At 34.9% G+C, this 230686-nt stretch carries 207 protein-coding genes and 3 tRNA genes (2 of these 210 only partly in view); 101 read left to right on the top strand and 109 right to left on the bottom strand.

What is annotated here, in order from left to right:
• On the top strand, positions 1 to 851 hold the 3' portion of the coding sequence (locus H7F21_RS05895) for a hypothetical protein (protein WP_185788277.1). 361 nt of this gene lie to the left of the window's left edge; 851 of the gene's 1212 nt are visible here — the last part of the coding sequence; its start codon lies off the left edge, out of view; the stop codon is at positions 849 to 851.
• Complete coding sequence (gene pilO / locus H7F21_RS05890) at positions 835 to 1347, top strand: type 4a pilus biogenesis protein PilO (RefSeq protein WP_185788276.1); 513 nt, start codon at positions 835 to 837, stop codon at positions 1345 to 1347. The genes H7F21_RS05895 and pilO overlap by 17 nt, the downstream gene beginning before the upstream one ends.
• Positions 1348 to 1541: 194 nt before the next feature.
• On the opposite strand, the gene H7F21_RS05885 is transcribed toward pilO, so the two are convergent.
• The 7 genes from H7F21_RS05885 to H7F21_RS05855 form a co-directional block, all read right to left on the bottom strand.
• Positions 1542 to 1614 (bottom strand) — tRNA-Met (locus H7F21_RS05885).
• Positions 1615 to 1732: 118 nt separating this feature from the next.
• Positions 1733 to 2572: a leucine-rich repeat domain-containing protein gene (locus H7F21_RS05880; RefSeq protein WP_246431418.1), complete on the bottom strand. Its 840-nt coding sequence runs from the start codon at positions 2570 to 2572 to the stop codon at positions 1733 to 1735.
• 131 nt (positions 2573 to 2703) lie between these two features.
• Entirely contained in the window at positions 2704 to 2886 is a 183-nt protein-coding gene (locus tag H7F21_RS05875) for a CPXCG motif-containing cysteine-rich protein (protein WP_185788275.1), read from the bottom strand.
• Between the two features lie 12 nt (positions 2887 to 2898).
• Entirely contained in the window at positions 2899 to 4230 is a 1332-nt protein-coding gene (locus H7F21_RS05870) for a TolC family protein (protein ID WP_185788274.1), read from the bottom strand.
• Positions 4227 to 7496, bottom strand: coding sequence for an efflux RND transporter permease subunit (locus tag H7F21_RS05865; RefSeq protein WP_185788273.1), 3270 nt, complete (start codon positions 7494 to 7496; stop codon positions 4227 to 4229). The genes H7F21_RS05870 and H7F21_RS05865 overlap by 4 nt, the downstream gene beginning before the upstream one ends.
• A 2-nt stretch (positions 7497 to 7498) precedes the next feature.
• Positions 7499 to 8626: an efflux RND transporter periplasmic adaptor subunit gene (locus tag H7F21_RS05860; protein WP_185788272.1), complete on the bottom strand. Its 1128-nt coding sequence runs from the start codon at positions 8624 to 8626 to the stop codon at positions 7499 to 7501.
• Between the two features lie 64 nt (positions 8627 to 8690).
• Positions 8691 to 10601: an ABC-F family ATP-binding cassette domain-containing protein gene (locus H7F21_RS05855; RefSeq protein WP_185788271.1), complete on the bottom strand. Its 1911-nt coding sequence runs from the start codon at positions 10599 to 10601 to the stop codon at positions 8691 to 8693.
• Between the two features lie 111 nt (positions 10602 to 10712).
• Here H7F21_RS05855 and H7F21_RS05850 point away from each other — a divergent pair, with 111 nt between their 5' ends.
• Positions 10713 to 11129 carry a DUF983 domain-containing protein gene (locus H7F21_RS05850; RefSeq protein ID WP_185788270.1) on the top strand — a complete coding sequence of 139 codons (417 nt, stop codon included), beginning with the start codon at positions 10713 to 10715 and terminating at the stop codon, positions 11127 to 11129.
• Here the strand turns inward: H7F21_RS05850 and H7F21_RS05845 are convergent.
• The 8 genes from H7F21_RS05845 to H7F21_RS05810 all read right to left on the bottom strand — a co-directional run bounded on the left by H7F21_RS05845 (position 11119) and on the right by H7F21_RS05810 (position 21387).
• Positions 11119 to 12165, bottom strand: coding sequence for an FAD-dependent oxidoreductase (locus tag H7F21_RS05845; protein ID WP_185788269.1), 1047 nt, complete (start codon positions 12163 to 12165; stop codon positions 11119 to 11121). The two genes, H7F21_RS05850 and H7F21_RS05845, sit on opposite strands and share 11 nt — an antisense overlap.
• A gap of 100 nt (positions 12166 to 12265) precedes the next feature.
• Positions 12266 to 13177 (bottom strand): type IX secretion system ring subunit PorN/GldN, encoded by a 912-nt coding sequence (gene porN / locus H7F21_RS05840; RefSeq protein ID WP_185788268.1) that lies wholly within the window; start codon positions 13175 to 13177, stop codon positions 12266 to 12268.
• 65 nt (positions 13178 to 13242) lie between these two features.
• Positions 13243 to 14814, bottom strand: coding sequence for a type IX secretion system motor protein PorM/GldM (gene porM, locus H7F21_RS05835; RefSeq protein WP_185788267.1), 1572 nt, complete (start codon positions 14812 to 14814; stop codon positions 13243 to 13245).
• A gap of 53 nt (positions 14815 to 14867) precedes the next feature.
• Positions 14868 to 15503 carry a type IX secretion system motor protein PorL/GldL gene (gene porL, locus H7F21_RS05830; protein ID WP_185788266.1) on the bottom strand — a complete coding sequence of 212 codons (636 nt, stop codon included), beginning with the start codon at positions 15501 to 15503 and terminating at the stop codon, positions 14868 to 14870.
• An 85-nt stretch (positions 15504 to 15588) separates the two neighbouring features.
• On the bottom strand, positions 15589 to 16935 hold the full coding sequence (gene porK / locus H7F21_RS05825; RefSeq protein WP_484607011.1) for a T9SS ring complex lipoprotein PorK/GldK: 1347 nt from the start codon (positions 16933 to 16935) through the stop codon (positions 15589 to 15591).
• Between the two features lie 166 nt (positions 16936 to 17101).
• Positions 17102 to 18268: a formimidoylglutamase gene (locus tag H7F21_RS05820; protein ID WP_185788264.1), complete on the bottom strand. Its 1167-nt coding sequence runs from the start codon at positions 18266 to 18268 to the stop codon at positions 17102 to 17104.
• Positions 18269 to 18274: 6 nt separating this feature from the next.
• Positions 18275 to 20785: a type I DNA topoisomerase gene (gene topA, locus H7F21_RS05815; protein WP_185788263.1), complete on the bottom strand. Its 2511-nt coding sequence runs from the start codon at positions 20783 to 20785 to the stop codon at positions 18275 to 18277.
• Positions 20786 to 20943: 158 nt separating this feature from the next.
• Positions 20944 to 21387, bottom strand: coding sequence for a hypothetical protein (locus H7F21_RS05810; RefSeq protein WP_185788262.1), 444 nt, complete (start codon positions 21385 to 21387; stop codon positions 20944 to 20946).
• 202 nt (positions 21388 to 21589) lie between these two features.
• On the opposite strand from H7F21_RS05810, the gene miaB reads away from it, so the two are divergent.
• The 9 genes from miaB (at position 21590) to H7F21_RS05765 (ending at position 29346) form a co-directional block, all read left to right on the top strand.
• Positions 21590 to 23035, top strand: a complete 1446-nt coding sequence (miaB, locus tag H7F21_RS05805) for a tRNA (N6-isopentenyl adenosine(37)-C2)-methylthiotransferase MiaB (protein ID WP_185788261.1) — start codon at positions 21590 to 21592, stop codon at positions 23033 to 23035.
• Positions 23036 to 23038: 3 nt separating this feature from the next.
• Positions 23039 to 24301, top strand: coding sequence for a sigma-54 interaction domain-containing protein (locus H7F21_RS05800; RefSeq protein WP_185788260.1), 1263 nt, complete (start codon positions 23039 to 23041; stop codon positions 24299 to 24301).
• Positions 24302 to 24397: 96 nt separating this feature from the next.
• On the top strand, positions 24398 to 24595 hold the full coding sequence (locus H7F21_RS05795; protein ID WP_185788259.1) for a hypothetical protein: 198 nt from the start codon (positions 24398 to 24400) through the stop codon (positions 24593 to 24595).
• Entirely contained in the window at positions 24596 to 25099 is a 504-nt protein-coding gene (locus H7F21_RS05790; protein WP_185788258.1) for an LptE family protein, read from the top strand. It begins immediately after the preceding gene.
• A gap of 3 nt (positions 25100 to 25102) precedes the next feature.
• Entirely contained in the window at positions 25103 to 26020 is a 918-nt protein-coding gene (locus tag H7F21_RS05785; RefSeq protein ID WP_185788257.1) for a hypothetical protein, read from the top strand.
• 4 nt (positions 26021 to 26024) lie between these two features.
• Positions 26025 to 26372 (top strand): preprotein translocase subunit SecG, encoded by a 348-nt coding sequence (secG, locus tag H7F21_RS05780; RefSeq protein WP_185788256.1) that lies wholly within the window; start codon positions 26025 to 26027, stop codon positions 26370 to 26372.
• A 171-nt stretch (positions 26373 to 26543) separates the two neighbouring features.
• Positions 26544 to 26819, top strand: coding sequence for a co-chaperone GroES (locus tag H7F21_RS05775; RefSeq protein WP_185788255.1), 276 nt, complete (start codon positions 26544 to 26546; stop codon positions 26817 to 26819).
• 103 nt (positions 26820 to 26922) lie between these two features.
• Positions 26923 to 28554 (top strand): chaperonin GroEL, encoded by a 1632-nt coding sequence (gene groL / locus H7F21_RS05770; protein WP_185788254.1) that lies wholly within the window; start codon positions 26923 to 26925, stop codon positions 28552 to 28554.
• 153 nt (positions 28555 to 28707) lie between these two features.
• Positions 28708 to 29346 carry a DUF6090 family protein gene (locus tag H7F21_RS05765; RefSeq protein WP_185788253.1) on the top strand — a complete coding sequence of 213 codons (639 nt, stop codon included), beginning with the start codon at positions 28708 to 28710 and terminating at the stop codon, positions 29344 to 29346.
• 2 nt (positions 29347 to 29348) lie between these two features.
• Here the strand turns inward: H7F21_RS05765 and H7F21_RS05760 are convergent, their stop codons facing one another.
• The 6 genes from H7F21_RS05760 to xrtF all read right to left on the bottom strand — a co-directional run bounded on the left by H7F21_RS05760 (position 29349) and on the right by xrtF (position 34834).
• Positions 29349 to 30434 (bottom strand): polysaccharide lyase, encoded by a 1086-nt coding sequence (locus tag H7F21_RS05760; RefSeq protein ID WP_246431417.1) that lies wholly within the window; start codon positions 30432 to 30434, stop codon positions 29349 to 29351.
• A 153-nt stretch (positions 30435 to 30587) separates the two neighbouring features.
• Positions 30588 to 30965, bottom strand: a complete 378-nt coding sequence (locus H7F21_RS05755) for a heavy-metal-associated domain-containing protein (RefSeq protein WP_185788252.1) — start codon at positions 30963 to 30965, stop codon at positions 30588 to 30590.
• Between the two features lie 122 nt (positions 30966 to 31087).
• The gene (locus tag H7F21_RS05750) at positions 31088 to 33325 is read right to left on the bottom strand and encodes a TonB-dependent receptor (RefSeq protein ID WP_185788251.1); all 2238 of its coding nucleotides are present in this window, start codon (positions 33323 to 33325) and stop codon (positions 31088 to 31090) included.
• A 70-nt stretch (positions 33326 to 33395) separates the two neighbouring features.
• On the bottom strand, positions 33396 to 33815 hold the full coding sequence (locus H7F21_RS05745; RefSeq protein ID WP_185788573.1) for an HYC_CC_PP family protein: 420 nt from the start codon (positions 33813 to 33815) through the stop codon (positions 33396 to 33398).
• A 46-nt stretch (positions 33816 to 33861) separates the two neighbouring features.
• Positions 33862 to 34290 (bottom strand): exosortase F system-associated membrane protein, encoded by a 429-nt coding sequence (locus H7F21_RS05740; RefSeq protein WP_185788250.1) that lies wholly within the window; start codon positions 34288 to 34290, stop codon positions 33862 to 33864.
• On the bottom strand, positions 34283 to 34834 hold the full coding sequence (xrtF, locus tag H7F21_RS05735) for an exosortase family protein XrtF (RefSeq protein WP_185788572.1): 552 nt from the start codon (positions 34832 to 34834) through the stop codon (positions 34283 to 34285). Before xrtF ends, H7F21_RS05740 begins: the two co-directional genes overlap by 8 nt.
• Before the next feature lie 93 nt (positions 34835 to 34927).
• Here xrtF and H7F21_RS05730 point away from each other — a divergent pair, with 93 nt between their 5' ends.
• Positions 34928 to 35383, top strand: coding sequence for a GAF domain-containing protein (locus H7F21_RS05730; protein WP_185788249.1), 456 nt, complete (start codon positions 34928 to 34930; stop codon positions 35381 to 35383).
• 1 nt (position 35384) lies between these two features.
• Here the strand turns inward: H7F21_RS05730 and H7F21_RS05725 are convergent, their stop codons facing one another.
• Positions 35385 to 36638, bottom strand: coding sequence for an ABC transporter permease (locus tag H7F21_RS05725; protein WP_185788248.1), 1254 nt, complete (start codon positions 36636 to 36638; stop codon positions 35385 to 35387).
• Between the two features lie 83 nt (positions 36639 to 36721).
• Entirely contained in the window at positions 36722 to 37975 is a 1254-nt protein-coding gene (locus H7F21_RS05720) for an ABC transporter permease (RefSeq protein ID WP_185788247.1), read from the bottom strand.
• A 145-nt stretch (positions 37976 to 38120) separates the two neighbouring features.
• On the opposite strand from H7F21_RS05720, the gene purH reads away from it, so the two are divergent.
• The 6 genes from purH to rodA all read left to right on the top strand — a co-directional run bounded on the left by purH (position 38121) and on the right by rodA (position 45406).
• Positions 38121 to 39650, top strand: coding sequence for a bifunctional phosphoribosylaminoimidazolecarboxamide formyltransferase/IMP cyclohydrolase (gene purH, locus H7F21_RS05715; protein ID WP_185788246.1), 1530 nt, complete (start codon positions 38121 to 38123; stop codon positions 39648 to 39650).
• 169 nt (positions 39651 to 39819) lie between these two features.
• A complete protein-coding gene (locus H7F21_RS05710; protein WP_185788245.1) occupies positions 39820 to 40848 on the top strand; it encodes a rod shape-determining protein in 1029 nt (342 codons plus the stop codon).
• A 13-nt stretch (positions 40849 to 40861) separates the two neighbouring features.
• Positions 40862 to 41683: a rod shape-determining protein MreC gene (mreC, locus tag H7F21_RS05705; RefSeq protein WP_185788244.1), complete on the top strand. Its 822-nt coding sequence runs from the start codon at positions 40862 to 40864 to the stop codon at positions 41681 to 41683.
• A complete protein-coding gene (gene mreD / locus H7F21_RS05700) occupies positions 41676 to 42182 on the top strand; it encodes a rod shape-determining protein MreD (protein WP_185788243.1) in 507 nt (168 codons plus the stop codon). Before mreC ends, mreD begins: the two co-directional genes overlap by 8 nt.
• The gene (mrdA, locus tag H7F21_RS05695; protein WP_185788242.1) at positions 42179 to 44119 is read left to right on the top strand and encodes a penicillin-binding protein 2; all 1941 of its coding nucleotides are present in this window, start codon (positions 42179 to 42181) and stop codon (positions 44117 to 44119) included. Before mreD ends, mrdA begins: the two co-directional genes overlap by 4 nt.
• A gap of 3 nt (positions 44120 to 44122) precedes the next feature.
• Entirely contained in the window at positions 44123 to 45406 is a 1284-nt protein-coding gene (gene rodA / locus H7F21_RS05690) for a rod shape-determining protein RodA (RefSeq protein ID WP_185788241.1), read from the top strand.
• 62 nt (positions 45407 to 45468) lie between these two features.
• Here the strand turns inward: rodA and H7F21_RS17605 are convergent, their stop codons facing one another.
• Entirely contained in the window at positions 45469 to 45669 is a 201-nt protein-coding gene (locus tag H7F21_RS17605; protein WP_425509957.1) for a PLDc N-terminal domain-containing protein, read from the bottom strand.
• A gap of 88 nt (positions 45670 to 45757) precedes the next feature.
• Positions 45758 to 47194 (bottom strand): NADP-dependent isocitrate dehydrogenase, encoded by a 1437-nt coding sequence (locus H7F21_RS05680; protein WP_185788239.1) that lies wholly within the window; start codon positions 47192 to 47194, stop codon positions 45758 to 45760.
• Between the two features lie 333 nt (positions 47195 to 47527).
• Between H7F21_RS05680 and H7F21_RS05675 the strand changes: the two genes are divergently transcribed.
• The gene (locus H7F21_RS05675) at positions 47528 to 48217 is read left to right on the top strand and encodes a hypothetical protein (protein ID WP_185788238.1); all 690 of its coding nucleotides are present in this window, start codon (positions 47528 to 47530) and stop codon (positions 48215 to 48217) included.
• A gap of 71 nt (positions 48218 to 48288) precedes the next feature.
• Here H7F21_RS05675 and H7F21_RS05670 read toward each other — a convergent pair whose 3' ends face one another.
• Positions 48289 to 50922, bottom strand: a complete 2634-nt coding sequence (locus H7F21_RS05670) for a valine--tRNA ligase (protein ID WP_185788237.1) — start codon at positions 50920 to 50922, stop codon at positions 48289 to 48291.
• 184 nt (positions 50923 to 51106) lie between these two features.
• On the opposite strand from H7F21_RS05670, the gene H7F21_RS05665 reads away from it, so the two are divergent.
• A complete protein-coding gene (locus H7F21_RS05665) occupies positions 51107 to 51535 on the top strand; it encodes a DUF1573 domain-containing protein (RefSeq protein ID WP_185788571.1) in 429 nt (142 codons plus the stop codon).
• A gap of 30 nt (positions 51536 to 51565) precedes the next feature.
• Here the strand turns inward: H7F21_RS05665 and H7F21_RS05660 are convergent, their stop codons facing one another.
• The gene (locus tag H7F21_RS05660; RefSeq protein WP_221892431.1) at positions 51566 to 52921 is read right to left on the bottom strand and encodes a retropepsin-like aspartic protease; all 1356 of its coding nucleotides are present in this window, start codon (positions 52919 to 52921) and stop codon (positions 51566 to 51568) included.
• Between the two features lie 112 nt (positions 52922 to 53033).
• On the opposite strand from H7F21_RS05660, the gene H7F21_RS05655 reads away from it, so the two are divergent.
• From H7F21_RS05655 to H7F21_RS05640, 4 genes are all read left to right on the top strand, one after another.
• Entirely contained in the window at positions 53034 to 54224 is a 1191-nt protein-coding gene (locus H7F21_RS05655) for a pyridoxal phosphate-dependent aminotransferase (protein WP_185788236.1), read from the top strand.
• Positions 54224 to 55237, top strand: coding sequence for a UDP-N-acetylmuramate dehydrogenase (murB, locus tag H7F21_RS05650; RefSeq protein ID WP_185788235.1), 1014 nt, complete (start codon positions 54224 to 54226; stop codon positions 55235 to 55237). The genes H7F21_RS05655 and murB overlap by 1 nt, the downstream gene beginning before the upstream one ends.
• A gap of 192 nt (positions 55238 to 55429) precedes the next feature.
• The gene (locus tag H7F21_RS05645) at positions 55430 to 55963 is read left to right on the top strand and encodes an RNA polymerase sigma factor (protein WP_185788234.1); all 534 of its coding nucleotides are present in this window, start codon (positions 55430 to 55432) and stop codon (positions 55961 to 55963) included.
• 12 nt (positions 55964 to 55975) lie between these two features.
• The gene (locus H7F21_RS05640) at positions 55976 to 56773 is read left to right on the top strand and encodes an anti-sigma factor (RefSeq protein ID WP_185788233.1); all 798 of its coding nucleotides are present in this window, start codon (positions 55976 to 55978) and stop codon (positions 56771 to 56773) included.
• Positions 56774 to 56837: 64 nt separating this feature from the next.
• Here H7F21_RS05640 and aqpZ read toward each other — a convergent pair whose 3' ends face one another.
• Positions 56838 to 57524 (bottom strand): aquaporin Z, encoded by a 687-nt coding sequence (gene aqpZ, locus H7F21_RS05635; RefSeq protein WP_185788232.1) that lies wholly within the window; start codon positions 57522 to 57524, stop codon positions 56838 to 56840.
• A gap of 134 nt (positions 57525 to 57658) precedes the next feature.
• On the opposite strand from aqpZ, the gene H7F21_RS05630 reads away from it, so the two are divergent.
• From H7F21_RS05630 to H7F21_RS05600, 7 genes are read left to right on the top strand one after another with little or no spacing between them, the layout of a single operon-like run.
• Entirely contained in the window at positions 57659 to 57862 is a 204-nt protein-coding gene (locus tag H7F21_RS05630; RefSeq protein WP_185788231.1) for a membrane or secreted protein, read from the top strand.
• A 6-nt stretch (positions 57863 to 57868) separates the two neighbouring features.
• Positions 57869 to 58981 (top strand): glycosyltransferase, encoded by a 1113-nt coding sequence (locus tag H7F21_RS05625; RefSeq protein WP_185788230.1) that lies wholly within the window; start codon positions 57869 to 57871, stop codon positions 58979 to 58981.
• Complete coding sequence (locus tag H7F21_RS05620) at positions 58972 to 59517, top strand: RNA polymerase sigma factor (RefSeq protein ID WP_185788229.1); 546 nt, start codon at positions 58972 to 58974, stop codon at positions 59515 to 59517. The genes H7F21_RS05625 and H7F21_RS05620 overlap by 10 nt, the downstream gene beginning before the upstream one ends.
• Positions 59517 to 60761: an Nramp family divalent metal transporter gene (locus tag H7F21_RS05615; RefSeq protein ID WP_185788228.1), complete on the top strand. Its 1245-nt coding sequence runs from the start codon at positions 59517 to 59519 to the stop codon at positions 60759 to 60761. The genes H7F21_RS05620 and H7F21_RS05615 overlap by 1 nt, the downstream gene beginning before the upstream one ends.
• Positions 60762 to 60812: 51 nt before the next feature.
• A complete protein-coding gene (lipA, locus tag H7F21_RS05610; protein ID WP_185788227.1) occupies positions 60813 to 61685 on the top strand; it encodes a lipoyl synthase in 873 nt (290 codons plus the stop codon).
• Positions 61685 to 62701 carry a type I glyceraldehyde-3-phosphate dehydrogenase gene (gap, locus tag H7F21_RS05605; RefSeq protein WP_185788226.1) on the top strand — a complete coding sequence of 339 codons (1017 nt, stop codon included), beginning with the start codon at positions 61685 to 61687 and terminating at the stop codon, positions 62699 to 62701. Before lipA ends, gap begins: the two co-directional genes overlap by 1 nt.
• Before the next feature lie 30 nt (positions 62702 to 62731).
• Positions 62732 to 64969 (top strand): tetratricopeptide repeat-containing hybrid sensor histidine kinase/response regulator, encoded by a 2238-nt coding sequence (locus H7F21_RS05600; RefSeq protein ID WP_185788225.1) that lies wholly within the window; start codon positions 62732 to 62734, stop codon positions 64967 to 64969.
• On the opposite strand, the gene lpxK is transcribed toward H7F21_RS05600, so the two are convergent.
• The gene (gene lpxK, locus H7F21_RS05595) at positions 64966 to 65964 is read right to left on the bottom strand and encodes a tetraacyldisaccharide 4'-kinase (protein ID WP_185788224.1); all 999 of its coding nucleotides are present in this window, start codon (positions 65962 to 65964) and stop codon (positions 64966 to 64968) included. The two genes, H7F21_RS05600 and lpxK, sit on opposite strands and share 4 nt — an antisense overlap.
• Positions 65965 to 66004: 40 nt before the next feature.
• On the opposite strand from lpxK, the gene H7F21_RS05590 reads away from it, so the two are divergent.
• Both H7F21_RS05590 and H7F21_RS05585 read left to right on the top strand, forming a co-directional pair.
• The gene (locus tag H7F21_RS05590) at positions 66005 to 67099 is read left to right on the top strand and encodes a Nif3-like dinuclear metal center hexameric protein (protein WP_185788223.1); all 1095 of its coding nucleotides are present in this window, start codon (positions 66005 to 66007) and stop codon (positions 67097 to 67099) included.
• A 2-nt stretch (positions 67100 to 67101) separates the two neighbouring features.
• Positions 67102 to 67887, top strand: a complete 786-nt coding sequence (locus H7F21_RS05585; RefSeq protein ID WP_185788222.1) for a zinc ribbon domain-containing protein — start codon at positions 67102 to 67104, stop codon at positions 67885 to 67887.
• A gap of 139 nt (positions 67888 to 68026) precedes the next feature.
• Here the strand turns inward: H7F21_RS05585 and H7F21_RS05580 are convergent, their stop codons facing one another.
• Both H7F21_RS05580 and H7F21_RS05575 read right to left on the bottom strand, forming a co-directional pair.
• Positions 68027 to 69049, bottom strand: coding sequence for an FAD:protein FMN transferase (locus H7F21_RS05580; RefSeq protein ID WP_221892430.1), 1023 nt, complete (start codon positions 69047 to 69049; stop codon positions 68027 to 68029).
• A 7-nt stretch (positions 69050 to 69056) separates the two neighbouring features.
• The gene (locus H7F21_RS05575; protein WP_185788221.1) at positions 69057 to 69434 is read right to left on the bottom strand and encodes a Na(+)-translocating NADH-quinone reductase subunit F; all 378 of its coding nucleotides are present in this window, start codon (positions 69432 to 69434) and stop codon (positions 69057 to 69059) included.
• Between the two features lie 91 nt (positions 69435 to 69525).
• Between H7F21_RS05575 and H7F21_RS05570 the strand changes: the two genes are divergently transcribed.
• Complete coding sequence (locus H7F21_RS05570; RefSeq protein ID WP_185788220.1) at positions 69526 to 69957, top strand: lipocalin-like domain-containing protein; 432 nt, start codon at positions 69526 to 69528, stop codon at positions 69955 to 69957.
• A gap of 32 nt (positions 69958 to 69989) precedes the next feature.
• Here H7F21_RS05570 and H7F21_RS05565 read toward each other — a convergent pair whose 3' ends face one another.
• Positions 69990 to 70856 carry a DUF4846 domain-containing protein gene (locus tag H7F21_RS05565; protein WP_185788219.1) on the bottom strand — a complete coding sequence of 289 codons (867 nt, stop codon included), beginning with the start codon at positions 70854 to 70856 and terminating at the stop codon, positions 69990 to 69992.
• A gap of 239 nt (positions 70857 to 71095) precedes the next feature.
• On the opposite strand from H7F21_RS05565, the gene H7F21_RS05560 reads away from it, so the two are divergent.
• Genes H7F21_RS05560 through H7F21_RS05550 form a run of 3 tightly spaced genes read left to right on the top strand, consistent with a single transcriptional unit; the run spans position 71096 to position 73426 of the window.
• Positions 71096 to 72532 carry an SLC13 family permease gene (locus H7F21_RS05560; protein ID WP_185788218.1) on the top strand — a complete coding sequence of 479 codons (1437 nt, stop codon included), beginning with the start codon at positions 71096 to 71098 and terminating at the stop codon, positions 72530 to 72532.
• Positions 72533 to 72544: 12 nt separating this feature from the next.
• Complete coding sequence (locus tag H7F21_RS05555) at positions 72545 to 72925, top strand: cupin domain-containing protein (RefSeq protein ID WP_185788217.1); 381 nt, start codon at positions 72545 to 72547, stop codon at positions 72923 to 72925.
• 48 nt (positions 72926 to 72973) lie between these two features.
• The gene (locus H7F21_RS05550; RefSeq protein WP_185788216.1) at positions 72974 to 73426 is read left to right on the top strand and encodes a Na(+)-translocating NADH-quinone reductase subunit F; all 453 of its coding nucleotides are present in this window, start codon (positions 72974 to 72976) and stop codon (positions 73424 to 73426) included.
• A gap of 71 nt (positions 73427 to 73497) precedes the next feature.
• On the opposite strand, the gene nqrF is transcribed toward H7F21_RS05550, so the two are convergent.
• Genes nqrF through H7F21_RS05520 form a run of 6 tightly spaced genes read right to left on the bottom strand, consistent with a single transcriptional unit; the run spans position 73498 to position 79629 of the window.
• The gene (nqrF, locus tag H7F21_RS05545; RefSeq protein ID WP_185788568.1) at positions 73498 to 74808 is read right to left on the bottom strand and encodes an NADH:ubiquinone reductase (Na(+)-transporting) subunit F; all 1311 of its coding nucleotides are present in this window, start codon (positions 74806 to 74808) and stop codon (positions 73498 to 73500) included.
• Positions 74809 to 74820: 12 nt separating this feature from the next.
• Positions 74821 to 75555 carry an NADH:ubiquinone reductase (Na(+)-transporting) subunit E gene (nqrE, locus tag H7F21_RS05540; RefSeq protein ID WP_185788215.1) on the bottom strand — a complete coding sequence of 245 codons (735 nt, stop codon included), beginning with the start codon at positions 75553 to 75555 and terminating at the stop codon, positions 74821 to 74823.
• A 51-nt stretch (positions 75556 to 75606) separates the two neighbouring features.
• Entirely contained in the window at positions 75607 to 76251 is a 645-nt protein-coding gene (locus H7F21_RS05535) for an NADH:ubiquinone reductase (Na(+)-transporting) subunit D (RefSeq protein WP_185788214.1), read from the bottom strand.
• 5 nt (positions 76252 to 76256) lie between these two features.
• On the bottom strand, positions 76257 to 77051 hold the full coding sequence (locus H7F21_RS05530) for a Na(+)-translocating NADH-quinone reductase subunit C (protein ID WP_185788213.1): 795 nt from the start codon (positions 77049 to 77051) through the stop codon (positions 76257 to 76259).
• Positions 77052 to 77053: 2 nt separating this feature from the next.
• Entirely contained in the window at positions 77054 to 78280 is a 1227-nt protein-coding gene (locus H7F21_RS05525; RefSeq protein WP_185788212.1) for an NADH:ubiquinone reductase (Na(+)-transporting) subunit B, read from the bottom strand.
• Positions 78280 to 79629, bottom strand: coding sequence for a Na(+)-translocating NADH-quinone reductase subunit A (locus H7F21_RS05520; protein WP_185788211.1), 1350 nt, complete (start codon positions 79627 to 79629; stop codon positions 78280 to 78282). The genes H7F21_RS05525 and H7F21_RS05520 overlap by 1 nt, the downstream gene beginning before the upstream one ends.
• A gap of 161 nt (positions 79630 to 79790) precedes the next feature.
• Between H7F21_RS05520 and H7F21_RS05515 the strand changes: the two genes are divergently transcribed.
• The 3 genes from H7F21_RS05515 to apaG all read left to right on the top strand — a co-directional run bounded on the left by H7F21_RS05515 (position 79791) and on the right by apaG (position 82934).
• Positions 79791 to 81041: a type IX secretion system plug protein gene (locus H7F21_RS05515; RefSeq protein ID WP_185788210.1), complete on the top strand. Its 1251-nt coding sequence runs from the start codon at positions 79791 to 79793 to the stop codon at positions 81039 to 81041.
• A gap of 66 nt (positions 81042 to 81107) precedes the next feature.
• Positions 81108 to 82484: a pyridoxal phosphate-dependent decarboxylase family protein gene (locus H7F21_RS05510; protein WP_185788209.1), complete on the top strand. Its 1377-nt coding sequence runs from the start codon at positions 81108 to 81110 to the stop codon at positions 82482 to 82484.
• 63 nt (positions 82485 to 82547) lie between these two features.
• Positions 82548 to 82934, top strand: coding sequence for a Co2+/Mg2+ efflux protein ApaG (gene apaG, locus H7F21_RS05505; RefSeq protein WP_185788208.1), 387 nt, complete (start codon positions 82548 to 82550; stop codon positions 82932 to 82934).
• On the opposite strand, the gene H7F21_RS05500 is transcribed toward apaG, so the two are convergent.
• Complete coding sequence (locus H7F21_RS05500) at positions 82931 to 83938, bottom strand: DUF6695 family protein (RefSeq protein WP_185788207.1); 1008 nt, start codon at positions 83936 to 83938, stop codon at positions 82931 to 82933. The two genes, apaG and H7F21_RS05500, sit on opposite strands and share 4 nt — an antisense overlap.
• Positions 83939 to 84081: 143 nt before the next feature.
• Between H7F21_RS05500 and pruA the strand changes: the two genes are divergently transcribed.
• Positions 84082 to 85707: an L-glutamate gamma-semialdehyde dehydrogenase gene (gene pruA / locus H7F21_RS05495; protein WP_185788206.1), complete on the top strand. Its 1626-nt coding sequence runs from the start codon at positions 84082 to 84084 to the stop codon at positions 85705 to 85707.
• 150 nt (positions 85708 to 85857) lie between these two features.
• The gene (locus tag H7F21_RS05490; RefSeq protein ID WP_185788205.1) at positions 85858 to 87570 is read left to right on the top strand and encodes a T9SS type A sorting domain-containing protein; all 1713 of its coding nucleotides are present in this window, start codon (positions 85858 to 85860) and stop codon (positions 87568 to 87570) included.
• Positions 87571 to 87682: 112 nt separating this feature from the next.
• Here the strand turns inward: H7F21_RS05490 and H7F21_RS05485 are convergent, their stop codons facing one another.
• Positions 87683 to 88738, bottom strand: coding sequence for an Omp28-related outer membrane protein (locus H7F21_RS05485; RefSeq protein ID WP_185788204.1), 1056 nt, complete (start codon positions 88736 to 88738; stop codon positions 87683 to 87685).
• Positions 88739 to 88836: 98 nt separating this feature from the next.
• On the opposite strand from H7F21_RS05485, the gene H7F21_RS05480 reads away from it, so the two are divergent.
• From H7F21_RS05480 to H7F21_RS05465, 4 genes are all read left to right on the top strand, one after another.
• Positions 88837 to 89322 carry a TlpA family protein disulfide reductase gene (locus tag H7F21_RS05480; RefSeq protein ID WP_185788203.1) on the top strand — a complete coding sequence of 162 codons (486 nt, stop codon included), beginning with the start codon at positions 88837 to 88839 and terminating at the stop codon, positions 89320 to 89322.
• Positions 89323 to 89363: 41 nt separating this feature from the next.
• Entirely contained in the window at positions 89364 to 91013 is a 1650-nt protein-coding gene (locus tag H7F21_RS05475) for a DUF6029 family protein (RefSeq protein ID WP_185788202.1), read from the top strand.
• Positions 91014 to 91129: 116 nt separating this feature from the next.
• Entirely contained in the window at positions 91130 to 93055 is a 1926-nt protein-coding gene (locus H7F21_RS05470) for a T9SS-dependent choice-of-anchor J family protein (protein ID WP_185788201.1), read from the top strand.
• Between the two features lie 133 nt (positions 93056 to 93188).
• On the top strand, positions 93189 to 93923 hold the full coding sequence (locus H7F21_RS05465) for a T9SS type A sorting domain-containing protein (RefSeq protein WP_185788200.1): 735 nt from the start codon (positions 93189 to 93191) through the stop codon (positions 93921 to 93923).
• 65 nt (positions 93924 to 93988) lie between these two features.
• On the opposite strand, the gene H7F21_RS05460 is transcribed toward H7F21_RS05465, so the two are convergent.
• The 3 genes from H7F21_RS05460 to rsmG all read right to left on the bottom strand — a co-directional run bounded on the left by H7F21_RS05460 (position 93989) and on the right by rsmG (position 98250).
• Entirely contained in the window at positions 93989 to 96565 is a 2577-nt protein-coding gene (locus H7F21_RS05460; protein ID WP_185788199.1) for a toxin-antitoxin system YwqK family antitoxin, read from the bottom strand.
• Positions 96566 to 96601: 36 nt separating this feature from the next.
• Entirely contained in the window at positions 96602 to 97483 is an 882-nt protein-coding gene (locus H7F21_RS05455; protein WP_185788198.1) for a hypothetical protein, read from the bottom strand.
• 137 nt (positions 97484 to 97620) lie between these two features.
• Complete coding sequence (rsmG, locus tag H7F21_RS05450) at positions 97621 to 98250, bottom strand: 16S rRNA (guanine(527)-N(7))-methyltransferase RsmG (protein ID WP_185788567.1); 630 nt, start codon at positions 98248 to 98250, stop codon at positions 97621 to 97623.
• A gap of 146 nt (positions 98251 to 98396) precedes the next feature.
• On the opposite strand from rsmG, the gene H7F21_RS05445 reads away from it, so the two are divergent.
• Together H7F21_RS05445 and H7F21_RS05440 are read left to right on the top strand one after the other, a co-directional pair.
• Positions 98397 to 99497 carry a fatty acid desaturase family protein gene (locus H7F21_RS05445; RefSeq protein WP_185788197.1) on the top strand — a complete coding sequence of 367 codons (1101 nt, stop codon included), beginning with the start codon at positions 98397 to 98399 and terminating at the stop codon, positions 99495 to 99497.
• Between the two features lie 19 nt (positions 99498 to 99516).
• Positions 99517 to 100701: a pyridoxal phosphate-dependent aminotransferase gene (locus H7F21_RS05440; protein WP_185788196.1), complete on the top strand. Its 1185-nt coding sequence runs from the start codon at positions 99517 to 99519 to the stop codon at positions 100699 to 100701.
• Between the two features lie 65 nt (positions 100702 to 100766).
• On the opposite strand, the gene H7F21_RS05435 is transcribed toward H7F21_RS05440, so the two are convergent.
• From H7F21_RS05435 to trkA, 7 genes are all read right to left on the bottom strand, one after another.
• Complete coding sequence (locus H7F21_RS05435; RefSeq protein WP_185788195.1) at positions 100767 to 101027, bottom strand: hypothetical protein; 261 nt, start codon at positions 101025 to 101027, stop codon at positions 100767 to 100769.
• A gap of 38 nt (positions 101028 to 101065) precedes the next feature.
• Positions 101066 to 101314 carry a hypothetical protein gene (locus H7F21_RS05430; RefSeq protein ID WP_185788194.1) on the bottom strand — a complete coding sequence of 83 codons (249 nt, stop codon included), beginning with the start codon at positions 101312 to 101314 and terminating at the stop codon, positions 101066 to 101068.
• A 129-nt stretch (positions 101315 to 101443) separates the two neighbouring features.
• A complete protein-coding gene (locus tag H7F21_RS05425) occupies positions 101444 to 101692 on the bottom strand; it encodes a hypothetical protein (RefSeq protein WP_185788193.1) in 249 nt (82 codons plus the stop codon).
• 164 nt (positions 101693 to 101856) lie between these two features.
• On the bottom strand, positions 101857 to 103284 hold the full coding sequence (locus tag H7F21_RS05420) for a DUF5723 family protein (protein WP_185788192.1): 1428 nt from the start codon (positions 103282 to 103284) through the stop codon (positions 101857 to 101859).
• Positions 103285 to 103286: 2 nt separating this feature from the next.
• Entirely contained in the window at positions 103287 to 103853 is a 567-nt protein-coding gene (locus H7F21_RS05415) for a hypothetical protein (protein ID WP_185788191.1), read from the bottom strand.
• Positions 103854 to 103909: 56 nt separating this feature from the next.
• Positions 103910 to 105403 (bottom strand): TrkH family potassium uptake protein, encoded by a 1494-nt coding sequence (locus H7F21_RS05410; RefSeq protein ID WP_185788190.1) that lies wholly within the window; start codon positions 105401 to 105403, stop codon positions 103910 to 103912.
• 12 nt (positions 105404 to 105415) lie between these two features.
• Positions 105416 to 106765: a Trk system potassium transporter TrkA gene (trkA, locus tag H7F21_RS05405; RefSeq protein WP_185788189.1), complete on the bottom strand. Its 1350-nt coding sequence runs from the start codon at positions 106763 to 106765 to the stop codon at positions 105416 to 105418.
• A gap of 230 nt (positions 106766 to 106995) precedes the next feature.
• Between trkA and ubiE the strand changes: the two genes are divergently transcribed.
• Both ubiE and porT read left to right on the top strand, forming a co-directional pair.
• Entirely contained in the window at positions 106996 to 107727 is a 732-nt protein-coding gene (gene ubiE / locus H7F21_RS05400) for a bifunctional demethylmenaquinone methyltransferase/2-methoxy-6-polyprenyl-1,4-benzoquinol methylase UbiE (protein WP_185788188.1), read from the top strand.
• A gap of 1 nt (position 107728) precedes the next feature.
• Positions 107729 to 108448, top strand: coding sequence for a type IX secretion/gliding motility protein PorT/SprT (porT, locus tag H7F21_RS05395; RefSeq protein WP_185788187.1), 720 nt, complete (start codon positions 107729 to 107731; stop codon positions 108446 to 108448).
• Here the strand turns inward: porT and H7F21_RS05390 are convergent.
• Entirely contained in the window at positions 108435 to 109169 is a 735-nt protein-coding gene (locus tag H7F21_RS05390; RefSeq protein WP_185788186.1) for a TrmH family RNA methyltransferase, read from the bottom strand. The genes porT and H7F21_RS05390 overlap by 14 nt on opposite strands.
• Before the next feature lie 98 nt (positions 109170 to 109267).
• Between H7F21_RS05390 and tamL the strand changes: the two genes are divergently transcribed.
• The 3 genes from tamL (at position 109268) to accD (ending at position 113935) form a co-directional block, all read left to right on the top strand.
• Entirely contained in the window at positions 109268 to 111859 is a 2592-nt protein-coding gene (tamL, locus tag H7F21_RS05385; RefSeq protein WP_246431416.1) for a translocation and assembly module lipoprotein TamL, read from the top strand.
• A 121-nt stretch (positions 111860 to 111980) separates the two neighbouring features.
• Positions 111981 to 113048, top strand: coding sequence for a class II fructose-bisphosphate aldolase (gene fbaA, locus H7F21_RS05380; RefSeq protein ID WP_185788185.1), 1068 nt, complete (start codon positions 111981 to 111983; stop codon positions 113046 to 113048).
• Between the two features lie 29 nt (positions 113049 to 113077).
• On the top strand, positions 113078 to 113935 hold the full coding sequence (accD, locus tag H7F21_RS05375) for an acetyl-CoA carboxylase, carboxyltransferase subunit beta (RefSeq protein WP_185788184.1): 858 nt from the start codon (positions 113078 to 113080) through the stop codon (positions 113933 to 113935).
• Positions 113936 to 113988: 53 nt separating this feature from the next.
• Here the strand turns inward: accD and H7F21_RS05370 are convergent, their stop codons facing one another.
• Both H7F21_RS05370 and H7F21_RS05365 read right to left on the bottom strand, forming a co-directional pair.
• Positions 113989 to 114834 (bottom strand): hypothetical protein, encoded by an 846-nt coding sequence (locus H7F21_RS05370; RefSeq protein WP_185788183.1) that lies wholly within the window; start codon positions 114832 to 114834, stop codon positions 113989 to 113991.
• A 72-nt stretch (positions 114835 to 114906) separates the two neighbouring features.
• Positions 114907 to 116013 (bottom strand): sensor histidine kinase, encoded by a 1107-nt coding sequence (locus H7F21_RS05365; protein WP_185788182.1) that lies wholly within the window; start codon positions 116011 to 116013, stop codon positions 114907 to 114909.
• A 183-nt stretch (positions 116014 to 116196) separates the two neighbouring features.
• Here H7F21_RS05365 and rpsO point away from each other — a divergent pair, with 183 nt between their 5' ends.
• The 12 genes from rpsO to rpe all read left to right on the top strand — a co-directional run bounded on the left by rpsO (position 116197) and on the right by rpe (position 128002).
• The gene (gene rpsO, locus H7F21_RS05360; RefSeq protein ID WP_185788181.1) at positions 116197 to 116466 is read left to right on the top strand and encodes a 30S ribosomal protein S15; all 270 of its coding nucleotides are present in this window, start codon (positions 116197 to 116199) and stop codon (positions 116464 to 116466) included.
• 198 nt (positions 116467 to 116664) lie between these two features.
• Positions 116665 to 118923, top strand: a complete 2259-nt coding sequence (locus H7F21_RS05355; protein ID WP_185788180.1) for a polyribonucleotide nucleotidyltransferase — start codon at positions 116665 to 116667, stop codon at positions 118921 to 118923.
• 177 nt (positions 118924 to 119100) lie between these two features.
• A complete protein-coding gene (locus tag H7F21_RS05350) occupies positions 119101 to 119808 on the top strand; it encodes a hypothetical protein (protein ID WP_185788179.1) in 708 nt (235 codons plus the stop codon).
• Positions 119809 to 119966: 158 nt separating this feature from the next.
• On the top strand, positions 119967 to 120380 hold the full coding sequence (locus H7F21_RS05345; RefSeq protein WP_185788178.1) for a hypothetical protein: 414 nt from the start codon (positions 119967 to 119969) through the stop codon (positions 120378 to 120380).
• 58 nt (positions 120381 to 120438) lie between these two features.
• On the top strand, positions 120439 to 121512 hold the full coding sequence (locus H7F21_RS05340) for a hypothetical protein (RefSeq protein ID WP_185788177.1): 1074 nt from the start codon (positions 120439 to 120441) through the stop codon (positions 121510 to 121512).
• 95 nt (positions 121513 to 121607) lie between these two features.
• Positions 121608 to 122189 carry a hypothetical protein gene (locus H7F21_RS05335; protein WP_185788176.1) on the top strand — a complete coding sequence of 194 codons (582 nt, stop codon included), beginning with the start codon at positions 121608 to 121610 and terminating at the stop codon, positions 122187 to 122189.
• A 98-nt stretch (positions 122190 to 122287) separates the two neighbouring features.
• On the top strand, positions 122288 to 122839 hold the full coding sequence (locus H7F21_RS05330; protein ID WP_185788175.1) for an RNA polymerase sigma factor: 552 nt from the start codon (positions 122288 to 122290) through the stop codon (positions 122837 to 122839).
• Positions 122836 to 124014: a porin family protein gene (locus tag H7F21_RS05325; RefSeq protein ID WP_185788174.1), complete on the top strand. Its 1179-nt coding sequence runs from the start codon at positions 122836 to 122838 to the stop codon at positions 124012 to 124014. The genes H7F21_RS05330 and H7F21_RS05325 overlap by 4 nt, the downstream gene beginning before the upstream one ends.
• 158 nt (positions 124015 to 124172) lie before the next feature.
• A complete protein-coding gene (locus tag H7F21_RS05320; RefSeq protein WP_185788173.1) occupies positions 124173 to 125594 on the top strand; it encodes a glycosyltransferase family 2 protein in 1422 nt (473 codons plus the stop codon).
• Positions 125595 to 125903: 309 nt separating this feature from the next.
• A complete protein-coding gene (locus tag H7F21_RS05315; protein WP_094967995.1) occupies positions 125904 to 126767 on the top strand; it encodes a sigma-70 family RNA polymerase sigma factor in 864 nt (287 codons plus the stop codon).
• A 159-nt stretch (positions 126768 to 126926) separates the two neighbouring features.
• Positions 126927 to 127340, top strand: a complete 414-nt coding sequence (locus tag H7F21_RS05310; RefSeq protein WP_185788172.1) for a BLUF domain-containing protein — start codon at positions 126927 to 126929, stop codon at positions 127338 to 127340.
• Complete coding sequence (gene rpe / locus H7F21_RS05305; RefSeq protein WP_185788171.1) at positions 127340 to 128002, top strand: ribulose-phosphate 3-epimerase; 663 nt, start codon at positions 127340 to 127342, stop codon at positions 128000 to 128002. Before H7F21_RS05310 ends, rpe begins: the two co-directional genes overlap by 1 nt.
• A gap of 25 nt (positions 128003 to 128027) precedes the next feature.
• On the opposite strand, the gene H7F21_RS05300 is transcribed toward rpe, so the two are convergent.
• The 27 genes from H7F21_RS05300 to gmd all read right to left on the bottom strand — a co-directional run bounded on the left by H7F21_RS05300 (position 128028) and on the right by gmd (position 155361).
• Complete coding sequence (locus tag H7F21_RS05300; protein WP_185788170.1) at positions 128028 to 128447, bottom strand: CBS domain-containing protein; 420 nt, start codon at positions 128445 to 128447, stop codon at positions 128028 to 128030.
• An 82-nt stretch (positions 128448 to 128529) separates the two neighbouring features.
• Positions 128530 to 130869, bottom strand: a complete 2340-nt coding sequence (locus tag H7F21_RS05295; protein WP_185788169.1) for a GumC family protein — start codon at positions 130867 to 130869, stop codon at positions 128530 to 128532.
• Between the two features lies 1 nt (position 130870).
• Positions 130871 to 131629 (bottom strand): polysaccharide biosynthesis/export family protein, encoded by a 759-nt coding sequence (locus H7F21_RS05290; protein ID WP_185788168.1) that lies wholly within the window; start codon positions 131627 to 131629, stop codon positions 130871 to 130873.
• A 100-nt stretch (positions 131630 to 131729) separates the two neighbouring features.
• The gene (locus H7F21_RS05285) at positions 131730 to 132818 is read right to left on the bottom strand and encodes a glycosyltransferase family 4 protein (RefSeq protein ID WP_185788167.1); all 1089 of its coding nucleotides are present in this window, start codon (positions 132816 to 132818) and stop codon (positions 131730 to 131732) included.
• Between the two features lie 95 nt (positions 132819 to 132913).
• Entirely contained in the window at positions 132914 to 133663 is a 750-nt protein-coding gene (locus H7F21_RS05280; RefSeq protein WP_185788166.1) for a glycosyltransferase family 2 protein, read from the bottom strand.
• Positions 133660 to 134214 (bottom strand): WcaF family extracellular polysaccharide biosynthesis acetyltransferase, encoded by a 555-nt coding sequence (locus H7F21_RS05275; protein ID WP_185788165.1) that lies wholly within the window; start codon positions 134212 to 134214, stop codon positions 133660 to 133662. The genes H7F21_RS05280 and H7F21_RS05275 overlap by 4 nt, the downstream gene beginning before the upstream one ends.
• Before the next feature lie 17 nt (positions 134215 to 134231).
• On the bottom strand, positions 134232 to 135182 hold the full coding sequence (locus tag H7F21_RS05270) for a UDP-glucuronic acid decarboxylase family protein (protein ID WP_185788164.1): 951 nt from the start codon (positions 135180 to 135182) through the stop codon (positions 134232 to 134234).
• A 2-nt stretch (positions 135183 to 135184) separates the two neighbouring features.
• Positions 135185 to 136348, bottom strand: coding sequence for a glycosyltransferase (locus H7F21_RS05265; protein WP_185788163.1), 1164 nt, complete (start codon positions 136346 to 136348; stop codon positions 135185 to 135187).
• A complete protein-coding gene (locus tag H7F21_RS05260) occupies positions 136345 to 137343 on the bottom strand; it encodes a glycosyltransferase family 4 protein (protein ID WP_185788162.1) in 999 nt (332 codons plus the stop codon). The genes H7F21_RS05265 and H7F21_RS05260 overlap by 4 nt, the downstream gene beginning before the upstream one ends.
• Complete coding sequence (locus tag H7F21_RS05255; protein WP_185788161.1) at positions 137336 to 138742, bottom strand: YjgN family protein; 1407 nt, start codon at positions 138740 to 138742, stop codon at positions 137336 to 137338. The genes H7F21_RS05260 and H7F21_RS05255 overlap by 8 nt, the downstream gene beginning before the upstream one ends.
• Positions 138733 to 139539 carry a sulfotransferase gene (locus H7F21_RS05250; RefSeq protein ID WP_185788160.1) on the bottom strand — a complete coding sequence of 269 codons (807 nt, stop codon included), beginning with the start codon at positions 139537 to 139539 and terminating at the stop codon, positions 138733 to 138735. Before H7F21_RS05250 ends, H7F21_RS05255 begins: the two co-directional genes overlap by 10 nt.
• Positions 139540 to 139552: 13 nt before the next feature.
• Positions 139553 to 140545 carry a glycosyltransferase gene (locus H7F21_RS05245; protein WP_185788159.1) on the bottom strand — a complete coding sequence of 331 codons (993 nt, stop codon included), beginning with the start codon at positions 140543 to 140545 and terminating at the stop codon, positions 139553 to 139555.
• On the bottom strand, positions 140542 to 141702 hold the full coding sequence (locus H7F21_RS05240) for a glycosyltransferase family 4 protein (protein ID WP_185788158.1): 1161 nt from the start codon (positions 141700 to 141702) through the stop codon (positions 140542 to 140544). The genes H7F21_RS05245 and H7F21_RS05240 overlap by 4 nt, the downstream gene beginning before the upstream one ends.
• Positions 141699 to 142958: a glycosyltransferase family protein gene (locus H7F21_RS05235; protein WP_185788157.1), complete on the bottom strand. Its 1260-nt coding sequence runs from the start codon at positions 142956 to 142958 to the stop codon at positions 141699 to 141701. Before H7F21_RS05235 ends, H7F21_RS05240 begins: the two co-directional genes overlap by 4 nt.
• Positions 142955 to 144136 carry a glycosyltransferase family protein gene (locus tag H7F21_RS05230; protein WP_185788156.1) on the bottom strand — a complete coding sequence of 394 codons (1182 nt, stop codon included), beginning with the start codon at positions 144134 to 144136 and terminating at the stop codon, positions 142955 to 142957. The genes H7F21_RS05235 and H7F21_RS05230 overlap by 4 nt, the downstream gene beginning before the upstream one ends.
• 13 nt (positions 144137 to 144149) lie before the next feature.
• Positions 144150 to 145250, bottom strand: coding sequence for an acyltransferase family protein (locus H7F21_RS05225; RefSeq protein ID WP_185788155.1), 1101 nt, complete (start codon positions 145248 to 145250; stop codon positions 144150 to 144152).
• Between the two features lie 51 nt (positions 145251 to 145301).
• Positions 145302 to 146408, bottom strand: a complete 1107-nt coding sequence (locus H7F21_RS05220) for a glycosyltransferase (RefSeq protein WP_185788154.1) — start codon at positions 146406 to 146408, stop codon at positions 145302 to 145304.
• Between the two features lie 3 nt (positions 146409 to 146411).
• The gene (locus tag H7F21_RS05215) at positions 146412 to 147581 is read right to left on the bottom strand and encodes an N-acetyl sugar amidotransferase (protein WP_185788153.1); all 1170 of its coding nucleotides are present in this window, start codon (positions 147579 to 147581) and stop codon (positions 146412 to 146414) included.
• Positions 147578 to 148351, bottom strand: coding sequence for an AglZ/HisF2 family acetamidino modification protein (locus H7F21_RS05210; protein WP_185788152.1), 774 nt, complete (start codon positions 148349 to 148351; stop codon positions 147578 to 147580). The genes H7F21_RS05215 and H7F21_RS05210 overlap by 4 nt, the downstream gene beginning before the upstream one ends.
• Before the next feature lie 9 nt (positions 148352 to 148360).
• Positions 148361 to 149191 (bottom strand): sulfotransferase domain-containing protein, encoded by an 831-nt coding sequence (locus H7F21_RS05205; RefSeq protein WP_185788151.1) that lies wholly within the window; start codon positions 149189 to 149191, stop codon positions 148361 to 148363.
• Between the two features lie 2 nt (positions 149192 to 149193).
• Positions 149194 to 149814, bottom strand: a complete 621-nt coding sequence (gene hisH, locus H7F21_RS05200; protein WP_185788150.1) for an imidazole glycerol phosphate synthase subunit HisH — start codon at positions 149812 to 149814, stop codon at positions 149194 to 149196.
• The gene (locus H7F21_RS17495) at positions 149814 to 150464 is read right to left on the bottom strand and encodes a DapH/DapD/GlmU-related protein (RefSeq protein WP_185788149.1); all 651 of its coding nucleotides are present in this window, start codon (positions 150462 to 150464) and stop codon (positions 149814 to 149816) included. Before H7F21_RS17495 ends, hisH begins: the two co-directional genes overlap by 1 nt.
• A 6-nt stretch (positions 150465 to 150470) precedes the next feature.
• Complete coding sequence (locus H7F21_RS05190; RefSeq protein ID WP_185788148.1) at positions 150471 to 151823, bottom strand: lipopolysaccharide biosynthesis protein; 1353 nt, start codon at positions 151821 to 151823, stop codon at positions 150471 to 150473.
• On the bottom strand, positions 151766 to 152338 hold the full coding sequence (locus tag H7F21_RS05185; protein WP_185788147.1) for an acyltransferase: 573 nt from the start codon (positions 152336 to 152338) through the stop codon (positions 151766 to 151768). Before H7F21_RS05185 ends, H7F21_RS05190 begins: the two co-directional genes overlap by 58 nt.
• Positions 152338 to 153294 (bottom strand): Gfo/Idh/MocA family oxidoreductase, encoded by a 957-nt coding sequence (locus H7F21_RS05180; protein WP_185788146.1) that lies wholly within the window; start codon positions 153292 to 153294, stop codon positions 152338 to 152340. The genes H7F21_RS05185 and H7F21_RS05180 overlap by 1 nt, the downstream gene beginning before the upstream one ends.
• Complete coding sequence (locus H7F21_RS05175; RefSeq protein WP_185788565.1) at positions 153291 to 154241, bottom strand: NAD-dependent epimerase/dehydratase family protein; 951 nt, start codon at positions 154239 to 154241, stop codon at positions 153291 to 153293. Before H7F21_RS05175 ends, H7F21_RS05180 begins: the two co-directional genes overlap by 4 nt.
• 4 nt (positions 154242 to 154245) lie before the next feature.
• Entirely contained in the window at positions 154246 to 155361 is a 1116-nt protein-coding gene (gmd, locus tag H7F21_RS05170) for a GDP-mannose 4,6-dehydratase (RefSeq protein ID WP_185788145.1), read from the bottom strand.
• A gap of 289 nt (positions 155362 to 155650) precedes the next feature.
• Between gmd and H7F21_RS05165 the strand changes: the two genes are divergently transcribed.
• The 5 genes from H7F21_RS05165 to H7F21_RS05145 all read left to right on the top strand — a co-directional run bounded on the left by H7F21_RS05165 (position 155651) and on the right by H7F21_RS05145 (position 162540).
• Positions 155651 to 159247, top strand: a complete 3597-nt coding sequence (locus H7F21_RS05165) for a T9SS type A sorting domain-containing protein (RefSeq protein WP_185788144.1) — start codon at positions 155651 to 155653, stop codon at positions 159245 to 159247.
• A gap of 279 nt (positions 159248 to 159526) precedes the next feature.
• Positions 159527 to 159685 (top strand): hypothetical protein, encoded by a 159-nt coding sequence (locus tag H7F21_RS05160; protein WP_185788143.1) that lies wholly within the window; start codon positions 159527 to 159529, stop codon positions 159683 to 159685.
• An 18-nt stretch (positions 159686 to 159703) separates the two neighbouring features.
• Positions 159704 to 160834, top strand: a complete 1131-nt coding sequence (locus tag H7F21_RS05155; protein WP_185788142.1) for a hypothetical protein — start codon at positions 159704 to 159706, stop codon at positions 160832 to 160834.
• 22 nt (positions 160835 to 160856) lie between these two features.
• The gene (locus H7F21_RS05150) at positions 160857 to 161900 is read left to right on the top strand and encodes a nucleotidyltransferase family protein (protein ID WP_185788141.1); all 1044 of its coding nucleotides are present in this window, start codon (positions 160857 to 160859) and stop codon (positions 161898 to 161900) included.
• A gap of 52 nt (positions 161901 to 161952) precedes the next feature.
• Complete coding sequence (locus H7F21_RS05145; protein WP_185788140.1) at positions 161953 to 162540, top strand: hypothetical protein; 588 nt, start codon at positions 161953 to 161955, stop codon at positions 162538 to 162540.
• 55 nt (positions 162541 to 162595) lie between these two features.
• On the opposite strand, the gene H7F21_RS05140 is transcribed toward H7F21_RS05145, so the two are convergent.
• The 16 genes from H7F21_RS05140 to mraZ all read right to left on the bottom strand — a co-directional run bounded on the left by H7F21_RS05140 (position 162596) and on the right by mraZ (position 179836).
• Positions 162596 to 163444: a zinc-dependent peptidase gene (locus tag H7F21_RS05140; protein ID WP_185788139.1), complete on the bottom strand. Its 849-nt coding sequence runs from the start codon at positions 163442 to 163444 to the stop codon at positions 162596 to 162598.
• A 270-nt stretch (positions 163445 to 163714) separates the two neighbouring features.
• Positions 163715 to 163788 (bottom strand) — tRNA-Arg (locus H7F21_RS05135).
• Positions 163789 to 163798: 10 nt separating this feature from the next.
• A complete protein-coding gene (locus H7F21_RS05130; RefSeq protein ID WP_185788138.1) occupies positions 163799 to 164248 on the bottom strand; it encodes a GatB/YqeY domain-containing protein in 450 nt (149 codons plus the stop codon).
• A gap of 146 nt (positions 164249 to 164394) precedes the next feature.
• A complete protein-coding gene (ftsZ, locus tag H7F21_RS05125) occupies positions 164395 to 166320 on the bottom strand; it encodes a cell division protein FtsZ (RefSeq protein WP_185788137.1) in 1926 nt (641 codons plus the stop codon).
• 50 nt (positions 166321 to 166370) lie between these two features.
• On the bottom strand, positions 166371 to 167702 hold the full coding sequence (gene ftsA / locus H7F21_RS05120) for a cell division protein FtsA (protein ID WP_185788136.1): 1332 nt from the start codon (positions 167700 to 167702) through the stop codon (positions 166371 to 166373).
• A gap of 3 nt (positions 167703 to 167705) precedes the next feature.
• Positions 167706 to 168425: a cell division protein FtsQ/DivIB gene (locus H7F21_RS05115; RefSeq protein WP_185788135.1), complete on the bottom strand. Its 720-nt coding sequence runs from the start codon at positions 168423 to 168425 to the stop codon at positions 167706 to 167708.
• On the bottom strand, positions 168415 to 169767 hold the full coding sequence (gene murC / locus H7F21_RS05110) for a UDP-N-acetylmuramate--L-alanine ligase (protein WP_185788134.1): 1353 nt from the start codon (positions 169765 to 169767) through the stop codon (positions 168415 to 168417). The genes H7F21_RS05115 and murC overlap by 11 nt, the downstream gene beginning before the upstream one ends.
• Positions 169768 to 170862 (bottom strand): undecaprenyldiphospho-muramoylpentapeptide beta-N-acetylglucosaminyltransferase, encoded by a 1095-nt coding sequence (murG, locus tag H7F21_RS05105; RefSeq protein WP_185788133.1) that lies wholly within the window; start codon positions 170860 to 170862, stop codon positions 169768 to 169770.
• The gene (locus H7F21_RS05100; RefSeq protein WP_185788132.1) at positions 170862 to 172061 is read right to left on the bottom strand and encodes an FtsW/RodA/SpoVE family cell cycle protein; all 1200 of its coding nucleotides are present in this window, start codon (positions 172059 to 172061) and stop codon (positions 170862 to 170864) included. Before H7F21_RS05100 ends, murG begins: the two co-directional genes overlap by 1 nt.
• Positions 172062 to 172113: 52 nt before the next feature.
• Positions 172114 to 173445 (bottom strand): UDP-N-acetylmuramoyl-L-alanine--D-glutamate ligase, encoded by a 1332-nt coding sequence (gene murD / locus H7F21_RS05095; RefSeq protein ID WP_185788131.1) that lies wholly within the window; start codon positions 173443 to 173445, stop codon positions 172114 to 172116.
• On the bottom strand, positions 173445 to 174686 hold the full coding sequence (mraY, locus tag H7F21_RS05090) for a phospho-N-acetylmuramoyl-pentapeptide-transferase (protein WP_185788130.1): 1242 nt from the start codon (positions 174684 to 174686) through the stop codon (positions 173445 to 173447). Before mraY ends, murD begins: the two co-directional genes overlap by 1 nt.
• Positions 174687 to 176150 (bottom strand): UDP-N-acetylmuramoyl-L-alanyl-D-glutamate--2,6-diaminopimelate ligase, encoded by a 1464-nt coding sequence (locus H7F21_RS05085; RefSeq protein ID WP_185788129.1) that lies wholly within the window; start codon positions 176148 to 176150, stop codon positions 174687 to 174689. It lies immediately after the preceding gene.
• Positions 176147 to 178105, bottom strand: coding sequence for a penicillin-binding protein (locus tag H7F21_RS05080; RefSeq protein ID WP_185788564.1), 1959 nt, complete (start codon positions 178103 to 178105; stop codon positions 176147 to 176149). Before H7F21_RS05080 ends, H7F21_RS05085 begins: the two co-directional genes overlap by 4 nt.
• 57 nt (positions 178106 to 178162) lie before the next feature.
• Positions 178163 to 178486: an FtsL-like putative cell division protein gene (locus H7F21_RS05075; RefSeq protein ID WP_185788128.1), complete on the bottom strand. Its 324-nt coding sequence runs from the start codon at positions 178484 to 178486 to the stop codon at positions 178163 to 178165.
• Positions 178483 to 179379: a 16S rRNA (cytosine(1402)-N(4))-methyltransferase RsmH gene (gene rsmH, locus H7F21_RS05070; RefSeq protein WP_185788127.1), complete on the bottom strand. Its 897-nt coding sequence runs from the start codon at positions 179377 to 179379 to the stop codon at positions 178483 to 178485. The genes H7F21_RS05075 and rsmH overlap by 4 nt, the downstream gene beginning before the upstream one ends.
• Complete coding sequence (gene mraZ, locus H7F21_RS05065; protein ID WP_185788126.1) at positions 179366 to 179836, bottom strand: division/cell wall cluster transcriptional repressor MraZ; 471 nt, start codon at positions 179834 to 179836, stop codon at positions 179366 to 179368. The genes rsmH and mraZ overlap by 14 nt, the downstream gene beginning before the upstream one ends.
• Positions 179837 to 180252: 416 nt before the next feature.
• Between mraZ and H7F21_RS05060 the strand changes: the two genes are divergently transcribed.
• From H7F21_RS05060 to H7F21_RS05050, 3 genes are read left to right on the top strand one after another with little or no spacing between them, the layout of a single operon-like run.
• Positions 180253 to 181017 (top strand): alpha/beta fold hydrolase, encoded by a 765-nt coding sequence (locus H7F21_RS05060; RefSeq protein ID WP_185788125.1) that lies wholly within the window; start codon positions 180253 to 180255, stop codon positions 181015 to 181017.
• Positions 181018 to 181057: 40 nt separating this feature from the next.
• Positions 181058 to 181672, top strand: a complete 615-nt coding sequence (gene yihA, locus H7F21_RS05055) for a ribosome biogenesis GTP-binding protein YihA/YsxC (protein WP_185788124.1) — start codon at positions 181058 to 181060, stop codon at positions 181670 to 181672.
• Between the two features lie 40 nt (positions 181673 to 181712).
• Positions 181713 to 182420: a hypothetical protein gene (locus H7F21_RS05050; protein ID WP_185788123.1), complete on the top strand. Its 708-nt coding sequence runs from the start codon at positions 181713 to 181715 to the stop codon at positions 182418 to 182420.
• Here the strand turns inward: H7F21_RS05050 and H7F21_RS05045 are convergent.
• Both H7F21_RS05045 and H7F21_RS05040 read right to left on the bottom strand, forming a co-directional pair.
• The gene (locus H7F21_RS05045; protein WP_185788122.1) at positions 182410 to 183504 is read right to left on the bottom strand and encodes an ABC transporter permease; all 1095 of its coding nucleotides are present in this window, start codon (positions 183502 to 183504) and stop codon (positions 182410 to 182412) included. The two genes, H7F21_RS05050 and H7F21_RS05045, sit on opposite strands and share 11 nt — an antisense overlap.
• A 60-nt stretch (positions 183505 to 183564) precedes the next feature.
• Entirely contained in the window at positions 183565 to 185742 is a 2178-nt protein-coding gene (locus tag H7F21_RS05040; RefSeq protein ID WP_185788121.1) for a carboxy terminal-processing peptidase, read from the bottom strand.
• 166 nt (positions 185743 to 185908) lie between these two features.
• Between H7F21_RS05040 and surE the strand changes: the two genes are divergently transcribed.
• The 5 genes from surE to H7F21_RS05015 all read left to right on the top strand — a co-directional run bounded on the left by surE (position 185909) and on the right by H7F21_RS05015 (position 190788).
• Positions 185909 to 186682 (top strand): 5'/3'-nucleotidase SurE, encoded by a 774-nt coding sequence (gene surE, locus H7F21_RS05035; protein WP_185788120.1) that lies wholly within the window; start codon positions 185909 to 185911, stop codon positions 186680 to 186682.
• The gene (locus tag H7F21_RS05030; protein WP_185788119.1) at positions 186675 to 186962 is read left to right on the top strand and encodes a hypothetical protein; all 288 of its coding nucleotides are present in this window, start codon (positions 186675 to 186677) and stop codon (positions 186960 to 186962) included. The genes surE and H7F21_RS05030 overlap by 8 nt, the downstream gene beginning before the upstream one ends.
• 1 nt (position 186963) lies before the next feature.
• The gene (gene lpxB, locus H7F21_RS05025) at positions 186964 to 188073 is read left to right on the top strand and encodes a lipid-A-disaccharide synthase (RefSeq protein ID WP_185788118.1); all 1110 of its coding nucleotides are present in this window, start codon (positions 186964 to 186966) and stop codon (positions 188071 to 188073) included.
• 146 nt (positions 188074 to 188219) lie between these two features.
• The gene (locus H7F21_RS05020; protein ID WP_185788117.1) at positions 188220 to 188729 is read left to right on the top strand and encodes a C40 family peptidase; all 510 of its coding nucleotides are present in this window, start codon (positions 188220 to 188222) and stop codon (positions 188727 to 188729) included.
• 28 nt (positions 188730 to 188757) lie between these two features.
• On the top strand, positions 188758 to 190788 hold the full coding sequence (locus H7F21_RS05015) for a ComEC/Rec2 family competence protein (RefSeq protein ID WP_185788116.1): 2031 nt from the start codon (positions 188758 to 188760) through the stop codon (positions 190786 to 190788).
• A gap of 16 nt (positions 190789 to 190804) precedes the next feature.
• Here H7F21_RS05015 and H7F21_RS05010 read toward each other — a convergent pair whose 3' ends face one another.
• From H7F21_RS05010 to H7F21_RS04995, 4 genes are all read right to left on the bottom strand, one after another.
• Positions 190805 to 191374 (bottom strand): thioredoxin family protein, encoded by a 570-nt coding sequence (locus H7F21_RS05010; RefSeq protein ID WP_185788115.1) that lies wholly within the window; start codon positions 191372 to 191374, stop codon positions 190805 to 190807.
• An 83-nt stretch (positions 191375 to 191457) separates the two neighbouring features.
• Positions 191458 to 193272, bottom strand: a complete 1815-nt coding sequence (locus H7F21_RS05005) for a peptide MFS transporter (RefSeq protein WP_185788114.1) — start codon at positions 193270 to 193272, stop codon at positions 191458 to 191460.
• Positions 193273 to 193334: 62 nt separating this feature from the next.
• Complete coding sequence (locus H7F21_RS05000; protein ID WP_185788113.1) at positions 193335 to 194726, bottom strand: peptide MFS transporter; 1392 nt, start codon at positions 194724 to 194726, stop codon at positions 193335 to 193337.
• Between the two features lie 28 nt (positions 194727 to 194754).
• Entirely contained in the window at positions 194755 to 196986 is a 2232-nt protein-coding gene (locus H7F21_RS04995; protein ID WP_185788112.1) for a S9 family peptidase, read from the bottom strand.
• Between the two features lie 148 nt (positions 196987 to 197134).
• Here H7F21_RS04995 and H7F21_RS04990 point away from each other — a divergent pair, with 148 nt between their 5' ends.
• Both H7F21_RS04990 and H7F21_RS04985 read left to right on the top strand, forming a co-directional pair.
• Positions 197135 to 198436: a hydroxymethylglutaryl-CoA reductase, degradative gene (locus H7F21_RS04990; RefSeq protein WP_185788111.1), complete on the top strand. Its 1302-nt coding sequence runs from the start codon at positions 197135 to 197137 to the stop codon at positions 198434 to 198436.
• Positions 198437 to 199378 (top strand): GYDIA family GHMP kinase, encoded by a 942-nt coding sequence (locus H7F21_RS04985; protein WP_185788110.1) that lies wholly within the window; start codon positions 198437 to 198439, stop codon positions 199376 to 199378.
• Positions 199379 to 199428: 50 nt separating this feature from the next.
• Here the strand turns inward: H7F21_RS04985 and H7F21_RS04980 are convergent, their stop codons facing one another.
• The 7 genes from H7F21_RS04980 to H7F21_RS04950 all read right to left on the bottom strand — a co-directional run bounded on the left by H7F21_RS04980 (position 199429) and on the right by H7F21_RS04950 (position 207165).
• Positions 199429 to 201573: a peptidylprolyl isomerase gene (locus tag H7F21_RS04980; RefSeq protein ID WP_185788109.1), complete on the bottom strand. Its 2145-nt coding sequence runs from the start codon at positions 201571 to 201573 to the stop codon at positions 199429 to 199431.
• 93 nt (positions 201574 to 201666) lie between these two features.
• The gene (locus H7F21_RS04975) at positions 201667 to 202953 is read right to left on the bottom strand and encodes a hemolysin family protein (RefSeq protein ID WP_185788108.1); all 1287 of its coding nucleotides are present in this window, start codon (positions 202951 to 202953) and stop codon (positions 201667 to 201669) included.
• 3 nt (positions 202954 to 202956) lie between these two features.
• Entirely contained in the window at positions 202957 to 203148 is a 192-nt protein-coding gene (locus tag H7F21_RS04970) for a hypothetical protein (RefSeq protein ID WP_185788107.1), read from the bottom strand.
• 31 nt (positions 203149 to 203179) lie between these two features.
• A complete protein-coding gene (gene lptC / locus H7F21_RS04965; RefSeq protein WP_185788106.1) occupies positions 203180 to 203734 on the bottom strand; it encodes an LPS export ABC transporter periplasmic protein LptC in 555 nt (184 codons plus the stop codon).
• Positions 203734 to 205098, bottom strand: a complete 1365-nt coding sequence (locus H7F21_RS04960) for a hypothetical protein (RefSeq protein WP_185788105.1) — start codon at positions 205096 to 205098, stop codon at positions 203734 to 203736. Before H7F21_RS04960 ends, lptC begins: the two co-directional genes overlap by 1 nt.
• A gap of 16 nt (positions 205099 to 205114) precedes the next feature.
• Entirely contained in the window at positions 205115 to 206437 is a 1323-nt protein-coding gene (bamG, locus tag H7F21_RS04955) for a BamG family beta-barrel-assembly machinery protein (protein ID WP_185788104.1), read from the bottom strand.
• A complete protein-coding gene (locus H7F21_RS04950; RefSeq protein ID WP_185788103.1) occupies positions 206437 to 207165 on the bottom strand; it encodes a type III pantothenate kinase in 729 nt (242 codons plus the stop codon). The genes bamG and H7F21_RS04950 overlap by 1 nt, the downstream gene beginning before the upstream one ends.
• Before the next feature lie 102 nt (positions 207166 to 207267).
• On the opposite strand from H7F21_RS04950, the gene H7F21_RS04945 reads away from it, so the two are divergent.
• The 20 genes from H7F21_RS04945 to argH all read left to right on the top strand — a co-directional run.
• Positions 207268 to 207343: transfer RNA gene (locus tag H7F21_RS04945), tRNA-Phe, on the top strand.
• Positions 207344 to 207529: 186 nt separating this feature from the next.
• Entirely contained in the window at positions 207530 to 208579 is a 1050-nt protein-coding gene (locus H7F21_RS04940; RefSeq protein WP_185788102.1) for a hypothetical protein, read from the top strand.
• A gap of 268 nt (positions 208580 to 208847) precedes the next feature.
• A complete protein-coding gene (gene ilvD, locus H7F21_RS04935; RefSeq protein WP_185788101.1) occupies positions 208848 to 210527 on the top strand; it encodes a dihydroxy-acid dehydratase in 1680 nt (559 codons plus the stop codon).
• A gap of 11 nt (positions 210528 to 210538) precedes the next feature.
• The gene (gene ilvB, locus H7F21_RS04930) at positions 210539 to 212275 is read left to right on the top strand and encodes a biosynthetic-type acetolactate synthase large subunit (RefSeq protein ID WP_185788100.1); all 1737 of its coding nucleotides are present in this window, start codon (positions 210539 to 210541) and stop codon (positions 212273 to 212275) included.
• 2 nt (positions 212276 to 212277) lie between these two features.
• A complete protein-coding gene (gene ilvN, locus H7F21_RS04925; RefSeq protein ID WP_185788099.1) occupies positions 212278 to 212808 on the top strand; it encodes an acetolactate synthase small subunit in 531 nt (176 codons plus the stop codon).
• A gap of 11 nt (positions 212809 to 212819) precedes the next feature.
• Complete coding sequence (gene ilvC / locus H7F21_RS04920; protein ID WP_185788098.1) at positions 212820 to 214319, top strand: ketol-acid reductoisomerase; 1500 nt, start codon at positions 212820 to 212822, stop codon at positions 214317 to 214319.
• Between the two features lie 40 nt (positions 214320 to 214359).
• On the top strand, positions 214360 to 215628 hold the full coding sequence (gene ilvA, locus H7F21_RS04915; RefSeq protein WP_185788097.1) for a threonine ammonia-lyase: 1269 nt from the start codon (positions 214360 to 214362) through the stop codon (positions 215626 to 215628).
• A 19-nt stretch (positions 215629 to 215647) separates the two neighbouring features.
• A complete protein-coding gene (gene thrA / locus H7F21_RS04910) occupies positions 215648 to 218095 on the top strand; it encodes a bifunctional aspartate kinase/homoserine dehydrogenase I (RefSeq protein ID WP_185788096.1) in 2448 nt (815 codons plus the stop codon).
• A gap of 3 nt (positions 218096 to 218098) precedes the next feature.
• Positions 218099 to 219019 carry a homoserine kinase gene (locus H7F21_RS04905; RefSeq protein ID WP_185788095.1) on the top strand — a complete coding sequence of 307 codons (921 nt, stop codon included), beginning with the start codon at positions 218099 to 218101 and terminating at the stop codon, positions 219017 to 219019.
• Positions 219016 to 220314 (top strand): threonine synthase, encoded by a 1299-nt coding sequence (gene thrC / locus H7F21_RS04900; protein ID WP_185788094.1) that lies wholly within the window; start codon positions 219016 to 219018, stop codon positions 220312 to 220314. Before H7F21_RS04905 ends, thrC begins: the two co-directional genes overlap by 4 nt.
• A 10-nt stretch (positions 220315 to 220324) precedes the next feature.
• Positions 220325 to 221914 (top strand): NADP-dependent glyceraldehyde-3-phosphate dehydrogenase, encoded by a 1590-nt coding sequence (locus tag H7F21_RS04895; RefSeq protein ID WP_185788093.1) that lies wholly within the window; start codon positions 220325 to 220327, stop codon positions 221912 to 221914.
• A gap of 427 nt (positions 221915 to 222341) precedes the next feature.
• Positions 222342 to 222965: a GNAT family N-acetyltransferase gene (locus tag H7F21_RS04890; protein ID WP_185788092.1), complete on the top strand. Its 624-nt coding sequence runs from the start codon at positions 222342 to 222344 to the stop codon at positions 222963 to 222965.
• Positions 222962 to 224146 (top strand): argininosuccinate synthase, encoded by a 1185-nt coding sequence (locus H7F21_RS04885; protein WP_185788091.1) that lies wholly within the window; start codon positions 222962 to 222964, stop codon positions 224144 to 224146. Before H7F21_RS04890 ends, H7F21_RS04885 begins: the two co-directional genes overlap by 4 nt.
• Positions 224143 to 225117: an N-acetyl-gamma-glutamyl-phosphate reductase gene (gene argC / locus H7F21_RS04880; RefSeq protein ID WP_185788090.1), complete on the top strand. Its 975-nt coding sequence runs from the start codon at positions 224143 to 224145 to the stop codon at positions 225115 to 225117. Before H7F21_RS04885 ends, argC begins: the two co-directional genes overlap by 4 nt.
• Before the next feature lie 49 nt (positions 225118 to 225166).
• On the top strand, positions 225167 to 225967 hold the full coding sequence (proC, locus tag H7F21_RS04875) for a pyrroline-5-carboxylate reductase (protein ID WP_185788089.1): 801 nt from the start codon (positions 225167 to 225169) through the stop codon (positions 225965 to 225967).
• A complete protein-coding gene (locus tag H7F21_RS04870; protein WP_185788088.1) occupies positions 225964 to 227088 on the top strand; it encodes an aspartate aminotransferase family protein in 1125 nt (374 codons plus the stop codon). Before proC ends, H7F21_RS04870 begins: the two co-directional genes overlap by 4 nt.
• Before the next feature lies 1 nt (position 227089).
• Positions 227090 to 228025, top strand: coding sequence for a Rossmann-fold NAD(P)-binding domain-containing protein (locus H7F21_RS04865; RefSeq protein ID WP_185788087.1), 936 nt, complete (start codon positions 227090 to 227092; stop codon positions 228023 to 228025).
• A gap of 73 nt (positions 228026 to 228098) precedes the next feature.
• Positions 228099 to 228875 carry an acetylglutamate kinase gene (gene argB / locus H7F21_RS04860; RefSeq protein WP_185788086.1) on the top strand — a complete coding sequence of 259 codons (777 nt, stop codon included), beginning with the start codon at positions 228099 to 228101 and terminating at the stop codon, positions 228873 to 228875.
• On the top strand, positions 228872 to 229933 hold the full coding sequence (locus H7F21_RS04855) for a M20 family metallo-hydrolase (RefSeq protein ID WP_185788085.1): 1062 nt from the start codon (positions 228872 to 228874) through the stop codon (positions 229931 to 229933). Before argB ends, H7F21_RS04855 begins: the two co-directional genes overlap by 4 nt.
• Positions 229934 to 230164: 231 nt before the next feature.
• Positions 230165 to 230686: the start of an argininosuccinate lyase gene (gene argH, locus H7F21_RS04850; RefSeq protein ID WP_185788084.1), read on the top strand. 753 nt of this gene lie beyond the right edge of the window; 522 of the gene's 1275 nt are visible here — the first part of the coding sequence; the start codon lies at positions 230165 to 230167; its stop codon lies beyond the right edge, outside the window.

Genomic DNA, 230686 nt, shown 5'->3' with positions numbered 1-230686 from the left:
CTTATGTTGATGATCTTTTAAATATATATGCCGCAAAAGGCATTACCATTATCGATTTTACCTTAGGGAATCTGGTCTGTGCAACACTTGCATCTTTTGTAGATCTTAAAGAGATTCAGACATCCAATGCAAGTATCACTATAGAAGATAAAAGCATTAGTAAAATTATATCCAAGGAGGAACTAGTAGAATCTAGTTATAATATTAATGGTCTTGTGATAAAAAACAACCAATTGTTAAGCTTCGCTTCCGCCTTGGGCTTGGTCTTGAAAAATCAAACCATCCAAGCTAGTTTTAGTGATGTTACGAACAAACTGGAAACGACGTTCAACCAAAAACGATTTACCAATCAGTTTCTTAAGATAGGGCTAGGTGTTTTGTTCGCCGTCTTACTTTTTAACTTTCTCTTTTTCAATCATTATTATAACGAAGTTGGTACCTTAAAGGAAACGGCCCAAGTTTTGGAGACTTCAAAGACTAATATGATCAGTCTCAAAGAAAAAGTCTACAAAACCGAAAAAATGGTGAGTGACATTTTAAAGGCCAATAGTTCTAAAAGTTCATTTTATGTCAATGCAATTATTGAACATTTACCAAACCATATTTTACTTAACGAGCTTAACTACCAACCTTTGATAAAAAAGATAAAAGCTGATAAGGTTATTGAAATGCAAAAGGATAACATTCTCATTTCGGGACAGACCAATAAAGGGATACTATTTTCCCAATGGATATATGAGCTCGAAGCCAAACCTTGGATAAGCTCGGTCAACATTTTAGGTTTTGAAGATATCAATAGGGAAACTTCAAATTTTACCATTAAACTCAATTTACATGGCGCAGAAAACTAAAAACATATTGCTCATTCTGGGATTTATTCTAATTATCATTTTAGCTTACAAATATGCTATCGCCAATACACTTCAGCTAAAAAACGATTACAAAACCTTGCAACAAGAGGCATTGGTTTTTGATAAAATGCCTTTGCAATTGTCTTCAATGAAGCAAAAGGAAAAATATTATGATTCCCTATTAACCAAATACAAGCTTGGTGAGAGTTCCATGCAAAATAGTATGTTAAACACCATAAACAGCTTTGCAGATGACAACCAATTAAAAGTTGTTGACTTTATAGAACCGCATAGCATTAAGCAGAATGACTTAACCATCAACACTTATCAATTTACTTTGGAGGGCAATTATAATGCTATACTTTCCCTTGTTTACCAATTGGAACAACATACCAAGTTTGGTGAGGTCATTAACCTCAATTTCAAGAAACAGAAGAATCATAAAACAGGGAAGCATTATTTACAGGCTAACGTTTTATTGAGGAGTTTTGGGTAGAGCTATGATTCTATTTAGTAGGATATCATATGAAAATTGATTCTCGGACTCTCTATGGTAACCTATTCATATATAGTTTGCACAAAGAGGCTCCCACTGCTTCGCAATTACACCTTTTATTTTGTCCAAAATACGACGTAAACCTCATTTTCTCGCAAAATAAAAGCTCCTTGATTTCTCAAGGAGCTTCTTTGTAGCGGGAACTGGACTCGAACCAGTGACCTTCGGGTTATGAGCCCGACGAGCTACCTACTGCTCTATCCCGCGATATTGGATTGCAAATATACAACGCTTTTTAATTTTAGCAAGAATTAAAACAAAAAAATAGCGTCCAACAAAAATTGAACGCTATTCATCAATATAATTAAAACTAATTCTAGATTAATTAATCATTGTCTTCAGAATCTAATGTTGCTAGAGCACCTTTTCTGTTAACCTCGTCTAAGTCGAAATCTACAATATTTGGCAATGTGTCTTTTAATGCCGTGTAGTTACCTTTAAAACCATTATTACTTAGTAAAAGTGTTTTTAAGTTTGTGAGGTTAGCTAACTCTTCTGGCAAACTACCATAAAATGCATTATTAGATAATATCAATTCCTCTAATTGGTTTAACTCACCAATAGATGATGGAATAGCACCTAATAAATTATTATCGAAAAGGCTTAATACTTTTAAAGATTTAAGATTGGAAATACTTTTTGGCAACTTACCAACCAACTTATTACTACTTAAAATTAAGCTCTCTAATTTAGAAAGATTACCTATAGATGGTGGTATCTCGCCAACAAAACCGTTATTGAATAATTCCAAGGCTTTAAGGTTGGTTAAATTACCAATTTCAGCAGGAATTGAGCCACTCAAATTATTAGAGAATAATTTAATCTCTTCAAGATAGCTCAATTCTAAAAGTGCCTTAGGCAGTTCACCTTCTAATCTGTTGAATGATAAATTTAATATTCTTAGGGACGTTAAATCCGAAATTTCGTCAGGTAACTCGCCATCAAGGTTATTAAAACTTAGATTTATAGCTACGACCTTTTCATTTTCTAGGGTCAGACCATACCATTCAGAGACAGGTTGTTCAATGTTCCAAGATGTTTTCCATGAATCACCCTTTGTTGAATTGTAAAGTGCTATAAGTGCGTCTTTTTCGCTTTGAGAAACGTTTGCAAATGTAAATGCAGAAAGCAAGCAACATAGTAGTGTTAATTTTAAAGTCTTCATTCTTAGTAGATTTTGTGGAGGGACACAGTTTCATAACGAATATAGAAGCATTATCCTTAAACTGCAACTTTTTTCGATAAAGTGCAACTCTTAAATAACTAAACCCCTGATTTAAAAGGTTTTAATATTTTTTACTGTTCAATGTCAGTCGCTTGAAACCCTATAACTTCTTGGTTTTCGGTAGTCACTGAAAGTTGAATGGGATTACAGCAGATTTCGCAATCCTCAATATATTCTTGTTGATGTTGAGATACATCTATAAGCATGGAAATTTGTTCCCAGCAATATGGACATTGAAAGAAATACTCTTCCATTGGAACACGTTTTTAGAATTGAACATTTAATAATTCACCGCTAATTTGCAACACTAAGACCTCAGCCAATTTAGCATCATACTTTGCCTGATTACGACTCAACTCAGCAGTTAATAGATTAAGCTGCGCTTGTCTAAATTCTATTGAGGTAACCTGTCCTAGTTTAAATTTTTCTTGAGTCCTAACAAAATTGTTTTTGGCCGTTTTAATATTATCTTCTTGAACCTGAAAGATCTTTAACTTGTTCTGATAGTCGTCCCAGGCGTTATTGAAGTTTCGTTCTACATCCAGCTTTAATTGTTCTTTTTGTAGCTTCTGATTTTCTAAATTAATTCTAGCGTTTTTTACTCTAGTGACGGTACCCCCTCCATCAAATAGATTCCAGCTTAAATTTAATCCTGCGGATAATCCAGTATTGGTAGAAACAGCAACGAAAGACGCTGCATTATTATTGTTTTCATTCCAACCATAAGTACCTACCAAGCCTATTGTGGGTAAATAACCCGATTGATTAGCCTTAAGTGTAAACTCATTTATAGCAATGTTTTTTTTATTCTGAATAAGCGTCACGTTGTTACCGTAGACCTTATTCAATAACTCGTCCTTATTGAGTTGCAATAGAAAAGTAACCGTAGTATCCACAACAAATTCGCTATCTAAAGTATTGCCCGTTACAAAATTCAAATCACGTTTGGCGTTGATAAGGCCTTGTTCAGCATTTATGATATTAATACTATCATTATTAATATCAACCTCTGCATTGAGCACGTCTAACTTTGTATTTTGTCCGTAATCAAACTGATATTCTGATCTTGTAAGTCTGTCATTAGAAATATCTAAAGTTTCCTTTAATGATTTTAAATTCTCTGATCGTCTTGCCACATCATAATATACAGTGAGTAGTTGTGTAACGGTATTCTCTATAGTTTCTCTAGCCTGGAGTGCACTCAAGTTGTATTCTTCTTTTAGACGCTTATAGTCATAACGTCTACCCAAACCATCAAATATCGTATAATTGAGATTAATATTGGCGTTATACCGAGAACTTTCTGCACCATTTAAAACCGCTGGTGGATTACCATTAGAAAACTCTGCCGTAATATTATCCCTATTAAAAGTTGCAGCAGCATTTCCTGTTAATGTAGGTAGATATCCAGAATTTAAAATACCTTTATTATTCTCTGCCACCTCAACATTGTTATTTGCTATTTTAATACCATAGTTATTCTCTAATGCTAAGGTGATCGCTTCTGATGGTTTCACAACTTCTTGTGCCAATCCAATAAGCGGTAAGCTAATTGTTATAACAATTAAACCAAGTATGAAATTTTGTTTCAGTCTCATTCTCTTTCTGCAATTAGATATTCTTCACTTTGATTTATATTCGACTCACCCGACATAATGATACCCTCATTTTTTTCTTTTATAGCGCGCTCAACCTCCTCTTTTGTGATTTCATCTCCTGTCCATAACCATTTGGCATTCTTCTTTATGAAATTACTAAAGGATAAGAAAATTGGCAATAATATTAACGTAAGAACTGTAGCAAAACCAATTCCATAAGCAATGGAAACAGCCATAGGAATTAAAAATTGGGCTTGTCTACTTTCCTCAAAAATCAAAGGTGCTAAGCCAGCAACAGTTGTTAAGGAAGTTAAAAATATAGCCCTAAACCTTGAACGACCTGCTTCATATAAAGCATCATCAAACAACATACCTTCCTTTAAGTTACTATTGAACTTACTAATCAATACCAATCCATCATTTACCATGATACCAATCAGTGCAATAATACCTAACATGGATAATATGTTCACAGGAAAATCATGAATCCAATGTCCCCAAGCCACCGCAGGTAAACTAAATGGAATTAATAGCAACAAAATTAAAGGTTGACTATAACTTCTAAACGTAAATGCAATAACTATGTAAATTAAAAGCAAAACCGTTATTCCTACAGGTCCTAAGGAATTTATAAGTTTTAAGCGCTCCCTATTCTGTCCTTCGTAAGATGGTGTAACCGTTGGATATTTTGATAGAATCTCTGGCATGATGTCATCCCTAATCTCTGCCATGATATCGGTTGCACTAGTCTTCTTTGGGTCCGTGATATCTGCTGACACCTGAATTTCGCGTCGTCCTTCTAGATGGTTTACTGCCACATCACCGCGGACAATCTCATAACTTGCTATTTCCTTTAATGGTATGCGCTGACCAGCAGGAGTAGAAATACGCATATTATCAAGATTGTTAATAGACGAGCGACTTTCCCTATTATAACGCACCCAAACTCTAATTTCATCTTGTCCACGTTGAAAACGCTGAGCTTGAGCACCGAAGAAAGCGGCTCTTACTTCGGTCATCACACTTCTTAAATCTAATCCTAAGGCATAAGCACTTTCATTAAGTTTAAGTCGTATTTCTTTAATACCAGCAGGATCATTATCCGTTACATCCTTTAGTAATACATTGTCTTCCAGGATTTGCTTTAATTCGGACTTTACAGCTTTAAGCTCTTTTATATTATTCCCCAATAAGGATACCGAAACAGGTAAACCACCAAAGTTTCCACCACTACCATAAACTAAACTCTCTACACCAATTACAGAACCCACACGTTCTTTAATGCGATTAGAAACTAAATCAGACGTAATCTCATTAGGCCTCTCCTCACCTGGCAACAAATTAATTGCTAACGAAGCCGTCGAGGAACCTGGACCAATATTTTTTATGATATTTTCGACTAAATATTTATCAGGGTTCTCACCCAAATACTCATCATTAATCTCTTTAGTAACCTCTTTCGCTTTAGCTTCAATCAATGAAATAATACTATCGGTAACTTTTTCATTGGTACCATTAGGCATTTCTAGATTAATACTAATTCGGTCACTAGCTATTCTAGGGAAAAAAGCGCCTCTTATAATTCCGCCTTGAAAACTCGCATTGGTCAACATGTAGAACGCAATAAAAATAGCAACAGTTAAGAACTTATTATTTAAGGCAAAGCGCAAGGTTGGGCTATACATACGATCCCGAGACCATCGCATGATCTTATCGCCAAAGGTGTTGATATAACGTAATTTTGAAAAGATTTTCTGAAAAACACCGACCAATCCTGTTTTTTGAACTGGACTCTCAGCACGAAGTGCTTTAGAATGCGCCAAATGCGCGGGTAAAATGATTAGAGCTTCAACAAGTGAAACAACCAAAGTGAGAATTACAATTACGGAAACTTCGCCAAAAAATTCTCCTATTCTTCCATCCAAAAATAAGAAAATACCAAAAGCCAAAATTGTGGTTGAAATAGCAGAAACAATAGCCGGCAAAACCTCCATGACGCCATCAATCGCAGCTTGTTCTGGTGACTTTCCTTTTTCGTAATGCTGGTATATATTTTCAGCTATTACAATACCATCATCCACCAAAATACCAATAACGATTATCATTCCAAATAGCGATAAAACATTAATGGTAACATTAAAGTAACCAGCAAACATGAACATACCCAAAAAGGCAACTGGTAGGCCAAAAGCAACCCAAAAGGCCAGTCTTGTATTTAGAAATAGAGATAAAAAAGTTAAAACCAAAATCATACCGATAATGGCATTTTCGGTGAGTAACTCTGTACGCTGTACCAATGTTGTAGATAAATCCCTTACCACATTGAGTTGTACATTCTCATACTTTTGATTAAACTCTTCTATATAAGCCTTGGTTTTATCAGCTGAAGAAATTAGGTCTTCGGTGTTGGTGCTTGTTATGGTAATATTAATTGACAAATTACCATCAAAATAATTAGCGTTAGGAGTTTCAGAAAATTGATCTTTTACAGTAGCAATATCCTTAAGCTGAATCTTACGTCCTGAAGGATCTGACTTTACGATTAAATTCGATAGTTCATCGGCATAATACGAACGGTTATTTGCTCTAATCAAGTATTCTTCTGCATCCGTTTTAATTGTACCACCAGTGGTTATTAAACTCGCCTGATTTACCGCTTGGGCAACTTCAGCAAAGGTTAGATCATAAGCTAGCAAATTAGTTTCGTTAACTGCAATTTCAATTTCTTCTTCTGGGTACCCTGTGATTTGTATTTGGGAAATACCATCGATACCTCTTAAATCATTTTCTACCTGTCTACCAATCTGTTTTAGTGTTGCTAAGGGAATATTTTTACCGCTTACAGCAAAGGTTATCGTAGGTCTAAGTGCTTCTTGCTTTGCAACAATTAGAGGCTCCATACCAACGGGAAATGTAGGCACACGATCTACTGCATTCTTCACTTCGAGAAGCATAAAATCAATATCCTTTCCTTTTTCAATTTCAACATTAATGTTACCACTATTTTCTCTCGAAGTTGATGTGACACGTTCTACTCCATTTAATCCTTTAAGATTATCTTCAATCTTAAGAACTATACCTTCCTCAACCTCTTGTGGAGAAGCGCCGGGATAAGTAACATTAATGCTAATATTTTTGGAATCCACTAATGGAAAGAAAGAAGACTTCAATTTTGATGCTCCAAAAAGTCCAAAAACTAAAAATGCGAGTATAACAACATTAACAGCTACACTATGCCTAATAAAATATGCTATTAAATTCCTCACGGTTAAATGTCCTTAGAATTAGTGGCTGTGTATGGTTTTACTTTCATACCAGCATAGGCTCCAGGCACTGGTTTTGATAAAATAATTGTACCATTAGGTATGTCTTTTAAAACTACTTTGGCATCTGAAAAGTAAACAGGATTAACATCTATAATATCCAAAATACTGTCTCTTACAACAAAAATTTGATCGCCATCCAACATCAAATTTCTATTGATTTCGATAGCATCGCTTTCTTCTTTTGCATTAAGGTTTGCCTCTAGATACATCCCTTCTTTTAGTGTTTTATCCTTTACTTCTATATAAGCCGTAATAGTTTGCGTAGTGGCGTCTATACTGCCATTTACCCGAGACACTGCACCATTAAAGTTTTGAGTCTTATCTAAATTATTAAGTGCTACTTGCTCTCCAACTTTTAAAAGACTAGCGTAGGCTTTGCTAAGTGCGACTTCCATCTCGTAAGCAGAAGGATCTATATATTCACCAAGCTTTTGTCCATTTCTTATCAGTGAACCTTCAGTGACCAAAGCCTCAGTTAAAATTCCAGTAAAAGGTGCTCTAATATTGTACTTAGCTAAACGCTGCTCAAGATTCTTGACATTATAATAATTCGATACGATACCTCTACCTGTAATGAAATAATTTTCTTTATCGGTCGTCATTTTTGGCAGTTTTGGTGTTGATTTATTTAAATCAAAACCATTGAGGTAGGTTTGCCACTTCTGAAACACTTCAGGAAAATCTAATCTCAAGTCTGGCATTATAGCTGCTATGGAGTTATAGAGATTGCTTTTTGCCGATTGAACACTTGCATAGTATTCTGATGCATCAATTCTTATTAAATTTTCACCTTGACGATATTCTTGTCCTGGTTTAAACAATTTATTCCCTGTCCGAAAGACACCTTGAACCTCTGAGTAAAGCTCTACTCTTCGTTTAGCCACCAAGCTACCATTGGCTGGAATTACGATTTGCACTGTTGAATTATGAACTGTATCGGTAAAAACCGTTTTTACAACTTTCTCGGGAGCCGGTCGCTTTTTATCGCCTTTATCGGCAATATACTGACTAGCAAAGTAGGCTCCAACGATTAGAAGTCCTCCTAATATTGAAAGAATAATTTTACGCATTTACTTGATGGTTATTTAAGCTGCAAATTTACCTATATCAATGCGCTATGCCGTTAAAAAAAACTTAATTGTTAAAATTGTCGAGCTGTTCTTGTACGGCCTCCCAATCTTGCATTAATTTTTCCAAATCTAATTTTTTGGATTTGTAAGCTTCGAAAAAATTAGGATCTGAAACCGTCTCATCATAATTAGTAGCTAGAGCGACATCATCATTTTTAATGCCCTTTTCAAGTTGATTGATCTTAGATTCGATATTACTAAGCTTATTATTTAAAGACTTAAGTTTCTTTTGATCTTCATAATTCTGCTTGTTACTCTCCTTTGGTTTCTCAGTGATAATGGTTCGCTTTTCAGCTTCCCTTAGGTTTTCAAGATTTCTTTGCTCTAGATAGAAATCGATATCACCTAAATACTCTTTGATGTTTTGATCTTTAAATTCATAGACCGTATCCGTTAAGCCTTGTAGAAAATCCCTATCATGAGATACTAATATTAAAGTGCCCTCAAACTTTTTTAATGCTTCTTTTAATACATTTTTGGATTTAATATCGAGATGGTTTGTTGGCTCATCCATTATTAATACATTCAATGGTTGCAATAACAACTTGGCCAAGGCTAAGCGATTACGCTCACCCCCAGACAACACCTTTACATATTTTTCAACTTCATCTCCTCTAAATAGAAAAGAACCCAATATATCTCTAACCTTACTACGATTGGTTGCATTGGCAGCATCAATCATGGTATCTAAGACTGTTTTATTCCCGTCCAAATATTCTGCCTGATTTTGCGCGAAATAGCCAATTTGAACATTATGTCCTAAGGTCAGTTTCCCTTTATGTTCAATCTCACCAACAATAATTTTAGCCAATGTCGATTTTCCTTGACCATTCTGACCTACAAATGCTGTTTTGGTATCTCTAGCTATTGAAAGATTAACATTATTCAACACCTGTAAATTGCCATAATATTTAGAAACATTTTCCATTTCTATGACCACTTTACCTGGTGTAATGGATACAGGAAAGTTTAAAGTCATGACACTATTATCGTCTTCATCTACCTCAATTCTATCAATACGGTCCAACTTCTTTATTAAGGATTGTGCCATTGTTGCTTTCGAAGCTTTTGCCCTAAACTTCTCAATGAGTTTTTCTGTCTGTTGAATTTGTTTTTCTTGATTTTTCTGAGCAGCCAACTGTTGTACTTTCATTTCCTTTCTGAGTTCTAAGAACTTAGTGTAGGGCTTGTTATAATCATAAATTCGACCTAATGAAATCTCTATAGTTCTATTGGTCACGTTGTCCAAAAACATCTTATCGTGAGAGACAATAACTACAGCTCCTGAATAGTTCTTTAAGAAGTTCTCTAGCCATATTATAGATTCGATATCTAAATGATTGGTTGGCTCATCTAAGAGTAATAGATCATTATTCTGAAGTAAAAGTTTTGCTAATTCTATGCGCATTCGCCAACCACCAGAAAATGTATCTGTAAGCTTATTGAAATCTTCTCTCCTAAATCCTAGGCCTTGAAGAATCTTTTCAGTCTCACCTTGATAATTGTAACCTCCAAGAATTTCATACTGATGCTGAATTTCATTTAAATCGATCATTAATTGATTATAAGACTCGCTTTCATAATCGGTGCGTTCGGCTAATTGGGTATTTATGAGTTCGAGCTTAGATTCACAAGCTTTAATCTCCTTGAAAGCTTCATAGGACTCCTGTAAAACAGTCTTTCCGAAATCAAAATCGATATCCTGCTTTAGAAATCCAATCTTTAAATCTTTCTCTGCCGCTATCTGTCCAGTGTCTGCTTCTTGTTCCTTAGAGAGTATTCTAAGCATGGTTGACTTTCCTGCACCATTCTTACCAATCAAACCTATTCGGTCTCCAAGACCTAGTTTAAATGTTATGTCCTCGAACAAATATTCTCCTTGAAAGGCTATAGATAAATTATGAATATTAAGCATAGTAATTCTGAATCACGCTATTGTAATAAAGTTACAATAGTTACAATACAAGGCTGGTAAAAAATTTATCTTTGTATTGTTTTAAAAAACGCAAAAGTAACGGTTTTCAATATGATAAGAAAAGGAATGAAACTTTATAGTATTCTTTTTGGCGCATGTCCCAAATGCCATTTAGAATCAATGTACACGGTTAAAAACCCTTATGTGCTTTCCGACACGCTTAAAATAAATGAAAAATGTTCTCACTGCAGTACCAAATACAGAATGGAACCATCCTTTTTCTATGGATCAATGTATGTGAGTTATGGCGTAGGTGTTGCTTTTGCGGTCGCTGCGTTTATTACGAGCTTCGTTATATTCGAGTCTTCTATTCTTTTGGCGTTCATTTCAATCGTGTTGACTTTAATTGGTTTTATGCCAATTATTATGCGCTTGTCCAGAAATATCTGGATTAACTTATTTATGAGTTATGATAAAGCGCTAGCTCGTAAAGCCAAAAATGCCGCGTCTAACAATGTCAATGCTTAAATCTCTCAATATTTATTTCAAAATCTAAGGGCTTATCGTTTTCGATAAAATTAAAAAGCTTCTCGGCAACATAAGGTGCAATCATCACACCTCTGGTACCTAACCCATTCAAGACATATAAATTTTGTGATTTTGGGTGTCTTCCCACCAATGGACGTCGGTCCTTGACTGTTGGTCTTATACCTGCTTCATGCCTAATAACCTCAAAATCACACTTGATAAAAGTTTTTAATTTGGTTAGTAATTCGTCTAGTCCTTCATCTGTAGGTTGATGTGTTTTATCCTTCCAATTGTATGTGGCACCAACATAGTACTTATTATTACCGATAGGTATAATAAACACCGACGACTTAACACCAAAATCAATTTGTAAATCGGGTGCCTGTATAATTAGTACTTCTCCTTTTGTACCATTTAATGGAATGTGACTGAAGAATGGATTCTTTTTAACTCCAAACCCTTCTGCAAAGACAATTTGCTTTGGTATTATTTCATTGTACTTAAGACTGCCTCTTTCAATTTGAAGTTTATGATATTGAAATTGTTCTTCTTTTAAAGTATCCTTTTCCTTTAAAAAAAATTTATATGACTTTATTAAATTTTCTGTATCTAAACGACCTGTATGCAGGACTTCTCCAAAACCATAAGGCGCATCAATACAATCATGGGTATTCTTAAGGAGCTGGATTGAAAGATAAGGCTCTAAACTTGGCTTATCAGCTGCATTAAACCAAAGATTTTGTTCTTCGATGGACGTAAATCGTCTTAAAAGTTGAAGCTTATGGTCAAACTTAACTCCTAAATCTGCTTCTATCTTATTATAAACAGGCAAAGCAATTTCCAACTGTTCCTTGGCTTTCCAAACATCAGAAAATCGCTTAAGAACTACAGGGTTGTAAAGGCCCGCTGCGACTAAAGATGATTTCTGAGAATTGTCATCATATACCATAAAAGATTTATGGTTTGCTCGCAATTGCTCACAAAAAGCTATACTTGCCAAACCACAACCAACAATAATATAATCTACTTGTTTCACATAAGCGAAATTATCAAAAAGATTTATGCCAAGGCAAGAATGATATGAATAAAAAACGCCCACTTAAAAAGTGAGCGTTATATCTAATCGTGTGAGCTAATTAGTAGCTCCACATATCTTGTTCAAAATCTCTAATCTTATTCTTAATACGTTCTGATTCTAAAAGTTGCATTAACGCATTTTCAGCAACATATTCTTTGATCTCTCTATCACCATAAACGTTCTCTTCCTTATAGATAAGTCCGTGAAAACGACGGCTATTTAATAAGTGATCGAAAGAAATTGGGGATGCACTATTATTATTGTTAAAGGCTTTTGCTTCATGCAAAATATCTCTAATTTCTGGATAAAAAACCCAAAATAAGCCAATAGGTTCTTTGTTCGCTTCGTCATCAGAATCAATAAAGTTAACATCTGGTGCTGCTGGAGCAATACCTAGGATACGATACTTTAACTCTCCTTGACGCTTATCGAAATACCACAACCCTTTAATAAGAAAAGAACTGATATCTGCCGCTCCAATTTCTCTGCGGATTACATATTCTTCTGGCACTTTAGAAACATCAGAAATACCTTCAGCATTCATCCACTCTATACCTTCATCAGTAACCTCTTCTTTCTTTAAGGATGGCGCTAGATCTTCCATAGTACGTTCTTCAGTAAAATAGGCGTCACTGTATACTTTAGGAATCATACCGCTTTCGATGTTTTCCATCAAAACCTTATATAAAGACTTACGATCATCACCTAAATCTCCCTCAACTGGGAAATATAGAGGAAAGTTAACACGTTCGTCTAACACAATCTTTTCCCAGATCATCTTAGAAAATAAGATGTCTCTGTCTCCAACATAACCATATTCTAATGGCTTATCGTTATCTAGAAGTAACTGTGCTTCGGTTTTCATACCAATTTCTTCTGGTATTTTTGCATTAAGGACATTAGCTTGAGCAAATATGGTATTTGCAGCCAAGAATGTTAATCCTATGTATAAAAAGCTTTTAAATTTCATCTTATTTTTAAATTTTAATTTGGGCTTTATTTTAATGTGTAACGTTGAGTTATCGATTAAATTGCTTAGTTGGTAACTTCTACCGTTACTGGAGATACACCTTTCAACTGATATTTAGCGTTTCCTGAAATCTTAGCTTTAATATCAAATATTGCGATTACGTCTCCTCTACGTGCTTTGTTAATTGCTGATTTAGCCTGAGCATTCATTTTAGTACCAGCACATGAAACTGTAGGTTGTCCAGGCACTTTAACTTTAAATGATGTTACATTAATTGGTAAATCGAATACAAAATCATCTAACTTCGCTGCTACTGTCCCAATAGCAACATTACGCTTTGGTAACTTTACAAGACCATCCTTACCTGCAATTGTTCCTGTAGGTTTTGGAATATCTTTAATCCTAAAGGTTTTTCTATCGCTCGCCTTAGAACCATCATCTAGTGTAGCAGTAACATTAATGGTCACTTCTCTACCTGTTCCAGGATTCATAACATATTTACCTTTACCAGCCGGCTTGAGTCCAGCTCCAGAAGCTTTAACTTTATTATCTGGTACACCAGCAAAAGATATGGTCATTGGATTTGCAACACCACGATAAACTACGTTCATCTTATCTGCAGAAATAGTTGCAGAATTTGGTCTTGGCACTACTACATAGTTACCAATGATTGGAATCTCTAAAGGTTTACCATCTTCCAAGAAAGTAAATTTACCATCAATTTGGTGTTCTCCTACATTACCAACATTGAAATCTAATGTAGCTGCACCAGTTGAATCTACTGCCTTAGCAACATCTATATCATTTCCTTGTACAGATAGTTTAGTTGGTGTTACATTAGCATATTTTCCTAATACAACTTTACCCTGAAACTTTTCTCCTGCAAAAAATGCAGATTTATCAGCCAACACAATTGCTTGATATTTTTTAAGTGAAACTGCAGCATCCAATGTGTTACCTAAGAAAAGGTTAAACATGTTAGCTTCGGTAACTTTAACATCATTCTGCATTGCAGTCAACTTAGTGTAAGAGGCAATAGCTGGAAAACCTTTATAATGGTAATCTAACCAATCTATTTTTTTTCCATCTTTATTTTCTTCCTTTCCAGTATAAAAACGTTTTTCAAAACTCTCAATCGCCTTTTGATACTTAACATCAGAACCTAAAATATCCTTGACATCTTTTTTATACTTTTCGATTGCTGCCATTACGGCATCACCAGCTTTTGTTAAACGATCTCCCGTAAACCACATCTCATCTAAGATGTCTGTCTTATCCATTGCTTCGAATGGTAACTTCCCGGTTTCAGGGTCTACTGAATACCCTCCAGTTTTTAACAAATCTTGTTTTAATGTTCCTATATATGTATAGAATCTATCAGACACTGCACTAATTTGCTTTGCTTTATTAGCTGGAACTGCAAATTCTTCCGGCTTCTCCTCAGCTTTAGTTGCTAAATCAGCTAATAGTGCCGAATTCTTTTCTGTAGTATCAATATTAGAGTCTACAAACTTCGCTTCCATTAATCCGAAAGCGGATAGTACTTCTTTAGACATATTCATTGCCATCATAGCAATAAACACTAAGTACATAAGGTTAATCATTTTCTGCCTTGCAGATGCTTTTCCTCCTGCCATTGTAATTAGTTTTTAAATGTTAATTAATTAAATTGTTTATTCTAAAAAACTAATTAGTTTTTGTTCATAGCAGATAACATACCACCATATACACCATTCAACGATGATAGGTTCGATGCTAATGATTGCATTTGCTCTTTTAACTTAGTCGCATTCTCCACTGATTCTTCATTGATTGCAGCTTGACGATTCGCACTTTCCATCTGTACTTTATAAAGGCTATTTAAAGACTCCATTTGTGCTGCAGCTAAAGATAACTCTTCGCTATATTTCTTTTGAGCTGACATAGAATCTACTGTTGGGCTAATGCTCTTAGCAGCACCTTCAAAATTTTTGATACTACTTCCAAGACTTGCCATAAGTTCACCATCTATTTTAGCTTCTTTTAATAAGTTGTCTAATTTCTTAGATAATAAACCTTCTGCATCTTTAGGCTCTTCTTTTTTCTTTTTTCCACCTACAGACTGACCACCTGCTAATTCAGGATATACTAAGGACCAATCTAAGTCAGCAGCCTGTCTCTCGAATGCAGAGTATGTAAATACTAATGCCTCTACAATCATACCTAGTGTCAAGATCTCTGAACCATAAGGCCAGTGCTGAATTTTAAATAATGCACCTACGATTACGATTGCTGCTCCTAATCCGTAGATCATGTTTGTTATTGTTAATTTACCTTTCTGTGCCATAATTTGTTTAAGTTTAAGTTTAAGTTAATGGATGTATAACTTAAGTAGGTTATTTTTAATTCAATTTGGTTATTTATTCTTTAATTTAATTTGTTGCTGCGTTTTTAGTCACTTCAGTTCCCATATAGTCCTGAACTGTTCTAAATCCGATATAACTTCTAGCTGAATCTGCATATTCGTAGTCTCTAGAACTCACTTGCAAGAAGTAAGCTACATCTTTCCAAGATCCACCTCTTACTACTTTACGTGCATTATTAGGATCATTTACGTTTGGATTGATCGTAGAAGAAAACTCATAGGATGCAGGATCGTAAGAACCGTTTACCCATTCTGATACGTTACCAGCCATGTTATATAAGTTAAAGTCATTTGGATCATAAGCGTCTGCCTCTACAGTATATAAAGCTTGATCTGCAGCATAATCTCCACGCATTGGTTTGAAGTTTGCCATAAAGCATCCTCTATCATTTTTGGTGTAAGGTCCACCCCAAGGGTATGAAGCACCTTGAAGACCGCCACGAGCTGCATACTCCCATTCTGCTTCAGAAGGTAATCTGTAAGAATTCACAGGCTGTCTTCCTTTACTTCTTTGGTAACCATTATGGTATAATGTTCTCCATTGACAAAACGCTCTTGCTTGTTTCCAAGATACACCTACAACTGGATAACCACCATAGGCATCATGCCAAAAATAATCATTGTGCATTGGCTCATTGTAGGAATATGCAAAATCCCTAATCCATGCTGTAGTATCTGGATATACTTCTACTTCTTCTTGTTGTACAACTTCAGAACGTTTTAAGTTTCTATCTCTTGCTGCTTTAGCAATATCCATATAGGTATATTGAAACTTAAATTGCTTTACGTCCCAAGTGCGTTGTCCATTATAAGATTCCTCTAATGGTAAATACATGCCGTCCATAACTTCGGCATATAATTCATCCGGATAATCATCTGTATCGAAATACAAATCTGCATCGCGATTGATTTTTCTTTGCTCATTACCATATGTATTGAGCATGTAACTTTCGTAGGCATTTAGGGCATCTGGGTCTGAGTCTAAATAGGCAAATTCTCCGATGTCACCATTTCCAGGTGTCTTTCCTTCCAGATCTGCCATTTCTGCCAACTTAAGTCTTAAGATGGAGTCTCTAACCCAATATACGAATTGACGATACTCGCTATTGGTGATTTCTGTTTCGTCCATGTAAAATGCACGAACTGTAGCTGTTTTGGTAGGAGCATCTTGTACACCGGCCATATCATCATCTGATTTTCCCATTATAAAGGCTCCGCCAGGAACCAATGCCATACCATAAGGTTTTTCGGGGTGCCATGATTTACCTTTAACTCCTACAAGTTGTCCTCGGTCTCCAGAATTACAACTGGCGACCAAAACCAACACGGTTGTTAGTAAAATAAACTTCTTAATATTCATAGTAACTCGAGGTTAAATTAGTTTCATTTTATTTTTGAGGTCGTAAACATATTTATATATTTTTTAATAACCAACTTTTTTTGCAATTTTTTTGCATTTCGTCCTAAAAAGATGCATTTCATCGGTAAAATTAAGCTAATCTATCGATTAAATGCTCAATTTAGAAGCTGTTCTTCCTATAGGCTTTATACCATCTTTCTGGTATTTCACCCTGTGTTGCAAGCACATAATCCGCATGCATGCATGGTAATAACGTATGCTTCTTTAATTTATTATTAACATCTGGCAAAAATGGAATCTCAATCCACCAGCGTCCTGTTTTCAAACTTTTATAAAAGATAAGTTCATCATCCTCTACCAATACATTGTACTTCTGGTAAAAGTTTTCGTTGGTAAAATCGTCATCCTTAACTCGGCAATTGACACCTTCTATAAAATACCATATCATCTGAGCAATAAGCATTGAAGAGGCACTGTCGTTTTTAGAGTTATGATACTCGTAAATACCATATGATGATACCTTATTACTTATACCTGCATATCTAGATATGGCACAAATCTCTTTTCCGGAAAAACCATTAGGTGAATATTTCTGATTGTCGCTAACTTCTGCAGCTCTTACCGATTTTAAATCCACGGATACAATATGAGCATCTCGCAACAGAGGCTCTACTTTGTTTATATCACCAGATATCTCACCCAGACGATATGCTTCAAAATATAACTTCTCCATAAGATCTATTTCCTCTTGCGAGTTAAAATAAGTCTGGTAACCTATTGTTGAATAATTAAAAAGGTTATATGGCTCTTCAACTATGACTTTACCAACATAGCTATTATTCTTTATTGGAAGATTGGCATCCCCCAAATCAAAATTAGTATCTACGTTTACTATATTAATCATAGGCTTTATACCATCGTAAGCGCGATAGTTGGCATATGTTAAATCTTGACTGCCACCCAATATAATAGGTATAATATCTTTTTCTACTAAAACTGCGATAGCTGTTCTTATGGCAAAATAGGTATCCTCTACTGATTCTCCTGGCTCAATATCACCTAAATCTGCAATGCTCGTGTGCCAGTTTCCCGGAAATAAAGTGTAAAGTGTTTTTCTTATGGAATCGAAACTGATGTTTGCGCCCATATAGTTCACATCGTTTCTGTTTTCCTGGACTCCAATTATCGCTAATTGTACATCATCTAAATCGGGAATTCCATTTTGACGTGAATGAATTTTGATTTTTTTTCCGAGCGCTTGCTGCGCTAGTAGTTCTGAATGAGCTAATACCGCATCTGAAACAGGCGTTAGAAAATTAAAATTCATAGTGTATTACTTCTTTTTTGCTGTAGCTTTCTTTTTTGTAGTTTTTCTTGTTTTCTTTTTTGGGGCATTTTTCTCTAGAATCGCTTTGGCTTCTTCAAGAGTCATATCGGCAACGTCTACTGTCTTAGCAAGTTCTACTTTTTGCTTTCCTTTTATAACATTGTGTCTTCCCCATCTTGCTTTCTCAACTCTTATACCTTCGTCTTCCCAAACGTGAATAAGTTTATCTTTTTCTTTCTGGATTTTATCCTCTATCAAAGTTACAATGTCTTCTTCAGATAGATTATCCCAATCATATTTTTTATTTACATTAATGAACATGTTATTCCATTTAATAAATGGTCCAAAACGTCCTTTGCCTTTGGTGACTTCTAATCCTTGAAACATATATATAGGAGCATCTGCTTTTTCTTTCTCCTTAATATATAGGATAGCTTCATCTAATTCTACACTAAGTGGATCTACACCCTTAGGTAAGGATACAAACTTTTTACCAAAACGCACATAAGGACCAAAACGTCCGTTGTTAACTTCGACTTCGTCATCTTTATAATGACCTAAAGCTTTAGGAAGCTTAAACAGGTCCATCGCCTCCTCAAATGTAATGGAGTTTAATTGTTGATCTGGTGACAAACTAGCAAATTTGGGTTTTTCCTCATCATCCATTGTTCCTACTTGCACCATAGGCCCAAACTTACCTAAACGCACACTGACTTGGCGTCCACTTTTGGGATCAGTACCTAAAATACGCTCACCTGATTCACGTTCAGCATTTTCTTGCACGTCTTCAACCTGAGGATGAAAACCTTTGTAGAAATCTTTCATCATTTCTTTCCAATCTTCTTTGCCTTCCGCAATATCGTCAAAGCTCTCTTCTACCTTAGCCGTAAAATTATAGTCTAATATGCTTTCAAAATGATTGACTAAAAAATCCGTCACAATAAATCCCACATCCGTTGGGACCAATTTCCCTTTATTAGAACCTACTTTTTCCGTGAGTTGCTTCTCTCTAATATCTTGACTTTCGAAAACCAATTGCTGATATTTTCGCACTTCACCTTCGTTTGTCCCTTTTTCTATATAATTTCTATTTTGAATTGTAGAAATCGTAGGTGCATAAGTTGAAGGACGACCAATACCCAATTCCTCCAATTGTTTTACCAATGCAGCTTCAGTATATCTTGCAGGTGGTCTCGTGAATCTTTCTGTTGCTGTTATATACTTATTATAGAGTGATTCTCCAATTTTTAAATCTGGCAAAATACCTTCTTGCTCTACATCTTCATCATCTGTACCTTCAAGATATACTTTTAGAAAACCATCAAAAGTTATGATTTCCCCGTTAGATGTAAATTGTTCCTCTATCTTATTATTAGAAGCATTTACTCTAATTTTCAGGTTGGTACGCTCTAATTGAGCATCGCTCATTTGAGATGCTATGGCACGTTTCCAAATAAGATCATATAATCTCGCTTGATCGCGCTCTGCGTTAACCGTATGATTTGCAAAATCTGTTGGACGAATTGCCTCATGTGCTTCTTGGGCGCCTTTCGATTTTCCTTTGTAATTCTGTGGCTTACTATATTGAGAACCGTATGCTGAAATAATTTCCTTTTCGGCTCCTTTTTTAGCCTCTTCAGAAAGATTAACACTATCCGTTCTCATATATGTAATAAGACCAGCTTCATAAAGACGCTGGGCATTACTCATAGTACGACTTACAGAAAAACCCAATTTACGGGACGCCTCTTGTTGTAATGTCGATGTGGTAAAAGGTGCTGCAGGTGACTTCTTTGCCGGCTTTTTTTGCAAATCAGAAACTTGATAAGACGCATTAAGGTTTGCATTTAAAAACTTTAAAGCATCTTCCTTAGAATTAAAATTCTTAGGCAATTTAGCTTTAAAGGTACTCCCATCTTCGGTAGTGAATTCTGCATCAACTCTATAAGTAGCCAATGGCTTAAAATCTTGAATTTCTCGCTCGCGCTCAACAATTAGTCTAACTGACACCGATTGTACTCTACCAGCAGACAAACCTCCTTTAACTTTTCTCCACAATACTGGAGATAATTCATAACCTACTATCCTATCGAGTACTCTTCTAGCTTGCTGGGCATCAACCAAATTATAGTCGATACTGCGTGGATTATCAATTGCTTTATTAATTGCAGTTTTTGTAATCTCATGGAATACAATCCGCTTTGTCTTTTCTTTATCAAGACCTAGCGCTTCTGCCAAATGCCAGGCAATAGCCTCTCCTTCTCTATCTTCATCACTTGCTAACCAAACCATCTCCGCTTTCTTAGCCAGTGCTTTCAATTTTTTTACGACATCTTTCTTGTCACTTGAGACTTTATATTTAGGCTCAAAATCGCCTTCAACATCAACTCCCAATTCTTTAGATGGCAAATCGGCAATATGTCCGAAACTAGACTCTACCTTATAATCTTTTCCTAAAAATTTCTCTATGGTTTTTGCCTTTGCAGGTGACTCAACTATGACTAGGTTCTTCGGCATTCTTTATTTTTTTGAGGTTACAAATGTATATGAAAATTAAGTTACAATCCTAATTTGGTCTTAAATACCATACATTTTATCGTCTTTTAGACTACAAATTAAATGAGAAAAGCCTTGTGAGAGGCAAGGCTTTTATAATGTTAGTCAATGTTCTTATATTAATAGGAGTACGTTATTGATTCAGGAAAACCCTCGATATGTAGTATAACTTCATTTCCATCTTCTTCAACTCTTAATTGCGTTAAATCAAAAGATTGGGTTTTAGTAAAAACGGCTAAACAGGCCTCGCTATTAGTTAATATCAATTTCAAGTTACGTTGAGGAGGCAATGATTCCATGACGCCCTCAGAATCGATCAATTCCAAAACCCATGTTTCACCACTGCAGCCACTAGCCGAGATACTTATATTCAAACAATCGCCATTGACTTCTGCACTTATCAAATTGTAAAATGCAGATTCAGCATTTTGAAAAGCAGAACCATCTAAGATAACACTGGTATCGCATAAAGCGCTTGGCGCATTCCCATCATCGTCATCACATTGCATATTCAACAATAAAGCACAAGACCACAATAAGATAAAAGTTTTACTGAATTTCATTTCTTCCTTTATTATATAGATGATAAAACTAATAAAAGGTTGCGCTAACTTTGTAAAAATTTTAAACATGTCATTTTTCTAAAGACATCCAGTCGATTTGCAACTGCCACTTTGTCACTATATCTAAAATAATCCTATCTTTGCATGCTTATTGAAGCCCAAATAATATTAAAATTTAGTCCGTTTTAACGGAACACCTAAGATGGAAAAAATTATAGACGAAGATAAACAAGGAGCATCCTTAATATTAGATCAAAAAAAAGGTAACCAAAAGAAACTCTTTATAGAGAGTTATGGTTGCCAAATGAATTTTAGTGACAGTGAAATTGTTGCTTCTATTCTATCCGAGCAAGGTTACAACACCACTCAAAAACTTGAAGATGCTGATCTCGTTTTAGTCAACACCTGTTCTATTAGAGACAAAGCAGAACAGACTGTTAGAAAACGTTTAAAATATTACGATAAGGTCAAAGTCAAAAATCCAAATATGAAAGTTGGTGTTTTAGGCTGTATGGCAGAGCGTTTAAAAACCAAGTTTTTAGAAGAGGAAAAAATAGTAGACTTAGTTGTAGGTCCGGATGCTTATAAAGACTTACCCAATCTATTATCGGAAGTTGAAGAAGGAAGGGATGCTATCAATGTTATACTATCGAAAGAAGAAACTTATGGAGATATATCACCTGTAAGATTAAACAGTAATGGCATAAGTGCCTTTGTTTCTATTACTCGTGGTTGTGATAATATGTGCACCTTTTGTGTTGTTCCTTTTACACGTGGTAGAGAACGCAGTAGAGATCCACAAAGTATTATTGAAGAAGTTAACGATTTATGGGCAAAAGGCTATAAAGAAATAACACTTCTTGGTCAAAATGTAGACAGTTACCTATGGTATGGCGGCGGACTCAAAAAAGATTTCGATAAGGCATCAGAATTGCAAAAAGCTACTGCAGTAAACTTTGCGAAACTTCTTGAACTTTGTGCCAAAGCACAACCAAAAATGCGTTTTCGATTTTCGACATCCAATCCACAAGATATGACTTTGGATGTTATTGAAACTATGGCTGCTTACAGAAATATTTGCAATTATATCCATTTACCTGTGCAAAGTGGAAGTGATCGTATTCTAAAAGAAATGAATCGATTACACACAAGAGAAGAATACTTTGAGCTCATTGACAGTATCCGTCGCATTATACCAGATGTTGCCATAAGTCAAGATATGATTTCAGGCTTCCCAACAGAAACTGAAGAAGACCATAAAGACACCTTGAGTTTAATGGAATATGTGAAGTACGATTTTGGATTTATGTTTGCCTACTCCGAACGCCCTGGAACATTGGCTGGACGAAAAATGGAAGATGACGTTCCTGCAGAGATAAAACAACGTCGTCTTAATGAAATTCAAGATTTACAGCGAAAACATAGTCATTATAGGACAAAGCAGCATGTCGGTAAAATTGAAGAAGTTTTAATTGAAAAATCTTCAAAACGATCAGACCTGCAATGGGCTGGTAGAAATAGTCAAAATACGGTTGTAGTATTTCCTAAGGAACATTATAAACCAGGTGATTTTGTTAACGTAAAGATTTTGGACTGCACAAGTGCTACCCTTATTGGAGAAGCTGTTGGCTATTCAGAAAATAATTAAACCATGGAATCAGTACAAGCCATAAAACAACGCTTTGGAATTATAGGAAACGATCCTAAATTGAATCGCGCTATAGAAAAAGCGATTCAAGTGGCACCTACCGATATTTCAGTATTGGTAACAGGTGAAAGTGGTGTTGGCAAAGAAAGTATTCCTAAAATTATTCATCAACTTTCACATAGAAAGCATGGTAAATATATCGCTGTAAACTGCGGTGCCATACCAGAAGGAACCATTGACAGTGAATTATTTGGTCATGAAAAAGGAGCTTTTACAGGAGCAACACAAACACGTTCTGGTTACTTTGAAGTTGCTGACGGTGGTACTATTTTCTTAGATGAAGTTGGCGAATTGCCATTGACAACTCAAGTCCGTTTGCTTCGTGTTTTGGAAAATGGTGAGTTTATTAAAGTAGGATCTAGCAAAGTTCAGAAAACCAATGTCAGGATTGTTGCAGCAACAAACGTTAATATGTTTGAAGCGATTAAAAAGGAGAAGTTCCGAGAAGACCTTTACTATCGCTTAAGCACCATAGAGATTAGTTTACCTGCATTGCGAGAACGCAAAGAAGATATCCATTTATTGTTTAGAAAGTTCGCGAGCGACTTTGCCTTAAAATATAAGATGCCTACAGTAAAATTAACTGACGATGCTGTGGCTTTACTTTTAAAATATCGCTGGAATGGTAATATTCGTCAGTTAAGAAATGTGGCAGAGCAAGTTTCGGTATTAGAACATAATCGTACAATTACTGCAGCAACACTTCAAAATTATCTACCTAATACAGGAAGTAATTTACCCGCTGTAGTCAATAGCAACAAATCTGAGAGTGATTTTAGTAGCGAGCGTGAAATTCTATACAAGGTGTTGTTTGACATGAAAGCTGATCTTAATGACCTGAAGAAGCTGACCATGGAACTTATGAAAAGCGGTAACATTTCAGATGTTCAAAAAGACAATGAGCACCTTATTCAAAAAATTTACGGTGACGGGAAAGAAGATGACTTGGAAACTGCGACTACTGTTGATGACCTAGAGGTATTATCAATTCCAGAACATACTGAAGTTACTACAACAGAAGTTGAAGATAAATACCATTTTGCAGAAGAAATTGAAGAAGAGGAAACCTTATCTTTACATGACAAGGAATTAGAACTTATTAAAAAATCACTAGAACGTCATAACGGTAAACGTAAATTAGCAGCAGCAGAATTAGGTATTAGCGAACGCACGTTATACCGAAAAATAAAACAATACGATCTTTAAGAATAATTTGTGAAATCAATTAAAAGAAATTTTAATTTTAAAAGTTTAAATACTAAGTTTATTCCTTAAGATTAAGTTCTCAATAGAAATTATTGAATGAAAGCAGTAGAAATATTTATGATCAGAAAGTCGTTTCGACCAAACAGTTCCGAGGCCATACGCCAAGAAGCTGAGGATTTAATTAACGAAAAACATTATAAAGGCTACCGTCTAATTAATGTCGATTTTGATGTAGCCGATAATGCCGGTTACATCTATGCTTTTATAACCATGAAACGCCCTAACACCTATTAGATGAAGTTTGTAAAATATGTATTTTTATTTGTTGCGCTTACATTGGTTGTGGCTTGTAAGGTAAACTATTCATTTACTGGACTGACTGAAACACCTGAAACATTCCAGGTAAATTTCTTTCAAAATAATGCGGATTTAGTAGAGCCAGGTTTAGATATACAATTTACCAATGCCCTACAAGACATTATACAAAATCAAACAAGTGCTCAATTGGTGAATTCAGGTGGTGAAATTATTTATGAAGGCGAAATTGTAGAATACAGGATTGCTCCTATGACAGCAACCGCTCAAAATACTGCAGCTCAAAACCGATTGACAATAGGAGTAAATGTGAGATATATAAATACCAAGGACGAAGAAAAAGATATAGAACAGCGTTTTTCGTTTTTTTTCGATTATCCCGCAAATGATCAATTAGTGGGTGGATTAAAGGATGAAGCCATTGACGTTATTTTTGAAAGGCTTACACAGGACATTATTAATGCTACACTAGCCGATTGGTAAATTATGCAGCTGGGACAACTCACATATCTTTTACAACATCCTGAAGCCGTGACTGCAGCACAGTCTGATGCGCTATCATTGAAGATTAACGAGTTTCCTTACTTTCAACCATTGCGAGCCTTATATCTGAAAGGTTTAAAACAAAAGGAGAGTTATAAGTATAATAACGCTCTAAAGATAACCGCTGCACACACTGCAGATCGTAGTGTCTTGTTCGATTATATAACCTCTAAGGTTTTCAATCAAAATGAAATATCGGACTACATCAAACAAAATTCCGAATATATCAAATCTATTGAAGTTAGTGAGGTTGATGACATTTCAGTAAATAAGAGCGTTACTATTGATGACGCCCTAAAAGAACACATAAAAGCTACAGAAGGCGTTTTAGATCCAAATTTATTTAAGGAGAAACCCATGCCGCAACCAAATATCGAGGCACCAAGAATCGAAGACTCCATAATTGAAGTTGATGTTAAAAATATAACACCTGAAAAAAAGCTAAAAATTGGTAAACCTTTAGAGTTTGACAAAAACGAAAGTCATTCATTCACAGAATGGTTAAAAATTACCAGTTTCAAACCCATTGTTAGGGAAACTGAAGACGACATTAAAGTTGAATTAGAAGATAAAACTACGCAGCCTCTAAAAGATAAATTGTCTATTATAGACAAGTTTATTAGCGAAAACCCAAAGATAAAGCCCGTTGCAAGTTATACACCAAAACCTCGGTTGATAAATAACGATGAGGGCGTTTCTGATAGCTTAATGACAGAAACTCTAGCACGTATTTATTTGGAGCAAAAAAACTACGATAAGGCCATTCAATCTTATAAGATTTTAAGTTTGAAATATCCAGAAAAAAGTAGTTTCTTTGCAGACCAAATAAAATTGATAAAAGAATTAAAAGATAACACATAATACAATGAGTGCATTTACAATATTTTTAATCCTTATCGTCATCGTGGCATTTTTACTTGTCGTTGTGATTATGGTACAAAACCCAAAAGGAGGCGGCTTATCATCATCTTTTGGTGGCGGTGGCACACAGCAACTTGGTGGTGTAAAGAAGACTGGAGATTTCTTAGACAAGAGTACTTGGTTTTTAGCAACAGCACTAATTGTTTTGATCTTAGCATCGAATTTAACTATGGGGACTGGCACTAATGCAGAATCTAAAGCATTAGATGAAGATGAAGCGACAGAAGCTCCAGCAACATTGCCAGCTGCAAACGATGATGCTGTAAATTTGAATGATACAATAGGAGGTTAGTACCATTCTTATTTTAGATAAAATTTAAAGTCAACTTCGCAGTTGACTTTTTTTATTTTCAGCAGTTAGACAAACTTGTCTGCAAGTTTGTCAGTCTATATGACTTGGCATAATTTTCGAATAACGCTTAAGCGTTAAATCAAATTTTAATTAATCAAAAATAAATAACAAATGGCTTTAAACATTAAACCTTTAGCAGATAGAGTTCTAGTAGAACCTATGGAAGCTGAAACAAAAACAGCTTCTGGTATTATTATTCCAGATAATGCAAAAGAAAAACCGCAAAAGGGAACTGTTGTTGCTATTGGCAACGGAAAAAAAGACGAACCTTTAACTGTAAAAAAAGGAGATACTGTACTGTATGGAAAGTATGGTGGCACCGAGCTAAAGTTGGAGGGTAAAGATTATTTAATGATGCGAGAGAGTGATATCTTGGCAATCATCTAATCTATTCTGTCATTCCGTACTAGATACGGAATCTCTTTCAATAAAAAACTAAAATTAATTAAGATTCCTGCGTTCGCAGGAATGACAAATAAATATTTAAACAATGGCAAAAGATATAAAATTCGATATTGAAGCACGCGATGGCCTTAAACGTGGTGTCGATGCTTTAGCAAACGCAGTAAAAGTAACTTTAGGACCTAAAGGTCGTAATGTAATTATAGGGAAATCTTTCGGCGGACCACAAGTCACCAAAGATGGTGTTTCTGTAGCAAAAGAAATTGAACTAGATGATGAGCTAGAAAACATGGGAGCACAAATGGTAAAAGAAGTGGCTTCTAAAACCAATGATTTGGCTGGTGACGGAACAACAACCGCAACCGTATTAGCTCAAGCAATAGTAAAAGAAGGTCTTAAGAATGTTGCTGCTGGCGCAAACCCAATGGATTTGAAACGTGGCATTGACAAAGCTGTTGAAGCCATTGTCACAGATCTTGACAAACAATCTAAAAAAGTAGGTAGTGACTCTGATAAAATTAAGCAAGTTGCAGCTATCTCAGCTAATAACGACGACACTATTGGTGAGTTAATCGCCACAGCTTTTGGCAAAGTTGGTAAAGAAGGTGTTATTACTGTTGAAGAAGCAAAAGGTATGGAAACATACGTAGATGTTGTTGAAGGTATGCAGTTTGACAGAGGTTACTTATCACCTTACTTCGTAACAGATTCTGACAAGATGATTGCAGATCTAGAAAATCCATATATCTTATTATTCGACAAGAAGATTTCCAACTTACAGGAAATTCTACCAATTCTAGAACCAGTAGCACAATCTGGTCGTCCATTATTAATTGTTGCTGAAGATGTTGAAGGGCAAGCCTTAGCGACTTTAGTGGTTAACAAATTACGTGGTGGATTAAAAATTGCCGCTGTTAAAGCACCAGGGTTTGGAGACAGACGTAAAGCGATGTTAGAAGACATTGCCATTTTAACAGGTGGTGTTGTTATTTCTGAAGAAAGAGGATTCTCTCTTGAGAATGCTGATTTATCTATGCTCGGCACAGCTGAAACTGTAACTATTGACAAAGACAATACAACGATTGTTAATGGTGAAGGTAAAAAAGCTGACATCAAAGCGAGAGTGAACCAGATTAAAGCACAAATTGAAACAACGACATCTGATTACGACAGGGAAAAACTTCAAGAACGTTTAGCTAAATTGGCTGGTGGTGTTGCTGTATTGTATGTTGGTGCTGCTTCTGAAGTTGAGATGAAAGAAAAGAAAGACCGCGTTGACGATGCTCTACACGCTACACGTGCTGCTGTAGAAGAAGGTATTGTTGCCGGTGGTGGTGTTGCACTGGTAAGAGCTAAAAAGACATTAGAAAAAATCACAACTGACAACTTAGATGAAACTACGGGTGTACAAATCGTTAATAAAGCAATTGAATCACCTTTGAGAACCATTGTTGAAAATGCTGGTGGTGAAGGTTCTGTGGTTATCAACAAAGTACTTGAAGGTAAAAAAGACTTTGGTTATGATGCTAAGTCAGAAAAATATGTCGATATGCTTAAGGTTGGTATCATCGATCCTAAGAAAGTAACACGTATTGCTTTAGAAAATGCTGCTTCTGTAGCCGGTATGATCTTAACGACCGAGTGCGCTTTAGTAGATATTAAAGAAGATGCGCCTGCTATGCCACCAATGGGTGGAGGCGGAATGCCAGGTATGATGTAATGGTGATTCACCACAGATAAGTTATCTCACCCATTCGGAATTTATTCTATGGATGAGTCCCATAAGTACAAAGCCTTTGATGAAAATCAAGGGCTTTTGTTTTTGCTGGTTTTATTTTCTTAATTTAGAGGAAACCAACGTCTTATTTCTAATATGAAAAAGAAAGTCACTTACGCTTTTGGCGAAATCTTAATTGTAATTATTGGTATTTCTCTCGCATTTGCCATGAATAAATGGGGAGAAGAACGCTCAAACAAAGTGCAAAAAGAACAGTATATCAATAATTTAAAGCAAGATATTGCTGCGGATAAAGAACAATTAGAAGCAAACCTTGTTACTATTAAAGAAAAAATAATACAAGCTGACGATGTTATTTCTATTCTAGGCAATGATGTCCCAAATAAAAATTTGCGTCTAAGAGGTGTCTTCAGCATTGCTAACCTTACCAATTTTACTCCCAAAGACTATACACACCAAACTTTAGTAAATTCTGGTGATTTAAAATTGATGAATGATTTTGAACTAAAAACTACCATTCAAAAGCACTATACCGATTACAAATTAATTTTAGACGCCTATAAACGTCAAGAAATCATCAACAAAGATTATATAGGTAAATATTTTATTTACAATACAGATTATGATTTAATGCGCGAAGGAAAATCACCTTTCAAAGATGAAAAACTACTAAAAAACATTATGCGTAGCGCACGTGGTTCTTTAGATATTAAAAGAAGAGTCACAGAAGATGGCATAAAAAGTTGTGACAGTATATTGAGTGTATTAAAATAGTTTTATTCAATTTCTGTGATACTAAAATCGGCAAATAAGACTTCTTCGTCTCTAAGGTCTTGATCATTAATCAAACTTCTGTATATACCCCATTTTGGTCTTACAAAAGACCCACCCGGTCTCCAATTAATTATTGAGGAATTAGCATACTGAAATAAAACCATACCATCGTCAGTCCTTTTTATCTCAATACTATATGTTCCTGATGTACTATACTTAATTGTTTCCGTAACCTCTAACCAAGTATCTATAAAAGGTGCTAATTCTTCTTCCGCGACAGTATCTTGATCATCAGTTTCTGCATAGCGTAGCTGAAGTTTGTCAGGTGTACCTTTCCTAGTTGTTAATGTATACATTGGCATGCTTTCTAATGAACCTCCGACAGACTTCAATTGATGTATATGTGTAAAATTAGGTGAGGATTGAAAACCTGCTTTTAATTTAAATTTCCATTTATAAACAACAGTTTCATTTTCTACACCCAACAGATTATCTGGCGATTGGCCATACGACTTTATCTCATTGCGCTGTCTGTCAAAATTTATGCAGCGATCGTTATCAGGAGACACGTGAATGAAAAATCGAAACACATGTTTATTTAAATCAGCATCAAAAACCTCATCGATATGATCACCAAATTCTGAATGGTTACAATCCGGTACCTCAATTGGGTTATGACCTGGAGCCAATACCGAAGTAATTAAACCATAAGTATTACCTGGTCCGTCAGCATTGAGTTCTACGCCTTGCGGATTTGGGTTTATATTATTTCTAGTAAGCTGAATTGTCACAGAATTGTTTGACGAATTTGAATCGGTATAGGAATTCTGGGCTTCGGTGTTGAATTCTATTGTTGCTTGTACTTCTGTTGAGTCATTATTAAAAGTCCGCCTTTTTATAGTTTCACTTTCAAGTGCTGCACCGTATTCATAGCTTAAGACAATATCCAGTTTTAGGGTCAAATCGGCACTATCATTCCAAATAAGGGAATTTGTTGATGAAGAAACAGAAATATCAGTTCTTATTGTATCTCTAGCGTCGTCACTTTCACCGCAACCACTTAAAAGAATTAATAAAATTATAAACATATTTTTTCTCATATTAAAAGAATATGACTTTGTTAGCCAACGAAGTTCGTCCAAAAATTTTTAATAGTCAAGGAATTCTTGATGGTTTCTTCGATTCATTCCTTTCAAGGAAGACTATAAAAAAGCCTGAATTTAGATTCAGGCTTCTTATTTTTAATTTTTCTTGTCAGACTTCTTTTCTCCCTCATGGTCCTTAACCACATCCTTATCACGATACTTGCAGCAGGGATGCACTGAGTTGTATGCCTCATCAGTAGCTTTGATATCTTTGGTATCATGACCAACATCAGCAAGCTTTTGCGATATTGTTTTTAAATCCGTCTTGCGCTCGTCATATATAAGTTTTAGCTCATGGGTATCTACATTCCAAACAGCAGATTTAACACCTTTGGTTCTTATAGCGGCTTTTTCAATCCGTTCTTTACACATCATACAAACACCATCTACTTCCATACTGGCTTTGGCATTTTTGCTTTGGGCAAATGTTGCCGTCCCTATTAATAATGTGAACATCAAAATTAGTTGTTTCATGTTATTTAGTTTTATTTGTCATTGCGAGACTTTGAAAAAGTCGTGGCAATCTGTTTATTTTTAGTTTCAATTTAAAAGATTGCCACGTCAGTCGTTCCTAATTCCTCGTCATGACACTTCAATTATTTTATTTTATAACGTAATCCTGCATAATATAAACTTCCAAAAATCGGACCATATACAAAATTACTATCAAAATTTGATCCAAATGGATTATCTGGACTAATAATAGGATTCGATTGTCTCACATTTGTCACATTTTCACCACCTAAATATACTTCAAATTTTGAAGAAAACACTTTAGTAACTTGTAAGTTCAGCGTTCCAACTGTAGGCGAATACTCATCTAATTGAAATTCTGGTGCACTTAACGTCGTACTTGGAAAACGTTGCGAATCCAACCAATTGTAAGTAGCATCAAATTTCCATTGACTTCCACTCTCTTTTTGAGGTGTTTCATAAGATGCATTCGCAAACAAACGGTTCGTTGGTATTAATGGTTTTTCTAGCCTACCAGAATTATAATCTGTTTTGATATCATAATACTTATAGGCGGTCCTAATGTCAAAACCCTTAAAGGCATTAAAGTTAAATTCAAATTGAAAACTATTAGCATAGCTTTCGCCATCCAAATTATAAAAACTAATCTCGAAAGGATTTTCCCAATCGACTACCACTTGATTTTGAAAATCAGTTCTGTAAAAATCAAAAGTGATATCAGCAGATCGTCCAAAAAGATTAAATCCTTGCAAATAACTCACTCCATAATTCCAGGCAATTTCAGGATCAAGACCGTAAATCTTTCCACCAGAATCAAGAATGTTGATTTGTCTAGAGCTAGAGAAAAGATTCTGATTTTCAGCAAATATATTGGCACTACGTTTACCTCTACCAATAGACGCTCTTAATGCAGATTTTCCCCAAGGTGTATAACGCATGTGCAAACGTGGTGTCATAAAAAATCCTAGTCTATTATGTTGATCTATGCGAACACCTGCAGTCATGGTGAATTTATCCAAATCATCATAGGCATATTCAAAAAATGCTCCTATTGAGTTTTCAGTACGTTCAAATTCTTGCGTGTTTACCAACTCATCGTAGTGGTCTAAAGTAAAACTTAATCCTGTTTTTACTTTATGGCGAGAATCCGAAATAATACTATTATACACCAAGTTGGAGTAAAAACTATTGTGTTGAATGTCATATAGATTCAGACCAAAATAAGAGTCCTGTTTATGATGGCTAAATGCTGTTTGAAATCCTAAACTTTGATATGGCACCGCTGGGTTAACATAGCCTAGTTTCGTGGTAACTTCAAAACGCTCGGTATTGATTTCACTTCCCCATGAATTAGTCGTAAACTTATCTCGATCTGGATCAAAATCTACCTGTCCTGCTTGTTTCTCATCGCTTAAGTATCTTAAATTGATAAAACTAACGATACCTTTTTCAGGATTGGTGTATTGCCAGCGGTTCATCACGTTTATTTGATTATACAAAGGCATATCTAAAAAACCATCGTCATTCTTGTCGTGTTTTTGTCGCTGCGTACTACCGTGTAAATATAAACCTGTACTCCATTTATCTGAAACTTTGGTGTTAAGATGTGTATTGAGCTCTAAACGTTCGTTAGTTCCTGCGTAAAGGTTAACAAACAATTTATCGTCACTTGTAGGTTTTACCAATTCTGTATTGATTTGTCCTGCAATACTTTCAAACCCATTGACAACGCTTCCTGCACCTTTGGTAATCTGAATACTTTCTACCCAAGTCCCAGGAATAAAGCTTAAACCGTAAGCCTGAGCTGCACCACGAATTGCAGGAATATTTTCGGTTGCAATAAGAATATAAGGTGAATTAAGCCCAAGCATTTTTATCTGTCGTGTTCCTGAAACAGCATCAGCAAAATTAACGTCAATAGATGGATTGGTTTCAAAACTCTCGGATAGATTGCAGCAAGCTGCTTTTAACAATTCATCACTGCTTACAAACAAGGTATTTTCTGCCTTTAAATAAGATTTTGCTGTAGCTTGTTTTCGAGATGTCACGGTAATTTCATCTAACTCATCAGAAGCCCGTAAAACATGCTTTATAAATTTATTTTCAGTAATAGCAATCGTGTCGGTTTTAAAGCCAACATAACTAATGACCAATTTGTTAAAAGAAAACTTATATGGTAACGTAAACGTTCCATCTTCATTTGTTATAGCTCCAATTGTAGAACCAAGCCAATAGACATTCGCACCTAGTAATGGCTCCTCTTTTCCTAAACTGGATTCTAAAACAACACCTTTTAGTTGCTCTTGTGCTTGTGCTTTGTACAACAAGCACATAAAAATTATAATTAAATATGTTCTCATCTGTTTGATTTGTAGGTATAACAATTAGCACATAGAAATGTGCTTTTTTTAATTAAAAAGTTATACTAAATCAAATAAGGTAAGTTTCATCTAAGGCCTGAATATTTTTGACCAACAATGGAGGTGAATAATCCTTGTGAGGCGTGATTTCTTTAGGTAAGCTCTCATAAAGATTAAAATAAGTATATGTAAAAGCAAAAAGAACTTGTTTTTGAATATCATCAAGATCATCAAAGGTTTTTAGAACAATTTCATCTTGACCTTTAAGGACATCAATTTCATCCTTACAACAACTCTTTTTAAGTGATTGTGTCTCAGACTCCTTTTCATTGAATTCCATTCCACACTTTTTACTTTCACTAAAAATAGAAGTGTCTACTAAAGTATTTCCACAAAAATGTTTTTCAACGGTCAATGACAATGTCGAAAACAGCACCAAAAATGATAAGATGACTGAAAATATTTTATAGGTTAAAGCACACTTCACGATACAAAGTTACAAAATTCCAAATACTGGTGTAAGTTTTATCAATACCTTAACGATTCAACTTATAATAATAAAAGGCTGGTAATAATAGAATTAGCCCAATAGGCTGAATTAAAAAGCGTCTGATATTAAAGAACAAGTAGTAATCTTCTTGATTTGGATTAATCACAAAATACAAAAACGGCATAAGCAACAACACATAAGCAAGTGCATACAATAAAACTGAAAATTTTATCATGATTTTGTCATTGAAGATAAAATACAGAATTCCCAAAGAAGCCAATGTATTTAGCAAATACCGCAAACTTGTAAAGGCCGTCAGCTTTACTATTTCACGTCTTGGACTATCGATATATAGATAATCATTCTCGAAAAACGTTAAATAAGGATCATAAAATAAGTCATCCTCAAATGCGCGAATAGCTACTAAAATAACCAGAAATACAAATGCCATAATGTAACGCGTTAGTTTAGGCATTTGATTTTACGGATTTAGAAAAACGATTGACCCAAACCATCCAAAGCAAAAAAACAGTTCCATAAATTAACATGGGAAAGATAATCTCATGTAAAATTTCGCGTCGCCAAGGATAATGATAGAGTCCGATCGATAGTATGACTATCCTTATTAGATTAAATACATAAATAATGATGCTACCAGCAAGACAATAAAACAATGTGGTTTTAAACTTACCCGCAAAAGCAATGATAAAAGACAGAAATAAAACAATAATACTGACGGCATTACAACCCTCTATGATCCTAGCGACAAACTTACCATTAATAATCACCTTCATCGAGGGCTCATTGGGATGAGGTAAAACATGAGCCTCGTAACCTATGCTATTAAGTAAGGTATTAGTTTGTTTTGAGACCAAATGCGTCATGTAATCTGGATAATATTTAGAGCCGTCAGAAAGATTTAGATAAAAATGGTAACCAATAGTTAGCAGACCGTAGACCACTAAAAAAGTGATAATAAAACGAATAACAAGTTTATATTTAATTAGAAGTTCTTTCAGAATAAAACAGCAATGTTAGTTTGCTGTTAAATTTATGAAAACCCTAATTTAAAATTGAATGTTTTAAATACTTTTACCAAAAGTTTATTCACTATGAAATTTGAAACCCTTAAACCTAAAATAAAACACATAATCTCTCAAGACCATTTGAGTAAAGACGAGCGTATTCAAGAAATTTGTACCATTTTAGAAAGTAGTATTGACTACTATAATTGGGTAGGGTTCTATTTTAAAAATGGCGATAAACAAGAACTTAAGCTAGGACCTTATGTAGGTGAACCTACAGACCATACAATTATTCCATTTGGAAAAGGCATTTGTGGGCAGGTGGCGGTAAGCAATCAAAATTTTGTGGTACCAGATGTCTCTGCTCAGGATAACTATATTGCCTGTAGCATAACAGTTAAAGCGGAAATTGTTATTCCTATTTTTGTTAATGGTGAAAATATTGGTCAAATCGATATCGATTCCAATACTCCAGATCCTTTCTCGGTAGATGATGAGCGCTTTTTAGAATTTGTTTGTAAAGAAGTTGCTAAACTATTATAGTCTACATTCCTGTTCTTATAGCCTCGACCGGATCTAATTTTGATGCAGAAATCGCAGGTATCACTCCAGAAATGAGGCCAATAAATGTAGATAGTACAAAGCCAAGGAACATATTACCAAAAGAAAGTACAAACTCAAAATCTTCTACAACACCATTCATTATTTTAGCTATTACCCAAACTAGCAGTAACCCTATTACACCGCCAACTATAGCAAGAATAACAGCTTCAAATAAAAATTGAAACAATATAAACCTATTCTTGGCACCCAAAGATTTTTGAATACCAATAAGATTAGTACGTTCTTTCACGCTTACAAACATGATATTAGCGATACCAAAGCCTCCAACTAATAATGAAAAGCCGCTTATAACCCAACCTACCAAATTAAGTGTACCAATAATTCCATCTATGGCATCTTTTAATCCCGAGATAATATTTATAAAAAATGAATTTATGCCATCTGGTTTTATACCTCGTTTATTGCGCAAAATTTGAGTGACCTCAGCTTTTAGACCACTTATATCCACATCTGCTTTTGGCTTTATGATTACAATATTTTTAAAGTTCCTGTTGTTATCACCATATCTGTTTCTTACATAATTTGCGGGTAAAAACATAGACACGTCATTACTGTCTCCAAACAGTCCTGAGCCTTCTTTCTTCACCACACCAATAACCGTGAATTTTTGCCCATAAATACGCACTTTTTTTCCAATAGGCTCTAAATTACCAAATAGAGACTCTGCAATTTTAGAACCGATGACCACCACAGGTTTTCCGGCATTAGATTCAGATTCATTATAAAAACGCCCTTTTTCAAACTCCAATACTTGAATATCCGTGAACTCTTTTGATACCACAACAGTATTAACACCACTAATCAATTCAGATTCATACCTAATATTTTCAGGTCTTACAAATAATTGGAAAGCAACATGTTCTGCGCCATTGAGTCCAGCTTTAAGATACTTATACTCGTTATAAGAAATTTCATCAAATGTTTCGTAAGTCCATCTTGGAACTTCGGTAGGTCCAAAAGAGATATTAGCAACGTACATCGTATTGCTGTCCAAAGAACTTAGTTGTGATTTAATCTGTTTATCCAAGGAATCTACAGCGGCAAGAACTGCTATAATGGAGAATATACCAATGGTTACGCCTAATAAGGACAAAAACGTTCTAAGTTTATTATTACGCAGCGCATTAAATGCAAATGAAAAACTCTCTTTAAATAAACGTAGATATAAAACCATTTTTAGCCAATATTTCGAATATCTAAATATACTGGCTTTTAAATAATAAGATGTTACAAAAAGCTTAAATGTATTATGGACTATTACATACCTGTTCTAATGGCTTCAACAGGATCTAATTTGGATGCAGAAATTGCAGGAATAACACCTGATAGTAACCCAATAATTGTTGACAAGAAAAATCCTAAGAACATATTTCCAAAAGAAAGTACAAATTCAAAACTTTCCCCTACTATTCCATTCATTACCATCGATATAATCCAAACAAGTAGCAAACCAACCAAGCCGCCAACCACTGCTAATATTGTAGCCTCAAACAAAAACTGAAATAAAATAAATCTTTTTTTCGCACCTAGGGATTTTTGAATACCGATAAGATTCGTACGTTCTTTTACACTTACAAACATAATATTGGCAATGCCAAAACCGCCTACAAGTAAAGAAAAGCCACTAATGACCCAACCCACACCATTTAGCATAGATATAATACTATCAACAAATGACACCAAACCAGCAATTTTGTTAACAAAAAAATCATCATCTTCATCTGCTTTAAGCCCTCGAAAAGCTCTGAACTTTTGTTTCAGAACATTTTCAAAACCACCAATATCAACATCTTTTTCAGGTTTAATTATTACAGCTCCTGGCAATCCATCTACACCACCATTCCTAAAGCGTCTGACGAAATTTGCGGGCACATAAGCTCTTCCATCTGGTGAATCTCCTAGACCCGAGCCAAGCTTTTTAAGGACGCCTATAACCGTTAGTTTCCTTCCATAAACTCTAATTTGTTTACCAATTGGATTGGAATTATCGAAAAGACTTTCAGCCAAGTCTGCTCCTAAAACTATAACTGGTGCACCCGTTTCAGACTCTAATTCAGAATAGAATCTTCCCTTTTCTACTTTAAAGTCTTCAATCTCGTAAATTTCGTTGGATACTGGAGTAACATTAACGCCAGAAACAGTTTCTGCCTGGTATCTTACCGTTTCGTTTCCACCAAAAATAACATATGCCGATGCCGCAATATCTGGGACATTTCGTTTTATGAATTCATAATCGTCATAATCCGTTTGAGGGAAATTATCACGTTTCCAACGAGGCACCTCTGTAGGTCCGAATGAGTATTTAGATATATAAATGGTATTCTTATCTAAACCAGATAAACTATCTTTTATATTCCTATCTAACGAATCTACAGCTGCCAATACAGCTATAATTGAAAAGATACCAACCGTTACGCCCAATAATGATAAGAATGTTCTTAGTTTATTATTCCTTAACGCATTTAATGCAAAAGAAAAACTCTCTTTAAATACTCTTAAATAGACAAGCATGAATTGGTTGTTTTAAAACATTTTAAAGATAGGACGTTTTCAACAATTTATTGTTACAAAAAACTTGAATAAACTGGTTTTGCTTCACATGTTTTACTATTGATTATGTTTATTTTTGCAACATCAAAAATCACAACACAACATTATGAGCAACAAAACCATTTCATCTGCACTAATTTCAGTTTTTAGTAAGGATGGATTAGCACCAATCGTTAAAAAACTCAACGATTTAAATGTCACCATCTATTCTACTGGTGGGACCGAAAAATTTATAAAAGATTTAGGCATTGATGTCGTCCCTGTTGAGGATGTTACTTCTTATCCTTCGATTCTTGGTGGACGTGTCAAAACACTTCACCCAAAAGTTTTTGGTGGTATTTTAAATCGTCAAAATCATGATGGTGATGTTGCTGAGTTGGCTGAATTTGAAATTCCTCAAATCGATTTAGTTATTGTTGATCTTTACCCTTTTGAAAAGACAGTTGCGTCTGGAGCAAGCAACCAAGATATTATTGAAAAAATTGATATAGGTGGCATTTCATTGATAAGAGCAGCTGCTAAAAATTATGCAGACGTTACTTGTGTATCTTCTGTTGATGATTATTCAGAGTTTCTTGAATTGTTAGAAGCCAAAAATGGTGAAACATCCGAAGACGATAGAAAACGATTTGCTGCAAAAGCCTTTAATGTATCATCTCATTATGATACTGCGATATTTAACTACTTCAACAAAAATCACGACCATCCTACTTTAAAAATCAGCGAGACTAATGGTAAAGTGTTACGTTATGGTGAAAACCCACATCAGAAAGGGTTTTTCTTCGGTGATTTTGAAGCCATGTTCACCAAACTTCATGGAAAAGAATTGAGCTATAACAATTTGTTGGATGTTGACGCAGCGGTAAATCTTATTCTTGAATTCAAGGGTGAAGCTCCTACTTTTGCCATTTTAAAGCATAACAATGCTTGTGGTTTTGCGCAGCGAGACACCGTTCATCAAGCGTATGTAGATGCTTTGGCTGGTGATCCTGTCTCGGCATTTGGCGGTATTTTAATTTCCAATACAGAAATTGACGAAGCCACTGCTGGCGAAATTCATAAACTATTCTGCGAAGTTGTTATCGCACCTTCCTTTAGTGATGAAGCTCTAGACATATTAAAAGGTAAGAAGAATAGAATACTATTAATTCTTCATGATGTCGAACTACCAAAAACTACAGTAAGAACATGTCTAAATGGAGCGTTAGTACAAGAGCGTGATGCCAAAACGGATAGTCTAGACGATTTAAAAACCATAACTAAAACATCACCTACTCAGAGCGAACTTGAGGATTTAATATTTGCTTCAAAATTGTGTAAACATACCAAATCCAATACTATAGTTCTAGCAAAGAACAAACAACTTTGCGCAAGTGGAACTGGGCAAACGAGTCGTGTAGATGCTCTAAATCAAGCCATTCATAAAGCAAAGTCTTTTAATTTTGATTTGGACGGCGCAGCAATGGCAAGCGATGCATTTTTTCCATTTCCAGACTGTGTTGAAATTGCCAAAAATGCTGGCATTACTGCCGTGATTCAACCTGGAGGCTCTATAAAAGACGAACTAAGTATCAACTATTGCAATGAGAATAATGTTGCGATGGTATTCACAGGCACACGTCATTTTAAGCATTAAATCCTGAAAGCAGTGTTGTCTTTTTTATCTATTTAAGAGATTTATAAATCGACTTAATAAAAAAGATATAAGAAAACGTCTATAAGTATATAAATAACGTATAATTTATTACATTTACGCTTAGTCATAAAAATTGACGAGAGTAACCCAAATAATATTAGAATAGCACATGGGATTTTTTGATTTCCTAACCGAAGAAATAGCCATAGATTTAGGAACCGCAAACACTTTAATCATACACAACGATAAAGTTGTAGTTGACAACCCTTCTATAGTAGCAAGAGACCGCATAAGCGGAAAAATAATAGCAGTTGGCAAGGAAGCCAATATGATGCAAGGAAAAACGCATGAGAATATCAAAACAATTCGTCCCTTAAAAGACGGTGTAATAGCAGATTTTGATGCTTCTGAACAAATGATAAGTTTGTTCATTAAGAATATTCCTGCATTGAAGAAAAAATTCTTTAATCCTGCTTTAAGAATGGTGGTTTGTATTCCATCCGGAATCACAGAAGTTGAGATGCGTGCGGTAAAAGAATCTTGTGAGCGCGTTAATGGTAAAGAGGTTTACTTAATTCACGAACCAATGGCAGCGGCAATCGGTATTGGTGTGGATATTATGCAACCTAAAGGAAACATGATCGTAGATATTGGCGGTGGAACGACAGAAATTGCAGTAATTGCACTTGGAGGTATTGTATGTGATAAATCCGTAAAAGTTGCTGGTGATGTATTTACCAATGATATAATTTACTACATGCGTACTCAACACAATCTCTACGTTGGTGATAGAACAGCTGAAAAAATCAAAATCCAGATTGGTGCTGCCACTGAAGATTTAGAATTGCCTCCAGAAGATATGAGCGTTCAAGGGCGTGACTTATTAACTGGAAAGCCAAAACAGGTCAATATTTCTTATCGTGAAATCGCAAAAGCACTAGATAAGTCTATACTTCGAATTGAAGATTCTGTGATGGAAACGTTATCTCAAACACCTCCCGAATTAGCAGCGGATATTTACAATACAGGAATCTATCTTGCAGGCGGTGGATCTATGCTAAGAGGACTGGACAAGCGTCTCTCCCAAAAAACAGACTTGCCGGTATATATTGCGGAAGACCCATTGAGAGCTGTTGTAAGAGGTACAGGGATTGTGCTTAAGAATTTATCTAAATACAAAAGCGTATTGATAAAATAATAAGGTGTAAATAATGCAACAAATCATCAATTTTGTTATTAAGAACAAAACGTTTCTGTTGTTTTTATTGCTCTTTAGTATTTCGTTAGCGCTAACAATACAATCGCATTCTTATCATCGTAGTAAATTCATAAACTCAGCAAATAGTCTTACAGGCGGTGTTTATGGCCTTTTTAATTCTGTAGATGACTATTTCGATTTAGAAAAAGAAAATGAAATTCTTTCTGAGGAAAATAGACGCTTAAGAGAACAGCTTTTTAATTTAAATACTTCTTCTGAAAATTCTTTTATTGACTCCACATATACTAACGGCAAATATAAAGTTACAAGAGCAGAGGTTTATAAGAACAGCTATTCTCTATCAAATAATTACCTCACCATAAATAAGGGTGAAAATGACAGTATTAAAGAAGATTTTGGAGTCATTACGTCAAAAGGGATTGTTGGTATTATTGATAATACCTCAGGAAATTATGCCACAATACTTTCTATTTTAAATGGTAATAGTAGAATCAACGCAAAGTTGAAATCTACAGATCATAAAGGATCACTTACCTGGGATGGAAAATCACCTCATTATACCCAACTAGAGGATATATCGACATTTGCACCAATCAAGATTGGAGATACCATTGAAACAGGTGGAGAATCAGCTATATTCCCTAAAGGTATTGGTGTAGGTATAGTTGAAAGTTTTAAAACTGATATTGGAGGAGATACAAACACCTTACAAGTCAAGCTTTTTAATGACATGACCAATATTGGAACAGTCTACATTTTAGAGAATATAGATAAAGACGAAATCAAAGCTTTAGAAAGTACTAGCAATGAATAATGTAGTAATTTTAAATAGCGTCCGATTTATAGTGCTCCTTTTGGCACAAGTGATTATTTGTAACAATATCAATTTTCTAGGCTACATAAATCCGTATATCTATATTATATTCATCTTTCTTTTCCCTATAAAAGACGATAGACTTGCATTTTTGCTAGCAAGTTTTTTACTTGGTATGCTGGTCGATATGTTTTCTGATTCTGGAGGTGTTCACGCCGCTGCTTCTGTTTGTTTGGCCTATGCAAGACCAATACTTTTAAAAACCTCCTTTGGGATGCTTTACGAGCACCAAACCATAAAATTTGGCAATACTGAAATAGGAAGTTTGATAACTTATATCACTTTCGGCACTTTGATTCATCATTTTATTTTGTTTACGCTTGAGATTTTTAATATGGCAAACATACTTTTGATATTACAAAAGACGTTATTCTCTAGTATTTTTACTATAATACTCAGTGTACTGATTATAATTTTATTTAGTCGCAACAAAAAATGAGAAAACTATTACTCTTAACTACTGTTCTTCTTGTTGGCTTGGTTTTTATAGGTCGTCTGTTCTACCTTCAAGTTTATGGAGGTTACGACTACAATGTCTATGAAGATAATGCCATAAGAAAGGTTTATAATTACCCAAAACGTGGTTATGTGTATGACAGGAACGGAAAACTTCTAGTCGCCAACCAACCATCTTATGATGTTATGGTAATACCTAGGGAAGTGGAGCCTATGGATTCTCTGGAGATAAACGAATTCTGTCAGTTATTAAAAATTACAAGAGAAGACTACGATAAAAAACTTGAGCGCGCTACTAATTATTCACCTCGTTTATCCTCGCCATTTGTGTCACAGTTATCTAAAAGTGACTATGCAGTATTACAGGAAAAAATGCGAAAGTACGAGGGTTTTTATATTCAAAAGCGTTCACTTAGATCTTATCAAACCACCATTGGTGCCAATGTGCTAGGTGATATCGGGGAAGTAAATCGTGGCATAATAGCCAAACAACCCTATTACAGACTTGGTGACCTTATCGGTAAGCAAGGCATTGAACAGACTTATGAAAAAACACTTAGAGGTGTCAAAGGAATTAAATTTATTCAAAAAGATAGATTTAATAAAGATATAGAACCTTTTAAAGAGGGAAAGTTAGATACCTTACCTGTACCTGGAAAAGATATCACCATAACTATTGATGCAAAGCTTCAAGCTTATGGTGAATTGTTGATGACTAACAAACGTGGCGGTATCATTGCTATAGAACCAAGCTCAGGCGAAATTTTGGCTATGATTTCTGGCCCATCATATAACCCAAATTTATTAGTAGGTAGAGATCGTTCCAAGAACTTTTCAAAATTATATAATGATAGTATTGCAAAGCCCTTATTCGATCGAGGTTTGCAAGCAATGTATCCTCCAGGTTCTCCATTTAAAACACTCAACGCTTTGGTAGCGCTACAAGAGGGAGTTGTTACAGAGGATGAGCGCTTTAGTTGCTCACTAGGTTATCGCTATGGTAACAGAAAAATGGGATGTCATGCGCATAGAAGCCCTGTTAATATGAATACAGGTGTCTCGCAATCTTGCAATGCTTATTTTGCCAATGTTTACAGACGCATCATAGATAAATATGATTCTCCTGCTGAAGGTATGGATAATTGGAGTAAGCATATTAAGAGTTTTGGACTGGGTAATTATTTAAATAATGATTTATCGGTTGGACAACCGGGTAAAGTGCCATCAGCCGAAACTTATGACAGAGGTTATGGTAAAAACAGATGGTACACTACATTTACAATATCTAATGCCATTGGGCAAGGTGAAGTCTTGGCCACTCCAATTCAATTGGCAAATATGGCTGCAGCAATAGGTAATAGAGGATATTATTACACACCTCATATTATCAAGAATATAGAAGGAGAGATAATTCCTTTAAAATTTACCACACCAAAACGTACAACCATAGATAAAGAGCATTTTGAACCTGTTGTACAAGGCATGTTTGATGTTTATAACAAGGGTACGGCAGAAATGTTGCGTGTAAAAGGTATTGACATCTGTGGTAAAACAGGTACAGCTGAAAACTTTGCTATCATTGACAGTGTTAAGACTCAATTAACGGACCATTCTATTTTTGTAGCGTTTGCTCCAAAAGATAATCCAAAGATTGCTATTGCCGTGTTTGTAGAAAATGGATACTTTGGAAGTCGCTTTGCAGGCAGAATGGCGAGTTTGATGATAGAATACTATATCAGAGGTGAAATTACTCGAAAGGATATGGAAAGTTTCGTTTTAAGATATTCTCTAGAACACGAATATCAAAAACCTTTTTCTGGAGAACCTTTTGGAATTAACAGACAAACAACCCTCGAAGCTATTTCAGAAGAAGAATATCAAAAACTTATGAGGTTAAAAGCAGAAATACCAAAGTTGTAATCTATGCTGAGAGAAAATCAACGACGTTTTAAATTTGATTGGATTACAATTATTCTATTTCTATTACTAGTAGGTTTTGGGTATCTCAACATTCTTTCGGCATCACACGATGGCGATATAGCGAATTACTTTGACACTTCGCAACTTTATGGTAAACAACTAATTTTTATTGGTCTAACCTTCGTTCTCATCATAATCATTCTGTCTTTCGAAGCTAAGTTTTATGAACGCTTTGCCAGTATAATTTATCTGGGGGCGCTTTTGGCTCTATTGGGTTTATTCATTTTTGGAAAAGAAATCAATGGCGCGCGCTCGTGGTATGGCATTGGAAGTATGACTCTTCAACCTAGTGAGTTTGCAAAGTTCGCCACAGCTTTAGCTGTTGGAAAATACATTAGTGATTTGCAAACCAATATGCAAACCTTAAAAGATCAACTGCGTGTTGTTGCTATTATTTTTGTTCCTGCCTTATTTATTTTACTTCAAAATGACGCTGGAAGCACCATTGTTTACCTCGCATTTTTCTTTGTCTTGTATCGCGAAGGCTTACAACAGATATACTTGGTAATGGGCTTATCCTTAATTGTCCTAGCCATTCTTGGCTTAAAATTTGGGGTCCTAATCACGGCGCTTCTGGCAACATCGATACTAATTATTTCTTTTTTTTTAAGAAAGAAAAAAAAGCGAGAATCTATATTTCAATACATTCTAGTGCTTTTAGTCGCTGTAGGTTTTTCTTATGGTGTAAAATTATTTTATGAACATGGCTTAAAAGCTCATCAGCAGAATCGAATTAGTCTTTGGTTACGACTAGAGAAAGATCCTGTAAAGCTTGAAAGAATGAAAAAAGCAGAAGCCTACAACCTGATACAATCCGAACAAGCAATTAGTTCTGGAGGTTTAGTAGGAAAGGGCTTTTTACAAGGCACAAGGACTACTGGTAAGTTTGTTCCAGAACAAGAAACCGATTATATATTTAGCACAGTTGGAGAGGAATGGGGATTCTTGGGGAGTAGTATTGTGGTTCTCCTTTTTGTGTTTCTCATTATTCGGATTCTCTATTTGGCTGAAGCGCAAAAATCACAATTTAGTCGTGTATATGGTTATGGTGTAGCTTCAATTCTGTTTGTTCACTTTACAATCAATATAGGTATGGTAATGGGCTTAATCCCAACAGTCGGAATACCCTTACCTTTCTTCAGTTATGGTGGTTCAGGACTTTGGGGGTTTACTATTTTATTATTCATTTTTGTGAAGCTCGATAGTAATAAGATCAATGAGTGGTAAATAACAAGTACCGTTCTAGAAATAGCCTTTTTGTTGATATATCAATTTGCCACTAACTGATATTAGGTCATATCGTTAACCTTAAATGTGACGGACATAATATAAAAAAAGACACCAAGTACAGGTAAAAACAGTAACAATACTAACCAAACCATTTTGCTCTTAATTTTCCTCTGTGATCTTAGCACAACCATACACAGAAGCAGTATGATTAGTATATAACAACTTATGAAAAAATTTACCAATCCTGAATCTACCAGCATCATGGTGTCTGAAATTTTAACTTACATTCCAAGAACAGTATGACTAACTTTTTTATAAATTCTCAGAATGCAAGTATTTTGAAAACTTTTATTGTCCTTGTCCTAATGAGTAACCCCTTACACCATCGAACGTATACAAGTTTTCTGTTTTTATAGCATCTATATCATGCTCTAAAGCAGATTGTAATACTCCTATAATTTTTCTTTTCGATAATTCTTTCCCATTCTTAGCTGTATATCGACATCTCCAATGATCGGTACAAAATGTTTCGTCAAAACCATTTGGCCAAACCTTTATACCTCTATTTGTTATCATTGACAATTCTAGCTCATCGTTATTGAGAGGTTTCAATTTGTCTGCAAGTTCATTAGCATCATAGCCATGCCAATCCACAAATAAATCTACACCAACCACTTTCTTGTTTTTTGACGGTTGTCTTTGATATTTTGGCAGCACCAATGGCGTATTATCATCGAAATGTACTTCTGGTAATTGCTTAGGTTTATTCCCAAGGTTAGCAATTACGGCTTCAGCAAACTCCTTTGTACCAACACGACGAGTACTCATAATAGGGTCGTAAATATCATTGGTATGCACACCATCTTCTATAGTCCTTAACCATGCATTTTGAATTTTAGCCGCGACATCACTCTGTCCAACATGATTCAGCATCATTACGGCACCATTGATTAATCCTGATGGATTTGCCACATTTTTACCCGCAATATCTGGCGCAGAGCCGTGAATGGCCTCGAAAATTGCACATTCCTGACCGATATTCGCAGAGCCTGCCAATCCAACAGAGCCTGTAATCTGGGCTGCTATATCAGAAACTACGTCACCGTAGAGGTTTGGCATCACAATAACATCGAAATCTTCTGGCGAATCTGCCAATAACGCAGAACCAATGTCCACAATCCAATGTTCGTTGATTATATCTGGGTAACGTGATGCTACTTCATCAAATACCTTATGAAAGAGACCATCGGTCTGTTTCATAATGTTATCCTTAGTAAAACAAGTTACTTTCTTCCTACCATATTTCTTCGCGTATTCAAAAGCGTAAGTGACTATTTTTTCACATCCAGGACGACTAATCAGTTTCAAACATTGTACAACTTCGTCCGTTTGCTGATGCTCAATCCCTGCATACAAATCTTCTTCATTCTCTCTGATGATTACAACGTCCATTTCGGGATGCTTAGTTGTGACAAAAGGATGTAAACTGCGACATGGCCTTACATTAGAATATAATCCCAATGTTTTTCTCATAGTAACGTTTAAGCTTTTATAACCGCCACCCTGAGGTGTTGTGATTGGGGCTTTAAGTAATATCTTATTTTGTCTTATAGATTGCCAAGCGTCATCTGAAATACCAGTTGAGTTGCCTGATAAATATACCTTTTCTCCTACCTCGATTTCTTCAAAAGTTAAGTCTGCTCCTGCAGCAGAAAGAATATTAAGCGTTGCGTCCATTATTTCTGGACCAATGCCATCGCCTTTGGCTAATGAAACTTTTATCATAATTGCATGTTGTTTTAATACGCTGCAAAGATGACACTCATTCCTCATATATTTTTATATATGTTTTTAATGATATATATAAATATTATTTATTGAAAACGTTTTCGAAGTAGGCCCATTCTAGAAATTTCTCAATTTACCGCCGTAAGCCTGCATAAATTTTTAGAAAATTTTAACTAATTAAGGCTAGGATTAACCAATTCAGCATTCATTTTGGTGAAGCTGGATAACAATAAGATAAATAGTGGTAGAATTCATTTATATTTGAACAAAATTAAATGACTTATACCAACTTTCATTGTCATAATCAATTTTCAATTATAAAATATGTTTATGAAAAACTACTTATTCCTACTAATATTACTTCTTGTTCCTCAAATAGTTCTTTCACAGCAAGATGATATAAAACAAGACACGATCAAAAAATCAATACCAAAGTTTAACAAAGTTGAATTTATCGATGGAAAAGTATTAGAGGGTGATTTTGCAATTGCAAACATTGAAGGCGCATCAGGAAAAGATGAAATAAAAATCATATGGAGAGGTAAAGGAAAAAAATCTCGAGAAAAGTATGCTATTTCTGAAATAAAAAAAATCACTTTGCTACCAAATGAAGGATTGATTGGACGTTACCGACAACAAAAAAGAATGAATAAACCAACACCATTTAATGCTCAAAGTGAAGCCGATTTAATAAGATATTATAAAGTCATATATAGTCCTGAAAAGAATATAGCCAGGCTAGTTAAAATTATTTATTTAGGTGAGAATGTTGAATTTTATCGTTTTAACACTACACATTCTGCAAATAAATTTCAACATCACCTAATCTATATAACAAAAGCCAACTCGAACATAATTGAATATAAATATCCTGAATCTAATGTAAAAAGCAATCTAAAAAGATTGAATGAATATTTCAAAGGTTGTAATGAATTCATTAAAGAATCAACCTCTAAAAATATTCATAAAGAGAAAAATATGGCATACTTCTATAAACTAGCAAATAAATGTAGTCTATAAATTCTTATTGGCAAGTGAAAAACACATTGCCTAACTTAAAATTAAATCAAATGATTAACGGAAGTATTATTCTAATTCAAGCTTTCTAAACTGGTCTTAATCGTTTCAATCTTAGCCAAAGCATCAGCTTCTTTCTTCTTTTCTGAGGCCACAACTTGTTCTGGTGCATTATTTACAAATCGCTCGTTAGTCAGCTTCTTCTGAACGGACTTCAGGAAACCTTCGGTATAATTCAACTCTTCAGTTAGCTTCTTAACCTCAGCTTCAACATCGATGCTTCCTTCCATAGGAATAAAATATTCGTTTGATTTTACACGGAAAGTTAGAGCACCATCAACAGGCTCATCCACGTAATTGAAACTTTCAAGATTGCCGAGTTTAGAAATCACCTCATCAAACGTAGAGGAGGTATCTTCATTATTAATTATTGAAAACCCAATCGCATCCTTAAACGCTATATGCTTTTGTTTTCTAATATTTCTAATGCCCGAAATGACTTCTGCCGCAAGTTCAAATTCGGAAATAAGGTTATCATTTATCGACTTCTTCTCTGGCCATTGAGAGACAATCAAGGCTTCTTCAGGGGCACGCTCTTTTATATAATGCCAAATTTCTTCTGTTAAAAATGGCATAAATGGATGAAGTATTTTTAAATTATTTTCAAGCACTCCAATAACTTCATTATACGTTGCGCTATCAATTGGTTTTTGATAAGCTGGTTTAATGATTTCTAATAACCACGATGCAAAATCATCCCAAATCAATTTATAAGTAGTCATTAGGGCATCGCTCAAGCGATACTTACTAAAATGATCTTCGATCTCCGCAATGGTCTTTTGGAATTTAGACGCATACCACTCCAATGCTACTTTACTTGAATTTGGTTGTTCTATCGAATTATCAATGTCCCAGCCTTGTATTAATCGAAAAGCATTCCATATTTTATTAGCAAACTGTTTCCCTTGCTGACACAGATCTTCATCGAACATTAAATCGTTTCCTGCGGCAGAACTTAATAGCAGACCAACACGCACACCATCTGCGCCATATTCCTCTATTAGTTTTAAAGCGTCTGGAGAATTCCCCAACTGTTTTGACATCTTACGACGCTGCTTATCTCGAACCAGCCCGGTAAGATATACGTTTTCAAAAGGACGTTCATCTTTATATTCATAACCAGCAATAATCATACGGGCCACCCAAAAGAATAAAATATCTGGTCCCGTTACCAAATCATTTGTAGGGTAATAGTATTTAATTTCATCATTTTCAGGATTACGTATTCCATCAAAAACAGATATTGGCCATAACCATGAACTAAACCATGTATCTAGGGCATCTGTATCCTGTTTTAAGCTCGAAGCTTGCAGCTCGGAGTTGGAAGTTCTCACTCTTGCCAGTTTTACAGCATCCTCAATACTCTCTGCAACGACAAAATCCTCTTTCCCATCACCATAATAATATGCTGGGATTTGTTGTCCCCAAAGTAATTGACGAGAAATATTCCAATCACGAATGTTTTCCATCCAATGACGATAGGTATTTTCAAACTTTTTAGGAAACAACTTTACATCAGCTGTTTTAAGTACAGCGTCTAAAGCTGGCTGAGCTAAATCTTCCATTTTTAAAAACCATTGATCACTCAAACGAGGTTCAATAACTGCTTTGGTGCGCTCAGAAGTACCTACCTTATTAATGTGGCTTTCGGTTTTCACCAAAATACCAGAAGCTTCAAGCTCTTTAACTATGGCTTTTCTTACCGCAAAGCGATCTTGACCTTCATAGTGCATTCCGAAACCATTCAAACTTGCATCGTCATTAAAAATATCTACAACTTCAAGATTATGCTTATCCCCTAAAACCTTATCATTTTCGTCATGAGCCGGTGTCACCTTGAGACAACCTGTACCAAATTCAATATCCACATAATCATCTTCTATAATTGGTACTACCCTACCGCAAATAGGAACAATAGCCTTTTTACCTTTTAAATGTGTAAAACGTTCATCATTTGGATTAATGCAAATCGCTGTATCTCCAAAAATGGTTTCAGGTCTCGTAGTTGCAATGGTTAGTTTATCATTGCTGCCTTCAACTTTATATTCTAAGTAATAGAGTAAGCCTTGTTTTTCGATATGGATGACCTCCTCATCTGACAAGGTGGTCTTAGCCTCTGGATCCCAATTGACCATGCGATAACCTCTATAAATCAAGCCCTTGTTAAATAAGTCTACAAAAACCTTAATCACGGCTTCAGACATATCGTCATCTAATGTAAACTTTGTTCTATCCCAATCACATGAACATCCCAGCTTTTTTAGTTGCTCTAAAATAACACCGCCATATTCTTCTGTCCAATCCCAAGCATGCTTTAAAAACTCTTCTCGAGTTAGGTCGTTCTTATCAATGCCTTGTTCTTTTAACTTCGCCACGACCTTAGCTTCAGTGGCAATGGAAGCATGGTCTGTTCCTGGTACCCAACAGGCATTTTTGCCTAATAAACGTGCACGTCGAATCAATACATCTTGTATTGTATTATTCAACATATGTCCCATATGCAATACACCAGTAACATTTGGAGGAGGAATCACTATTGTATAGGGCTCTCTTTCATCTGGTTCAGAATGAAAATAATTGTGCTCCATCCAGTAGTCATACCACTTCTTTTCTACTGACAATGCGTTATATTTTGATGGGATTTCCATATTTTGGTATCGTTTTTGCTAAGTAACTGACAAAAGTACTTATATTTCTTTTTTTGAAAAATAATTAAATGATTAATATGCGTTTAAACTTGTAATAGTGTTAAATAGGAGTGCATTACGTCTAAATAATTTTGAGGAGAGTAAAAAAGTAAGTAGCTTTGATTATCAATTTAAATATAAAATGATGAAAAATATAATAGCAATTTTATTTGTGAGTTTAATGAGTTTGGGATCTTATGCTCAAGAGGAAAAAGTAGCAAAAATTGAATTTAAGACTACCGTTATCGATTATGGTACTATAGAAAAAGGTGCTGATGGTGTAAGAACATTTGAGTTTACGAATACTGGAAATGCGCCACTCATAATTTCGAATGTAAAGTCTACTTGCGGCTGTACAATACCAAAAAAACCAAAAGGACCTATTATGCCAGGTGAAACTGGAGAAATTGAGGTAAAATATAACACAAGATTAGTTAATCCTATTAGGAAAACCATTACTGTTATGTCTAATGCCGATACTCCAACGGTTGCGCTTAAGATTAAAGGACTAGTCATTGACCCTAATAAAACAAGTGTTTTAGAGAAGAAAGAAAAAAGTATGATTGAACAATAAAATTCAATCTTAAAATGTAATTATGAGCTCTCAATTTGGGAGCTCATTTTTTTTAAAGGCATTGTCCAGCTTAAACTTGAATTTTAAAATTTGACCATTGCGCTCCACTTTTAAATAAACTGTTTTTCCTGTTTTACCATAAAAAATTTCATTTAATTCATTGAGTTTAAAATCATAAGCCCTTTTACCATTTATGCCAATAAGAACATCACCAATTCTTAAACCTGATGCATAAGCGTTTGATGATTCCCTCAATTCAACTATTTTATAAATTGGCTTGAGTAATATCCTATAATTCATTGAAGTGTTTATCTGAACAGCGCTCTGCTGAGTTTTTGAATTCTCGCTTATACTTGTCGGAATACTAACTTGCTCTTCAATAAACATGGTACCATTATACTCAACTACAATACCACTATTGTTGTAATTAAAAGGATCCTTAAAATAACTATTCTTCTTGAAATATAGTATTCCGTTTGTATAATCAAAAAATATATTGAAGCGCTTCAAGATATCTCCTCCAAGGCTTCCATTTCTATCCTTATGTATTTTTTGTGCATTAATAGAAGTAGAATCTGGATATGCAACATTGGCATTTTCCAAATTAAAGTCACTCAGTTTAAAATAATCTACTTTAGATCGTTTTCCATAAATGGATCCGCTCAGTCCTTTACCTAAAAAATCTACAAAGAATAAATCTTTATGAGGAACCAAACCATTGTCTACATCTTCAAACAACCAAATAGAATCACTACTACCTGTATCAATAAGAAGTTTTACAGGCTTTTCGTCTTTAGCTATAGTAACTTTGGCATTTACGTATGCCCTTTTGTTATTAACATCAATGGGCAAACTTCTCCACTTCTTTGAAGTCTTGGGCCTAAATTTATCTGGTTTATGTAATCGTATGTATTTGGAATTGTAATTAATTTCTACCACAAAATCCTTGAAAATATCGTAGCCAATAATACCGTGAATTACTACTCCTAGTCTTGGTGTAAAATTGATTTCTGAATCAAAAATCACATACAAATCCTGATTGAGTCCAACGGCTTCAGAAATACCAAATTTATTACCACTAGATTTTAAAGCTTCAATCTTGCCATCTGCACCTAAACCATGCAGAAAAAAGGTTTTAGTATTTTTTATATTCAATGAATCACGCTCTGTCAAATTAAACAAAATAGGTCTGCTCACACCTGTATCTAAAATAAAAGACAGCTCTGTACCATTAATTTTGATTGGAATTACTATTAGATTATTAATAAGTTCGAAATGTATTTTTGAACTGGCATCGTTCTTAAGAAAAAAACTTCCTTGAGCTATTAATAGCCAACTATTAAAACACAACAGACAGAGTATTACATATTTGTTTAATATCTTCAATCTAAAATCCTTTAACTAAACTTACAAATCTTTACTTTAGAACTTATTTTAATCATTATTTTTTATATAAACTTTAAGAAATTTCAGAACTTAGCACCTTAAACTTAGAACGATGCCAAAAATCTCTAACAAGGGCATAAATATGCCTGAATCACCAATAAGAAAATTGGTGCCTTTTGCAGAAGAAGCTAATAAGCGAGGTAAAAAGGTTTATTATCTTAATATCGGTCAACCAGATATTAAAACGCCTACCTTGGCATTGGATGCCGTAAAAATTCATTCTTTGGAGATACTGGCATATTCGAGATCTGAAGGTTCTGAGGAGTATAGAAAGAAAATTGCTAAATATTACAAAAACAATGCTATAGAGGTTACCCATAACGATATCATTGTTACGACAGGTGGTAGTGAAGCACTATTATTTGCTTTTGGTAGTATAATGGACGAAGGTGATGAGATTATCATTCCTGAGCCATTCTATGCTAATTATAATGGATTTTCTACAGCGTCAAGCATTAATGTAGTTCCCGTAATTTCAAAAATTGAAAATAATTTTGCACTTCCGCCAATTGAAGAGTTTGAAAAGCTTATCACTCCTAAAACTAAAGCTATTTTAATATGTAACCCAGGTAACCCTACAGGTTATATGTATTCTAAAGAGGAAATTAAAAAATTGGCTTCTATTGTTAAAAAACATGACTTATTCCTGATTGCCGATGAGGTATATAGAGAGTTTGTCTATGATGGTGATCCACATTATTCAATTTTGCAGGAACCTGGATTAGAAGCGCACGGTATCGTTATAGATTCAGTGTCTAAGCGTTACAGTATGTGTGGTGCCAGAATAGGTTATCTAGTTTCCAAAAACAAAGACGTTATAACAACCGCATTAAAATTTGCACAAGCGCGATTGAGTCCGCCTACTTTAGCACAAATTGCGGCTGAGGCAGCTTTAGATACACCAAAAAGTTATTTTGATGAAGTTAGACAGGAATACATGAAGCGCAGGGATGTTCTCATTGAAGGTCTTGAAAAAATACCTGGCGTAAAAGTGGCTAAACCAAATGGTGCTTTCTATTGTATTGCAGAATTACCAATTAAGAACTCAGATGATTTTGCACGTTGGTTATTAGAGTCTTTTGATTATGAGAACAGTACAGTAATGGTTGCACCTGCAGCTGGTTTTTATTCTACATCTGGTGTAGGTAAAAATCAAATTCGCATCGCCTATGTCCTGAATGAAGAAAGTTTACGGGTAGCCATCAAAGTATTAGCAGAGGCGTTAAAAGTTTACAAGGACTAATGACTATACAAAACAATGTTTCTTTAAAACCATTTAATACTTTCGGTATTGATGTAAAGGCTGCTTCATATTGTAATATATCAACTGTTACAGAGCTTAGGGAAACGTTAGAAAAACAACATCATAACTCACTTTTTGTTCTTGGTGGTGGCAGCAACATGCTATTAACAAAAGATATTGAAGCTTTAGTGCTTCATATTAATCTAAAAGGTATTGAAGTTGTAAGTGAAACTGATAATATAGTCATTGTAAGAGCCATGGCTGGTGAAAATTGGCATGAATTCGTACTTTGGTGTATTAATAACAATTACGGTGGAATAGAAAACTTATCACTCATTCCTGGTAATGTAGGCACAGCTCCAATTCAAAATATTGGAGCCTATGGCGTCGAGCTTAAAGATGTTTTTGTGAGCTGTGAAGCTATAAATATCAAAAATCAAGAGACAAGAACGTTTACAAAGCAAGAATGCAAGTTCGATTACAGAGAATCGGTTTTTAAACAAGAGTTGGCAGGCCAATATATCATCACAAGTGTAAATTTTGAGCTATCAAAAATCAATCACAAATTACACATGGATTATGGTGCAATAAAGGAACAACTAGGAGTGTCTCTAGTTGGCAATCCAACAATACAAGATATTTCAAAAGCTGTCATAGCCATAAGACAAAGCAAATTACCAGACCCTAAGGACATTGGAAATAGCGGAAGCTTTTTTAAAAACCCTATTATTTCAAAAGAGCAATTTGAAAAACTACAAGAAAGCTTCCCTGAAGCTCCAAATTATAAGATTTCTGATAGCGAAATCAAGGTTCCAGCTGGCTGGCTTATTGAAACAGCGGGTTTTAAGGGGAAACGCTTTAATGACTATGGGGTTCACAAGAAACAAGCACTGGTCTTGGTGAATTACGGTAATGCCAATGGGAATGATATTTTTGAGCTGGCCAAGTTGATTCAAAAAACCGTAAAGCGAATTTTTGACATCGATATAGAAACTGAAGTAAATATTATATAAACAAAAGTCGCAAATGATATTGCGACTTTTGAATTTAGAATAATTCTATAAATGCTATTAATCAATCCTCATGTGAGGGAAAATTATTCTAACATTATATGTGCTATTAACCTTGTAAGGCCTAATTAGTTATATTTACGTTTGGAAATCCATTTTGGATGTTTTAAAAGAAAAAAAATATTTTTTAACATTTTGAGTATTACACCTATAGAACAAAAAATCATTGATTTACTTAAAAAAGGAGATAAACGTGCTTTGAATCTGCTTTATGAAAATTATTCCAATAGTCTTTATGGTGTTATTCTTAAGATTACCATAAACGAAGAAATTGCGGAAGACGCCTTGCAAGAAACCTTTATCAAGGTATGGAAAAATGCGCACAAATACGATTCTAGCAAAGCCAAACTTTTTACATGGTTATTTCGTATTGCAAGAAATACGGCCATCGATAAACTAAGAAGTTTTAATAATCGTTATCAGAAAGAAGTCCAAATTGATACTTCAAACGTATATATCTTACCAACAAGCAATTTAAACCAAGATGTCATGGATATTAAAGAGCATGTTGGACGACTAGAAGAAAAGTACCAAATAGTGTTAGACGCCCTGTTTTTTCAAGGTATGACACAACAGGAAGCGAGTGATGAATTAGACATTCCTCTTGGTACTATTAAGTCTAGGTTAAAAATAGGATTACGTGAACTTAAAAAAGTGTACGATCCTTAAAATGTATTTATTATGGAAACAAAATTACATAGCTTTTTAAATTCCAACTTACTGAATAAATATTTAGTGGGTGAAACTTCCTATGATGAAACCAAGGAAGTGGAATTTTTCATTAATAACTATCCTGAAGTAGCTTCTGCTTATGAAAAGCTTCAAGATAATTTAGAGCTTATTGCAAAGGCTGGTGCTGTTGACGTACCTAATGACGTGCTTTCGAATATTTTGGAAGCACTGAATGAATCAAATGATACGAAAGTTATTCAGTTAGTTCAAAATAAGAAAACACCTTGGTACAGTATTGCCGCTAGCGCTGCTGCTGTATTATTTGCTGTGACATCGTTTATGTTATATCAGAAAAATCTACAATTGGCTGATGAAAATAATGTCGTAGTTGATGAAATTTTTGACTTAAGAAGCGATATTGAAAATAACAATTCAAGACTTTCTGAATTATCTAGAGAGTTAAATAAACTCAATAACCCAGATGCAAAGAAGTACGTTATCAATGGTAATGCACGTGCAAAAAATTTAAAAACTGTTGCCTATATTAATCCGGTAGAAAAAACATCCATGATAGATGTGATTGCGCTGCCTCAACTGCCAAAGAATCAGCATTATGAAATTTGGGCTGAGCTGCAGGATAGAATGGTTAACCTAGGCATTTTAGATGAAACTGATCGTAGATTGAAACCAATACCATATATGGAAGATGCCTTGGCACTGAGTATTAAGATTGGTACAAGTGGAGATGGTGAAAATACTACTGACGATAATGAGGTAGCTGAAGTCTCCTTAAAAGAGAAAGAATAAACAATTAAATTATAGAAAAGAAAAGGCGCAAAAATTGCGCCTTTTTTTATATGCTTTTTTGAAGTTATTCTTTTTCAAAAAGTGTTTTATGGATAATACCACCTATTATGGCACCAACAATTGGAGCCACCCAAAATAACCAAACCTGGGTTAAATGACCACCATCAGAAAACAGAGCCTGACTTAAAGATCTCGCAGGATTTACCGAAGTATTTGAGATAGGAATACTGATTAAATGAATTAAGGTTAAAGCTAGACCAATGGCAATTGGAGCAAACCCTTTAGGTGCCCTAGCATTTGTGCTTCCTAGAATAACCAGCAGGAAAAATGCAGTTAAAAGAGCTTCGGCTATAAAAACGGACATCATACTATAACCATCTGGCGATAAAGCATCATAACCATTGGAAGCAAAACCTCCAACAGTTTCAAAACCAGACTTTCCTGAAATAATCAAATAAAGCGCCGCAGCAGCTACTATTGCGCCAACGACTTGTGCGATAATATAACCTATCAAATCTTTAGCTTCAAACTTTCCTCCTGCCCAAAGACCAATAGAAACTGCAGGATTAAAGTGACCTCCAGAAATATGTCCAACAGCATAAGCCATAGTTAACACAGTAAGGCCAAAAGCTAAAGCTACGCCTACAAATCCAATTCCTAATTCTGGAAATCCGGCAGCAAATATTGCACTACCACAACCTCCAAAAACTAGCCAAAATGTTCCAAAAAACTCAGCAAATAATTTTTTCATAATTGATAATTAATTAGTTAGTAAAATAATGATTAATAATAATGGGACACAAGATAGAAGTGCTAAGTCACAATTGAAGTAGGGCAAGAAATAAATGTAAAAGCATTATCTTTGCTTAAATTTAAGCAATAATAATGAAATTATTACTCCTTACCCTTGGACTTTTACTACTGGCCGTAGCTGGGATTGGCATAAAATTATGGGCAAAAAAGGATGGCGAATTCGCGGGCACATGCGCAAGCCAAAACCCTATGCTTAATAAGGATGGTGAAGCTTGCGGTTTCTGCGGCAAAACTCCAGACCAATTCAAGAACTGTAACGAAACTCAACATTCTTAAATCTTAATGGGTTTAACTACTATACTATTCTTTGCTTTTGCAGTAATTGTCAGTATACAAGTTATTTATTATCTCAGTTTTTTATTTGCTTTTGGAACCAAGCAAGTCGAAACACGTTTAAAAAAACAAGTGCCAATTTCTGTTATAATTTGTGCTAAAAATGAGTCAGAAAACTTAAAACAAAATCTTCCCCTAATTTTAAAACAAAACTATACTCCTTTTGAAATCGTTTTAATAAATGATAGTTCTTCGGATGACACTCTAGAAGTTATTAAAGAATTTGAAACAAAGCATGACAACATCAAACTTGTGGATGTAAAAATAGCTGAAGCGTTTTGGGGAAATAAAAAGTATGCATTAACTCTAGGTATAAAAGCTTCAAATCATAATGTATTAGTATTTATAGATGCTGATTGTAAACCAAATTCAGACAATTGGCTCGCTCACATAAGTAGTAAATTCTCTAAGCAAAAAGATATAGTTTTAGGTTATGGAGGGTATTCAAAAAAAGCATTCTCTGTGTTAAATGCATTAATACGTTTTGAAACCATACTGACGGCTATGCAGTATTTCTCTTATGCAAGTTTAGGCTCGCCATATATGGGAGTTGGTAGAAATATGGCTTATAAAAAAGAGTTGTTTTTCAATAACAATGGCTTTAATGGACATATGTCTATCAAATCTGGAGATGACGATTTATTTGTTAACGAAGTTGCAAATAAACAAAACACTGATATATGCATATCTAAAGAAAGTTTCACAATTTCCAAACCCAAAACCTCCTTTAAAACATGGCTATTGCAAAAACGCAGACACATTAGTACAGCGAAATTTTACAAACTTAAACATAAGTTATTACTGGGCCTTTTTTACACTTCTCAACTACTGTTCTGGGTTTTAGGTATTACGCTGGTTTTCTTAGGTTTTAATTTGATATGGGTTGTAGCCTTAATCGCCTTACGATTTATCATTCAACTTATAAGTTTTGGATTAACGGCTAAAAAACTTGATGACATTAATCTTGTTTACTACACACCTTTTTTGGATTTATTTTTAATTATTATACAATTAAGTATCTTTATAGCTAACCTTATATCGAAACCCAAACATTGGAAATAGAAGACGCTATTAAAAAAGCAAAAAAGAATGATCAGATTGCGTTCAACTTTCTATTAGACACCTTTTGGAATGACGTTTACGCCTTTCAGTTAAAACGCACCCAAAATGAGAATGATGCAGAAGATATTACCATTCAGACATTTTCTAAAGCTTTTGACAAGATTAACACTTATAATGAAGACTATAAATTTAAAACTTGGTTGATTACTATTTCCAAGAACATTCACATCGATTTAGTCAGAAAGCAAAAGAAAACCATTAAAAACACGTCAAAAGACAGTGAGGACAACTATTTTGACATCGTAGACGACTCTCCTACTCCAGAAGATAGAATTATAACAGAACAGAATCTCGCTAAACTTCTTAGAGATATAAAAAAATTAAAACCTCACTATCAAAAAGTGATTAACTTGAGATATTTTCAAGAATTAAGCTACAAGGAAATATCCGAAGAGCTTAAAGAACCAATTAACAACGTTAAAGTAAAACTTCTAAGGGCTAAAAAACTTTTAGCCGCTATTATTACAAAAACATAATGCTGTCCCTTTTAAAAAAACTAGGTCCTGGATTACTATTTGCAGGTGCAGCCATTGGTGTATCTCATTTGGTACAGTCCACTAGAGCTGGCGCAGAATATGGACTTGGGTTGCTTTGGGCGTTATTACTAGTTAATTTATTTAAATATCCCTTTTTTCAATATGGTCCTAGATATGCTGCCGCTACAGGAGAAAGTCTTTTAGAAGGCTATAAAAAGTTAGGTAAAGGTGTGTTGATCGCATACTTTATGTTAACCTTGGGCACCATGTTTACCATACAGACGGCAGTTACCATTGTAACTGCTGGATTAGCAAATTCACTTTTTGGAGATCTAAGTGTTTTAAACTTTGGTATCGAAAGTATAAGTAGTGTCGAAGTATGGACCATCATAATATTGGCTATTTGTCTATTCATTCTGTTTTTAGGAAAGTATAGTACTTTGGATAAACTTATAAAAGTCATTATAATAACATTAACCATAAGCACCTTGGTTGCCGTGGCATTTGCATACACGGAATTTGATACACCTATTTCCTTTGCCCAAATATTACCAGAAAATAGAACCGAAATATTTTTCTTAATCGCGTTTATGGGTTGGATGCCTGCACCTTTGGATATTTCTATTTGGCACTCTATTTGGGCCATTGAAAAGAAAAAAGATGAAAGCTCATTTACACCGAAGCATGCACTTCTCGACTTTAATATTGGTTACTTCGGAGCTATTGTTTTAGGGCTTGCTTTCTTCTGCTTAGGTTATTTTGTAATGTTCGATACAGGAGAAAATTTCAGTAATAAAGCCGCAGTCTTTTCCAATCAACTTATTGATTTGTATACAAATAGTTTAGGTAATTGGGCGCATGTCCTAATAGGTATTGCTGCATTTACAACCATGTTCAGTACAACCATTACCACATTAGATGCTTCTCCTAGGGCAATGTCTAAAACCTTAGAACTATTACAAAATAAGTCGTCAAAAAATGGCTATCTCTTTTGGATACTCGTATTAGCCTTTGGTACTATTTTTATCTTTTTTGCCTTTGCTTCAGAAATGGGCTTATTAATAAAAATTGCGACTATTCTATCTTTTGTTACTGCACCATTTTATGCCATTATCAATTACAAATTAATTTCAGGAAAAAATACTCCAGAAGATTGGAGACCAAGTTTAAAGCTTCACGTTTTATCTTGGTTAGGTATTCTATTTTTAATAGGTTTCAGCATCTGGTACTTAAGAATTCTCTAGACTGTTTTAATTATTTACTTCGTATCTTTGTTGTCTCGAAATTGAAAATGAATGGAAACCAAAGTAGCTTCAAATATTTTACCTGAAAGAAAACCAAAATGGTTGCGTGTAAAGTTACCAACTGGCAAAAAATATACTGAACTTAGAAGTCTTGTAGATAAGTATAAATTAAACACTATTTGTACTTCTGGAAGCTGCCCAAATATGGGTGAATGTTGGGGAGAAGGTACAGCAACATTTATGATCTTGGGAAATGTATGTACACGTTCTTGTGGATTTTGTGGTGTTAAAACAGGAAGACCTGAAACTGTGGATTGGGATGAGCCAGAAAAGGTAGCGCGTTCTATAAAGATTATGCAAATAAAGCACGCCGTTTTAACTAGTGTAGATAGAGATGACCTTAAAGATATGGGAAGTATTATGTGGGCAGAAACCGTAAAAGCGGTGCGTAGAATGAATCCTGAAACCACTCTTGAAACTTTAATTCCTGATTTTCAAGGTATCGAAAAACATATCGATAGAATTATTGATGTCGCTCCAGAAGTTGTTTCCCATAATATTGAAACAGTTAGACGTCTTACTCGTGAAGTTAGGATTCAGGCTAAGTACGACCGAAGCATGGGAGTTTTAAAATATTTAAAACAACAAGGCCAACGCAGAACAAAATCTGGAATTATGTTAGGTTTAGGAGAGACTCGTGAAGAAGTTATAGAAACATTACACGATCTTAGAGAAAATGATGTCGACGTCGTGACAATTGGACAATACCTGCAGCCAAGTAAAAAGCACTTACCTGTTAAGCGCTTCATTAATCCTGATGAGTTTGATGAGTTTAAAGCCATAGGCCTAGATCTAGGATTTAGACATGTAGAAAGTAGTGCTCTGGTTAGATCTTCATACAAGGCACAAAAACATATTAATTAATGATTAAGGTTGCCATAAATGGATTTGGTAGAATTGGTCGTCGCGTATTTAGGTTAGCACTAAAACATCCTCAAATAGAAGTTGTTGCCATAAACGACTTAGCTGATGCTAAAACTTTAAGTCATCTATTAAAATATGATAGCATTCATGGTGTTTTAGACAACAAAGTGTCTTCAGGCAAAAATCATATTATTGTTGATGATACCTCAATACCACTTTATAATCAAACGCATCCCAAGTCCATTGATTGGTCAAATGTCCAACCAGATTATGTTATTGAATCTACTGGTAAATTCAAGACTAAAACAGAACTTCAGCATCATTTAAAGAATGGTGCAAAACAAGTAATATTATCAGTTCCCTCTCAGGATGATGACGTAAAAACCATTGTTTTGGGCGTAAATGATACAAGTGTGGATGGCTCGGAAACCATTATATCCAACGCCTCATGCACCACAAACAATGCAGCGCCTATGATTGCATTAATTAATAAGCATTTTGGTATTAAGCAAGCCTACATAACTACAGTACATTCCTACACAACAGATCAAAGCCTACATGACCAGCCTCATAGAGATTTAAGACGCGCAAGAGCAGCTGGGCAATCCATTGTGCCAACAACAACCGGTGCAGCAAAGGCTTTAACCAAAATTTTTCCAGATTTATCTGATGTCATTGGAGGTTGTGGCATTCGAGTTCCAGTAGCAAATGGATCATTGACTGACATTACTATTAATGTTAAAAAGAATACTAGTATTGCAGAAGTAAATAGAATTTTTGAAACAGCTTCAAAATCAACTTTAAAAGGAATTTTGGAATATACAGAAGATCCTATCGTTTCCATTGATATTGTTGGCAACCCGTACTCTTGTATCTTCGATTCCCAAATGACTTCAGTCATTGGAAATATGGTGAAAATAGTAGGTTGGTACGACAATGAAACTGGCTACAGTTCGAGAATTTTAGATTTAATTTGCAATTTATCGGACAAAAAAGCACTTTTGTCGAATAAATAATTATATTTGTTCATATAAAAGTGAGCTGAAATGCCCCAAATCAAATATTACATATTTGTCTTTTTAGCGTGTTTTTGCAGTCTGATTTTCCCACAGGAAGATGGTGTTGAAGATAAAGATATGCTGTCTTCCAGACTTCAAAATCACATATACCAGGCCAAACTAGAGAGTGACCGAGGCGACTACTATAATGCCAAAGACAATCTGGACAAGGCTATGGCTATTGCTGAAAAAATTGATGATAAAAAGAATCAAGGCATAATCCATACAAAGATTGCAAAGGTTCAATACTTAGTCGGAAATACGGATAAAGCTAACGTGTCACTCAATACTGCAATACAGCTACAACGAGAGAATAGTGACTACGCAAACCTAGCCATAACCTATAACATAAAAGGCGTTATTCACAGTACAAAAGAAGAATATGACGATGCATTGGAGTACTTTAATTCTTCCAAAACACTTTTTGAACAAGAAGATTTAGAAGAATACATCTCCGAAGTCACCCTTAATGAGGCTAAAGCTTATATTGCCTTGCAGCGTTATGATGATGCCAAGTCTGAACTTGACAAGACTATAATTATTGCTAAAAAACATGGACAGAATCGAAGACTTAGTAGTGCTTTAATTCAGTCTGGAAAGATTTATTACGCACAAAATGATAATACATTAGCATTACCCAAAGTTGAAGAAGGTTTAGCTATAGCCAAATCCAATAATATTCTAGAAAATATTAATGAAGCTTATTTAACACTGAGTGACATTCACAAAGAAAGAGGAGATTACAGGAGCTCTTACGATTATATTACGAGGCATATTAAATTATCTGATTCGATTTTAAATATTAAACGTGAGAATTTAGCACCAGGTGTTTCTGCACTTTATATTAACCAATACAAGGACGCTGAAAATGCACAATTGCAAGCTCAAATCGATGAAGTTAGTGCAGAAAGTAATTTCACAAGAATTACAACAATATTAAGCATAGCTCTTATTACTATTTTATCACTTTTAACCTTATCCCTGTACAAAAACAATAACATAAGGTTAAAGACCAATAATATGCTGCACAAAAAGAATGATGAACTTATTGTTGCAAAGGAGAAAGCAGAACTAGCTTCCAAAACCAAAGCGAATTTCTTATCTACCGTTACGCATGAATTGCGAACACCACTTTATGCCGTTACAGGTTTAACCAACATGCTGTTGGACGAAAAACCAAAAGAGCATCAAATACCACATTTAAAATCATTAAAATTCTCAGGTGATTACCTACTGACTTTTATAAACGACATTCTTCAAATTAACAAGATTGAAGCTAACAAAGTTGAGTTGGATCCAGAGATATTTAACTTAAGACATAAAATAGAAAACGTAATTTCTGCCCTGAGCAATTCTGCAAAAGATAACGGCACAAACTTACATATTGATTATGACGACGGTTTACCTGAAGTTTACAACGGTGACCAATTAAAGATTTCCCAAATCTTAATTAACCTACTTGGTAATGCCATTAAATTCACAAAAGATGGAGACATCTGGATCAGAGCTTACAAAATTGACCAGAAAGATAAGATGTACTCGCTCCGATTTGAAATTGAAGATAATGGTATTGGCATTACAACAGAAAAGCAAGAACAAATGTTTGAGAGCTTCTCACAAGGCTCTGTACAAATTAACCGCAAGTATGGCGGTACTGGTCTTGGCTTATCTATTGTAAAAGGGTTGATCAAAATACTTAAGGGTAAAATTTACTTGAAGAGTGAACTAGGCAAAGGCACTACATTCTTCTTTGAAATTCCTTTAGAGAAAGCTGATCAAGCCGAAAAACCAAAAGTAGAAGAAATTAAAAAATCTAATAGGATGGAAGATTTGGACTTAGGCAATGTTAAGATTCTAATTGTTGAAGACAACAAGATTAACCAAATGATTACCAAAAAGATACTCAATAAAATGGGTCTTTACTGTGATGTGGTTGATAATGGGGAAGCCGCTGTTGAACAAGTAAAAGAAACAGCATACAATGTGGTATTGATGGATATACACATGCCGGGAATCAGTGGATTAGAAGCTACAAAAATCATTAGAACTTTTGATAAAAACTTAACCATCTTTGCGCTTACAGCGGTAACTCTAGAAGACAAGATGCATGAGTTTGGCGAAGCTGGCTTCAATGACATAATTTCAAAACCTTTTAAACAAGAGGATTTTGAAAATAAACTCTACGACGTCCTTTCAGGTAAAGAGGTAACCTCAAGCTTCTTCTAACCTACGAACGATTTTACTAAATCATCAAAAATATTAGAATCTGCAATCTTTAAAGTGATAGGCAAGTAATATAAACTATCCTGTAAATCTTCATTATCAGAAAGTCTTACAAAGTCTTTTTCAGTGGTTAGAATAAGTTCTTTTGTAGCCAACATTTCAATATCAGTTGGTCTAAAATTATAATGATCCGTATATTCAATGTGGTCGAAATCTAGATCTTTTTCAGTAAGAAAACCTACAAGTGGTTTAGCATTCGCAATGCCAGTGACCAACGTGAATTTTGGCAGAGTAACCAATTCCAAAGTATTATTTTTCGAAATGACCTTATCAGAATAATCTATATAGCTAAAAAACAAGTATTGATGTGGCTGTATGTTTAATTTTGAAGTCATTGCATTTTTCTTCGACTGTGAGATTTCCTTTGGACACTTAGTCACTACAATAATATCTGCCCTCTTGGCACCAGAGCGTGGCTCTCTCAAATTTCCAGTTGGCAACACGATATCCCCATAATAAAGTTGATCATACGACGTCAAAAGGATATTAAATCCCGCTTTTACCTTTCGATGTTGGTAGGCGTCATCGAGTAAAATGACTTCGGGTTTATCTTTTAAAGATAACAACTGTTCAATTCCATTTTGGCGATTCCCGTCAACAGCGACTTTAATATCGTTAAACTTTCTCAAGAATTGATAAGGTTCATCACCAATAGTATCAGCACGAGAATTATTATCTCCCAAAACATAACCTTCAGTTACCCTTTTATAACCTCTACTTAATGTGGCAACAGATTTTGCGTCTTTCAACAATCTGACTAAATACTCTATCATTGGTGTTTTTCCTGTACCACCAGTACTAAGATTCCCAACGCATATTATTGGAATATCATAAGATTTCGAAGCTTTTATGCCAGAATCATAAAGCATATTGCGCAACCATGTTACTAAATAATAAATGGGCACAATAGGAAACAATATGATACGTATAAACTTCACGAGTACGAAAATATGTTATTTTTGAAACAAATTAACACTTATGACTATTCAAGATGTTATAAATCACCTACACGATTTAGCGCCATTGGCTTATGCTGAAGATTTTGATAATGTTGGTCTACTTGTTGGCGACAAATCTCAAAACGTTTCAGGAATTCTGGTCACTTTAGATACGCTTGAAACTGTTGTCGATGAAGCTATTGAAACCAATTGCAACCTCATTGTAAGCTTTCACCCTATAATATTTAAAGGTTTAAAAAAGCTAACTGGTAAAACCTATGTAGAGCGTGTTGTAATAAAAGCTATTCAAAATAATATCTCAATATTCTCCATTCACACGGCTTTAGACAATGCCCTACAAGGTGTTAATTCCATTATTTGTGATCAATTAGAATTAAAGAATAAGCAAATTTTGATGCCACAATCTGGTACAATGAAAAAACTACAGACGTATGCCCCAACAGCCAATGCAGAAACCCTAAGGGCTGCTTTATTCGATGTAGGTGCTGGTAGTATTGGCAATTACGATTCTTGCAGTTTTAATATTGAAGGTGAAGGTACGTATCGCGGAAATGAAAATTCAAATCCGTCAGTTAGTAAAAAAGGAACACTGCATAAAGAAAATGAAACGGCAATTTCAGTTGTCTTTAAGAAACATCTTGAACACAAAATTTTAAAAGCACTTTTTGATGCGCATCCATACGAGGAAGTCGCCTATGAAATGTTCGAGCTAGCTAATAGTAACCCTTATATTGGTATGGGCATGATTGGTGAGCTTGGAAATCCGATGAATGAGAAAGCGTGTCTCGAATTTGTTAAAACCAAGATGAATACCAAATGTGTGAGACACTCTCAATTATTAAATAAACCAATTAAAAAAATTGCAGTATTGGGAGGCTCAGGAAGTTTTGCCATTAGCGCCGCTAAGGCTTCAGGTGCAGATCTCTTAGTTACGGCTGACCTTAAGTATCATGATTTTTTTAGTGCAGAAAATGATATTATTTTGGCAGATATTGGTCATTATGAAAGTGAGCAGTTCACAAAATCGTTTTTAGTAGACTATCTCTCGAAAAAAATTACTAATTTTGCAGTCGTTTTATCAAAGACAAATACAAATCCGGTAAAGTATTTATAATTATGGCAAAAAAAGCTGAAGCTACTGTAGAAGAGCGGTTAAGAGCGTTATACGATTTACAATTAATTGACTCTAGAGTAGATGAAATAAGAAATGTCAGAGGTGAACTTCCATTAGAAGTTAGAGATTTAGAAGATGAAGTTGAAGGACTTAATACTAGATTAGAAAAATTAAATGACAGTCTTGCTATTATTGACGATGAGATTAAAGGAAAGAAGAACTTAATTGAAGAGGCGAAAGCTTTAATCAAAAAGTATAGCGAGCAACAAAATAATGTTAGAAATAACAGAGAATATAATTCTTTAACTAAGGAAATTGAATTTCAGGAACTAGAAATTCAGTTGGCTGAAAAGCACATCAAAGAATTTAAAGCTCAAATAGAGCAAAAGAAAGAAGTTATTTCTGAAACTAAAGATCGTCTTAAAGATCGTCAAGCACACTTGAAGCATAAAAAAGGTGAGTTGGATGAAATTTTAAAGGAAACTGAAAAAGAAGAAGAAGCTTTAATTAGTAAGTCTGAAGATTTTCAAAAGAAAATTGATGAGCGATTAGTAAAAGCATATCTTAGAATTAGAAACAACGTTAAGAATGGTTTGGCAGTTGTGCCAATTGAACGTGGTGCATCAGGTGGTTCTTTCTTTACAATTCCACCACAAGTACAAGTTGAAATTGCATCTCGCAAAAAAGTAATAACGGATGAGCATAGTGGACGTATCCTTGTTGATGCTGCATTAGCTGATGAAGAAAAAACGAAAATGGATAAACTGTTTGCTAAATTGAGTAAGTAAACGCTCTACTATATAAAGTATATAAAGAAAGCCTTTGCAAATGCAAAGGCTTTTTTATTGTTCCTCACATATGTTCGGAATAGTGATTAATAGCAATAATAAGACACTGCTATTTAGGAATAGTCACATAAATAATTTATTATTCTGGAAAATTATTTAAGCTTAGAGTTTTTAGTTCCTTATCTTCTTCGTAAATCAAATGAGCCTTTAGTTCTAGATGCCGGGTTAAAAAATCTTTAACCCTATTAATTCCCATGGCCTGAAAAGCAGTTGCATAGGCATCTGCCATCATACAATCTGGTGCAATTACCGAAACACTTAATATATTAGTTCTTGTTGGATATCCTGTTTTGGTATTAATGATATGCGCATAGCGATTGCCATTGTCATCAATTTTAAACTTTCTGTACGTCCCAGAAGTTGCCATAGCCTCGTCTTTAAGTACAATAGCACGAAATACTGATTGTTCCCCATCAAATCGTGGTTCGTCTAATCCAACTTTCCATGGTGATTTCGTATCGATTTTCTCGCCTACGACTCTAAGCTCTCCACCAATCTCTACCAAATAATTAACTACGCCTTTATTTTCTAAGAACTCAGCGATAACATCTACACCGTAGCCTTTAGCTATGGCATTAAACTCCAGATAAAATTGTTTGGGTTTTATAATCTTTCCTTTTACCAATCCGACACGGTTTAAACCAACATATCTCATGAGGCTGTCGATGGTTGTGCTATCCGTTAAGAACTTATTTGTTTCGGCACCAAAATCCCAGGCGTTAACGACGTTTCCAATTGTTGGATCAAACACACCCTCTGTCTTTCTATAGACTATTTTTGACGCTTCAAAAACCTTTATAAAATGGGCGTCTACATCATTGGATTCATTTCTATTCAATTTTGAAATATCCGAATTCGGAATGTAGGTTGATAGGGATTGATTTACTACTGCAAATAAACTATCGAACTGTTTCATATAGTTTATTTTCTCTTTAGAGTAATATTGAATATTAAAGCTTGTTCCAAAAACAGGACCTGAAAGCTTAACTAATTCAGGTTGTACATTATCTTCTTTACAAGAAATACAAGCTACAGAAACCAGAAATAAGAATACTAATTTTTTTATGCTATATATTTTGAAATCAATAGACCCGTAAATCATATCTGTATTAATTAAGATTCATTTCAATGACTTGTATGCCATTATATTCAATAAGATAATCTTCGTTTAAGTAAATGGGTAAATCTTCACCATTCGGATTTCCTAAACCTACTCCCGCATATAAAACCTGTGCATCCTTTTCGTAAGCATGCTTTTTAAAGGTTTCCATCCATACGACATCGTAATTATTGGGGTTTTCCGGCAAAATTACAGCTCTTACCACAACAAAATAATACTGACTGTTTTTATCTATACAAACAAATTGTGGATGGCGTTTTAATTTGCTATTTACGGCAATAAATTCAAAACCACGTGACTCCAAGTCTTTGCCCACATGGTTCATTGCCAAGTTATGTATCTCTTGAGGTGAAAGCGGTTTGCTCATAGTGCAAAAATAAGATAATATTTGAAGCGATGACATTTTCTGACTTCTTCGATGCGTAATAAAATCTAATCAACAATTTAAACTCTCTAAAATGAAAATTATCAAATACATTTCTATTTTCGCCTTAACTGCACTTCTCTTTAGTTGCTCAAAAAGTGATGACAATTCTGAACGATTTGATGGCGATATAGAAACTCTAATTCTAGGAAATTGGAAAATTGAATCAAAAGCATTAAATGGTGAAGTTGTAGAATTATTTTGTGCAAATGGTCTTAGTTCAATTTATACCTTTAATGCGACTAATTTCTCCTATAATGTTGATATGACAGATGGAAATGACTGTGTAACCATACCTTACAGCGGAAATTATAGTGTAAATGAAAATACAATTACTATCATTTCTCCTTTTAGTGAAAATGAAATTTGGACTGTTACAGATATTGATAATTCTATACTAAGTTTCTCTTATAAGTCTTTCGATAATGATGATGACGTATATACAGAAACCTATCGGAAGCTTTAGTTGATATAAAGCAGTTAGCCCTTTTTCGTTCTTTATTTAAATCGAACATACCTTGCACTTCCGAATGTGTAATTAGACACAGGGACAACAGCATCATCTTGTAATTTATACCAAGGGGAAATAGAAGCGTCCTCAAGGTTCTTAACCAAGTGCACACTCTGTGCTGGTGTATTTCCTTGAAATAAAAGAAATAGTTTTTCACCTTTGTCATTTACAGCTTCATCACAAAGCATAACAATATGTCCTGGAGAACCGCCTTTAATGAGCATATCTCCGATTTTCAAGTCCTTTGCCTTTACAGGCTCCAATTCATTGTAAAGCGATAATGTCCCTGAATACATGTAGATGAGATTTAAATATCTGTAGAAATTCTCTTTTGAAGTGTCTAGATCTGCCGTTTTATGAAAGCTCACTTTATTTCCGATGATTTTCGGACGATACCCTTCCGCATACTTATTCCATGAGCAGTAATGTCCAGAAGTGAATTTAAAGCCAATTTCATCCTTTCTGTCATTATTCCAAAGGTATTCGCTTCTTATTCTTATTAAGGCGTCTGCGCATTGTTGCAAACCGTTTTTCGGCACTGGAATTTCTAAAATACCGATATGACCTCCTTGCCAAAAATATTCAGAATCATCATAGTTAATTATTTTACTTCCAAAAGGTTTTAGTTTATAATGTCTTAAGTAATCTTCAAAACTACCTTTAGGGTAATCGACCCTTTCATAATCGTTCGGAACATCTACTCTGGTTGAAATAGTTAAACTATCCTTATTGATTAAACTTGGAGTTTCAATAATTGCTGCAACCGTATTCACAGCCTTTTTTACTGGTTTTAATTGAAAGGCTATTAAACCTATAGCGAGTATAGTAATTACGATGAGTAATACTTTTTTCATTTCATCAAGTTTATAAGATAATCTTTGGTTTAGCTATTTAATAATTTTGGTGTTATTGACCATTCCATCTCGATTGTATATCATAGGCATTCATAATTATTGAAACGCCAGATATGTAAAGTTCGTATTTATTTCTATTTTTACTCGATAATCGAGATTTAATTACTCCTAAGCTTGCTTCTATATTTATGAGGTTTATTATCCACCTCTTTAGCTCGCTCTGAGATTGTTTACTTTACATGAAGAAACATCCATTTTCGAAGCGCTTTGGTCTTTTTCTAGGACCATTATTATTTATTATTATTCAAGTTATACCAATTGAATTAATTTCAGACAAAGCGGATGTTGTTATTGCAATTGCTTTATGGATGGTTATTTGGTGGATTACTGAAGCCGTTTCTATCTCCGTAACTGCGCTCCTTCCATTACTATTGTTTCCTTTATTTGAGATAATGCCTATTGGAGATGTCGGTGCTAATTATGGTAGTCCAATTGTATTTTTATTCTTTGGCGGCTTCGTTTTGGCCTTGGCTCTAGAAAAAGTAAATCTACACAAACGCATAGCATTGAACATCATAAAGTTTACAGGCACCACACCAAATAAGGTCATTCTAGGATTTATGATTGCAACAGCATTTATGAGCATGTGGATTAGCAATACCGCTAGCACAGTGGTAATGCTTCCTATCGCCATGTCTGTTATCAATTTACTTATACATGACACAGATGGTTTTACAAAAAAAGATCAAAACTTTGCACTTAGCGTGATGCTAGGTATTGCATTTTCTGCTAATGCTGGAGGCATAGCTACAGTTATAGGCACACCACCTAATTCTGTTCTTATTGGTCTATTAGAGAATGAATATAATATAGAAATATCATTCTTAAGCTGGATGCTTATAGGCTTACCTTTTTCTGCCGTTTTAATTACGGTTATTTATGTTGTTCTCATAAAATTATTTCCAAACGAAGGACTGATCTTTGGAGCTTCAAAAGACGTCATAAGTAAAGAACTGACTAAGCTTGGTAAAATATCACCTAAAGAGAAACAAGTGCTTGTGACATTCGCAGTTATAGTCTCCCTTTGGATTTTTAGAACTTTCATAAATGCCATCTTACCAAATCTAGGTTTAACTGATACTATGATTAGTATTTTTGGAGCTATCGCTTTATTTACAGTTCCCCACAATCTAAAACGAGGCGATTTTATACTAGAATGGAAAGACACCCAAAAATTAGCTTGGGGAATTCTGATATTATTTGGTGGTGGCTTGGCACTAGCAAAAGGCATGTCTGCAAGTGGTATTATAGACGTTGTTGCTACTGCAATTTCCAATAGTGATATTAGTATATTGCTCACAGCGTCACTACTTATCATTTTAATGTTATTTATGACTGAATTAATGAGCAATGTGGCGCTTACTGCAGTATTAGCACCTGTCGTTGCAGGAATAGCGCTAGGATTAGAAATACCAATCTTATACTTACTTATCCCAGTAACTATGGCTAGTAGTTGCGCTTTTATGCTACCAATGGCTACACCACCAAATGCTATCGTTTTTGCAAGCGGTTTTGTAAAAGTTCATCAGATGGCGCGTGTTGGTATTCTTTTAAATCTCATTGCTATTGCATTACTTATTCTAATGTTTCAATTTTTTATGCCATTGATATTTTAAAACTGAATAGCTATGAACAATTATATGAAATCATTAGGAGCGATTCTGTTTTGTACATTACTAATTGTCGGTTGTAAAGAAAAGCAAACCTTACCTGACCCACTTAAAGCAGGATGGAACGGGAACGCGGTCTGCGAAGTTCTAAAAGACAATAAAGAATTAAGGGTTCTTAAATGCACTTTCGAGCCTGGAGTTGGTCACGAAAAACACTCTCATGATCCGCACTTTGGTTACACACTCGCTGGCGGAAAATTCAAAATTACAGACGAATCAGGTACTAAAGAAGTTGATGTTCCTACTGATTATAGTTTCAGCAAAGATGAAGTGACAACACATGAAGTGTTAAATATTGGTGCAACAACAGCAGTATTTATGATTATAGAATATAAATAATTCGTTTTTTTCTTATCTTTTAGTCTGAAAAGGAAAAAATAAACACGAATGACAACCTCTAATCGATTTGATGCTGCTGTAAAAAAACTCTATGCAGCATTTCATAATAACACTCTTAATCCAGAGGATTGCAAACAATGCGCTGTTGGTAATATTTTAGATAATAAGGATAGTTGGAGACATATGACGGAGATACATGGTTCTACAAGGCTTAACTATGTTGGTTTTGTCCATCTAAATTTGGGAAGACGATTCGGTGGTTATTCACCTCAAGAACTTCTCGAAATTGAAGCTTCATTTTTAAGAGGTTGTGGTTATCATTTAGGAAAGCATTTTTGCCATAAACCAGAACATTATAAAGATTCTGTTATTTTATTTAATGGCTTATGCGAGGTTATCTCCAAGTTGTGTCAACTTGACAATATGGACGACGTTATGGATTGCTCCAAGCTTTTTGATTTCGATAGAGGCCATAAAGAAGTGCTAACAAATTCATTTTGAACTAAAAAACCAGTACTTTAATGAGTACTGGCTTAATATCTTAATTTGATTGGCAACTGGTCGTCTAGCCACTAGCCTCCAAAGTCATCAAATCTTATGTGCTCATCTGGGATACCAAAATCCTCACCCATTTTCTGAACAGCTTGGTTCATTAATGGTGGTCCACAGAAATATAATTCAATGTCTTCTGGAGCATCATGATGATTTAAGTAGTTGTCAATCACACAATTGTGTATAAAACCTACAAAACCATCTCCTTCTTCATCATTGATATCTTTCTTCACTTTCCAGTTATCTTCTTCTAGTGGCTCAGATAATGCCATATAGAACTTAAAGTTAGGGAAGTCTTTTTCTAAATTTCTAAAATGATCTATGTAGAATAATTCACGCTTAGAACGTCCTCCATACCAATAGGTCACCTTACGACCCGTTTTAATGGTTCTAAATAAATGATATAAGTGCGAGCGCATTGGTGCCATTCCTGCACCACCACCAACATAAAGCATTTCACTCTCTGACTCATTGATAAAGAACTCACCATAAGGTCCTGAAATGACTACTTTATCGCCAGGTTTTTGAGCAAAAATGTAAGACGATGCAATACCTGGATTGACGTTCATCCATTGATTCTTAGCTCTATCCCAAGGCGGTGTGGCAATACGAACATTAAGCATAATTTCGCGACCTTCTGCTGGATAAGAAGCCATAGAGTAAGCTCTTTCTACGGTTTCAGTATTCTTCATGACTAATGGCCATAGACCAAACTTATCCCATTCTGCTTGAAACTTATCTGGAGTATCATGCTCTTCTGGATGCGCAGTAATATCAATATCTGAATATTTTATCTCACATGGTGGAATTTCAATCTGAATATAACCACCAGCTTTATAATTCATATCCTCAGGAATCTCAACAACGAATTCCTTTATAAAAGACGCTACATTATAATTACGCACAACGGTTGCTTCCCATTTCTTGATACCGAACACTTCTTCTGGAATGGTAATTTCCATGTCTTGCTTTACCTTTACTTGGCAAGCCAAACGCGCTCCATGCTGTAACTCCTTTCTGGAGAAGTGAGGTGTTTCTGTTGGTAAAGCTTCACCTCCACCTGATAATACGTGACATTCGCATTGTATACAAGTTCCACCACCACCACATGCAGATGGTAAGAAAACCTTGTTACTGCCTAGAGTACTTAATAGTGTACTCCCTGAAGCAACTTCTATTTCGCGTTCACCATTAATCAAAATCTTTACAGGACCTGATGGTGATAACTTTTGTTTTACAAATAATAATAATGCTACCAACAAAAGCGTCACCAATAAAAAGGCTGCTACTGTTGCTACTATCGTTCCAACTGTATTTGCGGCTAATATCATCATACTCATCAATTACTTGTTTGTATTTTCAGCTATCTCTAAGTCAGACTTAAGTTTAGCTTCTTTTTCTACGTCTTCATTTATTACTTCGATAACGGCTGTTTTGTCATCTGAGGCTGCTTCTTCATCACCACCTGTTAACATACCACCAAAACTCATGAATCCTATTGCCATTAATCCCGTAATGATAAATGTAATACCCAAACCTCTTAAAGCAGGCGGCACATTACTATATCTAATTTTTTCTCGAATCGCTGCAATGGCCAATATAGCTAAGAACCATCCTATTCCAGAACCTATTCCGTAATTTAGAGCTAAACCTAATGTCGCTATTTCTCTAGACTGCATAAATAATGATCCACCCAGAATCGCACAGTTTACAGCGATCAATGGTAAGAATATACCCAGTGAATTATATAGCGATGGCGAAAATTTCTCCACCACTATCTCAACCAATTGCACCATTGTTGCAATAGTAGCAATAAACATTATGAAAGACAGGAAGCTCAGGTCGTAGTCAGCATATTCTGGACCTAACCAAGTTAAAGCTCCTGGTTGTAATATATATTGATCTAACAACCAGTTTAAAGGTACTGTAATTGCCAATACAAAAATTACGGCAGCACCCAAACCAACCGCAGTAGATACTTTCTTAGACACAGCAAGGTAAGAACACATTCCTAAAAATGTTGCGAATACCATGTTGTCTATGAAAATCGATTTAAAAAATAATTCTATATGTTCCATATATTTTTGAATTTGAGATCTTGAAACTAGTTCAAGATAACACACTTCGTGTTAGTCTTCGATTAATGCTTTATTTCTGCTACGTTGGACCCAAATAATGATTCCAACTACAATAAGTGCCATGGGTGATAATAACATAAAACCGTTATTCTCATAACCTATTGAATATAATCCTGTTTTCTCTATAGGATCTCCTAATACAGGAATTCCTAAAAGTGTTCCAGAACCTAATAACTCTCTAAAAAATCCTACAATAATTAAGATAACGGCATAACCAAGAGCATTACCAATACCATCTAAAAATGAACGCCAAGGTCCATTTCCTAAGGCAAAAGCTTCAAAACGTCCCATAATAATACAGTTCGTAATGATCAATCCAACAAATACAGAAAGTGTCTTACTCAGTTCGTACGCAAAAGCTTTTAAAACTAAATCAACTATAATAACTAGCGTCGCTACCACAATCAACTGTGCAATAATTCTGATTTTTGATGGAATAATATTACGCATCAAAGAGATAACAACATTACCAACACCCATAACAAATAATACCGAAATAGACATTACAATTGAGGCCTCAAGTTCTGCCGTAATTGCTAATGCAGAACAAATACCAAGTACTTGAATGGTGATTGGATTGTTATCCGCTAATGGGTCTGTAATTAACTTTGTATCTTTTTTTGAAAGAAGTCCCATAGTGTTTACTTAGTTTTTAAATTATCAAAATAAGGCTTATAAAGCTTCAAATCGCTTTTTATCATGGCCGAAACACCATCACCTGTAATGGTAGCACCAGCAATGGCATCTACTTCGTTATCTGTCTTATCGTTGTTCTTTGGATCTGCATTTCCTTTTGCTACCGTGATACCCTTAAAAGCACCATTTTCAGTTAGTAAATGTTCTCCATAGAAATCATCCATAAAGTAGCGCTGCTTAATATTTGCCCCTAGTCCTGGTGTTTCTCCTTTGTGGTCAAAATATGCACCTTGAACAACCATATTCTCATCCATTGCGACATAACCCCAAATAGCATCCCATAGACCTTTGCCGTATATAGGTGCTACATAAACTGTTTTACCTTCCTTGTTTTTACCAACAAACAAAGGCAGTTTTCTTTCTCCTCCATCTTTAGCGCTAGCTTGTTGCTTCTTAACATCAATCAAATAAGGTTCTTGATTAGTTTCGTCGAAGTACTCATCACGAGTTTGCTTTTTCAAAACTTTACCGTTAGCATCAATAGTTATGACAATTTGGTCATCTACATTCTCAGTAAATGCTTCTGGCGCTTTATCCGTAGAAATAAAAACAGCACTCGTTTCATCATTATCATTAATACCCATAGCATATAGGATATTTTGCTGTTTTTCCAGCCTCTGGTTTTCGCTAATTCTAGGCTTCAAAGACGATGCCAAATACGCTAACAAAGATCCTACAACCAATACCATCGCAATAGCGAAAATGATTGTATATGAATTTTTATCTGTTCTATTTTCCATGATTAAGCTGCTTTAACTTTTAAACGCTTCATTCTTCTCTTCACATTTCCTTGTACCACGTAGTGGTCAATAGTAGGTGCGAATACATTCATTAGTAAAATCGCTAAGAATACACCTTCTGGATATGCTGGGTTGAATACTCTAATCATAATAGATATAAAACCTATTAAGAATCCGTAAATCCACTTACCTTTATTTGTTTGCGAAGCTGTAACAGGATCGGTTGCCATATAAACGGCTCCAAAAAGTATACTACCTATAATTAAATGTTGCCAGAAAGGAACGCTCATTAATCCGTAGAACTTACTTGTGTCCCCTATCCAACCAGCATCAACAACACCATTGAATATAAGTCCCATTACCAATGCACCAATTATGGTACTTAGCATAATTCTCCAACTTCCTATTTTAGTAAAAATCAAGAATAAGGCTCCTATTATAATTAAGAATTTTGAAGTTTCTCCAACTGAACCAGGGATAATGCCCCAAAACATATCCCAATAATCGATACCTGCTAACGAACTATTTTGGGCATATGCACCTAGTAAGGTTTCACCAGAAATAGCATCGAGATTTTGACCTGCTGCAATCGCTTGATCACGTTCAACAGCCCCATGTACCCAGACCTTATCTCCAGACATCCAAGTTGGATATGCAAAAAACAAGAATGCTCGTATCGTCAGCGCAGGATTTAGAATATTCATTCCTGTACCACCAAATACTTCCTTACCAATGACAACACCAAAAATTACGGCAACTGCCAGCATCCATAACGGAATATCTACAGGCACAATTAAAGGCACTAACATACCTGTGACTAGATAACCCTCTTCGACTTCATGACCTTTAATTATAGCAAATACAAACTCTACCGCTAAACCAACACCGTAAGATACTATTACCAATGGCAATACTTTCCATACACCGATCATTAGATTGTCGATAGTCCAAAAAGACGCTCCCAAGAAGCCATTTGCAGATTCAATTTCACCTAAAGCCAAATAATGCTGGTAACCTGCATTAAACATACCGAAAATTAAACATGGTACTAAAGCCATGATTACGGTATTCATAGTACGTTTTAAATCATCTGCCGCTTTAATGTGAGTGCCGTTGTGAGTGGTCTCATTTGGCATATATAAAAACGTAAATAGTGCATTAAAACCAGGAAGCCACTTCTTGTCTTTATTTTTCTCTTTAAAATTGTGTAAATTTTGTTTTAAACCCATTATCCTATCTCTTTAAGCATTAAGTCTAATCCTTCTCTTATTATTTTTTGATGAGGTTGTTTAGACACACAAACAAATTCTGTCAATGCAAAATCTTCAGGTGCAACTTCGTACATTCCTAAAGCTTCCATCTCATCTAAATCTTTATACATGCAAGCCTTTAATATCTGCATTGGATAAATATCCAGAGGAAATACTTCTTCGTAAGTTCCAGTAGTCACAAATGCACGATGCTCTCCGTTTGTATTCGTATTTAAAGCATATTTCTTCTTTGGGTTTAGCCAAGAAAAAGTTAGAGCTCTCGATGTAGATATTTTATTAAAAACTGGCTTATTCCATCCAAAAAATTCGTAATCATCGCCTTCAGGAATTACGGTAATCACATTGCTGTAATAATCTAAACTACCATCTGGTGCGACTTTCTTACCTGTTAATACATTTCCAGATATAATTCTATCGTTACCATTCTGTTCAACACCGTTATCATAAACCATTGTAGATACTTCAGAACCTATTTTAGTCTTAAAATATCTTGGCTTCTTAACCGAAGAACCTGCTAAAGCAACTATGCGCTCAGCATTGAACTTTCCCGTTAACAGCATTTCTCCTATTATCACTAAATCTTGAGCGTTAACCGTCCATACGGTTTCACCTTTATTTACTGGACTAATCTTATTGATTAAGGTCCCAACGTTACCAGCCGGGTGTGGTCCAGAAACTTTGTAAGTCGTTGTATGCTCTAAATTTGCTAACGGTGAATTGGGACTTCCAACCGAAATATGCACTCCACCTGTCGTCAATTTCGACAATGCAGTAACGGCAGCTTGTAATTCTGCCTCTTTACCCACCAACGTATAATTTAAATCTGCTGATAAAGGAGCACTCGCATAGCCTGAAATAAAAATACCTTTCGGAGTACTATCTGATTTAGCTACAACATCATAAGGACGTTGTTTTATAAAAGCCCAACAACCCGAAGCCAATAAATGTTCTCTGATTTTATCCGCATCTGCAGATAAATCGAACTTTCCGTGATCTATATAAGACTGTTCCTTGTCTGCTGTAATTTTAATAGCGTCAATTCTACGTCTTGGCCCTCGTTGAACCTCAGTAACCTCACCAGAAACGGGAGATACAAACTTCATTGCTTCGTTATCTTTATTGTAAAACAAAGTCTCACCTGCTTTCACATGTGTACCTTCTTTTGCAACAAGTTTTGGGATAATACTGTGGAAATCTTCAGGTCTGATCGTGTAGAAATTGCTTATGATTGCGTTCTCTGTAGTCTTTTCGGCTTCGCCGACTAGCTTTATATCTAAACCTTTTTTAATTCTGATGTCTTTTGACATATACTTAAAGATTAGTTATCTAAAAATCCGTGCAAATTTACGAATTAATGATTAAATAAAATTCATATTGAAACATCTTTTTTATTTATAGCCATTATAAATAAGTTAAATATTTAAAGGCATAGATTTTGATTATCTTTATACGCTGTAGATTTTTAATAATGAAAAAAAACATTTTCAACCTCTTACTTCTCTTGATTTTTCCTGTAACTTTAATTTCACAAGTGGAAGAAGTATACCCTCCAAATTTTATAAAAACCATAACTTTTAAGAGCAATACCACGCAAGGACAATTACCTGTTTTAAAATTGGGTGAGCCATTGTTTTTGGAATTTGATGCGCTTAATGCTAATGAAGAAGACTTCTACTATGTAATTGAACATTTTAATTTCGACTGGACACCTTCGGTTTTAGCAAAGGCCGAATATTTAAGAGGATTGGACAATCAGCGTATTTTGACTTATGAAAATTCATTTAACACCTATCAAGTATATTCTCATTACACCTTGCAAATTCCCAATATACAGACACGAGCCATATTGAAAAGCGGCAACTATATGATTTCTATCTATGATGACTATGACGAGTTGATGTTTAGCAGAAAGTTTATGGTCTATGAAGATTTGGTTAACGTCGGTGTTAGAGTAAAACGCTCAAGAGACGTCAAGGTCATTGCAGAAAAGCAATCCGTAGATTTAGTGGTAGCTACCAACAGTATTAATTTTAACAATCCACTTGAGACTATTAAAACATTAATCGTTCAGAACAATAATTTAAATACATCAATTTCTGATTTAAAACCACAATATACCTTAGGTAATAAGTTGATATACAGATACGATACGGAATCAGCTTTTTGGGGTGGTAACGAATATTTTTGGTTCGAAAATAAGGATGTAAGGACCTCGAATGTTGGTGTGCAATTCATAGATTTAAAAGACATATATCAAAGCTATTTATTCACCAATGTATCTAGAGCAGGTAATCCATATACTTATAATCCCGATTTAAATGGAAATTTTCAAGTTACGGCTGCAGATCGCTTAAGTACTGATGTTGAGGCCGACTATACCATGGTTCATTTTTCTTTATTACAAGAAGAGTTGAAAGACAAGGATATTCACGTATACGGTAATTTTAACGCCTTTGCTATTGAACCATTGACCAAGATGACATTTGATCCGGAAAGCGGCAGGTACAAAGCAAGTTTTAGATTAAAACAAGGTTTTTATAATTATAAATATGTGGCTGTAGACCAAGAAACAGGAGAACTTGATGAAGGTGCCGTTAGCGGCGATTATTGGCAAACCGAAAACAATTATAAAGTTTTAGTCTACTACAGAGATTTAGGAGCGCGCTTCGACAGGCTAATTGGCTATGGAGAAGCAACCTCTGTTGACATTTCCAATTAAGCCTGTAAGTTTTTATGTCTTTTCAGACTAAATTTCTTTTTATCTTTCACTCAAAAAGTTAGTTAAATGGAAAATGATATTGCCCTATTTTCTGAATTATGTGATGAATTGCTTAGAACTGAGCGTAACCAACCAGTAGCAGATCCTATTCCTACTTCTCAATTGTACAATCAGTTGGATTTATCATTGCATGATGAAGGCCTATTAGATAACGATCTTAAAAATACGCTTAAGGAGATTATCAAAAATACACCCAAAACAGCATCAAAATCTTTCTTCAATCAATTATTTGGTGGTAGAATTGGTAAAGCGACTCTTGGGGATTTATTGGCTGTAATGCTCAATAATAGTATGTACACCTACAAAGTTGCGGGCCCTCAAGTTGGTATAGAAAAACAAGTTCTAAAAAGTATTTGTTCCTTAATTGGTTATTCAGATGATAGTGATGGAACTTTTGCGCCAGGTGGCTCCATGAGCAATATGATGGCGATTATTATGGCCAGGGATGCTAAAAATGAACTAATAAGATCAGCTGGGCTTAGTACGAAAATGACCTTATATACCTCAGCAGAATCACACTATTCTATCAGCAAGAATGCGGCACTTACTGGTATAGGAAAGCAACAGGTTAGAGAAGTTAAGACCAACGAAAAGGGTGAAATGCTTGCTGAGCATTTAGAGCAATTGATTCAAAAAGATATTGAAGATGGCTACCAACCATTTTTTGTTAATGCCACAGCAGGCACAACAGTACTTGGTGCTTTTGATGATATTGAAGCGATTAGTAAAGTCTGCGAAAAACATAATCTTTGGCTCCATGTGGATGGTGCTTATTGTGGAGGTGTAATTTTTAGCTCAAACTACAAACACCTCGTAAAAGGCTTAGAACACTCCGATTCGTTTAGCGTCAATGCTCACAAAATGTTGGGCACACCCTTAAGTTGTTCTATAATTGTGACACAGCACAAGGCCCAATTGCACCACTCCTTTTCTAACGAAGCGGACTACCTGTATCAAACTGATGGAGATGATTTTAATTTAGGAAAAATCTCTTTACAATGCGGACGACGAAACGATGCTTTAAAAATTTGGACGCTGTGGAAATCTGTCGGTACAAACGGTCTAGAAAACATTGTTAACAAACAATTTGAAATGGCTAGAATCGCAAGGGAATACATAAATAGTCATAAAGATTATAGACTTTATAGTTTTGAAGATTCCATCTCTGTATGCTTTACCTATAAAGATATTCCTTCAAAAGAGCTTTGCACTGCTTTATATAAAAATTCAGAGCTTATGGTTGGTTTCGGGAAATTTAACAACAACGAATTTATTAGGATGGTTACTATTAACAGTGTTTTAGAAAAAGAAGATGTTCTTAACTTTTTTAAAACGCTAGAAAGCTTTGCTGCAAAGGAAATGTCAAAAATAAATGCATCTTAACTTAAAATTTAAGCTTTCATTCAAAAAATATGCTATTTTAGCATACTCTTTTCAATAAAACCAATGGTACAACAAGTTACAAGCGGTATTAAAATTTCCGTTGAAACCAATTTTGAAGGTACATTTTATAAAAATTATAAAGTGCATTTTGCCTTTGGATATAAAGTAACTATTGAAAACCAAAGCAAAGATTCAGTTCAATTGAATTCAAGATTTTGGAAAATACTTGATGCACTTAACAACGAAGAAATAGTGGAAGGCGAAGGTGTTATAGGAAAAAAGCCCGTTTTGAAACCGGGTGAATCTCATACTTATAATTCCGGTTGTTTACTAACATCTCCTTTCGGTGCCATGCAAGGACACTATAATATGGTGAATTTTACTAAGGCCAGCAAGTTTAAAGTGTATATCCCATCCTTTAAATTGAGCGCGCCCTTTGCTCTAAACTAAATTTCATAGTTTTTTAAGAAGTTAAACTTAAATTCCTTAGACCCCTGTTCTATATGGAAGAACCTACAGTTTGAGTAATGCACAAATCGATATTCTGATCTAATATCAAACCCATTATCATTAACACGATAAATACCATCACAATCTATATTACCATAAGGTGAGATGCGTCTGAATCTGTATTCCATGGTTCTTTCTAAATCATAAATTTCGAACCATGCTCCTGCTGCAATTCCACTCAACCATTGGGCATGTTCAATCCTAATATCATTATGCTTTGGTTCTAATGTGCCAACTAAACTTGGGTTATGGTTTTTCAGTCTATCTAAAAATAGTTTTCGGTTTTCTTTGCTTACCGTTGAATTAAACTCTTTAATCTCACCTCTGTTCGATACTAAATAGACATGATCTTCGGTATCTGCGATTACTACATTACCGATTGTACTAGGTGTAAACCACTTGGAGTTCTCTAGTTTCTTTCTAATCTTTAAATCCGTAACTGAAGCTATCAATGTATCAGTGACAAAACGAGCACAATTACAAGCATCTTTTATAAAAGCAGCATATCTAATAAAGCCTTTAGCTTGCATAGCATCAATATGTATTCTTGCTAAATTATAGTTTATAGCATTACATACAGAAGCATACAAATTGCCATCACCATGGGTCAATTTAGGGTGTGTTGCCAAAAATTCTAAAATGTCATCTAAATTCTTTATAATGTCATTTTCAATATTTGCCTTTATAGGAAAGTTCAGTTCAAAATCAGTTTCTCTTCCTCGAACTCTACCATTTGGTTCTGAGGTTATATATCTTCCAAAATCATGATATTCTAAAACACCTGTGCTCTTATCAATTAAAACCAGAGCAGCATGGCCAGCTCTGACATGTTTTTTACCTCCAACAAAAAGAAAAGGTAAAAACTTTGAATACCACTCCTCTGCATGAGACACAATGGTTTCCGGATACGCAAGTGTGAAAATAAATGCATCGTTTTTTGACATAACCTAATTCAAAAATTTCAAAGACGAACTTACAAAAAATATAGCTCTCTTCTTCACACAACTATAACACTTGAAATAAATAATATATCATAAATATCGTAACTTTGCACTTTCAAAATTCAAACTAAAAAATAAATCATATTATGGGAAAAGGATTCTTTAATGTACCTGTCGCTGTTAATGAGCCTGTAAAGTCTTATGCTCCTGGTTCACCAGAACGTAAAGCTGTTGCAGAGGCCTACAAATCAATGTTTAATAGCAAAATTGAAGTCCCTTTATATATTAACGGTAAAGATGTAAAAACTGGAAATACCAGAACGATGTCTCCGCCACATGATCACCAACATAGTGTTGGCGAATATCATTTAGCAGAACAAGAGCATGTTGATGAAGCCATTTCAACGGCTTTAGAGGCACGTAAAAATTGGTCTCAAATGCCATGGGAGCAACGCGCAGGCATATTCTTAAAAGCTGCGGAGTTAATTGCGGGTCCTTACCGAGCGAAGATCAACGCTGCCACTATGATAGCGCAGTCAAAAACAATACATCAGGCAGAAATTGATGCAGCTTGTGAGTTTATCGATTTCTTACGTTTCAATGTTCAGTTTATGACGGACATATACATGGAACAACCAGAAAGTACAAGTGATGCTTGGAACAGAGTGGAATACAGACCTCTTGAAGGTTTTACCTACGCAGTTACTCCATTTAACTTTACCGCAATTGCTGGTAACTTACCAGCTTGTATGGCATTAATGGGTAATGTAGTGGTTTGGAAGCCAAGTGATAGTCAGGTGTTTTCCGCCAAAGTTATCCTGGATGTATTTAAAGAAGCTGGTGTACCAGATGGTGTCATCAACGTGGTTTTTGGAGATCCTGTAATGATTACCAATACAGTCTTGGCTAGTCCTGATTTCTCAGGTTTACATTTTACTGGTTCTACATTCATCTTTAAAGAATTATGGAAACAAATTGGTGAGAATATTCATACTTATAAAACTTACCCAAGAATTGTAGGAGAGACAGGCGGAAAGGATTTCATAGTTGCTCACAAATCTGCAAACGCAAAGCAAGTAGCTACAGCAATTGCTCGAGGTGCATTTGAATTCCAAGGTCAAAAATGTAGTGCCGCATCAAGGGCTTATATTCCAAAAGGAATTTGGACAGAGGTAAAAAAATACCTCTTAGAAGATATTGGCTCTTTCAAAATGGGCTCACCAGAAGATATGAGTAATTTTATAACAGCAGTTATTCATGAAGGCTCATTTGATAAACTGGCGAAATATATAGATCAAGCGAAGAGTGACAATGATGCCGAAATTATTGCTGGTGGTGGATATGATAAGTCTAAAGGTTATTTTATAGAACCCACGGTAATTGTAACATCCAGTCCTAAATACACCACCATGTGCACAGAATTATTTGGTCCTGTAATTACCATCTATATTTATGAAGATGAAGCCTATTCCGAAACTTTAAAATTAGTAGATGACACCAGTGAATATGCTTTAACAGGTGCCATATTATCTACAGATAGATACGCTATTGAGGAAGCTACAAAAGCATTACAAAATTCCGCAGGTAATTTCTACATCAATGATAAGCCAACAGGCGCGGTTGTTGGACAACAGCCATTTGGAGGTGCCAGAGCTTCAGGAACTAACGACAAAGCAGGAAGTGCTCAAAACTTATTACGTTGGGTATCACCTCGATTGATAAAGGAAACATTTGTAACGCCGACGGATTACAGATACCCTTTCCTTGGTTAGAAACTATAATAAACTGAAAAACAAATCCTTATCGGCTTAATTCTGATAAGGATTTTTTTATGCATTACAAGAAATGACCTTAAAAATATTAAATATAAAGCTTAAACTTCGTATCTTTTAATCTCGTTTTAATATAAATCTTCTCTACTTATGAAAAAAAACTACTTTTTGATTCTGCTATTTCTACCTTTAATAGGGATAACCCAGACCGCATTTACCTCAGGCATTATACCAGATCTATCAGCATATGGTGAAACTACCAATTATGCGGGCGAAGGTGAATATCAAATATTTTTGAGCGATGACAATATCTTAGATAAACCTATCATTCTCATAGATGGTTTTGATATTGGAAATACAAGGGATATCAATGGTATTTATAGCCTATTAGACTTCGCAGGAACTTCGGGCACCCAAAATCTAGCTGATCTGGTTAGAGCAGAGGGCTTTGATGTGGTTATATTAAATTTCCCCGTTTATATGAGAGCTGCTGATGGTGCAACGGTCGATGGTGGTACTGATTTTATAGAACGCAATGCCATGTTGTTGGTAGAACTCTTAGATATCATCAATACTGCAAAAGCAAGCAATAGTCCTGAACAGAATGTTATCATAGGCCCAAGCATGGGTGGACTAGTGGCACGCTACGCCTTAAATTACATGGAAGCTAACACGCTAAATGCAGATACAAGATTATACATATCTTTTGATGCGCCTCATCTTGGTGCAAATGTTCCTATTGGATTACAACATCAACTGAATTATATTGCTTTTAATGATTTGAACCCAGTGGCTGAGCTTCAACCCCTTATCGAAACGTTTTTTAAGTCGCCTGCTTCTAGGCAATTGATTATTGATCATTTCGAGTCACATCTGGAGTCTGGAAGTATCGTGGATTTTGATCCAGCAGCAACATTACCAGAACCTCATCCTTTTAGAACAATTTTTGACAACAGTATCAATTCATTTACAACCGATGGATTTCCTCAGAATACACGTAATGTCGCCATAATAAATGGTAGTGGTATTGGAAGTCCTTATTTTGCTGCAGATGGCGTTACTCCTGTTGCAAACGGATTTACAATTATTAATACTACTATTCCTGTTGATACTGGTAGCGCTATTATCGGAGTTATTGATGTCGAAATAGAAATTAATATGACACCAAATTCAGGTACTCATGCACAAGTCAGTCGGTTCTTTGCACCTTTGTTTCCTCCCATTATTCCGAATATTGAGTCTATCGCCAATTCAGGCACTACTAATTTTGATGGTGTTGATGCTGCACCAGGAGGACTATTTGATATCTCCACACTTACCTCAGATTTAGGTACGGGAAATCCTCTAATTTCTGATTTCTTGGACGCGCTTTCAATAGATAAATTCAGTTATATCCCATCAGTTAGTGCATTGGCATTAGAAATTACCTCAGAAGCTACCGATGACGATATCAACTGGTTTCATACTATAGATTTAGATGGAAGGGCAACAACCAACAATACACCTTTTGATAACAGCTTTTTACCGGACAACAACGAGCCTCACGTGCAATTAACCGAGGCTAATGTTAATTTTGCATTAGCTGAAATACTTACACCACCTCTAGATATTCCTGAAAATCGTTATGATTTTTATAGACTTGAAAAGAATCCCGTACAACAGGAATTAGTTGTACTATCTAGTAAAAATATAAAAGCTGTCATTAGCATAATCGATATAAGTGGTAAAACCGTCTTTAGTAATGCTATGAAGCTAAACAATAGAACACCAATATCCTTAGATTTGGCATCAGGTTTTTATCTTCTAAATATCAAAGCAAAAGATGGTTCTGATAGCACAATAAAGTTTTTAATCAACAGATAAAAATTCACTACGAGTTAATAGTATTAAAAGAAAAACCTGAGTAGATACTCAGGTTTTTCTTTTAATAATAATTATTTAGGCCAACGACTAATCAATTATTCGGTTGCATATTTTATTCATATGGCTTATCTTCTGTTAAGTGCGCATGCTGGGAGTTTTTAGCCTCATTGTTCTCATTGACCACCATTACAATAATATCCAGATTATCTACAACATAATCCGAAGGAATATCCACAGTAAACGATGTTACATATTCATCTAAAGCAGAAGTACTAGGAATCGCATCTCCCAATAAGCTAGAGAGGTTTTTTCTTAAGACCTCATTATGTTCAAAATCTAAAATTGGGTCCCCCAAATTATAGAAAGGACTTGTTGTATCTTGATTATAATAGTTCACTTGGTCATAAATAATTCCATTTTCCACCAAATAGACCACCAACTTATCGCCTTCTTCAGAACCCTCTTCATATACCACATTAACTTGCACCAATAGCTCATTTCCAGTTAATTCAGAATTAACCGCTATGGACACATTAGTATCTAAACCGGCAATGCTTATTACATCGCTATTGGCATGTGGTACTTGCCAATTATTAGTCCTATTTATTCGTGCTGCAGGAAAACCTTCAACATCAAAAACATCCTTTAAAAGTTGCACTTGATTAAAATGCATAGGATCAGGAAAACTATTGGCTGTTTCATGTATGGCAACAACTGTAATATCATCTGTTTCTTGAGCTAAGGATTGCAAAGCACCTGTAACCCTAGGGCAAAACCCACACCAAGTCCCAGTATAATCTTCAATTACGATTTTACGTTTTGGTATAATAACACTAAAGGACTCTGTATTAGTTGTAATCTCCACACCATCATCCATGTATACACCATAAACTTCAAATTCTCCTATGCTACTAGATGAAAATGTAGAACCTACTATGGCCTCATCATCGACATAAAATGTGGCCAATGCCGTAACATCTTCACTACTTTCGTTGATAATTGTAAATGGTATCTCTTGGTTTCTTAAGGACGCTTTTCTAACTAATTTGTCGACTGTAATTTCAGCTGTTGGAGTAGTTAAAGGAACATTTTCTTCCGTCTTACTGCAAGATATACTTGCTGCCAGTAGAATGAAGCAAATTAATCTTGGTATTCTTTTTGATATCATAGCTTTGAGTTCTTTTTGCTAAAATAATTAATTTTTGCAACTGCTATGCATTTGTGAAAAAATAACTAATATTGTGAACCACTTAACTAAATTAAATAATGAAAAAACTAATTCTTATCCTATTCTTAGGTTTTTTTGGCATAGCTTCTATTGCGCAAAATGATCTTCCCAGTGTAAATCTAAAAACGCTTGATGGGCAATCTGTAGCAATCGATGATGTAACCAATGAAGACGGGATTACAATAATTTCGTTGTGGGCAACTTGGTGTGTACCATGCCTTAAAGAACTTGATGCTATAAGCGACATCTATGACGAATGGCAAGACGAAACCAATGTTAAGTTAATTGCAGTATCTGTGGATGATAGCAGAACTGTTAAACGTGTGAAGTCTATGATAAACGGTAAAGGCTGGGATTACACCATTTTATTGGATACCAATAGCGATCTCAAACGTGCATTAAACGCTTCTAGTATACCTTTAACCGTTTTGGTTAAAGACAACCAAATTGTCTACGAGCACTCTGGTTACAGTCCAGGTGCAGAATTAGAGTTATATGAAAAAATAAAGGAGCTAAGCAAATAAGGCTAAATCAACTTCACTAAACTAATAACTAACCAAAATAAATGAGAAAGTTAATCGTTTTAGCCGCTTTAGTATGCTGTACTTACAATGGCAATGCACAAGAGACAGGCTATTTTTATGGTGGACTAGAATCTAATTCCCAATGGCTTCAAACAGATGAAGGCATTAATTTCTTGGCTCCGGAAGATCAGTTTAGGGCAAATAACTATGTCCTACTTAATTATAATCAAGGCAAATTTACAGCAGGACTGCAATATGAATCATATCTCCCTTCTGCTTTATTAGGTTATGACCCTATTTTTGATAACCAGAATAATATCGCAACATACTATGTTAATTATAAAGATAAGAGTCTGGATATCACTGGAGGTTATTTCTATGAACAATTTGGTAGTGGACTAATTCTTCGCTCTTGGGAAGATCGCCAATTAGGTCTAAATAATGCTCTAAAAGGTTTAAACGTTAAAGTCAATCTAACTAAGGATATTGGATTAAAAGCCGTTTTTGGTAAACAACGTTATGGTTTTGAAGAATCTGAAGGCACGATTCAAGGTCTAGACGCCGATATAAACCTTAGTAATGCCATGAAGATAGAGAAAGTGGATATACAAATGGGGTTAAGTTATGTTGGCCGAAATCAAGACACCAACGGTGTGGAAGCTATACCAACTAATGTTGGTGCTTATGGAGGTCGTCTTGACTTTATAATTGGAGATTTTTACGCAGGTGCTGAGGCGATTGTTAAAGATCCCGATGTGATTGCAAACGAAGGGCAGGTCTCTTCGAACAAATTATATGATGGTACTGCACTTCAAGTTAATGCAGGTTATGCAAAAAAGGGTATTGGTGTTAACGCCACTTTTAGGAGATTAGAAAATTTTAGTTTTTTCTCCGATCGTTTGGCGGAAGGAAATATTTTTAATCAGCAAGTTATTAATTATGTTCCTGGACTCACCAAACAACAAGACTATTTGCTAACAAACATCTATGTTTACAATCCACAACCAAGATTGATTATCGAATCATTCGATCAGCGTGCAGGTGAAGTTGGCGGGCAAGTAGATTTCTTCTATACCTTTAAAAAAGGTACTGGTTTTGGTGGTAAATATGGGACTAAATTATCTGCAAATTTTTCATATTGGGGAGGATTAGATGCTGAATATAACATTGAGAACAGATGGTATAAGGCCAAGTTTATTGGTCAAGGACGCCAATTATTTAGAGACTTTAATCTCGAAGTAAAGAAAAAACTATCCAAGGATTGGAGCTCTGTATTTACATACCAAAACGTAATAATAGACAAAGGTGTTGTTGAAGGTGGTCCTTTAGGTAACTCCACCATAAATGCCAATATTGCTGTTATAGAAGCTACAAAGCGATTAGGAAGTGGAAAAGCTGTACGCTTCGTTGCACAACATCTTTGGAGTGAGGATGATAGAAAAAATTGGGTGGCAGGTGTATTAGAATATAACTTCTCTACGAGTTTTGGTGTTTATATTGCAGATAACTGGAATTATGAAGGTTTAGATGAAATTCATTACTACAGTATTGGTGGGAGTTACAGTAAAGGTAACACGAGACTTGGTATTAATTACGGAAGGCAACGAGGCGGATTGATTTGTATTGGAGGTGTATGCCGATTCGTACCCGAAAATACAGGCTTGAGTGCCAACCTTACGGTGGCTTTTTAAGTTCGTCCGAAAAAATTGTATTTAAACGGTATTTGAAAGCAAATACCGTTTTTATTTATCCATTTATTTATCTTCCTGCTCAATTTTAAGATTTTATTAACTAATTCAACTAAAGCATGATTAAAAAAATTACTCTATTGCTAACATTATGTTTTGCCTGTACACAAATCACTACAGGGCAAACAATACTTAACGAAGGTTTTGAAGGTGCCACTTTCCCTCCAGCAGGATGGACTAGCTACATCGGCACTAATGGATTAGGTACTGTACAAAATTGGATTCAAGAAAGTCAAGTACAAAATACTGGGAATTTTTCTGCAAGAAATTCGTATGAAGATGTTACTGGTGGTATTGCAGAAGATTGGTTAGTAACCAGTCAAATAGACTTAACAAGTTCTAGCAACACACAATTATCTTTCTATTCTTCACAAAGATTTACTACTAATTATGGTTCTAATTATGAGGTTAGAGTCTCTACCGCTTCTCAAACTACTCAAACAGACTTTACTTCTGTTGCCAGCTATAATGAATCTACCGTTGGCGGTACGGGTTCATTTGAACTTAGAACTGTAGATTTATCTGCCTATGATGGTATGATGATTTATATTGCTTTTGTACACCTTAATGATGATGGTGATGAATGGTGGATTGATGATATTGAAGTAAGATCACCATTTAACTTAGATGCAGAATTAGAGGCTACTTCATTAAACAGATATTCTCTTACATCAGTTGACAACCCACTTTCTGTGGACGTGAAAAATGACGGCTTAACTACTATCACATCAATAGATATAGCTTGGAACGATGGTACTAATAGTTATTCTGAAAATTTCAACGTTAATATTGCTCCTGGGCAAACACAAACTTTAAATCACAGCACTCAAGTTAATTACAGTACTATAGAAGAAAAGTCTATAGTTGCGACTATTGAAAATGTAAATGGAGGTGCAGATGACCATGCAGCAAATAATTCTCTATCTGCTTTATTCAATACTATTACGCAATCCGGAACAAAAACGGTTCTTATTGAAGAAGCTACGGGTACTTGGTGCCCTTGGTGTCCACGAGGTGCTGTAGGTTTAGAATATATGGCTACCACTTACCCAAATACAGTAATTCCAGTTGCTGTGCATAATACCAATCCAAATGCAGCTAGTGCAGATCCAATGACCTTACCAGAATACGATAGTGGAATTGGTCAATATATCAGTGGGTATCCAAGTAGTGTAATAGATCGAAAGATAGGTGATGTTGACCCTGGACAATCTACATTACAAGGTGCCTATAACCAGCAAATAAATGAAATTGTACCTGTAGATTTAACCACTAGTGCATCTATAGCTGGTAATGATTTAACTATTTCTGCTAATGCAAACTTTTACACCAATCTTTCAAATGCCAACTTTAGATTAGGCGTAATTATTACTGAAGATGGCCTATCTGGAACTACTCCAGGTTGGGCTCAAGCTAATAATTATGCTGGAGGTGGTAATGGACCTATGGGAGGTTATGAAAACCTGCCAAATCCCGTACCTGCCTCTCAGATGGTCTATGATCATGTAGGCATAGCCCTTTTAGGTGGCTTTAACGGTCAAGTTGGATCAGTGCCGACTACTATTAGTGTTAATAATAGTATTTCTTATGACTTTAATTATACCATACCTGCCACGAGTAACCAAGATAATATGCATATTGTAGTTGTTTTGATTGATCAAACAGATGGTAGCATTGCAAGTGCTTCTCAAAGTTCTGTGACACAAGCATTAAGTACCAATGAATTTGCCGGAATCGATTCTATAAGGATTTATCCAAACCCTGCACAGGACTTTATTAACGTTGCTTTCGACGCAAGTAATGGAGATTACGAGATTACAGTAAACGATATGTTAGGCAGAACAGTTATTCAGAAATCGTATGAAGGTCTATTTGGTAATCAAAATTTAGAGTTACCAGTATCTCAATTGAATGCAGGTCATTACATTATGAATATCAATGATAATAATGGATCTTATAGCACTAAATTCATTGTAAATAAATAATTTCAAAAGGCATAAAATAAGAAAGGGAAGTTTAGTTTCGATTTTACTTCCCTTGATTTATTAAGCATAAAAAACTTATCTTTATCGGTGTTAGATTGGATTCAATGTATATTAACATAAAAAACGAAAATCTATGAATAAAATATTACTCTTTTTTACGCTATCATTATTCACTTTTGCATCCCATGCACAATTTGATCTCAAAAATTATAATGATGACAGTATCATTACTGATGGCCAAACTGTATCCTTTTCAGAAACAGGTTGTGGTTACGATGATGATTGTAATTGGAAATTTAAAGTTACCAATACTTCTACCACAGAAACACTGTATATGAGAATCTTCGTAGATAATATGGTAAACTCCGACGGATCTAATGTTCAATTATGTTTTTCCGGTGTTTGTTTATTCAGTGTAACTTTAGGTAGCGGTTATCCTAATACAGCGGCAGCTATTGCTCCTGGAGCTTCAACCGGAATTGGAAATTATTTTTGGAATCAAAACCCTATTAGCACTACAACAGCAATGAGCTGGACTTTAAGATTTCAAGCATTTGATTCTGAAGATAGAGAAATTGGAACTCCATTAAACGTAATTTATAGTTTCAATCCAAACCTAAGTGTTGATGATGTCGAATTAACATCAGTGAATGTTTATCCAACTCAAGTTAAAAATGAATTAAATGTTTCCTCTAACCAAGATATGACTGCAGAATTTTATAATGTCCTAGGAAAAGAGGTCAAACGCGTAGACGTTACATCAGGTGAGTCTCAAATTAATGTTTCAGATTTGTCACCTCAACTTTATATTATTCGCTTTAGAAATGAGGCTGGTAAAACCTTAATTAAAAAGATTATTGTAGAGTAAGCACTTATAGATTATCAAAATCAAAAGAGCCTGAATCGATTATATCTTCAGGCTCTTTTTGTGTTTTAATAAAGAGAATCTGGTGACATATTGTCTAAATAAATATTCATCTTTGAAAGATATTTAGTGTAATCTCCAGGCTCTATAATTTCTTCTGCCGAAAATATAATGTTGTCATCTTTTCCAATATATGCTACGGACAATTTATTTTCAACATACGATACTATAGCATGGGAGACCCGATTATCGTAGGTATCAAAAGGCTTAAGAAAGACAGTACCGGATTCTAATTTATTATTCACAAAAGTCGCCTTGTGTGCTACTATACCATTCTTATCAAAACGAATGACCTCTCCATTTATATAATAGTTTTCTACCGTATAACTCAAACGCTTTTTGTCAGTTCCTTTGTAATAGGCTACAGTTTTGGTCATGGTACCATCTTTATAATCTGTGATGCGCTTTCCATTATCATCAAAAGTTATTTTTTGAACCAATTGACCTTGCGCGTAAATTTCCTGTGTTGGTTGTTTATTATACCCTACCTTAATTACTTTAATACCATCATAAGGCAGACCGTTTTGATAAATTAAACTAGACAACTTTTCTCCCTTTTTATTAAAAAAGAGACTTTCTCCATGTAATTGATCATTCTCAAAATTCTCTGTCTTTTCCAAATCTCCAGCATAGTTATAATAGTTAAAACTACCTTCTTTTTTATCATCAACATACTTACCCTCTTCCAAAACCGTCTTTAAATTGTAATCGTATTTTATATAAGGACCATTGCGTTGACCAGAATCAAAAGCGTAAATACTTTTATTGGTCTCATCATAAATTTGACCTTCCCATGGTTCACCATCCTTATAAGTAGCCTCTGCAAATAACTTTCCATCAGCAGTATAAACTTTCGAGCAACAAGTAACATCAATTTCTTCTTCTAACACAGCATCGATATCATCATATCGATAATTAGGCCCATAATTATAACGTTTTAAATTTAAGAGCTTGCCGTTGCTCTCTTTTTTATACAATCGAATCACATCCGAATCATCAAAAAACTCATATAATTCTCCGTCTTTCTTTAAATAATCATAGGATCCTATTAGTTCATTCTTGTCGTTGTAGAACTTGCCTTTAATCTTATCATAACCCCCTTTTAAAGTAATTTCAGACTGTTTTGCTCCATTACTGTAAAATGTAATTTCACTAATTCTATTATAGCCATTATCATCATATTTTTCTACGCGCTTATAGATTTTCACATCTTCTTTTTTATTGCCTCTTTCCCTAAATGTTGTGCGCTCAACGATCTGGCCGTCTTTATACGTTTCAATACTGGAAATATCCGTTTTATAGCCAACATAATAGCGTTGGCCATTAATAGGCTTTGCATACTTATTTTCATATAACACTTCTAATGTACCAAGAAGACTACCTTCTCTATCGTAATAGGTTTCCTCACTTGGATTCTTTTTACTGAAAATAATTTTTGTGTCAGGGTAGTAATTAGTCTCACTTACCAGTTCTCCATTTTCATAAATTGTCTCCCTATCCCTTAATATTTCTGTACCCTCAAAAGGATAATAACCTTCGTATTTCATTCTGGCTATTTCTTCGCCATATTCATTATAACTTATCTGAAGGTCCTTATCTCTTCCTTTGTACTTTGTTATACTTTTTATACTTCCATTTTTGTAAAAAACAGCATCTTCGAGCAATTGCTCATTTTTATAAATTCTCTTAGAGGTTATTTTACCTTGATCCTCATCTTTATAAGCATATTTAAAAACGTATTCCGTTCCGTTAACAGGTTTTAAATAATCCCTATCCAATCTATAAGTTGCACTTCCCAGTAGCTTACCACTAGAATCATAAAAAGATTTTTTATATTCTGGAGACTGCTCAAATCTTGTTCTAATTGCACCATTCGGATAATAGTAGGTTGTGCCTAACAGACGTTCTTTAGGATAGTAATTAACCTGTCTTACACGCATTGGTTGATAATAGTAAAACACTTCTAAACCTTTAAAATAACTATTATTGGTGGTCTCTCTTTCACCTATTAGATAACCTTTTTCATCATAATATTTCGAGAGAAATGTTGCGCCATCCACAACGCGATAGTTCTCGTATCTCACACCCTCTAAATTATTCTCATGGTACACCTCTTTAATGGTGTCATTATTTATGGTAGCATAATAATATGTGCTGTAGTTTTTAGAGTTTATAGATCCACTGACAAGTCTATTGTTTTTATAAACGCCAGTCAATTTCTTTCCATTTAAAAAGGAAATATACTCGCCATTAAGCTTACCGTCCTCATAATTGGCTTTTTGGGAGACTGTGCCGTCTTCATTATACCATGTCACCTCACCTTTAAAGTAATTTCTCTTCTTGGTCTCAGATAATCCGCTCATTTGCAATTGGCCAGATATATAATAATCCTCAATACGATATAAATCACCCTCTTTCTTAATTAATGGTCTGTAAAAAACTGCACTATCTTTAGTTGTTTCTTTCCATTGCGCATTATAATAAATGGTATCCTCTTGGGCCTCTAGAGTGAAAGATGATAATCCAAGTACCACAAAAAATACCATTAGGGCACTTTGTCTAAGCATTTTATATTTTGAATTCATAAAATTATACTTGTTTTTAATTTGGGTTTAAAGTATTTATTCTACAGTTAGTTCAGTATTGATGGACATTTTAGAGCCACTTATTTTATCTGTGATTTCTACATGACAGGTCACAGGGTTCTTCAGTCGTCCTTTTGTCAGCGTAAAATAAGAGGATACAGCCTGGCGCACCATATTGACATTGATAGATGAATCACCTAAGAGATTTGTGTTTTCTGATAAAACATTGCCATTAGCATCTACTAATTTCATGGAAAGATCTAATTCTGTTTGTCCATTTTTTTCTGTAAATCCATTTAACCCTTCAACTACAATCTGAACTTTTTCATCAAATGTGATAATTTCATTGGTAATTACTCTATTATTAGTGATACTAGATAGGTAAACTTCATTAGCGCTCAATCCATTATTTTCAATGGTTATTTTTGGGTTAGGAATAACATTAAAATCCATTTCTGTTTTGAATGTGCCTTCTCCTTTTTTATCCCAGATTTTACAAATTAGAGAATACTCTTCATTGGATTTTATAGGATTTGCAACGATTAGATTACTATTTAAAGCTATAGGTGAAAGCTTAAATCCACTACCAGTTTGTCCTGAGTATAAATCCTTGTTATACATCACAGTGTCGTTTTCCTTAGTTAAGACTATAAATTCCATACCTGGAAATACCGCTCCGTTTTCTTTTTTAAATCCTATGATGTCATTAAAGTTTAAATAGAACTTTTTCCCATATTCAAATTCTGTAGTCTCTAATCTCTTTTTATCATCAGAAAGATAAATGTCATCTACGGAAAGACCATCGCCTTTAGTGGATATACCAGTCATAAAATCAACACTTGCAGATTTGTTGAAACTGCAACTTGCTATTAAAACACCTATTAATAATAAACCAAATACTACTGTTCTATTTTTCATTTTAAGCTTGTTTCTGTTTAACTATTTTTTAATGGTTATTAAACCAAATTATTTATTGGTGTAAATTTCCAACTATAATAAACATCTAATTACCCTGTTTTCAGGGTTTTTAGCATCACTGAATCATACTTTTTGAACTAAACCCTATGCTTCAACGGCAGATAGATGACTTTCTTTGTTTCAAAAAAATCTTCATCAAAATAATCTGATAATAAGTAAGCCTTGACCGTTGCATATTGCTTTAATTCGTCAGTCAAATCCCCACCTTTAAGATAAAGGATACCGTTTTTAAGCTCATTCTGTTGTTTTTTGGCAATTTTACCTCTCACCCATTTTGTAAATTCAGGCATCGCCGTAACAGCTCTACTTACAATGAAATCGTACGTCTCATTAATTGCTTCTACTCTACTATGTGTTGTTCTAACGTTGGTCAAACCAAGAGCTTCAGCAACAGCATTTATAACTTTAAGTTTTTTGTTTATGCTATCAACTAAGTGGAATTGACATTTAGGAAATAAAATGGCCAAAGGTATACCAGGAAATCCGCCACCTGTACCCACATCCAGTATAGAAGAATTATCAGCAAACTTTATGACTTTTGCAATACCCAAAGAATGAAGCACATGCCTTAAATATAGCTCGTCAATATCTTTACGTGAGACGACATTGATCTTTGTATTCCAGTCTTTATATAAGTGCTCTAAAGCTTTGAATTGTGTAATCTGATCTTCAGATAAATCTGGAAAATACTTTAGAATTAAATCCATTGATTTTAATTTCTTCAAAAATACATTTTTTTAATATGGATAAATTAACATCTTTTCACAAGGCTCCATTTTAATTATTAATTATCTTTGGAAATTATAATGTATTTAAACCCTTGACGTTATAACATAAAATTATTAATAACAATATGTCACAACAAACGCTTTCTTTTTCAAGAGCCGATTCAGCAAAATTTTTTAGAACCCTAAATAAACGTGTCAACAATTACTTTAAGGAAAATAATATCAAGCGCACAGGTAACTGGCAACTTTGGCTTAAGACCATAGTTATGTTTGCTATATTTTTAACACCTTATTTTTTACTACTAACCTTAGATATTCCTACTTGGGCACAATTATTACTGACCATGGTTATGGGTATTGGTATGGCAGGAGTTGGTATGAACGTAATGCATGATGGCAATCACGGTTCTTTTTCAAACAAAGAATGGATAAACCGTTTGATGGGAAGTAGCATCTATATCTTGGCAGGTAACGTGTATAACTGGAAAGTACAGCATAATGTTCTTCATCATACCTATACAAACATCCATGGCCATGATGAAGATTTAGAAGCAGGTAGAATTCTACGTTTTTCAAAACATTCTGAATGGAGGAAGCATCACAGGTTCCAACATTACTATTCGGTATTATTATATGGCTTGTTGACTATCAACTGGGCAATTACTACAGATTTTCAACAAATGAAGCGCTACATGAAGCGGAGATTATCATATGGTAAATTACCAAATCCAATCGTCAATTGGAGCAAATTAGTGCTTACCAAAATATTGTATGTATCCATGTGGATTGTATTACCTATACTTTTGACTGATTTAGCTTGGTATGAAGTACTTATTGGCTTCTTCATTATGCATTATGTTGCTGGTCTTATACTAAGTGTTGTGTTTCAACTAGCCCATGTTATGGACGAAGCGGAAATGCATTTACCTGCAGAGGATGGAACAATGAAAAACACTTGGGCTATACACCAATTAAAAACTACAGTAAATTTTGGCGCGAAGAATTGGCTAGTCAATTGGTATACTGGTGGTTTAAATCATCAGGTAGAGCATCATATCTTTCCTCATATTAGCCATATACACTATGGCAAAATTGCAAAGATCGTAAAGGATACAGCCAAAGAATTTAATTTACCTTATAAAGAATACGAAACCACAAGAAAAGCAATAGCCGCACATTTTAGATTTTTGAAAGAAATGGGTACGCGACCTGCAATGCAAGCATAATTCTATTATTACTTACTTTATGAACCAACTTTCTGATAGAATTAACAATCTATCGACTTCAGCAACTCTTGCTATGGCTGCAAAGGCTAGAGAGCTTAGAGCAGAGGGAAAAGACATTATTGGATTAAGTTTGGGCGAACCTGACTTTAACACACCAGATTTTGTAAAAGAAGCAGCTATTGAAGCTGTACATCAAAACTATAACAGCTATACACCTGTGGATGGCTATGTAGAATTAAAAGACGCTATAATTAATAAGTTTAAGCGAGACAACCATCTTAACTATAATAGAGCTCAGATCGTAGTGTCGACCGGAGCAAAGCAAGCGTTGTTTAATATTGCATCTGTAATGTTAAATGATGGTGATGAAGTTATTCTGCCATGTCCGTATTGGGTCAGCTATAGTGACATTGTAAAACTTAACGGAGGAGTACCTGTTGAAGTAAAGACTGATATTTCCGATGATTTTAAAATGACTGCAGCACAATTGGAAGCTGCCATCACGCCAAACACCAAAATGATTTGGTACAGCTCACCATGTAACCCAAGTGGATCTGTTTACAGTAAGGATGAGCTTAGAGCCATTGCAGATGTCTTACAAAAGCATCCTAATATATATGTCGTTTCTGATGAAATCTATGAACACATTAATTTTATTGGTGGTCATCACAGTATGGCACAATTTGATGATATGTTTGATAGAACCATTACCGTCAATGGCGTGTCTAAAGCCTTTGCTATGACGGGTTGGCGTATTGGTTATATTGGCGCTCCTGATTGGATTGCCAGAGCATGTAATAAAATGCAAGGCCAGGTGACTAGTGGTGCCAATTGTATAGCACAACGTGCCGTGATTTCGGCCTTGGGGGCTGAATCCTCAAGGATTCAGTATATGGTCGATGAGTTTAAAGTACGTCGTAAACTTATACTTGGACTGTTGGAAGCTATTGATGGTTTTAAGACTAATGAGCCGGAAGGTGCTTTTTATGTATTTCCAAATGTATCGGCTTATTTTGGTAAAACACTTAAAGGTAAAAAGATTAATAATGCCACGGATATGTCCCTATTCTTATTAGAAGAAGCTTTAGTAGCCACAGTTACAGGAGAAGCCTTTGGTAATCCAGACTGCATTCGTATTTCTTATGCAGCTTCGCAAGACAATATCAAGGAAGCCATTAAACGGATTAGAACGGCATTAAGTTAATGTCCATTAATAGAATTGCCCTTTAAAAGAAAAGCTCTAACATAAGGTTTATGTTAGAGCTTTTTTTATGATGCAAATAGCATCCAAACCAAAGCGATTATTATTACAGTGGATATACCTACAACCTTAAGCCACATAATCTTGTTTTCTTTTTTGAGTCCTTTTCTTATTTCAAGTAATTGCTCTGGAGTCGCATTTGGTAAATTATACTCTGTTGTTCTGTTTTTATTATAACCACCTAATGTTTTTCTAAACCTTTTAGATTTATCGAGCATTATATTCTTGTTACTCTTTACAGTACTAATCATTGACTCTCCAAGTGGCATAAGGACATCTTTTTAATACGATAGTATATACCTCAAGGTTAATAAAGAATAGCATAAACTAATCCTAAAAACAGAATTACTGTTAGTGCAACAACTTTAATCATTCTAATCTTTTGCTCTTCTTTTAATCGTCTAGCAATTTCTTTGAGTTGCTTCGTTGTTGCTTTAGGAAGATTATACTCTGTTTTTTTACTGGAATTATATCCACCAAGTCTATTAGCAAACTTGTCTCTTTGAGGAAGTTGATTCCTATTAAAGTTGATAACATTCATTGAATCTGAAGGCATAATTTCTATATTTAAAAGTTAAGTAAAGACAACAGTCTATAATGACAGCTCGTATTGAATGTGCTATTTATAGATAAAAGACACTGAAAAAGTGCCAGTTATAAGTTCAAAAAAATTTAATAAGTTCTTTTAGAACATTGCTACTAAGGCAATGGCGAATACAGATAATTTTAAAATTACCGAAGTGTGATTGACCATTCTTAATTGTGAAGATTTGATACGTTGTCTAATTCCAAATACAGATTTTGTAGTGGACTCACTAAAGTTTTGCTTCACAATTGATTTGTAATTAGAATTTAATAATCCATTGGTAGTGTAATGAGACACCGCAACGGGTTCTGGTACAGATTCTAATTTTTGATTTAATACTAATTCCATGATTGATATTTTTTAATTGGTTACGCTAATAAGACGTACCAGAATCAAAAATGTTACAAGTGCTGTTGCAACTATAGCAAGAGATTGAGGGTGTCAATCTTAAAAAACATGAGTGAAATTATAGGCTAGCTAAATTTTAAAAAAATTGAAAAAAAGTTGAAAATTTATTGTTTTCCACCTCTTCCAAACACCAAATTAAGCCCAAATTGTAGTGACGCACTTTGTGCTTTTGCAAGATTTTGATAGTCCAAAAGATTATCTGCCATGAGATACATATGCAATGCGCCTAATTGAGTTGAGATACCCAAACCAACATTATAATAAGAAAACGGATCAATGGTGTATGTGGCTTTCACTCTTAAACCTTCAAAAATTCGTCTGTAATAATATGTCGTTAGCGCCAACTGTGGTGCTCTAGGTCTATTTATGGCATAGAGTTGTGCACCTACTGAATTAAGATAACCAACATCATCTGCCAAACAATTACATTCCTTAGATGTCTTTTTCCCAAATGCGTACCTTACTGCTGCATTGAACTTTAGAGGTCGCCAAGTGGTATATTTTGTGACTGTCGTATCTAACTCGAAAATATCTTCAAAGTTGTCGGCTACCTCATTCCAATAATCCTCAGCTGTTTGTCCTCCAGCAACTTCTGGAAAGAGTGGATTAATACCTTCAAAAACATAGTTTCCTTTAACTCCGTAAGTCTCTATATCTTTAGTATGTCGTATAAAACCAAAATCCTGCAAACTGGCTTCAACGGTCCATTGGTCTTTAGGTTGATATGTTATTCCAAAATCCAATCCAAGGCCTAAGTTTCCGCCAAGTAAAAGTCTTCTTCTTAAGGTTTTAATATCTTCCGAAACATCATTGCTGTTATCACCAGCTAAACTAGCAATCCCAGAGGTATTTACCCTGAGATCTAAATCGAATGAATGCTCCAATAAATTATTCTGTCCCTCTCTAGTGACAAATGATCCTCTATTTTTTGTTGAATTTACATTAATAATGCTATTGTAAATCTTAGCTCTGCCACCAATAGTAAACTTACTATTAAGCTTTTTGGTCATACCAACATGAAATACCGATACCATTTCGCCACTGGCATTTAAATCACTCAGATCAAAGACTTTTCCAATATTTGAAGCATTCCCCTCATAAGCTAAAATGGCATAATCCTTAGGATGGTAGGCAATAACATCAGTTTCTATATACATCCCAAAAGTTAGGTACCTATCTTTCTCTACTCCTCTACCAAAAGAAAAACCTCCTGTAAATACTTCTAACTGCTGTGTTGATGTAAAAAAATCATTGCTATCTAATTGAAATATTAAACTTCGGAGTTTTGAATTAAAATCCTTTCCATCGTCAGCAAATAAATCGTAAGCACTTACATTCGATGATCCAAGATTAAAATGAAATTGGGATAAGAGTGGAAAACCCATAAACCAATCATTGTCGAGAGTTGTGCTTGGATTGATTAATGTGGATTGCGGAATATCATTGAACCCAAATAAGATTTGTTTATTTTGCGAAAAGGAATAATGCATAAACAGCATTAAGAGTATAAACACGATTCTCTTAATAATCATGATTATAAACTTATATTAAAATAGAAAAGACCTTTAGATTTGAGCCCTATTTTCCCTGTGGAATTTTCATTTAAAAACGTCCCGTCCGTACTGGGGTACAGGCTTAATGTAATAACCATTTTCTGCGACGTTTTTAATGCCTCTAAGCTTTCATCCTCAAATACTGCAGTGAATTCCGTAAGCACATCGTTTCCAGAAGGAGAAGGTAGCGCATCAAAAGAAAATTCATTTTGAAGCTCATCAGCTTCATTTAAAAATTCAATTTGCAAACCAAACGTCCTATTGATGGAATTACTCACCTCGAAAACTAATTCTACTTTCACCAGGTTATCAATAACAAACTGATCGGTAAAAATTTCGATATTTGCTATCGAATCCCTAACCGTCTCTAGTTCCATGCCATTCTCGGAAAAACGTGAAGCTTCGACCTCTGTAAACAAGGCACTAGAGGTTATTACTGGAGTAAGAACAACATCTTCTGCTTGATCAAAATCAACATCTTTCACACATGATGTTGCTAGAGAAATAATCACTAAAATGAATAATGGAAAATATGTTCTTCTTTGCATAGCAAGCCAATTGATATCCACTAAAATAACGAATTATCCCAAGAGCTTATTGCAGCTTATCTATTTCTCCAAAAGAATGGTGTCAACAAAATGAGAACCGTGAATAATTCTAAACGTCCAATAAGCATTAAAAAAGAAGCCCACCATTTACCCAATGGAGGTAATGCTGCATAGTTATTTACTGGTCCAAAATCGCCAAGAGCAGGCCCGACATTCCCCAAACTCGATGCAGAAAGGCCAATAGCAGACTCAAAATCTATTTGAAACATAGAAAAGACCAATGCTCCTATAATAAAAGATAACATGTAAAGAATAAAGAAACCGAGAATATTGAATACAATATCTTTAGAAATGGATTTAGTATTATAGCGTACAGGTAGAATAGCATTAGGATGTAATGCTCGTCTGAATTCTAAAAAGCCATTTTTAATTAATATTAAATGGCGCACAACTTTTACACCTCCTGAGGTACTTCCTGCAGAACCACCTAAAAACATTAAACCAAAAAAGAAAACGGTTAAGAAAGGTGTCCACATCGTATAGTCGGCAGTTACGAATCCAGTGGTAGTAACAATGGCTAGCACTTGAAACAAACTATGACGGATAGCACTCTCACCCTCACCTAATGTCATGGGATGCATTATGGAAGATTGAGAGACATCTGCTCTAAAATACACTAGCAAAGCAGCAACTATAGTAAAAATGGCAATGAATCTAAAATATAACTTGAATTCATCATCCTTGATAATCTTGACTACATTACCTTTGAATAAATAATAACTAAGCACAAAGTTAGTTCCTGCCAAAAACATGAAAAAGATAATAATATATTGAATTGCTGGATTATCATTCCAATGCGCAATGCTAGCATTTTTTGTAGAGAACCCGCCAGTTGACAGAGTACTTAACGCATGGTTAATGGCATCAAAAAACGACATGCCTGCAAACTGTAGCAGTATTGTTTCTGCAACTGTATAACCAAAATAGATTAACCAAAGACGTTTTGCCGTATCCGTAATCCTTGGATGTAATTTGTCACCACCTGGACCTGGAGCTTCAGCTGCAAATAACTGCATACCACCCACACCAAGCAAAGGTAATATGGCTATGGCCAATACGATGATTCCCATACCACCAATCCAATGCGTCATACTTCTCCAAAACAATACACCTTCTGGCAGTATTTCAATATCATTTATTATACTTGCTCCCGTTGTCGTATAACCAGATATGGTTTCAAAAAAAGCACTCGTGAACGACGGGATAGCGTCTGTTGCCAAATAAGGTAATGTCCCTGTTAAAGTCATCACAATCCAACCAAAAGCAACTACGATGTAGCCTTCGCGCTTATTCATCTCTTTACGATGATTTTTGGTTCCAAACATCGCAATAGCACCCAAAAGTAGTGTTGCCAATGATGCTAAAAATAAATGAAGTGTTACGCCATCTTTATAAATAAGGCTTATCAAAGTCGCCAACAACATAAAGCCACCATTAAACAATAGTAGTAAACCAAAAAAATGGAAGATAATTTTATAATTTAGATGCATTCGAGACATAGCCTAAGAGAAAAATGCTTCAACTTCTGAAATGGAGCGAGGCAAGCAACACACCACAACACGGTCACCTGATTCTATTCTAAAACTTCCTAAAGGAATCATTCCTTTTCCATCTCTAATAACACCACCAAAAATCGCAGATCTCGGAAAGCTCAATTCTTTTACAATTTTATTAGTGATTTTAGAATTTGGTTTTACTACGAACTCCAATAATTCAGCATTCATATTGGTAAGCTTGGTCATGGCTACGACCTCACCCTTTCTTATATATCTAAATATATTATTTGCGGCTAATAGTTTTTTATTGATTAATGTATCTATTCCTATGGATTGTGATAGTTGATAGTAATCCATATTTTCTACCAAGGCTATTGTTTTCCTAACACCTTTAGATTTAGCTAATAAACAGGACATTATATTGGTTTCAGAATTACCTGTTACCGAAATAAAGGCATCCATGTCCGCTATATTCTCTTCATCTAGAATTTCAACATTCCTACCATCACCGCATATTACTAAAGCATTAGGTAAACGATCGGCAAGATCCTCGGCAATTTGTTTTTTACTCTCGACGAGCTTGACATTAAACTTACTTTGGCAAAGATCTCTTGCTGTCTTAAAACCTATTTTACTACCACCAAGAATCATCACATTTTTAATTTCACTCTTCACCTTACCTGATAAATCAAATAATTCAGCATCTCCCCCTTTAGAGGTCATGAAAACGACCTTATCTCCTTCCTTAAATTGTGTATCACCTCTTGGGATAATAGTATATTGTGTTCCATAACGCTGAATAGCAATAGGAATAAAATGAAGTTCTGAGAACAATTCCGCTGCCTCTTTCACTGTTTTACCCACAAAAGTAGCCGTTCTAGACAAGCGCAAGCCCAGCATGGTTAAAGCGCCATCCTCAAATTCGTAAGTATCATTAAAACCATATTGGTTAAGCAATAATTCAATTTCAGAAGCTGCTAAAGATTCTGGCGAAATAAGTTCATCTATCCCGAAGTGCGAAAATCCAATAGTTTCTTTTTCTTCGATAAATTCGGTGTTGGAAATACGAGCAATGGTACGTTGAGCACCAAGCTGCTTAGCCAAAACACAAGCTGTAATGTTTGTAGTTTCAGAGGATGTTACAGCGATAAATAACTCTGCCTGATCTATGCGTGCTTCCCTTAAAATTGATATAGAAGTAGCATCACCTTTTATAGTCTTAATATCCAGGTGTTCACCAGCATAGGTCAGACTCTCTTTTCTTGTATCTATAAGTGTTATCTCTTGCGACTCGTAGGATAATAATTTTGCTAAATGAAATCCCACCTCTCCAGCACCTGCGATAATTATTTTCATCGTTATATGTTGAAATAAACATGCAAATATACAGATTACTTATAAGTTAAGAAGCCATTAAAGTAGTTAAAGTTGCCTTACAATTGACCTAAGGACTATATTTATATGCAGTTTAACATCATATTAAGTCTACTGTTGAATTGTATTCTTTATTACTTTTTAAGCATTAACTTAAAATACTTGCAATTCTAGGTACTTACAACTAATCCGTATATTTGCCAAAATTTTCTATGAAAGAAAAAGTGAAACCATATAAGGATAGTGATGCCTCTAAAAAGGCTCAAGTCACGAAAATGTTCGATACTATCTCGAAGGAGTATGACGGTTTAAATCGGGTAATTTCTTTTGGTATTGACGTCAAGTGGAGAAACAAGGTTGTAAAACTTGTTGCGAAAAAACAACCGGAGAATATTCTGGATATCGCCACTGGAACAGGCGATTTGGCGATTAGCTTGACCTCAACAAGCGCTAAAGATATTATAGGTTTAGATATTAGTGACGGTATGCTCGAAGTTGGTCGCGGTAAGATTAAATCTAAAAATCTTGATGGTATAATATCTATGGTCATTGGAGATTCCGAAGACTTACCGTTTGAGGACAATACGTTTGACGCCATAACGGTAGCCTTTGGCATTAGAAATTTTGAGAATTTGGAAAAAGGACTTGCTGAAATCTTAAGGGTATTAAAACCTAATGGGATTTTTGTTATTTTAGAAACTTCTGTACCAACAAATCCTATTTATAAATTTGGGTATAATACCTACAGTAAATTTATCTTACCTGTAATCGGTAAACTTTTCTCAAAAGACAGGGTCGCCTATAAATATCTGAGCGAATCTGCTTCAGTTTTTCCTTATGGTGAAGCCCTAAACAATATTTTGAAGAAAATTGGGTTTATTAATGTCGAAGACAAGCCACAAACTATGGGTGTGGCAACAATTTATACAGCATCGAAAGTATAATATGAGGAAAATAATTGTTTTACTTACAGTTCTACTTGCCTTTCAAAGTGCAAAAGCACAGTTGTTTACAAAAGAAAAGGTAGCCAATAACATTGATAATCTTGATCAAAGGTTTTTGTCTTGGGGTTACTTTCTTGGCTTTAATCAATATGATTTCAAGTTTAACTACAATGAGGATTTAAATGATATTCTTGTAGACGATGATATTTTTGGATTCCATCTTGGGCTTATTGGAGATATGCGTATCAATGACCATTTAAATCTTAGGTTGGAACCAGGTGTATTTTTTACTACAAGAAATTTAAGATATAATGAAAGTTATTTCGCAGGCACCGAGTTTAATGACTCTGATTTATTGCGAGAAGTTAAATCTACTTATATACACATTCCATTACTTCTAAAAATTTCCACAAAGCGTATTAATAATTTTAAACCTTTCATTATAGGCGGTGTTTCCACAGCTTTAAATCTTTCAAGTAATGAAGATAATCCAGATGACAATAGTGCTGGACAATTTCGAATGAAAAAAAACACCTATTTCTATGAATTAGGTTTTGGGATAGATCTTTATCTACTTTACTTTAAGTTTACACCATCAATTCGAGCAATCTTTGCCATTAACGATGAGCTTGTTAGAGATGCTGATCCCAACAGTCCTTGGACTGGCAATATTGCAAACATGCAAACACGAGGTGTATTTATCAATTTTACATTTCAGTAAATCGACGCCTAAATTCACTCAAAACAATAGCTGTTGCGTTAGCTACATTTAGACTTTCAGTAAATTTATCACTTCCAAATTGAGGAATAGTTAGTTTTCTATTAGTAATTGATTTTATCTCGTCTGAGATACCATTGGCCTCATTACCTAGTACCACAATACCATACTTTGGTAAATCTGCAGTATAAATATTTTCTCCATTCATAAATGTGCCATAAGTCTCTGTATTAGCTAAAGCCGTGAATTCTTCTAAGTCCAAATAAGATATATTAACACGAGCTAGCGACCCCATAGTTGCCTGCACTACCTTAGAGTTAAAACAATCTACCGTATTAACACTACACACCAAATCTGCTACGCCGTACCAATCACATAGCCTTATAATAGCTCCTAAATTCCCTGGGTCCCTAACATCATCTAAGGCAATAATTAAACCATTAGTATTGATTGTTCGAGGCTTTGGAATATTGAAAACAGCTAAAACCGTATTTGGATTTTTTAAAGATGTTATCTTTTTTAAGTCAGCTTCAGATATTACTATAGTTTTTGTTTCTGGAGCATCAAATATTTGCTTTGTTGTATACAACGTTTCGAGCTCAAAATCAGAATTCAAGAATTCTTGGATTCCTTTGACGCCTTCAACAATAAACAATCCTAACTGCTGTCTATATTTTTTTTGACTTAAACTTTTAATTAACTTTATTTGATGCTTTGTAACCATTAAAATGTCTTTACATTTGTTAGTGTTATTACAAAGTAAACCTTTTTTGGACTAATTTTTGTTCATAACATCCAATATCAAAAAAAACAGAACCACGTTTGAAAGCGCAACTTCGTTTGTTATCATCCTGTAAAAGTTATAAGACTTCTTGTAACGTATTGGTTTCATTCGTTTTTGTTTTACTAGTAAGTTCTTGCAACATTGTTAAAGGTGTTAAAAGCGATGAGCATTTAATAACCAAGAATACCATTATTGAGGACAACAAGATTAATAATGAAGAGCGCGTAAATAATATTATTATACAAAAAACTAATTTAGGTATGGATCGTTTTTTAGGTTTTCGCCTACCTTTAAGACTTCATATTTATAATCTTGCACGGCCAAATATCGATTCTATATTACAGGCAAAAGTACTAAGTGATTCGTCTAAGGTTAAATGGAAAACGACATTGCTTTCCAAAAAACAATTCGACAGGGAAATACAAGCGCGCAAAAACTTTAATAGCTGGTTAAGGCGTACAGGAGAAGCGCCGTCTATATTAGATGAAGAAAAAACCATTAAAACGGCGAATAGACTTAGAAAGTATTATTATACAAAAGGGTGGTTTAACAATGAGGTAGCCTATGAAATCCAAAGGGACAGCAACAAACAAGCCCAGGTAACTTATAAAATTATTAAAAATAAGCCGTATATATTAGACTCCATAACGCCAATTATAAGCAGTCCAGCAATCGATTCTTTGTATGCTAGATTTAGCAAAAGATCATTATTAAAAAAAGAAGAACAGTATGATGAGTCAAATTTTGAACTGGAGCGTGACCGCATCACCACATATTTGCGCAACAATGGATTTTATTATTTTGGAAAAGACTATGTAAGGTTTTTTACGGATACGATAGGTACGAACCACAAAGTTAACACAGAACTAGTCATTGCAAATCGTTCTATAAGAGGAGATGATTCTATATCAGTCGTGCCCTTCAAGCCCTACAAGATAAAAGAGATTAACATTTATACTGATGAAAACTACACTAACCAAAACCAAACCATTAAAGACAGTATAACTTTTAAAAATTACAATTTATATAGTAAAAATAAATTAAGGTTTAGACCAAAGGCACTTACTGATGCCGTTTTTATTAATAAAGGTGATAAGTATAGCGATCTCGCACGAAGCAGAACATCGAGATATCTCAACGATTTACAAATGTTTAGATATCCTAGTATACAGTATGTGGAAAATGAGGAAGATACCACCTTGACAGCCAATATTTATTTAGAACCTAAGAAAAAATATGCCCTCAGCCTAGATTTAGATGTTTCTCAGAGCAACATACAGACCATTGGTTTTTCAGTTACTCCTGGATTGAAGATTAGAAATGTATTTAGAGGTGCTGAAACTCTTGAAATTAGTGGTATTGCCGCAATTGGAGCATCAGAGGATAGTAATGATGATGACGAAACCTTTTTTGATATTAATGAGTTTGGTGGAAATATCAGATTAGTCATTCCGCGTTTATTTACACCATTTAACACCGATAGTATCATACCAAAATACATGTCGCCAAGTACGGCCATAAATCTTTCTGCCACTAGTCAACAAAATATTGGTTTAGATAAACAAACGCTCTCTGGTCTTTTAAGTTATAATTGGCAACCTACTAATACCGTAACAAATACTCTGGAGCTTTTCAATGTTCAATTTGTAAAGAACCTAAATACAAGTAATTACTTTGGCATATACTCTAATTCGTTTTCAAGACTAAATAGTATAGCTAGAAATATTGGCTATATTAATTCTGACGAAAGCTTAGAAAACCCTCCTAATTCTTATACACTTGCAGACACATTTATTGACGATGTACTCGCTGGAAATACCAGTTTAACTTCGAATGATGAGGATTTTATAACCGTTAATAGTATTGAAGAACGACAGCAGCGTTTAACAGAAAATAACCTTATTTTTTCTTCGAGTTTCGATTATAAAAAGAATAGGCGTACTAGCCTCTTTGATAATGATTTTTCCATTTTCAAATGGCGTGTTGAGCTAGCAGGAAACCTGTTATCTAACCTCTCAGAGATTTTTGGATCATCGAAAAATGGAGATGGCAACTACGAAGTATTTGGCGTGGCTTTTTCACAGTATTTTAAAACCGAAATCGATTATATTAAATACTTCGATTTAGGAAGGAATAATGTCTTCGCTTTTAGGAGTTATGCTGGTGTCGCCATACCATATGGTAATTCAAACAGTATACCTTTTGCCGAAAGTTTTTTTGCTGGTGGACCCAATGATAATAGAGCCTGGACGGCCTATAATTTAGGCCCTGGTAGTTCTACCACAATAAATGAGTTTAATGAGGCCAACTTTAAGATTCATCTGAGTGCCGAACAGCGCTTCGGTCTTTTTGGAAATTTTAAAGGCGCCCTTTTCATAGATGCTGGAAACATATGGAATGTATTAGACAATGTTGAAGATGATGCAGCAACACTTACAGGTTTTAGTTCCCTAAAAGATATTGCTGTTGGATCTGGTTTTGGGTTGCGATACGACTTTGATTTTTTTGTACTTCGATTTGATACTGGTTTCAAAACTTACGATCCATCAAGAGATCTAGGAAATCGATGGTTTAAAGATTATAATTTCAGGAATGCCGTTTATAACATTGGTATCAACTATCCATTTTAGAAATTCATATACTTAAAAACTATATCGTTTTCGGCATAATATCACCTATTTATACTTAAAAACAGACCTTTTAATATTCAAAATTGTGTATTTTTGAAGTCTAATTTCAACCTTAAAATTTATGAGTCACAATATAAAACCTGGTGTTGCTACAGGAAGAGAAGTACAAGAGATTTTCAAATTAGCAAAAGAAAAAGGCTTTGCCTTGCCTGCTGTTAATGTTATAGGATCAAATACTATTAATGGTGTTTTAGAAACTGCAAAAGCTTTAAATGCTCCTGTAATTATTCAATTTTCGAATGGAGGTGCTCAATTCAATGCTGGTAAAGGGTTAGGTAATGATGGTCAAAAAGGCGCTATTGCTGGTGCTATTGCTGGTGCAAAGCATGTTCATCACATGGCTGAAGCCTATGGTGTGCCTGTGATTTTACATACAGACCATTGTGCTAAAAAATTATTGCCTTGGATCGATGGATTGTTGGACGCCAGTGAACAGCACTTTAAGGAAACAGGTAAGCCTTTATATAGTTCTCATATGATTGATTTATCTGAAGAACCAATAGAAGAAAACATAGAGATTTGTAAACAGTACCTTGAGCGTATGAGTAAAATGGGTATGACTTTGGAAATTGAATTAGGTATTACTGGCGGTGAGGAAGATGGCGTGGATAACACAGATGTTGACGACTCTAAATTATATACGCAACCAGAAGAAGTAGCCTACGCTTACGAAGAACTGAGCAAAGTTAGTGACCAATTTACCGTTGCTGCAGCTTTTGGGAATGTACATGGTGTTTACAAACCTGGAAACGTAAAACTAACTCCAAAGATCTTAAAGAATTCTCAAGAATTCTTATCTAAAAAACATGGCGTACCTCATAACCATATTGACTTCGTTTTTCATGGTGGATCAGGTTCTACAGTAGAAGAGATAAGAGAAGCTATAGGTTATGGCGTAATTAAAATGAATATTGATACAGACATGCAATGGGCTTTTTTAAGCGGAGTTAGAGACTATGTTCAAGATCATACGGATTATCTTCAAACACAAATTGGTAATCCCGATGGAGATGATGTACCAAATAAAAAATATTACGACCCAAGAGTTTGGCTGCGCAAAGGAGAGCAGGCTTTTGTAGAACGACTTAAAAAAGCGTTTGAAGACCTTAATAACGTAAATACTTTATAAATTTACACCCTAACTAACTTTATAGATTTATGGCTTGGTTTAAGAGAAAAGACAAAGGTATACAGACCTCAACAGAGGAAAAGAAAGATACACCTAAAGGCCTATGGTACAAATCGCCAACTGGAAAAATTATTGATACCAAGGAACTTGAGCAAAACTTTTATGTAAGTCCAGAGGATGGCTATCATGTTCGAATTGGAAGTAAAGAATATTTCGAAATACTTTTTGATGATAATAAATTCAAGGAATTAGATGCCAACCTCAACTCTAAAGATCCTCTCAAGTTTGTCGATACCAAAAAATATCCTGAGCGTTTAAAAGCTGCTCAAGCAAAAACAAAACTTAAGGATGCAGTACGTACAGCTGTAGGTAAATCAATGGGAAAGGATTTAGTTATCGCTTGTATGGATTTTAGTTTCATTGGTGGCTCAATGGGAAGTGTTGTAGGTGAAAAAATTGCTAGAGCTGCAGATCATGCCTTAAAGAAGAAAATTCCATTTATGATAATAAGTAAATCTGGTGGCGCACGTATGATGGAAGCTGCATTATCACTAATGCAATTAGCAAAGACCTCGGCAAAATTAGCACAACTGGCAGACGCTGGTATTCCTTACATTTCTTTATGTACCGATCCAACGACAGGAGGCACTACTGCTTCATTCGCGATGCTAGGTGATATAAATATTGCAGAACCTGGCGCATTGATTGGTTTTGCTGGACCTAGAGTTGTTAGAGATACAACTGGACAAGAACTACCTGACGGATTCCAAACCTCAGAATTTTTGTTGGAGCATGGCTTTTTAGATTTTATAACGCATCGAAAAGATTTAAAACAAAAAATAAATCTTTATTTAGACCTTGTACAGAACCAACCTTTAAGAGCATAAAAAAGCGAGCCAAATGGCTCGCTTTTTTTCTTCAATCAACTAAAACTAAATCACTAATTTAAAGTAATAGGTATTTCGGTACCATTATTAAAAGTGAATGTTGCCTGATTATCACAGTTTCCTTCTCCGTAATCAAACAAGCCACCAAAATTTGTTCGCTGCACATTAAAAGAACCGCTTACAAAATAGTAACAGATGACCTCTCTTCTTAAAGGCACTATAACTTCGTAAGTATGTGTATTGCCATTGACGAAAGTTGCCGTCCAGTTTCCTGTAATCTCAAATACATTATCACTAAAAATACCGCTACCATATCCTTCTATCCATTCTCTAATTCTTGTGCCTTCACGAGACGCCTGAGCATCATTTGGCCAGATTACAGTAATACTTAAATCATGAGTAAATTGAGGATTTCCGTTACCGTTAGATAGTTCTTTTAAAATAGATCGACTCGCAATAATATTTTTATTATCAAAATAGAAATCGATAAGATTGTAGTTAATAGCAATTTGCTGGGCATCTAAATCTCTTGTGTAATCAAATACAATCTGTCCTTTTATTAAATGGCCACGGACCATACAACCGTCTGTACCAAAATCCAAAGTTACTTGTCTATAACCTTGTTGTGCAACTATTGTAATTGTAACACAGTCTGGTATGTCTCTAGTATATGTTCCACGATCAGCTACATCTAATTCCTGCTCCTCGTAGGCATCCACAATGAGATCGCCTAAAATATTGTCAATTTGATCAATTTCTGCAGAACGTTGAACTTCTAAAACGTCCTGTACTTCGTTTTCTGGCTCTGCAGCTTCATTATCATCGCTACATGATGTAAACACTAAACCTAAAACCGTAAGGCTTAATACTACTTTCTTAATTACATTAAAATCTTTCATGAGTATTTTTTTATTGTTAATATACTGTTAAGACCAGCCTATTCACGAAAGGTTTAATCCGATTAAAAAAAATTATGCTCTTTTCAAATAAATTGTGAATTCTGTACCAACATCCACCCCACTATTGACCCCTACTCGACCGCCCATAGATTCGATATGGTTTTTGGTTATAAAAAGACCTATACCAATGGCATCTTCGTTATAATGAAATGTTTTATACATCTGGAAAAGCTTATCGCCATATTTTTCCATATCTATACCTTTTCCATTATCCTTGATACTCAAAACTATATAATCATCTTCAATTGATGATGTAATCTCTATAATAGGTACACGCTTCTCAGATCTATATTTAATAGCGTTGGTAAGAAAATTAAGGATAATACTATCTAAATATGCAGGGACACCCTTTATATTATGGCTTTCGTCAATTTCATTGTATATTATAGCATTGGCATTTTGAGCCATCGCAATGATATTGTACATTGCTTTTTCCGCATAGTCGTATAAATTTAAAGCTGCCATCTCAGAGGGGTCAATCTCCTTAATTTTTGCAATTTCAGTGAGATGAGATACAGTTTCTTGTAAATTGTCAACAGCTTTTTGCAATAGCAAAAGGTTTTCGTTGTCTTTATCATCAGAAAAATCTTCTTGCAAAAATTGTGTGATTGAGCATAAATTACCGGAGTGTGATCTCAGGTTATGTGTGACAATATCGGCAAAAGAGGTTAGCCTATCGTTCTGCTCTTTAACAACATTCAGCATAGCTTTTAACTTATCCTGATTTTTTTGCCTATTGGTAACATCATTGAATTGCCATATCATATAGGGCTTACCTTCTTTAAAATAAACCAAGGACACATATATTAAAACCCAAAGTATTGAGCCATCTTTATGAAAAAAACGTTGTTTAACTCGATACTTGTCTATTTTACCATGTATTAGTTTTTCATACTTTTCTTCATGAACACCAAGATCTTCAGCATAAATTATGTTATTAATGTCCATGTTGAACAACTCCCATTTAGTATAACCCAACAAATCACAAACGCTTTGATTGACTTTAAGCCAATTGCCCTCAAGGTTTACAACAGCAATGCCGTTATAGGTATTGTTAAAAACACGATCTAATACATCATGTGCATTAGAAAAATTACGACGTGGGTCTATAGCTTTCATCCTCTAAATTTTTAAGGAGTAATTAGGTGAGAGCTCTTACTTAGTCAAGGGGAGACTATTCTAAAACATTGCAATTCAGATTAAAAGTTACGAAAAAAACTACGAATCACAAAAAAGTATTATATTTGCCGCTTGAAAGAAAATCTTTCATAGTACATAACAATCATTTACAATAATATTAGAATGTATTTATCAAAAGAAGCTAAAGAAAAAATCTTCGCAAAACACGGTAACGGTAAAAACGACACGGGTTCTGCAGAAGGACAAATTGCATTATTTACTGCAAGAATCAATCATTTAACTGAACACCTAAAGAAGAATCGCAAAGATTTCAATACAGAGCGTTCATTAGTAAAATTAGTTGGTAAGCGCAGAGCTTTACTAGACTATTTGACTAAAAAAGATATCTTAAGATATCGTGCAATAGTTAAAGAATTAGGATTAAGAAAATAAAAAAGAGAGGCTTTTTAGCCTCTTTTTTGTTTTATACAACGCAATCGAAAGCGTCTAAAATTCGAATTGAAGAAGCTTACACGGTTTTTCATTGGTCAGGCATAAATGCCATTATTACACAACTACACACAACAACACAACGACCATTGTTTAACAAAAGTTTTGATGACTTAATATCAAAACGTGAATTAAAAATTTATGATTCCAAAGACTTACAAAGAGGTTATTGACCTTGGTGATGGTAGAGAAATTTCTATCGAAACCGGAAAATTAGCAAAACAGGCACATGGTTCTGTTGTTGTGCAATCAGGAAAATGTATGCTATTGTGTACAGTTGTATCTAATTATCATCAGGCTGACGTTGACTTTTTACCATTAACGGTAGATTACAGAGAAAAATTTGCTGCTGCAGGACGTTATCCAGGTGGTTTCTTTAAAAGAGAAGCTAGACCTAGTGATGGTGAAGTATTAACAATGCGTTTAGTAGATCGTGTATTGCGTCCTTTATTCCCTAAAGATTATCATTCTGAAACTCAGGTGATGATTCAATTAATGTCTCATGACGAAGACGTTATGCCAGATGCTATGGCAGGATTAGCTGCTTCTGCCGCTATTCAACTATCAGATTTCCCTTTTGAATGTGCAATCTCTGAAGCAAGGGTTGGTCGCATCAATGGCGAATTTGTCATCAATCCAACTAGAGCTCAATTATTAGAATCTGATATCGATATGATGATTGGAGCCTCCGCCGACTCAGTAATGATGGTTGAAGGTGAAATGGATGAAATTTCTGAAGAGGAAATGGCTGAAGCGATTAAGTTTGCTCATGAAGCTATCAAAGTACAGTGTGCCGCACAGGTAAGATTAGCTGAGGCTGCTGGCAAAAAAGAGGTTCGTGAGTACGACCCAGAACGTTCTGACGAAGATTTAGCAAAGAAAATTCATGATATGGTATATGATAAAACATATACTATCGCAAAAGCAGGTTCTTCAAAACATGAAAGAGGTGCTGCATTTTCTGAAATTAAAGAAGAAGTTTTCAATTCATTCTCTGAAGAAGAGCAAGATGATTTAGGAAAACTAATTCATAAATATGTGGCGAAAGCTCAAAAAGCCGCTATTAGAGACTTAACTTTAAATGAGGGGTTACGTTTAGACGGTCGTAAGACAGATGAGATCAGACCTATTTGGTGTGAGATTGATTATTTACCGTCAACACATGGCTCTGCTATCTTTACAAGAGGTGAAACTCAAGCTTTAGCTACGGTCACCTTAGGAACTTCCAGAGAAGCAAACCAAATAGATATGCCATCTTTTGAAGGTGAAGAGCGTTTCTATTTACATTATAACTTCCCTCCTTTTTCAACTGGTGAGGCAAGACCAATCCGTGGAACATCTCGTCGAGAAGTTGGTCATGGTAACTTAGCACAACGTGCTTTAAAAGGTATGGTTCCCGAGGATTGTCCTTATACGGTAAGAGTTGTTTCTGAAGTATTGGAATCTAATGGTTCGTCTTCTATGGCAACGGTATGTTCTGGTACAATGGCATTAATGGACGCTGGTGTTCAGCTTAAGAAACCTGTTTCGGGTATTGCTATGGGATTAATCTCTGAAGGGGAAAAGTATGCGGTTTTATCTGATATCCTAGGAGATGAAGATCATCTTGGTGATATGGACTTTAAAGTTACTGGTACTGCAGATGGTATTACTGCTTGTCAAATGGATATTAAAGTAAAAGGATTATCATACGAAATCTTGGTAAATGCACTAAAACAAGCTCGTGATGGTCGTTTGCATATTTTAGAGAAATTGACTGATACCATTGCTGAGCCAAATGCTGAAGTTAAAGATCATGCACCTACAATGGTGACAAGACGTATTCCTAACGAATTTATCGGTGCCTTAATTGGCCCTGGTGGAAAAGTGATTCAAGAATTACAGAAAGAGACTGAAACCACTATTGTTATTAATGAAGATCCTGTTACTGAAGAAGGTGTTGTTGAAGTTCTTGGTGTTGGTAGTAAAGGTATTGATGCTGTAATGGCAAAAATCGATTCTCTATTATTTAAGCCAGAAGTAGGTAGTGTTTATGAGGTAAAAGTAATTAAGATGTTAGATTTTGGTGCTGTTGTAGAATATACGGAAGCTCCAGGAAACGAGGTCTTATTACATGTATCTGAATTAGCATGGGAACGTACGGAAAATGTCTCTGATGTTGTGAACATGGGTGACGTTTTTGACGTCAAGTATTTTGGTGTAGATTCCAGAACGCGCAAAGAGAAAGTTTCTCGAAAAGCTATTTTACCAAAGCCAGAAGGTTATGTAGCCAGACCACCTAGAGACAATAACAATCGTGGTCGCGACAACAGAGGTAGAGATAATCGTGGACGTGACAATAGAGGTAGAGATAATCGCAGAGACGATAGAAAACCTAGAGAAGATAAGAAAGAGGATTAGTTCTTTTTCTACTTTTCAATTAAAACCTCATAATTGTATTATGAGGTTTTTTTGTGTGTAAAAATCTAATATCAAATGACTTATAAATAGGAATATAGTCTTAAGAACAAAATACATTATGATTGAACGCAACCAATTCACATAAACACCATCTACAGATTATAAAACATATACGCTATGAAAAAGACAACTACCCTTACAAAACAATTAATCACACTAGCTCTAATATTTGCGAGTTTCATTTCTTGTGAAAATAATGATGACATTATAGCTAACGATTTACCTAAATTAATCAAAGTAAAAGGCATTGCTGGTGATATTGTTTTTGAATACGAAGCAAATGGTTATTTAAAAAAGGATTTGTCCAATATAAGCATGGTAAGCTATATATATAACTCCGAAGATCAAATAATTACAGAAATTTATGAAAGAAACGGTCAAGACGCGCAAACTACTAATTATCATTATGAAGATAATAGAATAGTTAGTTCAATTAATAATCAAGGCATATCGATAAATTATTTCTATAATGAGGATTATCAACTCACCACTACCGAATCCTCAAACGGTGAGATGACTATTTATAATTATGATGTTTTTGGACGTTTATCACAAAAAGTGAGAGGTTCTGAGGTTATCGAATCTTTTGAGTATGACGATAAAACAAACCCCTTTCAATTTATGTTCCCTGAAGCTTTTAATAAAATTCACGGAGGCTCTACCTTGCACGTATCTAATAGAGGATTTACCCAAAATAATATCACTTCTTACACTTATTATATCTCAACAAATGAATATTCATATGAATACAACTCAAATGGCTTACCAGTAAATCAAACAAAAATAGGTTTCACATACCCGCCAGCTGAATACACATACGAATAGCATGAATGAACTAATGAGCTCTCCTAACTTATAAAAAAGCCCATCAAATTTTGATGGGTTTTCTAATTATATTATCCAAAACTATACTTTTATTTGAAAAGCTTCATTTTCCTACGCAACCTTTTGCAGATCATGGCGTCTATAGATAAATATCGACCATGAACAAACATCTCCCTCTAATTGTACAGATATTCATTTTATTTTTTGTTTCATCTTGCTCAGATGAATCTGTTGATGAGGATATAAAAAACGTGTTTGATTGCGAATTTGAAGATAATGCAGAATTTGTTGGTATATGCTTAAATGGATCTACGAGGGCTTCACCTGGTGACGAATTAAAATATGCAAGCAAAACTACAGCCAATTTTTCCGAAATAATATGGGAAATTGAATCAGGTAGTATGGAAATTTTGGACATCGAAAATAGTATTGAAGATGATAATTATAAATCTATTGCAACAATTCATTTCAAAGAGGATTTTACAGGCGGGAGTCTCAAAGTGCTAGCAATAGACATCAACAGCAATAATTTTGCTGAAATCACCGATTATGTCATTGAGCTTCAAAACTAGTTAGTCATTAATATTACTCGCTTTTATAATACCATATTAATCAATCTAAAAATAAACTATGAAAAAGACTACACTATATTACTTATTGCTAATTCTTATATCTTTTTCTTGCAGCAATGATACTGACGATATAATCAATCAAAGTTTTAATAATGAAACTGGAATCATTCAATTATCACCACTTGAAGAAATTACACAAGGCTCAGAGCTATTTCAAAACTTGGTTCAGGTTGCCACAGATAAAGAACGACCAGACCATAATATTACTTGTATTAATTTTAATTATCCGCTCTCAATTTTTGTCTTTGACGCAAATGATGAATTTACATCATTGAATGCCGTTTTGGATGACGAGGAATTTAGCTTATTACTAGAAAGCTTGGAAACTGATTTCTCAATTAGTGTTAGCTTCCCTATAACAGCTATTTTAGAATCTGGCGAAGAATTTATAATAAACACAAAAGAAGAATTAAAGCAGAGTATTGATAGCTGTTTGGATTTTGAAAGAGTAAGTGATTGCAATCAAATATTAGAGAATTGCATATTAAAAGTTGGTTATGGATTTACCAACGACAACCCATATTTAGGAGGTATATTTGAAGAATCCAATGGTTTCACTACATTTAATTTTGAAGAGCGAAATTTTATAGGTTCGTGGACGGTTTTTCTCATTGAGGACGAGCTGCACATAAACATTAACCTAGTTAGTGAAAACTCTGAAATTACCGACTATTTTAATTATGATTGGAAAGTGACATACATTGACGAGAATTCCCTAAAACTAAGTAACGAAGATCGAGATCTCGTCCTGAACCAGAGATGTGATCAGGATTTTGATTTATGCTCTAGTTTTTATTTTGAGGTTTGTGAGAACGAAACCAACACAGGAGTTTCAGATTTTATTCTCAACGATTACGTGTTTTGTATTTTAGATACGCTTGAATTGGATGAAGACTCTGTTATCAGTTTTCATGAGACTCAAGAAGATGCACAAAACGATGAAAACCCTGTTGCCGGAGATCAAGTTTATAATAACACCGAAAACAACCAGAGTATATTTGTTAAAATTATAGATGAAGAAAATCTCTCTGACTATGTTGTTGAAATTATCTTAATTTCCATAGGTTGTTAAACTTAAAACAAGGCTAAAACTTTTAAAACTATTTTTTACGCAACCATTTTGTAGTTTTTAAGACTATAGATAAAGAACTAATTAAAAAAATAGTCATGAATCGAATTATTAGCTTATCGTTAGTTGTATTTACATTATTATCTTGCTCCGATAATAACGAGTCAGAACCAATCAGTCTTGAAATAGGTCAATTTCACGAAGGAGGCATGATATTTTATCTAGATGATTCTGGGCAACATGGCCTTGTTGCCGCACAAAACGATCAAGCTACTCACGTACCTTGGTCATGCCAAGGGACATTCTATAATGTTACTGCTGCCGAAATAGGCTTTGGTAGTCAAAATACTTTAGATATAATCACAAATCTAGAATTCGACAATTCATGTTCACCTGAGATTTATGCGGCCAAAGTATGTCAAGACTTGATCCTAGAAAACTATTCCGACTGGTTTTTGCCATCATTTGAAGAATTAAACCTAATGCAAGAGAACCGTTTGTCGATTGGCAATTTCGAAAACTGGTTTTATTGGAGTTCTTCAGAATTAGATCCAATGACAGAAAGCGATCAAAATTGGGCTAGGGTTCGCTTTTTTGGACCAGATAATTCTGATTTATCAGATTTCAATAATGCAGGAAAAGGAGGTCTTAACCATGTAAGAGCTATAAGAGCGTTTTAAAAGAGCAAGTACTCTACCTATTGCTTGTTTTTCATCTAGTTTGTTTATAAAAAACATAATTGCAAGTTGCATCAAAAAAATAGAAGGTTATTAATTAATTGGATCTAGAAAAAATAATAAAGTCCTGTAAAAGGAATAATTTAAAGGCACAAAGTCAACTATATCAAAAATATAAAGATGACCTATATGTCCTTTCTCTAAAATATTGTTCTAATGCAGAAGAAGCTGAAGACAATTTACAGGATTCATTTTTAGAGATATTTAAAAAAATAAAAACATACAAAGGTATTGGCTCTTTTGAAGGTTGGATGAAACGCATCGCCATTAACAAGGCCATTGATAAATACAAAAAAGTAAAACCAATTAGTATCTCAATTAATAATGATCTTTTAGAAGACACATCAGTAAATGCCAAAGCTGTAGATTCTATACCTCTAGATGAAATATTACAACATGTGCAAGATTTACCAGCAAGGTATCGCCTAGTGTTTAATCTTTATGAGATGGATGGGTATTCTCATAAAGAAATTTCAAAACTACTTGAGATAAGTGTTAACACATCTAAATCTAATTTACATAGAGCCAAGAGCATACTAAAACAAAAGTTGCAGCCATCAAGATCATCAATTAATTCCTTCGAAAGCTTATGAAAATAAATAGAGATATTGGATCTGAAATAACGAATAAGCTTGAAAACTATAAAAGTAGTCCTGATAGCATTGTATGGAATAACATAGAGAAAAAGCTTAAAAAGAGAAAAAGAAGATTATTATTCTGGTATTTCTTTTCCGCTATTGCTTTAGTTGCAATCACACTATTTACATTTAGTTTGGTTGAGAGCAGTCATGAAAATCCGATAAAATCTAACGATACTAATATAACTACCTCAAAGTCTTCTTCCGTAAAAAAAATTCCTAATCAAATAAAAACGACAGGCTCTAATAAAGACTCTAATGATAAAAATAGTTACGATAATAAATTACAGGTTTCAGAAAACACAAAATCTCAATTGAACTCAAAAAACAATAAAATTCTTTTAAATTCCAGCTTCACCTCGCGTAACGAAGTTGTGACAGTAAAAAAAGAGGTGAATAATAAAAATGAAAATTCAATACCAAAAACAAATCAAAATACCGAACTGAAAAATGTATCCCAAGGACCAAACTCACTCAAAGATTCTTCAACATCACAAAAGCAAACAGATGTATTTCAGAAAAACAATAAGCTAAAAACACAAAAGGATAGAGATTCTTTAACGGAGATTCAAAAGAAAAATTCGTCAATCAAAGAAGAAAATAAAATTGTTGAAGACACAGTAATTCAAAGAAAAATAAGATGGAGTATTAATCCTCAATTTATAGTTTCTAAATATGGAGCTTTCAATGCCAAAACCGAAAACGATATTACCCTAAATTATGGTGCCATATTAGGTTACAAAATATCTGAAAAAACATTTTTGCGTTTTGGTGCAAGGAAACTAAGTTTAAGGAATACTATAGATGATAATGAAAATAGTGTAGAATACTTAGAAATTCCTTTAGAATTGAAATATTCAATGAGCAGTAAAAGACTCAGTCCATTTGTTACAATTGGCCCAAGTTTTTTTAGGCTGCAGAATGATAAACCAGAAAACTCGAATGACATAAAATACCTAAAATCTTCTTTATCATTAAATCTAGGAGTGGGTTTAGAATTGGAACTAATTGATAGACTTTATTTAAACTTAGGCTCTAATTTCAGTTACTTGACCAAATCGCTATCAAAAGATGTTAATTATACACCATATATTTTTTCAATAAATACTGGAATCGATTATAGATTTTAAATCAGGGGCTTCTAGACTTTCAATTTTTATTTAGAAAACCAACCCTAAACCATACAACAAATCGTATCATAATGTTAAATATAAACTAATAACAATCTAAAATTAAAACGTCAACGTACATCTATTATTAATTGTAATCTAAATTTGTAAATAGATCTATGTCCTCAAAAAAAGCGACCTCAACGAACCTTGTCACTAATTCTAGAAATAAAACAAAAAAACTTTCCAAAGACCTTAGTCTCTTTTTTAGTAGCAAAAGTAAAATCGAGAGCCCATACAACAAAATTGTATTGTTCAGTTCTTTTTTACTTATAACAATTGGTATTTATTTCCTGTGGGTATTCCATAATGATTTTGAACAACTCAAAATTGATAAAGCCAGTACTACCATAGGCTATACGTTCATAGTTCTTGCGACGAGCTTATTTGCTTTCAAAGCCACCTTTTTTATTTACAAAGCATACAATTATTATAAATACAAACCTATCGATTCAGTTTCAGATAAAGAACTACCCACATGCACTGTAATCGTACCTGCATACAACGAAGGGAAACAAGTTTTCGATACCTTAATGAGCTTAGCTAGTAGTGACTACCCAGAACATAAATTACAGATTATCTCAATTGATGATGGCAGTAAAGACGATACTTGGGACTGGATGTTAGATGCCAAAACAAAGCTCGGCAATCGTTTGGAAATATACCAGCAACCAAAGAATAAAGGTAAGCGACATGCGCTCTATCGTGGCTTCAATATAGGTACAGGCGATGTTTATGTCACTGTAGACAGTGATTCTATCGTTACTGAGGATACATTAAGAAATCTTGTTAGTCCTTTTATAGCAGACGAAAATTGCGGAGCCGTTGCTGGTAATATTAGAGTCTTGAATAATAAGAAAGATATGCTTCCTAAAATGCTGGATGTAAGCTTTGTGATGAGTTTTGAGTTTGTACGCTCAGCAGAAAGCAATCTAAACTCAGTACTATGTACACCAGGTGCATTAGCAGCTTACAGAAGTACGGCCGTGCATAAATGTTTGCCACAATGGATCAACCAGACTTTTATGGGACAACCCTCTGATATTGGCGAAGACAGAGCCATGACCAATATGATATTAAAACAAGGGAAGCATGTACTGTTTCAAAAAAATGCTGTAGCCTATACTAATGTACCAGATCAATATTTGGGTTTGTATAAAATGTTTATTCGTTGGGGACGAAGCAATGTTAGAGAGAATCTTGAAATGGCAAAATATGTTTTCACTAATTTCAGAACCAAAGGGAAGACGGGAACTCGAATCTTATTTATAAGCCAGTTCTTGAAGATATTAATGAGTTATCCATTATTGATATCTATGTTGTTTTTTGTATTCGTTCATCCCTTATTGTTTTTAGGTTCTACCTTGGTGAGCATATTGGTGGCTTCTACATTCTCGGTATTGTTTTTTACCAGTCAATATAAAACCACGCAAGGGATTTGGGCATATTCTTATAGTATCCTTTATACTTTTGCTTTATTTTGGATAACACCTTATGCTATTGCGACGGCAAGCAGAAGAGGTTGGCTAACACGTGGTTAAAAGTACATACAATAGCAACAAATAATTATTGATTTTTCTGATTTTGGTAATGTTGATTAGAGCTCTTTATTTCAGTTAATCAAGTGCCAGACCTATATTTTTAAATAAAATAGATCTGATAAATTCTTTCTTTAGAATTTAAATTTCTGTGTATAAGAGCGTATAATTCGCTATACATTATACAATATGTGACCAGATACCATATTTTGTGTCCAAAAAATAAATAAAAAATTGTAACATTTTAATACTTTCATACGTATAATAAAAGCAGCGAGTTGCTGTTGAAATATTGCACAAATCGTAAATTAAATGAGACAACTTAAAATTACCAAGCAGGTAACCAATAGGGAAACTGCATCATTAGATAAATACCTACAAGAAATTGGTAAGGTAGATTTGATTACAGCAGACGAAGAGGTAGAATTAGCTCAACGTATTAAAGCAGGTGATCAGATAGCTTTGGAAAAGTTAACCAAGGCCAACTTACGTTTCGTAGTATCTGTAGCAAAGCAATATCAAAATCAAGGTCTAACTTTACCAGATTTAATCAATGAAGGTAATTTAGGTCTAATTAAAGCAGCGCAACGTTTTGATGAAACCCGTGGTTTTAAATTCATATCCTATGCCGTATGGTGGATTAGACAATCGATCTTACAGGCATTAGCCGAGCAATCTCGTATTGTGCGATTGCCACTAAATAAGATTGGATCTATTAATAAAATTAATAAGACCTTTGCCTTTTTAGAGCAAAGTCACGAGCGCCCGCCTTCTGCTGAAGAAATTGCAAAAGAATTGGACATGACGATTAACGATGTTAAAGAGTCTATGAAAAACTCCGGACGTCATGTATCTATGGATGCACCACTTGTTGAAGGGGAGGACTCTAATTTGTATGATGTACTGCGCAGTGGAGAGTCTCCAAATCCTGATAAAGATTTATTACATGAATCTTTACGTACAGAGATTGAACGCGCTTTAGAAACGTTAACACCTCGTGAAGCAGACGTTATTCGTTTGTATTTTGGTTTAGGAAATCAACATCCTATGACTTTAGAAGAAATTGGAGAAACGTTCGATTTAACACGTGAGCGTGTAAGACAAATTAAGGAAAAAGCGATAAGACGATTAAAACATACGTCCAGAAGCAAAATATTAAAGACATATTTAGGTTAGTTTTTCGTATATTTAACGACCAACCTAATAAAGGTAACAACAGTTACAAAACATAACTGTTCGTTTTTTGATTGATGAAAGAACCCACGGCTGATTACCGTGGGTTCACTTTTTATATAATTTTCTTTTCTTAACTTTAAGAATTAAAACTGCAAATAATTGATAAAAACTATCTGTTACATTAGCAACTTCTCTGACAATTTAACAAAAAGTGTTATCGATGATCTAATTGAAGATGTTAATATCAGTAATAATAACAATGATATTACAGGGCTACTAATTGTGAGAAATAAGCATTTCTTTCAAATTCTTGAAGGAGAAAATGATAAGATAAATAATCTCTACGATAAGATAAAACAAGACCTAAGGCATAAAAATCTATTTAAGTTATTGGATGCAAGAATTGAAGATCGGATTTTCAAAGACTACAACAGTGGAAAATTTGATATATTTCAAAGATATCAAGACCTAAAAAAGTTACATTTGTATTTTAATTGGATTAAAAATGCAAATTACCTTCCCGCAGAAGAATTAATCCATTTAACAACAAACTTTTTAAAGCACAACAAATAATGAATAATTGTTTAATTGCGCCTTCAATGCTCGCGGCCGATTTTGGAAACTTACAACGTGATACAGAACTAGTAAACAATAGTGAAGCCGATTGGTTTCATATAGATGTTATGGACGGTCATTTTGTACCAAATATATCCTATGGAATGCCAGTAATAGCAGCTATCAAAAAACATGCAACAAAACCATTGGATGTTCATCTCATGATTGAAAAACCCGAGCGGTATATCGAAGAATTTGCAAAAGTTGGTGCAGATATCATTACTGTACATTATGAATCTACTGTTCACCTTCATAGAACATTAAGACAAATTAAAGACGCTGGTTGTAAAGCAGGAATTGTTCTTAATATTACAACACCTATTAATGTTTTAGAGGATATTTTACCCGAATGCTATATGGTTCTATTGATGTCTATTAATCCTGGTTTTGGCGGTCAAAAATTTGAAGAAATAACTTATAAGCGTGTCAAGAGACTGCGACGGATGGTTAACGAACAAGGTTTGGATACTAGAATAGAGATTGACGGAGGTGTAACCGATAAAAATATTAAAAAGTTAGTAGAAGCAGGTGCAGATACTTTCGTTGCAGGAAGCCACATTTTTAAAAGTGACAATCCAACAGCGACCATAAAAAATTTATGGAACCTGGCTAATAAATAAAAAGTGCCGTATGACACTTTTCTATCTATAATTGTTTCAACAGGTAATTAATCAAATCTGTTGTAGTAACAATTCCTACAAGTATTCCATCATCTACAACAGGTAAGGCATGAAACTCCTTTGTTGCTAAAATTTGAGCTACTTCTTTTATCGAAGTATTTGAACTAACCGTGGTCACATTTTTAACCATAACTTGGTCAATGGTAAACATGTTGTAAACTAGAGTATCTACCTCACTTTCATCTTCATCTACAGCATCAGCAAAGCTGATCCTTAGTAGATCCGTATAGCTTAACATTCCAATGATAGTGTCACCTGTAACAACAGGAATATGTCTTATGCCGTAACGTTTAAATAGTAGTTCTGCGCGTTCTAGATCATCCGTTCTATTTAGCGCTATAAGATTCTTGGACATTATAGTGCTAACTGGTATTATTTGTCTCATAATAATTCGCTTTTAAATTATGTATTAAAGTTACTTTAATACAAGCTAAAATATTATGATAAAAGTCATAAAGAAATATGACTTAGGCTTTTGAGCCATAGCCGTAATTGTAACCGTAGTTGTAGCCATATCCGTAAGACTTACTAGCACCAACACTATTTACCACATAGGCTATGTTCTTAAGTTTACCTGATTCTGACAATTCTTTAGAAAAATTCAGTAAGTTCTTCTCTGTGTAGTTGGCCCTAACTAAATAGATAGTAGCATCTGCCAATTGAGAAATCAACATTGTATCGGTTACCAAAATTGTAGGTGCTGTATCCACAATTATATAATCATATTCTTGCTTAGCTTCCTCAATAAGTTTCTTAAAGCGTCCATTTGTTAATAAATGTGCTGGGTTGGGAGGAATACTTCCTGATAGAATAATATTATGATTTGGATGCTTATCAAATCCATAAATCAATGCATCTTTCCAATCATAATCAATATCATGAAGGTAATTAGATAAGCCTGGTTTATGTTTATCTTCCTGAATATGAGTATGAATTTGAGGATTTCTCAAATCCGCACCTATCAATAACACCTTTTTATTAATACTCGACAAAGCTAATGACAAATTAAGACTAACATAGGTTTTCCCTTCTCCTTTTATAGTCGAGGTACAATAAATCACCTTACCTTTTTCCCCGCCTTTAACGGGTAAAATATAATCTACATTAGAACTTAGAATCCTAAAAGATTCTGCCAAGGCTGATCTGTCATTAGGATCATTAAATATGATATTTTTTTTCTTCTTTAAATCTGGGATCTCACCAATGACCGGTATATTTGGACTTGTTTTCAAAACATCTTCCTTACCATGTACCTTAGTGTCCAACATAAATATTAAATATAATATACCAAACGGAACTAATAAGCCAAGTACTGTAGAAAGAAGATAAACACTTCTAGAGTTAGGTGAAATTGGCGCACCTCCAGAGATAGCATATTCAACAACCTTGATTGATGGCTCCGTTATAGCTAGATTAATCGCAGCCTCTTCCCTTTTTTGTAAGAGAAATATAAATAAGCTTTCTTTTATAGCTTGTTGTCGTAAAATTTCGCGAGCAGCCTTTTCTTTAGTTGGTAAGCTAAAAACTTGAGCTTTGTATCTTCTATTTTTAGCTTCCAGTTGTTTTTTAGAAGCACTTAATTGTAAGCTATAAGAGTCGATTGACTCTAAGATATTGGTCTTAATATCCTTAAGTTTAGAATTTAAAACTATAACTTGAGGGTTGTTTTCTCCAGCACTTGTCCTTAAATTATCACGCTCAAAAACTACAGTGTTATAATTATTCACCAAATCATTTATACTAGTATTGGCAAGTCCTATATTTGCTGGAAGCAATGAAGATTCAGTGTTTGACTTTTCTATGGTCTCTTTCAACAAATCTGATATTATCAACTGATTTTCAAGGTCAAATAGTTCTTTTTCAGATTGTGTACGTTGTGTTATACCTAATTCAGCATCAGACTCTACAGTAAGAAAATTATTATCTTGTTTATAGTCTTTAATTCCTGTTTCAATAGAGTCTAGCTCCTGTGTGAGCCGTATAAATCGCTCATCTATAAATTTAATAGTTCTACGAGATATATCTTGCCGGTCACTAATACCATCTTGATTGAACACATCAATCAACATATTTAAAATACGCTCATTTTTAGCTTTGCTTTGGCTTGTGTAGTTTAGTTTTAATAGATCACTATTTTTGCCAAGCATACTAACATTAATGGCCCCTTTTAAGCCTTTAGTTACACTAGTGATTGGCACAAATCTAACAATGTAGGTTTTCCCAATGATTTCATTAGATATTTTTTTTCCAGCTAGGCTAAGGTCAAAAGGGAGATTGTGATCTACTTTACTACTATTGTGGTTTTCAAAAACCAACGTTTTATTAGTACTTGATGGTGTTACATCAAAAGCATCTGGTCTTACTTCTATGGTGTATGAAGAACCTATATAAATGCTGTCATTGGCAACTTTCTTTTCAATTTTGAAAGGTAACCGATAAATTTCTGTAGTCAAAACATTCCCTTCTTCAAAGAAACGCATTGTTAGGCTTAATCTATCGACAACTTGTTCAATAATACGATAAGATTTTAGAATTTCAATTTCATTTTCTAAATTAATATTGGAGCGATTAAAAATAAAAGCAGAAGATGGCAATTCCAAACCTTTAGATTTGTTTAAAATCTTAATCTTAGCACTTGAATTATACAACTTTGGAGTATATCGCAAGTACAAGTTCGCTCCTATTAGAGCCAAAATCAAACCCAGAACGAACCAGACCCAATAACGTAAGTATTTAAGTACTCCGTTTTTGATTACCTCTCCTTGATCGGAGCGGTTTTGATATTGAGAATTTTGCTGATTACTCATTCTACCTTGTAATTAAGACTATTGTTGTTAATAGAATTGACACTACTGAAATTACGGTTCCCGTATTTCCAACAAAACCAGCACTCTTTACTTTTGGCTGATTTGGATTGACGATAATAACATCATTGGGCTTGATAAAATTATAAGGTCCATTGAGCCAATCTCCTTTTGTAAGATCTATATGTGTTATTTGACGGACACCTTGCTCGTCTCGCATTAGAATAACATCTTCTCGTTTCCCATTAATAGTCAAATCACCTGCATAACCTAATGCTTGCAATAGCGTTATATTTTGCTCAGTAAAGTTGAAAGTACCAGGCTGTTTAACTTCTCCTAAAATTGTTACTTTTGCATTAATTAATCTTACATCCACTGATGGATCCTTTAAATGTCCACCATCCTCCAAAAGCTTAATAAGATAATCTGCAAATTCTTGAGTTGTTTTGTCTTTAACCGATAGTATACCTAATATTGGAAAATTAATAGTGAAATCTTCATAAACCAAATATCCTTGTAACTGCATTAATTCAATAGTAACACCTCCAACAGTATTTGTTGTTTTGTTATAAGGAATAGCAGAACTAGGGACCAATGCTCCAACCGTAATTTTCAACACATCGTTTGGTTGAATCTTAGCATTTGTGTAGGGTACATTTTCATTGGAATATTCATCCGCATCCTGCAAGTACAATATTTCCTTTTTACTTGCACATGAAAATGCACTTATAGCACAAATTAAAATTAAAAATTTTTTAATCATTGTAATCATTTTACCAATCCCGCAAATATAAGGTCTAATACCATATGAGCAAAGTAATTATAAATAATGCAAGTTTTCACTTTGGGATTGGTTTTTCTTATTATGGCTTTAACCAATGATAAATAAAATAAAATGAATACAATAATGTTCCAGAACATAGCAAAATTATTAATTGCATATGAATATCCATATTCTTACAAGATATAGCCACCAGAATGAGAACAATATTGATAAATACTACTATTAAAGTAGTCTTTGCATGAGAGAATCCTAGACTTAAAAAACGATGGTGCAAATGGTTTTTATCTGCAACGAAAGGACTAGATCTCAGTACCACTAACCTAATGAAAAAAATACGCAGCGTATCTAGTAAAGGAAAAAACAATATAGCCAATGTTATTATTGGTGAAGAACTGCGATATACATTGCCTATTGTTGATTCTGAATTATCAATAAATCTTACTGCAAACACTGCTATAATAAACCCCAAAATCATACTTCCAGTATCACCCATGAACATCTTTTTACGTCTAGAGAAGTTTAAGAATAAAAATGGAATAATAACACCTATCACTGCAGCTGCCAAAACTACCATGCTTATATCTCCATGAACATAAAAAAGATAGAAAAATGCACAACTCGCCATTAATGCCAACATTGCCGCCAAACCGTCAATGCCGTCTATAAGATTATAAGCATTAATTATTAGCAAGTATACAAAAAGGGTGAAAATAACCGAAACCCAATAAGGCATTATGGTAATATCTAAAATACCTGACAAGCCAGAAATACGGGTATCTGTAAATATGATTAATAAAAGTGCTGCAAAAAGTTGTCCAGTAAATTTTTTGCGAGGTGAAAGTATTAAGATATCATCCTTTAAACCTAAAAAAAACAGTAGTGTGATACTTCCTAAAATAAGTAAAAGGCTCTTGGTATCCAGGAGCGCACCAACAATAGTGATTGGAACCACAATACCAATATACATACCTATACCACCTAAGTTCGGAACCTTTCCTGAGTGACTACTCCTGGAATCAGGGTCATCCATTAAATTTTTAGCTATAGCAACGTTAATAATTGCAGGGTAACTGGTAATAGATACTACAAACGCAATTACTACAGTGACTAAAGCTAGTATAGCAACATAATCTTGAGGATTAAAATTTTCAAGTAGTTCTTTTACCATAGGTATTAGTACAATTAGCTTTTTGGATAGATCAAATATGCAACAAAAAACAATGACTTCATTATTATAATCACCAAAGTTTTTAATCGATTGAGCTAAGTCAAAAATTGCTTGATTTTACTAAAATTCTTTACTATTATCGTTATCCAATTCCCTGTTTGGTTTTTCTTAATTGCCCTATAATCTTCTTTTGTTTTTTGAATAATATTCTTTAAACTCCTATTACTAGCACCACCCACTCTCATTTTAACAATAACTGTAGGCAAATAAAAAAACTTCAATTCGTTTTGTTTAAATATACGTAAAATAAAATCATAATCCGCTGCAATCTTATAGCTCAGGTCAAACCTACCACTTAAATTGTACAATTCCTTTTTTAGATATAATGTTGGATGCGCTGGCATCCAACCTTGTTTTAATAATTTGGTTTTAAAGGTTTTACTCACCCAGTTGCGTATGACTTTATTTGTATCATTCAAAGCCACATAATGTAAATTGCCATAAACACCATCAACGTTTTGCGACTTAAACACCTCAACTATTTTTTCAATTACATTAGAATCTGCCAAAAAATCATCCGAATGTACAAACCCAACAATATCTCCTGTTGACTTAGTTATGCCTTTATTAAGCGCGTCATATATCCCGGTATCTTGTTCTGAAAACACTCTAATATTGGCCCTGTTTTTTGCTAATAAATTTATTTTACTAAGCGTTCGGTCTGTAGATTTACCATCAATGATAATGTACTCGATATTCTCATGAGTCTGCATTATAACTGAATGCATACAGGTCTCAATTGTATCTTCACTATTATATGTTGCGGTAATTATCGAAACTTTCATTCGATTGGATCAAATTTTCGAAGTTTTACTTTCTCGGCTGGATTTCCACTATAAATAGTATAAGCCTCAAGATCTTTAGTTGCTGATGAACCTAAAGTTAAAACAGAATGATTTTTAAGAGTCACTCCAGGTGCAACTGTGCACTTTGCTCCAACCCAAGAGCCTTCTTTTAAGATTATAGGTGCAATCATTAAATCGAACGTTGATTTTTTGTAATTGTGATTACCACACAATAATAGAGTTCCTTGAGAAATACATACATTATCCTCTAAAATCACCTCATCTAGGTTATCAATCCATACGCCCTCACCAACCCAACAATCATTTCCGATTTTTAGCTTCCAAGGATATTTAATGTTAACTTTTGGTTTTATGACAACTCCCTTCCCAAGTTCCGCTCCAAAAAGTCTAAGCAGAAGAACTTTTAGGCCTGAAGATATGTTCCATGAAAGTTGAAAAAACAATATATTGACAAAGTACCAAACCATACGCTTAAGCTTAGAACCTGGCTTATACCAGCTATTATCATATTTAGAAAGATCGGTTTTCAACTTTTCCCCTGATTAAACTAAAAAATTTTTTGTTTCAACAAGCTATCGAAATATGCGATTGTCTTTCCCAAGCCTTCACGCAATTGTATTTTTGGCTCCCAATTATTTAGCTCTTTTTTCGCTAAACTTATATCTGGCTGACGTTGCATAGGGTCGTCTTTTGGCAAAGGTAAAAATGTAATTTCCGATTTAGAGTTAGTTAAATCAATAACTTCCTTAGCCAATTGCAGCATAGTAAACTCATTTGGATTACCTATGTTCACAGGACCAATGAAGCCATCTCTACTATTCATCATACGAATTGTACCTTCTACTAAGTCATCAACATATTGAAAACTTCTTGTCTGTTTTCCATCACCGAAAACAGTAATTGGATCTCCCTTTAATGCCTGAACAATAAAATTGGATACCACTCTACCATCTTGCGGATGCATTCGAGGACCATAAGTATTAAATATTCTAATGATTTTTATCTCTACATTGTTTTCTTTATGATAATCCATAAAAAGAGTTTCTGCGCAGCGCTTACCTTCGTCATAACAAGATCTTAATCCAATAGGGTTCACATTACCCCAATAACTTTCTGGTTGTGGATGTACGGTTGGATCCCCATATACCTCACTTGTCGATGCTTGTAAGATCTTAGCCTTGACCCGCTTTGCCAGTCCCAACATATTAATAGCTCCCATGACAGATGTTTTTACCGTCTTAATAGGATTGTATTGATAATGCACAGGTGATGCTGGACAAGCCATGTTGTAAATCTCATCTACCTCTGCCATATATGAGTTGGTTATATCATGACGCACTAATTCAAAATAGTGATGATCCATTAAATGCTCTATGTTGTTTTTAGCACCTGTAAAAAAATTATCTAAACAAATAATTTCGTTGCCTTCATTGAGCAATCGTTCACATAAATGAGATCCCACAAAACCGGCACCACCAGTAATTAAAATTCTTTTCATTATTATCTATTGTCGTTTACAGCGTTCAAAAATAACGCTTTATTTTGTTCTAATAGACTTACATTCTCTGTAAATGCCTTTGCGTATTTAAATGCCGATTTAGACCATTCATTATACGTATTCTCGTTCATCATCGAAAACAACTCAATAGCGTTTATAAAATCGGTTGAATTATTTAAAGAAATATCAAAGCCCAGATGCTTCTTTCTTAAGTTCCGCCAAGGAGTTTTATCTGAAATAACAACGGGACATCCTCTTTGCCATGATTCCATTATTACATGTCCAAAGTTTTCATGATGTGTCGGTAAAAGTAAAATGTGCTGCTCATCTAGAATAGCTGCAAGTTTATGGTTTGGCACAGCACCTAAAATAATAACTTCAATATTTTGAGATAGCTTGTCGATTTCATACTTACATTTTTTCCAGTATTTTTCTTCATCAACTGGACCGATTATTGTAAACTCGACTTTATAACTTTTATCAATTTTGGATAAATAACTAATGGCTCCGATCAAATTTTTTTTGATAGCTATTCTTGAAAGGAAAAAAATCTTAATTCGGTTTTGAACTTTCTTTTTTGGATGATATTTGGTATCTATTTTAGCTGACAGATTTGGTGCCAAAATCAGCTCCTTTCTTTTACCAAAGTGAGCTATTATCTCTTTTACTTCACTATTTGCTGTAGCGTGCCAAATTACCTTTTCATGTAATTGAAATAATCTAAACAATTTCAAAAAAACTCGTTTCTTGAATGGTTTAATGGCTAAAGCACCCTCTCCCAACATTCCTCTTGGTGCTAAAACCCGTCGCATTTTAATTTCCTTAAAAATCAATAATGGCAGCAAAGTGAACTTAAATGAAAATAACGAATTAAAGTAAACCACATCAAAATTCTGTGGTATAAAAATAGCCTTGTAAAACTTAAGGTTTTGATGTTGTTGGTCTAAGTAAATGATCTTATAGCCATCTTTTGTTAACCAGGTGTTCAATAAAGCAGTACCTAAATCAAGCCTTTCTCCCAAGTCCGTATTTGAGGTCGCTATGAATATGTCAAACTCATCCTTAAGATGATTAACCAAATTAGAAATTGATTGAATAGGACCGCCAGCTTTATAAGCTGGCAAGAACCAGTCTATGCATATTAAAACCTTAATTGTTTTTTTCATTTAATCTGCTCATCTATTAGTTTGTAAACTGACAAGTACTCATGCACAATGACCTCCTGGTGAAATCGTTTTATATTTTTTAATCCACTCTCGATAAGGCAATTCCTGTATTCTGCATTATCTATAATGTATTCCAAACCATTTCTAATTTCAGCTATGCTAAATGGATCCACTAAGCAGGCAGAATCAGAAGCTACTTCTTTCATTGCTCCAAAATTAGAAGTGATTACAGGGCGTCCTACAGCCTGAGCTTCAATTATAGGCATTCCGAAACCTTCATAAGTAGACGGGAAACATAATATATCGCATTCTATATATTTTTCTATGACTTCGAGATAATTTAAATCGTAATAATTTTTGCTACTAATATTATATTTTGAAATTAGTCCTTTTTGTGTTTTACTCAAAACACCTATAACTATTAGTTCGCAAGGCAAGCCATCTATGGCTTTAAAAATAGATTCTAAATTTTTATTTTCTTTAGTTCCCACACATAAAATTTTGGGGCATGAAGCGTTAAAGTCTTTTTGAACAAAACTCAAAGCTGGGTTTATAGGATTGTGTATTACTTTAATCTTGTGCTTTGCAAAAGGAACATATTTAATGACTTCATCTTTGGTTTGATTAGAAATTACTGTTATATACCTAACTATTAAAGCAGGCAACCAATACAGAAAAATCATTAAAAAAAAATTTTTAATTATATTATTTGAAAAGGTTGACTTAATGTCATGAACAGTTAGCAAGGTGTTTCTGCCAGTAACAAGAGCCGCATAGTTTATGTGGCCAGTGATATGGTTAATTTGGGACTTGTTGTTGCGTAAAAATTTTAAGTTAGAGATTACAGCTCTTAGACTTAAAGTAGAGTGTGGCGCTTCTACTTTTTCCACATTAATCTTCTTTGCCATTTGCGAATGTAACCCATCAAATATCTCCTCAATACTGTTAAAACCAGAGATTCTTTTTCGGTAAAATAAAGAAACCTTTTTACTCATTAGCTATGAAATATTTGTCAAAGTACTTATAGAAGATATTTCTTAGAAAAAATACAGGAATAAAATAAGTAATAAAATTACCCATAACTTTAATCATGTTAAAACTGTAGACACTTACTAAAAAATAAAAAGGCACTGTATAAATTATAGCCCAAAAAATATTAGGTGATTTAAAAATAAGTATTCTCATAGTAATCCCAAAAAGAAGGCCAAGACCTATAAGAAATGGAAACATTCCAATAGGTCCAAAGTCAATATAAGCATCTGTCATAAAACCAATACTATGCGACGCACGCCCATCATCCATTAGATTTAATCTTGTATACTTATTTGTATGATCAGAATCATCTATCAGTGGTTTATCAGGGAATAAGAGCCTGGGCTTAAAGTAAAATAAGGATGACTCCTTAAAAATTTTACCATTCTCAAATGGAATACTATTTGGAACATTTCGCAAGACAATAGAGAAAAATTCTATGTAACTCAGTCTGTCAATAAAAAACTCGGACGATATTAAAATATCATCTTTTGATAAATCTTTGAGTAATTTGAGAAGTTCTTTCGTTGCATCTGTTTTAGAGACAACTACTCTTTGGGACTTCTCACCACCTACAAGAAAATCTCTGTAATCAAACTTAACTGCTGTCCAGACTAAACCTAAGGACAGCCCCAAACTTAGCACAACTATAAACTGAACATATGATTTATAATTTATCAACTTTTTAATTGAAAACCAGCCGATTATAAGAATTAGAATTATATCTTTAAAGCCAGAAAAATAACCTGTAAACCCAACTAAAACTTCAACTAAAACAAACGCATACAATACTTTTTTTGATGAATTCAACAAATGGCAATATATAAACGTTGCTAGCAAAAAACCCCACTTTAATTTAGAAATAGCTACAATAAGAGTATTAAGACCAGACACATTACTAACAAGAACTCCCAACCCAGTTAGGACCAAACTAAAAATGATATAAACATAAAGTAGTCTATCCGGTCGATATTGTTTTGGCAATTTTTCCGTAATATCGAATGACCCAATGCGTTTCTTTAAGGGCCAATATAAACCTAAAGCAAAACATATTAAACCTATATTGCTTATGGTATTAGCAATATAAATAAACTCGACATCTTGATGAAAGCTAAATTGATGTTCTAAAGGAATATCAGTGATATTACCATAGACAATTTTAATATTTATCTGTAACCATTGATATACAAGCGCTAAAAAAATGGTTAAAAAAAATGGATTTCTCAGTTTAAAAAAAAGAAAAATAACCACACTAAGAGATAATACACTCTTCATAGTAGACATAAAGTGAGGCCCAAGTATTGCAGAGAAAAGACCCAGAAAAAAAACAACGATAATTAGTTTTTTAGCGTTTACATCCATTTTGTTTTTTTGTTTAAATCATTTAACACTCCTTCCAAGTCTTGCTTAGAAAAAAGTCTTAGACGCAATCCCTGTTTTTTTGTTGCGTTAAGCAGTTTTTTGTTCAAAATTTGATCGACATCTATATCTTTAAGATGGATATTGAATGCTTTGTTTATCTCTTGAAGGGCAGTATTATAATTATCTGTAAAGTTGTTTAAATTAAATATTATGGTGTCTTCGGGAAATTTATTATGACAATTTAAAATAGCCTTATTGTATACCACCCAAGCTTTATAAGCCTGTCTCCTTTTAATTAATATATTAATTGGATAAATTATAAAATGCTTGAGCCTTGTAAACTTGGTCATACCAATCCCATATCTTAACTTATATTTATAACGTCGTATCAAGGACATGGCTACCTCATCATAATGCCTGTACAATGCAATGTATTTAGCATTGGGCAATACACCTTTCCAAGCTTCTAAATAAAGCGTGGTTCTTGGCTCTTTCCACCCCCACAATTTGAGATCAGGTAATTCGTTTAAAAATCGTTCAATTTTCGTTTCTGTTATAGATTCAAATGCCAAACTGTCATGGATACCTTGTCCCATTCCAGTTGTATTTAGTCCTTTCATTGCAAGATCATTTTCATGAATCTCAAGAATCCTTAAATCTTCAAAGTGTCCTTTTTCATTATCGAATCGTCCTGACATTAAATCGCTCCCAATAAATAAGCCTGATTTTTGCAATAAGCTAGCACTCAGAGATGTCCCTGAACGATGCATGCCCGCAATTATAATTTGTTGTTCCATTAAAGAGAAATATTCATTTGCTGCTATCGTGATCGACTCTATTTAGAAACATTACTCGATAAAACCACTTTTCCAACCCTAAAATCTTCAAGAATCTTATAATTATCCACCTGACCATTAGTCTTCCTAAATTTCCATATACTTTGAGCCCTTGAGCATAAGTTTTAGCAAGATCATACTGTTTTTGTCTTAAAATATATATAAGTTGATTAAAATATTGTGGATAAATTTTCCAATTAAGGGCCCTTCGATAATACTTCCTGTGTTCTTTATTTATAAGGCCCAAAAAATTCTGATAAACCTCATAATTTTCTTCCATGCGATAGAGAGATGCTTTTAAATTTCTACTTAACTGCCCTTCGTGACCACGAACATGAACTAGTACTTTTCCGTTACAGCCTATACCTTTTTCTTTAGACAATTTATACCACATATCAAAATCCCCAACATATTTCAATTCAGCATTAAATAAGCCAACAGCTTCACAAGCCGACTTTACGACACAGACATTGGCAATATTTCCTGAAATACTTCCATATAATATAGAGATAATGGCATGTTCCTCTGGGGACAAGGTCTTGTTTGGAAAGACAATTGGAACCTTAGTGATTTTACCTGCAGCATCAATCACTTGCAATCTTGAAAAACTAAAATTGACCTCAGGAAATTCTGTATGGAAGCTTACGGTCTCCTTTAGACATACAGGAAGCATGATATCATCTTGTGCCCAAAGATGAATTAATTCCGTTGAAGCTTCAGAAATTAAACGGTTTAGCGTAGGAAAAAGTCCTTTGTTTTTCTCATTTCTAGAAAGCTTAATCCTACGGTCATCCAGCGATTTCAAATAGTTGTAACTATTGTCACTCGAACAATCATCACAAATTAAAAATTCGAACTCGATACCCTGTTGATTGAGAACGGACTCTACAGATTCCTTGAGATAGGCCATACCATTGTACACAGGTAGAACAACACTTATAATTGGTTTATGCACTGCACTCTTCATATGTTATTTTCTATGGCTTTAACGATTTCAACAAAGTTATGGTCTTTGATTCTATTCTTGGCATTGCTTGCCTTACGTTTTAAATCTTTCTTATTTAAGCGAGCTAATATCACCGCAAGTTCGTTCATATTGTTGTGATTAAATTTAAAACCAACATCGCTATATTCCACTAAATCTTCGGCACAGCCTACTTTATCGCTTACAATAACTGGTTTACCACAAGCCATAGCTTCATTAACCGCTAAACCCCATGTTTCACCAGGTCCCTTGGAAGGTAAACAAAATACATCCCCTAAGCGGTAGACCAATGGCATAAGGCTCTGATTTTGAAATGGCAGGAAATAAACAGATTGATAAGGTTTCGACTGCGATTTAAGTTCGTCTTCCAGAGGACCATTGCCAATAAACAAGAGTTTTAAGGGTTGATGTGTTTTTTCAATGGCTTTAATAAATGCTTGGAGCAAAAAAACAGGTTGCTTTTTTGATTGAAACTTACCAACGAATAACACTATAATATCATTATCCGAATATCCAAGGTCTTTACGCCATTTTAATGCTTTATCTCGATATTTTTTGGAGTCGTCATCACTAAATCGATTATTGTCAATGGCATGCGGCGCATATATCAGCTGCTTACTTTTGAGACCATGTTTTAAAAAATATTTCTTATTGGCTTCACCCACAAATAGTGCCTTGTCAACATGGCGATATACCCATTTTAAAAAACCTCGTCGTAATATAGTTTTGAGACTTTTGGTTTCATCGAGCAAGGTAGAGTCCCCTCTAAACCAAATTGGTGTTTTACCACTAAAATACCTTAAAACGTTTAAATGCGCCTTAAAGTTCCAGCCAAAAATCAGAATAACGTCTGGCGCATAATCTACTATGCCTTTAATGAGACTTGGACAATCAATACCGAAAAAGTGATGCGAGCCTGGTTTTTTAGAAATATTTTCAACAAAAGTATAGTTATAACCACTTAGTAGGGGAATATCCCATATTATGGTCTTTCCAAAATTCTTATCGTCTACCTGGGTTTCGCTCTGTGACCAAGTGTAAAATACATTTAAGTCTATTTTTTTTCTCTCAGCCAGCAACCTAAACCAAGGGGCGTAATATTGAATGGGATGGGTAGAAACAATCGCTAATTTTTTCATGTCTCTTTTGGAATAATATCAATAGCTTTATTCATGGCTTCGGCTAAAACTTTAGCTGATTGTATGGAAGAATGCGCATTTAAAGGTTCTAAATCCAAGTCCCATTTGACGTCCTTTTGAAGCTGTTCTAAAATAGGTTTGAGTTTCTTGATGATTACAGTTTCAGAATCGTCGTCCGAGTAGGGCATTAGAAACTTTTCTGCATTTGACTTTTTTATAATTTCTACTGCAGAACTTTCTTCATGCAGCATCGTTAAGAGAGGTCTTTCGCTCAACAAACACTGAAATGTTTTAGAGGCTGTGTAGTGCTTTTCCGTACTACCAAACAACATCACACGGTCTGCTTTCGACAGAAAATTAAGGACATGTAAAAATGGAAAACGCTCCCTGTTTTCATGAACTATGTCTGAAATTCCAAAGTCACTTGCGTAAGCTGTAATTCGCTTAGCGGGATACGGTCCCGTACCGATAAAGTATAACTTTATTCTAGGGTCCCATTTACTTTCTTTTTTTAATTCTGCAATAGTTGTAAAAAAAGCTTTGACAAATAAATGGGAATTTGGTAAAAACGCCCCTGCATATATCCATGGTTTTATACTTTTAGTACTTTCCCAAGGATAGCTTATATCTGACAGCTTAATTTTATGATCGTTAGGATCAAAACCGTAGGGCATACCTACATGAACAGGTTCTTTCTTAAAATTTCTATCTAATACAGGTTGATAATATGGCGTAGATACACCAGATATTAGTGCGGCTTTCTTAACGGCATACGGCTCTAATAGCTTTGCAACGATCTGACTCAGCTTTGCTCTTAGATTATTCTGGTTGGTGATATCCCTTACCCAAGGATCGATATAATCTATACCATAAGGGATTTTTGTTTTTTCGTGCAAGACGCGACCCAAAATAGCTGTGTAAAACGAAGGAATTGGAATCCATATAAAATCAATATCTCGTTCTCTGCACAAATTCAATGCTGATTCTTTCAAAAACGGAAATGCCCTAAGACCTATATCGCCAATAATTCTGGGCCTAGTTACCTTGTAAGCTTTGGTATATACAACCTCTATATCTTTCGAAACGGTTTTTTCCATTAAGGGGTCTAATCGCTCTTCATAGTATTTGGAATGTGCCGTCAACAGTAATGGTTTCCACCCAAACTGCTTTAAGTAATTACCAATTAATCGAGGCCGCTGTACACCTGCCAGATTTGCTGGAACCCAATGCGGATAAATTATCAATACTGTTTTCAATATAACAACTGCTTTAATTTTAACTGTTCTTTTTCCCAACCAAAGGTCTTCGCTTTCTCCCAACGCTTAATTTTCTGCTCATTCGCGATCTCCAATACGGGTAGCACATTCAATGCATCGGATAAGTTAGTTATGATCTCACCCGCATTATAATGGAGATCCTTTAAAAAATCGCGTTGACCAAATGTATCTGTTGCTAAAATATACAATCCTGCTTGAGCATAGGCCAGAAATTTATTCGTTAAACATATATCTCGATTAAAATCGGCATCCTTGCTTTCAAGAGCCAAGCCAATGTCCATTTCACTTAATAATTGATGCAGTTCCCATTGTGGTAAAATTTCATGAAAAATCACATTTGGACTCGGAATTATTGATTCAATATATTTCTTATTGGAATTTCCGATAAGATGGAATTCAAAGTCAAAATGAACTTTCGCTGCTTCAAATACTGATTCTAAACCACGATTTGGCCCAATATTTTGAGAAAACCAAACCGCTTTTAGGCGTTCATTTTTTTTAGGACTAGGCTTAGGAAAATCATCACTTTTAAAGGCATTAATTATGGTTATTTGCGCCGAAGAGTCAGGGATCACATACTGTTTTTTGCATTGCATAGCAATACCCTTTGAAGCATAGGTAATTGAGGTCGCATTCTTGAGGCTATATTGCATCAATCTGTTTCTATTTTCTTTTTCATAAGATTTATTAAAATACAAGGCCTCTCCAGGATAATAATCTTCAATATCCAATTGTAAGGTTACTTTCAACTTCTTCGCAAGCTTTACAGCGGGGTAGAATGCACCAAGATTATGAGCTATAATATGCTCGTATTTTTCTTCAAAACTCATGAACTTCATGATTTGTACAGATTTGTCGTTACTAGCAAATGCAGATATCTTAATATTAGACTTAAGAATTGGGTTTAACAAAACGGACAATTTATGTTTTAACTTGCTCATAATTGTAGACATCCATTCTGAGTTCCTGTCAATCTCAATAAACCTTACATCTTTATTATTCGACATAATACGTTGTGACAACTCCAAACTCCAATCGTCGTGCTTGTAACAGATTACAGTGCACGAATAGCTATTCTTTAAAACTTCAATTTCCTTAACCAATCGTGGATTGGCCGCTAAGCTCGATGTAGTTATGAAAAGGATAGAATTTGCCAAAATAATTAATGGTTTATTTTATAAATTTATTAATTGGAATATATTTTGAAATATTGTTCACCCTTATTCTAGATAATGGTTTTTCAATTAGCAAATAACTTAAACTTGAAAACCCGAATGTTAAAATAAAGAAAAAATAAATTCTTAAATAATCTGGCATTTCAATAATCATAACAATTTTTAGAAATAACATATGAAACAAGTATACGCTAAAACTAATTGTACCTATAAACCTCAATAAACGAAGTCCAAAGAAAAACTTTAAAACTCCATCACCATATTTTGCTGCCAACAAAATAAACCCCCAAAGTATGGCATATGGTAAGTAAAACTGATGAGATTGAAAATTTACTTTATTTAAAAAGATTTTTTCATAGAATTGAGGTACCGAGATAATTATTGCCACAAAGCTTAATATTCCTATGAAATCTATTTTTCTCTTATTGATTCCTTGAATATTTTTAGCTTTAAACACCTCGGTAATTGAAATAAAAGTACCTACTAAAAAGATTGGTAAATACCTCAGAGTTGATATACGACTTAAAACCAAGTTATAGTTTAAAATTAGAATACCTAGAGCTGTTAAGACAAAAACCAACATTATCTTCTTTAAATCCCATTTTAAGTACTTATGGAAGATTAACATTAAAAGAGGGGACAAGAAATAATATTTAAATTCAACAGGAATCGACCAAAAAATACTTTCACCTAAATAAAGGATTAAATGTGCAGGTATATCCATCCAACTATCGATTACGGTGCTTATTCCAAATACAGAAAAAAACCAATGAAAGACTAAGGCCAAAAAAAATAAAGGGTATATTCTTAAAAAACGTCTTAAAAAATAGTTTTTCCAGTATTCTTTATTAAATTCTTTTTCAATGAACACCAGAGCAATCTGTCTGTCTAAAAGATACGCCGATAAAACAAAAAACAAATAAACACCTATTTTTCCAAAAAAATCAAAATTTAAAATAGGATGAAAAAAAATACCTTCATGGCTAGTATGTGAAAGAAGTACAATTAAGACCGCTACACCTCGAAGGCCATCTAAAGACTTAAAATAGTCTTTTTTATCTTCATGTGGAAAAAATAGACTTACTAAATTCTTCATATTATATAAGGCTTATCCATTTGCAACTCGTATACTTTCTAGGTTGAATTATTAAAGCTTAAGTAATTTTTGTATTTTTCTATCATAAACGTTATCTGCCGCAAACTCCATTCGTTTTTTCATTATTTCTTTAGTAGTCATATTTTTCCAATTATGGATTTGAGACTTAAAAAAATCAGGAAAACTTGTATTATCAAATGTATCCATCATTGGAAAGAGATCTAAATCATCGTACATACTTATTCTTGTAGAAATAATTGGTTTTCCCGTGGACAAATATTCCATGATTTTGTGTGAATTTGAACATTTATTTTTATCGTATCTATAGTCATAACATAACAAAAAACCATCCACTTTTTTAAAGGCTTCAAACAGGTCTTTAGACGAGACTGCTCCATGAAGCACACAGTTGTGCTTATATCTTAAAAAGGCGACAAAATCTACGGTCGTTTTCTCTGAATTAGCCCCTAGGTTGTTTTTATTACTTGTATTGGGTCCGTAAAAGTGAAACGTTATGTCTGGATTCTCATTAACTATTCGGCTCAGGCTCTCACGATCCAAGATAGGCCCTATAAGTAAATTACCAACATAAGCTATGGTTTTAGGTATTTTATTAACCTCAAACTGCCTTTCATTATTCGATATAAAAATTGGACTGAGCCCATGGTGGATAAGCACTCTATTTTCAATATTTTCAAAAGGATCTAAGATAACTGAAGATATGGATACCAATCTATCAAAGCCCTTATACTCGTTAACATATTTAGTTTCTACTTGGTCTACAGGAAAAAAAATGGTACGCTTTGCCTTAAAGCTTGATAAATCTGTAAAGACACCACTTCTTTCAAATGAAAACAGCCAGTCTATAGCATCATGTTCTGCAACCCACTTTTTCACTTTAAATGAGAGGAAATAATTGTAAAGTCTTCTATTATGAAATCTCAGTATATTTAAATAAGCAGGGATATTGACAACAGTTATGATTATATTTTTATTTTCCTCACAAATGGTATCCTCTTTTTTTGCTGCTGAGCTCTCAGTGGTTAAAAAATAGACCTTTATACCCGCTTTTGCCAATGCAATAGCATAATGGTGTTTCGAAAGCTTAGATACTCCCCAAGATTCTGGAGAGACTATTAAAGCAGTTTCAATGCTCATTATCTAGGACTTTAAAAACTTTCTGAAGCCTTGAGTTTTCCTTGTGAGCTCCATATATTTTTCTCGTTTTGACACGTCAGTTCCGTAATGTTTATGAGGAATTGGAGCAGTCTTCATGATGTCTTCAAAGGCTTGCTCTGACAGCCCTAGCTTTTTGAGTATATAGGGTTTGTCGTTTTTCAATTCTTCAGCATCATAAGGCGCAGTGTTTAAAATACTCAACGCTTCTTCTCTTTTCATTTGCCCTGAACATATAAGTGTACTTAAATGTGCCTTACGTTTATCAACTCCAAATTTTTCTGGAAGAATGTAATTTTGGTAGAACTTTGTCCATAGAGATTCACAATGCTTACCACCGTAATCTCTCCAGTCCAGTTCTTTTTTAATAACCTCAATGACATCTTTTTTGTTGTAATCTACATAATCTAAAATAGAAAATGGCACCAATTTATTGATACCAGCATATTTTACCATTTTATAAAATGGCACTCTTGGATAAGTCTTAAGCTTAATATTACCAAACTTTTTATGTATGGCTTTTAGATTTGTATAATCTAATTTTTTAAAGACCCATGAATTCGGTAAAATTTGCTCTGTAACAATATTTGTTCCACTAATAATGTAACTGATTTTGAACTTGGCCGCCAGCTCATACATTGTGGCTTGAATAGCATGATCTGAAACTACCTCGATATCAATGACCGAAGCCTTTAGATAAGCCAGCTGTAAATCTCTAAATTCTTCCCAATTAACAACAATGGTGTGTAGGTCAAACCCCAAAGTCTCAATAATACTGTTAACATTGTGAACCGCCAATTCTGAGTTCCATCCATTATCAAAATGAACAGCTAAGGGCCTAAGTCCGTATTCCTTTACTATGTAGGCAACATAGGTACTATCTACACCTCCACTTAAACCAATGAGGCAATCATACTTCTGACCTTTACCTTTTTCCTTTATCTCAGCAACTATTCTGTTGAGTTCTTTTGAACGCTTGGGTTCTTCTAAAAGGCGTTGCTCTGCTGCTATCTGATACTTATGGTAATGGTTTGAAACGCCTTTGGCGTCAAATTCAATCTCCAAATCTGTTGTGTCCATGACGGTTTTTGAACACATTTGATAGGACCTACCATTGAACAAATCTGGATGATATTTACTTTGCTTTATTATCATATTATTTTTTCAAAAATAGCATTCATTAATCGTGCTTGCTTTGGGTAATTGATCATTACACCTCTTTGCTCAGATGCATATACAAACAAGCTCCCTGCGGCAACAGCGGATGCACCACCTACATTAACAACCTCAACAAAATCATTGAGTTGAGATGCGCCACCAACGGCCACAACAGGTATATTTACGGCATCACTAACATTTTTCATTAGTTCTAAATCGAATCCTTTGTAAGTCCCATCTCTATCAATAGACATTAAGATAATCTCACCTGCACCAGCTTCCTCCACTTTTTTTGCAAAGGTTTCGGGTGCAAAACTAGTCTTTTTTTTGCCATTATTTCTATATACCCTATACTTACCTAACCAATCTTTTTTTACATCAATAGAAACCACTGCGCTCTGACTTCCAAATTGTTCCGCAATTTGTGTCACCAGCCTTAAGTTATCCAACGCACTTGTGTTCAGTATGACCTTTTCTGCACCTTCATACAAAATTGTCTTTACTTGATTTAAGGTCGTAATTCCTCCTCCGTAAGAAAGTGGCATAAAAGCTTCTCCAGCTATTTCACTGATTTGAGAAATATTAGGTTCACGGTTTTCCTTTGTCGCAGAAATATCAATAATGGCGATTTCATCAACTTCCTTATCGTTAAAAATCTTCACCGCATTTATAGGATCTCCAATATAATTGTGGTTTTTAAAGTTTATGGATTTTACCAAACCACCTTTTTGTATCAATAATATGGGAATAACACGGATACGTCTCATCTTAATTAGTTATAAATTCCATTTGTCAAAAGACAAACCCGTGAGTTGCTCTAGGGCTTTTTTATCTTCACTATATACCACTTTAAGCCTTTCAATCTCTTGGGGTTTTAAATGTCTCTTTTTCCCTTTTTTAAAAATAATTTTTCTGAGCAACTCACTTGATACTATTTTTTTTGCAAAATTTGGAGAAAACTTATGTAAGGCTCTATAAGGTATAGTACTTATTACATTGTAGGGCAGTGCCTTTGCTCTATGGTCATTGCTCACAAAATCAAACAGCCTTTCATCTTCTATATTTTGTACCCCTAAAAATGTAAACACTTTATTTAAGGTAACTAATCTATTGTCCCTTAAATCTTCTAAGGTTAAGATATGAATTTGGCTTAAATCAAAGTACTTCAAATATTCTTGAAGCTGGTAATGATACAATCCTGTTTTTTCATATTGATTGGTTTGGATATTATACACCATATCTTTTTTAGGTTCGCCGTAATAATTCTCGAGTATGTGAGATTTGTAGCGTTCTATCGGATCTCTTAAGATATAAATAAGCTTAATATCCGGAATATGCTTCTTAATGCGCTCTGGTATGTCTTGATAATATTTGTTATGGCACTTCGTATAGTTTTGTGGTGAAGTGCCCACTATTTTCTTTTCGGATATAAAGTGATTTTTGTACCATTCTAAATCGTATTTCTGATACTTATCATTAGCAAAATAATGAATCTCTTTTACTTTGGATGTAAATATCTGAGGATGCTTACCAAGATAGTCATGTAAGCTAGTGGTGCCACTTTTCATGGCGCCTATAATCATAAAATCAGGTAGTCTGCCTTTCAAAATTAATAATATGTTATAAAATTACGCATAAGTTGCATACCAAATTTATGACTTTTTTCGGGGTGGAACTGAACGCCTATAATATTGTTTTTACCTATTCCAGCTGCAAATTTATAGCCATATTTTGCCGAAACTAAATTGTCCGCTCCTTCATCACAAACCATATGATATTTATGAACAAAATAAAAGCGAGATGCTAGAGGCATATCCTTAAACAAGGGTATATCGCTATTAAAATTAACATTACTCCAGCCCATGTGCGGGATTTTTAACTTTTGGTCAAATTTGCTTTGATCAAACAAAATGGTGTCTGCCTCTATCCAGCCTAAGCCTTTTTCACTGCCCTCTTCACTACCTCGGGTCAATAACTGCGCTCCCAAACAAATACCCAAAATTGGGATTTTATGTTCTACAACTTGTGTGTTAAGCACATCAATTAAACCAGATAATTTTAGCTGTTTCATGCCATAATCAAAATGCCCTACACCTGGTAAGACGAGCTTTGAGGCTTTTACAATAACCTCTGGGTCAGAAGAAATTACAGCATCACTGCAACCTACTTTCTTTAACATCTTTTGAACCGAGGTTAAATTACCTACTTTGTAGTCTATAATCACCAACATTAGACATTTAAATTTTTCTTTCTAAAATCTTCGAAGTCAGTATTTTTTATATACCCATTGTATTCATTGTCACTTTTATGATAAATACATTCCGCTTTATTTAGACGTTTAACCAATTTTGCAGGATTCCCAGCTAAAACACAATAACCTTCTTTGAAGCTTTTTGTCACAATAGCGCCAGCACCTACGATTGTGTAATCTCCTAATTCTACTCCTGGTAGAATAACAGCCCCAAAACCAATCCAACAGTACTTCCCTATCTTTACATCTTTTACTATGTGTTTTCTATTATCTTCTAATTCATGGTTCGCGCTAATAATACCTACGTTTGGTGCAATTTGAGTATAATCGCCTATATAAATTTTACCAATTGCCTGAATATAGTTGCCTTGACTGTATCCAGGGCTAGTTTCAATACCACAATAGATGTTTTTTGGATTAAATACTCTACTGGTTGAATGAACAGGCCAATAGGCCTGCTTGCAATGTCCTTTAACTTTTTGATTATACCACAAATCAAATGTTATAGGAGTTTGGGTCTTTTTGGTCTTCTTTAAAAAATCAAATTTATCAAAAAACGGTAGAAGTTTTCTTAACAAAAAGTTTGGTGTAATTAGATATAGATACCTTTCAAATATTGAGATTTTCACTAATAATTATTTTTTAGACAAATTATAAGCCCTTGTTAAATAGACCGAATATATTAAACAATAATTAATCGCGTATAAAAGTATTACATTCTTGTGATTATCAGTCGTATTAAAGCCAATTAAAAATATAATCACCATAGAAACCAAAATATACAAATGTAAGAACATATCTTCTTTGAGTTTCTTCTTAATATAAAATGCATATGATAGAGGTGATATTATAAGCTTTAAAGCAAACATAATGATTAAAATTTGAGCAAAAACGCCGCTTTCTCGCCATTCAGGACCAAAGACAAAAGAAAAAAGCTTTGGCCCTAATATCAAAATAAGAATCAAGCCCGGTATGGCAATTAGGCTCAGTGTTTTAAAAGTTTTAACAAACACATTTTTAAAATCACCTCTTTCATTGTATTCTTCCACAGCCTTTTGCTGAAACACCCTAGTGATGGCATTACCAATTAAATTAATGGGCAAGCCCAACATACGTACACAGAGATTATAGACACCAACTACCGCTGGCCCAGCATAAGCACTCAACATAAATACTGGTAACTGATTGGTCAGTCTATTAATGAAAGCAGAAGGCAGGGTGTAACTTGGAAAGTTCTTGTGCTCTTTGGCTTTTCCTTTAATAACCTCCCAATCAAAATACTTTAGTCCTAGATCATCATACTTTGTTAACCTAATAAGTAACACAATTGGTGGCACCACATGGCTTATCAACAAGCCCAGAAACAAACCCAATGGCCCGTTGTTATATAGCCCAATAGTTATAGAAACCAAAGGCACCAATACTGCCGTTAATATGGTATTAAACGATAATATTTTGTATTTCTTCTTTCTGTTGGCCCATATGCCAAATATCTGACCTTGTCCCGAAAAAAATATCGATATCGGCGCTAAATAAAGCCATGGCATTAACTTTTCATTTCCTAATAATCTCGAAAGATTGTCACCAAATAAAAGCACTAACAGCAATACAGCTAATGTAGTTACCAAATTAATAAGGCGATTTAGCCACATCACTTTCTTGGCATCATCATCATTTTTTTCTAACAAAATAGGTTGAAAATATTGAAATGTTGAAAACACCCCAACAACACCCACAATAGCCATGTACAATCCTAAAGTCCCGTAATCTACCTTAGAATAAATACGGTATAAAATGGGTGCCGTAAACACAGATATGGCCTGGGCAAAGGTTGTTCCCCCGGCCAAGGTGGCTACATTGCGCACATATAAAGATGCCTTTAAGCGTTGTATGAATTTAAGAGTATTTTTCAATGGTCTACCAGTGGTAATTATAGTGTTCTCACCTTGCCGTTTTCCAACATGTAAGTTTCTTGCGATACCTTGCAAGTAGCAATACCCTTTTCGTCAAAAATCAATTTATGACCTGCCTTACTGACCCATCCGATTTGACGAGATGGATTACCGACAATCAAAGCGTAATTCGGTACGTCTTTAGTCACTACTGTACCTGCACCAATAAAGGCATATGCACCAATAGTGTTCCCACATACAATAGTCGTATTAGCGCCTACAGAGCAGCCACGCTTGAGAAGTGTTTTTTTAAATTCTTCTCGTCTCACAATAAAACTTCTGGGATTGATAACGTTTGTAAATACCATAGAGGGGCCCAAAAACACATCGTCTTCTATTTCTACACCTTCATAAATGGAGATATTGTTTTGTACCTTGACACCATTTCCAATATTAACTCTTGGTCCAACCACACAATTTTGTCCAAAAGAACAATTTTTACCAATAGTTGTATTTGACAGTATATGCGAAAAATGCCAAACCTTGGTATTGTCTCCTATGCTAACATTCTCATCAACATAACTAGATTCATGTACAAAATGGTCTGCCATTATTTTATCTTTTTACAAAACGGATGATAATCTCCAACTAGACCCAACGGTTCTAAATTTCTTATTTGAGACACTGTATTTATAGAGCCATAGGCTTCATCTAAACCAAAGCCATTGCCCTTAATAATCTGCTCATAGCTGCGTGTATGCAATTCCGTAAATCCACCGCTAAACTCAATCGCTTCTCCATTAACCGTTATAGATCTAAAGGTTGTTAACCCTTTATCTTTGATTTCATTAGGGATATAATCGTAATTAACAGATAAAAACCATTTTACATTGGCATTTTTTAACTTTAAATAACCTGCATTGGCGTCAGCAGTTTTTAAATGTACTTTATTCTCTTCTACTTCACCAAAAATCCAACACAACATATCAAAAAAGTGAACACCTATATTAGAAGCAATACCACCCGATTTCGTTTGGTCCCCTTTCCACGATACAAAATACCATTTACCTCTAGAAGTGAGATAGGTCAAATCTATATCGTAAACTTTATTTGGATTCTCTTTGAGTTCTTTTGCAATTCTTTTTTTTAATGCGATAATTGAATCATGTAATCTTAATTGAAGTATATTATAAATCTTTTGCCCTGTTTCCTTTTCAATTAGTCTTAATTGATCAATATTCCAAGGATTTAAAACTAGCGGTTTTTCACAAATGGCATCTGCACCATTTTTTAAAGCAAACCTTATATGTGAGTCGTGTAAATAGTTTGGCGAACAGATGGAGACATACTCAATTTTATTTCCGCTATCACGATGCCATTTATCTACAAAGCGGTCAAAGCGCTCGAACTCCGTAAAAAAACTAGCCTCAGGAAAATGACTATCCATGATGCCAATACCATCATATGGATCTAATGCAGCTATTAATCGATTTCCAGTATCCTTAATGGCACGCATATGTCTTGGTGCGATATAACCTGAAGCACCTATTAGGGCAAAGTTTTTCATATAGGGTTATTTATTTTAATTTCCGTACTATTTAAATACCATTGGTAGGTCTTGGCAATACCTTGTTTTAAACCAATTGTTGGCTGCCAACCTATAGCTTGCAATTTTGAGCTGTCCATTAGCTTTCTTGGTGTCCCGTCTGGTTTACTAGTATCCCAAACCACACCGCCATTATGACCAACAACATTTTGAATTGCATTTGCCAATTCTTTAATAGTCAAATCAGTACCAGTACCAACATTATAAAGATGGTCAGGCAAGACATTTTCTAAGGCAAACAATGCTGCTTGAGCTAAATCATCAACATGCAAAAATTCACGCATTGGAGTGCCACTTCCCCACAGTGTTACTGGTGAATGATCATTTTCCTTGGCCTCGTGAAATTTCCTTAACATTGCCGGTAATACATGAGAATTATTTAAATCAAAGTTATCATTTGGTCCATATAAATTTGTAGGCATTAGACTCACAAAATCCTTTCCGTATTGTTTTCTTATCGCTTCACACGCTTTTACGCCTGCAATCTTGGCTAGAGCATACCATTGATTAGTTGGCTCCAGACTATCTGTTAAAAGATATTCCTCCTTTAAAGGTTGCGGTGCGTATTTTGGATAAATACATGAACTTCCCAAAAAAATAAACTTAGCCACTTCTCCTTTATGTGCGCCGTCAATCAGGTTATTTTGAATTTGAAGGTTTTCCATTAGAAATGGATATGGGTTGTCATTGTTAGCCAAAATACCTCCAACTCTCGCTGCAGCGCTTATAATAACATCTGGTTGTTCAGTGTTAAGAAATCTATTGACCGCCAATTGATTTCTAAGATCTAACTCCTTACTCGTTTTTCCAATTAAATTACTATAACCTTCTGAATCTAAAGCGCGCCAAATAGCAGAACCAACCATACCTCGATGACCTGCTATATATATTTTTGAATCTTTATTTATTATTTTACTCAAAATAATTCATGGTTTTATAGCCTCCATCTTCAAGGTACTGCTGTTCTTTCATTAACTTTAAGTCGCTTTGCATCATATCTGTTATCAAATCTTGCAAATCATACTTGCATTCCCAGCCTAATTTTTCTTTTGCTTTTGAAGCATCACCAATAAGTAAATCTACTTCAGTAGGCCTAAAATATCTTGGATCTACGGCCAAGACTTCTTTGCCTGTTTCTAATTGGTAATTAGGATTATTGCATTTTAAGACATAAGCTTTTTCTGTTTCCCCCTCGCCTTTAAACTCTAAGTCTACACCAATCTGTGCAAAGCTCATGCGCACAAAATCGCGCACAGTAGTTGTTTTCCCTGTAGCTATGACCCAGTCTTCAGCTTCCTCTGCCTGTAATATCATCCACATCATACGTACATAATCTTTAGCATGTCCCCAATCACGCTGAGCATCTAAATTGCCTAAATAGAATTTGTCTTGCAGCCCTAATGCAATTCTTGAAACGGCCCTTGTGATTTTTCTTGTGACAAAAGTTTCACCGCGTATTGGCGACTCATGATTAAATAATATACCATTACAAGCATACATACCATAAGCTTCTCTATAATTAACAGTAATCCAATACGCATACATTTTAGCAACTGCATAAGGTGAACGCGGGTAGAATGGCGTAGTTTCTGTCTGAGGAACTTCTTGTACCTTACCATATAATTCGGATGTTGAGGCTTGATATATCCTTGTCTTTTTCTCAAGTCCAAGTAAACGAACTGCGTCCAATATTCTGAGCGTACCCAATCCATCGGCATTACCTGTATATTCTGGCATTTCAAATGATACTGCCACGTGACTCATTGCTGCAAGGTTATATATTTCATCAGGCTGAATTTCCTTAATCAATCTGATAAGATTTGTGCTATCTGTCATATCTCCATAATGGAGATGAAAATTGCGATTATCTACATGAGGGTCCTGATACAAATGATCTATCCTATCCGTATTGAAGAGTGAGGAACGACGCTTTAAGCCATGTACCCTATAACCTTTCTTTAACAAAAATTCACTGAGGTAAGCGCCATCCTGACCTGTTACCCCTGTGATAAATGCAACTTTACTCATTTTAAAATTACTTGATTTAGGTTTATTAACCAATTTTAGCAATTGGTCAATCATTTTGCAAATCTAAAACAAATCTGAAGACTTTATAATTGAAAGTCAACTTTAAACTAAAGTCTCTTAATATTGGAAATTTTAAAATCATTCCAACTAATTCATATTTGCCTAGGTATTTCCGATAAAAAATATGATATTTCCCAAATTTTGTTACCTTTGCCAAACCCTCAATTTGCTTAAAACCTTACTTATCAATAAGATATGTAAGTGTTTTTTAAATTTAAAATTTAAAAAAATGAAAAAAAATTACATTTTCTTGTTAATTGCCACTGTATTAACGGTAGGACTCGGATTTAGTCAGACTTTTACAACCATAGATCGACCTAATATTGTTGGGCCTACTGCCACTGACAACATTTCAACTGTGTCTTCAATTGGATTTACTCGTGGCACTGGTATAGCGCTTAGCAATTCAGGTAACGCAAATTTTACTTCTAATGGATGGACAATTGGTGGTGACCAAGCGACAGCCGAAGCCAATAATGATTACATCGAATGGTCAGTTACTGCAAATACAACTTTTGAAATTGCTTTGGACGAATTAGATATTCGCCTGAGAAGAAACGGAAATGGACCAAGTGAATGGCAAATTTTTTATAGTTTAGATGGCTTTACTTCTGCGGGTATAGCACTTCCAAGTGGGTCTCAAACACTGGCATCTCTTACGACTACTAATTTTAATTTACCTGGTCTAGGAGTCTTATCAGGAGTATCAGGCACCATAACTTTTAGGCTTTATGCATGGGGCGCAACTACTAATGGTGGTTGGTTACGTGTAATACAAAATAATGCTTGGGATATATCTCCTGCCGTACCATCTCCTGGTCTTAGACTTGTAGGTACGGTTACTTCAACTTCAACTAATAGCATAGAATCAGATATTATTGTTGCTTCTTTTCCTGGAGTTCCTAGTACCAATATCGACTATACTGCTTTTAATGCGACTTCTGGATTAAGTGCATTTCCATCTCCTAATTCTATAGCTATAGGCGCTTTTACAATTAGAGATGGCGGAGCATCTTCACCTGATTCTGATACTGACGCTACAACGTTAAACTCAATTACTTTTGATGTAGAAAACAGTGAGAATATTGCGGCACTGGCAATTTTTGATGGCTTTGTAAATGTAGCCGAAGTTACTAGTGTAACAGATCTCACAACTTTTACCGGATTAAATTTAATTGCCCCTGATGATAACACAAAAGACTTTTTTGTATTTGCAACATTTAAATCGACTGTTACAGATAACGAGCAAATACAATTGACAGTTAATTCAGTTACTACTCCAGCTACTGGAAGTTCTTTATTTGCTTCGGGTGATGCAGGTGCTGCTGAAACTTCTATTGCAGGAGATGATAATAGAATCGAAGTTACAGCTGATCAATTTCAATTTGTGCAACAACCAACTGATGGCAACCAATCCGAAGTTATGGTCCCATACCCCACGATTGAAGCTGTAGATGCTAATCTTAACAGAGATTTGGATGCAAATATTACTGGAATTGATGTGACGACAACCTTTGGGGCAAGTAGTATTGTAGGTGAAACTTATGATATGGTAAACGGTTTCGCGACTTTAGACAATGTTGTTTTTACCGCAGAAGAGGCCAATAGAAATCTTATAGCCACTTCAACTTCACCTTCCTTATCAGGCAGTAGTACAGTGTTTGATATTAATGGTCCGCTCATTAGTATTGCTGGACAAAATTTTGATACTGCCACGAATTGGACATACACCACTTCTATTCCACCATTCGGAACTGTTGCAGATTGGGGTGATACTATAGGATATTTTGGTGAAATTGCTCTAGTAGATGCGGCTCCAATAGATAGCCCTTTATTCTCTGATGAGATATTTGGTGAAAATGATTTAAATGATGTCAACAATCCCTTTGCAGTCTTGACTTTTGCTAATATTGATATTAGTGTTTATAATGAGGTAAGAATAGAATTTGATTGGCAAGTTGTGGGTTACAATAACAACGCCAATGACATACAATATCGTTTGTTTATCAATGGCAGCGCTAGTGGTGGTTGGGTAACCGTTTTTGACGGTAACGGATCAATCAACGATGATCAAGGTAGAGTAAAAATTGATGTCCCAGATGGTAATACTACTGTAGGACTACAAGTAAGATTAAGAAATAATCGTACAGACGGTTATTCAGGGTTTGACAATTTTAGAATAGTTAGCGAATTTGATGGTTTAGTTTACACAGATATAGGTGGATGGAAAGATAATATAGAACCAGATGCTACAACTGGAGCTCAAGATGCACTAGTAATTGATGGTACCTACAGTGTAATAGGGAATGTTCAAATTAATGATTTTATTGTAAACGTTGGTGCGCAAACTATAATTACTGTAGCTCAATCACTAACAATCAATGGTGATTTAGTAAATAATGGCAGCCTAGAACTTACTTCAACTTCAGACACCTACTCTAGTTTAATTGTGAATGGTACTTCTTCTGGTGACGTCACTTATAATAGACATGTTAACCAATTTCAAAGCATACCTGGTGCTACAACTGGTGAGAATGATTTAATTGCAGCGCCTGTTACAAATTCGAACCAAGATTTCCAAGCTTTAGCAAATGCTAATCCTGTTATTCCAACAGGTACCATTAATACTGTACCGTCATTTTTGTTTGGTCCATTTGACAATAATGAAAATGCCTATGTAAATTATAATGATTCTAATCTTACAGATCCTGTAGAGCCAGGAATTGGCTACAGAACAGCCTCTACGACTCCTGGTGGCTCTCTGTTTACTTTTGTTGGTGATGTAGAAACAGGTAATGTTTCGGTTCCTATTACTGTTGGTACAGGAAGTATTTTTAATCTTATAGGAAATCCTTATCCGTCCTATTTAAGCCTTAGTGATTTCTTAGATGCTAATAATAGTTTGTTTGACCCTGGTAGCTCTGGTGTTTATGGCTATCCAGGTGATTTAACAAGTGGGTTTACAGTCTGGAATCAAGGCTACTCAGATGCCAATATGGGAGCAGTAATTACACCAGGACAAGGATTTTTAGTAGCTTCCGCAGCTGGTGGTGGTACAATTTCTTTCACACCCGCTATGCGCTCTATTGGCACTTCAGATGATTTTATTCTTGGTAGAGACGCTGAGGTCGTGCCTATTAATGCATATTTAAATTTAGAGCTTTCAGGTAATGAGAAAAAATTTAGAACAGATTTATATTTCAACGAAAATGCAAGTTTAGGTATGGATGCTGGATATGATGCTGTCATTTTTAATGAGCAGACCCCTGATTTCGCCATCTACTCCCATTTGGTTGAAGATAACTTGAATAAAGATATGGCTGTACAATCTGTAGATTACGATGCCTTAGATAATATTATTATTCCGATAGGTGTTAACGCATTGCAAGGTGAACAAATCAAATTCTCTATAGCAGATACTAATATACCTGAAGATGTTTCGATATTTTTGGAAGATAATTTAAACAATACTTTTACTGATTTAAGAGCTGGAGATTACAATATAACACCAAGTACTGCCTTAGCAGATACAGGTCGTTTTTATATACACTTCTCGCGTGAGCAACTTGGAGTAGCAGATGATATTTTAAACGGATTAGAAATTTTCGCTATTGCAAACCCGAAACAACTAGTAGTCAAGGGGCAATTAGAGTCTAACACCGTACTACAAGTTATAGATATTCAGGGTAGAATAATGACTACATCTCAATTAAGCTCTAATGCAACGAGACACAGTATTGATGTATCAAATCTGACTTCTGGCGTTTACATCGTACAATTACAGAATAGTGAAGCCACTAGAACGCAAAAAGTAATTTTAAAATAGATTTAGATTTAAGAGCCTTAAAATAAAGAAATAGTATTAATGTTGACTATTTGAACACTGGAGTTTATGCAGTACGCTTAAAAAATGCAACAGTAATTTCTTACATAAGTATCACTAAAGTGAGATTATTTATATATATTGGTCTCAGTAAGGTCTGTTTATAGACTAAATAGTCTCACTTTAAAAATACTTAATGCTTATTTTGTAACAAACCTTTTTATTTTTTCCCTCAATAAATAAATTATTTTATTATTTTTGAACCAAATTTAGGCTACCGCCATGAAGAAAGAAAACAATATAGATAAGATCACACGTAAGGATGCCATTAAAAAAATGGGGAAGTATGCGGCGCTAACCGCTGTAGGGACATTCGTGATTTTAAATCCGCTTAAAGCTCAACAGACCTCTCCAGATCCAGGAGGGAATCCTTTCGACTAATTACTTTTACAAAGTGTTTTGAATAACGACTTGGCACCAACATATAAAAGGTTGTTTAGTCCTTATTGGGTATTATGGTACTCCACATCTAACAATTACAGTGTTGTAGAGTCTGAATTTAAGATGATTTTAGATGTTTATTTTGACTCAAATTCTTTTGATGAATTTAGCTCTAAACTAGCTATGATCGATAGTAAATCTGATGCTAGTGTGATTTCGCGGAATATTGAGAATTATTTGCAAGCTTGCAACTTAATATCTAAGCCGACTAAAAAAAATAGCCCAAAGTTTAAAGCTTCATTTCGGAATATTTGTAGACAATATAAAATTAAGAATCAAAAAATAGAAATTTTCTTTGATTCCAAACTGGTAGAGAAAACCATCCATCCTTCTATCGCTCACCTCAAAGTGAAAAATAATACTAAAGCCGAAGTTATATTTGATATATACTTGGAAGAAGACTTTTTATGTCTGTTTATAAATGAAACGCTTATCACCTCTATCCCTAAGAGAGACTACCATTTATTACAGGGTAAATTTTTCATGGAACTAATATCATTGGCAAACAATAAAGCTGAAACAGATTGGCTAGGTACTTTTCATGGATCTACTATAGCTGATGGCAGGAATTCAATTCTTATTATTGGCAAGTCTGGAAAAGGAAAGAGCACATTATGCGCCTTATTAGCCGCTAATGGTTATGAATTAGTCGCTGATGATGTCTCACCAATGCTTTCAAGAGACTTAAATATCTATCGCAATCATTCTGCTCTATCCATAAAACAGGGCGCTTTTGATAGGTTGAAAAACATAATCGATGGTTTTGAAAATTTGCCCACAACATATTTCAATAAATCTAAAGGACTTATAAAACATGTACCTTTCGAAAAGCCAAAAAAGGATCATTATCCTTGCAAGGCAATAGTTATGGTCAATTACAAAAATGAATCGGAAACTACATTAGATAGTATTTCAATAAAAAAGGTACTAGAGACATTAATTCCAGATTCATGGTTATCTCCAAACCAAGCTTACGCAAAACAGTTTATTGATTGGCTAGAACAATCAGAATTATATCAGCTTACTTACAGTGATACCAAAAGTGTAATTAATAGGTTATCTGTTCTATTTGATGAACTCAGAAACTAACATTATGTATATTAGTTAAATTATGGCCAACCTAGCCGATACATATCATCATATCGCACATATTCTAAGTTTTGAAACTCAAAATAATATATTAGAAAAACGCCTAAACAGGCCAGGATTTAATTGGGATTCTATAGTCAAAGAGGCCAGTAAGCATTTAGTATTGCCTGCAATTTATTGTAGGTTGAAAGCAAGAAAACTTCTTCACGTACTACCAGATGACTTAAATACGTATCTAGACGAAATTACAACGATAAATAGAAATAGAAATAAGTCTATCATTAAACAAGTACATACATTGTCCAAGCTGCTCAATAAGCATAGCATCGAACATGTATTTTTAAAGGGTGCTGCACTTCTAGTGAGCGGATGTTACGATAATAATGGAGAGCGAATGGTTGGAGATATTGACATCTTAATTGAAAAATCAAGGCTTAATCATGCATTCGCACTAATTAATGAAAGTGGCTATGATAAAACGTTTGGATTTGCTTATGAAAAAATCAACTATAGGCATCTTGACAGGCTAATATCATCTAAAGAACTGGCAGCAATAGAACTGCATGAAGAACTCTTGAACATACCTTACAGGTCGTTATTGGATGCAAAAACAGTGCTTAATAATAAAATCTTTTCAGATGGAGTTGCTATTCCTAGTTCATTGCACTTAAACAAACATCAAATTTTAAGTTGGCAAGTAAATGACAAAGGTTACTATTATAATGGAGTACATTTTAAATCGCTTTACGATGTTATTTCACTAAAGACATACAAACATGAGGTAATGATGTCTCGTTTATGCCAGTCAAAAATATGTCAGGCCTACTTTGAAATAGCAAATATTTACTTTAATGAATTCACCCTTGATTCACCCAATGAAAGAGTTAGCATCAGAGGTTTATCTCATAAAATAACGATGAAATATAGGTTGTTACGAATTGTAGTAAGGTGTCTAAAATCTAGCTTTCTATTTATTAGTACCCGTATATATCTCATAAAATCTAATAAAAATTACAGAAAACACTTATATTGCAAGATATTTCTGCAAGATAAAAGACGTATTTAACAAGAAAATACTATTTTTGAAGCATAAAAAATTTATTTTTAGTTATATACAGATGAAAAAAAATATCATAATTTTATTAGTGTTTTTTTTAGGTGTAACAGTGTCTGCCCAATCAGATCGATCTATAGAAAGAGGAGAATATATACTTGGAGTTGGTGTCAATACAGTTAATTCTCTTGGTACCAAAGGCCCTTTTAACTCACCAGGAGACTGGGCATTTAGATTTCCTATATCTTTGAGTATGGAAACAAGGTGGGCTAAATTATTTTCTCTCGATATCGCTCTTAACTTTAATGGATTTGAAGAAAACGAACGACTGGATGCTGCGGGACCTCCTGATGAAAATCTGTCATATTGGTCTTTAGACTCCTCTGTAAAATACTATTTTGGTGAATTTATTTTACCTAGAAGCGAGTGGATAGATTTTTATGGAAGCGCTGGATTAGGTATTTTCACTATCGAAGATACCAACATTTCGATCAATGTTGGTGGTGGTATGATGATTTGGCCTAATGTTAGAAAACAATTTGGTATAAAACTTCAAGGTGTAGGTAAGTTTGCTTTGAACCATAGTAATAGCGGTGACGAATACCCAAATAATCATTTTCAATATAGTATTCAATTCTTATTTAGATTGTAATATCTAAGCCCGGTTTTAATATTCACTGAAAGCTGCGCAAAGCTCTAGGTCCAACTCAAAAGCGAGCGAACTTAAAATTGAGCATTTGCTTCACAAAGCTGTAAAGTTCTGGGAAGTGAGTCCTGAATTGATTAGGTGTTTCAATGAAATTCTCCAATAGTACAGCAAAAAACTCATAATGGTTAGTGTAGGCATAGGCTCTAAAATATTTTGAGTCTATAAGATCTTGCCTTACAGCTTGGTTTTGCTGCAGGTAGTCTGTAAGGTTTTTAAAGCCCGTCTGAAAAATTAAGCTACTTATATCATCCTTACTAAAAGCATTTAAATGAATGGCATGTCCAAATTCATGTATACCAAGATTTAAGTTGTCATCACCGATATGATAACCTTCTTGAAAATCTTTCCACGAAAAAACGATAGCGTTCATTTGAGGATTTATTTCACCTTTGTGGTAAGTGTCATTTAATGTTGAATAATAAGCTTCTGGATAAATTATTATCTTCTCAATTAAATCTATCAAATATTTTCTAAAACCAAAGGTTAGCATCACGGCTGTTGCAGATATCAAAGTTCTTATTTCATCATTGGGAACCAAACTCTCTCTACCTATGAACTTTTTATTTTTTATAAATGTTGCAACTCGGTGCCTAAACACTGCCTGCTCCTTATCACTAAGGTTTTTATAAAAAGTGAATTCTTTTTCAAGAAGTTTTAACTGGTTATCAGTTAGCTGATTCTTAACTAAAATGATATTGCGAAAGAAAGGTTTTTTATACTTTAAAGCATAGATTTGTTCGACATAAATGATAAATCTTCTTAGAATCACTAATGCCAAAACAATTAATAAAATAGTAATTAAAGTTGGGTTAGTTTCAGAAGATTGAGCTGCCTGTAAGTAGATCATTGTTAAATATAGAAAGATTTTTTGTGATTTTTAATTACAAACCACGAACCTTTAATAAAGTATTGCTATCGCATCCTTGGTGATCCGTCTTGAAAATACTTTAAACAAAAAATGCTCAAGCAGCTTGGTATAAAGAAGACGATTCCAATTCATATCAAAACGTTTCACAATGGATTGCTATCGCATCCTTGGTGATCCGCCTTGAAAATACTTCAAACAAAAAAATGCTCAAGCAAGCTTGGCATTTTTTCCTTTTGAAGTATTTATGCGTGACCACGGTAGGATTCAAACCTACGACCGCTGGAGCCGAAATCCAGTGCTCTATTCAGCTGAGCTACGTGGCCTTAAATTTATTTAAGAAAGTTTAGCTTTTACAATTGTGGAAATTGTCTTCCCATCGGCTCTACCAGCTAATTCCTTATTGACAATACCCATAACTCTACCCATGTCCTTCATACTTTCTGCACCAATATGATCTATAGTCATTACAACAACTTTTTCAATCTCCTCCTCACTTAGTGCCTCTGGTAAAAACAGACTAATTACTTCTGCTTGATCAATCTCGGGCAACGCTAAATCCTTTCTATCTTGTTCCAAATATATGGCAGCACTATCCTTGCGTTGCTTTACCAACTTCTGAAGTATTTTAAGCTCATCTTCTTCACTTAGTTCATCATTGCCGCCAGCAGATGTTTTAGCCAATAATATGGCTGATTTTACAGCTCTTAGAGCTTCTAAGGCCACTTGATCTTTCTCTTTCATTGCTGTTTTCATAGCAGCCATGATGTCATTTTGTAAGCTCATATTTAACTTCATTAATTAAGATGCGAAGATACTAAAAAAGTCAGAGGTCAAAACAGAAATAACTAACATCATAAAACAAAAAGCCCAAAAAGTTGAGGGCACTTTTTGGGCTTAACAATGGTTTAACCAATTAACTTAAATTTATTCTAATCCACATTATCGTGTAAAAATGAATTATTACTTCTTAGTTGAATATCGTCGTTATCATCGGTACCAACAGATAGTCTGGAAGCATTGGTTTCAGAGGAATGCTGTGCATCCTCCAAATTAACGCCTTGTCTCTTGTAAGCAGGTTCCTTTTCTATTTCGTCTATTTTAGCCGTATTGAACTTATAGTTAAAATCTTTCATGTGTTTTCTTCGCTCATCAGCACGTGCTTTAATAAGTTCAGAAATTGGACTGTTCATTGGGTCAATTGTATCCTCAATAAATTCCTCTGTCTCTTGTTCAGGAAGTGTTTTCTTTTCAAAAACAATTTCCTCTTTGACTTCAGCTTCTTTTGTATTAGTATTTATTGAAGATTCAAACGTTTCGAAATCATCTAAGGCATAGCGCTTCTCACCTTCTTCATTAACTTCTGTCACCGAAATAATTTCAACATGCTCATTGACATTTATATCCTTAACCTCATCATCTAAACTGAAGAACATTTTTTCTTCACTAGATTCTGTTATTTCAACGATATCTTGTGCTTTATTAGAAATTGGTAAATCAAACGTCAATGTAATTTGCTCTTCCTCTTGCTCTATGTCTAGTGTTTCGGCTTTGTTTTCAATTGGTGTTATGATAAATTCTTCAGGTTCTATTTCAACCTCAGCCTTAGTATCCAAAACCTCATCATATAACACATTCATATTTCGAAGCAAATCCGTAGTCGAAATAATATCCATATCATTATTGACATCTGATTCAATTTCATTGTCATCAATCAACACATGTTTTACAACTGGTGTTTCATTTTCTTCCTCTAAAACAATATCTGGTGTAATAATCGCTGGATCCTTTTCTTGAGTATCTACATTGTCTGAAGCATCCTCCAAAGCATGGATTACTTTCTTGGTTTCTGTATTAGAAATTTCGTTCTGTTGATCCAAATCAAAACCTGTCGCAATAATCGTAACTGCAATTGATTCTTCTAAAGATTCGTCCTCACCAACACCCATAATAATATTTGCGCCGTGACCTGCTTCATTTTGAATATGATCATTGATTTCACCTATTTCGTCAATAGTGATTTCTTGAGAACCAGAAACGATAAGTAACAATACGTTTTTGGCACCAGTAATCTTATTATCGTTAAGCAAAGGAGAATCCAAGGCTTTCATAATAGCTTCTTGAGCTCTGGTTTGACCAGAAGCAGTTGCCGATCCCATAATGGCAGTTCCACTATTACTCAATACCGTCTTAGCATCACGTAAATCAATGTTCTGAGTGTAGTGATGTGTAATTACTTCTGCAATTCCCCTAGAAGCGGTAGATAACACTTCATCTGCTTTTGAGAAGCCAGCTTTAAAACCAAGGTTTCCATAAACTTCACGAAGCTTGTTGTTGTTAATTACAACTAAAGAATCTACATGTGCTCGCAAGTTCTCTATGCCTCGCTGTGCTTGTTCGTTACGCATTTTACCTTCAAACTGGAATGGCATAGTGACAATACCCACAGTAAGAATATCTAACTCCTTAGCCATTTTCGCTATGATTGGTGCAGCACCTGTACCTGTACCTCCTCCCATTCCAGCAGTAATAAATACCATTTTGGTATTGGTATCTAACATTCTGCGGATGTCTTCTAAACTCTCGACAGCAGCTTGCTCTCCAACATCTGGATTAGCTCCTGCACCTAAACCTTCCGTTAAGTTGACACCTAGTTGAATTTTGTTTGGAACACCACTATTATGAAGTGCCTGAGCATCAGTATTACAAATCACAAAATCAACACCTTTTATACCTTGTTGAAACATGTGATTAATGGCATTGCTACCGCCTCCACCAACGCCAATAACTTTGATAACATTAGATTGGTGCTTTGGTAAATCAAATGAGATATCTCCAAATTCGTTACTATTACTCATACTTTTTGAGATTATGGGATTTTATATGTCTTGATTAATTAATTTCAATATCATTCTGCGTTGTCCAAAAACTCTTTAACGCGTTCAGTTAATTTGTCTAAAAACGAACGACGCTCTTTTACCGTTTGTTCGACAACAACTTCTTGCTCTAATTCAGCACTTTGTTCTAACTCTGCGGCATTAAAGATTTCCTCCTCGAAAGCTTCTGCTTTCTTTCTATCTTGACGCTTTAAGCCATCCATCACCAAACCAACGGCAGTGGCAAACAAAGGGCTAGCTATATCGTCATCACTATCTCCTGCCAAATGCTCGTTAGGATAACCTATTCTGGTATCCATACCTGTGATGTATTCTACTAATTGTTTTAAGTGTTTTAATTGGCTACCTCCACCAGTTAATACTATACCTGCTATCAATTTTTTCTTCTGTTCTTCGTGACCGTAATTCTTTATTTCAACGTAAACTTGCTCAATAATTTCCACGACTCTTGCATGAATGATTTTTGATAAGTTTTTTAACGTGATTTCTTTCGGTTCTCTTCCCCTTAATCCAGGAATAGATACTATTTCATTATCCTTGTTCTCTCCTGGCCATGCTGAACCAAATTTTATCTTCAATAATTCAGCCTGCTTTTCGATAATTGAGCAACCCTCCTTTATGTCCTCCGTAATTACATTTCCACCAAATGGAATTACAGCGGTATGACGTATGATTCCATCCTTAAAAACGGCTAAATCGGTTGTTCCACCACCTATATCTATTAATGCAACTCCTGCTTCTTTTTCTTCTTGACTTAAAACGGCATTTGCAGATGCTAAAGGTTCTAACGTGATACCTTCGAGTTCTAAACCTGAACTTTTAACACAACGTCCAATATTTCTAATTGAAGAGACTTGTCCTACAACAACATGGAAATTAGCCTCCAATCGTCCACCATACATACCAATAGGCTCCTTTATTTCTGCTTGACCATCAATCTTGAACTCTTGTGGTAACACATGAATAATTTCTTCACCTGGAAGCATTACTAACTTATGAACTTGGTTAATTAAACGATCAATATCAGATTCATCAATAACCATATCAGAGTTTGCTCTTGTGATATAATCACTATGTTGCAAACTACGTATGTGTTGTCCTGCAATACCAACTGTTACATCTTCAATTTTTTCCGAGGCCGCGGCTTCTGCTTCTTGTACGGCTTGTTGAATAGATTGAATGGTTTGTGTAATATTGTTAACCACACCTCGATGTACGCCCATACTTTTGGATTTACCTACGCCGAGAATTTCAACTTTACCGTACTCGTTCTTACGACCAATCATGGCCACAATTTTTGTGGTTCCTATATCTAAACCTACCGAAATGTTATGATTGTCCATAGTTTATGTTTTGGTGCAAATTACTTGTTTATCAAACTTCAGATTCACAAGCTTGTAATTATCTAATATCTTATCTTTTAGAGCTTTTTGATAAAAAGCTTTAAAATTATTAATCTTCTTTTCTAGCTTTTCTAAAGTTCCCAAATGAACTATAAAATCACTTTTTCTTATTTTAAAATCAATGGTTCTATCGTCATTCTGACGAATCTCAATGACATGCTTTTTTAAGAATTCATCTTCATCAACAGTTTTAGCAAACTGAAAAACTGTTTCAAGATTATTTTTCTTAATACTACCAGTAACTAGCGGTACTCTTGCGGCATAATTAGATGACAAAGGCATGTATGATCCATTATCATCAATATAATATGATGCATTTGTATTAACTCTTGCAATAGGTCGTTTTTGTTCAATTTCTGCTGAAAGCTCACCGTTTACTGACATAAACACTTCTGCTTTCTTTATCATTGAATTAGACTTTAGGGCAGTTTCTAACTCGTTCAAATCTATAATTTCTTTAGGTTGTCCCGTAACAGCCTCTTGATTTTGTATTAACAATTTACTAACAGTGGCGTCCGTAATGAACAATTTATTCTCTCCCAAGAATTGTATCTGTGGTTCAGTCACCTTTCTGTTATCATTTCTGTTCCTAGCAAACGCAAACAAACCAACCACCAAAAGCAGTAATCCAATGATTTTTATATAGTTATAGTTAATTCGCAAGACTAAAGGCTTCTTTAATATGTTTTACTTCCTCTCCAATATCCCCAGCTCCCAAAGTCAGTATTATTTGTGCACTGGACAATTTTATTTCATCTATTAGTTCTGATTTTGAAATCAACTTTTTACAGGGATTTTCTATCTTTTCCAATAACCATTTAGAAGTAACTCCCTCTATTGGCAATTCTCTTGCTGGATAAATATCCAAAAGCAATACTTCGTCAAAATTTGAAAGGCTTTCTGCAAATCCATCAACAAAATCTTTCGTTCTGCTATATAAATGTGGCTGAAAGATTACCAATACTTTTTTATTGGTATACATTTCTCTAACCGCTTGATAAACGGCACTAATTTCTTCAGGATGATGTGCATAGTCATCAATAAACACGAAATCGTCTGTTCTAATCTGATAGGTAAATCTGCGCTTTACACCTTTATAAGATGCTAATCCCTTAGCGAGCTGGTTGTGAGAGCAACCGTAATCGACAGCCATCGCTAAGGCAATTATTGCATTCGACAGATTATGTCTACCCGGTAGGTTAAATTCAAAATCTTTATATAATCCATTCGGTGTCTGCACATCGAACAAGTAACTTCCATTTAGTATTCTTACGTTTTGAGCGCTATAATCAGAATCGTCTTCAACGCCATAGGTTATCCCTTCTAGCGGTAATCCATTTTTAACAAAAAGCTTTCCGTTCGTCTTAATACATTCTGAAAAATCCTTGAAACTTTTTATGAGCTCCGAAGCATCGCCGTAAATGTCTAAATGATCTGCATCCATAGAGGTTATACATGCCAAATCCGGCGATAGGGTTAAAAATGAACGATCGAATTCATCGGCTTCAACGACAGTAACCTCTGTACCATTCAATATTAGATTTGAATTATAATTCTCACTAATTCCTCCTAAAAATGCCGTAACAGGCTCATTACAAAAATTGAGTAAATGGCCCAGGATACTAGTAGTTGTAGTTTTACCGTGCGTTCCAGCTACTGCAAGACATTTAGTCTGTTTTGTGATTTCGCCAAGAACAGCAGAACGCTTTAGAACCTTGAAATCATTGTTTCTGAAATAGGTTAATTCGGAATGACTATTTGGAATTGCAGGTGTATAAACCACCAACGTATCTTCCTTATTCAAAAACTTTGATGCGATTTCAGTAATACCGTCATTGAAATGAATATCTATTCCTAAATCCTCTAATGCCTTAGTGATATCAGATACCGTTTTATCGTAACCTGCCACCTGTTTTCCATTAGCTATAAAATAACGCGCCAAGGCACTCATACCGATACCACCAATACCGATAAAATAAACGTTATTTATAGTTTTTAGGTTCATTTACTTTTTTAATAGTTTTTCAACTTCGTCTACAATATCATTTGTTGCATTAACCAAGGCTAAAGCTTCAATATTTTTACTTAATTCGTTTCGTTTGTCTTCATTCCGAATCAATTCCGAAAATTGATTTTGGAATTCGGCATCAAGATCTTTTTCTTTAATAAGAACAGCACCATCTTTATCTGCTACAGCTTTTGCATTTTTGGTTTGATGATCTTCCGCGACATTTGGTGATGGGATAAAAATGGTTGGCTTACCAACTATGCACAACTCTGAAACAGAAATTGCCCCGGCTCTAGAGATAATGATATCCGCAGCAGCATAAGCCATATCCATATTATTGAGAAACGCATGTACCTGAACATGTTTTAACTCATTATATTGCTTGTATTGATCATAGTACAACTTGCCACATTGCCATATTAACTGAACATTTTGAGCTTCAAAAAACTCCAAGTTTGCTTCTATTAACTGATTAATTCGTCTGGCGCCCAAACTACCACCTAAAACTAATAGTATATGTTTACTATGTATTAATGTAAAAGCATCTTTACCTTGAATATGTTTTCCTTTAACCTCTAGTAAATCCTTTCTAATCGGATTACCGGTTAACTTTATCTTATCTTTGGGGAAGAACTTCTCTAAGCCTTCATATGCTACGCAAATGGTGTTAACCTTTTTCCCTAAGAGTTTATTGGTAATTCCTGGATAAGAGTTTTGTTCCTGAATAAGACTTGGTATGTTCTTAGAGGTTGCCACTTGCAGCAATGGCCCACTTGCGAATCCACCAGTCCCGATAACTACATCAGGCTTAAATGTCTTTATAATATTTCTTGAACGCATCAAGCTCGTCATTAACTTAAAAGGAAACGCCAAGTTCTTAAGTGTCAGTTTTCTTTGGATTCCTGATATCCACAATCCCTCTATCTCATATCCAGCTTGTGGCACCTTATCCATTTCCATACGATCTGATGCACCAACAAATAAGAATTCAGCATTAGGATAGCGCGACTTTAATTCGTTTGCAATTGCCACAGCAGGATAAATATGACCTCCCGTCCCTCCACCAGATAATATGAATTTATAATTGTCCATTAAATAGTCTCACTCAATATGTCCAAAGGATTATCGCCTTCAAATATTTCTTTTGCTTTAATCTCTTGTCGTTTTGCACTTACGCTTAGAATGATTCCTATAGCCAAACATGTCATCCAAATAGATGTTCCTCCACTACTGATTAGAGGCAAAGTTTGACCTGTAACTGGAAATAACTCTACGGCAACCGCCATATTAATTAAGGCCTGAAAAACAATAGGCAAACCAACTCCAAGCACTAATAGTTTACCGAAAACGGTATCTGATTTTTGGGATACTATAACTATTCTAAATAAAAGCCACGAATACAAAATCAATAAAAGCAGGCCTCCAATTAAACCATACTCTTCAATAATAATTGCGAATATAAAATCTGATGATGATTGTGGTAAAATATACTTAGTCGGGCTTTTACCAGGACCAAGACCAAAAACACCTCCTGATGCAATAGCAGTTTTAGACCGTTCTATCTGATAATCTTCTTCGGTATCCTCGGCATTTGAAAAATTTTCAACCCTACTCATCCAAGTATCTACTCTATTTGGCATAGCCTCAGGAAAAGCCTTAGCTACTAAAACGAATAAGATTAAGGACATTATACCTGTTCCTATTATTACTAATAGATATTTAACCGGATAGCCCCCAATAAATGTTAGCATCATTACCATAGTAAAAATGATGGCTGTTGTCGAAAAATTTGCAGGCAGAATTAATATTAAAATAAAAAAAACTGGAATCCAAAGTGGCAAGATCGTATCTTTAAAGGAAATTGATTTATCTCTTATTTTTGATAAATAACGTGCTACATACACCATTAAAACGACTGCAGCTAATGTTGATGTTTGAAATGACATATTTACCACAGGAATATTGATCCACCTGCTAGTATTGGTACCTGCTGAATTTGTAGATCCTTGTAAAATCGTAATTAATAACAATACTAAAACGACCGGAATCAATATAATTGATAGCCCTTTAAAATATTTATATGGAATTTTGTGTACAGCGAACATAATTGCAAATCCAAGAGACAAATGCATAAAATGCTTCACAAAAAAGGAAATCGTACTACCGCTCTCACCATAATCTGTCAAATTACTCGCCGCACTATACACTGGTAAAAACGAAAAAATTGCCAACAATGTAGCTATGGCCCAGATGGCTCTATCTCCTTTTATCTGTGAAAATATATTTCGCACGCTTAACCTTTTGTTTTATAGATGATCCCCTAATTCATCTTTACAGTTATTACTATAAATTACGTACTGCATTTTTGAATTGACGTCCTCTATCTTCATAATTCTCAAACAAATCAAAACTAGCACACGCAGGTGATAATAGCACATTATCCCCAGCATCAGCAACCTTATAAGCTATCTTAACCGCTTCACTCATATATTGTGTTTCAATGATAACATCTACCATGTTCCCAAAGGCTTTGAATAGCTTTTCATTATCAACACCTAGACAAATGATCGCCTTTACCTTTTCATTTACAAACGGAAATAATTCTTTATAATCATTGCCTTTATCTACACCACCAACAATCCAAACCGTAGGTGCATCCATGCTTTCCAAGGCAAAGTATGTTGCATTAACATTCGTGGCTTTAGAATCATTGATATATTGCACTTTATTGATTTTTAACACGTGCTCTAATCGATGTTCAACACCTTGAAAGTTCTCTAAACTCTCACGTATGGTTTGTTTTCTAATCTTGAGTAAATGCGCCACAGTAGAGGCTGCCATTGCATTCTTAATGTTATGTTTACCTTCTAATGTTATGTTGTCTGTTGGCATAATGATTTGATTGTTATCTATTGTTATTATTATCGTATTGTCTTTGTAATAGGCGCCTTCCTCAATTATTTTATTTAATGAAAAAGGCAATTTTTTAGATTGAATTTGAATGTTTTCGAGCCATTCCGAAATCACCTCGTCATCTGCATCATAGATGAAATAATCGTCTTCCGTTTGATTCTCTACAATTCTAAATTTTGAGGCGATATAATTTTCAAACTTGTAATCGTAGCGATCTAAATGATCTGGTGTGATATTCGTTAGAATCGCGACTTTTGGCTGAAATTCATAAATATCATCTAACTGAAAACTACTGACTTCCAAGACATAATTGTTATGATTTTCCTCAAGCACTTGTTTCGCAAAGCTGTCACCTATATTTCCTGCTAATCCAACATCTAATTCTTGTGTGAGCAAATGATGCGTTAATGTTGCCGTAGTTGTTTTACCATTGCTACCAGTAATAGCGACCAAGGTTGCATCCGTGTATATTGAAGCAAATTCAATTTCTGAAACTACTTTAATACCAGCCTCACGAATTTGTTTCACCAAAGCCACTTTATCAGGAATACCTGGACTTTTCATGACGATATCTGCACTTAGAATTTTTGATTCTGTATGCTGTCTATCTTCAAATTCAATCTCATTATTTAAAAGAACGTCTTTATATTTTTTTTTTATTTCACTTTTATCGGAAACAAATACATCGTACCCTCTTGCTTTTCCTAAAAGCGCAGTTCCCACTCCACTTTCTCCTCCTCCAAGAATTACCAAACGTTTCATTATCTAATTTTCAATGTCACAATGGAGATAATGGCTAGTAAAATGCCAATAATCCAAAATCGCGTTACAATTTTACTTTCGTGATATCCTGATTTTTGATAATGATGATGCAAAGGCGACATTTTAAAAATCCGCTTTCCTTCACCATACTTCTTCCTTGTGTATTTGAAGTAGCTCACCTGCATCATCACTGATAAATTTTCAGCCAGAAAAATGCCACATAACACAGGAATCAGCCATTCTTTTCTCACCGCAATCGCGATGACTGCAATAATTCCTCCAATGGTTAAACTTCCTGTATCACCCATAAATACTTGTGCAGGATAAGCATTGTACCATAGAAACCCGATCAACGCTCCTACAAATGCTGCTATATATATTGTGATTTCCTCAACTTGAGGGATATACATAATATCGAGATACTTTGAGAATATGATATTACCAGAAACCCAAGCAAAAATTCCTAGGGTAAGTACCACAATTGCTGAAGTGCCTGCAGCCAGACCATCAATACCATCAGTAAGATTTGCACCATTGGAAACTGCCGTAACAATAGTTATAGCAACCAAAATGAAAATAATCCAGGCATATTCTTCGAGATCTGGGTTTATCCAAGTAATTAAATCCGAATAATCAAATTCATTATTTTTTACAAAAGGTATTGTTGTTTTGGTGGACTTTTTTGCCACATCGAATAGCTGCGCTTCAGGCAAATTAGGATTTTCGGCAAGCAACGCTCTTTGCTCCTGTATTGGTAACTCCTCCTTTATGGTGACGTCATCATGGAAGTATAAAGTCAATCCAACAATAAGACCCAAGCCAACTTGACCCAACACTTTGAATTTTCCTTTTAGACCTTCTTTATCGTTCTTGAACTTTTTGATGTAATCATCGATAAATCCAATCGTTCCCATCCATAATGTTGTAATGATGAGAAGTATGACGTAAATGTTTTCGAGCTTGGCCAACAACAATACCGGAATAAGCGTCGCCAAAATGATGATGATTCCTCCCATAGTAGGTGTGCCAGCTTTTTCAACTTGCCCTTCTAAACCTAAATCTCTAATCGTCTCACCAACTTGCTTCTTCCGTAAAAATCGAATAATACGCTTACCATAAATTGTAGAGATCAACAATGACAAAATAATAGCTACTGCAGCTCTAAAGGTTAAAAAACCGAATAGAGACGCACCAGGAAACTGGAATTGTTGTTCGAGATATTCAAATAAGTAATACAGCATCTATTTTTGTAATTGTTTTAAAAATTCTTGTACCGTTTTATAATCGTCAAAATCAAAGCGCTCGCCTTTGATTTCCTGATAAGTTTCGTGTCCTTTTCCAGCAATTAGTATAATATCTTTTGGATCTGCCATTTGACAAGCTGTTTTTATGGCTTGTCTACGATCTGTTATGGATAAAGTTTTTTTGAAATTTTGAGGTTCAACACCTTTCTCCATGTCTTCAATAATTGTTTCTGGCACTTCGCTTCGCGGGTTATCACTGGTAAAAATGACTTTCGTGCTTAAAGCCGACGCGATATGTGCCATTTTAGGACGCTTTGTTTTGTCTCTGTCTCCGCCACAACCAACAATCGTAATCAATGCTTCATTCTTAGTTCTAATACTGTTAATAGTTTCCAATACATTCTTTAGTGCATCAGGTGTATGCGCGTAATCAACAATGGCTGTAATTTTCTCATCTGAGATGAAATATTGAAAGCGTCCTGAAACGTTATCGAGTTCGCTAATTAATCTTAAGATTTCATCTTTTTCTAATCCCAATAATTCGGCAGCTCCATAAATTGCCAATATATTATAGGCATTAAAGCTTCCTATTAAACGTGTCCATAATTCATTGTCATTGACCTTAAGTAGCAAGCCTCCAAATTCATTTTCTAATATTTGCGCTCTGTAATCTGCGTAATTTTTTAAGGCATAGGTATATTTCTTGGCTACTGTATTCTGAAGCATTACCAACCCATTCTTGTCGTCCATATTAGATAAGGCAAACGCATCTTTGGGCAGACCATCAAAAAATGCCTTTTTCACATCTCTATACTCCGCAAACGTATCATGATAGTCCAAATGATCATGGGACAGATTCGTGAAAATCCCACCTGTAAACTTGAGACCTTCTGTCCTACTTTGATGGATACCATGAGAACTTGCTTCCATAAAACAAAATTCCACGCCCTCATTATTCATCAACTTCAAGTATTGATTAATCGTTAATGAATCCGGAGTTGTATGCGTGGCTTTATACTCTTTATTATCTACCATAATTTTTACGGTAGACAGTAAACCCACTTTGAAACCTGCTTTTTTAAACAATTGATATAGAAGACTTGTCACCGTAGTCTTACCATTGGTTCCTGTGACACCGACCAGCTTTAAGTTCTCAGAAGGATGGTCATAATAATTCGCAGCCATATATGCCAATGCCTGATTAGAATTGTCCACTTCTATATAGGTTATACCATTATCTAAATGTTCTGGCAACTTTTCGCAAATAATAGTTTTTGCACCATCAGCAATGGCCTTATTGATGAATTTGTGTCCATCGTTTATGGTTCCTAAGATGGCAACAAAGACATCATTCTCCTTGATTTCTCGTGAATCGAATTCAATTTTATTTACGGATATACTCGTGCTACCAACCACAGCATTAATTGTAACCTTATACAATATGTCTTTTAGTATCATCATGATGCTTCCAGAACTATGGTTTGGTTTGGCCTTAACTTTTGGTGTCGTTCAACGGATTGTGTTTTAATGATTCCACTACCATTTAATTTTACCTTTACATCAACCTGAAGATTTTCTAATAAGGCAATAGCATCCATAGCTGGCATGCCAATAACGAGAGGCATAAGCTCTTTATACTTACGAGCATTCTCGTAGTAGGTTTCAAAATCTTCATCTACTACGTTATTGTTGAAATTCAATGCTTCAACCTCATCGACAATTGGAGTATCCGTGTATATTTTTTGAGCTATGCGCTTAAATACGGGACCGGAGACATCAGCACCATAATAGCCAACTTCAGTACTTGGCTTATGTATTACGACTATACAAGAATATTTAGGGTTATCAGCAGGGAAATACCCAGCGAAAGAGGAGATATACTTTTTATCTTCTTTCCATTCTTCATAATTGGCATAATCGGTTCGTGCTGTTCCTGTCTTTCCAGCCATGGAGAATGTTTCTGAATACATGCGTTTTCCTGTACCTCGAATCACAACATTCTTAAGCATATCCTGAATTTCAGCCAAAGTCTTATTTGAACATATTTTTTTAACCAAAACTTCCTTTCTAAAGACCTCTACATCCTTATCAAAAGATTTTACAGATCTAATAAATCGAGGTTTTATTAATTCACCATTATTAGCAATAGCATTGTAAAAAGCTAAGGTCTGAAGTGGTGTCATAGTAAGATTATAGCCATAGGCCATTGACGGTAATGCATTTCGACTCCAATTGGCAGCTCCGGGTCTTGGTATATCTGGTTTACCCTCACCAATAATTGATACTCCTAAGGGTTGATCCAACTTCCATTTACTAAGTCGATCCAAAAACTTTTTAGGATTATTTGAGTAATGGTCATCAATAATAGTTGCCATGCCAATGTTGGATGACACTTCCAAGGCCGTCGCAGCAGAAATTTTTCCATGCCCTGGACCAGAATCATTTATTAAACGACCGTAGAAATACTTTCTTCCATTTTTAGTATCAACAACGGTGGATGTATCAATAACCCTATCCTCTAGAGCAGCCATCATAGCCATAACTTTAAACGTCGAACCAGGTTCATGACTTTCGCCTACAGCATAATTGAGTCGCTCGTAATACGTGCCTTTAGATGTTTTAGCCAAATTGGAAATTGCTCTAATTTCCCCTGTTTTTACATCCATGACTACTACGCAGCCATGTTCTGCCTCATATTTTTCGAGTTGACCTAAAAGTGAGTGGTGAGCAATATCCTGTATGTTTACATCGATTGTTGTATAAACATCTAAACCATCCTTAGGTTCTACTTGATCAAAATCTGCAATAGGTTTCCACTGACCATTCCCGATTTTTTGTTTTAACCGTTTTCCTTTTACACCTCTTAAATATTTTTCACCAAAAGCACCATCTATACCAACTCTAGTAGCGTAATTGTTTTCATCTATCTTTTCGTAACCAATAGAACGTGCCGCAATTTCTCCCATAGGGTGTTCACGTCGCGTTGTTTGCTCTACGATTAGCCCACCCTTAATAGCACCCAGATTCAGCAATGGAAAATTACGCATGCGTATATAATCAGAATAGCTAATATTTCTTGCTAGCAAGAAGTATCTATTTTTATTTCTTCGCGCTTTTCTAATAATGTCTTTATAGTAAGAAGCCGATTTTCCCCTAAATACAGAAAGCGAATCTGCCAATACACCAATATGCTCATTAAATACTGCCTCTTTCGCTTGAATAGCATCAATTCTAATATCATATTTTGGGATAGAAGTTGCTAATAAACTTCCATCCGCTGAATACACATTCCCACGATTCGGTTCTATATCGAAATCCTTAACGGTCCTTTTTTCTGCAAGTGCTCGGTATTCGTCTCCTTGGATAAATTGAATCGTACACAACTTAAAAACCACCGCAATAGCAAACACAAACATGCAGCCTGCTACAAAGTACAATCTGTTTAATATGTTGGTTTCTGTTGTTGCCAAAACTTATTCTAGGTTTGATGACTTTACTTTTATTTTTGTTGGAGGAATCTCAGAAATCTGAATATCCTTTTCTGCCACTTTATTGATAATGGATGACTCCATTTTTAAGCGCATTAATTTTGAGCGCCCGTCTACAAAAGCCGATCTTAATTCCTTTACTTCATTTGTGAGTTTTGCGATTTCATGCACCTTTTTATCTGCACTATGCGAACTAGCAATCATCACAATGGCCAGAAACGAAATAAAAATGATGATGCGCCAATTTTTAAACGAATCATCACTGATTAGAAATTTTCCACGTAATATGCTGTAGATGTTTTTCTTCATACTTTTTCAGCGATACGAAGCTTTGCGCTCCGCGCTCTATTGTTCATTTTAATTTCTGATTCTGACGGTACTATTAAACCTCCTACTTTTTTTAATGGCACTTCAAAATTCCCAAATACATCGCGCTCCGGCTCACCTTCAAATAATCCGTTTCTAATAAAACGCTTTACCAATCTATCCTCGAGTGAGTGATAAGAGATAAAGCTCAATCTCCCTCCAACTTCTAGTATTTCTGGTATTTGCAACAAAAGCTCTTTCAGCACTTCAATTTCTTGATTCACTTCTATTCGAATAGCTTGATAGATTTGCGCCAAAACCTTATTTTCCTTTCTATGATTTAAAAAGCGTTTTAATACCTCTTTTAATTGCTCACTTGTTTCTATTGGTTGCGTTTTTCGTTCCGAAACTATAACTCTTGCCATAGCTGGTGCTTGCCTTAACTCACCATACTGCAACAAAACCGCTCTTAGCTGTTCTTCTTCATACTCATTGACCACCTCGAATGCAGATAACTTGCTATCTTGATTCATTCGCATATCGAGTTTTGCTTCGAAACGTGTTGAAAAACCACGCTCTGCAACATCAAATTGATGCGAGGAAACTCCAAAGTCGGCCAAAACGCCATCAACAGCCTTGACACCATAAAATCTTAAGAACCTTTTTATATATCTGAAATTCTCATTGATGAGAACAAATCGATCATCTTCTATGGTATTAGCTAAAGCATCCTTATCCTGATCGAAAGCATACAATTTTCCATTTGGTCCAAGTCGCGATAAAATCGCTCTACTGTGCCCTCCACCGCCAAACGTCACATCAACATAAATTCCATCTGGCTTTATACTTAAACCATCAACCGTTTCTTTAAGCAGTACTGCATTATGATACTCCATTGTCATCATCCTCTTGTCCCATAACCTCCTCAGCTAAATCCGCAAAATCAGAAGCAGCATCGTCAATAGCCTGTTCATACTTTTCTTTATCCCAAATCTCAATAATGTTGACAGCAGAAGCCAAAACCACTTCCTTCTTTATACCTGAAAAACCTATGAGATCTTTTGGTATGAGCAAACGGCCTGCGTTGTCAACTTCCACCACTTTCACACCAGCCGTAAAACGTCTTATGAAGTCATTGTTTTTTTTCTTAAACCGATTAAGCTTGTTCACTTTAGCCATTAACGTATTCCATTCTGACATCGGGTAAAGCTCTAAACATGACTGAAACACAGCACGTTTCAACACAAAACCATCTTGTAGAGCAGCAGATAACTGCTTTTTCAGTACAGCAGGAATCATCAGTCTGCCTTTGACATCTGCCTTACACTCGTATGTTCCTATAAATGAATTCAACGCGATTGGTTTCCCACTTAAACGATTAAGATTCAAATATATTGAAAATTTTACCACATTTTACCACAGTCTCCCACTTTTGTTGATAAGTTTTGCCGGTATAATTTTAAGACGCTTTCTGAGCGTAGTGAGGCTGTAGCCTGAAACTAAATCAGCTAAGTGGTAATTATTAACAGATTTGTTTTCAGATCTAGAAGAATAAAATCAGTACAAATGCATTAATTCGATTATATTAAAAAGGGTTTAGCTACATGTCTTTTGTAAAAACCAAATTTTGTCCCTTAAGCCTGCGAGATTGAGTTTTACATAAGTAGTCTTTTCATTAGCGCATAATTTTTTCCCATTTTATTCTTATGAATTTATAAATGAAAAAAATCATGTACTTTTGTTTTTAACACTAAGCACTGACTTTATAAATGGCACACCTTTTAAAAAAAGAAAAGGATTATAGATATATTGAAGTAGGAGAAGGCACACCAATCATAGTGCTTCATGGTTTAATGGGCGGATTGAGCAATTTTGATGCCGTTACGAATTTCTTTGGAAGCAACGGATATAAGGTAGTTATACCCGAGCTACCGATCTACACTATGTCACTAATAAAAACCAACGTTAAGAGTTTTGCCAATTACCTCAAGGACTTTATTGAATTTAAAGGTTTTAAGGAGGTCATTCTTTTAGGAAACTCTCTAGGAGGACATATTGGTTTGTATCACACAAAACTTTATCCCCAAAAGATTAAAGGGCTTATCATTACCGGGAGTTCTGGACTTTATGAGAGTGCCATGGGAGGTGGTTACACCAAGCGTAGTGACTATGAAGTAATAAAGAAAAAAGCTCAGGACGTGTTTTATGACCCAGCCGTTGCCACTAAAGAGATTGTTGATGAAGTTTACGAAACCGTAAATGATCGCAATAAGCTCATAAAAACTTTAGCTATTGCCAAAAGTGCTATTAGACATAATATGGCTAAAGATTTGCCTAAAATGACTACACCGACTTGTATTATTTGGGGAAAAAATGATAATGTAACACCTCCAGAAGTCGCAGAGGAGTTTCATGAGCTTTTACCTGATTCTGATTTATTTTGGATTGATAAATGTGGCCATGCTGCTATGATGGAACACCCCGAAGAATTCAATAAAATTTTGAATGGTTGGTTAGAAAAACGCGGTCTCTAAACCTTTAATCTAAAAGACTCCTACTTTCCTAGGACGTGTCATGAAAATAAAGTCTGCTGAATTTGTAATGAGTAATTCTGATGTGGCAAAATGCCCTAAGAATCCTATTCCTGAATATGCGTTTATTGGCCGTAGTAATGTTGGAAAATCCTCATTAATCAACATGCTTACTGACCGGAAGAGTTTGGCAAAAACATCTGGTCGTCCTGGCAAGACGCAACTCATTAATCATTTTATCATTAATGACCATTGGTTTCTAGTGGATTTACCTGGCTATGGCTATGCTCGTGTTTCCAAGACCTCTAAAAAGAAATTCCAGAAGTTCATCACCAACTATTTTGAACAACGTCAGCAACTTGTTTCAGCTTTCGTATTGGTAGACATAAGGCATAAACCTCAGCCGATAGATTTAGAGTTTATGCAGTATCTAGGTGAAAGTGGCATTCCTTTTGGCATTATTTTCACAAAGGCAGATAAATTAAAACCAAAAGCCATTGAAAGACAAGTTGAGGACTATTGCCAAGAACTATTGAAAACTTGGGAAGAATTACCACCATATTTTGTGACATCTTCGAGCAAGAAAATTGGACAGGAAGATGTATTGAATTTTATTGAAGCTACTAATGAAGAAATAGAACAGTTGAGAAATCAATGAATCTATCTTAATCCAAGTGAACAAACTAAAAATTAAATAGATGATTATAAAAAAAGCAACCTATTTACTGCTCTTTCTATCTCTATCACTTCACTCAAATGCTCAACAAAAAATTCATATTGATGAGAAAGGAGATACTATTAGTGAAACCTATTTCCAAAATAAATGGAGAAATCCAGATTTAAGCTTATCTAGATGGGATTCCTTAGGAGAAAACAATAAGCGATACTGTAAACTTAAAAAAGAATTATTCCTTAAAGGCACGATAGATTATTCTATTATTAAGAAAGAATTGGAGAAAATAATCTCAACTAATATACCGGACTCATCAACCATACTAATATCATATTATTTCAAAGATGATTTGTGCACATCTGCACAAAACAATAAGTGGACAAAAGAGGAAATCAAACAACGTAAAGATTTCCTAAATCCAATAAAAGAAAGCTTAAATGAAAAAGGCATTGTTTTTCTCTGTTTGTTCGAAAAAGATATGACACTAAAGAATAAACCAAAGAAATCCACCGAATACTTTTTCTTAGATGAGTACAATTATTTTAGGTCTAATTTATTTTCAAATCCTACTTTATGTGGCTCAAAGGGCATTATAATACCAAATGGACAAACCTTAATCAGGAATGGAGAATATAGAGCAGACTGGATGGCGAAAAGTCTAGAGCCGGAAATATGGTCACAATTTTTTAAACGTAGCGAAGACATTAAGGTTTCCGAAAAGTCTAGGTTTTAACGTCCAACGCATCACGTAAAGCATTACCTACTAGCATAAACGCCATGACCAATAGCATAATGCATATTCCTGGAATTAGGGCTAAATAAGGCTTTCCCAGAATAATATAATTATAATGGTCTTTTATCATTGCGCCCCAACTTGCCATAGGCGGCTGTGCACCAATACCCAAAAAGCTCAATCCACTTTCTATCAAAATAGCAGCGGCAAAATTAGCTGCTGATATTACAATTAAAGGCCCAAAAATATTTGGTAAAATATGTTTTGTGATAATTCTATAGTCATTATAGCCTAATGCTCTTGCGGCTGTAACATACTGCATTTCTTTTGCGCTAATAATCTGCCCTCTAACAACTCTTGCCACTTCGACCCACATGGTTAAACCAACCGCAATAAACACCTGCCAAAACCCCTTACCAAGAGCTAAAGTAATAGCAATTACTAACAATAAAGTAGGAATAGACCAAGTGACATTGATAATCCACATAATAACTGCATCTACTTTCCCACCATAATAACCTGCTAAACTGCCCATGATCAGGCCTACGATTAATGAAATAAATATCGCAACAAATCCAATAAAAAAGGAAATACGAGAACCTATTAAAATTCGGCTTAAATAGTCTCTGCCATATTTATCAGTCCCAAACACAAAGTGTCGATTATCAACAAAACTTTGATAATCTGAATTTGAAAATTTACTCAATGCAACCTGCTTTTCTAAACCTTTCAAGCTATCGGAAGCATATTCAACATAATGCAAAACATCACCTTTAACCTCATATGAAGCTAAGGGTATTTCTGTATCTGTATTCTCTTTTCCGAAGAATAATTTTGACAGAAAATCTTGATTGGACTTTATTCCAGATGGAATGGTTAGCATTTGCACCTCAAATCCTGGCGATTTAGAATGTATAGATAAATGCATTTGATTGGCATTTTTAGAGGCATCTGGCGCAAACAGATAAGCAAAAATTGATATGACTCCAATACATATGATGATGCTCAAACTAAAAACGCCCCAAAAGTTTTTTTTAAACTTTTGAAGCGCTAAGCTTGTTAGTGAATTGTTTGAGTGAGTCATCGATGACAATTTATGAATTTAATTACATCTTGACCAAGCTCGATGCTAATAAAAATCACTTTAATTCTTCACACCAGCCACTTTATTTTTTATAGCATAGGTCATCTTTAAATCGTGAAGTACATTTAAGGCTTCCTCTATATAGACATCCTTAGCTAGGCTTTTATGCCAACGATTTCGTTTCTCCTTTAAAACAGAATCCTGCTCCATTAGCTGAATCTCGTATGGCAATGAATTGAACGTTAAATCTGTTTTATATTCGGAGAGTTTTTCAAAACGTTTTGCCTCCTCCTCATTAAGTTCCATCTCTTTCTTATATTCATTGTAATTTAAAGAGTAAAGTTCGCGATCTCTTATTTTCTTTACCCATCTTGCATTGGCATCAATTAACTTTAACTGCTCATTTGCAGCCATACGAGCTTTACTTTTCTCTATGGTTGTATCATAATCAAAGTAATTTCCCCAGAGTTCGTAATCCACGGCACCAATTTTATCCCATGGCAATGGATTCTCCTGATCTTTCTCACCGATGTTAATATAACTGTAACGGTCTGGAACAACCACATCGCTCTTTACACCTTCAAGTTGTGTTGACCCTCCATCAACTCTATAGAATTTTTGAGTAGTAAACTTTAATGCTCCCATATCGCCATTGGAGTTATTGCGCACTAGTCGATTTAAGTCCAATACATTTTGTACAGTACCTTTGCCGTAGGTTTGTTTACTTCCAATGATGATAGCTCTTTTATAATCTTGCATTGCAGCAGCCAGAATTTCAGATGCTGAAGCAGACAGTTCATTAACTAAAATGACCAAAGGCCCATCCCAAATAATAGATTTGTCTTTATCTTTTAATACCTCTTTAGGTTCTCCTGTAGTCTTAACTTGCACTATTGGCCCTTCTTCTATAAACAAGCCTGCTATGTCCACAACAGTCTGAAGCGACCCACCGCCATTATTTCTTAGATCTAAAACCAAACCTTCAACACCTTCATCTTTAAGACGAATAATTTCTTGTTTAATGTCGGATGCTGCATTTCGCTTATTGTAATCCTCGAAGTTAATATAGAATTTCGGTAAATTAATAACACCAAATTTCTTGTCATCTTTAATAACGGTCGATGATTTAGCATAGGTCTCTTCGAGCTCCACAATATCTCTTGTAATAAAAATATCTTCGATAGTACCGTCCACTTTTTTAAGTGTCAACACCACTGTAGTTCCTTTTGGGCCTTTTATAAGTTTAATGGCGTCATCCAGTCGCATACCTACGATGTTAACAGGCTCCTTTTCCTTTTCTTGTCTCACCTTGAGGATTTGATCTCCCACCTCTAGCTCATTCGCTCTCCAAGCAGGACCTCCACTAATAATTTCATTTACTAGGATCGCATCCATTCGCTTTTGCAATCTTGCTCCTATACCTTCAAAATTTCCTGACATCGCGACGTCGAAACGATCCTTGTCTTCTGGCGCAAAATAGAATGTATGTGGATCGAATTCCTCAACTATGGCATTAATATAAACGGCAAACCAATCCTTGCGCTGTCTATCATCAATAAAGTCATACAATTCATCAAGCGAACGTTTAGTTGCCTCTCTAGCTTCCTTTTCAATCTGATTTAATGACTTCTTTTCATTATTGTTTTTAGGTTTTTCATTCTGGGCAGAAAATACACTTTCAGGAAGATCGTTAGTTTCCAAATCTGCTTTACGTTGCGAGATGGCATCATCGTAATTAGCAATCGTAGAAAATTTCAACTGTTGTCTCCATCGCTCTTTCATTTCACGCTTGCTCTTTACGTAATCAAGGCTCTCGTAGTCTGCTGAATATTCCTCTTTCTTATTAAAATCGAAAGGTTCGCTCAGAATATCATTATATACCTTTTTAGATTCTTCGATACGCTGCAATAAACGCTCGTGCGTTAAATTGAAAAATGCTACGTCGTAAGCCTTGATCTGATCGTCTAGTTGTGTTTTATAGGCTTCAAATTCCTTTATGTCAGATTCGTAGAAGTAACGTTTAAACGGATCTAGTTGCGTCAAATAGTCTTCGAAAACATTTTCCGAAAAAGCATCATTTATATCCTGTGGATTAAAATGTCCATTACTAAGGACATAGGTAATCAATTCTATTAATGTTTTATCCTTGTCAGGGTTGTCAAACGTTTTACTCGTAAAGCTGCATGAGGCAAATGCAATCAATAATGCCAATAACAAAAACTTATAATTCCCTTTCATTGTCTATATATTTTGTTTGTTTTAAGTAGGTTCTGAATTTTTCACTAAAATAGAAGAAAAAACCGTGCCATAAAAAATAGAGACAATAATTTTTTGTTAAAGCTACAATTACACGACATTCTTATGCTTTTTAGTATTTTTACGTTATTAATAGAATCCACTTTTTATGGCTAAGCGTCCTTTGATTTTAGTGACTAACGATGATGGCATCACCGCACCTGGAATTAGAACCTTAATTACAGTAATGCGAAACATTGGAGATGTTGTCGTTGTTGCGCCAGACAGCCCACAAAGCGCCATGGGACACGCCATTACAGTGAACTCTACATTATACCTAGAAAAGGTGAATATTGATGGAAAACAACCAGAATATAGTTGCTCCGGAACACCTGCAGATTGTGTAAAACTTGCCGTAAGGGAAATATTAGAGCGAAAACCGGACATTTGCGTGTCCGGAATAAATCATGGTTCAAATTCATCTATAAATGTGATATACTCCGGCACTATGAGCGCTGCATTAGAAGCCGGTATTGAGGGTATACCTGCTATTGGTTTTTCACTTTTAGACTATAATTGGAATGCCAACTTTGAACATTGTAAGCCTTTTGTAGAGACCATAACCAGACAGGTTTTGGAACATGGCCTTTCTGATGGCGTAGTGTTAAACGTTAATTTACCAAATTTGAAGCAATCCGATATAAAGGGTATTAAAATTTGCCGACAAGCACGTGCTAATTGGGTAGAGGAATTTGATAAACGCACCAATCCAATGGGCCGTGATTATTACTGGCTAGCCGGAAAATTTGTTAATTTAGATGGTGGAGAAGATACAGATGAATGGGCTTTGGAGCATGGCTATGTTTCAGTGGTACCTGTTCAGTTTGACTTGACGGCACATCATGCTATTCAAAACTTAAATACCTGGAAATTAAATGACTAGAAAAGACATACTCATAGGATTTATAATTGGGCTTATAGCCACCGTATTCGGGCTCATATTCGCCATTCAAATTTTTGGAAAGTCTGATGATTGGGGCGAAGTTGTAAGACGTGCGATTTCCGAGGGCTTTTTGACCAAGCTAATGAGTATTGGCGCACTACTAAATCTTGGTGCCTTTTTTCTTTTTCTTAAAAAGAATCAAGACAATAGAGCCAAAGGCGTTTTAATTGCTACTATTTTAGTTTTTATAGGGACCATGGTCATAAAATTCATGAATTAGAATGAGGTACTATATCATTGCCGGCGAAGCTTCAGGTGATCTGCATGGATCCAATCTCATGAAAGCTTTGTTAAACGAAGATAGTGAAGCCCAAATAAGATTTTGGGGCGGTGATTTAATGCAATCTGTTGATGGTGAACTCGTCATGCATTATAAGGAACGTCAATTTATGGGTTTTGCCGAAGTGATCTTTAATCTCAGAAAAATCTTCGGTCATATAAAATTCTGTAAAAGTGATATAGAAAAATTTGTTCCAGATGTCATCATTTTCATCGATAATTCTGGATTTAACCTTAGAATCGCCAAATGGGCAAAGGAGAAACATTTCAAAACCCACTATTATATTTCACCTCAAGTTTGGGCTTCTAGAGCTGGTCGTGTTGAAAAAATAAAGCGGGATATCGATGCTATGTACTGTATTCTTCCTTTTGAAAAGGAATTTTACAAAAAACACAATTACGACGTGCACTTTGTTGGTCATCCATTAATTGATGCCATTGCAGATCGGCATCAGATAAATGAGAGCGAATTCCGCCAACAGCATCAATTAAGCACAAAACCCATCATTGCACTTTTACCGGGAAGCAGAAAACAAGAAATTACAAAAATGCTAGGTGTTATGCTTAGTTTGGTTGATGATTTTGAGAATTACCAATTTGTCATTGCTGGCGCTCCGAGTCAGGATTTTGAGTTTTATGAAAGGTTCATTACAAAGAATAATGTCAATTTTATTTCGAACAAAACCTATGACCTTTTAAGTATTTCTTATGCAGCTTTGGTAACCTCAGGTACTGCAACTTTGGAAACCGCTTTGTATAAAGTACCGCAAGTTGTTTGCTATAAAGCCAATGCGATATCTTACCAGATTGCCAAACGGATTATCACTTTGAAGTTTATTTCTTTGGTTAACTTAATTATGGATCGTGAAGTGGTTACAGAGCTTATCCAAGGGGACCTAAATAAAAAACGTCTAAAAGAAGAATTAGGCGCCATTTTACAATCGGGAAAACGAGAACAACTGTTTCTTGATTATTTTGAATTGGAGAAAAAATTAGGCGGAAAAGGTGCGAGCAAGACAACGGCTCAATTAATTTACAAAGCCATAAAATAAATTTAAATAGCCTTAATATTTTCTCCTATCATCGTAATCAATAAGCAACACGGTGCTGTGAAGAAGTGGTTAATAACTAAATAACGGCCTATCGAAAACCAATATCTTTTTTCCTATTTTTCCGATCTAAACCTACTTCGTAATACATGAAAAAACTATTACCATTTCTATTTCTGGCAATTTTATTAAGTAATTGCAAATCCAAAAAAGCCTATTCTAGCAATAAACAACAGAGCCCGACCATTGAAGTTAATACTCGTACAAAAGCATCCGAAGAGGCTGAAACCATTGCCGATTATGCCAAGAAGTTTGATGGCACCAAATATAAATATGGTGGCACCACAAAACGTGGTATGGATTGTTCTGGTTTAATATATACTAGTTTTAAAGATAACAATGTAAATATACCACGAACTACATCCGACCTAAAAAGCTATGGTGATTGGGTAGATTTAAAAGATGTCAATGTTGGTGATTTGGTGTTTTTTGCTACTAAAAAAAATAGCAGAAAGGTCAATCATGTTGGCCTAGTCACTAGGATAAGACCTGGCAATATTGAATTTATACATGCATCCAGCAGTCGTGGCGTGATGATTTCTTCTTTAGCAGAAAAGTATTGGTATTTTGCTTTTGTGCAAGCACGTAGAGTATTATAACAATTTTCTATATTAGTAACTCATTATCATGAAGTTACTAAATTTCACCATATTCAAACTGACCATTTGTCTAATCATCGGTATTGTACTGGCGCATTATATTGAGCTCGACTTTAGCCTTACGCCCTATAGTACAATACTATTAATTATTCTTCTTGGTATCTATTGGCTAATTCTTAGGCAAAAAATAAATCGTTCTCCATATTTTGCACTATTGGCTTACCTCTGTATGACGAGCATTGGCCTTAATACCTATAATATTCAGAATGAAAAGCTACAACCTGATCATTATAGTAATCTCACTCAAAATGTGACTCACAATACGTTAATCCTAAAGGTCAAAGAGCGTCTCAAACCTGATGCTTATAATGACAAGTATATCATGTCAGTACTATCATTTAATGAGAAAGTATCATCAGGCAAATTATTAGTCAACCTAAAACGAGATAGTCTTACCGAAAGCCTAGATGTTGATGCAATTCTATTTACATCGTCAGAATTAGAGAACATTCAACAACCATTGAATCCGCATCAGTTCGACTATTCAAAATATTTAGAATTACAACAAGTACATCATCAATTGTACATAGAAAAAGATAAATTCAGAATAGTTTCTAACTCCAAAACATCTGCCTATGGCTATGCTGATCAGTTAAGAAAGACCATCAATGAACGATTAATTTCAGCAGGTTTCAAAGATGATGTCTTAAGTATTATGAACGCTTTGTTATTAGGTCAACGACAAACTATTGATACAACCATTTACAATAATTATGTAAATTCTGGGACCATACATATACTAGCAGTTTCTGGATTACATGTTGGGATCATACTGTGGATGCTAAATTTCTTGTTCAGACCTTTGCTCCATCTCAAATATGGCAATTATATTAGACCAATAGTTTTGGTAGCCATACTTTGGTCCTTTGCAGTAATTGCAGGTTTGTCGCCCTCTGTTACACGTGCGGTAACCATGTTTAGTATTATCAGTATTGCCATGCATCTAAAACGACCAGCTAACATTTACAATACCTTAGCGATTTCGGCTTTTTTAATACTTCTATTTAAGCCAACCTATTTATTTGCTGTTGGTTTTCAGATGAGCTATTTGGCGGTTTTGGGTATTGTTAGCATACAACCCATACTTTATAAGTTTTGGAAACCAAAATATTTGATTCCTGACAAGCTTTGGCAAATCTTTACCGTAACTCTAGCCGCTCAGATTGGAGTTGTTCCAATCAGCCTGTTCTATTTTCATCAGTTCCCAGGTTTATTCTTTATTTCGAATTTGGTAGTGATTCCATTTTTAGGACTGATTCTAGGATTTGGACTTCTTGTCATTGTCCTAGCCTTATTAAATTTGCTCAACAATGTTATCGTAACTGCCTATAGTTTTGTTATCGAAAGCCTAAACGGTTTCATTGCTTGGGTTGCCCAGTTTGAAGCGTTTCTGTTTCGTGATATTCCATTTACGTTGCTACAAGTCATTTGCGTTTATTTTATAATTATCGTGCTGCTACAGATCTACGCTAATAAATCTTTTAAATGGATAGTATTTACCCTGATTGGAATCATGGCTTTTCAAGGTACTTTTATATATAATGACTTTACAAATAAAGATGATGCGTTTATAGTTTTTAATAAGAGTCGATACTCCATAATTGGCCTAAAACATAACGACAAGCTTGTCGTGCATCATAATCTAGATTCTACCAAGCAAGCTAATGATAATATTATAAGAAATTATAAGGTTGGGGAAATGCTTGGTCCCATCGAATCCGATAGTTTACAGCATGCTTATCAGTGCAGAGACAAAACCATATTGGTAGTGGATAGCCTAGGCGTTTATAAAAGTTTAACCGTAAAGCCTAATTTTGTTTTACTTCGAAATTCGCCAAGAATTAATCTCAATCGTTTAATTGACTCCTTGCATCCTGAAAAAATCATTGCCGATGCCAGTAATTACAAGTCTTATGTAAAACGTTGGAAAGCGAGTTCTAGAGCTAAAAAAATCCCTTTCCATTATACCAATGAAAAGGGTGCTTTTATACTTAGGTAAAATATTCCGTTAGACTCTATTCTTTAAACTCAGGCTTAAAGGATTTGAAATATTCATTAAATTGCTCTTGAGTTGTCATCTCTTTGTATTTATCTGTTTTAAATAACTTTAAATACAACTCTAACTGTCGTGGCTTGCGGTAGCCACTTATTGGCGCTATCAATTTAGCTTCTTCATCAAAAAACGCCAATGTTGGATATCCGCTTACTTTAAGATACCTTGTAAACTCATGGGAACTATTACGTCGATTTGCCTTTGCAGCATCATAATTCGGGTTTGTAAATGTTTTCTCATCAAAGGTTATCTCATCATTACCCTCCGCATTAAACTTCACCGCATAAAAATGTTCATTTATATAATTTACTACATCTTCATTATGAAATGTGTTTTTATCTAACATTTTGCATGGACCACACCAGTTGGTATAGACATCCATGATGATTTTTTTAGGCTCTTTTTTCTGAAGTTCAACAGCTTCTTCAATAGTCACCCAATTGATTTCATTTTCTGGTGTTTCATTGACTTTTTGAAAAGACATAAGCGTTCCAAACGCAATAAAGGCTATTATATAATGTAATTTCTTCATGTTTGATTTGTTGCAATTCTTGTGCCTAACTTACAAAAAATGCTCCTTTTAAGGAGCATTTTTATGTTATTTTAACGGTTTTACTAGCGTACACCGTGCATTAATTTTTTAATAACAGGTTGCATGACTAAGGCAAATACGGCCAATACTAATGAAATAATGGTAAGCATCCAGAAGAAATAGCTTATACCATTCTCATTTGCAATCTTATCAACATTTTCGCCAAATATTCCAGCAAGTTTCATTCCTATTGCAACTGCTAAATAATAAACACCAAACATAAAAGCTATCATTCTAGCTGGTGATAGTTTGCTTACCAAAGACAGTGCTACTGGCGAAATACACAATTCTCCTAATGTATGAAATAAGTAGACCAATATTAACCAAATCATACTTACAGAAGCTGTTTTTGCACCTGCTTCAATACCACTTGCGCCAAAGGCCACACAAGCCATTCCTAAACCTAATAAAAATAGTCCTATTGCATATTTCATATTAGCCGTTGGATTATACTTACTCTCCCACCATCTTGAAAACAATGGAGCAAACGTGATAATAAATAATGAATTTAATATTCCGAACCAAGATGCTGGCACTTCTGTTAGTGGTGTTGTGTTTTTCTCAATCATTAATGACTCTCTAAAACCATCAGACAATGATAAAAATCCAGCCTGATACCATTCATTGATTAACATCCAGAGTGTTATCGCCCAAATCATAACAAAACTTACTGAGAGGATAATATTTGCTAAGGAATATTGTCTAAATGTTCTCTTAAACAATTGCAGTAATACCCAGTTAATAATAACCAAAGGTACAACACAGACTAATGTATTTACTATCAAAAACGTTAGACTAGCATTACCTGTCAAAACCCTATTTGTATAATCATTGGCAAAAATTGTAAGTGTTCCTGGCGATTGCTCAAACACTGCCCAAAAGAATATAATTAGAAATGAGAAAAATGCAATAGCAATCATTTTATCTCGAGTAATTTTAGAATACTTTGTCAAGCGATATATTAGTAGAAAAATAAAAATCAGCAGTGCTGATAAAATTGCAAAATCGTTACCACCAAGACCTAAAATTTCAAAATCGAATATATTAAAGTCTCCTCCAGAAATTTTAGAGGCTGGAGAATTTATTAACCAAGCCAAACCTAACAAACTTGAAACTGCGATTAGCACTAATTGCCATTTAGAGAAAGGATTACGTTTATCAGTGTCATCTTGCAACTGTGCAGCTTTAGACTCTGCAGTTGGTTTCAAACCAATATCTCCAAAAATATTTTGAGAGAACCAAAATTGCAATAAACCAAAAAGCATAAATATTCCTGCTAACCCAAACCCTATACTCCACCCTACTTTTTCACCCAAGTAACCACACAGTAAAATACCAAGAAATGCACCAGCATTGACTCCCATATAAAAAATGGTATAAGCTCCATCCTTTTTCTTTTCATGGTTTTTATACATTTCTGAAATAATCGAAGTCATATTGGGCTTAAAAAAACCACTTCCAAACACTAGAAATGTTAATCCTAGATAAATAAAGAACTGTGTCTCTAAGGCCATACAAGCATGTCCTAAAGTCATTAATAAAGCCCCAACAGCCACGGCATAGCGATAACCAATCTTTTTATCAGCAAAATATCCTCCTAACATAGTCGATAAATAGACTAAGCCCGTATAAGTTCCGAACAAAGCCATAGCATGTTCTCTAGGCCAACCCCATCCTTCATCCATTATAGAAGCCGTAAAAAATAGCACTAAAAGCGCACGCATACCGTAATAAGAGAAACGCTCCCACATTTCTGTAAAAAAGAGGACAAATAAGCCCGAAGGGTGACCCAAAACAGGATGCTCAAAAAAATGATCTGTAGAAGATTCTGTATTCATAATAGTTAGTTTAGTTAGAAAAGAGAAACCCTTGTTTAGTTAAAACAAGGGCTATAATAAGATTAATTATCTGCTAATTCGAAACCTTCAGCTTCTTTAGTACTATAATCAACTTCATTATCTTCAGCACCATGAGTAAGCACTTTCAATTTCTTAAAGAAGATAAATACCAAAGCAGCAAAACCAATGCAAAAAATAGCTATTCCTGTAAACACTTTAAACTCACCAAATACTGATGAAGATTCACCAAGTAAACCCGCAGCTTTATTTCCTAATCCTGTAGTAGCGAAATAAATTCCCATCATAATAGATGCATATTTTGCTGGAGCTAGTTTTGTAACAAAAGATAATGACACTGGCGATAAACATAACTCTCCGATGGTATGAAATAAATAAGCCAAGACCAACCAATACATAGCAGATGTTCCTGCATTATCGTATTCTGAGGCTGCTGCTGACATAAATAAGAATCCTATACCTGTAATACCCAAACCAATTATCATCTTAAACAAAGAGGATGCTTCAGTCCCCTTTAATTTACGTTTAGCCCAAAATGCTGCTATCCCAACGCCTAGAGTTATTATAAAAAAGGAATTTAACGACTGGAACCAAGTTGCTGGCACTTCCCATCCCATTAGCATTCTATTAGTCTTCTCTTTAGCATAAATGTTCATTAAGCCTCCGGCCTGTTCAAAAGCTGCAAAAAATGCTATAATTAATAAGAATGAGATCAATAATACGATTACTCTATCTTTCTCAATTTTGTTAAGTGGTCTTTTGTATGCTTCTTGATCTTCTACCTTATCAGATTTACCTAAGTAATTTCCAACATGCACAAGATATTTTTGCCCAGCTAAAAATTGAATTAAGCCCAACACCATTAATATTCCTGCCAATCCGAATCCATAATGCCACCCATGAACCTCACCTACATAACCTACTACTAATCCAGATAGGAAAGCACCAATGTTTATACCTATGTAAAATATTGTAAACCCTTTATCTCTTCTAACATCACCTTTTTTGTAAAGCCCACCTACCATAGTAGAAATATTAGGTTTTAAACAGCCTACTCCAAGAATAATAAAAGCTAAACCTGTATAAAAAGCCCACATAGCCTCTATGGCTAAAACACTATGTCCTATAACTAAAAGTATTGCTCCAAGAATAACAGATTTTTTTTGCCCCAAAAACTTATCAGCTAAAATTCCTCCTGGAATGGACATTATATAAACCAACGCAGTATACCATCCGTAAAGGGCCAAAGCTTCACCCTGAGTCCACCCAACACCTGGGTTTACATCTGTAGTCTTGGATGTTAAGTATAGCACTAATAATGCTCTCATCCCATAATATGAGAAACGCTCCCACATTTCTGTAAAGAAAAGCACATATAATCCTACTGGATGCCCAAAAAGTTCCTTTTCATGTGGTTGTTTAATTGCTGTTGACATATGATCTATTTTAGTTAGTTATTGTTAGTTAGCCTTTTATCTTAGTTGTTTCTTGTTCTTCTTCTTCATTCTTTTCCAACTTATCACCTAAAGTCTCATTGATAAAGTTGGTCATCTTTTTATATAAATGTAGCCTTGTATTTCCTCCGTAAATGCCATGATTCTTGTCAGGATATACCATCCATTCGAATTGCTTATCTGCCTGAATCAATGCTTCAACCATTCGCATGGTGTTTTGTAGATGCACATTATCATCACCAGACCCATGAATCAACAGGAAATCTCCTTTTAATTTATCCACATGATTTATTGGTGAATTTTCATCATAGCCACTTGGGTTTTCTTGTGGCGTGGTCATATAGCGTTCGGTGTAAATAGTATCATAAAACCTCCAGCTTGTTACTGGAGCAACTGCAATTGCCATTTTAAACACATCATTACCTTTAAAAAGGGCATTACTACTCATAAAACCACCATAACTCCAACCCCAAATTCCTATTCGAGATTCATCGATATAGGGTAAGGCTCCTAATTTTTTAGCTGCAGCTATTTGGTCTTCTACTTCGTATTTTCCTAATTCATTTTGAGTGACTTTCTTAAAGTCAGCACCTTTAAACCCTGTTCCCCTTCCATCCACACATGCTACAATATAGCCTTGCTGCGCTAACATTTGATACCAGTAGTCATTAGTGCCATTCCAACGATTGGCTACTTGTTGCGAACCTGGTCCAGAATATTGATACATAAACAGTGGATATTCCTTGGATTCATCAAAATTTGCTGGCTTAATCATCCACATATTCAAATCGTTGCCGTTGATATTTATAGTACTAAACTCTTTTTTAGAAGTCACAAAGTCCCCAACCTTTTGAGCTAATTTATCATTATCCTTTATCCCTTTTACCAGGTCTCCAGACTTTGCGTTATGTAAGGTATATTCTGGTGGCGATGTTGCACTTGAGTGTGTATTAATAAAATAAGAGAAATCAGCACTAAATGAAGCACTGTTGGTACCTTCAGATTTCGTAAGTCTCTTTTTGCCCTTACCGTTCAATTTAATGGTATAGACATCTCTATTGATTGAACCATTTTCAACAGATTGGTAGTAGATAGCATTTGCTTTTTCATTAAAACCATAATAATTGGTCACTTCCCAATTGCCTTTCGTCACTTGATTGATCAATTTACCATCTTTAGCATAATGGTAAATATGATTGTAACCATCTTTTTCACTCGTCCAAATAAAGCTATTATCTTTTAAAAACGTTAGGTTGAAAGTGACATCGATATAGGCTTTGTCTTTTTCAGCCAAAACCAAATCTGAAGTCATGGATTGCGTATTAATCATCCAAAGGTCTAATTCATTTTGGTGGCGATTCATATATTGCGCACTCAAAACACTAGGATCTTTGGTCCATTTTATTCTTGGAATATAGAAGTCTTCATAGGCTTTATCGACTTTTAAAGCTGATACATTTTTAGATTTCAAATCATATAAATGCAAGGATACTTTTGAGTTGGTTTCCCCTGCTTTTGGATACTTAAATACTTGTTGTGTTTGGTATAGACCAGATCCGAAGACATCCATAGAGAACTCAGGTACATCAGTCTCATCAAAACGGATAAAAGCAATTTGATCACTATTGGCGTTCCAATCAAAAGCCCTTACAAAACTAAATTCCTCTTCGTAAACCCAATCGGTAATACCATTGATTATCTTGTTCTTTAAGCCATCTGTTGTAATTTGTTCTATTTTTCCAGAACTTAGATCTTTGACATAAAGGTTATTTTCAAAACCGTAAGCTATTTTTTTGGCATCAGGAGACAATGTTGGTTCTTGAACCAAATCATCGGATACCTTGGTTAATTCTTTACTTTCAATATCATAAACATAGTATTCACCTAAACGCGAACGTCTAAATACGGGTACTTCGTTGGTGGTTAGGATGACTTTGGATTCATCTTCACTAAAGGTGTAATCAAAAAAACCTTGAATATCTTCAATATCGGCAGAAGAAACCAAGGTTTTTACTTTTTCTAAGGTTTTGTAGTCGTAAATATCTATTGTTGAAGTTCTTGTACTTCTATCAAAATTTAAGACTGAATACTGTTTACCGTTTTTCATGGAATGCAAAGCTTGCATTCTTTCTGTTCGAAATTCCCCATTCCAGATATCTTCGAGGGAGATTTGCTTGTTTTGACAATAAATTAAGGAGGTAGTTAAAAATCCAATAATGGCAATGACGTGTCTCAATTTCATAAATTTTCTATTTCAATAAAGCAATGCCAAGTTTACTAAAAATTATGCAAAAAACAGTGATTATTAACAGTAAATCGGCAATAACCATTGATAATGCACACAATTTATGCCAATCTAAGTATCTTTGCTTTCTAAAACTGATTAACCTATGCCAAACGCTATTTCTGGCTTTTCCAAACTTTCTAAATCTAAAAAGATTGAGTGGCTTTTAGAGACTTATTTTGACAATAAAGACACTGCACGTGACCTTGTGAAACAGTATTGGAATTCTAACGAGAAGCTGCAAAAGCTTCATGATGAGTTTATTGAGAACACCATTACCAATTACTATTTACCATTAGGCGTTGCTCCAAATTTCTCAATAAATAGCGAGCTATATACGATACCTATGGCTATCGAAGAAAGTTCTGTAGTAGCAGCAGCTAGCAAAGCGGCAAAATTTTGGTTGGATAGAGGTGGCTTTAAAGCCGAAGTGATTTCTACTGAAAAAATTGGCCAGGTTCATTTTATGTACAATGGCAATTTTGAAAAACTTAAATCATTTTTTGAAAGTGTAAAATCAAAATTAATTGCTTCTACTTCAGAAATTACCAAGAATATGGAACGACGGGGTGGAGGTATTCTAAATATTGAACTAAAAAATAAGTCTAAAGATTTAGACAACTACTATCAATTGCATGCAACGTTTGAAACGCTTGATGCTATGGGTGCAAATTTTATCAATTCATGTCTTGAGCAATTCGCAAAGACATTTAAAATAGAAGCTGAAACACATTTAAAGGATGATTTAGAAATTGTGATGAGTATCCTCTCCAATTATGTGCCAAATTGTTTGGTAAGAGCAGAAGTATCTTGTGAAATTTCCGAATTAAAAAGCAAGGATATTTCTAATCCTGAATTGTTCGCTCAAAAATTTAAGCAAGCCATTAGCATCGCAGAAACTGAACCTTACAGAGCCGTAACACATAACAAAGGCATAATGAATGGAATTGATGCTGTGGTTCTGGCAACTGGCAATGACTTTAGGGCTGTGGAGGCAGGTGTACATGCCTATGCCGCAAGAGATGGAAAGTATTCTAGTTTAACGCATTGCTCTATTGACGATGAGGTCTTTAAATTTTGGATTGAAATTCCACTCGCACTAGGAACCGTAGGTGGTCTAACAAGTCTACATCCTTTAGTGAAATTTTCGCTTGAAATGCTAAAAAGACCCACAGCGAAAGATTTGATGCAAATTGTTGCTGTTGCCGGATTGGCCCAGAATTTCGGTGCAGTAAAATCCTTGACCACTACTGGAATTCAAGAAGGACATATGAAAATGCACCTGATGAATATTCTCAATCAATTTGAAGCTACCCAAGATGAAAAAACAAAGCTAGTGGAGCATTTTAAAACCAATGTAGTCACGCACAGTGCTGTTGTTGAAGCCATTGAAAACCTGAGAAACTAAATGAAAACCTTTAGAAGTAATGGAAAGCTACTGCTTACAGGAGAATACGTGGTTTTAGATGGCGCAAAGGCTTTAGCTATTCCAACCAAATATGGGCAAAGCTTAACCGTTGAAAGGAACGATAACAATAACATTCATTGGAAAAGTCATGATGAATTGGGTACTGTTTGGTTTGAGGAAAAATTTAAACTTCATTGTGATGAGATTCCGAAACATACTTCGACTCCACTCAGTACAGAAGTTCAGAATGACAACTTTATTTCTGATAGACTGATACAAATACTAAATGCTGCAAAAGATTTAAATCCTAAGTTTTTGATTTCGAACCAAGGTTATACTATTATAACCCGTCAAGATTTTAATCGAAAATGGGGATTAGGGACATCATCAACTTTAATAAATAACATTGCAAATTGGGCAAATGTTGATGCCTATCAACTTTTAGAAAAGACTTTTGGAGGCAGTGGTTATGATATTGCGTGTGCCCAAAATAATACGCCCATAACTTATCAACTTAAAAACACTAAAAGTCCAATCGTAGAATCCGTCCAATTTAACCCTCATTTTAAAGATCATCTTTATTTTGTTTACCTCAACCAAAAACAAAATAGCAGAGATGGTATTAAGGCCTATAAGACGCTTAATAAAGTTGATGATAAAATCATAGGACGTATAAATACATTAACCGAATCGATAATTACTTGCCAAACACTTTCTGAGTTTGATACTCTTTTGGAAGCGCATGAAGCATTAATTTCAAATTTGATTGAACAAGAGACCATAAAATCTAGACTATTCAACGATTTTAATGGTGAAATAAAAAGCCTTGGTGCTTGGGGAGGGGATTTTGTTTTAGCGACTTCAGAAACCGATCCAACTACTTATTTTAGCACTAAAGGTTTCGGCACTGTTTTTCCCTATAAGGATATGGCCTTAAACTAAAAAAGGCCTTACATTTCTGTAAAGCCTTTTCATTTTTTATTATCTAACGACTAGTAAACCGTTTTTGCTCTATTATCTTCAATATCTGCAGCTTTTTCTAAAGCTTGGTACACTTTAGTCTGAACCGAATTTCTAATCGTTGTATTTAAACGATTCATTATCGATGTATAATTATCCAACTCTGTGGCCTCAGTTACCTTAGTTACTTCAATCATATACACACCTTTTTCACCGTCAATAAGTTGTGAAGATTCCCCTTGACCTAAACCAAATGCTGTACCAATAACCTTTGGCTCTGCACCTGCACCAGACAATGTTGTATTTTTTAAAGTTAAAGCCGCAGCTGTTCTCACAGTTTGACCTTGATTCTTGGCAATATCGTCTAATGTATTTGCCTTAATTTTTTCGCGAATCATTGTTGCTTTTTTCTCTTTTCTAATTTCAGGAGCAGCAATAACAGAAGCATCTTCAACACTCATCATTCCCTCGTCATTCTTTTCAACAACCTTGGCTACGATAAATCCAAAACCAGAAACAGGGAAGTTTTTATAGTCTCCAACATCAGTATCTTCCTCAAAAGCCCAACGTACTACTTGACGTTGACTTCCTAGACCAGGAATATTCTCATCTAATTCTTTAAATGTAATTGGTTTTGCGGTTAACTCTCGCTCTTTAGCCAATTCAGTGAATTCCCCATCTTTCGCGGCAATTTCAAACTTCGACATTTTATTGAACACATCCTGAAGTGTTTGATCCGATGGTTCTATCTTTCTAGCTAATGTGCCAATCTTATATGCATTGTTAACACTTTTTTGTTCTAATATTTCAATAACGTGATATCCAAAAGACGTTCCTACGACATCCACATCGCCTACCTTATTTTCAAGAGAAAAGGCTTTAAATTCCGGAGCCATACCAGCATTGTAAGCAAACTCAATCTCACCATCCTTTTCATTACTGACTTTATCAGAAGATAACTCCAACAAATCCATAAACTTAGTGCCACTTTTTATTTTTGCTAAGATGCTATCTGCAGTTGCTTTTGCTTGTTCTGGAGTTTTAGTCACCGATGCATCAGCTCTTTGTCCTCCAATATAAGGCACTAATATATGTCTTACCTTAACAGAATCTGGTAGTTGCTTCACAGCAATCATTTTGGAAAGTTTAAAATACTCACCATCTTTATATGGACCATAGTATTCACCTATTTCCAGATTCATCAAACTATCTTTTACCGTAGCTGATAATTCTGCTGACCTTAAAAATGAATCGTTGTATTTAATATCAGAATTTGAATTAATGAACTCTTCAATGTCTGCCGCAGAATCAAAACCAGGAATGGTATCCATGTTTTTACTACTTTCATTATATAAAGGTTGATCTGTCTTAAGTTTCAATAGACTTGCTATGATATCATCTTCATCTGCTTTAGAAGCTTCTTCCTTAAACTCAACATAAACCACTTCCCTACTAGCGTCTGCCTTAAACTTATCTTCGTGCGCTTTCATGTAAGCCTTAACATCAGACTTTGATACTTCTACCAAACTATCTGCTATAGATGTGTATGGAACTTGCACATAACGAATATCAGCAGTTTTAGCATCAGCTAAATACTCATCTTTAGCTTCTGCAATTGTAGCTCCCACACCAGCTTTTATCATATTATAATAAGTTTGCTGTATGGCATTAGAAGCAATAGTCTGTTCGTTATTAGCCCAGCTTTCATAGTTTACCAAAAAATTCCCTAATGGTGCAGTATCACCCTTGAGGTCTTTCAAATTGACAATAAAGGCATTTAGACGATTAACATCGAAGTTTCCGTTTTCATCTTGAAACTCTGGATAAGACTGAAAGCTGTTTTTCAATAAATTACGCATTTCATCTTTCTCAACAGACAATCCTAAAGCTTCATACTCATTCTCCATAACAATCTTGCGGAGTTCTTGACTGTAAATTGTATTCATAGCTTGTGTAGAGGTCACTCTTCCACCCACTCGATCTTGATAGTTTTTCACTTTCTGTTGAAAGTCAACTCTATCAATGTCCTGTCCATTCACAGTAGCCACGACACCCTGTGTATTGGAAAATGCATTTGGATTATCAATTACACCTTGAATAACAAATGCAAATAATGCCAATGCTATTACCAATATTAGGATTAATGAACGCTGTCTAATTTTATTTAAAATTGCCATAGTCTATCGTTTGATATAAATAAGGCTGCGAAAATAGTATTTTCTAGCAAATTATAAAAGGAGAAGTTCGGTTTTTATATGCTATTATTGCTATTAGTCCACTTCTAGAATCTTAAGCAAGACTACATCTATTTTTGTAGATGACACCTCCTCAATAGTAAACTTAAATTGAGCTACCATTACATCTTCATTTTCCTCTGGAATACCTTCTGTCTCATTAACGATCAACCCGCCTAAAGTTTCATAGGTTTCACTTTCAGGAAGATTTAATTTATAAGTCTCATTAATATAATCCACCTCTAAGCGCGCTGAGAATCTATAAGTATTTTCACCAACCTGCTCTTCGGTCATTTCCAGTGTATCATGTTCATCTTCGATTTCTCCAAATAGTTCTTCTATGATATCTTCAACAGTCATGATGCCTGACGTCCCTCCATATTCGTCAATGACAATGGCTATACTCTGTCTTTTCTTTGTTAAAATATTGAGAACATCTTTTATAAGAATAGTTTCTGGCACAAAGCTCACAGGGATAATTATGGACCTGATATTTTTCGGTTTTTTAAACAATTCAAAAGCGTGAACATAACCTAAAATATCATCAACATTGTTCTTATAAACGATGATTTTTGTTCTACCTGTATCAATGAATAGTTGCCTTAAATTTTCTATGGATTCTGAAATATCCACAGCGGTTATCTCTGTTCGAGGCACCATAACCTCTCTTGCCTTTACATCAGAAAATTCCAAAGCATTCTGGAATATTTGAATTTCGCTATCCACGTCGTCATGATCTTCTACGGATTCCATTTGCTCACTGATATAATTACCAAGTTCTACCTTAGTCATTGCTAATGCCACATCTTCGCCTTTGGCCTTAAACACGTTTTTTAAAATAGCATCAGAAATCCAAAGCACAAAATCGGAAATCCAATTAAACATGATATAAAAAATATAGGTTGGTAGCGCCAACACCTTCATTAAAGTATTCGCATAAATTTGAAAAAACACCTTAGGTAAAAATTCAGCCGTTATCAATATAACCAAAGTCGAAATGACGGTTTGTGTTAACAATTGAAAATCCGTAAGCAAACTAGTAAAAAAGACATTTTCCGTAGTAATAGCTTGGAACCACCTGATTAGTACATCACCCATTTTAAGCCCATAAATAACCAAAGCAATATTGTTGCCAATAAGCATAGTGGCAATATATTTTGAGGGCTTAGCCGTTAATCTTGTTAAGATTCTACCAAAAAAATCATCTTGCTTTTTTTCAAGTTCAATATGAATTTTGTTAGAAGATACATAGGCGATCTCCATACCCGAAAAAAAGGCTGAAAGCAAAAGCATAGTTACAATTATGACTATGTCTACAGTCATAAACTACTGTTTATTGCGGTCTTCAAACTTTTTTCTGAATCGCTTTCTAAAAAAGAACATAAATATGGCAAGTGCTGCAAAAAACAGGCTCATATAAGCACCATTTCTATCGGTACTCCATTCAGAAATAGCTTTATAAAGAAACAATACAGCTATGATAAGATAGGCATATTGAAAGAATTGAAGAATTTTCATGAGGTATGCAAAGTTTAGGGTACAAAGATAGTTAATTATCAAGTTCGAAATCGCCACCCATTTCTAACATTTGAAAGTTCTTGAAATCTTTATCGGCATCGAAGCCTATACCATGCAATGTTCCATATACCCATGGTTCATTGGTAAAAACCCATTCTAGTTTTTCGTTATAATACAATTGATCGGTGACCAAAGTTTCATTCTTGTGGGTTTTAATGGTAACGTTATCTCTGAGGTCTATGACATTTGTTGCTGTATAAAAGATGGCATACTTTGACCGAATGGTGGTTAAGTTATCGTCTTCATCATAAAGCTTAAGCAAAATGCCCTCAGGAAATTCCCTAAACGAAAAGTCTCTATTCGAATAGTCCAACATCTTAGGACTAATAAGATTAGCCAACAGATGGACAGTGTCTTTCTCTAATTCGGTATATTTTAAATCTATGTTCTCGGCTTCACCGACGGGTTGATTCTGCAGAACACCAACTTTTTGAACATCATCAAAATTATTTTCACATCCAAAAAACAAAGTCACAGCAAGGGCTGTGACTAAGTTTTTAATTATATGTGAATGTTTTATTCTCACTAAATACTAGGTACTTTAACCGAGCGTCCAATCCAGCATCCAACTTTTATTGTCTGTCCGGCATTACCTTCGGTAAATATATCTGACTTGGAAGGTGCACTAGCTCTATAACTCGCCGCTGTCTTTGCGGCTGCAGATTTTAAGCGACCATCTACTCGACCTGCTTTTTCAGCTTCTAAAGCTGCTAACCAAAACACAGCTCTCTTATTAAAGTTAGAGTCCCCACAATTATTAGCGCTCTTGGCATACATATTTGCAATTTGCAAATAAGGTGAACCGTCAGATGGATTTAGCTTTACTGCATCCATATAGTACTGTCTAGCTTTACTATAGCTTCCTTTAGCTTTAAGCTCTTGCGCCAACTTTTTATAAAGCTTCGCTTTTTTTAATGGATCTGTTTCTAGTTGTACTGTTTGGTCAAAATACTTTTGCTCTCCAGTTAATAAATAAAGATAAAACGCTGTATCTGCACTAGGTTCTATACTATTCTTTTGCTCTACAAGCTTTAAGAATAAAGGATCTTCCTTACATCCTTTGGCATACATACGGTTCATAGCACGTTGTAGCCAAACACCATCGTTTTTGTTCTCTTCGTAATTTTTTTGATATAATGGCACTAACACTTCACATGTAGCTCTATCTCCTAACTTCTTATCCATACTAGGGATAACCTGATCTTCAAAGGCCTTAATACTAGACTCGTAATATTTTTTCTGTCTTGACTCCTTTTTAGTTAAAGTTCCTCCAGATTCCTCTTTTTGCACTAATTTGTTAAGTCCAATTGTATTCTTTCCAACTATATTCTCTATGACCTCCAAAACATCATCATACTTATCAAACATTTTTTGTGCAGGCAGTTTACCAGCGTCAAATAAATCTACCGCAAGAGAAAAATAAGTATATAGCCCTTTCGCATTTGTAAAATTCTCCTTGTCCTTATTAAAGGCCTCATCAAACATTTTATAATCCTCTTCAAGAGACATGTTTAATTCTTTCTTGTATTTGTACATAAGGTTTGCCTTATCTACCATTACTTCAGCCAAATCATATTTAGAAGGAAAATGCTCTCTACTTTCATCATGAAGCTTCATTAAGTCCTTAATATGCGCTACTTGATCTGCTCCTGTAGAATTTTCAATTTTATGATTTAAAATCTTTTCACCATGTGCATAGATTGCTCTATTGAATTTTGGACACTTCTCGCGTACAATCTTCCATGGACCATAAGCGTCATCATATTTTTTGCTCTTCACATAACTATCAAATATTGATAGGTTATTCATACATTCCTCATCTTGCTGAGCAAAACTAATGTTAATACTTGCAAAAAATGCTAGTAACAGTAATGTAAATCTCGTCTTCATGTTTTTATAATTTTTGTTAGTCATACTTCCTTTGTCTAAACCATCGAGAGTTCAAAGATAAACTTAAGTTAAAGTTTATAAAATTCTCCTGAATTAAATTTTTGTCAGTCGTACCTCGTTTTCCAATTTCAAAGCCAACATTGGCGTTAGAAAAGAGTCTTCGATCTCCAACTGGTAAACCTAAACCAAAAGATATGCCAAACTCATTAATTGACTCATCATTTATGACTAAACCTGTATTCGCAAAGTTAAAACCGGCTCTGTAGACTACACGCTTAAAATAGCCTGAAAATGCATTATACCTAGGAATATAAAAGCCTCCCACCGAAATCTGGGATGCATCTTCGAAAGATGAATTATTATTTCTAAAAACAGGATTAGAAAAATCACCTGTATTTTGTAAGGTATACTCTGCACCAACAAACCAGGATTTTGGTTTACCCAGTCCTGCGCCAAATGATAATCTAGATGGTAAAGTTAATTCTGTATTTTCTAAATTCTGCGAAGCTAAATCTACATCTTGTGTTTGCCATACTCGAGCCACTTGGAATGTTCCACCATCTAATGACACTGTAGAAAAAGACCTTTCATTATCAGAAGTCAGCGTGCTCCCGGGTGCGTAAGTTGCTGTAGCTGATAATTCTAGTTGATCATTAATCATTGTCTTGTAAGCCAATCCAAAATTAAAGTTTACACCACTTAAATCCGATCTATTATTTTCTCGAGTTTGGTATTGCACCAATTCTCCCTCTGGCGTATATTTTATCTCAATGGCCTGATTCTGGATATTACCGAAGTTATAACTTATGTCCAAACCTGCACTTAACTTATCTGAAATCTGATAACCAAAGCCAGCAAACACCTTGTTAATTCCACCTTCACCATTAAAAAGACCTATCAAATCATTATTCTCATTAGCATCATCTATTTTGTAACCAACAGAGGTGTATGGTAATAGGCCAAATCCAAATCCAAATCTACCTACTGGAACAGATAATGCTAAATAGTCGAATGTGGAACTGTTAGTATTGGCATCTCCGGAGTTACTTTTTAATTTCACATCAGACATGGTACCTGCAACAGTAAACTTGACTGGTCTGCTTTCCCCATCAAAAGGATCAGCTGCTATATTTTTACTAACATATGATGCTGGATTTCTAAGATTAACATGGATACTGTCTAAATAAACGCTGATGCCTCCCATGCTTCTGTTTTCTACTGTTCCTTTAAATTTAAGGTCACCTATTCCGTAAAATGAATATGGCGAGGCCGTTCCTGTCTGGGCATAAGCACAAGAACCTATAATTGCAATACAAATTACAATGAGACGTTTTATCATTATTTTGAATTAAAATCTAGTATGAAATTCAAACCTTCTAATAGGAAATTTGAATTCGCAAATATGCTATTTTTTAATTGGTCTGACAAAAATTTGGCATCACCACCTGTTAAAATAACTGTTAAATCTTGATGATTCTTATTATATTGGTCAATTACACCATCAATTTCCTTAATAACACCTATAATAACACCAGAATGTATTGAGGATTCCGTGGAGTTACCTGTAATTGTCTTAGGTTGGTCTTTTTCTAATAACGGAAGATTGGCTGTTAAATTATGAAGTGCGTGGTAGCGCAACCTGATCCCAGGGGAAATTGCTCCTCCCAGGTATTCATTCCTATCTGTAACAAAATCGTAGGTTATGCAAGTTCCTGCATCAATAACTAATACGTTATTATTGGGAAACTGATTTACTGAAGCACTGACCAATGCAATTCGATCCACACCAAGCGTTTTAGGAGTTTTATAAAGATTCTGAAATGGTAATTTTAAACTATGATTCAGCTGAAGAACATTTAAATCCTTATCAATGATATCGGTCTGTGTTTTAGATAATTTGCCAACAGATGAGATGATACAGTTATTTAATTCAGTAAAGACTTTTTTTAAATTCTTATACTGTTTTTTAAATTCTGAAAGTTCAAAGCTTGTTTTGTGAGTCAATCGATCATTGTCAAAAACAGCAAACTTCACAAAGGTATTACCAACATCTACAATTAGATTCATAAGCTTTTGCAATTATGCAAATTTATAAAATCAAATTTTACAATTTTCTTTTTGGTAATACTAAAAATGAATTTATATTTGCATCCGCTTAATTAAGCAACTGGTGCCTTAGCTCAGTTGGTAGAGCAAAGGACTGAAAATCCTTGTGTCCCTGGTTCGATTCCTGGAGGCACCACCATCAAAAACCTGATTCGTATGAATCAGGTTTTTTGGTTTTAAAGCATGAAGACAAGGATAACATGTAATTTAAAGTAAGAAATAAATTACAAAATACGTTATTCAACGGTTTTTAAGTTAAAAAATGTTTTAAGGATAGTTTTTTTTCTAATTTTCTTAGACCAAATCTTTTAAAACTTAATCTACCATGAAAAAGTTATCTTTTACTTTATTAGCACTCCTGTGCTTCGTCTTTTCTTGTGAAACTGACCCAGATGTTAGTCCAGAAGTTGAGCAACAGATTTTTTATGCTTATGTAACTACAGCACAATTTTCAACTACCGAAAGCTTTATCATTGATTTTGAACAATTTAATCCGGGTGATATTGTGTCCGAAATATCTATAACAGATCCCTTTGAAAATGCTCAAGTTGCTGGTATAACAATGGCGTTTCCAAATAGTAATGCTGCCATGATCTTCGATTCTTCAAATCCGACTGGAGGAGATTACGATATTGGCACTCCCAATGAGAGTTACGGTGGACCTGGAATAGGAAATGGAGGAGCTAGTAATGATACTGCATTAGGCAATGTTCTAATCCTATCGGAAGATCTCGACTCAAATGACCCAGATGATATCTTTGAAGTTGGAGCAAGCTTCTATTTTGACTTTAGCGCTAATGCGAATGTAACACTGCATACTTTCGATATCTTAGACATTGAAGAATCTTCGAATCCAACGGTTGTTGCGTTATACGACTTAGATGGCAATATCCTTCTTAGTAAAGAAATCACACCTGGAGGTAATAATTCTAAAGTGAAAGTAGACCTAGAAAATACTTCTGGTGTTGCATTTATGGAAATAATTATGAATAGCTCTGGTGCTATTGATAATATCTCACTTGAATTAGAAACGGAAGAGAACTGCGTAGATTGTGATAGTAATATCACGCAATTAATGTTTGAATACGTGGGATTTTCACCACAAGCCATCGTAAGAATTGAAACTTCAGATGGTCAGCTTATCTTCGAAAACACACTACAAGTCAATGAAGAATTTACTGTGACTGGTAATAATACAGATGGCACCTTTAGTGACAGTATTGTACTATTTGTAGATGGTGAACAAGTAGATATACTAGCGACGGACTGTTCCGAAGTTATCGGTCCTGGATTATTTATTCCCGGTTTAGAAATTGTTTCAGGAACCACATTATCTGGTGGACAATTATGTCCTGTTGAAACAACGGGAGGTTAATTCTTAAATCTTATATCGTTATTAAAGGCATGTTTTAAAAAAAACATGCCTTTTTCTTTTTCACGTAGCACTACATATATTTTCAACAAAAAAACCAAAAAATAATATTCTTTGAACATCATAATTATTCATGCGCAAGTCATTGAAAATGAATAATTTAAAATACTCTTCACATAATTGAGTTTAGATTAACACTTCCGATGTTACAGTAAATAGATGCGCTATCAACTAATTTAGACTTTAAATAAAAATTGCCGCACAAAAACGCATGAGTCAATTAAACAAATACAGTAAAACCGTTACACAAGATTCTACGCAACCAGCAGCACAAGCTATGCTGCATGCTATAGGATTAACAAAGGAAGATTTTTTTAAACCCATAATAGGTATTGCAAGCACAGGTTACGAAGGTAATCCTTGCAATATGCACCTTAACGATTTGGCGAAACTTGTTAAAGAAGGTACTAAAAATGAGGATATAGTTGGATTAATTTTCAATACCATTGGTGTTAGTGATGGTATTTCCATGGGAACACCAGGCATGCGTTACTCTTTGCCGTCAAGGGATATTATTGCAGATTCTATGGAAACTGTAGTACAAGCGATGAGCTATGATGGTTTAGTCACGGTCGTAGGTTGCGACAAAAACATGCCAGGCGCCTTAATGGCTATGATCCGTTTAAACCGACCATCTATTTTGGTCTATGGTGGAACGATTGATTCTGGTTGTCATGATGGTAAAAAGCTTGACGTAGTTTCTGCATTTGAGGCATGGGGCAGCAAAGTAGCTGGTACAATGTCTGAAAATGAATACCAAAATATCGTCGAAAAAGCTTGTCCAGGAGCAGGTGCCTGTGGTGGTATGTATACAGCGAACACTATGGCCTCGTCCATTGAAGCCCTAGGTATGGCGCTACCTTTTAATTCTTCAAACCCTGCGTTAAGTAACGAAAAGAAACAAGAATCCATTCGTGCGGGAGAAGCGATGAGAGTGTTACTTGAGAAAGATATTAAACCTTCAGACATAATCACTCGAAAATCTTTAGAAAATGCTGTGAGATTAGTCACCATACTTGGTGGCTCCACAAATGCAGTGCTCCACTTTTTAGCCATTGCAAGAGCTGCTCAAATAGATTTCACACTTAAAGATTTTCAAGATATAAGTGATAACACACCATTTTTAGCAGATTTAAAACCTAGCGGTAAATACCTCATGGAAGATGTACATGCGGTAGGTGGTATTCCTGCAGTGATGAAATATTTACTCAAAAAAGGATTGATTCATGGCGATTGTTTAACTGTAACTGGCAAAACAATTGCAGAAAATTTATTGGATGTCCAAGATCTAACAGAAGGGCAAGACGTCATAAAACCAATCGAAAAACCTATCAAAATTTCTGGACATTTAAGAATGCTTTACGGTAATCTAGCCACAGAAGGCAGCGTAGCAAAAATAACTGGAAAAGAAGGTTTGTGCTTTAGAGGAGAAGCCAAAGTCTTTGAAGGGGAATATGCAGCTAATGATGGCATCAGAGATGGCAAAGTTGAAAAAGGAGACGTCGTTGTTATTCGTTATGAAGGTCCCAAAGGCGGTCCTGGAATGCCAGAAATGTTAAAACCTACTGCCGCAATAATGGGAGCTGGCCTAGGGAAAGATGTAGCACTAATAACTGATGGAAGATTCTCCGGGGGAACTCATGGTTTTGTTGTTGGACACATTACGCCAGAAGCACAAGAAGGCGGCACCATTGCTGTAGTAAAAGATGGAGACATCATTACTATAGACGCAGAAACCAATTCAATATCACTAGAAGTTTCTGAGGTAGAACTACAACAAAGACGAGCCAAATGGAAAGCACCAGACTTAAAGTTTGAACGTGGTGTACTCTATAAATATGCAAAAACTGTATCATCAGCATCAAAAGGCTGTGTAACAGATGAATTTTAAAGAACCAGCTGATGAAAGAAACTCAAACCATACAAAATCAAGTAAAAAGTTTGCAAACTACTGAACGCATTTCAGGAAGCGAAGCCATTATAAAATGTTTATTAGCAGAAGGTGTCGATATATTATATGGCTATCCTGGTGGAGCGATTATGCCAGTTTATGATGAATTGTACAAATATCAAGATAAGATTCATCATGTCTTAACACGTCACGAACAAGGCGCAACGCATGCAGCACAAGGCTATGCTCGTATTTCTGGGAAAGTTGGCGTAGCTATCGCCACATCCGGACCAGGAGCAACAAACCTAATTACTGGAATTGCAGATGCTCAAATAGATTCCACACCAATGGTTTGTATTACAGGACAAGTAGCATCGCACTTGTTGGGTAGTGATGCTTTTCAAGAAACCGATATTGTAGGTATTTCCACACCTGTAACGAAATGGAATCATCAAATCACCAAAGCTTCAGAAATTCCAGAAGTCTTAGCCAAAGCATTTTATATTGCTAAAAGTGGACGACCAGGTCCTGTCTTAATTGATATTACCAAAGATGCTCAATTTGAAGAATTTGATTTCAAGTACGAAAAATGTCATGGTGTTAGAAGTTATAAGCCTGTCCCACCAACAGATGAAAATTCATTAAAAGCGGCAGCAGAACTCATCAATAACGCAAAAAAACCTCTAATTGTTTGGGGACAAGGTGTTATTTTAGGAGAAGCTGAAGAAGAGTTTAAGGCCGTTGTTGAAAAAGCAGGAATACCATCTGCATGGACCATCTTAGGTGTATCCGCAATCCCAACATCTCATACTTTAAATGTAGGTATGGTTGGCATGCACGGTAACTACGCACCAAATGTGTTAACCAATGAGTGTGATGTATTGATTGCCATAGGAATGCGTTTCGATGATAGGGTTACAGGTAATTTAGAGACCTACGCTAAGCAAGCTAAGATTATTCATTTTGAAATCGACCCTGCCGAAGTTGATAAAAACGTAAAAACTGATATTGCTGTTCTTGGAAATGCGAAAACAAGTTTAAAAGCTCTATTGCCGTTATTGAATCCAAACTCACATAATGAGTGGCATCAAAAGTTTAAAGATTTATATAGCATAGAATACGAAAAAGTCATCAAAAATGATCTTCACCCAACCAAGGAAGGTCTTACTATGGGTGAAGTTTTAAAAGAAATCAACAAACAAACTCAAGGGGATGCAGCCATCGTAACTGATGTAGGACAACATCAGATGATCGCTTGTCGCTATGCCGAATTTAATAAAACAAAAAGTAACATTACCTCTGGTGGTTTAGGAACTATGGGCTTTGGCTTACCTGCTGCAATTGGTGCAAAAATGGCTGCTCCAGAAAGAGAAGTGATTTCTATCTGTGGTGATGGTGGTTACCAAATGACCATACAAGAATTGGGTACTATTTTTCAGCAAAAAGCTGCTGTAAAAATAGTTGTCCTTAACAATGACTTTTTAGGCATGGTTAGACAATGGCAACAACTATTTTTTGACAAACGCTACGCTTCAACTGAGATGACAAATCCAGATTTTGTAGCAATTGCAAAGGGCTATTACCTCAATGCGAAACGTGTTACAAAGCGTGAAGAATTGGCTGCAGCAGTAGAAGAAATGATAGCAAGTAAAGAACCGTATTTCCTAGAAGTATGCGTAGAAAAAGAAGATAATGTTTTTCCTATGATTCCATCAGGTGCAACAGTTTCAGATATAAGACTAGAATAATTATGGATAAAGAAATAAAACATTTTACAGTATCAATTTATACGGAGAACAACATTGGATTATTGAACAGGATTTCCGCAATTTTCCAACGCAGACATATCAACATAGAGAGTTTAAATACCTCAAGATCAGAAATTGATGGTGTTTCTAGATTCACTCTTGTGGTGAATATTGCAGAAGACCAAATGAAAAAAATCATTGGTCAGTTAGAACGACAGGTTGAAGTTATTAAGGCTTATTACCACACTGACGAAGAAACCATCTATCAAATTTCTGCCATATTTAAAATAAAATCGGATTTACTGTTCGAAGAGCGTCAGATTCAGAATATCATCAAAGAAAGTAATGCGCGAATCGTTACCGTCAATAGGGAATTCTTTGTTCTTGAAAAATCAGGAAGAAAAGAGGAAATCGATTTATTACATAGAGAATTAAGTGTCTTTGGAATTATGCAATTTACGCGTTCAGGGCGCATTGCAGTGACCAAAGATGAAATGAAAATATCAACAATGCTAGAAGCATTTCAACATTAAATTATAAAAAAATGTCAAATTATTTCAACACATTACCACTTAGAGAACAATTAGACCAATTAGGAAAATGCCGTTTTATGGAAGCTTCAGAATTTGAAGATGGCGTAAACGCATTAAAAGGAAAGAAAATTGTTATTATTGGTTGTGGTGCACAAGGTCTCAATCAAGGACTAAACATGAGAGATTCGGGATTGGATATTTCTTATGCGCTTCGTCAAGCAGCAATTGATGAAAAACGTGCTTCGTTCATTAATGCTTCAGAAAATGATTTTAATGTTGGAACCTACGAGGAATTAATTCCAACTGCAGATCTAGTTTTAAACTTAACACCAGACAAGCAACATTCTAATGTCGTTAAAGCAGTTATGCCATTAATGAAGCAAGGTGCGACTTTAAGTTACTCTCATGGTTTTAATATTGTTGAAGAAGGTACTAAAATTCGTGAAGACTTAACAGTAATCATGGTAGCACCTAAATGCCCTGGAACGGAAGTTAGAGAAGAATATAAACGTGGATTTGGTGTGCCAACTTTAATAGCAGTTCATCCAGAAAATGACCCAGAAAACAAGGGTTGGGCGCAAGCAAAAGCGTATGCCGTTGCCACTGGCGGACATCGCGCAGGTGTATTGGAATCTTCTTTTATAGCAGAGGTAAAGTCTGACTTAATGGGAGAACAAACCATTCTTTGTGGCTTATTGCAAACAGGAGCTATTCTGTCATTTGACAAAATGGTTGAAGAAGGTATAGAACCTGCCTATGCAGCTAAGTTAATTCAGTTTGGTTGGGAAACTATTACCGAAGCTTTAAAGCATGGCGGCATTACTAATATGATGGATAGACTTTCTAATCCTGCAAAAATTAAGGCCTTTGAATTATCGGAAGAATTGAAATCTATTATGCGTCCACTATTCGAAAAGCACATGGATGATATCATCTCAGGTCATTTTTCGAAAACTATGATGGAAGATTGGGTAAATGACGATGTTAACCTATTACAATGGCGAGCTGCAACGGGCGAAACTGCTTTTGAAAAAACAGCACTAACTACAGACCACATCTCAGGACAAGAATATTTCGATCATGGTGTTTTATTAGTTGCTTTTGTAAAATCTGGCGTTGAATTAGCATTCGAAACTATGGTAAGTGCAGGTATAATAGAAGATTCGGCGTACTATGAATCTTTACATGAATTGCCATTAATCGCCAATACTATTGCTAGAAAGAAATTATTCGAAATGAATCGTGTTATTTCTGATACTGCAGAATATGGTTGTTATTTATTTGATCATGCCTGTAAACCATTGCTTAAAGATTTTATGAAAACTGTAGATACATCTATCATCGGAAAACCATACAATACATCCAATGGTGTTGATAATATAGAACTGATTGCCGTAAATGATGCCATTAGAAATCATCCAATTGAAGATGTTGGTCAGCGTTTACGTGCTGCAATGACAGCCATGAAAGTTATTAAAACAGCTAAAGTGGAAGATACTGTTTTGGCTTAAATAAGAATTTTATCCTGAATTTGATTTAGGACATAACCGCATGGAAAATACCACAACAACATATAAGCCAACACTGCAAGCTGTTGAAGATGCTGCCGAAAAACTTAAAGGTGTTGCTTCCGTAACGCCTTTGATAAAAAATTCGCAATACTCAAAGCAATTTGGTGCCAATATATATTTTAAAAGAGAAGACCTTCAAGAGGTACGTTCTTATAAAATTCGCGGTGCATATAATAAAATCTCATCATTGAGTCCAACTCAAATTGAAAATGAGATTGTATGCGCTAGTGCAGGTAATCACGCTCAAGGTGTCGCTATTTCATGCAAGCTTTTAAAAATAAAAGGCACGATTTTTATGCCATCGCCAACACCTAACCAAAAAATTGAGCAGGTAAAAATGTTTGGCGAAGATTATATTGACGTGGTATTGGTTGGAGATACTTTTGACGATGCTTACTATGCAGCTATGACAGAATGCGAACGTCTTAGCAAAACATTCATCCATCCTTTTGATGACGAAAAGGTTATTGAGGGTCAGGCTACTGTTGGTTTGGAAATCATAGACCAAACGAAAGCACATCCTATTGATTATGTTTTTGTACCAATTGGAGGAGGTGGATTATCCGCTGGATTATCAAGTGTTTTTAAAGTGTTATCGCCACAAACAAGAATTATTGGTGTAGAGCCTAAAGGTGCACCTTCCATGCAGACTTCAATTAAAAACAATAGAAATACAACATTAAAATCCATAGAGAACTTTGTGGATGGTGCAGCTGTAAAACGTGTAGGCGATTTAAACTTTGCGATATGCAAAGAAAACCTACACGATGTAGCTACTGTAGCCGAAGGTAAAATTTGTCAGACTATCTTAGAGTTGTATAATAAAGATGCTATTGTTGTAGAACCTGCTGGTGCATTAAGCCTTTCTGCACTTGAACAATATGCCGACGATATAAAAGGTAAAAATGTGGTTTGTGTGATTAGCGGAAGCAATAATGATATTACACGTACTCCAGAAATCAAGGAACGTGCTCTACTCTATGCGAATCTAAAACATTACTTTATCATTAAGTTTCCTCAGCGTGCCGGAGCATTACGTGAGTTCGTTGTTGAAATATTAGGTCCAACAGATGACATTACACATTTTGAATACACTAAAAAAGTAAATCGAGAAAATGATGTTGCCGTTGTAGGTTTAGAGCTGAAACACCCTAGTGATTTAGACCCTTTAATCACTAAAATGAAACTTCATAACTTTTTTGGAGATTACCTAAATGATAAGCCAGATTTGTTTCAATTTTTAATATAATTGCTAAAAGAAAAATTAAGTGAAAGTACTTAAGTTTGGAGGCACATCAGTTGCCAATGCAGAAAATATTTCAAAAGTCATTTCGATTCTAGAGCGAGAAGCCAAAAAGAATAAAATAGCCGTTGTCGTCTCAGCACTTGGCGGCACCACGGATTTATTGATTGAAGCTGGAGAACTCGCTACAAAAAAAAATAATGACTACTTAAAGGTATTTCAACATATTTCCAAGCGGCACCAAGAAGCCGTTCAACAATTAATTAAAGGCCCTAAAAAAAGAACCGTTTTAAGGCAAATCGATGGTAAACTCGAGGCACTTAAACAAATTCTTCAAGGTGTTTATTTAATTAATGAATTTTCAGATAAAACAAGAGATAAGATTGTAAGTTTTGGTGAGTTGTTATCTTCTTACATTATCTCGGAAGCACTGCAACAGACCGTTAAAAAATCGGCTCTCAAAGACAGCAGAGAAATAATTGTAACAGATTCCGCACATACTAATGCCAATGTAAAAAGTAAAGAAACCACAACGGCTATTTCTAAGTTCTTCAAATCGAATAAAGACAAGATCGTAGTACTGCCTGGGTTTGTATCTAGGGATAAAGAGGGCAACACAACTACACTTGGACGCGGAGGATCTGATTATACGGCTGCTCTGATCGCTGCAGCTGTCAAAGCATCCGTTCTAGAAATTTGGACAGACGTTAGTGGTATGTATACTGCGAATCCTAAATTGGTAAAACAAGCCTTTTCCATAGCGCAAATTTCTTATCAAGAAGCCATGGAGCTTTCTCATTTTGGAGCCAAAGTATTGTATCCACCAACTGTTCAGCCTGCCCTACAGAAAAATATTCCTATTTATATAAAGAACACATTTGATCCCGAAGCAGAAGGCACCTTAATTACTAAAAAATCTAAAAGTAAGAATGGGCCAGTAAAAGGAATTAGCCATATTGAAAATATTGCATTGCTCACACTAGAAGGTAATGGAATGATTGGTGTTCCTGGATTTTCAAAGCGTTTATTTTCTGCATTGTCCAGAAGCAAAATCAATGTGGTACTCATCACACAAGCATCCTCAGAACATTCAATCTGTGTTGGTGTTTACAGTAACGATGCAAAAATGGCAAAAGCTGTAGTAGACAAAGAATTTGCATACGAGATTTCCCTGAAAAAAATTAAACCACTTCTAGTTGAAGCTGGTTTAGCTGTTATCGCAGTAGTTGGGGACAATATGAAAAGTCATCAAGGCATTAGCGGTAGGATGTTTAGATCGTTAGGTCAAAATAATGTTAACGTTAGAGCCATTGCGCAAGGTGCTTCAGAACGCAATATTTCTGCGGTCATTGCTCATAAAGATATTAAAAAGGCACTCGTAACCCTGCATAATACATTCTTCGAAAAACAAATTAAAACGCTCAATCTATTTATTGTTGGTGTGGGAAATGTAGGCGCTATCCTGTTGAATCAAATTAAACAACAACAGGCCTATTTAAATGAAAATTTATTATTGAATATCAAAGTCGTCGGAATAAGTAACTCCAAAAAAATGATATTCAATGAAAATGGCATTGACCTTACTACCTGGAGCGAAAAGATCAAGAAAGGGAAACCAAGAACGCACCAAACATTTTTTAAGGTCGTAAAAGACTTTAACTTAAGCAATAGCATCTTTATTGATGTTACAGCAAATGAAGATGTTGCCAAAACCTACAGGGATTACCTCAAAGAAAGTATTTCGGTCATTGCGTGTAATAAGATAGCTTGTTCTTCAAAATATTCAGATTATCTTGAACTTAAAGAACTATCGAGAAAGTATAACGCTTCCTTTCTATTTGAAACCAATGTGGGAGCAGGATTACCTGTTATTTACACCTTGAATAACTTAATCAATTCCGGAGATAAAATCACATCGATTCAAGCAGTATTGTCTGGAAGTTTGAACTTCATTTTTAATAATTTCAATGAAAAAACAAGCTTTTATGATGTGGTAAAACAAGCACAGGAAGAAGGCTATACAGAACCAGACCCTCGCATAGATTTAAGTGGTGTAGATGTAGCCAGAAAAATTTTGATTTTAGCTCGAGAAGCAGGTTTTAAAATAGATTTGAAACACATAACTAACGATTCATTTCTACCAAAAGATAGCCTAAAAGCAAAATCCGTTGCAGATTTTTACAAGACTCTCAAAACATACGCTTCACATTTTGAAGCCATTTATGCTTCAGCAAAAGAAAATGACTGCCAATTGAAGTACGTAGCAGAATTCAACAACGGTAAAGCTAAAGTTGGTCTAAAGGAAGTGAATAGTACGCATCCTTTTTATAACCTTCAAGGCAAGGACAATATTGTGCTTTTCTATACAACAAGATATCCAGAGCAGCCACTTATTATAAAAGGCGCTGGTGCTGGTGCAGAAGTTACAGCTTCTGGCTTATTCGCAGATATCATTACTTTAGGTAGAAATTAAAAGATGAATAGTATCAAGATTTTTTCGCCAGCAACAGTAGCCAATGTCTCTTGTGGATATGATGCTATGGGTTTCTCCATGGAAGCTTTAGGCGACGAAATGATATTTACAAAAACAAAAGAGAAATCCGTCATCATCTCTAAAATTGAAGGCGCCGACTTACCTTTTGAAGCCAACAAGAATGTTGTTGGTGTGGTTGCACAACATATGCTTAATGACAGTAAAGCCGACTTTGGACTAGATATTCAAATTTTTAAAAAATTTAAACCTGGAAGTGGATTGGGTAGCTCTGCTGCAAGTGCTTCCGGAACTGCGTTTGCGATCAATACATTATTGAATGGAAAATATTCTAATCTAGAATTGACCAAGTTCGCCATGCAAGGCGAAGTCACAGCTTGCGGATCAGCGATTGCCGATAATGTTGCTGCTGCCATTTATGGCGGTTTTATTTTAGTGAGAAGTTATGAACCTTTGGACATTATCGGTATTCCGACACCATCAAAATTGGTAGCAACTGTGATTCATCCGCAAATTGAAATTAAAACCGAAGCAGCGAGAAAAGTAGTGCCTCAAAACATCCCTGTTAAAACAGCTATTTCGCAATGGGCCAATGTTGGTGGATTAGTAAGTGGCTTATATGCTGAGGATTTTGATCTTATTGGACGCTCTTTGGTGGATTTAGTAGCAGAACCAAACAGAAAAAAACTTATTCCATATTTTGATGAAGTTAAAGAAGCCGCCATTTCAAACGGTGCTTTAGGCGCAGGCATTTCTGGTTCTGGACCTTCCATTTTTGCATTGAGCAAAGGAAAACAAACCGCCAATAAAGTAGCCGAAGCCATGAATACGGTTTATAAAAATTCAGGTATCGATTATAGCATTTATGTCTCTAATATTAGCAAAGCAGGAGCACGTATCATATGAAATATTTTAGTTTAAACCATAAAGCACCGGAAGTATCATTCCAAGACGCTGTCGTCAAAGGTTTGGCACCAGACAAAGGTTTGTACTTTCCGAAAGAGATTCATAAACTTCCAACGTCTTTTTTTGAAACTATCGACACATTAGATCATGTAACTATAGCTTACGAAGCCATTAAGCAATTTGTTGGTGACGAAATACCTGAAAAAGATTTAAAAGAGATTTTAAAGGATGTTTTAAGTTTTGATTTTCCTATTGTGTCCGTTGAAGAAAATATATCTGCCTTGGAGTTATACCATGGACCAACAATGGCGTTCAAGGATGTTGGTGCACGATTCATGGCTAGATGTTTAGGCTATTTTAATAAACAGAAAGACATCAAAGAAGACGTTACAGTATTGGTAGCCACTTCGGGAGATACCGGTGGCGCCGTGGCAAGTGGATTTTTAGGTGTTGATGGCGTCGAAGTTGTCATTCTTTATCCTAGTGGTAAAGTGAGTGATATTCAAGAGAAACAATTGACAACCCTTGGTCAAAATATTACGGCTCTAGAAGTCAATGGCGTTTTTGACGATTGTCAAGACATGGTAAAAAAAGCATTTTTGGATGAGGACTTAAAAACAAAACACAAGCTCACTTCGGCCAACTCTATCAATATAGCACGTTGGCTACCACAAATGTTTTATTTCTTTTTCGCTTATAAAGCATTAAAAAGGAACAATAAAAAATTAGTTTTTTCCGTACCAAGTGGTAATTACGGTAACATTTGTGCCGGGATGATGGCCCAAAGATTAGGACTTCCTATTCATCATTTTGTAACTGGAACAAATGCGAATAATATTGTGCCCGAATATCTGAAAACGGGCACCTATACAACAAAATCTTCCGTACAAACCATATCCAACGCTATGGATGTTGGAGCCCCAAGTAATTTCATCCGTATTGAAGAATTACATCATCATGATTTTAATGCTTTAAAAACCAATTTATCAGGTTATAGTTATACAGATGAACAAACTATTGAAGCCATTAACCATCTAAAAGATAAGCATAATTATATTGCAGATCCGCATGGTGCTATTGGCTATTTGTCACTAAAGAAGTATTTAGAAACAACATATGATGCACAAGGGGTGTTTTTGGAAACAGCGCACCCAATCAAATTTTTACCAGTATTACCAAAAGCGATTAAAGAATCCATAACAATGCCACCACAAATCGAGGCTATTATAGATCGTGAAAAACATAGTCTTAAGATTTCCAACTACGATCAACTCAAAACATACCTACTTCAATAAAAAAAGTACTATGACTTCAAAAAATGACATTCCAGAGCAATTTCAGATTAAAGAAATCTTGAATCAAAACACCTATCTAGTCGGTGGAGAACTGAAAACATGGCGAGGTCAAACATCTGATATTTATTCCACGATATCTTCAACTGAAGCTTATCAACCAACATATTTAGGCACTATTCCTACTTTAGGAAAGAAAGAAGCCATCAGTGCGCTTGATGCCGCAGTAGAAGCCTATGACAAAGGCCAAGGCTTATGGCCAACCATGAAGGTGGTTGATCGTATTGCTTGCATGGAAAAGTTTGTGGAACAAATGAAAACCAAACGTGATGAAGTCGTAAAGCTTTTAATGTGGGAAATAGGGAAAAATTTACCTGATTCGCAAAAGGAATTTGACAGAACTGTAGAATATATCTACGATACTATCGAAGATTATAAAGACATGGATCGCAATAGTGCCAAATTTCAGAAACATGATGGTGTCCATGCACACATTAGAAGAGGGCCTCTTGGTGTTGTACTATGCTTAGGGCCTTACAACTATCCGTTAAATGAAACATTTGCATTGCTGATTCCTGCCATAATCATGGGTAATACGACCATTTTTAAACCTGCAAAATTTGGTGTATTACTCCTATCTCCATTAATTGAGGCATTTCAGAATAGCTTCCCAAAAGGTGTTGTTAATATTATCTATGGAAGAGGTAGAACCGTCGCTGCACCAATTATGCAAACTGGCAAAGTTGACGTTTTGGCTCTCATAGGAAACAGTAAATCTGCAAATGCCTTACAAAATCAACATCCAAAAAGTAATAGACTACGTTTAGTTCTCGGGTTGGAAGCAAAAAATCCCGCCATTGTATTGCCAGATGCGGATTTAGATCTGGCAATATCAGAATGTATTGCTGGCACAACCTCTTTTAATGGTCAGCGTTGTACTGCTCTGAAAGTTTTATATGTCCACGAAGCTATTATTGAAGAATTTAACAAACGTTTTTCTGAAAAAGTCGATACCCTCAAGTTTGGCAATCCATGGGAAGATGGCGCAAAATTAACACCCCTACCTGAACCAGATAAACCTTCATATATTCAAGAGTTAATTGACGATGCGACTGCTAAAGGCGCCTTAGTAATTAATAAAAAAGGCGGTAAAACAACAGAAAATTATATTTTTCCAGCAGTATTATATCCTGTTTCAAAAGACATGAGAGTTTTTCAAGAAGAACAATTTGGGCCAGTGATTCCTGTTGTACCATTTAGTGACATTGAAGAACCATTAAACGACATGGCAGAATCTAATTACGGTCAACAAGTAAGTTTATTTGGAAAAGACGTAAAAACCCTAGCACCATTAATTGATACCTTGGTAAATTTGGTTTGTCGGGTTAATCTTAATAGCTCTTGCCAAAGAGGACCCGACGTATATCCTTTTACAGGTCGTAAGGATTCGGCTGTTGCTACCTTAAGTGTTCATGATGCCTTACGTTCGTTTTCAATTAGAACTTTTGTTGCCTCAAAAGACAATGATTATAACAATGCTATTTTAAAGGATCTACTAGACTCCCGAGCTTCCAACTTTGTGAGCACAGATTATATTCTTTAAATTAAACTATCTATAAATGAGATATTTATAATTTAAAAGTTATTTATTTAGAATGTCATAAATTTTTGAAGAAACCGCATAACATCTATTGCAAATAGAAATTTAATATGTAGTTTAGCTCTATGTTTACACTGAGACACAAGTATAGAGCACCCAGACCCACAGGTCTAAACTTGGCAAAACGCCGCCGCTAATTCTACTATTAGTAACAAACTCTATATTAATTTTTCAACTTTCATCGTGTATAACTCAACTTTCAAATATCAGGTTCAATCCTTAATTATCACTTCAGATAATAGCAAGGTATTGCGTCGCTTTTTTCTGCGTCGCCCGTAAGGGTGAACTTCTATTTTTAGAGCTTAGGTGAGTCCAGCTCTGTTTCCAAACGACAATATCAGTACAAATTTTAAATCTTAATACAATTACAATGGAAATTGTCATTGCTAATAAATCCCATATTATCTATGCAGATATTATCTGCAAAACTATAGAAGAAGCGGCTCAAGTAAGAGGTACTGGAATAGCTAAGCGACAACCAGAATATGTGATTTCTAAAATGGAAAATGGAAATGCAGTCATTGCTCTAGATGGTGACGCATTTGCTGGTTTTTGTTACATCGAAGCGTGGAGTCACGGCAAATTTGTTGCTAATTCTGGCCTGATTGTACATCCAAACTACAGAAATCAAGGTCTAGCTAAAAAAATCAAAAAAGTGATTTTTGAGCATTCAAGAACCAAATTTCCAGATTCTAAAGTCTTTAGTATCACTACGGGTTTGGCTGTGATGAAAATGAACAGTGAACTCGGTTACAAACCCGTAACATTTTCAGAATTAACAGATGACCAAACCTTTTGGAATGGTTGCCAAACTTGCAAAAATTATGATGTTCTACAGCGCACCAACCAAAGTATGTGTTTATGTACTGGCATGCTATACGATCCTTTAAAAGCTAAAGAAATTAATACAAAAGAAAAGGATATTGATAAAAAAGTATGGACAAGATTGAAAAATATCAAACAATCCATGTTCTTAAAAAAAGATAAGAAATGAAAAAATTAGTCATAGCCTATAGCGGTGGATTAGACACATCGTATTGTGCAGTCAGCTTATCAAAAGCTGGTTACGAAGTTCATGCTATAAGCGTAAATACCGGAGGTTTTACTAAAGAAGAAATCAAAACCATAGAAAGTAATGCTTACAAAATGGGTGTATCCACCTATAAGAATATTGATGCTGTTACTTCATATTACCAAAAGGTCATTAAATATTTAATCTTTGGAAACGTATTGAAGAATAATACTTATCCGCTATCCGTAAGTGCAGAACGTATCATTCAAGCGATTGAAATTATTGAATATGCTAAAAGTATTAACGCAAAATATATTGCTCATGGTAGTACAGGAGCTGGAAACGATCAAGTGCGTTTTGATATGATTTTTCAAACACTAGCTCCAGATATAGAAATTATTACACCTATTAGAGATCAGCAATTATCCAGACAAGAAGAAATCGAATACTTAAAAGCAAATGGTATAGACCTGTCCTGGGAAAAAGCACAATATTCTATAAACAAAGGACTTTGGGGCACAAGTGTTGGTGGTGCAGAAACCTTAACTTCTGAGCAACCTCTACCTGAATCGGCATACCCTTCACAATTAAAAAAAGATGGTGAAGAAAAGGTAGCTCTAACTTTTTTAAAGGGAGAATTGATTGCCATAAATGGTATTAAAAAGGCACCTGATGTCAATATTGAAACACTTAATGACCTAGCTTCGGCTTATGCCATTGGTAGGGATATCCATGTTGGCGATACCATAGTTGGTATTAAAGGACGTGTTGGTTTTGAAGCTGCAGCAGCATTAATTATAGTTAAAGCACATCACTTATTAGAAAAACATACACTTACCAAATGGCAATTACAGCATAAGGATTATTTATCCAATTTCTACGGTATGCACCTGCATGAGGGTCAATATTTGGATCCTGTCATGAGAGATATGGAAGCCTTTCTAGAAAGTAGCCAAGAGAAAGTAACTGGTGATGTCGTAGTGACTTTGAAACCTTATCATTTTAATTTGGATGGCATTTCCTCTAAACACGATTTAATGAGTACCAAATTTGGAAGCTATGGTGAAGAAAATAAAGGTTGGACGGCAGAAGAAGCTAAAGGATTCATCAAAATCGTTGGCAACCAGAACAAAATCTATCAACAAGTAAATAACAACTCATGATACAAGTAGGAATAGTTGGTGGTGCAGGTTATACTGCTGGTGAATTGATCAGAATTTTAATTAACCACTCAAAGGCAGAAATCAATTTTATTTACAGCACCTCAAATGCTGGAAATGCTATTGGAAAAGTGCATCAAGACTTAATCGGTGAGAACATAGCATTTTCCAGTGAAATCAACCCAAATGTTGATGTGCTCTTCTTGTGCTTAGGGCATGGTAATTCAAAATCATTTCTAGAACAACATACATTTTCGCAAACGACTAAAATCATTGATTTGAGTAATGATTTTAGATTAGAAAAAGACAAGATATTTAACAATAAAACCTTTGTTTATGGTTTACCAGAGTTAAATAAGGTAGCAATTAAAAGCGCTGACTGTATTGCCAATCCAGGTTGTTTTGCTACAGCCATTCAATTAGGATTATTACCACTGGCCGATGCGAAATTATTGAATAATGATGTGCACATCAACGCAGCAACAGGAGCAACAGGAGCAGGAACATCGCTATCTGCAACAACGCATTTCACTTGGCGCGATAATAATTTTTCATATTACAAACCATTTACGCATCAGCATCTTGGCGAGATTAATCAATCGGTGAAACTATTGCAGTCTAATTTTGATTCGGATATCAATTTTATGCCGAATCGCGGGAATTTTTCACGAGGCATCTTTGCTACACTATACACCAAATTTAATGGCAGTTTAGACGATGCTCAAAAACTGTATTCAGAATTTTATAAGGATGCCAGATTCGTAGTAACTTCAGAAGACAACATCCATTTAAAACAAGTGGTAAACACCAACAAATGTATACTCCATTTACATAAACATGAGGGCAAATTATTGGTAACAAGCATCATTGATAATTTATTAAAAGGTGCATCAGGGCAAGCTGTGCAAAACATGAATCTCATGTTTGATTTTGAAGAAACCGAAGGGTTAAAGTTGAAAGCAACATATTTTTAAATTCTGAGTAAGTACTAATTACTATCCACTAACAACTAACGACTATAACATGAAAATAGCAATCATAGGAACAGGAAATTTAGGCAAATCCATTGCCAAAGGCCTAATAACCAACAATACGATAACGAGTTTATACTTAACCAGAAGACACTTACAGGATGTTCAGGAATTTGATGGTTATAAAAATGTCGTGTTGACCACTGACAATATAGAAGCGGTGAAACAATCGGATATTTTAATCTTCGCTGTTCAACCAGCGCATTTTGAAGCTATATTGAACACTATTAAACTGTATCTCACGGAAAAGCATGTGTTAATCTCTACCATCACAGGTTATGGCATTCAAAATATTGAAAATCAAGTTGGTACCGATAGATTCATTATTAGAGCCATGCCCAACACAGCGATTGCCGTTGGTAAATCTATGACCTGTCTATGCTGTAACACCCAAGGCGAAAAACGTATTAAAATTGCAGAAGCTATTTTTAACGGATTAGGTCATACTTTGTCAATTCCAGAATCACAAATGCAAGCTGCAACTGTAGTTTGTGCAAGTGGTATAGCCTTTTGGATGCGACTTATAAGAGCCACGACACAAGCTGCCATTCAGCTAGGATTTGATGCCAAAGAAGCGCAAGAATTAGCCATGTACACGAGTGAGGGTGCAGCACATCTGTTAATCACCAATGGAAATCATCCTGAAGAAGAGATTGATCGCGTGACTACACCTATGGGCTGCACAATTACAGGTTTAAACCAGATGGAACATAAAGGATTAAGTTCTTCCTTGATTCAAGGTATGGTAGCCTCATTCAATAAAATCAATGCTATAAAAGAGGAACAGATATGAGTTTGTTTAATGTCTACCCATTATTTGATATTACACCTGTAAAGGCTAAGGATGTCTTTGTTTATGACGACATTGGTACCGAATATCTGGATTTATATGGTGGCCATGCCGTGATATCCATTGGACACTCTCATCCACAATATGTGTCTGCTATTTCCAATCAGGTATCCGAATTAGGTTTTTATAGCAACTCTATTCAAAATCCACTACAACTACAATTGGCAAATAAACTAAAAGTGCTTTCTGGCTGTAAAGATTATCAGTTGTTTTTGTGCAATTCTGGAGCAGAAGCCAACGAAAACGCACTTAAACTGGCCTCTTTTCATAATGAAAAGCATAAGGTTTTAGCTTTCCATAATTCATTTCATGGTCGCACCTCCGCAGCCGTTGCTGCAACCGACAACCCTAAAGTCGTTGCACCTCTAAATGCCCAACAAGATGTAGATTTTGCGGCATTAGGTGATTTGATTGCTGTTGAGAATATCTTAAAACAAAACGAAACTTGCGCGGTCATTATCGAATGTATTCAAGGTGTTGGAGGATTGGATGAAAGCACCACCGAATTTTATCAAGGTTTAGAAGTTCTTTGTAAAAAATACAATACAGCTTTAATCGCAGACGAGGTACAATCTGGTTTCGGAAGAACGGGTGATTTCTTCGCATTTCAGAAACACAACATCACACCAGATATTATTTCTATTGCTAAAGGCATGGGTAATGGTTTCCCTGTTGGCGGTATTTTGATTCACCAGAATATAAAAGCCACCTTCGGAATGTTGGGAACAACCTTTGGCGGTAATCATTTGGCCTGTGCGGCTTCGCTTACAGTATTGGAAGTTATAGCATCAGAAAATTTGATGGATAATGCTAAAATGATATCAGCGCATTTTATGGAAAAGGCACAATCAATTCCTCAAATTAAGACAATTAAAGGACGAGGCTTAATGCTTGGGTTGGAGTTTGATTTCCCAATTTCAGAATTACGACGAATACTCATTCATAAACATCACATATTTACAGGAAGTTCAAAAAACCCTAATTTACTGAGGATTCTTCCTCCTTTAACCATACAAATAAAGCACATAAATGCTTTCTTTGACGCACTAAAACAAGAGTTGTAGGATGAAAAAGTATACCGAAATACAGGACATTTCAAATCTATCAGAAACAATAAAGGAAGCCATATTATTAAAAATGACGCCTTTTGAATTTCAAGATTTAGGAAAACATAAAACCCTGATGATGCTATTTTTTAATTCGAGCTTACGCACACGTTTAAGCACTGAAAAAGCAGCAAAAAACTTAGGCATGAACGTTATGGTTTTAAACGTCAATGATGCTTGGAATTTAGAATTCGAAGATGGAACGATTATGAATACCAATACTTCAGAACACATTAAGGAAGCGGCACAAGTCATCTCACAATATGCAGATATCATTGCAGTTAGAGCATTTCCAAGCTTAACAGACAAAGAAAAAGATAAGTCGGAATTTGTGATGAACAGTTTTATTAAATACGCAACAGTACCAATAGTGAATATGGAAAGTGCGACTGGACATCCGTTGCAAGCATTAACTGACGCAATCACCGTTTCAGAATTAGCGGAAAAGGCAAGGCCAAAAGTAGTGTTATCATGGGCACCACATCCTAAAGCTTTACCACAAGCTGTAGCCAATTCTTTTGTTGAAGTTATGCAACAAATGGATGTTGATTTAACAATTACCCATCCTAAAGGTTACGATTTGAATCCAGAGATCACTAAAAACACACCAATAAATTACAATCAAGAGAAAGCATTTAAAAATGCCGACTTTGTTTATGCAAAAAACTGGAGTAGTTATAGTGATTACGGCAAAGTCATTCATCACGATAAAAATTGGATGATTACCAAAGAAAAGTTAGGTGATGCAAAATTTATGCATTGCTTACCTGTGAGACGAAATGTTGTGGTTGAAGATTCGGTTTTAGATGGCGATAGTTCCGTGGTCATTCAACAAGCAAATAATAGAACCTATGCCGCTCAAGTAGTTTTGAAACAGATATTAGAAAAATTATAAATTTTGTCCGGTCGAGCGCAGTCGAGACCTTAATAACGTCTCGACTCCACTCGAGGAGACAGAAATATTAAATATGCAAACACTAAAAGTCATAAAAATAGGTGGAAACATTATCGATAACGATGATGCATTACAACAATTTTTAAAAGATTTCGCAACTATAAAGGCTCCTAAGATCCTAGTTCATGGCGGTGGGAAATTAGCCACAAAACTTGCTAATCAAATGCAAGTTGAAGTAAAGATGATTGAGGGCAGACGCATTACTGATGTCGACACCTTGGACATCATCACTATGGTTTACGCTGGCAAAATAAACAAGCATATTGTTGCGAGTTTACAAGCCCACAATTGTAATGCTATTGGATTTTCAGGTGCAGATGGTAATACTATTGTTTCTGACAAAAGACCTATAAATACTATTGATTATGGCTTTGTTGGTGATGTCAAACAAGTCAATACAGAAGCTTTGGAAGTACTTCTAAACAATGCCATTGCGCCAGTATTCTGCGCGATTACACATGATACTAACGGACAATTACTTAACACAAATGCAGATACTATTGCATCGGAATTAGCCATTGGTTTATCAAAACTATTTAAAACCGAATTATATTACTGTTTCGAAAAGAATGGGGTTTTAAAATCCATAGACGATGACAATTCAGTAATAACCTCCATCACTACTGAAAACGTAAAAGCATTGATTAGTGATGGTATAATTTCAGACGGTATGTTACCAAAAGTTAATAACTGTATACATGCTGTATCTAACCATGTCCAAAAAGTTTGTATTGGCAAACCAAGTATGCTTTTTGATTCTAACACCAAACATACAACGATTAGCAAATGATAGAAAGACTTACAACGGAAGCTATACAGCTTCTAAAAACACTCATAGAAACACCATCATTTTCGTCTGAAGAAGACCAAACAGCGATGCATATTGAGCAATGGTTTCAAAATGAAAATATACCTTATAAACGCACTAACAATAATGTTTGGTCCATCAATACCCATTTTGACGAATCTAAACCGACATTATTATTAAACTCACATCACGATACGGTTAAACCCAATAATGGTTACACCAAAGATCCTTTCAAGGCCATTGTTGACGATGGAAAATTATATGGTCTTGGCAGTAATGATGCCGGTGGATGCTTAGTTTCTTTGTTGGCTACGTTTGCCTATTTTCATAATAAAAAAGACTTGAATTACAATCTAGTCATAGTTGCTTCTGCCGAAGAAGAAAGCAGTGGCGACAAGGGTTTAAATAGTATGTTGTCTATTATTCCAAAAGTAGATGTTGCTATTGTAGGAGAGCCCACACTGATGAATTTAGCAGTTGCCGAAAAAGGCCTAGTAGTATTTGATGCTGTCGTAAAAGGCACGCCGAGTCATGCCGCACATCCTAATGATAATAATGCCATATATAATACCATCTCGGTATTGGAATGGTTTAAAAATTATAGGTTTGAAAAATCATCGGAAGTTTTGGGTGAGGTAAAAATGACAGTGACACAAATCAATGCTGGAAAACAGCATAATGCAGTTCCGGCAGATGTGAAATTGGTGGTAGATGTCCGTGTTAATGATAAATACTCCAACCAAGAGATTGTAGAGATTCTAAAAAAAGAAGCACCATGCGACAGCATCATTCCTAGAAGTACTAAATTAAATTCGTCATCCATTCCCATCGATCATCCATTGGTGATTGCAGGTGTGGAAATTGGCAGGAGTACTTATGGATCGCCTACACTATCCGATCAAGCTATTTTAAGTTGTCCATCTTTAAAGCTAGGACCAGGCGATAGTACTCGATCGCATAGTGCTGATGAGTTTATTTATTTAAATGAAATTGAAAAGGGCATTAAAATTTATATTGAATTATTAGAACGTGTGTTATGAAATTTTCGTCAGTTTGAGTGTTCCGACTTATAGTCGGAATGTATCGAAAACAAGAAAATAATTAACTTCTCGATACAATTCTGATTGCATCAGAATCACTCGAAGTGACAGTCAAAAAACAGAAATAGCTTCTCGATAAATCCTGAAACAAGTTCAGGATACTCGAAGTGACAAAAAACATAAAGTTTAACTAAAAAAGAACGTAGGAATTCCTGCTTTCGCAATAACAAGATGAAACTCTGGGATAAAGGTACAAGCATAGATAAAAAAATAGAGCATTTCACTGTAGGCAATGACCGAGAAATTGACTTTCATATTGCCAAATATGATATCGAAGCTTCAGTAGCTCACGCCAAAATGTTGCAAACAATTGGCATTTTAACTGCTGAAGAATTAGAACAGCTAGAAAGTGGCTTGGCCGATTTAGCGACTCAAATAGAAAACGGAACTTTTACTATCGAATCCCAATTTGAGGATGTGCATTCTAAAATTGAATTCGAACTCACCAAGACTTTAGGAGAGGTTGGTAAAAAAATACATACGGCACGTTCTAGAAACGATCAGGTTTTAGTGGCTTTACATCTATTTTACAAAGCACAGTTAGGTGATATTAAAATTAAAACCAAAACCTTTTTTGAGACCCTTTTAAAATTAGCGGAAACGCATAAAAGCAGTTTGCTTCCGGGTTATACTCATTTGCAGGTTGCTATGCCATCGTCCTTTGGATTATGGTTTTCAGCCTACGCGGAAGTA

It is taken from the genome of Winogradskyella flava, from assembly GCF_014243395.1.
Classification (GTDB): Bacteria; Bacteroidota; Bacteroidia; order Flavobacteriales; family Flavobacteriaceae; genus Winogradskyella; species Winogradskyella flava.
Note: the sequence above shows the minus strand (reverse complement) of the source record. Positions and strands in the feature narration are given on the sequence as shown.

What these genes read in the sequence shown, in the direction of transcription:
- rpe (WP_185788171.1), top strand. Translation starts at nt 127,340, where the DNA reads ATGAATAATTGTTTAATTGCGCCTTCAATGCTCGCGGCCGATTTTGGA.
- H7F21_RS05010 (WP_185788115.1), bottom strand. Translation starts at nt 191,374, where the DNA reads ATGAAGAAATTACATTATATAATAGCCTTTATTGCGTTTGGAACGCTT.
- H7F21_RS05220 (WP_185788154.1), bottom strand. Translation starts at nt 146,408, where the DNA reads ATGAGCATTGAAACTGCTTTAATAGTCTCTCCAGAATCTTGGGGAGTA.
- H7F21_RS05160 (WP_185788143.1), top strand. Translation starts at nt 159,527, where the DNA reads ATGAAGAAAGAAAACAATATAGATAAGATCACACGTAAGGATGCCATT.
- H7F21_RS05590 (WP_185788223.1), top strand. Translation starts at nt 66,005, where the DNA reads ATGACTATTCAAGATGTTATAAATCACCTACACGATTTAGCGCCATTG.
- groL (WP_185788254.1), top strand. Translation starts at nt 26,923, where the DNA reads ATGGCAAAAGATATAAAATTCGATATTGAAGCACGCGATGGCCTTAAA.
- H7F21_RS05435 (WP_185788195.1), bottom strand. Translation starts at nt 101,027, where the DNA reads ATGCCACTTGGAGAGTCAATGATTAGTACTGTAAAGAGTAACAAGAAT.
- ilvA (WP_185788097.1), top strand. Translation starts at nt 214,360, where the DNA reads ATGGAAAATACCACAACAACATATAAGCCAACACTGCAAGCTGTTGAA.
- H7F21_RS05445 (WP_185788197.1), top strand. Translation starts at nt 98,397, where the DNA reads ATGTCACAACAAACGCTTTCTTTTTCAAGAGCCGATTCAGCAAAATTT.
- porM (WP_185788267.1), bottom strand. Translation starts at nt 14,814, where the DNA reads ATGGCAGGAGGAAAAGCATCTGCAAGGCAGAAAATGATTAACCTTATG.
- H7F21_RS05370 (WP_185788183.1), bottom strand. Translation starts at nt 114,834, where the DNA reads ATGAAAGATTTTAATGTAATTAAGAAAGTAGTATTAAGCCTTACGGTT.
- H7F21_RS04895 (WP_185788093.1), top strand. Translation starts at nt 220,325, where the DNA reads ATGACTTCAAAAAATGACATTCCAGAGCAATTTCAGATTAAAGAAATC.
- surE (WP_185788120.1), top strand. Translation starts at nt 185,909, where the DNA reads ATGGCTAAGCGTCCTTTGATTTTAGTGACTAACGATGATGGCATCACC.
- murB (WP_185788235.1), top strand. Translation starts at nt 54,224, where the DNA reads ATGACTATACAAAACAATGTTTCTTTAAAACCATTTAATACTTTCGGT.
- gap (WP_185788226.1), top strand. Translation starts at nt 61,685, where the DNA reads ATGATTAAGGTTGCCATAAATGGATTTGGTAGAATTGGTCGTCGCGTA.
- H7F21_RS05740 (WP_185788250.1), bottom strand. Translation starts at nt 34,290, where the DNA reads ATGCCTAAACTAACGCGTTACATTATGGCATTTGTATTTCTGGTTATT.
- H7F21_RS05555 (WP_185788217.1), top strand. Translation starts at nt 72,545, where the DNA reads ATGAACAATTATATGAAATCATTAGGAGCGATTCTGTTTTGTACATTA.
- apaG (WP_185788208.1), top strand. Translation starts at nt 82,548, where the DNA reads ATGGTACAACAAGTTACAAGCGGTATTAAAATTTCCGTTGAAACCAAT.
- H7F21_RS05875 (WP_185788275.1), bottom strand. Translation starts at nt 2,886, where the DNA reads ATGGAAGAGTATTTCTTTCAATGTCCATATTGCTGGGAACAAATTTCC.
- H7F21_RS05130 (WP_185788138.1), bottom strand. Translation starts at nt 164,248, where the DNA reads ATGAGCTTACAAAATGACATCATGGCTGCTATGAAAACAGCAATGAAA.
- miaB (WP_185788261.1), top strand. Translation starts at nt 21,590, where the DNA reads ATGGAAAAAATTATAGACGAAGATAAACAAGGAGCATCCTTAATATTA.
- lpxB (WP_185788118.1), top strand. Translation starts at nt 186,964, where the DNA reads ATGAGGTACTATATCATTGCCGGCGAAGCTTCAGGTGATCTGCATGGA.
- murD (WP_185788131.1), bottom strand. Translation starts at nt 173,445, where the DNA reads ATGAAACGTTTGGTAATTCTTGGAGGAGGAGAAAGTGGAGTGGGAACT.
- H7F21_RS05295 (WP_185788169.1), bottom strand. Translation starts at nt 130,869, where the DNA reads ATGAGTAATCAGCAAAATTCTCAATATCAAAACCGCTCCGATCAAGGA.
- H7F21_RS05810 (WP_185788262.1), bottom strand. Translation starts at nt 21,387, where the DNA reads ATGAAATTCAGTAAAACTTTTATCTTATTGTGGTCTTGTGCTTTATTG.
- H7F21_RS05410 (WP_185788190.1), bottom strand. Translation starts at nt 105,403, where the DNA reads ATGCATCTAAATTATAAAATTATCTTCCATTTTTTTGGTTTACTACTA.
- porL (WP_185788266.1), bottom strand. Translation starts at nt 15,503, where the DNA reads ATGGCACAGAAAGGTAAATTAACAATAACAAACATGATCTACGGATTA.
- H7F21_RS05355 (WP_185788180.1), top strand. Translation starts at nt 116,665, where the DNA reads ATGATTCCAAAGACTTACAAAGAGGTTATTGACCTTGGTGATGGTAGA.
- H7F21_RS05185 (WP_185788147.1), bottom strand. Translation starts at nt 152,338, where the DNA reads ATGGCAGACCATTTTGTACATGAATCTAGTTATGTTGATGAGAATGTT.
- H7F21_RS05655 (WP_185788236.1), top strand. Translation starts at nt 53,034, where the DNA reads ATGCCAAAAATCTCTAACAAGGGCATAAATATGCCTGAATCACCAATA.
- H7F21_RS04890 (WP_185788092.1), top strand. Translation starts at nt 222,342, where the DNA reads ATGGAAATTGTCATTGCTAATAAATCCCATATTATCTATGCAGATATT.
- mrdA (WP_185788242.1), top strand. Translation starts at nt 42,179, where the DNA reads ATGAGAAAACTATTACTCTTAACTACTGTTCTTCTTGTTGGCTTGGTT.
- H7F21_RS05045 (WP_185788122.1), bottom strand. Translation starts at nt 183,504, where the DNA reads ATGACTCACTCAAACAATTCACTAACAAGCTTAGCGCTTCAAAAGTTT.
- H7F21_RS05145 (WP_185788140.1), top strand. Translation starts at nt 161,953, where the DNA reads ATGAAAAAAAATATCATAATTTTATTAGTGTTTTTTTTAGGTGTAACA.
- H7F21_RS05675 (WP_185788238.1), top strand. Translation starts at nt 47,528, where the DNA reads ATGAAAAACTACTTATTCCTACTAATATTACTTCTTGTTCCTCAAATA.
- H7F21_RS05050 (WP_185788123.1), top strand. Translation starts at nt 181,713, where the DNA reads ATGATTATAAAAAAAGCAACCTATTTACTGCTCTTTCTATCTCTATCA.
- proC (WP_185788089.1), top strand. Translation starts at nt 225,167, where the DNA reads ATGAAAATAGCAATCATAGGAACAGGAAATTTAGGCAAATCCATTGCC.
- H7F21_RS05080 (WP_185788564.1), bottom strand. Translation starts at nt 178,105, where the DNA reads ATGTTTGTGTTTGCTATTGCGGTGGTTTTTAAGTTGTGTACGATTCAA.
- H7F21_RS05150 (WP_185788141.1), top strand. Translation starts at nt 160,857, where the DNA reads ATGGCCAACCTAGCCGATACATATCATCATATCGCACATATTCTAAGT.
- H7F21_RS05500 (WP_185788207.1), bottom strand. Translation starts at nt 83,938, where the DNA reads ATGTCAAAAAACGATGCATTTATTTTCACACTTGCGTATCCGGAAACC.
- H7F21_RS04975 (WP_185788108.1), bottom strand. Translation starts at nt 202,953, where the DNA reads ATGACTGTAGACATAGTCATAATTGTAACTATGCTTTTGCTTTCAGCC.
- ubiE (WP_185788188.1), top strand. Translation starts at nt 106,996, where the DNA reads ATGAAAGAAAAAGTGAAACCATATAAGGATAGTGATGCCTCTAAAAAG.
- H7F21_RS05260 (WP_185788162.1), bottom strand. Translation starts at nt 137,343, where the DNA reads ATGAGTAAAAAGGTTTCTTTATTTTACCGAAAAAGAATCTCTGGTTTT.
- H7F21_RS05580 (WP_221892430.1), bottom strand. Translation starts at nt 69,049, where the DNA reads ATGATTTACGGGTCTATTGATTTCAAAATATATAGCATAAAAAAATTA.
- H7F21_RS04980 (WP_185788109.1), bottom strand. Translation starts at nt 201,573, where the DNA reads ATGGCAATTTTAAATAAAATTAGACAGCGTTCATTAATCCTAATATTG.
- H7F21_RS05665 (WP_185788571.1), top strand. Translation starts at nt 51,107, where the DNA reads ATGAAAAATATAATAGCAATTTTATTTGTGAGTTTAATGAGTTTGGGA.
- H7F21_RS05210 (WP_185788152.1), bottom strand. Translation starts at nt 148,351, where the DNA reads ATGAGACGTATCCGTGTTATTCCCATATTATTGATACAAAAAGGTGGT.
- H7F21_RS05340 (WP_185788177.1), top strand. Translation starts at nt 120,439, where the DNA reads ATGAAAAAGACTACACTATATTACTTATTGCTAATTCTTATATCTTTT.
- H7F21_RS05750 (WP_185788251.1), bottom strand. Translation starts at nt 33,325, where the DNA reads ATGAGAACATATTTAATTATAATTTTTATGTGCTTGTTGTACAAAGCA.
- H7F21_RS05165 (WP_185788144.1), top strand. Translation starts at nt 155,651, where the DNA reads ATGAAAAAAAATTACATTTTCTTGTTAATTGCCACTGTATTAACGGTA.
- H7F21_RS05425 (WP_185788193.1), bottom strand. Translation starts at nt 101,692, where the DNA reads ATGGAATTAGTATTAAATCAAAAATTAGAATCTGTACCAGAACCCGTT.
- H7F21_RS05565 (WP_185788219.1), bottom strand. Translation starts at nt 70,856, where the DNA reads ATGAAAAAAGTATTACTCATCGTAATTACTATACTCGCTATAGGTTTA.
- bamG (WP_185788104.1), bottom strand. Translation starts at nt 206,437, where the DNA reads ATGATAAAACGTCTCATTGTAATTTGTATTGCAATTATAGGTTCTTGT.
- mreC (WP_185788244.1), top strand. Translation starts at nt 40,862, where the DNA reads ATGCAACAAATCATCAATTTTGTTATTAAGAACAAAACGTTTCTGTTG.
- porT (WP_185788187.1), top strand. Translation starts at nt 107,729, where the DNA reads ATGAGGAAAATAATTGTTTTACTTACAGTTCTACTTGCCTTTCAAAGT.
- hisH (WP_185788150.1), bottom strand. Translation starts at nt 149,814, where the DNA reads ATGTTGGTGATTATAGACTACAAAGTAGGTAATTTAACCTCGGTTCAA.
- H7F21_RS05420 (WP_185788192.1), bottom strand. Translation starts at nt 103,284, where the DNA reads ATGATTATTAAGAGAATCGTGTTTATACTCTTAATGCTGTTTATGCAT.
- H7F21_RS05755 (WP_185788252.1), bottom strand. Translation starts at nt 30,965, where the DNA reads ATGAAACAACTAATTTTGATGTTCACATTATTAATAGGGACGGCAACA.
- H7F21_RS04855 (WP_185788085.1), top strand. Translation starts at nt 228,872, where the DNA reads ATGATAGAAAGACTTACAACGGAAGCTATACAGCTTCTAAAAACACTC.
- H7F21_RS05720 (WP_185788247.1), bottom strand. Translation starts at nt 37,975, where the DNA reads ATGCTTGTCTATTTAAGAGTATTTAAAGAGAGTTTTTCTTTTGCATTA.
- H7F21_RS05350 (WP_185788179.1), top strand. Translation starts at nt 119,101, where the DNA reads ATGAAAAAGACAACTACCCTTACAAAACAATTAATCACACTAGCTCTA.
- H7F21_RS04990 (WP_185788111.1), top strand. Translation starts at nt 197,135, where the DNA reads ATGCCAAACGCTATTTCTGGCTTTTCCAAACTTTCTAAATCTAAAAAG.
- H7F21_RS05630 (WP_185788231.1), top strand. Translation starts at nt 57,659, where the DNA reads ATGAAATTATTACTCCTTACCCTTGGACTTTTACTACTGGCCGTAGCT.
- yihA (WP_185788124.1), top strand. Translation starts at nt 181,058, where the DNA reads ATGAAAATAAAGTCTGCTGAATTTGTAATGAGTAATTCTGATGTGGCA.
- H7F21_RS05850 (WP_185788270.1), top strand. Translation starts at nt 10,713, where the DNA reads ATGATAAGAAAAGGAATGAAACTTTATAGTATTCTTTTTGGCGCATGT.
- accD (WP_185788184.1), top strand. Translation starts at nt 113,078, where the DNA reads ATGGCTTGGTTTAAGAGAAAAGACAAAGGTATACAGACCTCAACAGAG.
- H7F21_RS05625 (WP_185788230.1), top strand. Translation starts at nt 57,869, where the DNA reads ATGGGTTTAACTACTATACTATTCTTTGCTTTTGCAGTAATTGTCAGT.
- H7F21_RS05075 (WP_185788128.1), bottom strand. Translation starts at nt 178,486, where the DNA reads ATGAAGAAAAACATCTACAGCATATTACGTGGAAAATTTCTAATCAGT.
- H7F21_RS05760 (WP_246431417.1), bottom strand. Translation starts at nt 30,434, where the DNA reads ATGTTTATAATTTTATTAATTCTTTTAAGTGGTTGCGGTGAAAGTGAC.
- H7F21_RS05490 (WP_185788205.1), top strand. Translation starts at nt 85,858, where the DNA reads ATGAAAAAAAACTACTTTTTGATTCTGCTATTTCTACCTTTAATAGGG.
- H7F21_RS05215 (WP_185788153.1), bottom strand. Translation starts at nt 147,581, where the DNA reads ATGATAATAAAGCAAAGTAAATATCATCCAGATTTGTTCAATGGTAGG.
- H7F21_RS05415 (WP_185788191.1), bottom strand. Translation starts at nt 103,853, where the DNA reads ATGCAAAGAAGAACATATTTTCCATTATTCATTTTAGTGATTATTTCT.
- topA (WP_185788263.1), bottom strand. Translation starts at nt 20,785, where the DNA reads ATGCCGAAGAACCTAGTCATAGTTGAGTCACCTGCAAAGGCAAAAACC.
- H7F21_RS05180 (WP_185788146.1), bottom strand. Translation starts at nt 153,294, where the DNA reads ATGAAAAACTTTGCCCTAATAGGTGCTTCAGGTTATATCGCACCAAGA.
- H7F21_RS05285 (WP_185788167.1), bottom strand. Translation starts at nt 132,818, where the DNA reads ATGGTAAAAGAACTACTTGAAAATTTTAATCCTCAAGATTATGTTGCT.
- ilvN (WP_185788099.1), top strand. Translation starts at nt 212,278, where the DNA reads ATGGATAAAGAAATAAAACATTTTACAGTATCAATTTATACGGAGAAC.
- H7F21_RS05005 (WP_185788114.1), bottom strand. Translation starts at nt 193,272, where the DNA reads ATGAATACAGAATCTTCTACAGATCATTTTTTTGAGCATCCTGTTTTG.
- H7F21_RS04885 (WP_185788091.1), top strand. Translation starts at nt 222,962, where the DNA reads ATGAAAAAATTAGTCATAGCCTATAGCGGTGGATTAGACACATCGTAT.
- rpsO (WP_185788181.1), top strand. Translation starts at nt 116,197, where the DNA reads ATGTATTTATCAAAAGAAGCTAAAGAAAAAATCTTCGCAAAACACGGT.
- ilvD (WP_185788101.1), top strand. Translation starts at nt 208,848, where the DNA reads ATGAGTCAATTAAACAAATACAGTAAAACCGTTACACAAGATTCTACG.
- H7F21_RS04985 (WP_185788110.1), top strand. Translation starts at nt 198,437, where the DNA reads ATGAAAACCTTTAGAAGTAATGGAAAGCTACTGCTTACAGGAGAATAC.
- H7F21_RS04905 (WP_185788095.1), top strand. Translation starts at nt 218,099, where the DNA reads ATGAATAGTATCAAGATTTTTTCGCCAGCAACAGTAGCCAATGTCTCT.
- lipA (WP_185788227.1), top strand. Translation starts at nt 60,813, where the DNA reads ATGGAAACCAAAGTAGCTTCAAATATTTTACCTGAAAGAAAACCAAAA.
- rsmG (WP_185788567.1), bottom strand. Translation starts at nt 98,250, where the DNA reads ATGGATTTAATTCTAAAGTATTTTCCAGATTTATCTGAAGATCAGATT.
- H7F21_RS05510 (WP_185788209.1), top strand. Translation starts at nt 81,108, where the DNA reads ATGGAAAATGATATTGCCCTATTTTCTGAATTATGTGATGAATTGCTT.
- H7F21_RS05245 (WP_185788159.1), bottom strand. Translation starts at nt 140,545, where the DNA reads ATGAAGAGTGCAGTGCATAAACCAATTATAAGTGTTGTTCTACCTGTG.
- H7F21_RS05515 (WP_185788210.1), top strand. Translation starts at nt 79,791, where the DNA reads ATGAAAAAAAACATTTTCAACCTCTTACTTCTCTTGATTTTTCCTGTA.
- H7F21_RS05530 (WP_185788213.1), bottom strand. Translation starts at nt 77,051, where the DNA reads ATGGAAAATAGAACAGATAAAAATTCATATACAATCATTTTCGCTATT.
- pilO (WP_185788276.1), top strand. Translation starts at nt 835, where the DNA reads ATGGCGCAGAAAACTAAAAACATATTGCTCATTCTGGGATTTATTCTA.
- H7F21_RS05455 (WP_185788198.1), bottom strand. Translation starts at nt 97,483, where the DNA reads ATGAAAAATAGAACAGTAGTATTTGGTTTATTATTAATAGGTGTTTTA.
- H7F21_RS05560 (WP_185788218.1), top strand. Translation starts at nt 71,096, where the DNA reads ATGAAGAAACATCCATTTTCGAAGCGCTTTGGTCTTTTTCTAGGACCA.
- H7F21_RS05140 (WP_185788139.1), bottom strand. Translation starts at nt 163,444, where the DNA reads ATGATCTACTTACAGGCAGCTCAATCTTCTGAAACTAACCCAACTTTA.
- murG (WP_185788133.1), bottom strand. Translation starts at nt 170,862, where the DNA reads ATGGACAATTATAAATTCATATTATCTGGTGGAGGGACGGGAGGTCAT.
- H7F21_RS05315 (WP_094967995.1), top strand. Translation starts at nt 125,904, where the DNA reads ATGAGACAACTTAAAATTACCAAGCAGGTAACCAATAGGGAAACTGCA.
- H7F21_RS05290 (WP_185788168.1), bottom strand. Translation starts at nt 131,629, where the DNA reads ATGATTAAAAAATTTTTAATTTTAATTTGTGCTATAAGTGCATTTTCA.
- H7F21_RS05325 (WP_185788174.1), top strand. Translation starts at nt 122,836, where the DNA reads ATGAAAATAAATAGAGATATTGGATCTGAAATAACGAATAAGCTTGAA.
- ilvC (WP_185788098.1), top strand. Translation starts at nt 212,820, where the DNA reads ATGTCAAATTATTTCAACACATTACCACTTAGAGAACAATTAGACCAA.
- H7F21_RS05680 (WP_185788239.1), bottom strand. Translation starts at nt 47,194, where the DNA reads ATGATAAAAGTTTCATTAGCCAAAGGCGATGGCATTGGTCCAGAAATA.
- H7F21_RS05060 (WP_185788125.1), top strand. Translation starts at nt 180,253, where the DNA reads ATGGCACACCTTTTAAAAAAAGAAAAGGATTATAGATATATTGAAGTA.
- H7F21_RS05585 (WP_185788222.1), top strand. Translation starts at nt 67,102, where the DNA reads ATGGCAAAAAAAGCTGAAGCTACTGTAGAAGAGCGGTTAAGAGCGTTA.
- H7F21_RS05020 (WP_185788117.1), top strand. Translation starts at nt 188,220, where the DNA reads ATGAAAAAACTATTACCATTTCTATTTCTGGCAATTTTATTAAGTAAT.
- H7F21_RS04870 (WP_185788088.1), top strand. Translation starts at nt 225,964, where the DNA reads ATGAGTTTGTTTAATGTCTACCCATTATTTGATATTACACCTGTAAAG.
- H7F21_RS05615 (WP_185788228.1), top strand. Translation starts at nt 59,517, where the DNA reads ATGCTGTCCCTTTTAAAAAAACTAGGTCCTGGATTACTATTTGCAGGT.
- H7F21_RS05520 (WP_185788211.1), bottom strand. Translation starts at nt 79,629, where the DNA reads ATGTCAAAAGACATCAGAATTAAAAAAGGTTTAGATATAAAGCTAGTC.
- H7F21_RS05470 (WP_185788201.1), top strand. Translation starts at nt 91,130, where the DNA reads ATGATTAAAAAAATTACTCTATTGCTAACATTATGTTTTGCCTGTACA.
- pruA (WP_185788206.1), top strand. Translation starts at nt 84,082, where the DNA reads ATGGGAAAAGGATTCTTTAATGTACCTGTCGCTGTTAATGAGCCTGTA.
- rodA (WP_185788241.1), top strand. Translation starts at nt 44,123, where the DNA reads ATGCTGAGAGAAAATCAACGACGTTTTAAATTTGATTGGATTACAATT.
- H7F21_RS05465 (WP_185788200.1), top strand. Translation starts at nt 93,189, where the DNA reads ATGAATAAAATATTACTCTTTTTTACGCTATCATTATTCACTTTTGCA.
- H7F21_RS05240 (WP_185788158.1), bottom strand. Translation starts at nt 141,702, where the DNA reads ATGAAAAAATTAGCGATTGTTTCTACCCATCCCATTCAATATTACGCC.
- H7F21_RS05255 (WP_185788161.1), bottom strand. Translation starts at nt 138,742, where the DNA reads ATGGATGTAAACGCTAAAAAACTAATTATCGTTGTTTTTTTTCTGGGT.
- H7F21_RS05270 (WP_185788164.1), bottom strand. Translation starts at nt 135,182, where the DNA reads ATGAAAAGAATTTTAATTACTGGTGGTGCCGGTTTTGTGGGATCTCAT.
- H7F21_RS05820 (WP_185788264.1), bottom strand. Translation starts at nt 18,268, where the DNA reads ATGAATTTTAATTTTCTAACGCCTGTTTCAGATGCGGTATTAGCTCAT.
- H7F21_RS05575 (WP_185788221.1), bottom strand. Translation starts at nt 69,434, where the DNA reads ATGAGCAAACCGCTTTCACCTCAAGAGATACATAACTTGGCAATGAAC.
- H7F21_RS05640 (WP_185788233.1), top strand. Translation starts at nt 55,976, where the DNA reads ATGGAAACAAAATTACATAGCTTTTTAAATTCCAACTTACTGAATAAA.
- ftsZ (WP_185788137.1), bottom strand. Translation starts at nt 166,320, where the DNA reads ATGAGTAATAGTAACGAATTTGGAGATATCTCATTTGATTTACCAAAG.
- aqpZ (WP_185788232.1), bottom strand. Translation starts at nt 57,524, where the DNA reads ATGAAAAAATTATTTGCTGAGTTTTTTGGAACATTTTGGCTAGTTTTT.
- H7F21_RS05460 (WP_185788199.1), bottom strand. Translation starts at nt 96,565, where the DNA reads ATGAATTCAAAATATAAAATGCTTAGACAAAGTGCCCTAATGGTATTT.
- H7F21_RS05430 (WP_185788194.1), bottom strand. Translation starts at nt 101,314, where the DNA reads ATGCCTTCAGATTCAATGAATGTTATCAACTTTAATAGGAATCAACTT.
- H7F21_RS04950 (WP_185788103.1), bottom strand. Translation starts at nt 207,165, where the DNA reads ATGAATCTAATTGTAGATGTTGGTAATACCTTTGTGAAGTTTGCTGTT.
- trkA (WP_185788189.1), bottom strand. Translation starts at nt 106,765, where the DNA reads ATGAAAATAATTATCGCAGGTGCTGGAGAGGTGGGATTTCATTTAGCA.
- H7F21_RS05040 (WP_185788121.1), bottom strand. Translation starts at nt 185,742, where the DNA reads ATGAAAGGGAATTATAAGTTTTTGTTATTGGCATTATTGATTGCATTT.
- purH (WP_185788246.1), top strand. Translation starts at nt 38,121, where the DNA reads ATGAGCAACAAAACCATTTCATCTGCACTAATTTCAGTTTTTAGTAAG.
- H7F21_RS05600 (WP_185788225.1), top strand. Translation starts at nt 62,732, where the DNA reads ATGCCCCAAATCAAATATTACATATTTGTCTTTTTAGCGTGTTTTTGC.
- H7F21_RS05525 (WP_185788212.1), bottom strand. Translation starts at nt 78,280, where the DNA reads ATGGGTTTAAAACAAAATTTACACAATTTTAAAGAGAAAAATAAAGAC.
- H7F21_RS05730 (WP_185788249.1), top strand. Translation starts at nt 34,928, where the DNA reads ATGAAATTTGAAACCCTTAAACCTAAAATAAAACACATAATCTCTCAA.
- H7F21_RS05535 (WP_185788214.1), bottom strand. Translation starts at nt 76,251, where the DNA reads ATGGGACTTCTTTCAAAAAAAGATACAAAGTTAATTACAGACCCATTA.
- secG (WP_185788256.1), top strand. Translation starts at nt 26,025, where the DNA reads ATGAGTGCATTTACAATATTTTTAATCCTTATCGTCATCGTGGCATTT.
- H7F21_RS05300 (WP_185788170.1), bottom strand. Translation starts at nt 128,447, where the DNA reads ATGAGACAAATAATACCAGTTAGCACTATAATGTCCAAGAATCTTATA.
- H7F21_RS05855 (WP_185788271.1), bottom strand. Translation starts at nt 10,601, where the DNA reads ATGCTTAATATTCATAATTTATCTATAGCCTTTCAAGGAGAATATTTG.
- murC (WP_185788134.1), bottom strand. Translation starts at nt 169,767, where the DNA reads ATGAACCTAAAAACTATAAATAACGTTTATTTTATCGGTATTGGTGGT.
- H7F21_RS05365 (WP_185788182.1), bottom strand. Translation starts at nt 116,013, where the DNA reads ATGAAAGCTATAGACCCACGTCGTAATTTTTCTAATGCACATGATGTA.
- H7F21_RS05485 (WP_185788204.1), bottom strand. Translation starts at nt 88,738, where the DNA reads ATGATATCAAAAAGAATACCAAGATTAATTTGCTTCATTCTACTGGCA.
- H7F21_RS05335 (WP_185788176.1), top strand. Translation starts at nt 121,608, where the DNA reads ATGAATCGAATTATTAGCTTATCGTTAGTTGTATTTACATTATTATCT.
- H7F21_RS05250 (WP_185788160.1), bottom strand. Translation starts at nt 139,539, where the DNA reads ATGGAACAACAAATTATAATTGCGGGCATGCATCGTTCAGGGACATCT.
- H7F21_RS05790 (WP_185788258.1), top strand. Translation starts at nt 24,596, where the DNA reads ATGAAGTTTGTAAAATATGTATTTTTATTTGTTGCGCTTACATTGGTT.
- H7F21_RS05765 (WP_185788253.1), top strand. Translation starts at nt 28,708, where the DNA reads ATGAAAAAGAAAGTCACTTACGCTTTTGGCGAAATCTTAATTGTAATT.
- H7F21_RS05085 (WP_185788129.1), bottom strand. Translation starts at nt 176,150, where the DNA reads ATGATGATACTAAAAGACATATTGTATAAGGTTACAATTAATGCTGTG.
- H7F21_RS05390 (WP_185788186.1), bottom strand. Translation starts at nt 109,169, where the DNA reads ATGGTTACAAAGCATCAAATAAAGTTAATTAAAAGTTTAAGTCAAAAA.
- H7F21_RS04940 (WP_185788102.1), top strand. Translation starts at nt 207,530, where the DNA reads ATGAAAAAGTTATCTTTTACTTTATTAGCACTCCTGTGCTTCGTCTTT.
- ilvB (WP_185788100.1), top strand. Translation starts at nt 210,539, where the DNA reads ATGAAAGAAACTCAAACCATACAAAATCAAGTAAAAAGTTTGCAAACT.
- thrC (WP_185788094.1), top strand. Translation starts at nt 219,016, where the DNA reads ATGAAATATTTTAGTTTAAACCATAAAGCACCGGAAGTATCATTCCAA.
- H7F21_RS05280 (WP_185788166.1), bottom strand. Translation starts at nt 133,663, where the DNA reads ATGAAAGTTTCGATAATTACCGCAACATATAATAGTGAAGATACAATT.
- nqrE (WP_185788215.1), bottom strand. Translation starts at nt 75,555, where the DNA reads ATGGAACATATAGAATTATTTTTTAAATCGATTTTCATAGACAACATG.
- H7F21_RS05795 (WP_185788259.1), top strand. Translation starts at nt 24,398, where the DNA reads ATGAAAGCAGTAGAAATATTTATGATCAGAAAGTCGTTTCGACCAAAC.
- H7F21_RS05480 (WP_185788203.1), top strand. Translation starts at nt 88,837, where the DNA reads ATGAAAAAACTAATTCTTATCCTATTCTTAGGTTTTTTTGGCATAGCT.
- H7F21_RS05570 (WP_185788220.1), top strand. Translation starts at nt 69,526, where the DNA reads ATGAAAATTATCAAATACATTTCTATTTTCGCCTTAACTGCACTTCTC.
- gmd (WP_185788145.1), bottom strand. Translation starts at nt 155,361, where the DNA reads ATGAGTAAAGTTGCATTTATCACAGGGGTAACAGGTCAGGATGGCGCT.
- H7F21_RS05880 (WP_246431418.1), bottom strand. Translation starts at nt 2,572, where the DNA reads ATGAAGACTTTAAAATTAACACTACTATGTTGCTTGCTTTCTGCATTT.
- H7F21_RS04960 (WP_185788105.1), bottom strand. Translation starts at nt 205,098, where the DNA reads ATGAAGACGAGATTTACATTACTGTTACTAGCATTTTTTGCAAGTATT.
- H7F21_RS05265 (WP_185788163.1), bottom strand. Translation starts at nt 136,348, where the DNA reads ATGAAAAAAACAATTAAGGTTTTAATATGCATAGACTGGTTCTTGCCA.
- H7F21_RS05870 (WP_185788274.1), bottom strand. Translation starts at nt 4,230, where the DNA reads ATGAGACTGAAACAAAATTTCATACTTGGTTTAATTGTTATAACAATT.
- H7F21_RS17605 (WP_425509957.1), bottom strand. Translation starts at nt 45,669, where the DNA reads ATGCTGGTAGATTCAGGATTGGTAAATTTTTTCATAAGTTGTTATATA.
- H7F21_RS05550 (WP_185788216.1), top strand. Translation starts at nt 72,974, where the DNA reads ATGACAACCTCTAATCGATTTGATGCTGCTGTAAAAAAACTCTATGCA.
- porN (WP_185788268.1), bottom strand. Translation starts at nt 13,177, where the DNA reads ATGAAATTTAAAAGCTTTTTATACATAGGATTAACATTCTTGGCTGCA.
- H7F21_RS05475 (WP_185788202.1), top strand. Translation starts at nt 89,364, where the DNA reads ATGAGAAAGTTAATCGTTTTAGCCGCTTTAGTATGCTGTACTTACAAT.
- mraY (WP_185788130.1), bottom strand. Translation starts at nt 174,686, where the DNA reads ATGCTGTATTACTTATTTGAATATCTCGAACAACAATTCCAGTTTCCT.
- H7F21_RS05015 (WP_185788116.1), top strand. Translation starts at nt 188,758, where the DNA reads ATGAAGTTACTAAATTTCACCATATTCAAACTGACCATTTGTCTAATC.
- mreD (WP_185788243.1), top strand. Translation starts at nt 41,676, where the DNA reads ATGAATAATGTAGTAATTTTAAATAGCGTCCGATTTATAGTGCTCCTT.
- nqrF (WP_185788568.1), bottom strand. Translation starts at nt 74,808, where the DNA reads ATGATATTAGCCGCAAATACAGTTGGAACGATAGTAGCAACAGTAGCA.
- H7F21_RS05725 (WP_185788248.1), bottom strand. Translation starts at nt 36,638, where the DNA reads ATGGTTTTATATCTACGTTTATTTAAAGAGAGTTTTTCATTTGCATTT.
- H7F21_RS05320 (WP_185788173.1), top strand. Translation starts at nt 124,173, where the DNA reads ATGTCCTCAAAAAAAGCGACCTCAACGAACCTTGTCACTAATTCTAGA.
- H7F21_RS05225 (WP_185788155.1), bottom strand. Translation starts at nt 145,250, where the DNA reads ATGAAGAATTTAGTAAGTCTATTTTTTCCACATGAAGATAAAAAAGAC.
- H7F21_RS05345 (WP_185788178.1), top strand. Translation starts at nt 119,967, where the DNA reads ATGAACAAACATCTCCCTCTAATTGTACAGATATTCATTTTATTTTTT.
- H7F21_RS05000 (WP_185788113.1), bottom strand. Translation starts at nt 194,726, where the DNA reads ATGTCAACAGCAATTAAACAACCACATGAAAAGGAACTTTTTGGGCAT.
- argC (WP_185788090.1), top strand. Translation starts at nt 224,143, where the DNA reads ATGATACAAGTAGGAATAGTTGGTGGTGCAGGTTATACTGCTGGTGAA.
- ftsA (WP_185788136.1), bottom strand. Translation starts at nt 167,702, where the DNA reads ATGGACAATCATAACATTTCGGTAGGTTTAGATATAGGAACCACAAAA.
- H7F21_RS04995 (WP_185788112.1), bottom strand. Translation starts at nt 196,986, where the DNA reads ATGAAATTGAGACACGTCATTGCCATTATTGGATTTTTAACTACCTCC.
- H7F21_RS05800 (WP_185788260.1), top strand. Translation starts at nt 23,039, where the DNA reads ATGGAATCAGTACAAGCCATAAAACAACGCTTTGGAATTATAGGAAAC.
- H7F21_RS04970 (WP_185788107.1), bottom strand. Translation starts at nt 203,148, where the DNA reads ATGAAAATTCTTCAATTCTTTCAATATGCCTATCTTATCATAGCTGTA.
- H7F21_RS05860 (WP_185788272.1), bottom strand. Translation starts at nt 8,626, where the DNA reads ATGCGTAAAATTATTCTTTCAATATTAGGAGGACTTCTAATCGTTGGA.
- H7F21_RS05775 (WP_185788255.1), top strand. Translation starts at nt 26,544, where the DNA reads ATGGCTTTAAACATTAAACCTTTAGCAGATAGAGTTCTAGTAGAACCT.
- H7F21_RS05785 (WP_185788257.1), top strand. Translation starts at nt 25,103, where the DNA reads ATGCAGCTGGGACAACTCACATATCTTTTACAACATCCTGAAGCCGTG.
- fbaA (WP_185788185.1), top strand. Translation starts at nt 111,981, where the DNA reads ATGAGTCACAATATAAAACCTGGTGTTGCTACAGGAAGAGAAGTACAA.
- H7F21_RS05440 (WP_185788196.1), top strand. Translation starts at nt 99,517, where the DNA reads ATGAACCAACTTTCTGATAGAATTAACAATCTATCGACTTCAGCAACT.
- H7F21_RS04865 (WP_185788087.1), top strand. Translation starts at nt 227,090, where the DNA reads ATGAAAAAGTATACCGAAATACAGGACATTTCAAATCTATCAGAAACA.
- argB (WP_185788086.1), top strand. Translation starts at nt 228,099, where the DNA reads ATGCAAACACTAAAAGTCATAAAAATAGGTGGAAACATTATCGATAAC.
- H7F21_RS05710 (WP_185788245.1), top strand. Translation starts at nt 39,820, where the DNA reads ATGGGATTTTTTGATTTCCTAACCGAAGAAATAGCCATAGATTTAGGA.
- H7F21_RS05670 (WP_185788237.1), bottom strand. Translation starts at nt 50,922, where the DNA reads ATGGAAATCCCATCAAAATATAACGCATTGTCAGTAGAAAAGAAGTGG.
- H7F21_RS05030 (WP_185788119.1), top strand. Translation starts at nt 186,675, where the DNA reads ATGACTAGAAAAGACATACTCATAGGATTTATAATTGGGCTTATAGCC.
- rsmH (WP_185788127.1), bottom strand. Translation starts at nt 179,379, where the DNA reads ATGGAGTATCATAATGCAGTACTGCTTAAAGAAACGGTTGATGGTTTA.